212 protein-coding genes, 2 tRNA genes, 3 rRNA genes, 3 pseudogenes and 2 riboswitches (2 of these 222 only partly in view) are annotated in these 228696 nt (G+C 72.8%); of the genes and pseudogenes, 93 read left to right on the top strand and 127 right to left on the bottom strand.

The window, feature by feature from the left end:
- The 10 genes and pseudogenes from Asera_RS01270 to metG all read right to left on the bottom strand — a co-directional run.
- Window positions 1-111, bottom strand: the start of a protein-coding gene (locus Asera_RS01270; RefSeq protein WP_157034646.1) for a hypothetical protein. The gene continues 300 nt to the left of window position 1, outside the view; only the first 111 of its 411 coding nucleotides appear in the window; its start codon is at window positions 109-111; its stop codon lies beyond the left edge, outside the window.
- 124 nt (window positions 112-235) lie between these two features.
- On the bottom strand, window positions 236-2050 hold the full coding sequence (locus Asera_RS01275) for an ABC-F family ATP-binding cassette domain-containing protein (RefSeq protein WP_030444798.1): 1815 nt from the start codon (window positions 2048-2050) through the stop codon (window positions 236-238).
- 55 nt (window positions 2051-2105) lie between these two features.
- Window positions 2106-3101 carry a 4-(cytidine 5'-diphospho)-2-C-methyl-D-erythritol kinase gene (locus Asera_RS01280; protein WP_030444797.1) on the bottom strand — a complete coding sequence of 332 codons (996 nt, stop codon included), beginning with the start codon at window positions 3099-3101 and terminating at the stop codon, window positions 2106-2108.
- 216 nt (window positions 3102-3317) lie between these two features.
- Window positions 3318-3893 carry a hypothetical protein gene (locus tag Asera_RS01285; RefSeq protein ID WP_030444796.1) on the bottom strand — a complete coding sequence of 192 codons (576 nt, stop codon included), beginning with the start codon at window positions 3891-3893 and terminating at the stop codon, window positions 3318-3320.
- 117 nt (window positions 3894-4010) lie between these two features.
- Window positions 4011-4915: pseudogene (gene rsmA / locus Asera_RS01290) on the bottom strand (16S rRNA (adenine(1518)-N(6)/adenine(1519)-N(6))-dimethyltransferase RsmA).
- Between the two features lie 167 nt (window positions 4916-5082).
- Window positions 5083-6192 carry a resuscitation-promoting factor gene (locus tag Asera_RS01295; protein ID WP_169745801.1) on the bottom strand — a complete coding sequence of 370 codons (1110 nt, stop codon included), beginning with the start codon at window positions 6190-6192 and terminating at the stop codon, window positions 5083-5085.
- A gap of 71 nt (window positions 6193-6263) precedes the next feature.
- Complete coding sequence (locus Asera_RS01300) at window positions 6264-7115, bottom strand: TatD family hydrolase (protein WP_030444793.1); 852 nt, start codon at window positions 7113-7115, stop codon at window positions 6264-6266.
- A gap of 12 nt (window positions 7116-7127) precedes the next feature.
- On the bottom strand, window positions 7128-8159 hold the full coding sequence (locus tag Asera_RS01305; protein ID WP_030444792.1) for a hemolysin family protein: 1032 nt from the start codon (window positions 8157-8159) through the stop codon (window positions 7128-7130).
- On the bottom strand, window positions 8156-9658 hold the full coding sequence (locus Asera_RS01310; protein WP_084130969.1) for a hemolysin family protein: 1503 nt from the start codon (window positions 9656-9658) through the stop codon (window positions 8156-8158). The genes Asera_RS01305 and Asera_RS01310 overlap by 4 nt, the downstream gene beginning before the upstream one ends.
- Window positions 9659-9857: 199 nt before the next feature.
- A complete protein-coding gene (metG, locus tag Asera_RS01315; RefSeq protein ID WP_030444790.1) occupies window positions 9858-11636 on the bottom strand; it encodes a methionine--tRNA ligase in 1779 nt (592 codons plus the stop codon).
- Window positions 11637-11764: 128 nt separating this feature from the next.
- Between metG and Asera_RS01320 the strand changes: the two genes are divergently transcribed.
- The gene (locus Asera_RS01320; protein ID WP_157034645.1) at window positions 11765-12889 is read left to right on the top strand and encodes a hypothetical protein; all 1125 of its coding nucleotides are present in this window, start codon (window positions 11765-11767) and stop codon (window positions 12887-12889) included.
- Between the two features lie 61 nt (window positions 12890-12950).
- Here the strand turns inward: Asera_RS01320 and Asera_RS01325 are convergent, their stop codons facing one another.
- On the bottom strand, window positions 12951-13817 hold the full coding sequence (locus tag Asera_RS01325) for an aldo/keto reductase (RefSeq protein ID WP_030444788.1): 867 nt from the start codon (window positions 13815-13817) through the stop codon (window positions 12951-12953).
- Between the two features lie 127 nt (window positions 13818-13944).
- Between Asera_RS01325 and Asera_RS01330 the strand changes: the two genes are divergently transcribed.
- From Asera_RS01330 to Asera_RS01340, 3 genes are read left to right on the top strand one after another with little or no spacing between them, the layout of a single operon-like run.
- Entirely contained in the window at window positions 13945-14841 is an 897-nt protein-coding gene (locus Asera_RS01330) for a hypothetical protein (RefSeq protein WP_030444787.1), read from the top strand.
- Window positions 14842-14892: 51 nt separating this feature from the next.
- Entirely contained in the window at window positions 14893-15165 is a 273-nt protein-coding gene (locus tag Asera_RS01335; RefSeq protein ID WP_030444786.1) for a type II toxin-antitoxin system Phd/YefM family antitoxin, read from the top strand.
- A gap of 1 nt (window position 15166) precedes the next feature.
- Window positions 15167-15586, top strand: a complete 420-nt coding sequence (locus Asera_RS01340) for a type II toxin-antitoxin system VapC family toxin (RefSeq protein ID WP_030444785.1) — start codon at window positions 15167-15169, stop codon at window positions 15584-15586.
- A 147-nt stretch (window positions 15587-15733) separates the two neighbouring features.
- On the opposite strand, the gene rsmI is transcribed toward Asera_RS01340, so the two are convergent.
- Entirely contained in the window at window positions 15734-16588 is an 855-nt protein-coding gene (gene rsmI / locus Asera_RS01345; RefSeq protein WP_030444784.1) for a 16S rRNA (cytidine(1402)-2'-O)-methyltransferase, read from the bottom strand.
- Between the two features lie 113 nt (window positions 16589-16701).
- Here rsmI and Asera_RS01350 point away from each other — a divergent pair, with 113 nt between their 5' ends.
- The 3 genes from Asera_RS01350 to Asera_RS01360 all read left to right on the top strand — a co-directional run bounded on the left by Asera_RS01350 (window position 16702) and on the right by Asera_RS01360 (window position 20693).
- Window positions 16702-18243 carry a dolichyl-phosphate-mannose--protein mannosyltransferase gene (locus Asera_RS01350; protein WP_035295637.1) on the top strand — a complete coding sequence of 514 codons (1542 nt, stop codon included), beginning with the start codon at window positions 16702-16704 and terminating at the stop codon, window positions 18241-18243.
- Window positions 18244-18434: 191 nt separating this feature from the next.
- Complete coding sequence (gene grpE / locus Asera_RS01355; RefSeq protein ID WP_051801796.1) at window positions 18435-19049, top strand: nucleotide exchange factor GrpE; 615 nt, start codon at window positions 18435-18437, stop codon at window positions 19047-19049.
- A gap of 45 nt (window positions 19050-19094) precedes the next feature.
- The gene (locus tag Asera_RS01360) at window positions 19095-20693 is read left to right on the top strand and encodes an Hsp70 family protein (protein WP_030444781.1); all 1599 of its coding nucleotides are present in this window, start codon (window positions 19095-19097) and stop codon (window positions 20691-20693) included.
- 175 nt (window positions 20694-20868) lie between these two features.
- Here Asera_RS01360 and Asera_RS01365 read toward each other — a convergent pair whose 3' ends face one another.
- The 4 genes from Asera_RS01365 to Asera_RS01380 all read right to left on the bottom strand — a co-directional run bounded on the left by Asera_RS01365 (window position 20869) and on the right by Asera_RS01380 (window position 25291).
- Window positions 20869-21456, bottom strand: a complete 588-nt coding sequence (locus Asera_RS01365) for a GTP-binding protein (protein ID WP_425305933.1) — start codon at window positions 21454-21456, stop codon at window positions 20869-20871.
- Window positions 21457-21467: 11 nt separating this feature from the next.
- Window positions 21468-21830: a DUF742 domain-containing protein gene (locus tag Asera_RS01370; RefSeq protein ID WP_030444779.1), complete on the bottom strand. Its 363-nt coding sequence runs from the start codon at window positions 21828-21830 to the stop codon at window positions 21468-21470.
- Between the two features lie 14 nt (window positions 21831-21844).
- Window positions 21845-22282 (bottom strand): roadblock/LC7 domain-containing protein, encoded by a 438-nt coding sequence (locus Asera_RS01375; RefSeq protein WP_035295563.1) that lies wholly within the window; start codon window positions 22280-22282, stop codon window positions 21845-21847.
- Between the two features lie 138 nt (window positions 22283-22420).
- Window positions 22421-25291 carry a sensor histidine kinase gene (locus Asera_RS01380; protein WP_212804481.1) on the bottom strand — a complete coding sequence of 957 codons (2871 nt, stop codon included), beginning with the start codon at window positions 25289-25291 and terminating at the stop codon, window positions 22421-22423.
- Between the two features lie 436 nt (window positions 25292-25727).
- Here Asera_RS01380 and Asera_RS01385 point away from each other — a divergent pair, with 436 nt between their 5' ends.
- The 3 genes from Asera_RS01385 to Asera_RS01395 all read left to right on the top strand — a co-directional run bounded on the left by Asera_RS01385 (window position 25728) and on the right by Asera_RS01395 (window position 28629).
- A complete protein-coding gene (locus Asera_RS01385; protein WP_030444776.1) occupies window positions 25728-27257 on the top strand; it encodes an FAD-dependent monooxygenase in 1530 nt (509 codons plus the stop codon).
- Between the two features lie 185 nt (window positions 27258-27442).
- Window positions 27443-27922, top strand: a complete 480-nt coding sequence (locus Asera_RS01390; protein ID WP_051801792.1) for a hypothetical protein — start codon at window positions 27443-27445, stop codon at window positions 27920-27922.
- On the top strand, window positions 27844-28629 hold the full coding sequence (locus Asera_RS01395) for an SGNH/GDSL hydrolase family protein (protein WP_051801791.1): 786 nt from the start codon (window positions 27844-27846) through the stop codon (window positions 28627-28629). Before Asera_RS01390 ends, Asera_RS01395 begins: the two co-directional genes overlap by 79 nt.
- 323 nt (window positions 28630-28952) lie before the next feature.
- Here Asera_RS01395 and Asera_RS01400 read toward each other — a convergent pair whose 3' ends face one another.
- Window positions 28953-29972: a hypothetical protein gene (locus tag Asera_RS01400; RefSeq protein WP_157034644.1), complete on the bottom strand. Its 1020-nt coding sequence runs from the start codon at window positions 29970-29972 to the stop codon at window positions 28953-28955.
- A 685-nt stretch (window positions 29973-30657) separates the two neighbouring features.
- Here Asera_RS01400 and Asera_RS01405 point away from each other — a divergent pair.
- Complete coding sequence (locus tag Asera_RS01405) at window positions 30658-30936, top strand: DUF3892 domain-containing protein (protein WP_030444775.1); 279 nt, start codon at window positions 30658-30660, stop codon at window positions 30934-30936.
- 278 nt (window positions 30937-31214) lie between these two features.
- Here the strand turns inward: Asera_RS01405 and Asera_RS01410 are convergent, their stop codons facing one another.
- The gene (locus tag Asera_RS01410; RefSeq protein WP_030444774.1) at window positions 31215-31802 is read right to left on the bottom strand and encodes a suppressor of fused domain protein; all 588 of its coding nucleotides are present in this window, start codon (window positions 31800-31802) and stop codon (window positions 31215-31217) included.
- Between the two features lie 159 nt (window positions 31803-31961).
- Between Asera_RS01410 and Asera_RS01415 the strand changes: the two genes are divergently transcribed.
- Window positions 31962-32228, top strand: a complete 267-nt coding sequence (locus tag Asera_RS01415; RefSeq protein ID WP_157034643.1) for a hypothetical protein — start codon at window positions 31962-31964, stop codon at window positions 32226-32228.
- 49 nt (window positions 32229-32277) lie between these two features.
- Here the strand turns inward: Asera_RS01415 and Asera_RS01420 are convergent, their stop codons facing one another.
- From Asera_RS01420 to Asera_RS01435, 4 genes are all read right to left on the bottom strand, one after another.
- Entirely contained in the window at window positions 32278-33057 is a 780-nt protein-coding gene (locus Asera_RS01420) for a transposase (RefSeq protein ID WP_212804483.1), read from the bottom strand.
- A gap of 282 nt (window positions 33058-33339) precedes the next feature.
- Window positions 33340-34257 carry a helix-turn-helix domain-containing protein gene (locus Asera_RS01425; protein ID WP_212804485.1) on the bottom strand — a complete coding sequence of 306 codons (918 nt, stop codon included), beginning with the start codon at window positions 34255-34257 and terminating at the stop codon, window positions 33340-33342.
- A 12-nt stretch (window positions 34258-34269) separates the two neighbouring features.
- A complete protein-coding gene (locus Asera_RS01430) occupies window positions 34270-34812 on the bottom strand; it encodes a DUF6879 family protein (RefSeq protein ID WP_030449857.1) in 543 nt (180 codons plus the stop codon).
- 2 nt (window positions 34813-34814) lie between these two features.
- Entirely contained in the window at window positions 34815-35018 is a 204-nt protein-coding gene (locus Asera_RS01435) for a hypothetical protein (protein WP_030449858.1), read from the bottom strand.
- Window positions 35019-35268: 250 nt separating this feature from the next.
- On the opposite strand from Asera_RS01435, the gene Asera_RS01440 reads away from it, so the two are divergent.
- The 10 genes from Asera_RS01440 (at window position 35269) to Asera_RS01485 (ending at window position 42769) form a co-directional block, all read left to right on the top strand.
- A complete protein-coding gene (locus Asera_RS01440) occupies window positions 35269-35706 on the top strand; it encodes a hypothetical protein (RefSeq protein ID WP_030449859.1) in 438 nt (145 codons plus the stop codon).
- A 287-nt stretch (window positions 35707-35993) separates the two neighbouring features.
- Window positions 35994-36221, top strand: coding sequence for a hypothetical protein (locus Asera_RS01445; protein ID WP_030449860.1), 228 nt, complete (start codon window positions 35994-35996; stop codon window positions 36219-36221).
- Window positions 36222-36590: 369 nt separating this feature from the next.
- Window positions 36591-38189: a hypothetical protein gene (locus tag Asera_RS01450; protein ID WP_051803094.1), complete on the top strand. Its 1599-nt coding sequence runs from the start codon at window positions 36591-36593 to the stop codon at window positions 38187-38189.
- A gap of 3 nt (window positions 38190-38192) precedes the next feature.
- Entirely contained in the window at window positions 38193-38912 is a 720-nt protein-coding gene (locus Asera_RS01455) for a DUF2637 domain-containing protein (protein WP_084132910.1), read from the top strand.
- A 12-nt stretch (window positions 38913-38924) separates the two neighbouring features.
- Window positions 38925-39113 carry a hypothetical protein gene (locus Asera_RS01460; RefSeq protein ID WP_157035226.1) on the top strand — a complete coding sequence of 63 codons (189 nt, stop codon included), beginning with the start codon at window positions 38925-38927 and terminating at the stop codon, window positions 39111-39113.
- Between the two features lie 42 nt (window positions 39114-39155).
- Entirely contained in the window at window positions 39156-39335 is a 180-nt protein-coding gene (locus Asera_RS01465; RefSeq protein WP_030449863.1) for a hypothetical protein, read from the top strand.
- A gap of 45 nt (window positions 39336-39380) precedes the next feature.
- On the top strand, window positions 39381-40946 hold the full coding sequence (locus tag Asera_RS01470; protein WP_051803095.1) for a replication initiator: 1566 nt from the start codon (window positions 39381-39383) through the stop codon (window positions 40944-40946).
- Window positions 40947-41064: 118 nt separating this feature from the next.
- Window positions 41065-41352: a hypothetical protein gene (locus Asera_RS01475; protein WP_030449865.1), complete on the top strand. Its 288-nt coding sequence runs from the start codon at window positions 41065-41067 to the stop codon at window positions 41350-41352.
- Complete coding sequence (locus Asera_RS01480) at window positions 41349-41546, top strand: helix-turn-helix domain-containing protein (protein ID WP_030449866.1); 198 nt, start codon at window positions 41349-41351, stop codon at window positions 41544-41546. Before Asera_RS01475 ends, Asera_RS01480 begins: the two co-directional genes overlap by 4 nt.
- Window positions 41543-42769: a site-specific integrase gene (locus Asera_RS01485; protein WP_030449867.1), complete on the top strand. Its 1227-nt coding sequence runs from the start codon at window positions 41543-41545 to the stop codon at window positions 42767-42769. The genes Asera_RS01480 and Asera_RS01485 overlap by 4 nt, the downstream gene beginning before the upstream one ends.
- A gap of 103 nt (window positions 42770-42872) precedes the next feature.
- On the opposite strand, the gene Asera_RS01490 is transcribed toward Asera_RS01485, so the two are convergent.
- The 6 genes from Asera_RS01490 to Asera_RS01515 form a co-directional block, all read right to left on the bottom strand.
- Window positions 42873-42946: transfer RNA gene (locus Asera_RS01490), tRNA-Ala, on the bottom strand.
- A gap of 55 nt (window positions 42947-43001) precedes the next feature.
- The gene (locus Asera_RS32865; protein ID WP_244843686.1) at window positions 43002-43934 is read right to left on the bottom strand and encodes a hypothetical protein; all 933 of its coding nucleotides are present in this window, start codon (window positions 43932-43934) and stop codon (window positions 43002-43004) included.
- Window positions 43935-44261: 327 nt separating this feature from the next.
- A complete protein-coding gene (locus Asera_RS01500) occupies window positions 44262-44882 on the bottom strand; it encodes a GNAT family N-acetyltransferase (RefSeq protein WP_030449869.1) in 621 nt (206 codons plus the stop codon).
- Window positions 44879-46114, bottom strand: a complete 1236-nt coding sequence (locus Asera_RS01505; protein WP_030449870.1) for a molybdopterin molybdotransferase MoeA — start codon at window positions 46112-46114, stop codon at window positions 44879-44881. The genes Asera_RS01500 and Asera_RS01505 overlap by 4 nt, the downstream gene beginning before the upstream one ends.
- Before the next feature lie 10 nt (window positions 46115-46124).
- Window positions 46125-47105, bottom strand: coding sequence for a UTP--glucose-1-phosphate uridylyltransferase (locus tag Asera_RS01510; RefSeq protein WP_030449871.1), 981 nt, complete (start codon window positions 47103-47105; stop codon window positions 46125-46127).
- A gap of 9 nt (window positions 47106-47114) precedes the next feature.
- Window positions 47115-49457 carry a GGDEF domain-containing protein gene (locus tag Asera_RS01515; protein WP_157035227.1) on the bottom strand — a complete coding sequence of 781 codons (2343 nt, stop codon included), beginning with the start codon at window positions 49455-49457 and terminating at the stop codon, window positions 47115-47117.
- Between the two features lie 242 nt (window positions 49458-49699).
- On the opposite strand from Asera_RS01515, the gene Asera_RS01520 reads away from it, so the two are divergent.
- The 4 genes from Asera_RS01520 to mscL all read left to right on the top strand — a co-directional run bounded on the left by Asera_RS01520 (window position 49700) and on the right by mscL (window position 52340).
- Entirely contained in the window at window positions 49700-50368 is a 669-nt protein-coding gene (locus tag Asera_RS01520) for a 5-formyltetrahydrofolate cyclo-ligase (RefSeq protein WP_051803097.1), read from the top strand.
- 39 nt (window positions 50369-50407) lie between these two features.
- Window positions 50408-50806: an FmdB family zinc ribbon protein gene (locus Asera_RS01525; RefSeq protein ID WP_084132912.1), complete on the top strand. Its 399-nt coding sequence runs from the start codon at window positions 50408-50410 to the stop codon at window positions 50804-50806.
- 525 nt (window positions 50807-51331) lie between these two features.
- Complete coding sequence (locus Asera_RS01530; RefSeq protein WP_051803098.1) at window positions 51332-51859, top strand: RcpC/CpaB family pilus assembly protein; 528 nt, start codon at window positions 51332-51334, stop codon at window positions 51857-51859.
- 55 nt (window positions 51860-51914) lie between these two features.
- Entirely contained in the window at window positions 51915-52340 is a 426-nt protein-coding gene (mscL, locus tag Asera_RS01535; RefSeq protein ID WP_030449875.1) for a large conductance mechanosensitive channel protein MscL, read from the top strand.
- Window positions 52341-52387: 47 nt separating this feature from the next.
- Here mscL and Asera_RS01540 read toward each other — a convergent pair whose 3' ends face one another.
- Window positions 52388-52543 (bottom strand): hypothetical protein, encoded by a 156-nt coding sequence (locus tag Asera_RS01540; RefSeq protein ID WP_169745934.1) that lies wholly within the window; start codon window positions 52541-52543, stop codon window positions 52388-52390.
- 102 nt (window positions 52544-52645) lie between these two features.
- Between Asera_RS01540 and Asera_RS01545 the strand changes: the two genes are divergently transcribed.
- On the top strand, window positions 52646-53680 hold the full coding sequence (locus tag Asera_RS01545; protein ID WP_244843690.1) for an MBL fold metallo-hydrolase: 1035 nt from the start codon (window positions 52646-52648) through the stop codon (window positions 53678-53680).
- Between the two features lie 224 nt (window positions 53681-53904).
- Here the strand turns inward: Asera_RS01545 and Asera_RS01550 are convergent, their stop codons facing one another.
- A complete protein-coding gene (locus Asera_RS01550) occupies window positions 53905-54369 on the bottom strand; it encodes a universal stress protein (RefSeq protein ID WP_030449877.1) in 465 nt (154 codons plus the stop codon).
- 261 nt (window positions 54370-54630) lie between these two features.
- Here Asera_RS01550 and Asera_RS01555 point away from each other — a divergent pair, with 261 nt between their 5' ends.
- Window positions 54631-55338, top strand: a complete 708-nt coding sequence (locus tag Asera_RS01555; RefSeq protein WP_030449878.1) for a DsbA family oxidoreductase — start codon at window positions 54631-54633, stop codon at window positions 55336-55338.
- 217 nt (window positions 55339-55555) lie between these two features.
- Here Asera_RS01555 and Asera_RS01560 read toward each other — a convergent pair whose 3' ends face one another.
- The 3 genes from Asera_RS01560 to Asera_RS01570 form a co-directional block, all read right to left on the bottom strand.
- Complete coding sequence (locus tag Asera_RS01560) at window positions 55556-57346, bottom strand: DUF6297 family protein (protein ID WP_051803099.1); 1791 nt, start codon at window positions 57344-57346, stop codon at window positions 55556-55558.
- Entirely contained in the window at window positions 57333-58022 is a 690-nt protein-coding gene (locus Asera_RS01565) for an ABC transporter ATP-binding protein (RefSeq protein ID WP_030449880.1), read from the bottom strand. Before Asera_RS01565 ends, Asera_RS01560 begins: the two co-directional genes overlap by 14 nt.
- Window positions 58023-58106: 84 nt before the next feature.
- On the bottom strand, window positions 58107-58661 hold the full coding sequence (locus Asera_RS01570) for a hypothetical protein (RefSeq protein WP_051803100.1): 555 nt from the start codon (window positions 58659-58661) through the stop codon (window positions 58107-58109).
- Between the two features lie 109 nt (window positions 58662-58770).
- On the opposite strand from Asera_RS01570, the gene Asera_RS01575 reads away from it, so the two are divergent.
- Together Asera_RS01575 and Asera_RS01580 are read left to right on the top strand one after the other, a co-directional pair.
- Window positions 58771-59310, top strand: a complete 540-nt coding sequence (locus Asera_RS01575; RefSeq protein WP_030449882.1) for a CGNR zinc finger domain-containing protein — start codon at window positions 58771-58773, stop codon at window positions 59308-59310.
- Window positions 59311-59431: 121 nt separating this feature from the next.
- A complete protein-coding gene (locus Asera_RS01580) occupies window positions 59432-60823 on the top strand; it encodes an alkaline phosphatase family protein (RefSeq protein WP_030449883.1) in 1392 nt (463 codons plus the stop codon).
- 388 nt (window positions 60824-61211) lie between these two features.
- Here the strand turns inward: Asera_RS01580 and Asera_RS01585 are convergent, their stop codons facing one another.
- Window positions 61212-61796: a GNAT family N-acetyltransferase gene (locus Asera_RS01585; RefSeq protein ID WP_084132918.1), complete on the bottom strand. Its 585-nt coding sequence runs from the start codon at window positions 61794-61796 to the stop codon at window positions 61212-61214.
- Between the two features lie 135 nt (window positions 61797-61931).
- Here Asera_RS01585 and Asera_RS01590 point away from each other — a divergent pair, with 135 nt between their 5' ends.
- On the top strand, window positions 61932-63065 hold the full coding sequence (locus tag Asera_RS01590; RefSeq protein ID WP_030449885.1) for a class I SAM-dependent methyltransferase: 1134 nt from the start codon (window positions 61932-61934) through the stop codon (window positions 63063-63065).
- Here Asera_RS01590 and Asera_RS01595 read toward each other — a convergent pair.
- Genes Asera_RS01595 through Asera_RS01605 form a run of 3 tightly spaced genes read right to left on the bottom strand, consistent with a single transcriptional unit; the run spans window position 63022 to window position 65881 of the window.
- Window positions 63022-65325 (bottom strand): heavy metal translocating P-type ATPase, encoded by a 2304-nt coding sequence (locus Asera_RS01595; protein WP_030449886.1) that lies wholly within the window; start codon window positions 65323-65325, stop codon window positions 63022-63024. The two genes, Asera_RS01590 and Asera_RS01595, sit on opposite strands and share 44 nt — an antisense overlap.
- A 37-nt stretch (window positions 65326-65362) precedes the next feature.
- A complete protein-coding gene (locus Asera_RS01600; protein WP_030449887.1) occupies window positions 65363-65566 on the bottom strand; it encodes a heavy-metal-associated domain-containing protein in 204 nt (67 codons plus the stop codon).
- A 27-nt stretch (window positions 65567-65593) separates the two neighbouring features.
- Window positions 65594-65881 carry a metal-sensitive transcriptional regulator gene (locus Asera_RS01605; RefSeq protein WP_030449888.1) on the bottom strand — a complete coding sequence of 96 codons (288 nt, stop codon included), beginning with the start codon at window positions 65879-65881 and terminating at the stop codon, window positions 65594-65596.
- Window positions 65882-66115: 234 nt separating this feature from the next.
- Window positions 66116-66249: riboswitch (cyclic di-AMP (ydaO/yuaA leader) on the top strand.
- 12 nt (window positions 66250-66261) lie between these two features.
- Here Asera_RS01605 and Asera_RS01610 point away from each other — a divergent pair.
- Complete coding sequence (locus Asera_RS01610) at window positions 66262-67248, top strand: NlpC/P60 family protein (protein WP_157035228.1); 987 nt, start codon at window positions 66262-66264, stop codon at window positions 67246-67248.
- A gap of 273 nt (window positions 67249-67521) precedes the next feature.
- Window positions 67522-67594 (top strand) — tRNA-Arg (locus Asera_RS01615).
- 116 nt (window positions 67595-67710) lie between these two features.
- On the opposite strand, the gene Asera_RS01620 is transcribed toward Asera_RS01615, so the two are convergent.
- A complete protein-coding gene (locus Asera_RS01620; protein ID WP_030449890.1) occupies window positions 67711-68580 on the bottom strand; it encodes an alpha/beta fold hydrolase in 870 nt (289 codons plus the stop codon).
- A gap of 163 nt (window positions 68581-68743) precedes the next feature.
- Between Asera_RS01620 and Asera_RS01625 the strand changes: the two genes are divergently transcribed.
- Entirely contained in the window at window positions 68744-69280 is a 537-nt protein-coding gene (locus Asera_RS01625) for a mycothiol transferase (protein WP_030449891.1), read from the top strand.
- 78 nt (window positions 69281-69358) lie between these two features.
- On the opposite strand, the gene Asera_RS01630 is transcribed toward Asera_RS01625, so the two are convergent.
- The 4 genes from Asera_RS01630 to Asera_RS01645 all read right to left on the bottom strand — a co-directional run bounded on the left by Asera_RS01630 (window position 69359) and on the right by Asera_RS01645 (window position 74209).
- On the bottom strand, window positions 69359-70072 hold the full coding sequence (locus Asera_RS01630) for a Pr6Pr family membrane protein (RefSeq protein WP_030449892.1): 714 nt from the start codon (window positions 70070-70072) through the stop codon (window positions 69359-69361).
- Between the two features lie 63 nt (window positions 70073-70135).
- A complete protein-coding gene (locus Asera_RS01635; RefSeq protein WP_035298867.1) occupies window positions 70136-71470 on the bottom strand; it encodes a lycopene cyclase family protein in 1335 nt (444 codons plus the stop codon).
- On the bottom strand, window positions 71467-72954 hold the full coding sequence (gene crtI, locus Asera_RS01640) for a phytoene desaturase family protein (protein WP_030449894.1): 1488 nt from the start codon (window positions 72952-72954) through the stop codon (window positions 71467-71469). The genes Asera_RS01635 and crtI overlap by 4 nt, the downstream gene beginning before the upstream one ends.
- 127 nt (window positions 72955-73081) lie before the next feature.
- A complete protein-coding gene (locus tag Asera_RS01645; protein ID WP_051803102.1) occupies window positions 73082-74209 on the bottom strand; it encodes a polyprenyl synthetase family protein in 1128 nt (375 codons plus the stop codon).
- 132 nt (window positions 74210-74341) lie between these two features.
- Here Asera_RS01645 and Asera_RS01650 point away from each other — a divergent pair, with 132 nt between their 5' ends.
- Together Asera_RS01650 and Asera_RS01655 are read left to right on the top strand one after the other, a co-directional pair.
- A complete protein-coding gene (locus Asera_RS01650; RefSeq protein WP_030449896.1) occupies window positions 74342-75088 on the top strand; it encodes a glycerophosphodiester phosphodiesterase in 747 nt (248 codons plus the stop codon).
- Window positions 75089-75165: 77 nt separating this feature from the next.
- Window positions 75166-76011 (top strand): inositol monophosphatase family protein, encoded by an 846-nt coding sequence (locus Asera_RS01655; RefSeq protein ID WP_084132920.1) that lies wholly within the window; start codon window positions 75166-75168, stop codon window positions 76009-76011.
- Here the strand turns inward: Asera_RS01655 and Asera_RS01660 are convergent.
- From Asera_RS01660 to Asera_RS01680, 5 genes are all read right to left on the bottom strand, one after another.
- On the bottom strand, window positions 76008-76715 hold the full coding sequence (locus tag Asera_RS01660; protein WP_051803103.1) for a TetR/AcrR family transcriptional regulator: 708 nt from the start codon (window positions 76713-76715) through the stop codon (window positions 76008-76010). The two genes, Asera_RS01655 and Asera_RS01660, sit on opposite strands and share 4 nt — an antisense overlap.
- A gap of 118 nt (window positions 76716-76833) precedes the next feature.
- Window positions 76834-78048, bottom strand: a complete 1215-nt coding sequence (locus Asera_RS01665; RefSeq protein ID WP_030449899.1) for an FAD-dependent monooxygenase — start codon at window positions 78046-78048, stop codon at window positions 76834-76836.
- A 223-nt stretch (window positions 78049-78271) separates the two neighbouring features.
- A complete protein-coding gene (locus Asera_RS01670) occupies window positions 78272-79450 on the bottom strand; it encodes an acyltransferase family protein (protein ID WP_051803104.1) in 1179 nt (392 codons plus the stop codon).
- Window positions 79447-80526, bottom strand: a complete 1080-nt coding sequence (locus tag Asera_RS01675; RefSeq protein ID WP_084132922.1) for an alpha/beta hydrolase — start codon at window positions 80524-80526, stop codon at window positions 79447-79449. The genes Asera_RS01670 and Asera_RS01675 overlap by 4 nt, the downstream gene beginning before the upstream one ends.
- Window positions 80527-80633: 107 nt before the next feature.
- A complete protein-coding gene (locus Asera_RS01680; protein ID WP_157035229.1) occupies window positions 80634-81971 on the bottom strand; it encodes a sensor histidine kinase in 1338 nt (445 codons plus the stop codon).
- A 151-nt stretch (window positions 81972-82122) separates the two neighbouring features.
- Between Asera_RS01680 and Asera_RS01685 the strand changes: the two genes are divergently transcribed.
- The 6 genes from Asera_RS01685 (at window position 82123) to Asera_RS01710 (ending at window position 87598) form a co-directional block, all read left to right on the top strand.
- Window positions 82123-82605, top strand: a complete 483-nt coding sequence (locus Asera_RS01685; protein WP_157035230.1) for a hypothetical protein — start codon at window positions 82123-82125, stop codon at window positions 82603-82605.
- Window positions 82602-82928 (top strand): transcriptional regulator, encoded by a 327-nt coding sequence (locus Asera_RS01690; RefSeq protein WP_030449904.1) that lies wholly within the window; start codon window positions 82602-82604, stop codon window positions 82926-82928. Before Asera_RS01685 ends, Asera_RS01690 begins: the two co-directional genes overlap by 4 nt.
- A 124-nt stretch (window positions 82929-83052) precedes the next feature.
- Complete coding sequence (locus Asera_RS01695; RefSeq protein WP_084132926.1) at window positions 83053-83907, top strand: ABC transporter ATP-binding protein; 855 nt, start codon at window positions 83053-83055, stop codon at window positions 83905-83907.
- Complete coding sequence (locus Asera_RS01700; RefSeq protein WP_211255818.1) at window positions 83904-85121, top strand: ABC transporter permease; 1218 nt, start codon at window positions 83904-83906, stop codon at window positions 85119-85121. The genes Asera_RS01695 and Asera_RS01700 overlap by 4 nt, the downstream gene beginning before the upstream one ends.
- Before the next feature lie 153 nt (window positions 85122-85274).
- On the top strand, window positions 85275-86219 hold the full coding sequence (locus Asera_RS01705) for an aldo/keto reductase (protein ID WP_030449907.1): 945 nt from the start codon (window positions 85275-85277) through the stop codon (window positions 86217-86219).
- A gap of 269 nt (window positions 86220-86488) precedes the next feature.
- Window positions 86489-87598: an FHA domain-containing protein gene (locus Asera_RS01710; RefSeq protein WP_157035231.1), complete on the top strand. Its 1110-nt coding sequence runs from the start codon at window positions 86489-86491 to the stop codon at window positions 87596-87598.
- 250 nt (window positions 87599-87848) lie between these two features.
- On the opposite strand, the gene Asera_RS01715 is transcribed toward Asera_RS01710, so the two are convergent.
- Window positions 87849-88124 carry a hypothetical protein gene (locus Asera_RS01715; protein ID WP_157035232.1) on the bottom strand — a complete coding sequence of 92 codons (276 nt, stop codon included), beginning with the start codon at window positions 88122-88124 and terminating at the stop codon, window positions 87849-87851.
- Window positions 88125-88168: 44 nt separating this feature from the next.
- Window positions 88169-89416, bottom strand: a complete 1248-nt coding sequence (locus tag Asera_RS01720; RefSeq protein WP_030449910.1) for an MFS transporter — start codon at window positions 89414-89416, stop codon at window positions 88169-88171.
- Between the two features lie 78 nt (window positions 89417-89494).
- Between Asera_RS01720 and Asera_RS01725 the strand changes: the two genes are divergently transcribed.
- Window positions 89495-90406, top strand: a complete 912-nt coding sequence (locus tag Asera_RS01725; RefSeq protein ID WP_030449911.1) for a LysR family transcriptional regulator — start codon at window positions 89495-89497, stop codon at window positions 90404-90406.
- 87 nt (window positions 90407-90493) lie between these two features.
- On the opposite strand, the gene Asera_RS01730 is transcribed toward Asera_RS01725, so the two are convergent.
- On the bottom strand, window positions 90494-91531 hold the full coding sequence (locus tag Asera_RS01730; RefSeq protein ID WP_030449912.1) for a S1 family peptidase: 1038 nt from the start codon (window positions 91529-91531) through the stop codon (window positions 90494-90496).
- A 176-nt stretch (window positions 91532-91707) separates the two neighbouring features.
- Here Asera_RS01730 and Asera_RS01735 point away from each other — a divergent pair, with 176 nt between their 5' ends.
- The 6 genes from Asera_RS01735 (at window position 91708) to Asera_RS01760 (ending at window position 99348) form a co-directional block, all read left to right on the top strand.
- Entirely contained in the window at window positions 91708-92160 is a 453-nt protein-coding gene (locus tag Asera_RS01735; RefSeq protein ID WP_030449913.1) for a universal stress protein, read from the top strand.
- Between the two features lie 199 nt (window positions 92161-92359).
- Entirely contained in the window at window positions 92360-94177 is a 1818-nt protein-coding gene (locus Asera_RS01740) for a penicillin-binding transpeptidase domain-containing protein (protein WP_051803108.1), read from the top strand.
- A 174-nt stretch (window positions 94178-94351) separates the two neighbouring features.
- Window positions 94352-95551 (top strand): MFS transporter, encoded by a 1200-nt coding sequence (locus Asera_RS01745; RefSeq protein ID WP_030449915.1) that lies wholly within the window; start codon window positions 94352-94354, stop codon window positions 95549-95551.
- A gap of 349 nt (window positions 95552-95900) precedes the next feature.
- Entirely contained in the window at window positions 95901-97880 is a 1980-nt protein-coding gene (locus tag Asera_RS01750; protein ID WP_051803109.1) for a S53 family peptidase, read from the top strand.
- A 171-nt stretch (window positions 97881-98051) separates the two neighbouring features.
- The gene (gene def / locus Asera_RS01755; RefSeq protein ID WP_244843692.1) at window positions 98052-98606 is read left to right on the top strand and encodes a peptide deformylase; all 555 of its coding nucleotides are present in this window, start codon (window positions 98052-98054) and stop codon (window positions 98604-98606) included.
- A 229-nt stretch (window positions 98607-98835) separates the two neighbouring features.
- Window positions 98836-99348, top strand: a complete 513-nt coding sequence (locus Asera_RS01760) for a chaplin family protein (protein WP_030449918.1) — start codon at window positions 98836-98838, stop codon at window positions 99346-99348.
- Between the two features lie 231 nt (window positions 99349-99579).
- Here Asera_RS01760 and rrf read toward each other — a convergent pair.
- From rrf to Asera_RS01790, 6 genes are all read right to left on the bottom strand, one after another.
- Window positions 99580-99696, bottom strand: a 5S ribosomal RNA gene (gene rrf / locus Asera_RS01765).
- A gap of 90 nt (window positions 99697-99786) precedes the next feature.
- Window positions 99787-102909 (bottom strand): 23S ribosomal RNA (locus Asera_RS01770).
- A gap of 357 nt (window positions 102910-103266) precedes the next feature.
- A 16S ribosomal RNA gene (locus Asera_RS01775) occupies window positions 103267-104788 on the bottom strand.
- The 16S, 23S and 5S rRNA genes sit together here, the layout of an rRNA operon.
- Before the next feature lie 712 nt (window positions 104789-105500).
- Entirely contained in the window at window positions 105501-105920 is a 420-nt protein-coding gene (locus tag Asera_RS01780) for a hypothetical protein (protein ID WP_030449994.1), read from the bottom strand.
- Window positions 105921-106035: 115 nt separating this feature from the next.
- Window positions 106036-106716, bottom strand: a complete 681-nt coding sequence (trhA, locus tag Asera_RS01785) for a PAQR family membrane homeostasis protein TrhA (protein WP_051803124.1) — start codon at window positions 106714-106716, stop codon at window positions 106036-106038.
- A gap of 69 nt (window positions 106717-106785) precedes the next feature.
- On the bottom strand, window positions 106786-108156 hold the full coding sequence (locus tag Asera_RS01790) for an L-serine ammonia-lyase (RefSeq protein WP_030449992.1): 1371 nt from the start codon (window positions 108154-108156) through the stop codon (window positions 106786-106788).
- Window positions 108157-108350: 194 nt separating this feature from the next.
- On the opposite strand from Asera_RS01790, the gene Asera_RS01795 reads away from it, so the two are divergent.
- The 3 genes from Asera_RS01795 (at window position 108351) to Asera_RS01805 (ending at window position 111417) form a co-directional block, all read left to right on the top strand.
- A complete protein-coding gene (locus Asera_RS01795) occupies window positions 108351-109763 on the top strand; it encodes an MFS transporter (protein WP_030449991.1) in 1413 nt (470 codons plus the stop codon).
- Window positions 109764-109808: 45 nt separating this feature from the next.
- A complete protein-coding gene (locus Asera_RS01800; protein ID WP_212804487.1) occupies window positions 109809-110465 on the top strand; it encodes a MarR family winged helix-turn-helix transcriptional regulator in 657 nt (218 codons plus the stop codon).
- A 61-nt stretch (window positions 110466-110526) separates the two neighbouring features.
- Entirely contained in the window at window positions 110527-111417 is an 891-nt protein-coding gene (locus Asera_RS01805; protein WP_030449989.1) for an alpha/beta fold hydrolase, read from the top strand.
- 51 nt (window positions 111418-111468) lie between these two features.
- On the opposite strand, the gene Asera_RS01810 is transcribed toward Asera_RS01805, so the two are convergent.
- Window positions 111469-111759: a type II toxin-antitoxin system VapB family antitoxin gene (locus Asera_RS01810; RefSeq protein ID WP_030449988.1), complete on the bottom strand. Its 291-nt coding sequence runs from the start codon at window positions 111757-111759 to the stop codon at window positions 111469-111471.
- A 223-nt stretch (window positions 111760-111982) separates the two neighbouring features.
- On the opposite strand from Asera_RS01810, the gene Asera_RS32870 reads away from it, so the two are divergent.
- Together Asera_RS32870 and Asera_RS01820 are read left to right on the top strand one after the other, a co-directional pair.
- Entirely contained in the window at window positions 111983-112477 is a 495-nt protein-coding gene (locus tag Asera_RS32870) for a SigE family RNA polymerase sigma factor (RefSeq protein ID WP_030449987.1), read from the top strand.
- Window positions 112478-112514: 37 nt separating this feature from the next.
- A complete protein-coding gene (locus Asera_RS01820) occupies window positions 112515-113363 on the top strand; it encodes a hypothetical protein (RefSeq protein ID WP_030449986.1) in 849 nt (282 codons plus the stop codon).
- A gap of 178 nt (window positions 113364-113541) precedes the next feature.
- Here Asera_RS01820 and Asera_RS01825 read toward each other — a convergent pair whose 3' ends face one another.
- Both Asera_RS01825 and Asera_RS01830 read right to left on the bottom strand, forming a co-directional pair.
- Window positions 113542-114453 carry an aldose 1-epimerase family protein gene (locus tag Asera_RS01825; protein ID WP_030449985.1) on the bottom strand — a complete coding sequence of 304 codons (912 nt, stop codon included), beginning with the start codon at window positions 114451-114453 and terminating at the stop codon, window positions 113542-113544.
- Between the two features lie 40 nt (window positions 114454-114493).
- Complete coding sequence (locus Asera_RS01830) at window positions 114494-114931, bottom strand: winged helix-turn-helix transcriptional regulator (protein ID WP_051803123.1); 438 nt, start codon at window positions 114929-114931, stop codon at window positions 114494-114496.
- Between the two features lie 93 nt (window positions 114932-115024).
- On the opposite strand from Asera_RS01830, the gene Asera_RS01835 reads away from it, so the two are divergent.
- Window positions 115025-115966 carry an NADP-dependent oxidoreductase gene (locus Asera_RS01835; RefSeq protein ID WP_030449983.1) on the top strand — a complete coding sequence of 314 codons (942 nt, stop codon included), beginning with the start codon at window positions 115025-115027 and terminating at the stop codon, window positions 115964-115966.
- Window positions 115967-116306: 340 nt separating this feature from the next.
- Here the strand turns inward: Asera_RS01835 and Asera_RS01840 are convergent, their stop codons facing one another.
- Both Asera_RS01840 and pdxH read right to left on the bottom strand, forming a co-directional pair.
- Window positions 116307-117614 (bottom strand): MFS transporter, encoded by a 1308-nt coding sequence (locus tag Asera_RS01840; RefSeq protein WP_035298186.1) that lies wholly within the window; start codon window positions 117612-117614, stop codon window positions 116307-116309.
- Window positions 117611-118234: a pyridoxamine 5'-phosphate oxidase gene (gene pdxH, locus Asera_RS01845; protein ID WP_035298200.1), complete on the bottom strand. Its 624-nt coding sequence runs from the start codon at window positions 118232-118234 to the stop codon at window positions 117611-117613. The genes Asera_RS01840 and pdxH overlap by 4 nt, the downstream gene beginning before the upstream one ends.
- Window positions 118235-118417: 183 nt before the next feature.
- Between pdxH and Asera_RS01850 the strand changes: the two genes are divergently transcribed.
- The 3 genes from Asera_RS01850 to sepH all read left to right on the top strand — a co-directional run bounded on the left by Asera_RS01850 (window position 118418) and on the right by sepH (window position 122166).
- Window positions 118418-119521, top strand: coding sequence for a citrate synthase 2 (locus Asera_RS01850; protein ID WP_030448791.1), 1104 nt, complete (start codon window positions 118418-118420; stop codon window positions 119519-119521).
- Window positions 119522-119635: 114 nt separating this feature from the next.
- Window positions 119636-120751 (top strand): phosphoserine transaminase, encoded by a 1116-nt coding sequence (serC, locus tag Asera_RS01855; RefSeq protein ID WP_030448792.1) that lies wholly within the window; start codon window positions 119636-119638, stop codon window positions 120749-120751.
- A 185-nt stretch (window positions 120752-120936) separates the two neighbouring features.
- Window positions 120937-122166 carry a septation protein SepH gene (gene sepH, locus Asera_RS01860; protein ID WP_030448793.1) on the top strand — a complete coding sequence of 410 codons (1230 nt, stop codon included), beginning with the start codon at window positions 120937-120939 and terminating at the stop codon, window positions 122164-122166.
- A 68-nt stretch (window positions 122167-122234) separates the two neighbouring features.
- On the opposite strand, the gene Asera_RS01865 is transcribed toward sepH, so the two are convergent.
- The 9 genes from Asera_RS01865 to Asera_RS01905 all read right to left on the bottom strand — a co-directional run bounded on the left by Asera_RS01865 (window position 122235) and on the right by Asera_RS01905 (window position 130260).
- Window positions 122235-122927, bottom strand: a complete 693-nt coding sequence (locus tag Asera_RS01865; RefSeq protein ID WP_030448794.1) for a hypothetical protein — start codon at window positions 122925-122927, stop codon at window positions 122235-122237.
- Between the two features lie 112 nt (window positions 122928-123039).
- The gene (locus tag Asera_RS01870; RefSeq protein WP_030448795.1) at window positions 123040-123864 is read right to left on the bottom strand and encodes an ATP-binding cassette domain-containing protein; all 825 of its coding nucleotides are present in this window, start codon (window positions 123862-123864) and stop codon (window positions 123040-123042) included.
- Window positions 123865-124042: 178 nt separating this feature from the next.
- Entirely contained in the window at window positions 124043-124435 is a 393-nt protein-coding gene (locus tag Asera_RS01875) for a PadR family transcriptional regulator (RefSeq protein ID WP_051802815.1), read from the bottom strand.
- A gap of 100 nt (window positions 124436-124535) precedes the next feature.
- A complete protein-coding gene (gene thpR, locus Asera_RS01880; protein ID WP_030448797.1) occupies window positions 124536-125102 on the bottom strand; it encodes an RNA 2',3'-cyclic phosphodiesterase in 567 nt (188 codons plus the stop codon).
- A gap of 74 nt (window positions 125103-125176) precedes the next feature.
- Window positions 125177-125965: a maleylpyruvate isomerase family mycothiol-dependent enzyme gene (locus tag Asera_RS01885; RefSeq protein ID WP_051802816.1), complete on the bottom strand. Its 789-nt coding sequence runs from the start codon at window positions 125963-125965 to the stop codon at window positions 125177-125179.
- Window positions 125966-126250: 285 nt separating this feature from the next.
- Window positions 126251-127612 (bottom strand): MFS transporter, encoded by a 1362-nt coding sequence (locus Asera_RS01890; protein ID WP_084132535.1) that lies wholly within the window; start codon window positions 127610-127612, stop codon window positions 126251-126253.
- Window positions 127613-127694: 82 nt separating this feature from the next.
- Complete coding sequence (locus Asera_RS01895) at window positions 127695-128150, bottom strand: MarR family transcriptional regulator (protein WP_030448800.1); 456 nt, start codon at window positions 128148-128150, stop codon at window positions 127695-127697.
- Window positions 128151-128314: 164 nt separating this feature from the next.
- Entirely contained in the window at window positions 128315-128770 is a 456-nt protein-coding gene (locus Asera_RS01900; RefSeq protein WP_030448801.1) for a GNAT family N-acetyltransferase, read from the bottom strand.
- Between the two features lie 41 nt (window positions 128771-128811).
- Window positions 128812-130260: an NCS2 family permease gene (locus tag Asera_RS01905; RefSeq protein ID WP_030448802.1), complete on the bottom strand. Its 1449-nt coding sequence runs from the start codon at window positions 130258-130260 to the stop codon at window positions 128812-128814.
- Between the two features lie 179 nt (window positions 130261-130439).
- Here Asera_RS01905 and Asera_RS01910 point away from each other — a divergent pair, with 179 nt between their 5' ends.
- Window positions 130440-131741: a sensor histidine kinase gene (locus Asera_RS01910; protein ID WP_035298189.1), complete on the top strand. Its 1302-nt coding sequence runs from the start codon at window positions 130440-130442 to the stop codon at window positions 131739-131741.
- Window positions 131742-131786: 45 nt separating this feature from the next.
- Here Asera_RS01910 and Asera_RS01915 read toward each other — a convergent pair whose 3' ends face one another.
- Window positions 131787-132470, bottom strand: a complete 684-nt coding sequence (locus tag Asera_RS01915) for a response regulator transcription factor (RefSeq protein WP_030448804.1) — start codon at window positions 132468-132470, stop codon at window positions 131787-131789.
- 34 nt (window positions 132471-132504) lie between these two features.
- Here Asera_RS01915 and Asera_RS01920 point away from each other — a divergent pair, with 34 nt between their 5' ends.
- Both Asera_RS01920 and Asera_RS01925 read left to right on the top strand, forming a co-directional pair.
- The gene (locus tag Asera_RS01920) at window positions 132505-132663 is read left to right on the top strand and encodes a hypothetical protein (protein WP_157035101.1); all 159 of its coding nucleotides are present in this window, start codon (window positions 132505-132507) and stop codon (window positions 132661-132663) included.
- 217 nt (window positions 132664-132880) lie between these two features.
- Window positions 132881-133147 (top strand): DUF2530 domain-containing protein, encoded by a 267-nt coding sequence (locus tag Asera_RS01925; protein ID WP_035298191.1) that lies wholly within the window; start codon window positions 132881-132883, stop codon window positions 133145-133147.
- Window positions 133148-133182: 35 nt separating this feature from the next.
- Here Asera_RS01925 and Asera_RS01930 read toward each other — a convergent pair whose 3' ends face one another.
- On the bottom strand, window positions 133183-136206 hold the full coding sequence (locus Asera_RS01930) for a sacsin N-terminal ATP-binding-like domain-containing protein (RefSeq protein ID WP_051802818.1): 3024 nt from the start codon (window positions 136204-136206) through the stop codon (window positions 133183-133185).
- The gene (locus Asera_RS01935) at window positions 136199-137002 is read right to left on the bottom strand and encodes a DUF3027 domain-containing protein (protein WP_030448808.1); all 804 of its coding nucleotides are present in this window, start codon (window positions 137000-137002) and stop codon (window positions 136199-136201) included. Before Asera_RS01935 ends, Asera_RS01930 begins: the two co-directional genes overlap by 8 nt.
- Before the next feature lie 150 nt (window positions 137003-137152).
- On the opposite strand from Asera_RS01935, the gene Asera_RS01940 reads away from it, so the two are divergent.
- The 4 genes from Asera_RS01940 (at window position 137153) to Asera_RS01955 (ending at window position 142688) form a co-directional block, all read left to right on the top strand.
- Window positions 137153-138100, top strand: a complete 948-nt coding sequence (locus Asera_RS01940) for an NAD-dependent epimerase/dehydratase family protein (RefSeq protein ID WP_030448809.1) — start codon at window positions 137153-137155, stop codon at window positions 138098-138100.
- Window positions 138101-138107: 7 nt separating this feature from the next.
- Entirely contained in the window at window positions 138108-138965 is an 858-nt protein-coding gene (gene sigJ, locus Asera_RS01945) for an RNA polymerase sigma factor SigJ (protein ID WP_244843693.1), read from the top strand.
- A gap of 346 nt (window positions 138966-139311) precedes the next feature.
- Entirely contained in the window at window positions 139312-140904 is a 1593-nt protein-coding gene (locus Asera_RS01950; RefSeq protein WP_030448811.1) for a hypothetical protein, read from the top strand.
- Window positions 140905-141071: 167 nt separating this feature from the next.
- Window positions 141072-142688, top strand: coding sequence for an MFS transporter (locus Asera_RS01955; RefSeq protein WP_051802819.1), 1617 nt, complete (start codon window positions 141072-141074; stop codon window positions 142686-142688).
- A 101-nt stretch (window positions 142689-142789) separates the two neighbouring features.
- Here the strand turns inward: Asera_RS01955 and Asera_RS01960 are convergent, their stop codons facing one another.
- The gene (locus Asera_RS01960; protein ID WP_030448813.1) at window positions 142790-143539 is read right to left on the bottom strand and encodes an SDR family oxidoreductase; all 750 of its coding nucleotides are present in this window, start codon (window positions 143537-143539) and stop codon (window positions 142790-142792) included.
- A 64-nt stretch (window positions 143540-143603) separates the two neighbouring features.
- Here Asera_RS01960 and Asera_RS01965 point away from each other — a divergent pair, with 64 nt between their 5' ends.
- From Asera_RS01965 to Asera_RS01975, 3 genes are all read left to right on the top strand, one after another.
- Window positions 143604-144077 carry an RrF2 family transcriptional regulator gene (locus Asera_RS01965; RefSeq protein ID WP_030448814.1) on the top strand — a complete coding sequence of 158 codons (474 nt, stop codon included), beginning with the start codon at window positions 143604-143606 and terminating at the stop codon, window positions 144075-144077.
- Window positions 144078-144254: 177 nt separating this feature from the next.
- Window positions 144255-144917 (top strand): futalosine hydrolase, encoded by a 663-nt coding sequence (locus Asera_RS01970; RefSeq protein WP_211255760.1) that lies wholly within the window; start codon window positions 144255-144257, stop codon window positions 144915-144917.
- A gap of 40 nt (window positions 144918-144957) precedes the next feature.
- A complete protein-coding gene (locus tag Asera_RS01975; protein ID WP_051802820.1) occupies window positions 144958-145821 on the top strand; it encodes a 1,4-dihydroxy-6-naphtoate synthase in 864 nt (287 codons plus the stop codon).
- A 93-nt stretch (window positions 145822-145914) separates the two neighbouring features.
- Here the strand turns inward: Asera_RS01975 and Asera_RS01980 are convergent, their stop codons facing one another.
- The 5 genes from Asera_RS01980 to Asera_RS02000 all read right to left on the bottom strand — a co-directional run bounded on the left by Asera_RS01980 (window position 145915) and on the right by Asera_RS02000 (window position 150291).
- On the bottom strand, window positions 145915-146565 hold the full coding sequence (locus tag Asera_RS01980) for a GNAT family N-acetyltransferase (protein ID WP_030448817.1): 651 nt from the start codon (window positions 146563-146565) through the stop codon (window positions 145915-145917).
- A gap of 71 nt (window positions 146566-146636) precedes the next feature.
- Window positions 146637-147023, bottom strand: coding sequence for a cold-shock protein (locus tag Asera_RS33765; RefSeq protein ID WP_030448818.1), 387 nt, complete (start codon window positions 147021-147023; stop codon window positions 146637-146639).
- 440 nt (window positions 147024-147463) lie between these two features.
- Window positions 147464-148909: an ATP-dependent sacrificial sulfur transferase LarE gene (gene larE / locus Asera_RS33485; RefSeq protein WP_030448819.1), complete on the bottom strand. Its 1446-nt coding sequence runs from the start codon at window positions 148907-148909 to the stop codon at window positions 147464-147466.
- A gap of 88 nt (window positions 148910-148997) precedes the next feature.
- The gene (locus Asera_RS01995; protein ID WP_157035102.1) at window positions 148998-149798 is read right to left on the bottom strand and encodes a glycerophosphodiester phosphodiesterase; all 801 of its coding nucleotides are present in this window, start codon (window positions 149796-149798) and stop codon (window positions 148998-149000) included.
- Between the two features lie 310 nt (window positions 149799-150108).
- Entirely contained in the window at window positions 150109-150291 is a 183-nt protein-coding gene (locus Asera_RS02000) for a hypothetical protein (protein ID WP_030448821.1), read from the bottom strand.
- Between the two features lie 106 nt (window positions 150292-150397).
- Between Asera_RS02000 and Asera_RS02005 the strand changes: the two genes are divergently transcribed.
- Complete coding sequence (locus Asera_RS02005) at window positions 150398-152698, top strand: helicase-associated domain-containing protein (RefSeq protein WP_030448822.1); 2301 nt, start codon at window positions 150398-150400, stop codon at window positions 152696-152698.
- Between the two features lie 36 nt (window positions 152699-152734).
- On the opposite strand, the gene Asera_RS02010 is transcribed toward Asera_RS02005, so the two are convergent.
- Window positions 152735-153055, bottom strand: a complete 321-nt coding sequence (locus tag Asera_RS02010; RefSeq protein WP_030448823.1) for a hypothetical protein — start codon at window positions 153053-153055, stop codon at window positions 152735-152737.
- A 59-nt stretch (window positions 153056-153114) separates the two neighbouring features.
- Here Asera_RS02010 and Asera_RS02015 point away from each other — a divergent pair, with 59 nt between their 5' ends.
- The 3 genes from Asera_RS02015 to Asera_RS02025 all read left to right on the top strand — a co-directional run bounded on the left by Asera_RS02015 (window position 153115) and on the right by Asera_RS02025 (window position 158592).
- A complete protein-coding gene (locus Asera_RS02015; RefSeq protein WP_244843695.1) occupies window positions 153115-155538 on the top strand; it encodes a M28 family peptidase in 2424 nt (807 codons plus the stop codon).
- Window positions 155539-156038: 500 nt separating this feature from the next.
- A complete protein-coding gene (locus tag Asera_RS02020; RefSeq protein ID WP_030448825.1) occupies window positions 156039-157688 on the top strand; it encodes a DNA repair helicase XPB in 1650 nt (549 codons plus the stop codon).
- Between the two features lie 121 nt (window positions 157689-157809).
- Entirely contained in the window at window positions 157810-158592 is a 783-nt protein-coding gene (locus Asera_RS02025; RefSeq protein WP_051802823.1) for a hypothetical protein, read from the top strand.
- Between the two features lie 138 nt (window positions 158593-158730).
- On the opposite strand, the gene Asera_RS02030 is transcribed toward Asera_RS02025, so the two are convergent.
- Entirely contained in the window at window positions 158731-159285 is a 555-nt protein-coding gene (locus Asera_RS02030) for a hypothetical protein (protein WP_030448827.1), read from the bottom strand.
- Window positions 159286-159327: 42 nt separating this feature from the next.
- Window positions 159328-159657, bottom strand: coding sequence for a DUF4031 domain-containing protein (locus tag Asera_RS32890; protein WP_084132540.1), 330 nt, complete (start codon window positions 159655-159657; stop codon window positions 159328-159330).
- Window positions 159658-159802: 145 nt separating this feature from the next.
- On the opposite strand from Asera_RS32890, the gene Asera_RS02040 reads away from it, so the two are divergent.
- Window positions 159803-160342 (top strand): GNAT family N-acetyltransferase, encoded by a 540-nt coding sequence (locus tag Asera_RS02040; protein WP_030448829.1) that lies wholly within the window; start codon window positions 159803-159805, stop codon window positions 160340-160342.
- Here the strand turns inward: Asera_RS02040 and Asera_RS02045 are convergent.
- The 5 genes from Asera_RS02045 to Asera_RS02065 all read right to left on the bottom strand — a co-directional run bounded on the left by Asera_RS02045 (window position 160326) and on the right by Asera_RS02065 (window position 166309).
- Window positions 160326-160874, bottom strand: coding sequence for a P-loop NTPase family protein (locus Asera_RS02045; protein ID WP_084132542.1), 549 nt, complete (start codon window positions 160872-160874; stop codon window positions 160326-160328). The two genes, Asera_RS02040 and Asera_RS02045, sit on opposite strands and share 17 nt — an antisense overlap.
- 79 nt (window positions 160875-160953) lie before the next feature.
- A complete protein-coding gene (locus tag Asera_RS02050) occupies window positions 160954-161790 on the bottom strand; it encodes a hypothetical protein (protein WP_157035103.1) in 837 nt (278 codons plus the stop codon).
- 351 nt (window positions 161791-162141) lie between these two features.
- A complete protein-coding gene (locus Asera_RS02055) occupies window positions 162142-163851 on the bottom strand; it encodes a glycerol-3-phosphate dehydrogenase/oxidase (protein WP_084132552.1) in 1710 nt (569 codons plus the stop codon).
- A 319-nt stretch (window positions 163852-164170) separates the two neighbouring features.
- On the bottom strand, window positions 164171-165073 hold the full coding sequence (locus Asera_RS02060; protein WP_030448833.1) for an RNA polymerase sigma-70 factor: 903 nt from the start codon (window positions 165071-165073) through the stop codon (window positions 164171-164173).
- Window positions 165074-165154: 81 nt separating this feature from the next.
- Window positions 165155-166309 (bottom strand): NAD(P)/FAD-dependent oxidoreductase, encoded by a 1155-nt coding sequence (locus Asera_RS02065; RefSeq protein ID WP_030448834.1) that lies wholly within the window; start codon window positions 166307-166309, stop codon window positions 165155-165157.
- Window positions 166310-166486: 177 nt separating this feature from the next.
- Here Asera_RS02065 and Asera_RS33840 point away from each other — a divergent pair.
- Window positions 166487-166768: pseudogene (locus tag Asera_RS33840) on the top strand (Scr1 family TA system antitoxin-like transcriptional regulator); the annotation flags it as partial.
- Window positions 166769-166792: 24 nt separating this feature from the next.
- Here the strand turns inward: Asera_RS33840 and Asera_RS02070 are convergent.
- Window positions 166793-167278: an Lrp/AsnC family transcriptional regulator gene (locus tag Asera_RS02070; RefSeq protein ID WP_030448836.1), complete on the bottom strand. Its 486-nt coding sequence runs from the start codon at window positions 167276-167278 to the stop codon at window positions 166793-166795.
- 93 nt (window positions 167279-167371) lie between these two features.
- Here Asera_RS02070 and Asera_RS02075 point away from each other — a divergent pair, with 93 nt between their 5' ends.
- Window positions 167372-167791, top strand: a complete 420-nt coding sequence (locus Asera_RS02075; RefSeq protein ID WP_244843697.1) for a rhodanese-like domain-containing protein — start codon at window positions 167372-167374, stop codon at window positions 167789-167791.
- A gap of 121 nt (window positions 167792-167912) precedes the next feature.
- Here the strand turns inward: Asera_RS02075 and Asera_RS02080 are convergent, their stop codons facing one another.
- From Asera_RS02080 to Asera_RS02100, 5 genes are all read right to left on the bottom strand, one after another.
- On the bottom strand, window positions 167913-169070 hold the full coding sequence (locus Asera_RS02080) for a hypothetical protein (RefSeq protein WP_157035104.1): 1158 nt from the start codon (window positions 169068-169070) through the stop codon (window positions 167913-167915).
- A 144-nt stretch (window positions 169071-169214) separates the two neighbouring features.
- A complete protein-coding gene (locus tag Asera_RS02085; RefSeq protein ID WP_244843699.1) occupies window positions 169215-170342 on the bottom strand; it encodes a dipeptidase in 1128 nt (375 codons plus the stop codon).
- A 69-nt stretch (window positions 170343-170411) separates the two neighbouring features.
- Entirely contained in the window at window positions 170412-171389 is a 978-nt protein-coding gene (locus Asera_RS02090) for an N-acetylglucosamine kinase (RefSeq protein WP_030448840.1), read from the bottom strand.
- Between the two features lie 105 nt (window positions 171390-171494).
- Entirely contained in the window at window positions 171495-171857 is a 363-nt protein-coding gene (locus Asera_RS02095; protein WP_157035105.1) for a hypothetical protein, read from the bottom strand.
- Between the two features lie 119 nt (window positions 171858-171976).
- Window positions 171977-172183 carry a hypothetical protein gene (locus Asera_RS02100; protein ID WP_030448842.1) on the bottom strand — a complete coding sequence of 69 codons (207 nt, stop codon included), beginning with the start codon at window positions 172181-172183 and terminating at the stop codon, window positions 171977-171979.
- Window positions 172184-172599: 416 nt separating this feature from the next.
- Between Asera_RS02100 and Asera_RS02105 the strand changes: the two genes are divergently transcribed.
- Window positions 172600-173493 carry a GNAT family N-acetyltransferase gene (locus Asera_RS02105; RefSeq protein WP_030448843.1) on the top strand — a complete coding sequence of 298 codons (894 nt, stop codon included), beginning with the start codon at window positions 172600-172602 and terminating at the stop codon, window positions 173491-173493.
- Between the two features lie 160 nt (window positions 173494-173653).
- Here the strand turns inward: Asera_RS02105 and Asera_RS02110 are convergent, their stop codons facing one another.
- The 5 genes from Asera_RS02110 to Asera_RS02130 all read right to left on the bottom strand — a co-directional run bounded on the left by Asera_RS02110 (window position 173654) and on the right by Asera_RS02130 (window position 179298).
- Window positions 173654-174346: a PIG-L deacetylase family protein gene (locus tag Asera_RS02110; RefSeq protein ID WP_030448844.1), complete on the bottom strand. Its 693-nt coding sequence runs from the start codon at window positions 174344-174346 to the stop codon at window positions 173654-173656.
- A gap of 54 nt (window positions 174347-174400) precedes the next feature.
- Window positions 174401-175378 carry a GNAT family N-acetyltransferase gene (locus tag Asera_RS02115; protein ID WP_244843701.1) on the bottom strand — a complete coding sequence of 326 codons (978 nt, stop codon included), beginning with the start codon at window positions 175376-175378 and terminating at the stop codon, window positions 174401-174403.
- Between the two features lie 96 nt (window positions 175379-175474).
- A complete protein-coding gene (locus tag Asera_RS02120) occupies window positions 175475-176383 on the bottom strand; it encodes a MurR/RpiR family transcriptional regulator (RefSeq protein WP_051802832.1) in 909 nt (302 codons plus the stop codon).
- A gap of 90 nt (window positions 176384-176473) precedes the next feature.
- Entirely contained in the window at window positions 176474-177679 is a 1206-nt protein-coding gene (locus tag Asera_RS02125) for an exo-beta-N-acetylmuramidase NamZ family protein (RefSeq protein ID WP_030448847.1), read from the bottom strand.
- An 11-nt stretch (window positions 177680-177690) separates the two neighbouring features.
- Window positions 177691-179298, bottom strand: a complete 1608-nt coding sequence (locus tag Asera_RS02130; RefSeq protein ID WP_169745905.1) for a glycoside hydrolase family 3 protein — start codon at window positions 179296-179298, stop codon at window positions 177691-177693.
- Between the two features lie 211 nt (window positions 179299-179509).
- Between Asera_RS02130 and murQ the strand changes: the two genes are divergently transcribed.
- Window positions 179510-180445: an N-acetylmuramic acid 6-phosphate etherase gene (murQ, locus tag Asera_RS02135; protein ID WP_030448849.1), complete on the top strand. Its 936-nt coding sequence runs from the start codon at window positions 179510-179512 to the stop codon at window positions 180443-180445.
- Between the two features lie 136 nt (window positions 180446-180581).
- A complete protein-coding gene (locus tag Asera_RS02140; RefSeq protein ID WP_157035106.1) occupies window positions 180582-182057 on the top strand; it encodes a hypothetical protein in 1476 nt (491 codons plus the stop codon).
- An 11-nt stretch (window positions 182058-182068) separates the two neighbouring features.
- Here the strand turns inward: Asera_RS02140 and Asera_RS02145 are convergent, their stop codons facing one another.
- The 5 genes from Asera_RS02145 to Asera_RS33490 all read right to left on the bottom strand — a co-directional run bounded on the left by Asera_RS02145 (window position 182069) and on the right by Asera_RS33490 (window position 186499).
- Window positions 182069-182584 carry a hypothetical protein gene (locus Asera_RS02145; protein WP_030448851.1) on the bottom strand — a complete coding sequence of 172 codons (516 nt, stop codon included), beginning with the start codon at window positions 182582-182584 and terminating at the stop codon, window positions 182069-182071.
- A gap of 295 nt (window positions 182585-182879) precedes the next feature.
- A complete protein-coding gene (groL, locus tag Asera_RS02150) occupies window positions 182880-184499 on the bottom strand; it encodes a chaperonin GroEL (protein WP_030448852.1) in 1620 nt (539 codons plus the stop codon).
- Window positions 184500-184748: 249 nt separating this feature from the next.
- A complete protein-coding gene (locus Asera_RS02155) occupies window positions 184749-185039 on the bottom strand; it encodes a hypothetical protein (protein WP_030448853.1) in 291 nt (96 codons plus the stop codon).
- Window positions 185033-185446: a hypothetical protein gene (locus Asera_RS02160; protein ID WP_030448854.1), complete on the bottom strand. Its 414-nt coding sequence runs from the start codon at window positions 185444-185446 to the stop codon at window positions 185033-185035. Before Asera_RS02160 ends, Asera_RS02155 begins: the two co-directional genes overlap by 7 nt.
- 153 nt (window positions 185447-185599) lie before the next feature.
- On the bottom strand, window positions 185600-186499 hold the full coding sequence (locus Asera_RS33490) for a LysR family transcriptional regulator (protein WP_051802826.1): 900 nt from the start codon (window positions 186497-186499) through the stop codon (window positions 185600-185602).
- A gap of 70 nt (window positions 186500-186569) precedes the next feature.
- On the opposite strand from Asera_RS33490, the gene Asera_RS02170 reads away from it, so the two are divergent.
- A complete protein-coding gene (locus Asera_RS02170; protein ID WP_244843703.1) occupies window positions 186570-187688 on the top strand; it encodes a YeiH family protein in 1119 nt (372 codons plus the stop codon).
- Between the two features lie 160 nt (window positions 187689-187848).
- Here Asera_RS02170 and Asera_RS02175 read toward each other — a convergent pair whose 3' ends face one another.
- The 7 genes from Asera_RS02175 to Asera_RS02205 form a co-directional block, all read right to left on the bottom strand.
- A complete protein-coding gene (locus tag Asera_RS02175; protein WP_030448857.1) occupies window positions 187849-188055 on the bottom strand; it encodes a cold-shock protein in 207 nt (68 codons plus the stop codon).
- Between the two features lie 231 nt (window positions 188056-188286).
- Window positions 188287-189969 carry a phenylacetic acid degradation protein PaaN gene (gene paaN / locus Asera_RS02180; protein WP_030448858.1) on the bottom strand — a complete coding sequence of 561 codons (1683 nt, stop codon included), beginning with the start codon at window positions 189967-189969 and terminating at the stop codon, window positions 188287-188289.
- 124 nt (window positions 189970-190093) lie between these two features.
- Window positions 190094-191104: a GNAT family N-acetyltransferase gene (locus Asera_RS02185; RefSeq protein WP_030448859.1), complete on the bottom strand. Its 1011-nt coding sequence runs from the start codon at window positions 191102-191104 to the stop codon at window positions 190094-190096.
- 290 nt (window positions 191105-191394) lie between these two features.
- On the bottom strand, window positions 191395-192633 hold the full coding sequence (locus Asera_RS02190) for a S53 family peptidase (protein WP_035298198.1): 1239 nt from the start codon (window positions 192631-192633) through the stop codon (window positions 191395-191397).
- Between the two features lie 19 nt (window positions 192634-192652).
- Entirely contained in the window at window positions 192653-194824 is a 2172-nt protein-coding gene (locus Asera_RS02195; protein WP_030448861.1) for a hypothetical protein, read from the bottom strand.
- 760 nt (window positions 194825-195584) lie between these two features.
- On the bottom strand, window positions 195585-196856 hold the full coding sequence (gene thrC / locus Asera_RS02200; protein ID WP_030448862.1) for a threonine synthase: 1272 nt from the start codon (window positions 196854-196856) through the stop codon (window positions 195585-195587).
- 11 nt (window positions 196857-196867) lie between these two features.
- Window positions 196868-196993, bottom strand: a riboswitch (SAM riboswitch).
- 137 nt (window positions 196994-197130) lie between these two features.
- Window positions 197131-198228 (bottom strand): DMT family transporter, encoded by a 1098-nt coding sequence (locus Asera_RS02205; protein WP_051802827.1) that lies wholly within the window; start codon window positions 198226-198228, stop codon window positions 197131-197133.
- Window positions 198229-198325: 97 nt separating this feature from the next.
- Here Asera_RS02205 and Asera_RS02210 point away from each other — a divergent pair, with 97 nt between their 5' ends.
- Window positions 198326-198631 (top strand): ArsR/SmtB family transcription factor, encoded by a 306-nt coding sequence (locus tag Asera_RS02210; protein WP_030448864.1) that lies wholly within the window; start codon window positions 198326-198328, stop codon window positions 198629-198631.
- 60 nt (window positions 198632-198691) lie between these two features.
- Window positions 198692-198880 (top strand): hypothetical protein, encoded by a 189-nt coding sequence (locus Asera_RS02215; protein ID WP_030448865.1) that lies wholly within the window; start codon window positions 198692-198694, stop codon window positions 198878-198880.
- A gap of 33 nt (window positions 198881-198913) precedes the next feature.
- On the opposite strand, the gene Asera_RS02220 is transcribed toward Asera_RS02215, so the two are convergent.
- On the bottom strand, window positions 198914-199783 hold the full coding sequence (locus Asera_RS02220; protein ID WP_030448866.1) for an ABC transporter permease: 870 nt from the start codon (window positions 199781-199783) through the stop codon (window positions 198914-198916).
- A gap of 43 nt (window positions 199784-199826) precedes the next feature.
- A complete protein-coding gene (locus Asera_RS02225) occupies window positions 199827-202523 on the bottom strand; it encodes an alpha/beta fold hydrolase (protein ID WP_051802828.1) in 2697 nt (898 codons plus the stop codon).
- Between the two features lie 349 nt (window positions 202524-202872).
- Between Asera_RS02225 and Asera_RS02230 the strand changes: the two genes are divergently transcribed.
- The 3 genes from Asera_RS02230 to Asera_RS02240 all read left to right on the top strand — a co-directional run bounded on the left by Asera_RS02230 (window position 202873) and on the right by Asera_RS02240 (window position 206993).
- Window positions 202873-205167, top strand: coding sequence for an AAA family ATPase (locus tag Asera_RS02230; protein WP_244843705.1), 2295 nt, complete (start codon window positions 202873-202875; stop codon window positions 205165-205167).
- An 87-nt stretch (window positions 205168-205254) separates the two neighbouring features.
- Entirely contained in the window at window positions 205255-205710 is a 456-nt protein-coding gene (locus Asera_RS02235) for a macro domain-containing protein (RefSeq protein WP_030448869.1), read from the top strand.
- Window positions 205711-205904: 194 nt separating this feature from the next.
- Window positions 205905-206993, top strand: a complete 1089-nt coding sequence (locus Asera_RS02240) for a glycoside hydrolase family 3 N-terminal domain-containing protein (RefSeq protein ID WP_030448870.1) — start codon at window positions 205905-205907, stop codon at window positions 206991-206993.
- Between the two features lie 154 nt (window positions 206994-207147).
- Here the strand turns inward: Asera_RS02240 and Asera_RS02245 are convergent, their stop codons facing one another.
- The 3 genes from Asera_RS02245 to Asera_RS02255 form a co-directional block, all read right to left on the bottom strand.
- Complete coding sequence (locus Asera_RS02245; protein WP_030448871.1) at window positions 207148-207513, bottom strand: hypothetical protein; 366 nt, start codon at window positions 207511-207513, stop codon at window positions 207148-207150.
- A 34-nt stretch (window positions 207514-207547) separates the two neighbouring features.
- Entirely contained in the window at window positions 207548-207967 is a 420-nt protein-coding gene (locus tag Asera_RS02250; RefSeq protein WP_030448872.1) for a VOC family protein, read from the bottom strand.
- A gap of 73 nt (window positions 207968-208040) precedes the next feature.
- Window positions 208041-208412 carry a hypothetical protein gene (locus tag Asera_RS02255; RefSeq protein ID WP_030448873.1) on the bottom strand — a complete coding sequence of 124 codons (372 nt, stop codon included), beginning with the start codon at window positions 208410-208412 and terminating at the stop codon, window positions 208041-208043.
- Here Asera_RS02255 and Asera_RS02260 point away from each other — a divergent pair.
- The 4 genes from Asera_RS02260 (at window position 208412) to Asera_RS02275 (ending at window position 211041) form a co-directional block, all read left to right on the top strand.
- A complete protein-coding gene (locus Asera_RS02260) occupies window positions 208412-208858 on the top strand; it encodes a DUF5753 domain-containing protein (RefSeq protein WP_244843706.1) in 447 nt (148 codons plus the stop codon). The genes Asera_RS02255 and Asera_RS02260 overlap by 1 nt on opposite strands.
- Before the next feature lie 44 nt (window positions 208859-208902).
- Window positions 208903-209682 (top strand): transposase, encoded by a 780-nt coding sequence (locus Asera_RS02265; protein ID WP_212804483.1) that lies wholly within the window; start codon window positions 208903-208905, stop codon window positions 209680-209682.
- A gap of 82 nt (window positions 209683-209764) precedes the next feature.
- Window positions 209765-210025 (top strand): DUF397 domain-containing protein, encoded by a 261-nt coding sequence (locus Asera_RS02270; protein ID WP_030449995.1) that lies wholly within the window; start codon window positions 209765-209767, stop codon window positions 210023-210025.
- 560 nt (window positions 210026-210585) lie between these two features.
- Window positions 210586-211041, top strand: coding sequence for an NUDIX domain-containing protein (locus tag Asera_RS02275; protein WP_030449996.1), 456 nt, complete (start codon window positions 210586-210588; stop codon window positions 211039-211041).
- Window positions 211042-211163: 122 nt separating this feature from the next.
- Here the strand turns inward: Asera_RS02275 and lepB are convergent, their stop codons facing one another.
- The 9 genes and pseudogenes from lepB to Asera_RS02320 form a co-directional block, all read right to left on the bottom strand.
- Window positions 211164-211856 carry a signal peptidase I gene (gene lepB, locus Asera_RS02280; RefSeq protein ID WP_425305934.1) on the bottom strand — a complete coding sequence of 231 codons (693 nt, stop codon included), beginning with the start codon at window positions 211854-211856 and terminating at the stop codon, window positions 211164-211166.
- 159 nt (window positions 211857-212015) lie between these two features.
- Window positions 212016-213050: an ABC transporter ATP-binding protein gene (locus Asera_RS02285; protein WP_051803126.1), complete on the bottom strand. Its 1035-nt coding sequence runs from the start codon at window positions 213048-213050 to the stop codon at window positions 212016-212018.
- 72 nt (window positions 213051-213122) lie between these two features.
- Window positions 213123-214190: an ABC transporter ATP-binding protein gene (locus tag Asera_RS02290; RefSeq protein WP_051803127.1), complete on the bottom strand. Its 1068-nt coding sequence runs from the start codon at window positions 214188-214190 to the stop codon at window positions 213123-213125.
- Window positions 214190-215098: an ABC transporter permease gene (locus tag Asera_RS02295; RefSeq protein WP_030450000.1), complete on the bottom strand. Its 909-nt coding sequence runs from the start codon at window positions 215096-215098 to the stop codon at window positions 214190-214192. Before Asera_RS02295 ends, Asera_RS02290 begins: the two co-directional genes overlap by 1 nt.
- A complete protein-coding gene (locus Asera_RS02300) occupies window positions 215095-216045 on the bottom strand; it encodes an ABC transporter permease (RefSeq protein ID WP_051803129.1) in 951 nt (316 codons plus the stop codon). The genes Asera_RS02295 and Asera_RS02300 overlap by 4 nt, the downstream gene beginning before the upstream one ends.
- 58 nt (window positions 216046-216103) lie before the next feature.
- A complete protein-coding gene (locus tag Asera_RS02305) occupies window positions 216104-217921 on the bottom strand; it encodes an ABC transporter substrate-binding protein (protein ID WP_030450002.1) in 1818 nt (605 codons plus the stop codon).
- Window positions 217922-217972: 51 nt separating this feature from the next.
- Window positions 217973-219493: a beta-N-acetylhexosaminidase gene (gene nagZ, locus Asera_RS02310; RefSeq protein ID WP_169745938.1), complete on the bottom strand. Its 1521-nt coding sequence runs from the start codon at window positions 219491-219493 to the stop codon at window positions 217973-217975.
- Window positions 219494-219936: 443 nt separating this feature from the next.
- Window positions 219937-220167: pseudogene (locus Asera_RS02315) on the bottom strand (DUF3263 domain-containing protein); the annotation flags it as partial.
- A gap of 243 nt (window positions 220168-220410) precedes the next feature.
- Window positions 220411-221202 (bottom strand): DeoR/GlpR family DNA-binding transcription regulator, encoded by a 792-nt coding sequence (locus Asera_RS02320; protein ID WP_030446834.1) that lies wholly within the window; start codon window positions 221200-221202, stop codon window positions 220411-220413.
- A 144-nt stretch (window positions 221203-221346) separates the two neighbouring features.
- Between Asera_RS02320 and Asera_RS02325 the strand changes: the two genes are divergently transcribed.
- From Asera_RS02325 to Asera_RS02345, 5 genes are all read left to right on the top strand, one after another.
- A complete protein-coding gene (locus Asera_RS02325) occupies window positions 221347-222249 on the top strand; it encodes an SIS domain-containing protein (protein WP_030446835.1) in 903 nt (300 codons plus the stop codon).
- Window positions 222246-223235 carry an ROK family protein gene (locus Asera_RS02330; RefSeq protein ID WP_051802366.1) on the top strand — a complete coding sequence of 330 codons (990 nt, stop codon included), beginning with the start codon at window positions 222246-222248 and terminating at the stop codon, window positions 223233-223235. Before Asera_RS02325 ends, Asera_RS02330 begins: the two co-directional genes overlap by 4 nt.
- A gap of 138 nt (window positions 223236-223373) precedes the next feature.
- On the top strand, window positions 223374-224492 hold the full coding sequence (nagA, locus tag Asera_RS02335; RefSeq protein WP_030446837.1) for an N-acetylglucosamine-6-phosphate deacetylase: 1119 nt from the start codon (window positions 223374-223376) through the stop codon (window positions 224490-224492).
- Entirely contained in the window at window positions 224489-225439 is a 951-nt protein-coding gene (locus Asera_RS02340) for a 1-phosphofructokinase family hexose kinase (RefSeq protein WP_030446838.1), read from the top strand. Before nagA ends, Asera_RS02340 begins: the two co-directional genes overlap by 4 nt.
- 117 nt (window positions 225440-225556) lie before the next feature.
- Window positions 225557-226396 (top strand): class II fructose-bisphosphate aldolase, encoded by an 840-nt coding sequence (locus tag Asera_RS02345; protein WP_030446839.1) that lies wholly within the window; start codon window positions 225557-225559, stop codon window positions 226394-226396.
- 74 nt (window positions 226397-226470) lie between these two features.
- Here the strand turns inward: Asera_RS02345 and Asera_RS02350 are convergent, their stop codons facing one another.
- From Asera_RS02350 to Asera_RS02360, 3 genes are all read right to left on the bottom strand, one after another.
- A complete protein-coding gene (locus Asera_RS02350; protein ID WP_030446840.1) occupies window positions 226471-227346 on the bottom strand; it encodes a hypothetical protein in 876 nt (291 codons plus the stop codon).
- Complete coding sequence (locus tag Asera_RS02355; protein WP_030446841.1) at window positions 227343-227852, bottom strand: SigE family RNA polymerase sigma factor; 510 nt, start codon at window positions 227850-227852, stop codon at window positions 227343-227345. The genes Asera_RS02350 and Asera_RS02355 overlap by 4 nt, the downstream gene beginning before the upstream one ends.
- Before the next feature lie 486 nt (window positions 227853-228338).
- Window positions 228339-228696, bottom strand: partial view of a phosphatase PAP2 family protein gene (locus tag Asera_RS02360; RefSeq protein WP_030446842.1) — the 3' portion only. Its footprint extends 323 nt past the window's final position; the window shows 358 of its 681 coding nt (coding positions 324-681); the start codon falls outside the window, past its right edge; the stop codon is at window positions 228339-228341.

Genomic DNA, 228696 nt, shown 5'->3' on the forward strand with positions numbered 1-228696 from the left:
GGATGTGCAGACGTAGTCGCTGGCGGCGGCGGGCGCGGTCAGCATGCCCATGCCGAGGGCGGCGAGGGACAGCGGGACGAGAACTCGACGGGCGATGCGGCCTTTCGACATGACTCCCCTATGGGTCAGGTAACGGGACTGACAGGATCTTCCCAGGGAAGCCGGTAATTGATCAAGGTCGATGGGGGCGTTCGCCGGGACGGCGAGCGCCTCCGTAGCGGGTGTCGGCCGGCGGTCAGTCGAGGGAGGCGGCGAGGGTGAGCCATTCCTCCTCGGCCGCGGCGCGCTCGGAGCGCAGCTGAGCGAGTTGCGCGTCAAGTTCGGTGACCTTGGCGTAGTCGGTGGCGTGCTCGGCCAGCTGGGTGTGCAGGTCGGACTCCTTGGTTTCCAGCCGGGCGACGAGCCGCTCCAGCCGGGCCAGCTCCTTCTTGCCGGCGCGTACCTGGGCGGCGCTGGGGCCGGTGCGCTCCGGTGTGGTGGCCGGGGCCGCGGTGACCGGGGTCTGGTCTCCGTCGCCGGGCTCGGGCAGCAGCGTCAGGTACTGGTCGATGCCGCCCGGCAGGTGCGTGACGGCACCGTCGCCGAGCAGCGCGAAGACGGTGTCACAGACCCGTTCCACCAGGTACCGGTCGTGGCTGGCGACGATCAGCGTGCCCGGCCAGGAGTCGAGCAGGTCTTCCAGTTCGGCCAGGGTGTCGGTGTCGAGGTCGTTGGTGGGCTCGTCGAGCAGCAGGACGTTGGGTTCGCCGGCGAGCAGCCGGAGCAGTTGCAGCCGGCGTCGTTCGCCGCCGGACAGGTCGGCCACCACCGACCACAGCCGGGATTCGCCGAACCCGAACAGCTCGGCGAGCTGGGCCGCGGTCAGTTCCCGGTCGCCGAGCCGGACCCGGCGGGCGACCTGCTCGATGGCCTCCAGTACCCGGGCGTCGGTGGGCAGCTCGGACAGCTGCTGGGACAGGTAGCCGGCGCGCACGGTCTGACCGACCCGGACGGTACCGGTGTCGGGGGTCAGCTGCTCGGTGAGCAGTCGCAGCAGCGTCGTCTTGCCTGTGCCGTTCGCGCCGACCAGCGCGATCCGGTCACCGGGCCCGACCCGGAACGTGGCGTCGGCGAGGATGCCCCGGTCGCCGTGCGCGACGGTCACGTTCTCCAGGTCGTACACCTGCTTGCCGAGGCGGGCGGTGGCCAGGCGGTGCAGCGAGACGCCGTCGCGTGGCTGCGGTACGTCGGCGATCAGCGCGTTCGCCGCGTCGATCCGGAACTTGGGCTTGCTGGTACGGGCGGGTGCGCCGCGCTGCAGCCAGGCGAGTTCCTTGCGCAGCAGGTTCTGCCGGCGCGCCTCGGTGACGGTCTCCCGGCGGACGCGTTCGGCCCGGGCGAGCGTCCACGCCGCGTACCCGCCCTCGTACGAGCGGACGGTGCCGTCGGCGACCTCCCAGGTGGTGGTGCACACCGCGTCCAGGAACCAGCGGTCGTGCGTGACGACGGCGAGCGCGCCGCGGTGTTCGCGGGTCAGCCAGGCGGCGAGCCAGGAGACGCCGGCGATGTCCAGGTGGTTGGTCGGCTCGTCGAGGATCAGCAGGTCGGCGGGGCGGATCAGCAGCGCGGCGAGCGCGACCCGGCGCTTCTCACCGCCGGAGAGCGGGCCGGTCTCGGTGTCCAGGCCGAGGCCGGGCATGCCGAGGCCGCGCAGGACGGCCCGGACCGCGGCGTCGCCGGCCCACACGTGCTCGGCCGGGCCGTGTTCGGTGTCCGCGCCGAGCGCCGGCAGCCAGGCGTCGCCGACGACCACGTCTCGCACGGTGGCCGTGGGCGGCAGGTCGACCTGCTGCGGCAGCGATCCGACGGCGAGGCCGCGGCGGCGGGTGAGCCGGCCGGAGTCGGGCTCCTCGGCGCCGGTGATCAACCGCAGCAGGGTCGACTTGCCGGCGCCGTTGAGACCGACCACGCCGACCCGGTCGCTGTCGTCGAGCCCGAGCGAGACGTCGTCGAGCAGCACCCCGGAGGCGTACTGCTTGGCGACCCGGTCCAGGTTGACGATGTTGGCCACGCGGGCGGTCCTTCCTCGGTACTCGGTCGTACGGGCGGTCAGGGCGGTACGGCGATCAGGTCAGCACGGTGGCGCCGGCCACCGGGCCGACCGCGACGTGCGCCGCCGAGCACACCCCACGTTCGGTGAGTTCGGCGGCGATGCGGGCGGCGTCGGCCGCGTCGGCGGCGAGGCAGAGGCAGCTCGGTCCGGAGCCGGACACCAGGGCGGCGAGCGCCCCCGCCGCCAGCCCGGCATCGAGCGTACGTCGCAGCGCCGGGCGCAGCGCGATCGAGGCCGGCTGCAGGTCGTTGGCGAGCGTCGCGGCGAGCTCGGCCGGGTCGTCGGACCGCAGCGCCGCCAACAACCGATCCGGTACGAGCGATGGCATGGCAAGGTCGCGCGCCGGGCCAGCGGCGTCGTCGTCCGGAAGCGCGGGGAGGGTGGGGGGTGGTGCGGCGCCGGTGGCGCGCAGGGCGTCGAGCTGCCCGTACACCCGGGGAGTGGACAGGCCACCGTCGGCGGCGGCGACCACCCAGTGCCAGGGCCCGACGGCGGGTACCGGCTCGACCAGCTCACCGCGGCCGGTGCCGTGCGCGGTGCCGCCGATCACCAGGAACGGCACGTCGCTGCCGAGGTCGGCGGCGAGCGCGGCGAGATCGGCGCGGCTGTGCCCGCCGCGCCACAGCGCGTCGCAGCCGACGAGTACCGCGGCGGCATCGGCGCTGCCGCCGGCCAGCCCGCCGGCCAGCGGGATGTGTTTGTCCAGGTGAACAGCCACGTTCGGGGCAACGCCGAGGCGGTCGGCGAGCAGCGCGGCGGCGCGTACCGCGAGGTTGGTGCCGTCGGTGGGCAGGGTGTTGGCGCCGATCCCGTCGAGAGTCAGCCGCAGCCGGTCGGCGTGCTCGATCGAGATCTCGTCGTACAGCGAGATGGCCTGGTAGACAGTGTCCAGCGGGTGGAACCCGTCGGGGCGCGGCGCACCGACCGACAACCGCAGGTTGATCTTGGCTGGTACCCGCACCCGCACCGCGCCGGGCCGGTTCGCCGGGAGCGCCCCGGACTGCGTCATGCCATGCCCCTTTCCGCGACGGCGTGCACCGGGTACCAGCATCCCGGGCCCGGGTCGCGGCCCCGCACGGACCCCGGCCCGGCGCGGCACCGGGCCCGGCCCGGAGCGGCACCGGTCGCCGGCCGAGGCGGCACCGGCCAGGTACCGGCCCGCCGCGGGCCGCGGACCAGGGCGTGGTCCGCGGCCCGATCGTCGTCGACGGGGCGAGGCGGTGGGTCAGCCCCAGAACTGGGCCTGGTCCCCGTTGCTCGCGTAATAGACCCATCCGTAGGTCTCCCGCGCCTGCACGGTCCCGTACCGCAGGGTGCCCTTCCCGGGGATGGCGCCGGTGACGTAGTCGCCCGGCTGGACCGTCAGGTCCGGTCCGGGTGTGAAGGAGACGTCACCCATCGGCCCGGGGCAGTCCCCGTACAGGTCGCTGCAGGTACCGATGCGGAAGTAGACGGTGTCGCCGGTCGTGGTCGAGAACGCGGTCGTGACGTGGTTCGCGATCCACTTGTAGTCCTTGCAGGGGCCCGAGGTGCCCTGCAGCATCTCCGCCCAGCCGAGGGTGTCGTACGGGCTGTAGATGTCCCTGGTGGCGATCTGCTTTGCCGGCGCCGCGGTGCAGTCCTTGCCCTGCCGCGAGACGGCGGGGTGGGCCACGCTCGCGGGGCCGGCAGCCGCCGCGGACGATGCGTCACCGGTCGCCGACGCGGGGCCGGCGGCGGCGAGCAGTCCGGACGCCGCAGCGGCGGCCGCGAGAGCGGCCAGTACCAGGCGACCGGGGCGGGCGCGGCGGGTGGTGACCATGGATCCTCCATGCTGTCGGTGGGCGGTGAGCCGGCGCGGATCGGGCGATCGCACAGTGACGGCGCGCCCGGATCCGACAAACCACGCCCGAACCGACAGCCGGGTTGCGGACCCCGCTCAGCGGGCCGCGGCGGCGATGCGGGCGAACTCGGCGATGGTGAGGGACTCGCCGCGGGCGGACGGGTTCACGCCGGCGGACCGCAGCAGCTGTTCGGCGCGCGGCGGGCTGCCGGCCCACCGGCCCAGCGCGGCCCGCAGCGTCTTGCGGCGCTGCGCGAACGCGGCGTCCACCACCGCGAACACCGCCTCCCGCGACACCGTCGCGCCAGGCGCCCCCGCGCCCGGCGCGGCCTCGTCCGGCGGCGCGGGGGCGGCCGGCATGGCGGGCGGGTCGTGGCGGGTGAAGGCGACCAGGCCGGAGTCGACGTTGGGTACCGGCCAGAACACCGAGCGGCCGACCGAGCCGGCGGACCGGGCCGCCGCGTACCAGGCGAGCTTCGCCGACGGCACCCCGTAGGTGCGGGAGCCGGGCCCGGCGGTCAGCCGGTCGGCCACCTCCTGCTGCACCATGATCAGCCCGTGCGCGAGCGTGGGCAGCTGCGAAAGCAGGTGCAGCAGCACCGGTACCGCCACGTTGTACGGCAGGTTCGCGACCAGCGCCGTCGGCGGCTCGGCGAACGCGTCGGCGCCGATGCGCAGCGCGTCCGCGGCGAGCACCCGCAGCCGGTCGGCGTGCTGCGGCGCGTGCCCGGCGACGGTGGCGGGCAGCCGGGCGGCGAGCCGCGGGTCGATCTCCACCGCGTACAGCCGGCGGGCGGCGGGCAGCAGCGCCAGGGTGAGCGAGCCGAGCCCCGGCCCGACCTCGACGACCACGTCGTCGGGGTCAGGTCGGCGGCGGCGGCGATGCGGCGCACGGTGTTCGGGTCGATGACGAAGTTCTGGCCGAGCGCCTTGGTCGGCGTGACGCCGAGTTCGGCGGCGAGCGCCCGGATCTGCGCCGGCCCGAGCAGCCCGGACGGCACCGGCCGGTCGCCGGTCGGGTCGGCGGACGGGACCGGCCGATCGTCGGCCGGATCGGTGGACGGGACCGGCCGGTCGCCGGTCGGGTCGGCGGACGGTGCCGGCCGGTCGGCCGTACCCGCCGGGTCCGCGGCACGCTCGGGCGGCCCGGACGCGGGCCGGCGTCGGGTCACAGGTTCGCCCCGCAGACCGGCCACTGCCCCTTGCCGGACGCCTGGTACAGCTTGATCGCGCGGTAGGTCTGCTCGCGTGGGGTGGCGTCCGAGGGCCGGCCGATGCCGCCCATCCGCTCCCAGGTGCTCTGGCTGAACTGGTACAGCCCCATGTACTCGCCGGTCGACGACACCGAGTGCGGGTTGCCGCCGGACTCGCACTGCGCCAGCGCGGACCAGTTCAGCCCGGTCGGGTCCGGCGGGTACGGGGTGGTGCCCTTGGCGATCACCCGCGGCGAGGCCTTCGTCACCCAGCTGCTGGACAGCACCTTGCGCTGGTACTGCTTGCCGTCCCGGTAGACGTACTCCACCTTCTCGGTGCGCTTGCCGTCGCGGCCCTCGTCGACCACGGCCTGCTGGTCGAGCATCCAATCGTTGCGCTTCTCGGTCTTGGTGGGCGCGTCGACGGTGACCGTCTCGGTCTTCACCTTGCGGGACACGGTGAACAGGTCGACGTCTTCGACCCCGGCGAGGGTGTGCGCCAGCGCCGGGTCGGTCTCGTCGTCGTGGCCGAGCTTCACCTCGTGCTCGGCGAGGAGTTCCCGTACCGTCGCGGCGTAGGTGGTGTACTCGGTCTTCCTGCCGTGCGAGACGAGCGTCACATGCTTGCGGGTTCGGATGGTCACGGTGGCGCCGTCGCGGTCGATGACGCCGTCGACACCGGAGACCCGGACCGCATCGCGCCGGTACCCGAGGTCGGTGAGCAGCGCGGGCACCGTGCGGGCGGTGACCCAGCGCCGGCTGCGCCGCCCGTCCACGGTGAGCCGCACCTGCCGGCCGCGGCCGACCACCACGTCGCCGTGCACCAGCGAGTCGCGGCCCGGCCGTACCGTGTCGTGCGGCCCGAGGGTCACCCCGGCCTGCTGCAACACCCCGGCGACGGTGAACGCGTGGCTGCGCACCAGCCGGCGCGCGCCGTCATCCACGATCGTCACCGCATGCGTGCGGAGCAGGAAGAAGCCGCCCGTACCCAGCACCGCCACGACGGCGACGAGCTGGACTGCGAGCGCCCCGTACGACTTCCAGCCGGCCTGCTGGCGACGGCGAGCGCGGTATGCCTGCTTCACGAACACGACACTGTACGAACTCCGCGCCGCGCGCGCTGCCCCGGGTGCCGCCGGCGTGGCTCATCAGCCACTCACCAGCCGCCGAACGCGGCGTTGGCGTTGTCCGACAACGCCTGGCACAGCTGCTCGACCGGCAGCCCCTGCACCTCGGCCAGCGCCAGCACCGTCAGCGGCACCAGGTAGGGCGCGTTCGGGCGCCCCCGGTACGGCATCGGGGTCAGGTACGGTGCGTCGGTCTCGACCAGGATCAGCTCGGTCGGCATGGCCGCCGCCGCCTCGCGCAGCGCTCCGGCATTGCGGAAGGTCACGTTGCCGGCGAAACTCGCGTACCAGCCGTGCTCGGCGCAGCGTCGCGCCATCTCGGCGTCACCGGAGAAGCAGTGGAAGATCACCGTCTCCGGCGCGCCCTCGGCGAGGATCGCGAAGATGTCCTCGTGCGAGCTGGGCGCGCCGCTGCCGGGTTCGGCGGCCCGGTCGTGGATCATCAGCGCCTTGCCGTGCCGCTTCGCGATGTCGACGTGCGCGCGGAACGACTCCTGCTGGACGGGGCGGCCGTCCGGGCCGGTGCGGTAGTAGTCCAGGCCGGTCTCGCCGACGGCGCGCACCCGCGGCAGGGCGGCGAGCTCGTCGATCACCGCCAGCGCGGCCGGCAGGTCGACCAGCTCGGCCGCGTCGTTCGGATGGATCGCGACCGCGGCCAGCACCGCCGGGTGCGCCGCCGCGAGGGCCGCCGCGTCCCGCGACGAGGTGACGTCGCAGCCGACCTCGACGATCCGGTCCACGCCGACGGCGGCGGCCGCGGCCAGCGCGGCGGACGCCTCGGCGCCCTGCAGGTACAGGTGGGTGTGTGCGTCGGCGACCGGCACCGGCAGTGGTTCCGGCGCCGGTGGCGGGTCGCCCCGCCGCCCGTGGCGGTCAGTCATGATGGATCAGCATCACACACCGGTGGCGGCGGCCGGTTGCCGGTCGGTCTCGTCGGCGAACTCGCCGATCACCTGCTCCACCAGGTCTTCCAGGGTGACCAGGCCGACCAGCGCGGCACCGTCGGTGACCACCGCAAGCTGGCGGCGGTCGCGCTGCATCGTGGTCAGCGCGGTGTGCGGGTCGATGCCGACCGGCAGCCGCAACGCCGGCGTGGCGAGCGTGGTCGCGGCGGTCGACGGTGCCCGGGCGGCGTCTCGTACGTGCACCACCCCGAGCACCCGGCCGCCGTCGGTGACCGGGAACCGGGACCGACCGGTACGCCGGTGCGCGGCGACCACGCCGTCCCCGTCGGCGTCGGCCGGGACCGTGTCGATCGCCGCCGCCGGCACCATGACGGTGGCCAGCGTGCCGGTGCGCAGCGCGAGCAGCCCGTCCAGCAGCCGATGCTGGTCGGCCGGGATGAGCCCGGCGTCGGTGGAGTCGCGCAGCAGCACCCGCAGCTCGGCCGGCCCGCGGGCGGTCTCCCGGCGCGTCACCGGCGTCACGCCGACCAGCCGCAGCGCACCGTTCGCGGCCGCGTTGAGCGCGGTCAGCACCGGCCGCAGCAGCCGGACGAAGCCGAGGAACGGCAATGCCAGCGCCCGCGCCGCGGTCTCCGGCCGGCTGATCGCCCACGACTTCGGCGCCATCTCACCGACCACGATGTGCACCACCGTGACCACCGCCAGCGCCAGCACGAACGCGACGCCCCAGGACACCGCGGCGGGCAGGCCGAGGGCGTGCAGCAGCGGTTCCAGCGCGTGCGCGATGGTCGGTTCGGCGAGCGCACCCAACCCCAGCGAGCACAGCGTGATACCCAGCTGGGCGCCGGCCAGCATCAGGGTCAGCTGCCGGGTACCGGCCAGCGCCGCCCGGGCCGCCCGGCTGCCTCGCTCGGCCTGCTGCGCCAGCCGGTGGGCCCGGCTCGCGGTCAGCGCGAACTCGGCCGCCACGAAGAACGCGTTGCCGGCGAGCAGCAGCAGCGACAGCAGCAGCGCGGTCATGCCGACACCTGCTCGCGGCGGGCCGACCCGCCCGACGTCGCGTTCCCCGGCCGCGCCGCAGCATCGTTCGACGCCACGCCGCCGGCCGTCGGGGCGTTCGACGCCGCGCCGGCAGCGGTGGGGTCGGCCGTTGGCGCAGCGTTCGTGGCCGGAACGCCGGTCGCCGGGGCGCTCGGTGCGCCGTCGGCGCCCGCGTCGGTCAGGCGGGCCATGGCCAGCTCGGCCGGCACCCGGCGGGTGACGCGGGTGACGGTCAGCTCGACCTCACCGCCGTCGACGGTGGGGACCCGGACCCGGTCGCCGACCCTGGGCAGCCGGCCGAGGGCGGCGAGCACGCAGCCGCCGAGGGTGTCGTACCGGGCGTCCGCGGGCAGTGCGACGCCGGTCGCCGCGGCCAGCTCGTCCGGCCGCAGCCGGGCCGGCACGACCCAGCCCGACCCGGTACGGCGGGGCTGCGGCAGTTCGGTGTCGTCCTCGTCGCGGATGTCGCCGACCAGCTCCTCGACCACGTCCTCCAGCGTCACGATGCCGGCGAACCCGCCGTACTCGTCGATCACGCAGGCGAGCTGGCGGCGCTGGGCCCGCAGCGACTCGAGCAGCCTGGGCAGCGGGAGGCTGGCCGGTACCAGCAGCGGCGGCGCGGCGAGCGCGGCCACCGTGACGGTGTCGCGGCGCTGCGCCGGGACGGCCAGCACCTCGGCCAGGCCGACGACGCCGACCAGGTCGTCCACGCCGTCGCGCAGCACCGGGAACCGGGCGTTGCCGGTGTCCAGCGCGTCCAGCACCGCGCTCGCGGGCGCATCCGCGGGCAGCGTGTGCACGTCGACCCGGGCGACCATCACCTGCCCGGCGGTACGGTCGCCGAACGCCAGCCCGCGGCCGAGCGCCGCCGCCAGGTCGGGGGCGAGCCGGCCCTGGGCGGCGGAGTCGGTGACGATGCCGCCGAGGTCGTCGGGGGTGACGCCGACCGGCAGTTCCTCGGCCGGCTCGATACCGAGCCGGCGCAGCAGCCGGTTCGCGGCCCCGTCGAGCAGCCGGACCAGCGGCGACACCACGCGCAGGTACGCCCGGGTGCTGCCGGACAGGGCGAGCGCAAGCCGGTCGGGCCGGGCGATGCCGAGGTTCTTCGGCGCCAGCTCGCCGAGCACCATCTGCATGGCGGTGGCGAGGACCAGGGCGAGCAGCGCGGCGGCCGGGCCGGCCAGCGCGGTGGGCAGCCCGATCGCGGTGAGCCCGGCGCGCAGCCCGCCGCCGAGGAACGGCTCGGCCAGGTAGCCGGCGAGCAGCGCGGTGACGGTGATGCCGAGCTGGGCGCCGGACAGGACGAACGACAGCCGGCCGGTCAGCTCGACCGCCCGGGCGGCGGCCGGGTCGCCTTCGGCGGCGAGCCGGGACAGCCGGCCGCGGTCTGCACTCAGGTAGGCGAACTCCTGCGCGACGAAGTAGCCGGTGCCCGCGGTGACCAGCACGAGCAGCAGGACGCCGAGCGCGGTCACCATGAGCGGGCGGGGGTCCGTCGCAGCCGGGCGAGCGCGACAGACACCGGGAGATCGGAGAGCCGGGCCGAACCCGGCTGACTACTGCAGGGCTGCATGGGCCAAGGTTAACAAGATCAACTAGGCGTGCCCTGGCATTGTCACCGCCAATACCAGGGCAAACACCCCACAGCTGTTGCCGGAGACCGTCAAGTCGACACTGCTAGCCGCCCAGGCGGGCGAGCTCCTCGTCGACGATGGACGGGTCGAGCTTGGTGAACACCGGCTTCGGCTTCGCCAGCTCCCGGCCGGCCGGCAGCGGCGTCGACTCCCACGCCGGCGCGTCCGCGTAGTCGCCGGTGAGCACGGGGTACCCAGGGCCGCCGTCCAGGTCGTCCACCTCACGGATCTCCGGCTGCGGCGCCACCACCCCGGCCCCACCGAGCAGCTCGTGTACCCGCTGGGCCGAGTGCGGCAGGAACGGCGACAGCAGCGTGTTGCAGTCGCTGACCACCTGCAGCGCGGTGTGCAGCACGGTGCCCTGCCGCTCCCGGTCCTCGCCGAGCTTCCACGGCGCCGATTCGGAGATGTACTTGTTCGCCTCCGCGACGACCCGCATCGCCTCGGTGATCGCCGCCTTCTGCCGGTGCGTACCGATCAGCGAACCGATCGGCTCGAACGCCGCCGCCGACTTGGCCAGCAGCGCCCGGTCGGTCTCGGTGAGCTCGCCCGGCGTCGGTACCGCGCCGAAGTTCTTGGCGGCCATCGAGATCGACCGGTTGACCAGGTTGCCCCAGCCGGCGACCAGCTCGTCGTTGGTGCGGCGGAGGAACTCCGACCAGGTGAAGTCGGTGTCGTGGGTCTCCGGACCGGCGACCGCGATGAAGTAGCGCAGCGCGTCCGGCTGGTAGCGGGCGAGGAAGTCGCGCACGTAGATGACGACCTGCCGGGACGAGGAGAACTTGCGCCCCTCCATGGTCAGGAACTCGCTGGAGACCACCTCGGTCGGCAGGTTGAGCTCGCCGTACTTCCCCGGCGCACCGCCCTTCGCACCCTTCCCGTCGTAGGCCAGCAGCTCGGCCGGCCAGATCTGGGAGTGGAAGGTGATGTTGTCCTTGCCCATGAAGTAGTACTGCAGCGCGGCCGGGTCGCTCCACCACTTCTGCCAGGCGTCCGGGTCGTCGCTGCGGCGGGCCCACTCGATCGCCGCCGACAGGTAGCCGATCACCGCGTCGAACCAGACGTACAGCCGCTTGTTCGGGTTGTCCTCCCAGCCCGGCATCGGCACCGGGATGCCCCAGTCGATGTCCCGGGTCATCGCCCGCGGCCGCAGGTCGTCGAGCAGGTTGAGGGAGAACTTCAGCACGTTCGGCCGCCAGCCCTGCCGGCTGCGCAGCCAGTCACCGAGCGCGTCGGCCAGCGCCGGCAGGTCGAGGAAGAAGTGGTCGGTCTCGATGAACTTCGGCTTCTCCCCGTTGATCCGGGACCGCGGGTTGATCAGGTCGGTCGGGTCGAGCTGGTTGCCGCAGTTGTCGCACTGGTCGCCGCGCGCCCCGTCGTACCCGCAGATCGGGCAGGTGCCCTCGATGTACCGGTCGGGCAGGGTGCGGCCGGTCGACGGCGAGATCGCCCCCGAGGTCTTCTTCTCGATCAGGTAACCGTTCTTGTGCACCGTGCGGAACAGTTCCTGCGCCACCGCCGCGTGGTTGCGGGTGGTGGTGCGGGTGAACAGGTCGTACGACAGCCCCAGCGCCTGCAGGTCCTCGACGATGACCCGGTTGTACCGGTCGGCGATCTCCCGCGGCGACACGCCCTCCTGCTCGGCCTGGACCAGGATCGGGGTGCCGTGCTCGTCGGTTCCCGAGACCATCAGCACGTCGTGACCGGCCATCCGCATGTACCGGCTGAAGACATCGGAGGGAACCCCGAAACCGGACACATGGCCGATGTGTCGCGGGCCGTTCGCATACGGCCAGGCGACTGCCGTCAAGACGTTGCTCATACCGGAAAGCCTATCGGGGCCGGCGAGCGCTTTTCCCGCCGCGTACGGCCGGCGCCGGTGCGGGATTTGTCCGGGCCCGGCCGGTGTGGCAGCTCGCCCCGGCCGGCTCCGCGGTGTCGAATGGGCTGGTGACCGCCCAGGACGCCGACAGCCAGCCCGCGCCGCCCGCCGCGCCGGAGCCGCCCCAGCCTGCCGCGGCCGACCAGCCCGCGGCCGAACCCCCGGCCGAGCCGTCGCCGGCGCTCCCCGCCGAACCGACGGCGAAGGGAGCAGCGGCGAGCGCCGGGGACCTGGCCGGCGCCGAGGACCTGATCGACCCGGCGGCCGACTGGCCGGACCGGGCCATGGCGGACCTGGCGGCAGCCCGGGCCCAGCTGGACCGGATCGCGGCGGATCGCGCCGCAGCCCGGATCGGGCCGGACCGGGCCCCGGCGGATCGCGCCGCAGCCCGGACCGGGCCGGACCGGGCCGCGGCGGACCGGGCGACGCACGCCGAGGCGGACCCGGCGATGCCGAACCGGTCGGCGGTCGCCGAGGCCGGCATCCGCGGCACGGCGGCGACCGCCTACGCCGACGACGGCGACGCCGCGGTCCTCCGCGGTGACGTCGCACCCGGCAGCGCGGCCGAGGCGACGGGCGCCGCGGCGGAGCCCTCCGGCGCCGGCGAGGCGGACGAGGCGCCGGCGAGCAACTTCCCGCTGTGGCCGACGGACGCCACCGGTACCCGCTCGGCCAAGCCGGCCGCGCCGGCCCACCCACCGCTGCCCCGGCGACCCCGCCGGCCGGCCGTCGGCATCCCGCTGCTGGTGGTGTTCGCGCTGCTCGCGGCTCTGTTCGCGTGGCTGGGTGCGGAACCGGCCTGGCTCGCCGCCGGGCACAGCGACCCGGGCACCGTACGCGTCACCTGGTGCGCCGGCGCCGGCTGGTCCCGGCACTGCGTCGGCGACTTCGTCGCCACCGGCCACCGGTACTCCGTGCGGCACGTGACCGTGTTCGGCGCGCCGGCGCGGGCGCACACCAGCCACGAAGCCCGGATGGTGTCGCGCACCGGCGGCAAGGCGTACCTGGGCGACCGGGCCGGGCTGACCCTGCGCTGGGCGGTACCGCTGGCGCTGGTACTGCTGTGCGGGCTGCTGATCGCGCTGGTCACCGGCGCCTGGCGGCTGCCCGGCCGGGGCCGCGTGGCGGCGGTGTCGATCAGCCTGCTCGCCCCGCTGGTGATCGCCGCCGGCATCCTCGCCGCCACCTGGTGACCGCCGCCGACTCCCGTTCGGCCCGGGGGCGCCGACGGCCGCGCGGCCCGGCCTCGCCGGGTCAGATGACCTGGCGCAGGAACGGGGAGGAGTAGTCCGGGACGGTGGCCAGCACCTGCTCGGCCTCGGCACGGGACTGCAGCGAGCGCTCGGCCGCCACGAAGTAGCGCAGCAGCCGTACGTCCGACGGGGTCGGGATGCCGGTGATCTCCGGGTGCGACAGCACCCAGGACACCGACGCGGTGATGTACTCCTGCTCGTCGAGCGGCTCGTACCAGGTGGTGTAGCGGTGGTCGGCGCCGTCGGGCCAGTTGCGGCGGGAGCCACTCTTGATCGTCAGCAGGCCGACGCCGCGGCGCTGCGTCTCGGCGGCGAGCGCCTGCCAGTCGCGGTAGTAGTCGGCGCGCCGGCCGAGCGTGTAGTTCAGCGGCGTCAGCACCGTCGCGAAGTCGTACCGGCGGAGCGCCTCCAGGTGCGTCGCGGGCGCGGCGTGCCCGTGCCCGGTGATCCCGACCGCGCCGACCAGGCCCTCCTCCCGGGCCCGGACCGCGCCGGCCAGCGCCCCGTCCGGAGCGCAGACCCGGTCCAGTTCGGCGAGGTCGCCGACGGCGTGCAGCTGCAGCAGGTCGACGTGGTCGGTGCGCAGCCGCTCCAGCGAGTCGTTGATCTGCCGGTACGCCGCCTCGGCGGTGCGTTCACCGGTCTTGGTGGCGAGGAAGATCCGGTCCCGGATGTCGGGCATCGCCGGGCCGAGCCGCAGCTCGGCGTCGCCGTACGAGGCCGCCACGTCGAAGTGGTTGATCCCGGCGTCGAGCGCCTCCGCGATGGACGCGTCGGCGGTGTCCTGGTCGACGTCGGACAGTGCCGCGGCGCCGTAGACGAGCACCGAACTGCGCTGGTCGAGGCTGCCCAGTGTGCGTGTCTGCATGGCATCGAGCCTGCCATCTGGACCGCACTCCAGGTCAAGGATCGGCCGCACCATCCGTTGCGGGACCGCGGACGGGGCCCGCCGGTCGCGTTGACTTCACGCCGGGTTCAGGGTGCAGGCTGGCCGCATGGTCACGATCGTCACCGACCGCGAGGTCGAACAGCTGGCCCCGGCCACCGCGATCGCCGCGATGCGCGACGCGGTCCTCGCCGCCCACCGCGGCGAGCTCGTCGCCCCGCCGCGCGCCGCACTGGAGCTGGCCGGGGGACGGCTGATGGTCACCGCCGGCGCTACCGACCGCTGGCACGGGTACCGCACCTACCTGGCCGGCGCGCCGGCCGACCAGGTCGTGGTGCTGATCGAGGGCGGTCGGCTGCGCGCGGTCGGCGTCGGCGACCGGATCGGCCAGTACCGGGTGGGCGCGCTCGGCGCGGTCGCGGCGGACGCGCTCGCCCGCCCGGACGCGCACCGGCTCGGCATCGTCGGTACCGGTGCCCAGGCGTACGCGCAGGCCTGGGCGCTGCGCGCGGTGCGCGAGCTGACCGCGGTCACCGTGTACGGCCGGGACCCGGACCGGCGCGCCGGCTTCGCCCGGCGGCTGCGGGACGAGCTCGCGCTGCCGGCGGTCGCGGCCGCCGCACCGGCCGACGCGGTACGCGACCACGACCTCGTCGTACTCGCCACCAACAGCCCGACGCCGGTGCTCGACCCGGCCTGGCTCTCCCCCGGTACCGCGGTCACCACGCTCGGGCCGAAGCAGGTCGGTCGCAGCGAGTTCGACGCGAGCCTGGCGGCCTCGGCCGGCCTGGTCACCACCGACTCGGTACGGCAGCTGGACGGCTACGACCCGCCGTTCGTGCTGGCCGGCACCCCGGCGCGGGACCGCGTGGTCGGGCTCGGCGCGGTACTGACCGGCGAGCAGCCGCTGCCGGCCGACCCGGCCGCGATCCGGCTGTACTGCTCGGTCGGCCTGGCCGGCACCGAGCCCGCGCTGCTGCGCGCGCTGCTCGCCGAGGGGCGCTGAGCAACGAGACGAGCTGGATCCTGTCCAGAAATCTGTCTAGACTGTCCAGACATGGCGCACGCAACCGAACCCCGGCACTGGCAGGTGCAGGAGGCGAAGCAGCGGTTCAGCGAGGTGCTGCGGGCCGCGGAGTCCGATGGCCCGCAGTTCGTCACCCGGCACGGGAAGGAGATCGCGGTGATCGTCGACATCGACTCCTGGCACGACTACCACGACAAGGCACGGCCGGATTTCAAGGAGTTCCTGGCATCCGGCCCGCCGATCGACGAACTCGACATCCGCCGCTCGTCGGAACCAGCCCGCATCGTCGACTTCGGAGACTGAGATGGCGTATCTGCTCGACACGAACGTCGTGTCCGAGATCCAGAAGCCGCGGCCGGCCGCAGCCGTGCTGGCGTGGTGGGACTCGGTATCCGCCGCCGAGGTGTTTCTCAGCGTGCTGACGATAGGGGAGATCCGGCAAGGCATCACCCGACTCGCACACCGCGACCCGAGTCGGGCCGCCCGGTACGAGCAGTGGCACGACGCACTGCTGGCGACCTTCGGCGACCACATCGCCCCGGTGGACCTTGCCGTCGCGCAACTGTGGGGGCAGCTCAGCGCAGCGACCCCGACAGCGGAGGTCGACGGGCTGATCGCCGCCACCGCGATGGCAAATGGTTGGACCCTGGTCACCCGCAACGTGCGGCACATGGCGCGCACCGGAGCCCCGATCCTCAACCCGTTCGAGTCCGCGTCGGCCTGACGCCGGTCGGCCGGGTGACCGCGCGCCCGGCCCCCCCGCGGCCGCGGGGGCCGCAGAGCGCGATCCGGCCGGTCATCGCGGCCCGGTCGGACGCGGTCGGGTACGCCGGACGCGGCCGGGTACGGCCGGGCCGCACTCTGGATCCGGTCAGCGGGCGCCGAGGGCGGCGGCGTAGACCTCGCGGCGGGGCAGGCCGAACTCGGCCGCGACCGCGTCCACGGCGTCGCGCCGGGACATCCCGGTGGCCTGCCGCTCGGCGACCAGCGCGGCGAGCTCCGCCGCGTCGCGTACCACCGGCTCCGCCGCGGGAGCGCCCGCCACCACCAGGGTGATCTCACCGCGCGGCGGATCGTCGGCCGCCCCGGCGGACAGCTCGCCGAGCCCGCCGCGGCGCACCTGCTCGTACGTCTTGGTCAGCTCCCGGCACAGCGCGCCGGGCCGGTCTGGACCGAACGCGGCGGCCAGGTCGGTCAGCGTGTCCGCGATGCGGTGCGGCGACTCGAAGAACACCAGGGTCCGCCGCTCGGCGGCGAGTTCGGCGAACCGGCTCCGCCGCTCGGTCGTCTTGCGCGGCGGAAACCCCTCGAAACAGAACCTGTCGCTGGGCAGCCCGGACACCGCGAGCGCGGTGGTGACCGCGCTCGGCCCAGGTACCGCGGTCACCGGCACGTCCGCCTCGATCGCCGCCCGCACCAGCCGGTACCCGGGGTCGGACACGCTCGGCATGCCGGCGTCGGTGATCAGGGTGAGGTGCGTACCGCCGGTCAGCTCGGCGAGCAGTTCCGGGGTGCGGCGCGCCTCGTTGCCCTCGAAGTACGACACGACCCGCGGCAGCGTGATCCCCAGCTCGGCGGCGAGCCGGCGCACCCGCCGGGTGTCCTCGGCGGCGACCAGGTCGGCGTCGGCCAGCGCGGCCCGGAGCCGTTCGCTGGCGTCGGCGACGTTGCCCAGCGGCGCCCCGGCCAGCACCAGCAGTCCCGTGCCGTCCCGGCGTGTGTGCACCGTCTCACCTCTCGGTTCCTCGCTTGCCGGCGGCCGCGGCTGGACCGCCGACGACCGAACACGTGGGCGTCGCGACGTGGTTGGTCGAGTCAGCCTACGATCGTCGGGTGCCCGTGACCGAGTTGACAGTCGAGTCCGCTCCCGATCAGGCGGCGACGGCCGACGGCCCCGGCGGCGTCGGTGCCGATGTGCGGCGCCGGCTGCACCCCCCGATGCCGTCCGACCGGCTGGTGTCCTGGCTGGTCACGGCCGGGATCGCGGCGATCGCGGCGACGCTGCGGCTGATCGGCCTCGGCTTCCCGAAGACGAAGATCTTCGACGAGATCTACTACGCGACCGATGCGCACCACCTGGTGTTGCACGGGGTGGAGTGGGACGACAAGACCAACTCCGGCTCGTTCATCGCGCACCCGCCGCTGGGCAAGTGGATCATCGGCCTGGGCGAGCAGATCTTCGGCTACAACGCGATCGGCTGGCGGATCACCTCGGTGGTGGCCGGGGTGATCGCGGTGGTGCTGGTGATCCGGCTGGGCCGGCGGATGTTCCGCTCGACGCTGCTCGGCGCCGTGGCCGGGCTGTTGATGACGCTGGACGGGATGGCGTTCGTGTCCAGCCGGGTCGGCCTGCTGGACATCTTCCTGATGCTGTTCGTGCTCGCCGGGTTCGCCTGCGCGGTCATGGACCGGGAGCAGAGCCGGCGCCGCTGGCTGGCGTTCCTGGACGGCGGCGGCGACCCCGAGCACGGCCGGCCGCGGCACGGCATCCCGTGGTGGCGGCTGTCCGGCGCGGCGCTGCTCGGCTGCGGCATGGCGGTCAAGTGGAGCGCCCTGTGGTACATCGTGCTGTTCGTGGTGCTGATCTACGTGTGGGAGGCGCACACCCGGCGCAGCGCCGGCATGCGGCATCCGTGGCGGGACGCCCTGCTGGACGAGTTCGGTTGGCTGCTCGCGTCGCTCGCGATCTTCACCGTCGTCTACGTGGCGAGCTGGGCTGGCTGGTTCGCCAACGACCACAGCTGGGACCGGCACTGGCTGCGAGACCACGACCACCCGGAGCCGCCGCTGATCGGCTCGCTGTACAACCTGTTCCAGTACCACCGGGACATCCTGGCGTTCCACACCGGGCTGACCACCAAGCACGACTACCAGTCGTGGCCGATGCAGTGGCTCACGCTGGGCCGGCCGGTGGCGTACTACTACAACGGCGACGGGCTGTGCGCCGCGTCGCAGTGCTCGGCGGAGATCCTGCTGCTGGGTACCCCGGTGCTGTGGTGGGCGTTCATCCCCACGCTGGTGGCGGTGGCCTGGTGGTCGATCGCCAAGCGCGACTGGCGCGGCTGGTTCGTGCTGCTGACCTCGGCCGCCGGCATCCTGCCGTGGGTCTACTACGAGTTCAGCGATCACCGCACCATGTTCTACTTCTACGCGCTGCCGTCCGAGCCGTTCCTGGTGCTCGCGGTGACGATGGCGCTGGGGATGATCATGGGCGGGCCGCGGGCCCGGCCGGAACGCCGGCTCGGGGGCACCCTGGTCGCCGGCGGGTTCGTCGCGCTGGTGGCACTGTGCTTTCTGTACTTCTACCCGATCTACGTTGGGGAGACCATCACGTACTCGCAGTGGTACGCGAGGATGTGGCTGGGAAACAAATGGATCTGACGGACACCGCAGGTGTCGCCTAGGTCCAAGCGCGGTTAGATTTCCCTCACGGGTCGGTGCGTCGCACCTGCCGGCGGATCGATCCGTGACCGACGCCCTTCCGCGCTGGACGCTGCGCCAGGGCGGCAACGACAAGCAGGGCGGCCCCCGGCCGGTGCTTCGCCGGGCCGGGTCGTCGAAGGGAGTGTGCGGTGCCGGACGCCGACGAGACGCCGAACGCGCTCGGACCGCTGCGTGCCGAGCTCGTCGTCATCCGCGCGCAGCTCGCCGCGCTCAGCCACCTACCCGACCGGCTGGCCGAACTGCACAAGTCGGTGGCCCGGGAGCAGGAGCGGGCCGCCTTCCGCGAGGAGATCATCGACCGGCTGCACTCGGAGAACCAGCAGCTGCGGCGCAGCGAGGTCGAGGCGGCGCTCGAGCCCGTCCGCGCCGGCCTGTACCGGCTGTACGACTACGCCCGGCGCGAGTCCGACCGCTGGGCGCTCGCCGGCAAAGAGAACCCCGACCAGCACGACCCGCAGTCCGACGCCTCGCTGTACGCGATGTTCGCCGGGCAGGTGGGTGCGCTGTTCGCGGCGTTCGCCGAGGAGACCATCGAGGTGCTGGGCCGCACCGGGGTGGAGCCGTTCGACGTGGCCAAGGGCGAGCGGTACGACATGGCGTTGCACCGGCCCGTGGACACGGTGCCGGTCGACGATCCCGCCTGGGACGGCCTCGTGGTAGAGACGGTGTCGAGCGGTTTCGTGCGCGGTGAGCAGATCGCCCGCCGGGCCGACGTGGTGGTGGCACAACTGACCGGGCGCTGACGCGGGGATCAGGCGCCGAGCGAACCGGAAGAGAAAGCGAACAGCGTGGCTGTCTTCGGCATTGACCTGGGCACGACCTACTCGAGTGTCGCGTACCTCGACGCGACGGGTCGCCCGACCGTGATCCGTAGCCGGGAAGGCGACGACTCGACCCCGTCGGCGGTGTACTTCTCCACCGCCGACAGCGTCGTGGTCGGCACCAAGGCCAAGGACACCGCGGTACTGGAGCCCGACCTGGTGGTCGACCTGATCAAGCGAGAGCTGGGTCGGCACCTGACGCTGCGCATGCACGGCGAGTCGTTCAGTGCCGAAGAGGTGTCCGCGCTGATCCTGCGCCGGCTGGTGGCCGACGCGGCGGAGGCGACCGGCGAGCCGGTCACCGAGGCGGTGATCACTGTCCCCGCGTACTTCGGCCTGGCCGAGCGCGCCGCCACCCGCCGCGCCGGCGAGCTGGCCGGTCTGACCGTCATCGACGTGCTGTCCGAGCCGCTCGCCGCCGCCCTGTCGTACCGGGTCGGCGAGTCCGGCGGCGACAGCGCGATCCTGCTGTACGACCTGGGCGGCGGCACGTTCGACACCACCGTGGTACAGGTGTCGGCGGCCGGCCTGACCGAGATCGCCACCGGCGGCGACACCGAGCTCGGCGGCGTCGACTTCGACGAGCGGCTCGCCGAGTACGTGGTGGAGGCGTTCTGCACTGAGCACCCGGACGTGTCGCACCCGTTCGACTCGCCGGCCACAGTGCAGGACATCCGGGCGCGGGTCGAGGAAGGCAAGCGGCGGCTGTCGGACGAGGACGAGCACACCATCCGGATCATGCACGACGGCCGGGTCACCCGGGTGTCGATCACCCGGGAGAAGTTCCAGCAGCTCACCGCCGATCTGCTGGACCGCACCATCGAGGTGACCCGGCAGGTGTTGGCCGCCGCCGCGGATCGCGGCGTGGACCGGATCGACGAGGTGCTGCTGGTCGGCGGCTCGTCCCGGATGCCGGCCGTGGCCGAGCGGATCAGCACCGAGCTGGGGCACCGGCCGCGGCTGCACGACCCGGACCTGGCCGTCGCGCGCGGCGCCGCCTGGTACGCCTTCGAGGAGACCTACCGCCGGCTCGCCGCGTCCGGCGACGACACCGCGGCCGGCCGGATGGCGAGCCGCTCCGGGTTGTCCGCGGCGGCGGAGGAGCGGGTCGCCACCCAGGTGATCCGCCGGGTCACCGCCCGGGGGTACGCGCTGACGGCACGGCCCGGGTCCGCCCTCGCCGACGGCGCGCCGCTGGTCGAGGTGGTCGCGGCGCACGACGCGCTGCCCGCGACGGTGAGCAACGTGCTCGCCAGTACCGCCGCCGGGAGCGGGCAGCTCGACTTCACCCTGCTGGAGCAGACCGCCGCCGGCCAACCGTCCCAGTCGCGGTACGCGCCGGACGGGTACCGGGTGATCGGGGCCGGCGCGGTGCGCATCCCCGGTGACGCGCCGGCCGGCCACACCGCCACGCTCACCGTGCACCTGTCGGGTAGCGGCATCCCGACGCTGTCCGCCGTCGACGCCGACGGCGCGCCGACCCAGGTGGCGATGAACCTGGTCGGTCAGGGCACCGTACCGACCGCCGCGGCCCGCGACCGGATCGCCGCCATCAAGGTCACCTGACCCGCCCTCGCCCCAGGCCCCGCCGCTCGCCGCCCAGGGCCCGCGGTCGTGTTGATCAAGGGATTCGGTCACGTTGTGCCTGGAGCCGATTCGACGGCCCCTTGATCAACGCGCGGATCCCTTGATCAACGGCGCCGGGAGGGCGGCGGGGCGGTGGGCGGTGGGGCGGGGGTGCTCAGGCGAGGACGCCGTTGTTCTCCAGTTCGCTGTAGCGCTGCAGGACGTACTCGACCAGCGAGATCAGCACGCCCTTGCTGGAGTCGCGCCGCCGCGCGTCGCACAGCAGTACCGGTACCTGCGGGTCGAGGTCGAGCGCGACCCGCACGTCCTCCGGCCGGTACCGCTTGGCGCCGTCGAAGCAGTTCACCGCGACGATGAACGGCGTACCGCGCTGCTCGAAGTAGTCGACCGACGGGAAGCAGTCGGCGAGCCGGCGGGTGTCGGCCAGCACCACGGCGCCGACCGCGCCGAGCGACAGCTCGTCCCACATGAACCAGAACCGGTCCTGCCCCGGCGTACCGAACAGGTAGAGCACCAGGCCGTCGGTGAGGGTGATGCGACCGAAGTCCATCGCCACCGTGGTGGTGGTCTTCTGCTCGACGCCCTCGAGGTCGTCGATGCCGACGCTCTCGGCGGTGATGACCTCCTCGGTCCGCAGCGGCTCGATCTCGGACACCGAACCGACCATCGTCGTCTTGCCCGCACCGAAGCCGCCGGCGACCAGGATCTTGATCGCGTAGGGGATCTCGTCCACAGTAGACACTCCGTCGTCGTTCACAGCGCGCGCAGGCCGTTGATGGCGGCGCGCAGCACCCGCTTGGTCGGCGCCTTGGCCCCGGACATCGGCGACCGCACCTGTACGGCCCCCCGTACCCGCAGGTCGTCCAGCAGAATCCGGACCACCCCGACCGGCAGGTCGGCCCGGGCGGAGATCTCGGCCACCGAGACCGGCTGCCGGGCCAGGTTGAGGATGCCGCGATGCTCCGGCTCCAGCCCCTCGGTGGACACCGGCCCGTCCGCCGCGACGACCAGCGCAATCAGATCGAAATTGTCGGAGGAGGGCCGGGTCCGGCCGTGTGTCATCGCGTACGGGCGGACCAACGGTCCCGCGCCGTCCGGCGCCGCGTGCTGACTCACCGTGTCCCCCCGACCTACCGCGACACCGGTGCGTCGGCCTCGTCGGTACGTGCCGGCCGCACCGTCGTCCCCAGGTTGTTGCCGACCCGCTGGACCAGCAGGTTCATCTCGAACGCGACGAGCCCGATGTCGCTGTTCGCCTCGGCGAACACCGCCAGGCAGGCGCCGTGCCCGGCCGCGGTGACGAACAGGAACGCGGTGTCCATTTCGATCACCGTCTGCCGGATCTCGCCCGCCCCGAAGTGCCGGCCGGCACCGCGGGCCAGGCTCTGGAACCCGGACGCGACCGCGGCGAGGTGTTCCGCGTCGCCCCGGTCCAGCGCCCCGGACCGACCGATCAGCAGGCCGTCGGCGGACAGCAGCACCGCGTGCCTGATCTCCGCCACCCGCCGTACCAGGTCGTCCAGCAGCCAGTCGGCATCCGCGTTCGATGCCTGCGCGTGCTGCGTCATCAGCCGTCCCCCTACCGCTCTCAGCCTCGTTCGTGTCCTGTCCATCGGCCCCCTGCGTGGTGTCCGGCGCCGTCGGCGCCGGCGCCCGGGTCGCGTCGGCGCGCCGGCCGCGGAGGGTGCCCTGCTGGTACGAGCTCATCATCTGCCGGATCTCCTCCGGCGCGCGCCCGGCCGCCGGTGCCGCGTCCACGGGCGCGACCGGTACCGCCGCTTCGGCACGCAGTCCGGGGCCAGGCTGGCCTGCCGGACCCGGCGCGGCAGCCCCAGGTGGGTGTGTTCATCGTCCACATCGGACGGTATCGGCTCGACGGCGGGTACCGCAGCACCGGACGGCTCCGGGTCGGCGGCACGGATCGACTCCGCTGCCGAACCGAACTCGGCCGGCCGTGCCTGATCCGGACGGCCGGCCGACGTCGAGTCGAACGGCTCGACCGGCGTCGAGGACGGTGCGGCCGGGTCCGACACCGGCTCCTCCACCACCGGTGCCGGCACGGACTGTATCGCCGCCGGCGCCGGACCGGGCTCGGGCAGCGTCGGCCAGTCGTCGAATACCGGCCCGCTCTCGGCCACCGCCGCCGATGGCCCGGACTCGGCCGGCTCCGCCGCGGATTCGGTTGCGATCGCCGACGACCCGGACTCGGCCCGTGCCGCCCAGTCTTCTGTCGCGATGGGCAATGACCCGGACTCGGCTCGTGCCCCCGAGGACTCGGTCGCGATCGCCGACGACCCGGACTCGGCCACCGCAGCCGAGGGCCCGGTCGGGGCCGACGACGTCGCCGCCGACGACCCGGGCTCGGACACCGCCGCCGATGGGTCCGGCTCGGACGTCGCCGCCGAGAGGTCCGGGCCGGGCGCGGCCGTCGTGCTGTGGCGCTCCGCCGTCGGCGACGGGCGGCGGCGGGTCGGGGACGGCCGCGGCACCGGTACGGACGGGTCGGGCTCGGCGTGCGCACCGCGCGCCGCGCCGAGCGCGGCCAGCCGCGGCAGCCCGGACGACGTACCGGATTCGGACCGGTCGGCGCCGCGCCGGGTACCGGCGGCGACCAGTACCGGTGCGGCCGGGCGCTTGCCCGCCGGGCGCTCGCGCGGCTCGGCCGGCGGTTCGTCCTCGGCGCGCTCCACCAGTTCACCGGGCAGCAGCACGATCGCCGTGGTCCCGCCGTACGGGGAGGGGCGCAGCTGCACGTGGATGTCGTGCCGGGCGGCGAGCCGGGCCACGACGAACATGCCGAGCCGGGCGTCGTCGTTGAGCGCCAGCACGTCGAACGACGGCGGGTGGGCCAGCCACTCGTTGACCGAGTCGATGTCCGCGGTGGACATGCCCAGGCCGCGGTCCTCGATCTCGACCGCGAACCCCTTCGGTACCGGCTGGCCGGTGACGTTGACCCGGGTGTGCGGCGGCGAGAACGCGGTCGCGTTGTCGATCAGCTCGGCGACCAGGTGCACGACGTCGGAGATGACCGACCCGGCGAGCAGCGTGGTCGGGAACGGCAGGACGTGCACCCGCTCGTACTGTTCGACCTCGGAGGCGGCGCTGCGCAGCACGTCGAGCAGCGGCTTCGGCTCGGACCACACCCGGCCGGGCGCGCCGCCGCCGAGGATGACGAGGTTCTCCGCGTTGCGGCGCATCCGGGTGGCGAGGTGGTCGACCTTGAACAGGTCGTCCAGCGCCTCCGGCTCGGCGGCCTTGCGTTCCATCACGTCCAGCTGGCTGAGCTGGCGGTGCAGCAGGGTCTGGCTGCGCCGGGCGATGTTGAGGAACATCGTCGCGGCGCCGGTGCGCAGCTCGGCCTGGCCGGACGCCGCCTGCACCGCGGTGCGGCCGACCTCGTTGAACGCGTCCGCGACCTGGCCGATCTCGTCGGAGCCGGTGGCCAGCTTCGGTACCTCGGCGGCGACGTCGACGCTCTGCCCGTCGGACAACCGTTGAACCACCGCCGGCAGCCGTACCCAGGCGAGGTCGCGGGCCGAGTCGCGCAGCGTGCGCAGCTGGCGGATCAGCGACCGGGTCAGCCGCCGCGCCACCAGTACCGAGATGACGATCGCGATCAGGCCGAGCAGCCCGGCCAACCCGAGCCGCAGGAAGATCACGTACGACGGGGCCTTCGCGTGCTGGCCGATCAGGTCGTACAGGTGCTGCTCGAACCGGTACTGCGCGGCCAGACCGCGCGCGTTCGCCTGCTGCCACTGCACCGCGTTGACCGGCACCGCGCCGTTTGGCCCGCCCTTGTTCACCGCGGACTTCTCCATCGCGGCCAGCTCGGTGAACGGCACCTTCGCCATCAGCGCCTGGTACTCGCGCCGATCGGCGGCGGGCAGCGCGGCCGCGGCCACCTCGTACTGGTCCTGCTCGACCCCGACCGCCTGCACGTACAGCCGGTAGGTCTCGGCGCTGAAGTGCCCCTTGGCCAGCGCGAACGCGAGCACCGCGTCGGTACGGGAGCGCATCTCCCGGGCCCGCGACAGCATCGCCACCGCCCGCCCCTCGGCGCCGGTCTCGTCGTCCGGGAACGTGGTGACCTGCGTGTACAGCGGGTCGACGCCGTCGAGCAGCCGGGCGGTACCGGTCATCAGGTCGGCCGGCGAGAGCGACCGGTGATCCACCTTGCTGCGCAGGTCGGTCAGCCCGGACAGGTCGGACAGCTCGGCCCGGGCGAGCGTGAGCATCCGGTCGGTGGCGACGCTGCGGACCGAGTCGGACGACAGCCTGGACCGGTACGCGGCGATCCGGCGGTCCGCGGTGCGTCGCGCGGCGGCGAGCTGCTTCTGGTGCGTCGAGTTCGGGCTGGCCAGGTAGACCATCCCGGCCCGGCGCTCGCCCTGGACCGCCATCACCACGTTGTCGACCGGCACGGACAGCTCGTTCAGCAGCCGGCTCTGGTTGTACAGCCGGAACCCGTCACCGAGGGTCAGGTAGTTGGCGAAGCCCCAGAACAGAACCAGGCACACGATGGGCACCGCCACCAGCGCCACGAGTCGGGACCGAATCGACCAGGTGCGAACGCTCATCGACGGGGTGCCTCATCACTGTCTGCAATCTCGGTGGCGACCTGCCCGTGTGGCGACGCGCACCGCTGTTGACCTGCCGGACATTGCGGTCCGCACCGGTCCTGACAGGCCGGTGCTGTTGCGGTCGCCACCCGGCGGGCAAACACGCACATCGGAGACCATAACAGCCCAGCACGCCGCGGCGGAGTCACGACCCCTGACCGACCGACCCGATCGTCGCGCCGCAGTCGCCGCTGCAATCGCACACTGTGTCCGGGTGCCCACGGCCTGCCTCGATCCGGACGGATGCTCACCGTGCGTTGCCATGGTCTGCGCCGTGCGTTGCCAGCTGGTCGTTGTCATCCGGCCGGCCGCCCGGCCCCACATGTGACCGCCGTGTGCGCGGGATGTGCGCGGTCCCCGGCAGGCTCGCCGTACCTGCAGAAAGGGGTGTGGCATGCACGACGTGGTGATCGTGGGCGGCGGGCCGGTCGGCCTGTTCCTCGCCGGAGAGCTCGGCCTCGCCGGCTGCTCGGTACTGGTGCTCGAACGCGAGACGGAGCCGCATCCGGAGGCTCGCCGGCTCCCGCTCGGGCTGCGTGGGCTGTCGGCCGGTTCGGTCGAGGCGTTCCACCGGCGCGGTCTGCTGCCCTCGCTGCTGGCCGCGTCCGGCGCGCCCGGGGTGCCCGAGGCGGACGAGCCGGCACCGCCGCGGTCGGTGGGGCACTTCGCCGGTACCGCTCTCGATCCGGGTCGGGTCGAGCTCGACCGGCTGCCGTACCGGCTGCCCAGCCCGGCCGCCGACGGCATCATGACCAGCCTCGACGCGGTCGAGACCGTACTGGCCGAGCACGCCACCGCGGTCGGTGCCGAGATCTGCCGCGGCATCGAGGTCACCGAGGCTCGGCAGGACACCGGCATGGTGACGGTACGGGCCGGCGACCGCGAATGGTCCGCCCGCTGGCTGGTCGGTTGCGACGGCGGCCGCAGTACCGTGCGCCGGCTCGCCGGCTTCGACTTCGTCGGCACCGAGCCGCAGCTCACCGGCTACGCCTCGGTGGCGACGCTCGCCGACCCCGGCGCGCTGGCACCGGGTTTCCACCTCACCCCGGCCGGCATGTACCTCACCATGACCGGCCCCGGCCATCTCGGCGTGCTGGACTTCGACGGCGGCGCGTACGACCGGTCCCGGCCGGTGACCCGGGAGCACCTGCAGGCGGTGCTGCGGCGGGTCTCCGGCACCGACGTCACGCTCAGCGAGCTGCATCTCGCGTCCAGCTTCACCGACCGGGCGAGGCAGACCGGCACGTACCGGCGCGGCCGGATCCTGCTCGCCGGCGACGCCGCCCACGTCCACTCGCCGCTCGGCGGGCAGGGACTCAACCTCGGCCTCGGCGACGCGATGAACCTCGGTTGGAAGCTCGCGGCCACCGCGCGCGGCTGCGCGCCGGACGGGCTGCTCGACAGCTACACCGCCGAACGCCAGCCGGTGGGCGCGCAGGTACTGGAGTGGTCCCGGGCGCAGGTGGCGGTGATGCGGCCGGACCCGCACTCCCGGGCCGCTCTGGCCCTGCTGCGCGATCTGCTGGCGACCCGGGACGGCACCACCTACGCCTTCCAGCGCACCTCGGGTACGTCGCTGCGGTACGACCTCGGCGACACGTCTCCGCTGGTCGGACACGATGCGCCGGACTTCCGGCTCGCCGACGGCACCCGGCTCGGCGAGCTGCTGCGCGACGGCCGCGGCGTCGCCCTCGACTTCAGCACGGACGGCCGCCTACGCGCGGTGGCGCGGCAGCACACCGACCGGATCCGGTACGCCGGCGGCCCGGCCCACGACGACCTCGGCCTCGCCGCCGTACTCGTCCGGCCGGACGGCATCGTCGCCTGGGCCGCCGACCGAGCCCCGGACCCGGACTCGTTCGTGCGCGCCGCCGCCCGCTGGTTCACCACCGGCTCCGACAAGGCGACGGCGGCGGACCGATGACCCGCCGACCGACGTTGCCCCGCGGGGCAACGTCCACGCCGAAGACCGGCGACGCGCCAAGCAAAGCAGGGCCGATGACCGGCACGACCGATGACCGGCACGACCGATGACCGGCACGACCGATGAGCGGCACGACGATGAGCGGCATGAGCGATGAGCGGCACGACCGATGAGAGGCAGGGCTGATGGGCGGCACTGAGATGGACCGGCGCTGGGTCGCCGCCTGGGGCACGGCGCAGCAGCTCGCGCCGGCGCTGGACGTCGGCAGCGGGCCGCAGATGCCGGACGAGCCGGCCGCCGAACCCACCGCGCCGGCCGAGCTCGGCGCACAGACCGTACGGATGGTGGCACGACCGACCGTCGGTGGTACCGCCGTCCGTGTCGCCCTCGCGAACTCCTTCGGCCACCCACCGGTACGCATCGGTGCCGCGTACCTCGCCGGTCCGGGCGGCACGGTGCCGCTCGCCTTCGGCGGCCGGTCCGCGGTGATCCTGCCGACCGGCGCGCAACTGCACAGCGACCCCGTGGAGTACGAGGTGTCCGCGCAGACCGATCTGGTCGTCTCGCGTACCTGGCGGACGAGAAGGTGCCGACGACGGCCCACCAGACCGGCCTGCGTACCGCCTGGCTCGCACCGGGCGACCAGGCGGCCGAACCGACGCTGACCGACGCCACCGCGTCCTCCTCGTACCTGTGGCTCACCGGCGTCGACGTGCTCGCGCCGGACACCGCCGCGGTCATCGTCGCGCTCGGCGACTCGCTGGTGGACGGCATGGAGACCACGCCCGGTGCTGACGCGCCCTGGCCGTCGGCGCTGGCCCGCCGGCTGGCCGCGGACCCCGTGCTGGCGCCGCGCGCGGTGGTGAACATGGGCATCGCCGGCAACCGGGTACTGCGCGAGTCCCACGGCATGGGCGCCAGCGCGCTCGCCCGCTTCGACCGCGACGTACTGGCCAGGCCGGGGGTGCGTTGGGTCGTCCTCCTGGCAGGCATCAACGACCTGTTCTTCGGTCTGCTGCCGGGCACGCCGGAACACGAGCGCGCCGGCGCGGACGACGTCGTCACCGGTTACCGGATGCTGCTCACCCGCGCGCACGTGCACGACCTGCGCATCGTCGGCTGCACCCTGCCGCCGATCGCCGGCGCGCCGATCTGCACGCCGGAGCTGGTCGAGCTGCACCGGCAGGTCAACGAGTGGATACGGGGCAGCGGGGAGTTCGATGCGGTCGTCGACGTGGAGACGGTGCTGCACGACCCCGCCGACCCGGGCCGGATGCGCGCCGATCTGGTCACCGCGGACGGCGTCCATCCCAGCGACGCCGGCCACGCCGCCATCGCCGACGCCTTCGACCTGAACCTGTTCCGCCGCTGACGCACGTGCCCTCCGCCGGCGCGCGGCCCACCGCCGACCAGACTCCCCAAAACGGACAGAGGCCACGTCGGATATCACCCGACATGGCCTCTGAGCTGGAGTGGAGCTGAGGGGACTCGAACCCCTGACCCCCTCGTTGCGAACTACTTGCGACTCTGTTCGATCAAGCTCGATAGGCCCTGATCCAGCGTGTCGCGGGTCGGCTCGGTCGCCTGAGGCATGGCCGGTTGCTGTACTTTGCTGCTGTACCCCCGAGCCAGCCGACTTGCCATCGAGCCAGTCCTTGCCATCGTCTTCCTACTCGCTTGCTGCGATGATTTCAGCTACTGGTCTTCATCGTGAGGACCAGGCGAATCGGCGGGAGACGCCGGGCGAGAATCACATTCACTGCGCGCCAGATTCATTTCAGCAACAAGCGTTCCAGGGCCAAGAATCATTCCATAGGTATCATATAAAGGGTATTTCATGAAGTGAATGGAAGACGGTCGCGGCACATCAGAGCTGTAGTAGCAAGCATCGATGTCTTGCCCCTGAAGTTCCACCACAACATTCGATAATTCAAGATCATAGCAAGTCGAAATATGCACGTGGCGAGGATCGGGGTAGTTATCTTTAAACTTCTCATTATATATGGGCCGAAAATATGCAATCATTCCCGCTTCGGCAATCGCGACGGCTTCGCGACTCGCAAAACCTGACTCATTAACTCGCGAAAAGACCTTTGCAACATGCTCGTCATCTTCCTCGTCCGTACGGATCGCCTCATATGTAGGATCGATCTCGGATGCCAAATTCATGTCGCTGAGTCGACACAGGCTTAGCCATATTTCTAGATCCGGTCTGTTCTCGGAATAGATCCTCTGAAGAGTACTATGACTCTTTAGCCGGTCATAGGCCGTTCGTTCCCCTGCCTTGCCGAATGCTTGGCCAATATAGATGACCTCCTGAGGCAGCGCCGACGGGGCAATCATTCCCCATCCCACTGCAGCGATGGCCACGACGCCGCCCGCGACCGCGTTGCCCTCCGCATCGACAATCGAGAAATCCTCGTACGGGAAAGAAGACACCCACTTGAAGGGGCCCTTCCCGAGCGCATGACGTCCCGCAATATGCAACTCGCGGAAAGCATCCTCCCTTTGCTCCCTTAGTGTCAGAGAGAAACGTTCTTCGTCAATAAATACAGAATCGGGATGAACGCTAATCCGCGGGCGTCGCGAAACAATATAGAGGTTGCAGTCCTTCGCGAGATCCGTAGACTCCATCAGATCTTTTTGGCGTCCGAATAGCTGGCCGTAGGCTACGACATTGAGAGCAAATTCGGTTGCATACCTCTTCTTGTTCATAAAGCAATAATGAACGCCATCGAACGGGCTGTCATCGGCCGTCTAGCTGGCTCCCATCCCGTCTGCCGTCGACCCACCCTTGGGGTAGCGGGCCGCGGCCAGGGCGCCAAGGTGGAGCGCCCTACCGGACGAACGACCTTGGCGCCCTGGCCGCGGCCTGCTACGGCATCGCCTGGGTCGTCGGTAGGCGGGATGGGAGCCCCCAGCCACCCGCGATCAGGTGCCTGCGCAGGCTCCTCTCCCATCCTGGAGCCGGAGCCCCCCGCCGGAGGCGCTTGAAACGCCCATGAGCCGCTAGTCAGAGACAAGTCACCCAAAACATCACGGAGTGTGCTCGATTTCAGGGGCGAGCCGCGGATCGTACTCACGGGGTCCGACACAACGGTGACCACAACATGTTGGGCGTCTCACTGGACCGAGCGCCCCAGATCTTGTGTTACATGGTTGTGGTTTTGGCTTGCGCCAGGCCGGGAAGTGGCCTACAGTCAGTCACGAGCACAGCACGATGGCCCCGGCGAGGGTGCCGAGGTTGACACGCTCACCGGGGCCCTAGTGCGAATTGAGGCTCGCTCCTGGACCCTACATTGCTGTCTCCTGGTTGGCCCAGCCATCCAGGGTCACAGCGTGGTGACGTGCGTCTGGCTCGTCGCGTGGGCGAAACACGCCCGGCGAGAAGGGTATGGGCATGTCCAGGAACATCACTGCAATCCGCCTGTCGGCGGGCGGCACCCGCCACGAGCACATCACCGCTGTTCGTTGGCAGGTGGCCGGCACCTATCAGACTGGCGACTCGACCACGGCTGACATGGTCCACTGGATCGAGGCCGGCGGCTCTGCGTACGTTTCCAACGGGCATCGGACGGTCTCCGTCGGAGTCGTCGAGCCCAACATCGGAGCGAAGTACCTTCGGACCCACGCTGATGGCGTCTGGACTGACAACCTGCTCGCGCTCCCCCGGTTCTAGTACGTGCGACGGCCCGCACGCTCCGTTGAAGATGATCTTCATCGGGGGGGTGCGGGCCGCTGTCGTTCGGGCGCCGGCTGCCGGACTGCGCGCGCCGCGCCGGAGGTGTGGGCGCGCGCCGGCCGAGCGGCCGGCGCTGCGGCCCGCGTGCGGGCCGCCTTGATCTCGTGATGAAAGTTTCAACGAGGTAGTGGGGCTGATGCGTGTCCTGTCTCGGGTGATGGTTGACGGTCGTGTGTCACCTGATGCTTGGCACCGGCGTCTACGCGGCAGCGGTGTTAGCGGTCTGGGTCAGTGATCAGCAGGGGCGAACAGGATGCGAGCTCGGTGATCACGGTTGCTGTGCTGGTCGCCTTCATCCGGTCCAGCTCATCGGCGGTGATGCCAACGACGGCCAGGAACCGCACTGTCCCGTAGGGAGTGTTGATCGGACCGAGTTGTGGGTCGTTGGTCATCGCTACGGCGGTCAGGCGGGTATCGGGTGAACCGGTGATCGGGCCGCCCGGATCCAGGCGGTGCCCGCTGGTGAAGGCGTTCCCAGTGCTGAACACGTAGCGGCCGAGCTGGGTCAGAAGGCGTAGCGGCCACGACGGTGGCTGGGCTGCCGTCGCGGGCACCCGCATCGTCAGCTCGAATCCCCAGCCGCTCACCTGCGGATCGTCGCTGTCCTTACCGAACAGCTCGGTCAGCCCGTAGGTCACCAGCAACCAGTGGTCATCGACGCGGTAGGCGCTGAGCCCGTAGACGCCACCCTGACCGGGCAGGTTCTCCGTCGCCCAGTGCAACGGCTCCTGGTCCCCGACGACGGTAGTCATGGCCGCCTCGATAGCGTCCCATCCAAGAGCCTCACCGGCAGTCTCGCTCACCGCACCGCCTTGCCTCCCCGGCCGCCCGCCTCGCCCAAGCCACATCAGACTAGGCCCGCCGTCAACCGTCACTAGACACAGATCCGTCAAGCATCATCTGAGTCAAGACAAGTGGGGCTGATGCGGCCCGCGGCCGGCGCTGGCTGGCATGATGCCGCGGTGGGCATCGGCGTGCGCGTTATCGAGTACAGCGGTGCGGTGGTTGCAAAGCTGAAAGCGCCGGTGGACGTGAATCAACTGTGCGCGGTCGCCGCCAGGAGCCCGGCTCGGTACCCGCTGCTAGCCGGCGTCGACAAGTACGACAACACGTTTTTCAACTCGCGCCAGTCGATGACGCTGATTCGGGAGCTGGAAGGCGTCGCAGCAGCCGCCAACGAGGTCGCCGCCGCTGCTGAAGCCGTTCGGCAACTAAAGGTTGTCCCGTAATGATCTTGATGGGTTGACGCGGAAGGACTTCACGGCCGCGTCGGGCCGGTCATACGACCATGGTCAGGTTGCGCATCAACGCGATACCGGCGGCGGCGTACCAGACGCCTCGTTGTTTGCGGCGGCAGTCGCGGAGGATCTTCCAGGACTTCATGTGGGCGAAGCAGTGCTCGACGCGGGCGCGGATACGGCGGTGGACGGTGTTGAGGTCCTGTTTCCACTGCGGCAGCGGCGGTTCACCCTCGCGCGGCTTGCGGTAGGGCATGATTACCTCCGGGTTGCCCTGGTAGCCGCCGTCGGCCATTACCGCCGCGCCGGCGCACTGTTGGTCGACGCCGGAGTCGGTGTAGGCGCGGCAGTCGTTGCGGTTGCCGGGCAACGGATCTCCGACCGCGACGGTCAGGCGGGTGTTGGCGTCGATGGCCACTTGCAGGTTGGTGGAGTACCGGTAGTTCTTCGACCGGGCCGACATGTTCCGGTCGTGGGTGGGCGCCAGCGTGCCGTCCACGATCAGGACCGTGTCGGGTCGGTGCCGGCGGCTCTGGGGCTCCAGTACCAGGTGTGGGGCCAGGTGATCGACGATGCGCCCGGCGGCCGACTTCGATACTCCGAACAGCGGCGCGATCTGCCGCAGGGTCAGGTTGGTGCGGTAGTAGGTGGCCACCAACAGCACCCGGTCGGCCAGCGGGAGCCCCCACCGGCGGCCAGCGCCGGTCTGCTGTCCGCCGCGACCAGCCACGATGGCCACCAGCTTGCCGAACTGCCGGGCTGACAGGCCGGTGAACACCGGGATCCACTGCGGCTGATCGGACCTGATCGTCTGCTCCACACCAAGGTCAACGACCGAGCGGACCAACGATTACGGGACAACCTTTAGCCGAGCTGCTACGCCCTGCCCGCGGCCGACCTCATCACCGGCAGTTGGTCTTCGTCGGGGACTGACGACCGGCTTCAGTCACGGCCTTCCGAGGAGCCCAGCGCCGTTCAACAGCCGTACGGCGAGCGATGGGTCTCTGAGCGGCTTCGTTGCGGGCTGAGGCTCGCTCCGGTGGAGCGCTCCTCGTAGCAGGCCGGGCAGAGTGCGACCTCGACGGTAACTCGCCCCGTGGACTCAAGCAGCGGGTCGGCACACCTGGTCGCGTTCGTCGCACCGCAGCGCGCGCAGGTCATCGCTGCGCCTCGTCATCGGGGGCAGGTCGTTGACGGCCCGGAGGACCAGCGCGCGGGCGTCCTCGCCGGTCGCTGCTTCCTGCCACAGCCGCTCCATGACTCGGATGTAGAGCTGCGCGTCCTGGTCGCGGTAGGTGGTCTCACCGAGGAACGTCTCGACGATCACCACATCGTCGTAGATCTGGAACGAGTTCTGCGGCACGGTCGGCAGCGGTACGCCCATCGGGACTACGCCGAACCGGATGTTCGGCATGCCGATGATGGTCTGCAACCGATCGAGCTGGCCACGGTGCACGCTGGCCGGGCCGAGAACCCAGCGCAGCACAGGCTCAGCGAGCAGGAACTCGAACCGCTTCGAGCTGTCGTAGATCATCTGCTGCCGCTGCATGCGCATCGCGACGGCCTGGTCGACGTCGTTGACGTCGAGCTCGTGCAGCTCGGTCATCTCGGTGAAGGCTCGGCGCGCGTAGTCAGGGGTCTGGACCAGGCCCGGGATCCAGGCCGTCTCGAAGTGCCCGATGACCTTGGAGTCACGAACGAGCTCGTTGTAGCTCTTCTGGACTGCCGCCTGACCTCGGCGCATCCGCCGCTTGAAGTCGCGGTGGTCGGTCTGTGCCTCGATCAACGCGCGCAGTAGATGTTCACGCGTCTCATCGTCGGCGTGGCAGATCTCGGCCCAGGTATCGATGTCTTCTGCCGTGGGCATCTGCTTGCCGTTCTCGATCTTCGAGACGCGCGACGGCTGCCAGCCGCAGGCTTCGGCGAGTTCCTTGCCGCTGAGCCCCGCCTGCGTACGAAGTGCACGCAGGCGGTCGCTCAGACCCCCGGGCTGTGTCAGTAGTTCTTCGATCGGTGTCACGTGCTGTGCTCCTCAGGCGGCGATGTCCCGGACCTGATCCGGAACGCTGTAGTGGACTGCCAGGTCCCGCCACGCGCACGCCTGTACGACAGCCTCGGGGTCCGTGATCAGCTCGTTGCGGATCCGGTGTCCGGCCTCGTCGAAGTACATGACGAGGAGCCGATCCGAGTCGAGCAACCACCAATCGCGGTCCCCGGCGGCTGGCAAGAGCCCCACCTCATGCGCGGTGGCCCTCGTCATGTAGCGAAGCGTCTCGCCAGCCTTGATATTCCACGCACCGATCCAGCGCTCCCAGCGCTGGTAGTCGGTCGGGGGGTCTTCCTGAACGCGTACCCGTTCGATGTGCTTGCCGGCCGCCGTCTGCTCAGAGATCTGAGCGAACCACTGCCGGAGCCCCTCGACCTCGGTCGGTACCTCAGGCTCGCCGCTGACGAACTTCGCCACGGTGTCATGCTCGCTCGGCTCGGAGTAGACGGGCTGAAGCTCGAGCCGAAACGCGGTGTGGCTGAACGTCGCCAACGCCCGGGCGAAGTCTTCATCGGTGAGCGGGCGCATGACTAACCCAGCTCCCGCAGCCTGTCGAGGACGTTGGCCGGTACGAACACGCCGTCCTCGTTGTCGGCGAGCTGCCGAAGCTGCTGCCGAGTCTCGTCGTCAAGCTTGACGCCCTGGACGACGTAGCCGCCTTCGGTGCGGTAGAGCGCGGGGCACCCACCGCCGCCCGAGTGAACGTCCTTCCAGAGGAATTCCAGGTCCCTCATCTGCGGTCACCCTCTGTCCGATTCGCGAAGGTACTTGCTCCTGACCCACCGATGGTCGCATGTCGAGCACGAGCACGCAATCGCCCCGGCGCTGTGAAGCAACCGGGGCGTGACCTGCGGTATTGGAACCTGGCAGGCTCCATCGTACTAGAAATTTCTAGCAATTGCTTGACGCGAGCGAGCGATCGACGCAGTATTGCTCCTGTTCCCGGACTCAGGCGGTTCGGGCGTGATGACAGGAGTGAGACGAATGATCAGGGACGCGCTGCCGATCGACTTCTCGTTGGTGTTCGCGCATGGCGCGGCGGTGACGACCGACGTCGAGCAGGTGATGCAGTTCGAGGGCGGCAAGTCGACGGGCCGGCAAGAGATCGACAAGGACACCGGCCTGCCGGTGTGGCAGGTGACCGTGATGGACGCGGATCCGTCAGTGAAGGGTCCGTCGAAGTCGGTAAAGGTCAAGATCCTGTCGGAGGTGCAGCCGGTTCCTCCGCCGGGGCTGCCGGGGTTCGAGTCGATCCGGCCCGTGGAGTTCGTCGGGATGACCGCGCGGGCGTATGTCACCGAGGTCATGCAGGGCCGCTACAAGGTTGCGTGGTCGCTGAAGGCGCGGGAGATGGTCGCGCCGATGACCGCTGCGCAGGTGGCGAGCAAGAGCGGCGAGAAGCCGCTGTCGCCGGTCAAGTAAAGCCGACGCGGGACGGGCGTCCCTTCCGCCAAGAACGATCGCCCGTCCCGCGCCTTCCAACACCCCACACCTCACGAGGGAGGTCGGGCTGTCATGCCCACGGTAACCCGTGCCCGGAATCGGGCTGAGGACCGGTCGTTCTGGGACTACTGCGCCAACTGCGGGTCGTTTTCGGCGCTTCCGCCGGGCGCCTGGCTGTGCGACGAGTGCGCATGGTCGGTCGACGCCTGGTCGGTGTCGTCCACCACCAAGGGCGTCATTCGGTCGCGCATCGGTGGTGATCGCTGATGGGGAGGCGCCGGTCTATCTCGCGGGACATCGACGAACTGATCGCTTCGATCCCCAAGCCTGGTGCCTCGGCTGAAGAACGCGCCGCGTTCTACGACCTCAAGGCGCGAGTCTCGGAGCGGATCGCGGCCGAGCCGAACGAACTGGGCGCAGATGCGGCCGAGGCTGCCGAGATGGCGCGTCGCGCTCGTGGCGAGGCTGCGCGCCTTCGGGGCGGTGATCGCTGATGCGCCGGGATCGGTTGCACGACAGGGCTGTGCGCGATCTGCTGCGTACCGCCCCGGGCTCGGAGGCCAGTGCCGAGCAGGCACGCCGTTGGTACGCCGAGCATGCCGACGAGTTCGTCGCTCTGTCCAGTTCGGACAGTGGCAGGCGGGCCGGTTCGTCGGGCGGTGGTCGACGGTGAAGCGCTCATCGCATGTCAAGGCGCCGGCTCGGGTCAAGAACCGCCGGTGCGGTCAGTGCGGGGTCGCTGAGGCGCCCACGGCGCTGTCAGAGGACGGGCTCTGTCCGTCGTGCGCAAGTCAGGACGGGCTGTTCGCGGTGGATCCGGCCTGGGTGGTTGACCAGGACCGGCGTGGTTCTCGGAGGGCGTCATGAGCGGCAGAAACCAGACCGTCACGGAGCGGCAGGGCACTGCGGCTGAGCGGCTGTTCCCGCGTGCTGCAGCCACGATCGAGTTCGTTGCCGCGCTGGGCCGCGGGATCGGCCGGCTCTTCCGCACGGCGTACCTGTTCCGCGTCGAGTTGCTGCTGACAGGCGCCGGTGTCTGGGTGTGGCTGAAACTCTGGCACTGGCTCGGATCCCCGCTGCTCGCCGCCAAGATTCTCGGTTCGATCCTCGCCGCGTTGCTGGTGCTGCGGCTGGTCTACGCGGCCGTGGGTAAGGCGGCTCCCACGATCGGGAAGCGTGCCGGTCGGCTCGCCGGTAACCCGATTGGTCGCGCACTGCTGCGGATCGCTGCCGCGCATGCGTTGCTCGTGGGTCTGCGGACGGTGCTGCGCCGTCATCGGGCGGGCCGGGTGCTGCTGTGGGCGGCGGGGATGCGCGCCCGTGCCCGGGTCGTACGGCAGATGCGCGACGGGCTGACCGGCGTCCGGTTCGAGAACAACGCCGGCAAGCTGCCCCGCATCCGCAAGGTGCGCACCACCCCAGTCGGGGAGCGCATGACGCTGGTGTGCAAGCCGGGCCAGTCCGCCGAGCTGCTCGATACCCGCGCCGAGGAACTGCGGGCCGCCGCCAAGTCCCGTGACGTGCGCATCGTACGGGACCCCAACCGGTCGGATCTGGTCACCGTCGACGTGGTGCGCCGTGACCCGCTGGCCGCCACTTCCGCGATCCGTTGGGACGGCCTGGGTCACGACGCGCTGTCGATGTGGGACCCGGTGCACATCGGCATGGACGAGAACGGCGACCCGGTGCGCCTGTCGATGGCCGAGCGCCAGATCTTCCTGGCCGGGGAGCCGGGCTCCGGGAAGTCGTCGGGCGAGCAGGTCATCACCTGCCACGCCGCGAAGTCCCCGGATGCCGAGCTGCTGTTCATCGACCCCAACCGGGTCCAGTTCGCCCCGTGGGCCGACCGCGCTACTGCCTACGCCTACGCGGACCCCGACGACGCGCTCGAGGTGCTGAACATGGTTCGGGCCGAAGGCGACCGGCGGCTCGCTCTGTTGGAGAAGTTGCCCGGTGTGCAGCGCAAGCTCACTCGGGAGATTGCCGAGGGCGAGGGCATCCCGCTGTGGGTGCTGTTCATCGACGAGTTGGCGTACCACACCTCGGTGATCGGCACCACGAACGGCCCGTTCGCCAAGGCGGCCCGCGACATCGTGTCCCGCTTCCGGGCGGCCGGGATCATCCCGGTGTTCGCGACCCAGCGGCCGACCTCCGACGTGGTACCGACCTCGCTGCGGGACCTGTTCAGCATGCGTACCGCCTACCGCACCACCACCCTCGCCTCCTCCGACGTGATCCTCGGCGAGGGCTGGGCGAGGCAGGGCTACTCGGCAACCGACATCGATCTCGCGAATCGGGGTGTGTCGTGGCTGCTGGCTGAGGGTGCGCTACCGCGCCGGGTCAAGTGGGCCTGGATCGACGACGAGACCATCTCGGACCTGTCCATGACCACCGTGCGGTTCAAGCCACGCCGCGACCCGGTACCGACTCCCGCCACCGACGACACCGAGCAGGAGGGCTGAGCCATGGCGTCGACCGACACCGAACGGCCTGCGGGCAGCGCCGAGTCACGTATGCAGGTCGCGATTCTGCTGGTGATCGGTTGCACGGCCGGCGCCGCCTCCTTCACCCACGTTCACGACCTGGCCGTCAAGCACGGTCAGCCCGAGTGGATCGGCTGGGCCGACGCGATCGTGCTCGAGCTGATGTCGATTGCGCTCGGCTTGGAGATCCGGCGCCGTCGCCGGTCCGGTACGGCATCTGGCCGGTTCGTGGGCGCTGCGATCGGCGCGGCTGCCCTGCTGTCGCTGTCGGCACAGGTCGCCGGTGCGGAGTTCTCGTTCTGGGGCTGGGTGATGGCCGGACTTCCCGCTGCCGCCTTCCTGGTCCTGGTCAAGATGCTCCTCTCCCGCCCGGCGTCCGCCGCACGGGTCGCATCCGAGACGGAAACCGTTCCGCCACAACAGGACAACGTGCCGTCGGGTCCTGTCGAGTCGGCGCCGGTCCCGGCCGAAGCGATTGCTCCCGCGCCGGTCGTTCCGGTCGCTCGAACGGTCCCGCTGCCCCCGCTGCCAGTCGGACTGCTCGGCCGCGCTCAGGCCGTTGCCGCCGACTACGCCAAGGCGGGCCGCACGGTCGACCGCGATGGGCTACGCGCCGCGCTCGGCATCACGGCCGGGCAAGCCGACCGACTCCTCGTCGAGCTGACCGGCGCCCCGCACAACGGCCACCGCGCCGCCGTCTGAAAGGAGACCTCGATGGCTACCACGACCTCCCCGCCGCCCCGGCACTGCACCACCTGCGGCGCGCGCATGTGGTCCCTGTCCTCGATCGGGATCCGGTCCGGTTACAACGCCGGCCGCTGGATCGACGAGTGCGCCGACTGCGCGGACGGCGTACCGGAGTCCGACCGCTCCCGACTCCCGGTCCGCCGCGCCCACCGCTGACCGTCCTCAGTAGACCGCCAACCACAGAGACAGGAGTACCCGATGAAGCGCGAACGTCTGTTCTGGGACGCCAAGGACCGCGACGCCTGGCTGGACTCCAAAGAGTGCTGCCAAGCCTGCTCCACCTACTACGCCACCACCACCCGCGACGGCGACCGGGTTTGTGATGAGTGCGCGGCGTTCTGGGACCGCGAAACGAACACCAACCGCCGCGCCCGCTGACCGCTCCCGAACCCGTCAGGGACTGACTCGGAAAGGAGGCCCGTCATGACCGTCACCACGCTCCCCGTCCATGAAGACACCGCGCGTTCGGCGTCGGTCGTGGCGGGCCTGCTGTCCGACTTCACCGGCCTGTCACTTGACCCCGACCTGTTGGCCAACGGGGACGCTCGTGGTCTGTCCGACCGGATCACGGACCCGTCGTTTGGTGCGTGGCTCGATCAGGCGGCCCACGTTCAGGGATGCACCCGCCCCGTCCGACTGTCCGGCTCGTCGACCACCATCGACCGGGCTACCGGGCAAGTGCTGTCGGTGTTTTCGTCGACCACGCTGCCCGATGGCGTGCTATACGCGGCGTGCAAGAACCGTCGCGCCACTGTCTGCCCTGCCTGCGCGCACACCTACCGGTACGACACGTACCACCTGATCGCCGCCGGGCTGCGCGGCGGCAAGGAAGTCCCAGAGACCGTCACCGAACACCCGGCGGTGTTCGCGACCTTCACCGCGCCCGGCTTCGGCCCGGTGCACTCCGGCCCCGCCCACGCCGGCGCCGCCGGCTACCGCTGCCGTCCCCGCCACGACCGGCCGCGCTGCTCGCACGGCCGCCGACTGTGGTGCACCCGCATGCACGCACCCGGCGACCCGATGGTCGGGACCCCGTTCTGCCTGGACTGCTACGACCACGACCACCAGGTCGTCTGGAACCACCTGGTACCGAAGCTGTGGGACCGCACCATGACCGCGCTGCGCCGCCAACTCGGCAACACCCGCACCCTGCGTGTCCGGTACGCCAAGGTCGCCGAGTACCAACGTCGCGGCGTGGTTCACCTGCACGCGCTGTTCCGGCTCGATGGCTACGACAGCGACGATCCGGACTCGATCCTGCCCCCGCCACGCGACCCGTCCGGTCGCTGGCTCGTCGACGCCGACGACTTGGCCGCCGGGCTGCGCACCGCCGCCGCCACGACCGGCCTGCAGGCGCCATCGCACCCCGACCGCCCGGACGGGTGGCCGATCGTGTGGGGTGACGGTGGCCGAGGTCGGCACGTAGACGTCCGCGTCGTTCGGCGTGGTCTGTCCGACGCCCAGCTCACCGAGCAACACGTCGCCGGGTACATCGCCAAGTACGCCACCAAGGGCGCTGAGGACGCCGGCATCAATGCCCGTCGGCTGCGCGAGTCCACCGTGGGCATCTGGGCCGACCGCGACACCCACGTCGGCCGGCTCGTCGCTGCCTGCTGGCGGCTCGGTCGCCCGGCCCGGTCACTGCGCCCCGACCTCGCGCACCCGTACAGCGGGCTGCGGCACTGGGCGCACATGCTCGGCTTCGGCGGCCACTTCTCTACCAAGTCGCGCCGCTACTCCACCACGCTCGGCGCGCTGCGGGCCGCCCGCCGACCGGAGAACCGGGTACAGACCGCCGGCCCGACCGCGATCGATCCCACCCAGCTCGACGCCGAGCAGCACGACACCGACACGACGCTGGTCATCAACGACTGGCACTTCGTCGGTACCGGCTGGCTGACCACCGCCGACGAGGCACTCGCCAGGGCCGCCGCCGACGCCGCTCGGTCACGCCGACCCGCTGCCGTCGCCGCTTCCCCCGCCGTCTGAACCTGAGGCGCTGCACTCGCATCTTGACAACTCCACAGAGGACACGACGCAACGGTCACGCACCGTCGACAAAACACAGCTGCGCCACGTCGCGCACCGTCACGAAAGGAGGCCAATCATGGCCACCACTCAACCCACGCTCTTCAACCTCGACCCGCACATCCCGGCGGTCCACGCTGCGGCCGCCAAGGCACAGGCCACGCTGTCTGACTTCCTGGCCAACCAGACGCCGGCCGCACCACGGCGGCTCTCCATCCGGCTCATCGGCACGCCCGAAGACGTCTCGACCTTCGTCGCCCTGGTCGTCGTGGCCACTGGCGACCGTTACGAACTCACCGCGCGCCGCGCCCGCACCCCCGGGCAGGTTCGCGCCTACCTCACCCCTCAGTCCAAGGAGCAGGAATGACGGACACCGCCATCACCCCGCGCTGGCACACCCCGAAGGAGGTAGCCACGCTGCTGCACTACGGCATGTCGAAGACCAAGACCCTGATCGCCACGGGCCGGATTCGGTCGATCAAGGACGGGAAATACCGCCGGATCTTGCCCGAGTGGGTTGACGAGTACGTCCAGCGCTGCGCTGAGGAGGCGTACCGGTGAGCGGCAAGGCTCGGGCCAACGGCGAGGGTTCGATCTACCCGTACAAGGGTGGGTACGCCGCGTACGTCTGGGTCACCGATTCGAACGGACTCCGAAAGCGCAAGTACGTGTACGGCCGGGAGCGCGAGGAAGTCCACGGCAAGTGGATCGAGCTGATGCGGAAGGCCAAGGAAGGCCCGGTCGCCACGAAGACTCCAACCGTGGCGAGCTATCTGGCGTACTGGCTGCGGGATGTGATCGAGCCGAACCGTTCCCCGGCCACATACGCGAACTACGAGATGTTCGCTCGGCTCTACATCGTGCCGGGGCTCGGCGACAAACACCTCGACCGGCTCAAGGTCAGCGACGTGCAGAAGTGGATCAACAAGGTTGCCGCGACCTGCCAGTGCTGCGCCCAAGGTAAGGACGAACGGCGGCCGGCAAAGCTTCGCCGGTGCTGTGCTCGCGGTCGCTGCTGCGGCGAGTACATCTCGGCTCGGACGTTGAGCGACGTGCGCAACTGCCTCCGGTCAGCACTGTCTCACGCCCGCGACGCGGACGAACTGCTGAGCAAGAATGCGGCGGCGCCGGTCAAGTTGCCGCCGATCCGCAAGCGGCGGGGGAAGGCGTGGTCGACGGAGGAGGCACGTCGCTTTCTCGAATCGGCTCGGCAGGATGGCGACCCGCTGTATGCCGCGTACGTGCTGACGCTCGTCCTGGGGCTGCGTCGCGGCGAGGTGCTTGGGCTCACCTGGGATGACGTCGACGTGGACGGCGAGGAGCTGTCCGTCGCATTCCAGCTTCAGCGGATCCGTGGCCGTCTGTACCACCGGGAGACCAAAACCGAGGCTTCCGACGCGACGCTCCCCTTCCCGAGCATCTGCACGACTGCCCTGCAGCTCCGACAGGAAGCTCAGAACGGAGCGAAAAGCGCGGCCGGCCATGCGTGGCACGAATCACGTCTCGTCTTCACGACTCGGCTCGGCACACCCATCGAACCGCGCAACTTCAATCGGTCGTTTCACGCCCGGTGCGAGGCTGCGGGGGTCCGGCGGATCAAGGTGCACGACGCTCGGCGAACCTGTGCGAGTTTGCTGGCCGATCTCGACGTGCACCCACGGGTCGCGATGCAGATCCTCCGGCACGCGGACTTCGACATCACGATGGAGGTCTACACCCAGGTCTCCTCGAAGAAGACCCGGGATGCGCTCAAGCGGCTGAGCGAGAGCCTCGGGGAGTGCTGACCACCGGATCTCGCTCCCAGCCGGCTCCCACTGCTGTACATCGCTGCTGTACCGGCACGAAAGAGGCGGTCTCCGGAATCCGGAAACCGCCTCTGACCTGGGGTGGAGCTGAGGGGACTCGAACCCCTGACCCCCTCGTTGCGAACGAGGTGCGCTACCAGACTGCGCCACAGCCCCAGCGCGCAACAGCCTAGCAGGTGGGTTTTCCGGGCCGCCAACCGATACCGGCGGGTCAGAATCCGGCCGCACGCGCCTGGTACGGGCGGCCGCGCAGGAACGGCGCACCGTACGTGCCGTCGGCGAGTTCGGCCTCGGCGGCGCGGGCCGCGGCGAGTGCCGCCAACCGCTCCTGCGTCTCGGCGGCGCGGCGCGCGGTGGCGAGCGCGGCGGCGCGGCGGCGGCGGATCGCGCGGGCTCGTTCGGCGCGTTCCGCGCGGGCCCGCTCCTCGGCCGCCCGGCGCAGCTGCTCGCGCCGGTGGCGCGCCTCGCCGAGCGCCCGGTTGCGCAGGTGCACCACGTACGCGCCGAGCAGCAGCACGGTGCCGCCCGCGGCGACGAAGGACGCCGGTACCAGCAGGCCGACGGCCAGTTCGAGCAGCAGCAGGGCGAGCAGGAACACCAGGATCCGCCGGCGGTGGTACCGCCACCAGCGGCGACGCTGGTCGGGGTCGAGTTCGGCGGCCGGCCGGCTGAGGATCGGCCGGGCCCGCAGCAGCTGCCCGAACGGGCTGCGGCGCAGCCGGCGCCAGGCGCGCCGCCGCCGCCGGATGCCGGCGGAGCCTCGGTGCTGCCGCCGGTCGGGCCGCGCGGTGCCGGACCGTCGGGCCCCCGACCCGGTGCGAGTGGTCGCCGTGCGGCCCCCCGACGCGGTCCGGGCGGGCGCCGTGTGGCCGCTGGCCGCGGTCCGGGCCGGTGCGGTGCGGGCCTCGGTACCGTGCGCGACGGTGGCGTCGAAGATCGCGGTGTCGGGGGCACGGCGCGGCGGGTTGACCGGATGGTGTCCCGGCACGGTGCAGCGCCGGCGCCGGCGGGTCACCACCCGCGCCGTGGACCACTCCCGCTCCGCGACCTGCCGCTCCGTGGTGTCGTACCGGCGGACCAAGGCCGGTGCGAGAGCGAGCAGGCCTGCCGCCGCCAGCACGGCGAGGAGCACCGATGTCGGCACCCCGTCACGACCCCCCTCGGTTCGTGATCACAAGCCGTTATCCGAGGTTACGGCTCACTCGCCACATTTCCGCGACGCCACACCGAACGCCGCACCTGCCCGCCCCCTCGCGTTGATCAAGGGAAACGGACACGTCGTGCCTGGAAGCCGTGCCGCCATCCCTTGATCAACGCAGGGAGCCCTTGGTCAACGCAGGGAGCCCTTGGTCAACGCAGGGAGCCCTAGGTCAACGCACAGAACCCATGGTCAACAAACGCAGCCCTTGATCAACACACCTGGGGCCCGGGTCGACGCGCGGGGGCGCTGGGCGACGCGCGGGGCGCTGGGTCAGCTGGGGTTCTTGCGCTGGTGCCAGCGGCGGAGCAGGCCACCGTCGGTGGCGACGTCCTCGGTGGTGATCGCGTACCCGAGGTGGTCGCGCCAGCCGCCGGCGATGTAGAGGTACCGGTGGTGGTAGGCCTCCTCGCGGAAGCCGAGCTTCTCCACCACCCGGCGGCTCGGCTTGTTCTCGGGCCGGATGTTGACCTCGACCCGGTGCAGCCCGCCCTTGTCGAACGCGTGGTCGACGGCGAGCGCGAGGGCGATCGGCGTGATGTTGCGCCCCGCGTACCGGTGGTCGACCCAGTAGCCGGCGTAGCCGGAGCAGAACGCGCGCCGCACGATGTTGCCGATGGTCAGCTGGCCGACGAACCGGTCCTTGTAGCAGACCGCGTACGGCATGGTGCTGCCGTCGGCGGCCGAGGATCGCAGATCCTTGTGCACGTACCGGAACGCGCGGACGGTGTGCACGTCCTGCCAGCGGCCCGGCGGGTCGGGCTCCCAGGGCGACAGCCACTGCTCGTTGGCCAGCCTGACCTCGACCCAGGCTGCCGCATCGGATCGCTGGTACGGCCGGAGCGTCACATCGCCGTCGCGCAGCACGGCCGGCCAGCCTGGGTGTGCGTTCATCTCCGCCGATCGATCAGCAGTACGTCCACTGTGGAGCCGGCCGCCGCGGTCGAGACGCGCTCGCCCAACACGAGCAGTCCGTTCGCGTCGGCCAGGCCGGACAGAGTGTACGGCCCGCCCGCCAGCGGCTGCACCGTATAACCCCCGCCGCGACGCTCGGACACCAGCGCCGGGCGGAACTCGCGCAGCCCGGCCGGGGAGGACAGCGTCTCCAGCAGGTGCGCCTTGATCGACGGCCGGAACACCGGCTCGGCGCCGGCCAGCCGCTGGATCACCGGCCGGACCAGCACCTCGAACCCGATCAGCGCCGTACCGGGGTCGCCCGGCAGGCAGACGATCGGCACCTCCTCGACGCCGACGGTGCCGAATCCGAGCGAGGAACACGGGTACACGGACAGGTCGGTGAAACCGACGGTGCCGTCCCGGCCGAAGATCCGCCGGACCATGTCGCCGGGGCCGTGCCCGGTACCGCCGGTCATCACGATCAGGTCGCTGCGCAGCGTCTGGTCCTCCAGCACCGCGCGCAGCCCCTCCGGGTCGTCGTCGCAGATGCCGATCCGGTACGCGAGCGCGCCGGCCTCGACTGCCGCCGCGGTCAGCGCGTGCGAGTTGACGTCGACCACCTGGCCGGGCGCCGACATCCGGCCGGTCTCCACCAGCTCGTCCCCGGTCGACACGACCACCACCCGTGGGCACGGCCGGACCACCACGTGCGCCACGCCGGCGGCCGCGAGCAGCGCCACCATCGGCGCGGCGACCTGGGTACCGGCCTGCGCGACGACGGCGCCGGCGGCCAGCTCCTCGCCGGCCCGGCGGACCCCGTGGCCGCGCTTCGGGCTCGCGTAGATCTCCACCGACGCCATGCCCTCGTCGGTCCAGGAGGTGGGTACCACCGCGTCGGCGGCGGCCGGCATCGGCGCACCGGCCGCGACGGACAGGCAGGAGCCGGAACTGACCCGTACCGGACGCCAGGAGGCGGCGCCCACGTCGCCGACCACGTTGAGCCGGACCGGACGGTCCTCGCGGGCGCCGACCACGTCGTCCAGCCGCACCGCGTACCCGTCGATGGCGGCGTGGTCGAACGCGGGCAGCGGGCCGGGCGCGACGACGTCCTCGGCGAACACGTTCCCGTACGCCTGGGTGAGTTCCAGGTCGAGCGGGGGCAGCGGGCGGATCGCGGCGAGCACCTGCTGCAGGAAGTCCGCGAGCGGGGTCAGCGTGGCGGTCACCATGGCGCCTCCGTCACTGACCGTTCGTCGGCGGCTGCTCGGTGAACCCGTCCGCCACGTACCGGGCGAGCCACTCGCGGAAGCCGGGGCCGATGTCGTCGCGGGCGGTGGCCAGTTGCACGACGGCCTTGAGGTAGCCGGCGGGGTCGCCGGTGTCGTACCGGCGGCCGCGGAACACCACGCCGTGTACCGGGGTGCCCTCGTTCAGCAGCCGCACCATCGCGTCGGTCAGCTGAATCTCACCGCGCTTGTCCGGCTCGGTGCGTCGGATCGCGTCGAAGATCGACGCGGGCAGCACGTACCGGCCGACCAGGATGAGGTTGCTCGGCGCGTCCGCCCGCGCCGGCTTCTCCACCAGCCCGGTGACCTGCACGATCTCGGCGCCGTCGACGTTCTCGTCGGCCGGCTGGACCGAGGCGACCCCGTACTTGTGCACCTCCGACCACGGCACCTCGAGCAGCGCCAGCACGACCCCGCCGGTACGCGCCTGCAGGTCGAGCATGGTCGGCAGCAGCGGGTCACGCTCGTCGATCAGGTCGTCACCCAGCAGCACCGCGAACGGCGCGGCGCCGACGTGGTCCTCGGCGCAAGACACCGCGTGGCCGAGCCCCAGCGGCTCCGGCTGCCGGGACGAGTGCAGCGCGGCCAGCTCGCCGGGCCGGCGGACCGCCTCCAGCCGCTCGGTGTCGCCCTTCGCCTCCAGCGCCGCTTCCAGGTCGAGCCGCCGATCGAAGTGGTCGACCATCGAACTCTTGCCCCGACCGGTGATCAGCAGGACGTCGCCGATGCCGGCGGCGGCCGCCTCTTCCACGATGTACTGCAGGGCCGGCTTGTCGACGACCGGGAACAGTTCCTTGGGCACCGCCTTGCTGGCCGGCAGGAAGCGGGTGGCCAGCCCGGCCGCCGGGATGACCGCCTTGGTGGCGCGCTGCGTCGGGTTCGCCGCGGCGGCCGGCGCGGCGGTCGGGTCGGACGTGGTCGAATGGTCGGGCATGGGCCGAGACTATCCGCCCCGCGTCTGCCTCGGCGTTCGCGGCCGATGCGACGCGCCGCCCGGCCTGCCCGCGGCGGCATCGCCGGCCCGATGGTCGGTACCCGCGGCGCCCTCGCCGGCCCCGTGGTCGGTACCCGCGGCGGCCCTGCTGGCCCTGCCGTCGGCGCCTGCGGCGCCCCCGTCGGTGCCGGGGTCGGGTCCTGCGGCGACCTCGCCGGCCCTGGGGTCCGCGGTCGCGGCCTTCTCGCCGGGGCTGCTCGCCGCGCCGTCCGGCGCGGCCGGGGTGCCGCCGGGCGCGGCCGCGTCGGTACGGCCGGGCCGGCGGCGGGGTCCGGCGGCGAGCCGCCAGGTGTCCCGGCCGGCCGCCTTCGCCGCGTACAGCGCGTCGTCGGCGGCGTCGAGCACGTCCTGCCCGGTACGGCCATGGTCGGGGTAGACGGCGACGCCGATCGAGACGCTCACCTGGATCTCCCACGGCTCGCGGCCGTCCGGCGCGGCGATCGGCACCCGCAGGTCACGCACCGTGGCGCAGATCCGTTCGGCCAGGTGGGCGGCGCCGCCCCGGTCGGTTTCCGGCAGCAGCACGACGAACTCCTCGCCGCCCTGCCGGCAGGCCAGGTCGATCTCGCGGATCTCCGTCCGGATCCGCTGCGCGAACGCGACCAGCACCGCGTCTCCGGCCGAGTGCCCGTACGTGTCGTTGACCTCCTTGAACCGGTCCAGGTCCATGGCCAGTACGGACAGCCGACGGTCGAACCGGGTGGCGCGCTCCACCTCGTTGGACAGCGCGACCCGCAGGTACCGGTAGTTCCACAGCTCGGTGAGCGGGTCGGTCAGCGACAGCCGCTCGGTCTCCCGGTGCAGCAGCACGTTGTCGACCGCGACCGCGGCCTGCCCGGCGAAGGTACGCAGGGTGCCCAGGTCGGCGTCGTCGAAGTCGTCCTGGCCGAGCCGGTCGTACAGTGCGAGCACGCCGCGCAACTGCCCGTGCCCGCCGTCGCCGTCCGCCGCGGTACCGGTCGGGCTCGGCCGGGCCGACCCGGAGAACGGCACCGCGATGTAGGTGCGGCAGCGCGGTTCGGTCGGCGCCAGCACGATCCCGTCGGCCCGGCCGCGGCGCGGTTCGCCGCCCTGCGCAACACCGCCGAGCAGCCCCTCGCCGAGGGCGACGTGGATCGAGGACAGCGAGCGCAGCCGCCCGTCGAAGCCGTCCGCGCACCGGGCGACCAGCTGGTTCGGGTGCATCCCGTCCGGCCCGTCGACCAGCAGTACGACGCCGGACTGGGCGCCGGTCGCCGCCATCGCCGTCTCCAGGATCACCGACAGGATGCCGTCCAGGTCGTGCGTGTTGGACAGCGTGTCGCCGAGCATGCCGAGGTTGCCGCGCAGCTGGTCCCGGCTCGCGGTCAGCGCCTGCACGTACGCCTGCATCTCCCGGGTCATCCGGTTGAACGTGCTGGCCAGCTGGCCGACCTCGTCCCGGCTGCGCACCGGTACCCGGGCCGCGAGGTCACCGCCGGCGACCCGGTCGGCGGCGCCGGCGAGCTCGGCCAGCGGTCGGGTGGTGGAGTCCGCCAGCCACCAGGCCGCGCCGACCGCGACCAGGCCGGCGAGGACCACGACGCCGATCAGCACCGCGTACAGGGTCTGCGAGTCGGAGCGGGTGGTGGACAGGGCGAGCCGCAGCGGCTGCTCCGGGCCGACCGGCGCGAGCCGCACGAACACCCCGTCGTGGGTGGGCTTCACCTGGTCCCCGCGCAGGCCGTGGGCGGTGCTGGCGATCGCGTCGGCCCGTACCGCGGTCTCGGTGGACAGCGGATCGCCGGCCGACAGCAACGTCACGTCCACCCCGGTCGACGCGCCGAGGCGGGACACGAAGGCCCGGTCCACCGGTACCGCGGCCACCACCTCGCCGATCGAGCGGCCGGTCTGGTCGGTCAGCCGTACCCGGGCGACCAGCGAGTGCGGCCGTTCGGTGCCGGCGGGGTACGCCCCGGCGCAGTCCGCGGACGGCCCGATCAGCTGGCCGGCGGTGGACCGGACGGTGCCGTGCTCGTCGGTGATCTGCACCGCGGTCGCGAGCCTGGTCGCCACCCCGTCCCGGGCGGCGCTGGCCTGGTCGGCGGCGCTGCCCCCGCCGTACAGCCGGGCCGCGATCTGGGCCGCGGACCGCAGCTCGTGGCAGGCGGCGTCGACGGTGGTCCGGACGGTCGTGGTGGCGACCTGCAGCCGTTCGACCGCCCGCCGGTTGCTCACCTCGGACACCGTGATGCCGACGAACACCGCGCCGATCAGCACGGGCCCGAGTACGACGGCGAGGAACGCCGCGGTGAGCCGCGCGCGCAGGGTCACCCCGTCCTCCGATCCCCGGCCGCCCGGTGGCACCGGCGCGGCACGATTGGCCCCAGAGGTCCCGTTGAGGTCCGGACCTCTGGGAGGTCAGTTCGTCATGAGCGGTCGGCACCCGACGTCATTGTGGACTGCCTGCGGGCGGCCGCCGATCGGTGATCCGGGCACCGTCCGACGACGCGCAGTGCGATGCTGTCACAGCACGCGCAGGTACCCCTACCCCGGCAAGGTTGGATCCAGCGAAGATGCACGCAATTTCGGATAAGTCGGGCATTCGTGAGGGGTTGCTCGCGACGCGCCGGGGCATGTCACCCGGGCGGCGTACCGCGGCCGACGCCGCGATCCGGGCCGCCGTGGTGACGTTGCTGCGCACCGGGCGCCGGGTGGGCCGGCCCGCCGTGCCGGACGCCCGCCGCACCGTCACCGGCTACGTACCGACCGATCTGGAGCCGGGCGGCACCGGACTGCCGGAGGCGCTGCGCCGCTGGGGCGACCGGGTGCTGCTGCCGGTGCTGCGCTCCGACCTCGACCTGGACTGGGCCGAGTACACCGGGCCGGACTGCCTGCAACCGGCCCGCTGGCGGCTGTGCGAGCCGTCCGGGCCGAAGCTCGGGCCGGGAGCCGCGGCCCGAGCGGCGGTGCTGTTCGTGCCGGCGCTGGCGGTCGACCGGCGCGGCAACCGGCTCGGCCGGGGCGGCGGCTCGTACGATCGGGCGCTGTCCCGGGTGCCCCGGCGGGCCCTGGTCGTCGCCCTGCTGTACGACGGGGAGCTGGTCGACGAACTACCCGCCGAGCCACACGACCGGCCGGTCAACGCGGTGGTCACGCCCGGCGACGGGCTCGTCCGGATCACCGGATCGGGCGTGTCTACCCCGCCACCCCGGGTGGACGAGGGGCCCCGTCATGGCGGATGATTAGCACTCAGAAATAGAGAGTGCCAGCGGAGGCAAAGGGTGCCCACCTACCAGTACGTCTGCACCGAGTGCGGTCACACGCTTGAGGCGGTCCAGTCCTTCAGCGACGGCCCGCTCACCGAGTGCCCCAACTGCGGCGGTCGACTGCGCAAGGTCTTCTCGGCCGTCGGCGTCGTGTTCAAGGGCTCCGGTTTCTACCGGACCGACTCGCGCTCCGCCTCGACCGCCTCGTCGGCCGCGGCCCCGTCGTCGAGCTCGTCGGACGGCAAGGCCTCCTCGGACGGCAAGGGCAAGAGCGGCGATTCCGCGAAGAACGGCGACTCCGGGTCGTCCGCGTCGACCACCTCGTCGACGTCGTCCGGCTCGTCGGGTTCGTCGAGCAGCAAGTCCGGCGGTTCGAGCAGCGGCGGCTCCGGCAAGGTCGCCGCGAGCGCCTGAGCTCGGCACGGCGTCGCTCGCGGCGCCGGCTGCGAGTTCGGCTGGCGGCCTTCCATCTGACGCTCGGCGGCCGGCGCGGCGACCGGACCGGACGTCCGATCACGTCGCGGGCGACCGGCCCAGACGGCCGACCCCGGCACGGGCGACCGGCCCAGACGGCCGACGAGGGCACGGGAGACCGGCTCCGACGACCGACCCCGCCGGCAGGCGATCGGCCCGGACCACTGCACACCAAGGGCGTCGCGCCTGCGCGCGACGCCCTTTCCTGCCTGCCACCGCCTTCGGTCGGCGCGCCCGTACCTGCCGGCCGTGCCGTGCCGGCGATCCCCTAGCCGCTGGTCGACGCGTGCAGCTCGGGTCGGGGCGTCGACCGGGGCCCACTGGGTTAACACGGGTCGGCGCCGGTCCTTACCGATATCCACAGGGTTGTCCACAGGCCGGTGCCCGCGGTGGATGCGCGATCTAGCGTTTCGCGGCGTACCCCCTGTCGCGGACACCACGGTGTCCCCAACCCGAGGAGCTGCCGTGCGCACAGCACGTTCCCGGCCGCGTCGGCGCAGGGCCGAGCGGCTAGATCCGATCCGCTGGTCGGCGCGCCGCCGGTCCCGGCTGCTGCGGGCCGCCGCGGTCACCGCGCTGCTGGTGCTCGCCGCCGGCGTGCTGGCCACCGGCGGCGGGGCCGCGGCCGACGAGCACCGCTGCACCGCGCGGGCCGCGCCGAGCCCGAGCCGCGCGGCCCGGCCCGGCGGCCGCGTCCCGGCCGGGTCGGTGGGCGTTGCGGTCCCGGTGGTCGGCGCCGGGGTCGGCGGGCTGGTGCATCCGGGCGACCGGGTCGATCTGACGGTCGCGGGCGGCACCGACCCGACCGACGGTCCCGGCGACCCGGCCGACGTGCTGGTCCGCGATGCGCTCGTCCTTCGGGGGACAACTGGCCATTCGGCGGACATGGAGGGAGGATCCGTGGTCTATTTGGCGATGACAGAACAACAGGCGCGTCGGGTGGCGGGAGTGGAGCCGTCGGCCCGGATCGGACTCACCCTCCGGCCCGGCTGACCGCGGTTCCCGGCCCGGCGCCGCACCGGCTACTGCACGAGGGAGAACGAGAGCGGTGCTCAAGGGTTTCCGGGACTTCGTCCTGCGCGGCAACGTGGTTGATCTGGCCGTCGGCATCATCATCGGTGCCGCGTTCACCTCCGTGGTGAATTCGCTGGTCTCTGACCTGCTCACACCGTTGATCGCGGCGATCTTCGGCAAGCAGGACTTCAGCGCGCTCTACTTCACCTGGAACGGCAGCAAGTTCCGCTACGGCAACTTCGTCAACGCGGTGCTCTCGTTCCTGATCGTCGCCGCGGTGGTCTACTTCCTGGTCGTGATCCCGGTCGACAAGCTGCTGCAGCGGTTTCTGCCGAGCAAGGTCGACGCGCCGAAGCGGGACTGCCCGCAGTGCCTGTCGACGATCCCCGCCGCGGCGAGCCGGTGCGCGTTCTGCACCGCCGAGGTGCCGCCGGTCCCGGACCACCCGGTCATGCGGTAGCGGACCGGGCCCGACCAGGCCGGCGGCGACCGGGCCCGGCCGCCGGGTCAGTCCCAGTGCGGCGGTCGCTCGGCGAGCAGCCGGTCGTCGTTGCTCTGCGGGCGCTCGCCCCAGCCGGCGTCGGTGTCGTCGGTGGTCTGGTCCGGCAGGATGTCCAGCTCCTCGTCCAGGGCGACCTCGCGGTCGTCGCCGTTGTGCGTCACTGCCCGACTCCTGTCCGAATGCGCCGGCCCGGGCCGGCGGAAAGCCACCGGCAGCCAGCGTATCCGGCCCGGCCGGCCCGATCGACCGACAAACTGGGGAGCGTGATCGACAGGACACGCACCGCCCGCCGATCGGATGGCCACGACCGCGCCGGGGTCGCGGACCTCGCCGCGGGGTCGACCGACGTACCCGTCGGTGGGCCCCGGCGGCGCTGGCCGAGATCGTTCGCCGACCGGCTCGCCGCCCCGCTGCCCGGGCTGCCGCAACTCGTCCGGCTGGTTCGGGCGAGCCGGCCGCTGGCGTCGGTCGGCGACGTGGACCGGATCCCGATCCGCCGCACCGGCCTGCCGCCCCTGCGCGCCGGCACCACCGCGGCGACGTGGGTCGGGCACGCCACGTACGTGCTGGACGTCGGCGGGTTGCGGGTCCTCACCGACCCGGTCTGGTCGCGCCGGATCCCCGGCGTCCGGCCCCGGTTCGTCCCACCGGGGGTGGCACTGACCGACGTCACGCCGGTGGATGCGGTGGTGATCAGCCACAACCACTACGACCACCTGGATGCGCCGACGATCCGCCGGCTGCCGCGCGACACCGCGGTGTTCGTTCCCGCCGGGCTCGGCGACTGGTTCCGCCGCCGCGGTTTCCGGCGGGTCACCGAGCTCGACTGGTGGGAGTCCGCGCGGTTGCACGACGTACGGTTCGACTTCGTGCCGGCGCAGCACTGGAGCCGGCGCGGCCCGGCGGACAGCTGCCGCAGCCTGTGGGGCGGTTGGCTGCTCGGTCCCGCGGACGGGCCGCGGATCTACTTCGCCGGCGACACCGGCTATGGCGACTTCTTCGCCGAGATCGCCCGCCGCCACCCGCGGATCGACCTGGCGTTGCTGCCGATCGGGGCGTATCACCCGCGCTGGTTCCTGCGCACGGTGCATCTCGACCCCGCCGAGGCGGTCCGGGCGCTCGGTGTCCTCGGCGCCGAGCGGATGGCCACGATGCACTGGGGCACTTTCGCGATGACCAAGGAACCCGTGCTGGAACCGTGGGAGCTGGTACGCGACGCCTGGTCGGCGGCCGGCCTGCCGCGCGAGCGGTTGTGGGACCTGGCGATCGGCGAGACCCGCCGGCTCACCCCCGCGTGACCCCAGCGCCGCCGGCTGGCATGACCCCCAACAAACGCCGGCCGGCATGACTCCGACGCCACCGGTCGATCGGCGGCGCCTCGCGGGGTCCGGTGACCGGCGACCCGGGATCGACCGGCGGAGACCAGCGAGCGGTGAGCGGTGAGCGACGGGCGGTGAGCGACGGGCGACGGGCGACGGGCGACGGGGAGTGTGCGCCACCCGACGATCCGCTCGGCGTGGGTTCAGCGGACGGCGTCGACGCGGGCGCGGTGGAACGGGACGGCGACCACCGGACACGGCGCGTGGCCGACGCAGTAGTGGCTGACCGAGCCGTACACCAGGCGATGCAGCGGATGGCGCCCGTGGCTACCGACGACCAGCAGCAGCGCGCCGCAGGCGGCCTCGGTCAGCACCGGGCCGGCCGGCCCGAGCCGGACCTGCACCTCGACCTCGGCCTCCGGGTACTCCGGCAGCGCGGCGAGTGCGGTGTCGCGCCACTCCAGCGCGCAGCGCTGCACCTCCTCGGCGTGCGCGAACGTGTCCGGCGGCATCATCGTCGCGTCGCCGACGACCGGCTCGCTGTAGGCATGGACCGCAAGGACGCGGGCGCGGTGTGCCCACGCCTCGGGGACCGCCCAGCGCAGCGCGGCGATCGACGACTCCTCGCCGTCGATACCGACCACGATGAACGGTGGGATCCGCTCCATCGGGCACCTCCGATCCGGGTTGCGGTGCACGCCTGCCGCCTCGATTGTGCCTCAAATAGTGCTCCAGGTCACACCGCCTCGATCACGGATGGGGCGCGATCAGCGGCAACGGTCCGCTCGACGTCACCGTCGTGCCGGGCGGGGTGCATCCGGTACCCGGGGCTGGGTCATGCTGTGCGGTGACCAGTGCGGTTCCGGCCGGCGTATCGCGACGACCGGGCCCGCCGCCCGGCCCGTGCTGCCCCGTGCCCAGGAGGACAGGTGCCACGACCGAAGGAACCCGAGTTCAGCCCCGAGCCAGGGGTGTTGACCGTCTATTCCGACATCGGCTGCCCGTGGGCCGGGCTGGCACTGCACGGGCTGCGTCGTGCCCGGCACCGCCTCGGCCTCAAGCGGGTACGGATCGATCTGCGCGCCTACCCGCTGGAGTTGCTGCGCGGTACGCCCACGCCGAAGCGCCGGCTGGACGCCGAGGTGCCGGTGATCGGCGGGCTGGACGAGACGCTCGGCTGGCAGCAGTGGCAGGGCCGGGCGGACGAGTGGCCGGTGTCGACGCTGCTGCCGATGGAGGCGGTACAGGCGGCGAAGCGGCCGGACGTCGGCGGCCTCGCAGCGAGCGACGAACTGGACGCCGCGCTGCGGTACGCGATGTTCGGGCAGAGCCGGTGCATCGCGCTGTTCACCGAGATCCTCGCGGTCGCGGCCGAGTGCGAGCGGGTCAACGCGGAGGCGTTGAAGAAGGCGATGGCACTGGGCGCCGGCCGGGCCGAGGCCATGACGCAGTGGCGCAACGCGAAGGACCGGGCGGTACACGGCAGCCCGCACGTGTTCCTGCCGGACGGCTCGGAGTGGCACAACCCGGGCGTCGAGGTGCGGTGGACCGGCGCCGAGCCGGAGACCGGCTTCCCGGTGATCCTCTCGTACGACCCGACCGTGTACGACGAGATCGTCACCGCCGCGACCCGCTGAGCCGACCGCCACGCCCCGCGCCGGCGCGCTCGCGCGGGCGCCGGCGCCCGCGCGAGTTGATCAAGGGATCACGCGGTTGATCAAGGGATCATGCGGTTGATCAAGGGATCGCGGCACATCGACCCAGGCAGACGTGCCCGGATCCCTTGATCAACTCAACTCGCCGGGCCGGGGCGGGGCGCGGTGGGCGGGGCGGGGTGGGGGGGCGGGCGGGGCGCTACGGGTGGGTGTCGGCGGCGCGGGCCTTGGCTCGGCGCACGGACCACCAGAGCAGGATCGCGGCCACCAGCAGGCCCCACAGCACGTACTCGATCGCCGACGAGCCGGTCGGGCGGCCGAGGATGAGGTGCATCGGCGGCAGCAACAGCACGATCGCGACCAGCGGGCCCGCGGCGTACCAGCCGGCGACGGTGACCATGCCGATGTTGCCGGCCGGGGTGTCCGGCCCGTTCATCGCGGCCGCCGGCACCGGACCGCGGTACGCCGAGACCAGCGCCGCGGCGACCAGCGCCGGCACGGACACGACCGGTACCAGCAGGGCGACTACCGAGCCGGTCAGCACCACCGCGACCACGGCACCGATCTCGGCGAGCACGCCGGCGATGACCAGCGGTACCACCGCGTGCCGGGTGGCCAGGTGGTCGAACGAGTACGGCAGGCCACCGGCGCGGCGCGGGTCGTCGGCGTCGAGCCGGGCCGGCTCGGTCAGCTGCGCGGCGGCGAGGTAGCCGGCCACCAGGCCGGCGGCCAGCAGCGCGAGCGACAGGTACAGGTTGCTCGAGCCCAGCGACAGCGCCATCAGCAGGAAGCCGACGCCGGTCAGCAGGACCGCCCAGGCCAGCCGGGACGGCTCTCGGATCAGCGCCGTGGCGTCCCGCCAGGGGATGATCAGCTCGGCGCGGTGTGGCCGGGGAAGCCGCAACATGCGGGCCGGACGACCGCGCGCCTCGCGGACCTCCAGGGCGGCGGCCCGCGGGTTCATGGTGGTCAGGCCGACGGTGAAGCCGGCGACCGAGCGGGCCCGGCGGCGGATCGTCCGGGCCGGCATGCCGGCCGCGATCAGCGTCGCGTACACCGTCGCCATCAGCGCCAACGCGATCAGCAGCAGCAGCGCGACCGGCCAGCCCGGTACGTCCAGGGTGCCCGGGTGGGCGGGCGTGCTCGCCGCGCCGATCGCGGCACCGGTCGCGCCGCCGGTACCGGCGGACTGCGGTCCGGCGGTGACCGCGAGCAGCGGCTGGACCGCCCAGCCCCACGGGCCGGACCAGGTCTCGGCCCGCACCAGCGCGGTGGCGGTGTGGCCGTACCAGCCGAGCGCGCTCTGCACCGCCAGCGCGATCGTGACCAGTACGGCGATCGGAGACAGGATCCGGGTGATCCGGTCGGCGGTGCGGTACCGCTCGATCAGCGCGCCGAGGCCGACCGCCAGCAGCCCGGCCGCGGCGAACGAGCCGGCGCCGGCGCCCAGCAGCGGCCAGAACGCGGTGCTGGCGAGGCCACCGGTGACCAGCGTGATCGCGATCGCGCCACCGAACACCGCGCCGAGCACGACACCGAGGATCAGCTGGTTGCGCAGCCGGGGCCGCAACAGCTTGCCGCGGTCGATCGGCATCGGCAGCAGCCAGCTCGCGGCCGGGACGTTCAGCGTCACCGGGCCGCGCCACAGCGCGTCCCGGGCGACCGCGAGCATGCCCAGCAGTACCAGGGCGACCAGGGCCGGTGGCGCGGCGGCGGCGAGTTGCGTGGCGTCGGTGGCGTGCTGCTGGCCGCTGGAGAGGCGGCGCAGCCACGGCAGCAGCGCCCCGCCGTACACCAGCAGGCCGATGACCACCGCGTACGCGGCGAAGGCGGCGTTGCCGGCGGCCTCCCGGCGGTGTTCGGCGCGCAGGTGGCGCAGCGCCGCGAGGGTGCCGCGGGTGCGGGCCCGGACGGTACCGGCGGGCAGGTCGTCGACCGGCTCCGGTCGCGGCGTGACCAGCTCCGGGATCTCGGGCTCAGGCGATGTCACCGGCAAGCACCCTGTCCGGTTTGCCGTCCGCCACGACCTCGCCCTCGCGCAGCACGACCACCCGGTCGGCGACCGCGGCGGCGAGGTCGGTGTGGTGGGTGGCGATCAGCAGTGCCGTCCCGGCCTGTTTCTCGGCGGCGAGCACGCCGGCGAGCCAGTCCCGGGCGGCCGGGTCGAGCCGCTGCTCCGGCTCGTCCAGCACGAGCAGCCGGCGCGGCCGGACCAGCACCGAGGCGAGTAGCAGCGCCTGGGTCTGCCCGGACGACAGCGAGCCGGGCAGCGCGTCGGCATGCTCGTCCAGCCGGCAGTCGACGAGCGCGCCGGCGACCAGCTCGTCCGCCTCGTCGCCGGCGCCGTGCGCCACCGCGACCAGGTGCAGGTGCTCGGCGACGGTCAGGTCCGGGTAGTAGCCGACCTGGTCGCCAACCACCCCGATCTGGGTACGAACCCGGACATCCTCCTCGGTCAGCGCCGAGCCGCCGAGCCGGACGGTACCGCTGGTCGGGGTGTCCCGGCCGCAGGCGATGCGCAGCAGCGTGCTCTTGCCGGAACCGTTCGCGCCGAGCAGGACGACGCAACGCCGGGCATGCAGCTTCAGGTCGATGGGGGCGAGTGCCTCGCGCTCGCCGTACGTGCGGCTGACGCCGGACAGCTCCAGCAGGGCAGGTGTGGCCACGCCTGCCGATGCTACGGGGCCCGCCCGCCCCCGAGCGCCCCGGCCGCGACGAGTGTGCTGTTTCGCGATCGCGCCACGGCGCGGTCAGGGGTCGCGGCGCACCACGACGCGGGTCGGCAGCGGCCGGCCGAGGACGGTGAAGCCGTGCCGGGCGAACAGCCGTTCGGTCCCGAGGTACGCGTCCGCGGCCCGCAGCCGGTCGCCGCCGGCGCGCGGGATGCCCTCCACCGGGCGGCCGCCGGCGCGCGTGATCACCTCGTCCAGCAGTGCGTCGACCACGCCGGTGCCGCGGTCGGCGGCGGCGACGAAGAAGCACGGTACGAGCAGCGCGCCCACGTCGGGCACCGCCCGCAGCACCGGTGACCGGGCAAGGCGCCGGTACCGGCTGCGCGGGCCGGTGGCGCACCAACCGACCGGACGGTCACCCCGGTAGGCGAGCAGGCCGAGCGGCTCGGTCTCGGCCTCGACCTGCTCGGCCAGCCGGGCCCGGTTCACCGCGCCCCAGCCGGCGCTGAAGTCGCGGCCGGGCAGGACGAAGAACTGGCACCAGCAGCCCGCGCACTCCCGGTCCGGCTCGAACAGCGTGACCAGGTCCGGCAGCGTTGCCGGCGTCAGCGCCCGGAACCGTACGTGGTTCATCACCGCTCCCCCGACACCAGCTAATCGCCAACGGCGGTGTTTTCGCCGAGGCTAGCGGCTCGGCAGTGACCGGTCAAGCTCGTACAGTGGTGTCCGGAGGTGGTACCGGATGGCGGACGTGCCGGCACCATTGGAGTTCGTCGAGTCGTTCCTGAACTCCGTCGACGTGGAGGGCGGCCGGGACGACCTGCGCGATCTACCCACGTTCCGGCGCTGGCTGAGCGACCACCACCGCCCTGCGCCGGCCGATGAGGCAGACCTCGACCTGGCCCGCCGGCTGCGTACCGAGCTGCGTGCCGAGACCGCCACCCACCACGGTCCACCGGCGCAGGCCGAGTCCCGGGACCGCGACGCGCTCGACGCCCTCGCGGTACGGCTGCCGCTCGCGGTGCGGTTCACCCCGGACGGCGCGGCGGTAGCCAGCCCGACCGGTACCGGGGTGCCGGCCGTGCTGGGCGAGGTGCTCGCCGCGGTACTGCTGGCCGCGCACGACGGCAGCTGGCGGCGGATGAAGATCTGCCCGGCGGACGACTGCCGGTGGGTCTACTACGACGCGTCCCGCAACTCGTCCCGCCGCTGGTGCTCGATGCGGGTCTGCGGCAACCGGAACAAGACCCGCAGCTACCGCCAACGCACCGCGCCCGCCTGACCGACCCCGCGGCCACCCGCCCGCCGGGGCGACGCCGCACGGTTGCCGGAGGGGTTGCCGGCCACGGCCGGGGCCGTGAAGGGGCCGTGCACGGCGGTCGGGGCCAGTACGATCGGGCGCCGTGCTGGATGCGGTGCGCCGGGCGGCGCTGGACGTGATCGTGGTGTTCGACGGGCTCGCGCCCGCGGCGATCACCCCGGAACGGTGTCCCTGGCTGTGCTCGGTACGCGACCGCAGCAGCCGGTTCACCGCCGCACGCGCGCAGCTGCCGTCGGTGACCCGGGTCAACGCGGCGACCCTCGCCACCGGCGTACGGCCGGGGCGGCACGGGCTGGTCGGCAACAGCATCCGGGTCCGGGAGCTGGGGCTGGATCGCGCCGTGTGGACCTCCGACCGGCACGACCTGCTCGCGGTACGGAAGGCGTGCGGGTCGATCCTGCTCGCGCCGACCGTGGGCGAGCTGCTCGCCGCGGCCGGCCGCCGAACGGTCGTGGTCAACACCGGCAGCGCCGGGGTCTCCCTGCTGCTCGACCCCACCGCGCACGGCGGCGGGCCGGGCATCCGGGTCAACACCCGGGACGCCGACCCGCTCGCTGAACCGGCCTGGGCGGCAGGCGAGCTGCACGCCCGGTTCGGCGCGCCGGCCGACGACCGCGCCGACCAGCTGCGGTACGCGGTGGACGCGCTGGCGTACCTGATCGAGGCGCACCAGCCGGACGTCGCGGTGCTGTGGCTGACCGAGCCGGACGCGAGCCAGCACCGGCACGGGCCCGGTTCGGCGCAGTCGCTGGCCGCGCTGGCCACCGCGGACGCCGCGCTCGGGCGGCTGGTCGACGCGCTCGAGGCGCTGGGCCACGCCGACGACACGAACCTGTGGGTGGCTTCCGACCACGGCAGCTCGCCGATGACCGGCCGGGTCAATCTGGCCGAGGAACTGGCCGCGGCCGGGTTCGGTCGCGGCATCTCCTGCTGCGACGACGGTACGTCCGCGATCTGGCTGGACGACCCGGCCGACCCGGTGGCCGAACGGCTGGTGGCCTGGCTGCGCCGGCAACCGTGGACCGGGGTGCTGTTCGGCGCGGACGGGCTGCCGGACACCGTGCCGCTGTCGCTGATCGGTGCGGTCGGGCCGCGCTCGCCACAGCTGTTCGTCGGCTACGCGCCCGGCTGGTACTCGGCGCAGGCCGGTCCGACCACCGACGCGCCCGACTGGCACGGCTGCCACGGCAGCGGGTACCGGCGGGACGTGCACAGCGTGCTACAGGTGACCGGGCCGGACTACCGGTCCGACGTCGATCTGACCGCGCCGGCCGGGCTGATCGACGTGCTGCCGACGATCGCCGCCGGGCTCGGCATCGACGCCGACTTCGACGGCCGGGTACTGACCGAGGCCCGCCCGGGCGGGCCGGCGCCGGCGGCGACGACGACCCGGCTGGCGCTGCCCGGCGCCCGCGCCACCGTCAACCGCGTCGCCGGGGTGTCCTATGTGGACGAGATAGTGCCGGACCGCTGACCCACCCGGGCGGGGGCCCGCGCCGGGCCCCCGCCCGACGCGATCGCCTGGCTCGACATGGCCACCGCCGCTCGACATGGCCACCGCCGCTCGACATGGCCACCGCCGCTCGACATGGCCACCGCCGCTCGACATGGCCACCGCCGCTCGACATGGCCACCGCCGCTCGACATGGCCACCGCCGCTCGACATGGCCACCGCCGCTCGACATGGCCACCGCCGCTCGACATGGCCACCGCCGCTCGACATGGCCACCGCCGCTCGACATGGCCACCGCCGCTCGACATGGCCACCACCCGTCGACGCGCCCGCCTCCACCGGCACGGTCCGGGCACGGGCCGTCAGCGCCGTTACGGCGCGTGTGGCCGCCGGCGGTCGGCTCCTCCGGTCAGCGGTAGCGGCGCTGGTCGAGCAGATCGGGGATGCGGCTGTCGGCCAGACGGCCGGCGTGCAGCTGCCAGACGCCGGTCGGCCGGCCGTCCTCGTTCACGATGTCGTCGACTCGCTCGAACCCCAGCGCCCGCGGTACCGCCGCGCTCGCCGCGTTCGCCGGCTCGTGGTGGATCTCGATCAGGTCGATGCCCGGGACGGCGAGGCCGGCGGCGGCGAGCGCGGCGGCGGCGCGGCGGGCCACCCCGCGGCCGGTGTGCCGGGAGTCGACCCAGTAACCGACCTCCAGTGCGCCCGGCCCGACCCGCGCCATCAGGCTGGCGCCGCCGACCACGTCGCCGCCCCGCACGATCGCGTAGTTGAACGCCTGGCTCTCGTCCCACTGCTGCCGCCCCTGGTCGAGGAAGGCCCGCGCCTCGGTGGCGCCGTACCCCTCGACCGCCCAGGGCATCCAGCGGGACAGCTCCGGCATCGAGGCCTGCACGGCCCGCACTATCGCGCGCACATCGCCGGAACGCCACCGCCGCAGCAGCAGTCCCGGTGCGGTCAGGGTCTCGGAGGGCGGAACGAGCCGTACAGCCATGGCGACATCCTGACAGACCCCGCCAACCCCCGGCCCCGACCGCGTCGATCAGGGTGTGGAGTCACGCGAAAGCGCTGTCCGGCCGCTTCACCTCGTGCGCGAGCCGGCCGCGGGTGCCGACGTAGGCTGGGGCGCGTGCCTGAACCACTTGCCGCCGCGCTCGCCGACCTTCGTACCCTGCTGACCGACTCCGACCGGTTGGTACGGGCGGTCGCCGCCGGCCGCCGCCGGGGCGTGACGCCGGAGGTGCCGCGGGTCGAGCTGCGGCCGGTGCGGATCGGGGCCGGCCCCCGGCTGCAGATCGTCGAGCAGGACGCCGCCCGCCCGCGCACCCGCAACGTGGCCTGGGGTGCCGACGCCGAGGCGGCGGTGGCCGAGCTGCTCGCCCGGCCGTACGGGAACTGGCACGTCACGGGCACCGATGCCACCGTGCAGCTGCGGGTCACCAAGCGGGGCGAGGCGCAGGTGCACCGGTCGGCCGGGGCCGGCACGCCGGCCGACACCGAGCACGACCGCGCGAAGAGCTACCTGCTGCCGCCGGATGACGAGCTGTACGGCGTGATCGGCGGCAACGCGGCCAAGCGCCGCCAGGTCGACGCGTTCCTGCGGGCGCTGGACGCGACCCTGCCGGCGCAGCTGCCCGAGCCGCTCCGGGTGGTGGATCTGGGCTGCGGCAACGCCTACCTGAGCTTCGCCGCGTACCGCTACCTGACCGACCGGCGCGGTGCGCACGTGCAACTGACCGGAGTGGACATCCGGGCCGACCAGCGAGACCGGAACACCGCGCTGGCGGATCGGCTCGGTTGGGCGGATCGCGTGTCGTTCGTCGCCGGCACGATCGCCGCCGCACCGGTCGACGGGGCCGATGTCGTGCTCGCCCTGCACGCCTGCGACACCGCCACCGACGACGCGCTGGCGCGGGCGGTGCGCTGGCAGGCGCCGTACGTGCTGGCCGCGCCGTGCTGCCATCACGAGCTGTCCGGCCAGCTGCGCGACCGCACCGATCCGTTGCTGCGCAGCGCGATCCTGCGGGAACGGTTCGCCGACGTGCTGACCGACGCGATGCGCGCCGAGCTGCTGCGCGCGCTGGGCTGGTCGGTGGAGGTGGTGGAGTTCGTCGACTCCGCGCACACTCCGCGCAACGTGCTGCTGCGCGGCACGCGCGGCGGCGTGGACACCGCCGCCGCGCGTACCGGCTATCAGACCCTGTCGGACACCTGGCGGGTCAGCCCCGCGCTGGGGCGGCAGCTCGCCGATCTGCTGTCCTGACCGCCAGGCCCGGCCGGTCGGCGGCGCGGAACCGGAACAGGCGCAGCGAGTTCGACACCACGAACACGCTGGAGAACGCCATCGCCGCGGCCGCCAGTACCGGGGTGACCAGGCCCAGCGCGGCCAGCGGGATTGCCGCCACGTTGTACCCGAACGCCCAGAACAGGTTGCCCTGGATGGTGCGCAGGGTGCGCCGGGACAGCCGGATCGCGTCCGCTGCGGCGCGCAGGTCCCCGGCGACCAGGGTCAGGTCGCTCGCCTCGATCGCCACGTCGGTACCGGTACCCATCGCGATGCCGAGATCGGCGGTGGCGAGCGCGGCGGCGTCGTTGATGCCGTCGCCGACCATCGCCACCACCCGGCCGGACCGCTGCAGTTCGGCGACCACGTCGGCCTTCCCGGCCGGCAGTACGCCGGCGTGCACCTCGTCGATGCCCACCGCGGCGGCGACCGTGCGGGCGGCGGCCTCGTGGTCGCCGGTCAGCAACACCGGCCGCAGCCCCAGCCCGCGCAGCGCGGCGACCGCCTCGGCGGCACCGTCGGCGACGGTGTCGGAGACGACCAGCACGCCGCGGGCGGCGCTGTCCCAGCCGGCCAGTACCGCGGTGGCACCGTGCGCGCCCGCGGTCGTGATCGCCGCGGTGAGCTCTGCCGGAACCGTCAGGCCCTCCCGGGTCAGCAACTCCGGCCGGCCCACCACGACCCGCCGGCCGTCCACGGTGGCCAGCGCACCGAACCCGGCCACGGCGGCGAAGTCGGCCACCTCGGGCAGCGGCCCCGCTGCGGCCGCGGCGCTCGCCACGGCGCGGGCGATCGGGTGTTCGCTGGCGTGCTCGACCGCCCCCGCGTACCGCAGGATCTCGGCCGGCGACTCGCCAGCGGCGGCGATCGTGTCGGTGTGCGTCATCCGGCCGGTGGTGACCGTACCGGTCTTGTCCAGCACCACGGTGTCGATCCGCCGGGTCGACTCCAGCACCTCCGGCCCCTTGATCAGGATGCCGAGCTGAGCACCGCGCCCGGTACCGACCAGCAGCGCCGTCGGTGTCGCCAGCCCGAGCGCGCAGGGGCAGGCCACGATCAGTACCGCCACCGCTGCGGTGACCGCCGCCGCGGCCGGCCGCCCGGTGGCGAGCCACGCCACCAGCGTGCCGAGCGCGATCACCAGCACCGCCGGCACGAACACCGCGGAGATCCGGTCCGCCAGCCGCTGTACCTGCGCCTTGCCGTTCTGCGCGTCCGCGACCAGCCGGCCGAGCTGCGCCAGCTGGGTGTCGGCGCCGACCCGGCGGGCGGTGACGACGAGGCGCCCGCCCGCGTTCACCGTCGCACCGACGACCTCGTCGCCGGGTCCGACCTCGACCGGTACCGACTCGCCGGTCAGCATCGACGCATCCACCGCACTGGTACCGGACTCGACGACGCCGTCGGTGGCGATCTTCTCCCCCGGCCGGACCACGAACCGGTCGCCGACCGACAACTGTCCGATGGGGACGGTTCGTTCCCGGCCGTCGGCGGCCAGCACGGTGACGTCCTTGGCACCCAGGGAGAGCAGCGCCCGCAACGCGGACCCGGCCCGCCGCTTGGCCCGCGCCTCGAAGTACCGGCCGGCCAGCAGGAAGGTGGTCAGCGCGGCGCCGACCTCCAGGTACAGCTGGGGTCCGGTGTCGGAGCCGGCGAACAGGTGCAGGCTCATCCGCATGTTCTCGCCGCCCGCGCCGCCGAGGAACAGCGCCCACAGGCTCCACAGGTACGACACGGTCGCGCCCAGCGAGACCAGCGTGTCCATGGTGGCAGCGCCGTGCCGCAGGTTGGTCAGGGCCGCGCGATGGAACGGCCCGGCGCCCCACACCACGACCGGTGAGGTGAGCGTCAGCGCGAGCCACTGCCAGTGGTTGAACTGCAGCGGCGGCACCATCGCGAGCAGCAGCACCGGCAGCGTGAGCACGGCCGAGCCGAGCAGCCTGGTACGCAGCGAGTGTTCGGCCGCGTCCCGCTCGTCGGCGACCGGTTCGTCGGCCGCCGGCGCCGGCGGTTCCGGCGGCTGCGCGGTGTAGCCGGTCGCTTCGACGGTGCCGATCAGATCCTGCACCGTGGTACCGGCCGGGTAGTGCACCCGGGCGGTCTCGGTGGCGAAGTTGACGGTCGCGGCCACGCCGGGCAGCTTGTTCAGCTTGCGCTCGACCCGGGCCGCGCAGGACGCGCAGGTCATGCCGCCGATCCGCAGCTCGACTGCGGGACCGTTACTGTCCACAGTAGACATCTACCCTCCCCGATCGGTGCGGTGGCGCCGGCCGCGCTCAGGCCAGCTGGTAGCCGGCCTCGTCGACCGCGGCGGCCACCGCGTCGGTGGCCAGCGGCTGGTTCGCGTCGACCTCGACCCGGCCGCTCGCCACGTCGACCCGAACCGCCTCCACGCCGGGCAGCCCGCGAAGCTCGGTGCTCACGGCGCTGGCGCAGTGGCCGCAGGTCATCCCGGTGACGGTGTATGTCTGAGTTGCCATGGTTGCCTCCACAACGGTGAACGTGCGTCAGGATCGGACCAACCGGGCGATTGCCGCGGTGGCCTCCTTGACCTTCTCTTCTGCCTCTTCGCCACCTTTTGCTGTGGCCTCGGCCACGCAATGTGACAGGTGACCGTCGAGCAGGCCGAGCGCGACACCCTGCAGAGCGCGGGTCGCGGCCGAGATCTGGGTGAGGACGTCGATGCAGTACGTGTCCTGCTCGACCATCCGCTCCAGGCCACGGATCTGCCCCTCGATCCGCCGCAACCGAGCCAACAGTGCCGTCTTGTCGTCGCTGTACCAGTAACCCGCCATGTGGCCACCTCCCCCGTTCGGCCTCACAGTACCATACCCCCCTACCGTATCCAACCACGGAGCGGAGCGACCTGGATGCGAACGGATCAATTCCCGAAACAATGTGAGTGGCACGCCGGGGGCGACTTGCGATCGACTGACGGTTACTCCTAATGTGACTCCCCGTCTGACCGGATGTCTGCCGCCTGCCCGTGGGCGGCACCGGGCGACACCGCCGAGTTGCCGCGCGAGCCGCCTCCCCTGGCGCTGGCCGGCGAGCCGGGGACCCACTCCCTGGGGTGAGTCCACGACCTCCGGGTCGTGGTAGGGCGCACTTCTTCCCCGCCCGAACCCGTCAGCTAACCCGGTAGGCGGTGCGAGGAAGAAGGAGCCGGCTGCCGGTGCCCACCTCCGCTGTCATGGCGCGACCGCTGCGGGCCTTCGGCCTGCTGCTGCTGGCCGCGCTCACCGCGATGGCCCTGTTGCTGCTCGGTACCCCGGCGCACGCGACACCGTCCGAGGCCGAGCTGACCAAGCAGATCGACGCCAAGTCCAAGCAGTTCGACAAGGCCGTCCAGGAGTACGACAAGGTCCAGGACCAGTTGACCTCCAGCAAGAAGAAGGAAAAGGCGGTCAACAAGAAGCTCAAGCCGCTGCAGAAGAAGGTCGACGCGGCGGAGCAGGCGGTCGGCAAGATGGCCGCCGCCGCGTACCGCGGGGGCAAGCCCGGAGCGGTCAACGCCATCCTCTCCGACGGCTCCGCCAGTACCCTGCTCGACTCGCTCTCGCTGCTCGACCAGCTGGCGCGCAACCAGAGCAAGCAGATCGCCGAGTTCAGCAAGGCGAAGGCCGCGCTGGACAAGCAGAAGGCGGCGCTGGACACCGCGATCGGCAAGCAGACGCAGGCGAAGCAGAAGCTCGCCGACCAGAAGAAGTCGCTCGACAAGGACGTGCAGAAGCTGCGCGACCTGCGCACCCAGGCGTACGGGTCGCCCACGAACTACGACACCAACGTCGACTACGGCCCGGCGCCGAACCTGCCCGGCAGCGCCGGCAAGGCGGTCGACTACGCGTGGGCGCAGCTCGGCAAGCCGTACAACATGGGTTCCGCGGGGCCCGACGCGTTCGACTGCTCCGGCCTGACCATGATGGCCTGGAACGCCGCCGGGTACTCGCTCGCGCACAGCTCGTACACCCAGTACAGCCAGACGCACCGGATCAGCCGGGACCAGCTGCAGGCCGGTGACCTGGTGTTCTACAGCGGGAACGAGCACGTCGCGATCTACATCGGCGGCGGTCAGGTGATCCACGCACCGACCTACGGCGAGCCGGTGCAGAAGGCCAGCGTCGACATGATGCCGCCGGACGGCTACGGCCGGGTCGGCTGAGCAGACAAGCCTTACCCCCACCCCCACGCGACGCCGGTACCGGAGCCTCCCCCGTCTCCGGCACCGGCGTCGCGGTCTGTGCCGCGCCGTGGCCACTGGCCCGGCGACGGCGAGGACCGCCAGCCAGGATCTCGCTGTGACCCGCCCGTACCGGACCGGTAAGCTCGATGCGGGCCCGCGGGGCATGGCAGGGGCACGCGGCGACAGCCGGGAGCCCCGGATCGCCCCAGGACCCCACGGATGGCCGGTTCAGCAGCCACAACGCCGGCCGCTGCCCTCGTAGCTCAGGGGATAGAGCACCGCTCTCCTAAAGCGGGTGTCGCAGGTTCGAATCCTGCCGGGGGCACAACACGACATCGCCCGGTGCGCCCAGCGCAGCGGTGCGGCACCCGGCGGGGTCAGGAACCCGACCGGCCGCGCGGCGCCCGTCACTCCCGAGCCGGGCGAGACGTGTCCAGGCGGTCACTTGGTGGCGAGGACCTCGCGGAGTCGGCGGGCGAAGGCCTCGGGCTGGCCGGCGTAGCCGTGCTCCCCGCCGACGAATCCGCCGTGATGGCTCGGGAAGACCGTCGCCTCCTGGCCGAGCAGCGCGGCGGTCGCCGTCGCGGTACGGGCGGTGAAGGTGCCGGCGGACTCCTCGCCGACGGCGATGATCACCCGGGTCGGCGCCGCGGTCAGCGCCGCGACGTCCGGCCGGTAGTCGGTGATCGCCAGCGCACGGTCGGACAGCAGCGGGTCGTCGCGGTTGCCGTCGTCCTCGGTGGGCATCCCGTACGCGGCCGGGTCCGGTGCCGGCTGGGCGAAGTACTCGTCGGTGAACTCACCCCGCCACGAGGTCATCGCGACGAACGCGGCCATCCCGGCACCCCACCCCTTCGCCTGGTACGCGGCGAGGAAGCCGTCCCGCGCGCGGACCGCCGCGGCGGCGTCGGGCAGCACCGGGAGCATCGGCGGTTCGTGCGCGACCAGCGTGGCCACGTCGTTCGGGTACGCGGCGACCAGCGCCAGCGCGGTCACCGCGCCGCCGCTGCTGGCGAACAGCTCGACCGGGCCGGCGTCGAGCGCCCCGATCAGCGCGTGCACGTCCGCCGCCTGGGTCTGCGGGGTCTGGTCGACCCGCCCGTCCGAGCGGGTGCTGCGGCCGAGGCCGCGCGGGTCGTAGGTGATCACGGTGCGGTCCGGGAACTGCGCCACCAGCGCGGTGAACCCGGAGGCGTCCATCGGTTGGCCGATCATCACCAGCGGCGGCGTGCCGTCGGCGGTCGGCAGCGGTCCGTGCACGTCGTAGGTGATCTCGGCGCCATCGGTGGGCACTACGCGTGTCGTCGTCATACCGGTACCGACGGCGGCGCCGGAAAGAACTCATCGGCGCCGGCGCAGCCCGGCCACATCCGGTTCGTCGCGGACCGATGATTCCCGCGCGGCGGCGCCGTCGGTACTGGCGACGGTCGGTGCCGGCACGGGGCGGCGCCGACCCCTTTCGACGGGAGACGGTGTGGACGAGGTGGTGATCGGCGCGGCGCCGCGGCCCGAGCCGGTACTGGCCGGGTCGTGGCTGACGGTGCTCGGTGGGATGCTGGACTTCCACCGGGCGACGCTGGTGTGGAAGTGCAGCGGGCTGACCGACGCCGAGCTGCGGCGGCGACCGCTGCGCTCGGAGCTGAGCCTGCTCGGGCTGCTGCGCCACCTGCAGGGCGCGGAGCGGTACTGGTTCGGGGTTCGGATCGGCGGCACGACGCCGGCGTTCCACCCGTACCGGATGTACCGGACCGCGCAGGGTGAGCAATGGTACGACGAGGCGGACCCGACGCCGGCGAGCGAGGTGTACGCGGACTATCTCGCCGCCTGTGCCGAGTCACGCGCGGTCCACCGGCGCCTCGGCGAGGCCGACCTCGATCGGCTCGTCGACAACGACGAGTTCGGGCCGGCGAGCGTCCGGTTCGTACTGCTGCACCTGGTGGAGGAGTACGCGCGCCACGTCGGCCACGCCGACCTGCTGCGCGAGACGATCGACGGCACCACGGGCGAGTGATTCGGTCGCGGGCGGCCCCAGACGCGCGGGTACGTCGGTCACCCGCGACCCGCGGTCTCGGCACGACGGGCGAGGGCGTCAGTCGCGGGCGGCCCGCGGCTCCGGTACGACGGGGCCGGGGGGCACGGCGGCGGCGCCGCCGGTCCACCGGCTGCGGGCGAGCAGCCGGTCGAGGCCGGCGAAGGCACCGAGCAGCACGAGGCCGAGCAGTACCACGAACGCCAGGTTGCGCACCGTCGCGGCGTAGCCGAGGTCCGTGACGTTCAGGAACGGGTACGGGTACCAGCCGCTCGCCGCGCCGTGCGCGAGGGTGTAGCCGATCCACAGCAGCGGCCAGACCAGCGCGCAGCCGAGCGAGGCGAGGTCGATCCGCCGGCGCGGGCCGAACAGCAACCAGCCGACCACCGCGATCGGCGGCGCCGCGTAGTGGAACATCAGGTTGAGCCACCAGGCCAGCCCGGTCGGATGGCTGTCACCGGCCAGGACCAGCGCGAACACCAGGCCGGTGACGGTGATGCCGAGCAGCGCGTCGAGCCGCAGCACCCGGCGCAGCCTCCCGTCGGCGGCCGGCCGTACCGCCCGGACGGCGCAGTCGGCGAGCACCAGGATGTTGCTCTGGATGGTGAAGAAGCTGAACGTGCGGACCAGCCGGGCCGCGACCGACACGCCGGGGTCACCGTCCCCGCCGGTGCAGACGAGGACGACCTGCGCGACGAGCGCGGCGCCGATCAGTACGGCGAGTACGCCGTGCCAGGCGCGCCCGACCCGGTGGAGCGCACGCTCGGTGTCCATGGCGCCTGACGCTACCGGCCGCGCGCCCGTCCGTACCGGTCCGACACCGCTGCGGTTGGGTGGTCAGCGCCGGGCGGTCGCGGCGAGCCAGCCCGCGGTGGCCCGAACCATCCCCGGGATCGGCGTACCGGCGAGGATTCTCGCCTCGTCCCGCCGGGTGGACGTGCCGTCCAGGAAGCCGAGGATCCGGTCCGGTGGGTGTCGGGTCAGCAACTCGGTGAACAGTCGCGGGCCGTCCACCAGGCCGCGGTCGATCGCCCGCAGCAGGATCGCGTCGTACCGCAGGTGCCGCGCCGGGTACGGGCGCGGCGGCACCGGGTCGGCCCCGGCGGCGAGCCGGGCCGCGACCACCCGCGCCTGCCGCAGCATGGTGGCGAACGTGTAGCCGGTGGCCGGCCGGGTCGCGCCACCGGCGGTACCCAGCCGGTACACGTGCGGTGCGACCCGGCGGGCGAACCGGCCGTCGGTCATCGGGATGACGCCGTCCTCGATGGACTCCACGATCGCGCCGGCGACGCCGAGCCGGTCGCACAGCCGGTCCAGCGCCGCATCGTAGTCCGCGGGCGCGAGCCGGGACCGGGAGAACACCGTGTACTCCACCAGCGCCTCGTGCCGGTCGACCGGCAGCACGTAGCCGAACGCGAGCCCGGACTCCGGCTGCGGCACGGTGAAGTCCATCAGCGTGGCCGCGGCCGGGTCGAGCCCGGCGCCGGACAGCCAGCGACCGCGGAAGTGCTGCAGCAGCGTCGTGGTGCCCGGCCGGTCCGGTGGTCGCGGACGCGAGTCGAACACCCAGCGCGCGGTCACCTGGCCGGCGTCGGTGTCCAGGACCACCCCGCCGGTGTCCGGCCCGTCCTGCCCGACCAGGCCGACGGGCTGGCCCGACGGAGCCGGCTGGCCCGGCTGGCCCGGCGGCGCCAGCTGGCCCGGCGGAGCCGGCGCAACGGTCTCGCCCGGCCGGTTCCCGCCCTCGCCCGGCCCGGCCGGCGGATCCGCGCGCGCCGGCCGGATCGCGCGGACCGAGGCCGGCATCCAGCGCACGGCCGGGCCGGCCGCTCCGGCAGCGCCCGCCGCGGGCGGCGCACACCGCTGCCGCACCTCCCGGTAGAAGTCCGCCGAGCGGACCATCGCGTACGAGACCGGCGCCAGCTCGCGCGCACCGCCGTCCGGGCCGACCACCCGCAGCCTCGACCACCGCCGGCGCACCGCCGGCTCGACCGGGCTGGTACCGCCGTCCCAGAAGCACCAGGTGCGATCGTTCCCGGTGTGCGACACCGGATCCAGCACCGCCACCGACACCCGGACGCCGGCCGCGGCGAGCGCGTGCAGCAGGCAGTGCGCCGCTCCGCCGCCGCCGACCAGCGCGACGTCGACGTCGGTGCCGTGCCCGCTGGTCATGGCCGGGACGGTACCGGGCCGGTGATGCGCTCGGCGGCGAGCCGGCCGGAGACCAGTACCATCGGCACCCCGACGCCGGGCTGGGTGCCGGAGCCGACGAAGACCACATTGGACAGTCCGGGCGCCCGGTTGCCCGGCCGCAGCGGCCCGGTCTGGCCGAACGTGTGCGCCGCCGCGAACGGGGTACCGGCAGCCATCCCCGCCGCGGCCCAGTCCGCCGGGGTCACCAGCACCCGCTCGGTCACCGCGGCGGACAGCCCGACGTACCCTCTCGACTCCGCCGTGGACAGCAGCTCCTCGGCGTACCGCGGGCCGAACTCCGCCCAGTCGATCGGTCGCCGGTGGGCCAGGTTCGGGGTGGGCGCGAGGAGGTAGTACGTGTGGTGCCCGGGCGGCGCGAGCGACGGGTCGGTCCGGCTCGGGTTGGTGATCAGCAGCGACGGGTCGCGCATCGGCACCCCGCGGTCGATCACGTCGTCGAACACCGGCCGCCACGACCGTCCGAAGTGGACGTTGTGGTGCGCGATCCCGCGATACGACGCGCTCGCGCCGAGGTGCAGCAGCACGCAGGACGGCGAGTACCGCAACCGGCGCGGCCGGCGGCCGAGCAGGTCCCGGTACGCCACCGGCAGGTCCGGGTTGAGCACCACGGCGTCGGCGGCGAACCGCTGCCCGCCCGCCGTCGTGACCCCGGTGGCCCGGTCGCCGCGCCGCTCGATCCCGGTCACCTCGGTGCCGTACCGGATGTCCACGCCGTGCTTGGCGGCCACGTCGGCCATCGCCTGCGCGACCGCGGCGATTCCGCCGCGCGGGAAGTACACCCCGGCGATCGTGTCCAGGTACGAGATGACCGCGTAGAGCGCGAGCGCCCGGTGCGGCGCGACCCCGGCGTACAGCGACTGGAACGAGAAGATCCGGCGGGTACGCGGGTCGCGGAAGAACTGGCCGATCTTCGCGTCCAGGCTGCGGAAGCCGCCCGCGGCGGCGAGCCGGACCAGGTTCGGCGTCAGCAGCTCGGTCGGCCGGTCGAAGTTGCGGTCGATGAAGTCGTGCCACTCGATCCGGTACAGGTGCCGCGCGTAGTCGACGAAGCGCAGGTACCCGTCGGCCTCCCGGGGACCGCACAGCGCGGCGATCTCGCCGGCCATCGCGGCGGTGTCGGTCCGCACGTCCAACGTGGAGCCGTCCGGAAAGTGCGCGCGGTAGGCCGGATCCAGCCGGGTCAGCGTCAACCAGTCGGCCAGCTCCTCGCCGACCGCGGCGAGCGTGTCGCCGATCAGCTGCGGTACGGTCAGCACCGTCGGCCCGGCGTCGAACCGGAAACCGTTGCGGCGCAACAGTCCTGCCCGGCCGCCAGGCCTCTCGTCGCGCTCCAGCAGGGTCACCGCGCGGCCCGCGCCGGCCAGCCGGATCGCCGCGGCGAGACCGCCGAGCCCGGCCCCGACGACCACCACCCGGTCGACCCGCCCCGGTACGGTCTTCACGGGCCACCCCGGCGGCGCGGTGCGAGGCCTGCCGGCCCGGCACCGCAGCGGGAGGCACCGGGACCACAACGGCTGGGCTCGGCCGGCACCGTCCGCGGCGACCGGCTCGCAGGACGGCGGGTGGCGTTCATGCGAGGCGCTGGACGCACGCGAGCGCGAGCGCGCTCAGCCGGTCCCGGGCCACCGGGTCGATCGGCGCGGCCGCGAGCGCGGCCAGCCCGGCCGACACCCGGGCGGAGATCATCGTCTCCGCCTCGGCCCGCGCACCGGATTCGGTGATCGCGGCGGCCGCATCGGCGATCGCCGCATCGGAGGCGTCCGGGTCGCCGTACACCCGGTCCAGCCTCCGGTGCTGGGCCGGCGCGGCGAGCGAGAAGGCCAGCTCGGCGAGCACCGTCGGCTTGCCCTGCCGCAGGTCGGCGCCGACCGGCTTGCCGGTCACCGCGCTCTCGCCGTACACCCCGAGCAGGTCGTCGCGCAGCTGGAACGCCTCGCCCACCGCACCGCCGAACCGGTCGTACGCGGCGACCACGTCCGGCGGCACCGCACCGGACAGCGCGGCGCCGAACTGCAGCGGCCGCTGCACCGTGTACGACGCGGACTTGAACCGGGCCACCTGTACCGCGGTGCCGACCCCGGGCGCGCCATCCGCGCCGTGCAGAACGTCCAGATACTGCCCGGCGACCGCCTCGATGCGCATCTCGTCGTACTCGCGCCGCGCGCCCAGCAGCACCGCCGCCGGCACCCCGGAGGTACCGATCAGCCGATCGGCCCAGACCGTGCACAGGTCGCCGAGCAGCACCGCCACCGAGTCACCGAACCTCGCCGGGTCGCCGCGCCAGCCGGCCGCCACGTGCCGTTCGCCGAACTGGCGGTGCAGCGTCGGCGCCCCCCGCCGGGTTGCCGCGGCGTCCATCACGTCGTCGTGGATCAGCGCGAACGCGTGCAGCAGCTCCAGCGCGCTCACCGCCCGCAGCACCGCCTCGTCGGCGCCGGTGGCAACCCCGCGGTACCCCCAGTAGCCGAACGCCGGCCGAAGGCGCTTGCCGCCGCCGAGGATCAGCTCGCGCAGCGGCGCCGCGGCGGCCGCCACCTCGGGTGACAGCGATCGAAGGGTGGCGATCTCGGCGGTGACGAACTCGTCCAGCACCGCGTCTACCCGCGCGGCGATCCCGGCGGCGCTGGCTCCGGTAGCCCCGGGGCCGGCGGCACGGGATCGGGTGGCGCCGCTGCGGGCGCCGGGGTGCGCAGCCACGACTCGAGCCTACCCAGCCGTACGCCCACGCCCCGCGCCTGGTTGGGTAGGGGTCGGCCTCGCCACCCCGCGACCCGGCCCGCCGGGCCGGACCGGCGCCCGGGTGGCCCGACTCGGTAGAAGGATGCGCGCATGTTCGACTCCACCCCGACCGTGCTCGGTCACCGCGGCCTGGGCAAGGGCATCGTCGACGGACTGACCGAGAACACCATGGCCTCGTACCGGGCCGCGATCGAGCTCACCGACTGGCTGGAACTGGACGTGCAGCGCTGCGCGGACGACGAGCTGATGGTCTACCACAATCCGGCCACCCCGGACGGGGTGTTCGTGCTGGAGCAGACCGCCGCCGAACTGGCCGCCAAGGGCGTGCTGCGGTTCGCCGACGTGCTCGCCGAGCTGCCCACCGAGGTCGGCCTCGACATCGACGTGAAGACGCCGATCGAGGACGCGATCGCCGCGCCGGACCGGCGCACCGCGGCGCTGCTCGCCCCGGTACTCGCGGCCGAGCTGTCCCGCCGCCGGCTGTTCGCCACCGCGTTCGACCCGGCGCTGCTGGTCGAGCTGAAGGAGGCGGTACCGGGGCTGCCGACCTGCCTGGTGCACTGGCTGGCGTACCCGCTCGGGCCGGCGATCGCCGCGGCGGCCGGCCTCGGCGCGAGCATCGTCGGGCTGCACACCGACTCGTTCGGCCCGAGCCCGCTGCAACCGGACCCGGCCATCCAGTACGACCACGCCTACGCGGTCGAGGTCGCGCACCGCGCGGGCCTGGAGGTACTGACCTGGTGCCCGTCCGCCGACCGCGCGCCGGCGCTGGCCAAGGCCGGCGTGGACGCGCTGTGCGTGAACGACATCCCCGGCGTGCAGGCCGCGCTGCGCTGACCGCCCGTTCCGCGTCCGGCTGACGCCCCGGGTAGGCCGGAGCCCGGCCCCGACACCCCTGAGTGAGGAATCCCCGCATGACCGAGATGTCCGTACAGCTGGAACAGATCGCCGTCCGGGCGGCGCGCGGCGTCGGTGACGCGCTGCGGGCCGCGTTCGTGCAGGCCCAGCAGCCCAGCCACAAGCGGGACCACCACGACCTGGTCACCGAGCACGACGAGCGCACCGAGCAGGTGCTGCGGGCCGAGCTGCTCGACGCCTGGCCCGACTCCGCGGTACTCGGCGAGGAGGGCGGCGCGAGCGGCGACGGCGCGGTGCACTGGCTGGTCGACCCGATCGACGGCACCGCCAACTTCGCCCTCGGGCTGCCGTTCTTCGCCGTGTCCATCGGCGCGGTGGCGAACGACCAGCTGGTCGCCGGCGTCGTCTACGACGTGATGCGCGACACCGCGTTCTCGGCGAACCTGCACGGCGCGTACGCCGACGGCGAGCCGCTGCGGTCCACCGGCCCGGCGACCGACGCGCAGAACATGCTGATCACCTCGTACCCGGGGCCCGGCACGCTGGCCGCCGGCCGCGGCGTCGAGGAATACACCACGCTGCTGCGCGAGTTCGGCGCGGTCCGGCGGATGGGCTCCACCGCGCTCGCCCTCGCGTACGTGGCGGCCGGCGCCGGCTGCGCCTACGCGTACGGGATCCACCCGTGGGACGTGGCGGCCGGCGCGCTGATCGTGCAGCAGGCCGGCGGGCGGTACCTGCCGCTGCCGGACACCGGGCGGCCGTGGGAGGCACCCGGGTACCTCGCCGTGAACGGCGACTTCGACCTGCCCGGCTCCTGCCTGACCGACCTGCTGCCCCGGATGCTCCCGCGCACCGCCACCGGCACCCCGCTGCCCGGCGGGGGGCTCCGAAACAGACCCTAGCCCCGGTCGCCGACCGTGGAGTCGTCGGTCGCGGGGCCGTCGCCGACCGTGGAGTCGTCGGTCGCAGGGCCGTCGCCGGTTTCGGGCGCGTCCGCGCGATCGTCGTCGGCGACCGGGCGCAGCAGCGGGGCGAGCCGGACGATCATCTGGTCCAGCAGCTCGGCGAGATCCGGCTCGCCGTGGTGGTCGGTCCAGTACCGAAGGGTCTCGGTCACCGCCGCCGCGTAGCCGGCGACCGCGAGCCGCACCGGGTAGGAGTCGGGTTCGGCGTGCAGCCACCGGGCCAGCAGCTCCTCGGCCTGCCCGCGGCCCTGCTGCTGCCGGTGCTGGAACGCCGCCCACAGCTCCGGCACCGAAAAGATCAGCGAGTACCGGGCCAGCATCTCGTCCCGGTCGAACGCCATGCTCCCCATCGCCCTGCGCACCATCGACCGCAGCGCGGCGGTGATGTCGGTGGCCTCGCCCAGCTCGGCGAACAGGTCGTCGGCGCCGTCCGGCGGCTCGTACTCGCCGGAGAGCACCACGTCGACCATGGACGAGTAGTACCGGTAGAAGGTCGTGGTCGAGATCTCGGCCGCCTCGGCGATCTGCTCGACCGTCGTCGCGGCGTAGCCCTGCTCGGCGAACAGCCGGAACGCCTCCCGCTGCACCGACTGCCGCAGCTTGTACTTCTTCTTCTCCCGCAGCCCTGCCACGCTCACCATGCTCTCAGCCCGCCCGCCCCCGCGGGCCGGCGCTCTCGGCCCACCTCGCCGGGTGGGGCTCCCGGCACACCCGCCGCCGCGGGCCGGGGCTGCCGGCCCACCTCGGCGGCGGGGGCCCTCAGCGGGTGCCGACCTCGGCGGGTGCGGTGTAGTCGGGCAGGGTCAGCGACGACTTGACCTTGGCCACCCGGCCGCCGAACGCGCCGAGTCGCAGCAGCAGCGGGGCGACCCGGAACAGCTGGTTGCGGGCCCACACGCCGCGCCGGGTCGCGGGCGCGACGGCCACCCCGCCGCCGCCGATCGCGAGCGCCTGGTTGTCCGCGACGAACTGCCGCATCCGCTGCTCGTACGCCGCGAACGCGGCCCGGTGGTCGGTGGTCGCGGCCAGCTCGCCGGCCAGCACGTACGCTCCGACCAGGGCAATGCTCGAACCCTGCCCGGACAGGAACGACGGCGCGTAGGCCGCATCGCCGACCAGCGCGACCCGACCGCGGGACCAGTTCGGCATCCGGATCTGGCTGACCACGTCGAAGAACAGGTCGTCGGCGGTGCGCATCGCGTCGATCATCCGGGGCACCTCCCACCCGCCGTCGGCGAACACCGACGCGACGAGCTCACGCTGCGCGGCCGGGTCGCGGAACGCGGCGAACGGCGCCTCGGCCCGGCCGAAGCTGAGGAACCCGTGCACCCGGTCCGGGTCACCGGCGGCGTAGAGCACCGCGGTCCGGCCCGGCGCGGTGCTCGCCACCCCCTCGTGGTCCAGCCCCAGGTGGTTCGGCATGCTGAAGCCCGCGAAGCAGTGCCCCAGGTAGTGGTGGAACTGCTCCTCCGGCCCGAACACCAGCCGCCGGGTGTTGGAGTGCAGCCCGTCCGCGCCCACCACCACGTCGTACCGGGCGGTGTCCCCGCCGGCGAACCGCACGTCGACGCCGCTGTCGTGGTCGGTCAGCTCCGCGATCGAGTCGCCGAACCGGAACTCGACGTCGTCGCCGATCGCGTCGGACAGCAGCCCGGTCAGCGCGCCGCGGGGCAGCTCGGTGTCGCCGCCGTCCGCGCCGCCCAGCCGGTCCAGCCGCAGCGACACGACCCGCCGGCCGTCGTCGCGCAGGAACGTCATCCGCCCCATGTGCAGGTGCGCGGCCCGCAGCTGCTCGTACCGCCCCATCCGGCGGATCACGTCCAGCGCGGTGCCGCGCACGTCGACCGGGTACCCGCCGCCGCGCACCGCTGCCGCCTTCTCCACCACGGTCACCTCGAACCCGTACCGGTGCAGCCAGTACGCGAGCGCCGGGCCGGCGATGCTCGCCCCCGACACCAGTGCCGTCCTCGTCATCGCACTCTCCCCTCACCCGGCCGGCGTATCAGGTCACCAGCCCTTTCGGGTTACTGTACTACTTTGGCCATCGACCCGTTTATGCACAGCGTCGGGGCAGGTGCGAATCCGGACATTCACTCCAGTCGGGCCAGCCGGGCCGTCTCGACCCGTGGCCCGGTCGGATCGCCTCCGACCCCTCGGACTGGCCGCCGCTGGTTCCCGGACCCCGCCGGGCAGGCCGTCAGGCGGGCGGTACGGCGTGCGGCCGGCGGGCGGCGTGCGTCTCGACGCGGCGGAACAGCAGGCAGAAGCCGGCGAGGACCGCCCCGAACGCCGGGGTCCAGAGCAGCCGCAGCGCCAGCCAGTCACCGGCGGGCGGGCTCAGCAGCCCCGGTACCTGGCCGAACGGCAGCCCGGCGAGACTGACCGCGAGCAGCGCGCTCTGGTGCCAGCAGAAGACGGTCATCGCGGCCAGGTTGAGCACCGCGATCGGCGCCCACGCCGCCGGCCGGCGCAGCAGCGCCGCCAGCCGACCTCGTACCAGCAGGAACGCGCCGAGCTGCGCGGCGGCCAGGGCCAGGGTGAACAGCGACGGCGGATCCAGGTTCGACCAACCGTCACCGGGTACGCCGACCGCGCTCGCCGGGTACCCGGCGGCGACGAGCGCGGCGCCGGCCACGACGCCGGCCGGCAGCAGCACCGCACCCGCCCGGTGCGGCAGCGTGCCCTCGGCCAGCCCGATGCCCAGGGCGTACGGGACCGCCCAGCCCACCGGTACGGCGGCGAGCACGAGCCAGCTCGGCAACCCGGCCGGCCGCATCGTGTCGACCAACCCGATCGCGCCCACCAGCGGCACCAACCACCACAGTCCACATCGGGCGGTCAGGGTGCGCAGCACCGGCGTCGCCGCGGTGAGTAGCAGGTAGACCAGCAGGAACCAGAGCGGGTGGGACACCAGCGACCAGACCACCTGGCGGGTCGGCCCCGGCACCCCGAGCGCCGGCAACGCCGCCAGCACCGGGCCGAACACCGCGGCGAGCGCCAGCACCGGCAGCACCAGCCGGCGCAGCCGGCCGGCCAGCCACGGCAGCGCCGCCCGACCGCGGCTGCCGCGCGCCGCCGCGTACCCGCCGGCGAAGAAGAACGGGCCGAGCAGTTGCAGCAACCAGCTCACCGGCGCCGCCCCGGGCCACCCGGACAGCGGGCTGTGGTTGGTCAGCACGCCGGGCCGGCCGGGGTCGGCGACGAGCGCGGACACCAGCCAGTGGCCGATCACCACGCCGAGCATCGCCACCGCCCGCAACGCGTCGACGGTACGGTCCCGCCGCACCGGCGTGGCCGCGTCGACCCGGCCCGCCCAGCGGTGCCACGTTCCCTTCCTGCCAACGGTTGCCGCGACCGGCACGTCGGTCGTACTCATGCCGCACCTCCGCCGCTCGCCGCGAGCGCCGTGCGGGCCGGGGCGAAGTGACCGGGGCCGAGCGCGATGCGCGCCAGCGCGGCCAACGAGTCCGTACCGGGGGCCAGGTAGTGGTCGTGGTCGCCGACGTCTGCGGTCGGGAAGATCCGGGCACCGAACGCCGGGTCGGCCGGCTTGCGGCCGTGCCCGAAGCCGAACAGCCGCAGCCCCGGCACGTACCGGATCCAGTCCTTCGTGGACTGTCCGGCCCAGACCCGGGCCGGGGTGTGCAGCGCCGACGCGGTACCCACGCCCACGCCCGGGCTGCCGAACAGGGCGATGTCGGTGACCTGCCTTGGCAGGTACCGGGCGGCGAGGCCGAGCACGGTGGAGCCGTAGCTGTGCCCCAGCAGCGCGATCGTCGCATGTGGACGGACCGCGGTCAGTCCGGCGACGAACCGGCGCAACGCCACGGCACCGGTCGCGGCCAGCCGTTCCCGGGCCGCGTCGATCCCGACCCCGCGCGGCGTGGCGTAGCCGAGCCAGGCGATCACGGCGATGCGGGCGCCCGACGCCCGGTACAGGTTCGCCGCCTGCACCGCGGGCGACCGGTAGGCCTTGCCGCCCAGGCCGCGGCGAAAGTTCGCCAGCCGGTCGTCGACCCCCGGGACCAGCACCGCGATCCGGTCCGCGGTGGACAGGTCGCCGAACACCTGCGCGACCCTGCCGTCGCCGCGCGGATCGAACAGCAGGTACCGTCCGTGCCAGCCCGCGTACGGCGCGCCCGCCGCGGCCATCGCCGCCCGGTTCGCCTGGTAGCGCAGCGCGATCGGCGCGCCGTCCAGCTCACCGACCACCCCCGGGTACCGCGTCGCGAGCGAGCGCGGCGCGCCGGCCAGCGCGGCGTGCACCGCCGCCGGTGTCGCGGTCGCCGGGTCCGGCAGGTGCCGCGGATCCGCCCGCCACGCCGCGGTACCGATCGGCACCGCGGCGGGCCCGGCGGTCGCCGGCCCGTCCAGTACCGCGTTCGCGGCCGGTGCCGCCACCAGTACCGCGCTGAGCACCGCCAGCGCCCACCGACCCAGTCGAGATCGCATCGCCCGTCCCTTCGCCTCCGGGTCGGCGAGCGAGCGCCAGCCTGGCGTCGTCGCCCCCACCCGTCGTCACTGCGGCGAAAGTTAGGGCCGGAAACGGGCCCGGCACGTCACCCCGGGGAGCCGGATCCCCCGTCATACTCCGGACCGACGGCCGCCGGCATCGACGTCTCTGAGGGCCGGGCGGCTGACCGGGCCGGCGGATCCGACGGAGAGGCTGACGGTTCGGCGACCGGCAGGTCGGCGACGACGGTGAAGCCGCCGTCGGGGTCGGGCCCGGCGTGCAGGTCACCGCCGAGCAACGCGACCCGTTCCCGCATCCCGACCAGGCCGTGCCCGGCACCGGTGCCGGCACCGCGGCGGGTACCGGGACCGTTGTGCACCCGCAGCCGGACCCGGTCGGCCGTGACCTCGATCGTGACGTCGACCGGTGCGCCGGCGGCATGCCGGGTCGCATTCGACAGCGCCTCCTGCACCAGCCGGTACGCGCACACCTGTACCGCGGTGGGCGGCCGGTGCTCCAGTCCCTCGGCGCGGTAGGAGATCCGTACCCCGGCGCGGCGACCACCGGCCACCAGTCCGTCCACATCGGACAGTCCGGGTTGCGGTGCCCGCAGCGCGTCCTCGTCGCTGCGCAGCACCCCGAGCAGCCGGCGCATCTCGACCAGCGCGCTGCGGGCCTGCGCGGCGATCGAGTCGAGTTCCTCGGCGGCGCCGGGTGAGACGTCGTCCCGCCGGTACGGCGCGGTCTGCGCCTGGACCACGATCAACGACATGTGGTGTGCCACCACGTCGTGCAGTTCCCGGGCGATCCGGGTGCGCTCCTCCAGCGCGGCCCGGCGTGCCTTCTCCAGTTCGGTGCGCTCGGTCTCGGCGACCAGCGCCCGCTGGGCCCGCAACCGCGACCGGATCAGGTCGACCAGGACCGCGCCGATGGTCAGTACGGCGAGGCCGCCGGGCGCGTTGCCGGCGTCGACGTGCACCACCAGTACGCCGGCCATCGCCGCCCACATCCACCACAGCACCGCCCGCTGGTACCGCAGGCCGGCGAGAACGAACGCGACCGCGAGGATCGGGATCTGGGCCGGCTCCCACGGCCAGGAACCCCACACGGGCGCCGTGCGGACCGCCGGCGCGAGCAGGGCCGCGAGCACCCCGATCCGCCAGCCCATCAGCGGGTAGCGCAGCGCGAGTACCAGCGGCAGCAGTTGCACCACGGCAAGGATCAGGACGATCGCGCTCTGCTCGCCGCGGTGCGCGTTCAGCACCGTGACCATCGTCACCGGGTACAGCACGGCGATGGCGGCCACCACGGCGATCCGGGCCGCCCAGCGCAGCCAGCGGCCGCGGCCGACCGGCCAGCGGATCGGGGTGTCCGGCCCGTAGAGCAGCTGCCGCAGCCCGCGCCACGCCGCTGCGGTCACCTGTCGCCACCGTTGGTTCTGCACCACGCCGACGGTAGGCGGGCCGGGCGCCCCGCGTCGTGCCGCCCAGGTGGGACGCCGCACGTCCCGCCTGGGTACGGGGTCGGGCGGCCAGGTTTCCAGCGCGGAAAGTTATGACTTGACAGGTTGGAAACGAACACCGAGACTTTCCGACATGGAAACAGAGCAGGTGCCGCTGCCCAGCCCGGCCGACGCCGCCACCGCGCTGCGCGAGGTCGAGCAGGCGCGCCGCGCGCTCGACGGCACCGTCCCACCCTGGTGGTACTTCGTCGCCATGGCGGCGCTGGTCTCGGTCATTCCGGCGGCACAGCTGGTGCCGTCCGGCGCGCTCGGCGCCGTGCTCGGGATCGCCGGCTTCGCCGGATGGACGAGCCTGTTCGTGATCGTGCTCCGCGGGTACATGCACGAGGTCGGCTTCACCGTCCGGCTGCGCCGGCAGAAGGCCTGGCGCCTGGCGGTCTCCGGCATCGGATCCGGCCTGGCGATGGCCGTCGCGATGGGCCTCGCGTCGAGCTACGACCGGTGGTGGATCGGCTTCTTCGGCTCCGGCGCGATCTCGCTCGCGATCCTGGCCTGGGCGGTGCCGCTGCGACGGGCCGCGCGCCGCCGGCAGAGCGGCTGCGTCGGCGCGGCATGAGCGTGGAGCCCCGGTTCGACGCGACCATCCACGCGCCGAACCGGCTGCGCATCTGCGCGCTGCTCGACGCCGTGCAGTCGGCCGAGTTCGCCACCGTGCAGGAGAAGCTCGACGTCTCCGCATCGGTGCTGAGCAAGCACGTCGCGGTGCTGGTCGACGCCGGGTACGTGCAGCAGCGCCGGGCCACCCGCAACACCCGGCAGCGCGTCTGGTTGTCGCTCACCGACGCCGGCCGCAGCGCGTACCAGGGTCACGTCGCCGCGCTGCGCGCGATCGTCGCCGGTGGCACCGAACCGTCCGGCGAGAGCGCCGCGCGGCACTGACCACGCGAGACATCCGGCGGCCGAACGCCGCCGGCGGCAGAAGGAGGAACCGACAGTGGTGGACGCGCGGCTGGAGATCGACGCCGTCTCCAAGCGCTACGGCGACGTGGTTGCCTTGCAGGACATGACCTTCGACGTACGGGCCGGCGAGCTGTTCGGCTTCGTCGGCAGCAACGGCGCCGGCAAGACCACCACGATGCGCATCGTGCTCGGGGTGCTCGCAGCCGACTCCGGCCAGGTGCGGTGGGACGCCGAACCGATCACCGCAGACACCCGGCGCCGGATCGGCTACATGCCGGAGGAACGCGGGCTCTACCCGAAGATGAAGGTCGGCGAGCAGCTGACCTACCTGGCCGAGCTGCACGGGATGCCGCGCGGGGTGGCGCAGACGGCGGCGCTGCAGTGGGCGGAGGAGCTCGGCATCGCCGGCCGGTTCGGCGACGAGGTGCAGAAGCTGAGCCTGGGTAACCAGCAGCGGGTGCAGCTGGCCGCGGCGCTGGTGCACGACCCGGGCATCCTGGTCCTGGACGAGCCGTTCTCCGGGCTCGACCCGGTCGCGGTCGACGTGATGAGCGAGGTGTTGCGGCGCAAGGCACAGCAGGGCATCCCGGTGGTGTTCTCCAGCCACCAGCTGGATCTGGTCGAGCGGCTCTGCGACCGGGTCGGCATCGTCCGAAGTGGACAGATGGTGGCCTGCGGGCCGGTCGACGAGCTGCGCGACACCGGTACCGCCCGGCTGTCGGTGCTCGCCCCGGACGCGCCGGCCGGCTGGGCCGACGGCCTGCCCGGCGTGACCGTACTCGACCAGCAGCACGGCCGGACCACGCTGTCGCTCGCGACCGGCGCGGACGACCAGGCCGTACTGGCGGCGGCGCTCGCCACCGGCCCGGTGCACGAGTTCGCCCGGCAGCGGCCGTCCCTGACCGAACTGTTCCGCAACGTGGTGTCCGCACCGACCGCCGAGGAGGCCGCATCGTGAGCAACGCACAGTACGACGGACCGGGCGCACTGAGCGCCATCGGCGGGGTGCGGCTGATCGCGCGGCGCGAGCTCGCCACCCGGTTGCGGGCCAAGTCGTTCCTGATCAGTACGGCGATCATCGTCGTGTTCATCTGCGGCTACCTGATCCTGATGAACTTCATCCAGAACAGCTCGTCCAGCTCGACGATCGGGCTCACCCACCAGACCTCGGCCCTCGCGACGCCGGTCACCAGCGCCGCCGAGGCGGCCGGCCAGAAGGTCGACATCCGTACCGTCAGCGAGCAGGCGGGCCGCAAGCAGGTCGCCGACGGCAAGCTGGACGCACTGCTGGTCGGCACCGCCGACGCGCCGAAGGTCGTGGTGAAGAAGACCCTGTCCGCCGGGCTGACCAGCACCTTCCACGTGCTGGCCCAGCAGCAGGCGTTCAGCCAGCAGATCGACCAACTCGGCGGCGACCCGAGCAAGGTCCAGCAGGCGATGTCGACCGCGCAGCTGCCGGTGCAGCGGCTCCAGTCGGTCGACAAGTACCAGGTGCAGCGGATCGTGCTGGGCGTCATCGCGGTCGTGCTGATCTACATGTCGCTGATGATCAACGGCCAGGCGGTGGCGGCGGGGGTGATCGAGGAGAAGTCCAGCCGGGTGGTCGAGCTGCTGCTCGCCACCGTGCGGCCGTGGCAGCTGATGGCCGGCAAGGTTCTCGGCATCGCGGTCGTCGGACTGGTACAGATGGTGATCTTCGCCGCGGTCGGGGTCGGTCTCGGCCTCGCCACCGGCGCCTTCGCCATCCCGGCCGGGCTCATCACCGGGGCCGCGCTGTGGGCGATCGTCTGGTACGTCATCGGGTTCGCGATGTACGCGGTGATGCTCGCCGCGGCCGGCGCGCTGGTGTCCCGGCAGGAGGATGCGAACGCCGTGGTCACCCCGGTGATCATGCTGATCGTGGTACCGGCGGTGATCGGGTGGTCGCTGATCCCGGCGAACCCGGACGGCATGGCCGGCCGGGTGCTGTCGCTGATCCCGCTGTTCTCGCCGATGATCATGCCGATGCGGATCTCGCTCGGGGTGGCCGCGCCGTGGGAGATCGCGGTGTCGCTGGTGCTGTCGGTGGCGCTGGTGGTGGCGCTCGTCGCACTCGCCGGCCGGGTCTACCGCAACGCCGTGCTTCGCACCGGCGCCCGGGTACGCCTGGTCGACGCGCTGCGCGCCGCCTGACACCGCCGCCGATCATGGCGTCCGGGGGTACTGCGCGCCGACCGGGCGCGCCGCCCCGACGCCGTGCTCGGCGCGCAGCGCGACCCGTCGCGTGGGGTGGGACGGCGGGGGACCGTGGTGCCGGGGTGCGGGTGCCCGCTCTAGGGTCGGTACATGCGCTATCGCTCTCTGGGCAGCTCCGGCCTGCGGGTCTCCGTCGTCGGGCTGGGCTGCAACAACTTCGGACGCAAGCTCGATCTCGCCGGTACCCGGGCGGTGGTGGACGCGGCGCTCGACGCCGGCATCACGCTGCTGGACACGGCCGACATCTACGGCGGCGCGGGTACCTCCGAGCGGCTGCTCGGCGAGGTGCTGCAGCACCGCCGCGACCGGGTGGTGCTGGCCACCAAGTTCGGCTTCCAGAGCGCCGACCTGGGGTACGGGCCGGCCGCCGGCGCCAAGGGCGGCCGCGCCTACATCCGGCGCGCGGTGGAGGCGTCGCTGCGCCGGCTGCGTACCGACCACATCGACCTCTACCAGCTGCACACGCCGGACCCGGAGACGCCGATCGAGGAGACGCTCGCCGCGCTGACCGAACTGGTCACCGAGGGCAAGGTCCGCTATCTCGGACACTCGAACCTCACCGGCTGGCAGCTGGCCGAGGCGGCGCACGTCGCCGCCGCCGGCGGGTACGCGCCGTTCGTCTCGGCGCAGAACCAGTGGTCACTGCTCGACCGCGAGATCGAACGCGAGCTGGTACCGGCGGCCGAGCACTACGGCGTCGGCGTCCTGCCGTACTTCCCGCTGGCGAACGGCCTGCTCACCGGCAAGGTACGGCGTGGCCGGGAGCTGCCGGCCGGCAGCCGCATCGCGGAACGTGCGCATCTGGTCACCGAGTCCCGGCTGAACGTGGTGGAAGCGCTGGCCGCCTGGGGTGACAAGCACGACCGCAGCCTGCTGGAGCTCGCCGTCGGCGGCCTGGCCGCGATGCCCACCTGCGGCTCGGTGATCGCCGGCGCCACCACCCCGGAGCAGGTACGGGCGAACGCCGCCGCCGGTGACTGGGAACCCACTGCCGACGAACTCGACGAGCTGCTGGCCCTCCTCCCCACCCCCTGACCCCGATCACGGACCCAGCGCGTCGCCCAGCCCCCCCGCCGCGTTGATCAAGGGATTCACGCAGATTGCCGCAGGACGTCGCGGACGAATCCCTTGATCAACTCACCGGGGCCGGGGCCGGGGCCGGGGCGGCTGGCGTACGGGATGCGGCGGTGCCGGCACGGTGGGTGAAGGTGAGGGCGATCGGGTACCGACCAGCGCGACAGCCGAAGCCCGGTAGGCGATGATGAAGCCTCACGAGCAGGAGGGGGAGCCCGGTGCGCTTCGAGGTGACACGCGTCTTGGACTCGATCGAGCGGCGGCTGTGCACCGACCCGAGTGCCGCCCGCGCCATCGTCGATCTGGCGCCGATCGTGCGCCAGGTCGAGCTCGACGGCGGCCGGCCGGCCCACCTGCTCCGGCTCGGGCTGGTCATCGACGCGCTCGGGGCGCACCTCGGCGAGCCCGGCGCCAAGGTGTACCTGGTGGTCGACCGGGCGCTGATCACCGACCTGGAACTGACCTCGAACGAGAAGATGGTGCTGCGCCGCTGGGCCGACGACGGCCTGGTGGAGACGCTGCCAGAGGTGGACGACCGGCTGCTGGAGCTGTCGGCCTACACCGGGCTGCCGGTCGTCAGCCGGGACGACTTCGCCCGGTTCGCCGGTCGGCACCCGTGGGCGGCCGGCGCACCCTTCCTGATCCCGGTACCGGGGGTCGGTGGTGCGGCGCTCATGACCCGCCCCAACGCGGCGCCGACGATGCCGCGGCCCACCCTGGACCCGGCCACCCAGGCGGTTCTCGGCCGGTACTGGCGCTGCCCCGAGCCGGGCTGCGTGCTGTTCGGCGCCCCCGGCCCGGGCCAGCCGCCGCCGCGGGTGCGGTCCGGCCGGGCGGTCTGCCCCCGGCACGGCGCGCCCATGCACGACGGCGGCCCGCGCCAGCAGGCGACCCCGGTGACGATCTGGATCCGCGGCGAGGACCGCGGCCGGTTCCCGGTGACCGCCGGCGCCCCGGTGGTGGTCGGCCGGTCGCCGGAGGGGCCCGGCGGCGTACGGCTCGGTGAGCTGCTGGACGACGAGGCGGTGCACTGGGTCAGCCGCAGTCACGTCCGGCTGGATCTGCTCGACGGCGCCCTGGTGGTCACCGACACCAGCACGAACGGGACGACCGTGCACACCCGCTCCGGCCCGGACGCGGTACCGGAGACGATCACGCTGCACCGCGGCCAGCAGCACCGGCTCGGCGACTGGGACGTGGTCGAGTTGCACGAGGGCGTCCAGTTGGGCCGGGCGGACCGGCGGCCGAGCGGTGGCGGCGCGGACGACGCACCGGTGATGGCGGAGGCGCCGACGATGGCGATCCGGTTGCCTGGCTCGGCGGCCGATCGGCGCGGCTGAGCGATCCCCGGGTCGATCGGCGCGGCCGGGCGATCTGTCGTGCTCGCGCACCTTGTCGCGGTTGACTGGTGTGCTCGAGCGGTCAGTGAGGCCGGGCGGCGCTCGGCCGGGCGGCGCGAGGCGCCGGGCGGTCGGGTCGGAGGCGTAACGGTCCGCGACAGGGCGGCAGCGAGCGAGGCCGCGTCATCGCGGGACGCGGCCCGAGAACGGTCGAGGCCCGTCGCCGTTCCCCCGTAACCGGCGACGGATCCTAGCGACGGCTGAGCGGGGCGGTCTGGTCGAGCGCGACACCGGCGGTGCGGACCGACACGGTGCGCTTGACGACCCGCTGACCGCGGGGGCCGAGCTCCCAACCGGTGAGCAGCAGCCAGCTGGCGCGTTCGGCCGGCTTGCCCTGGGCAGCGTCCACAGTGGACGGAAGTGGGGGTTCGGTGATCAAGAGGCGGAGGGGTTGCTCGCGGAACTGGGGCGACGCGTCACCGGAGAGCTGGACGGTCTGGCCCGGTTGGGGAACGATTCCGATCATCACGCCGACCATGGTGCCCCCTGCCGCGAGGGATGCAAAGTCCGTCATCGATGTTCACCGGCAACGCTCAGGATCCGGCGACGCAGGGCAGGAGCACCTCGACGCAGGGTGAGCCCGAGCAGCAGCGCGCCCGTGACCAGCGCGGCGCCGTAGGCGACCGTGCCGGGCCACTTCCCGTACCCGTAGGCGACGCCGCCGAGCGACCCGCCGACGCTGCTGCCGAGGTAGTAGCAGAGCAGGTAAACGGCCGCTCCCTGGGCATCGAGGGCGCGGCCCCGCGCGCCGGCCCAGCCGCTGGCGACCGAGTGGCCGGCGAAGAAACCGGCGGTGACGAGCACCAGCCCGACGATCACCAGGGCCAAGTGGCCGGACAGGGTGACGGCCAGGCCGGCCAGAACGACCACCGCCGTGATCCAGAACACCTTCGGCCGACCGAAGCGGTCCGCCAGCCGGCCGGCGATCGCCGACGAGGACGAACCGGCCAGGTAGACCACGAAGATCAGGCCGACCAGGGTGCCGGACAACCGAAACGGCGCGGCGAGCAGCCGGAAGCCGAGGAAGTTGTAGACGGTGACGAAGCAGCCCATCAGCAGGAAACCGACCGCATGGAGCCGGATCAGCCCACCGTCGGTGAACGCGCGGCCGACCGCGGCGGCGAGCCGGCGCGGGGCCAACGGTTCGGGTACGAACCGGCGCGACGCCGGGATCGACAGCCGGAACAGCGCGGTACAGCCGAGGCCGAGGGCGCCGATCACGCCCAGCGCCAGGCGCCAGCCGCCGAGATCGGCGAGCAGGCTGGCGAGCAGCCGCCCGGCCATCCCACCGATCCCGTTACCCGCCACGTAGAGCCCGGTCGCGAAGCCGAGCGCGCGGTGGTCAACCTCCTCGGCCAGGTAGGTCATCGCGACCGCCTGCAGACCGCCGAGCGCGATGCCCTGCAACGCCCGCAGTACCAGCAGGATCTCGAACGAGGGTGCGAACGCCGCGGCGAGCCCGAGCACCCCGGCCGCGAGCAGTGCCGCCGTCATCATCGGGATCCGGCCGGTCACGTTGGACAGCGCGGACAGCGGGATGATCGAGACGGCCAGCCCGCCGGTGCCCACCGAGACGGCGAGGCTCGCGGTGGCCGGCGTCAGGCGGTACGACTGGGCGAGTTGCGGCAGCACCGCCTGCGCGCAGTAGAGCTGCGTGAACGTGGCCAGCCCCGCGGCGAACAGCGCCAGGGTGATGCGGCGGAATCCGGGGCTGCCGCGCCGGTGCGCGGTCGCGGGGAGGGTGGCCGAAACGCTCACGCATCGACGCTACGGTGGGCGTATTGATTCGTCCAATACGCTGATCTCGCCAGATCGATTCACGAGTGGATGATGCAGATGACCGAGGACGAGACGGTCGCCGCCGCGGTACGGCAGCTCGCACCGCGCCTGGCCGTGTTGCGTGCGGTGGCCGCCGACGAGCACGTGACGCACGTCGCGGAGGCGCTGGGCGTACCGCAGCCGACGGTCAGCCGGTGGCTGGCCGAGCTGACCGAGGCACTCGAGATCCCGGTACTGTCGCGCGCCGGCCGGCGGGTGCAGCTGACCCGGTCCGGCCGCGAGCTGGCCGAGGCCGCGGGTGCCGCGCTCGCCGCGCTGGAGACCGGCGTCCGCCACGCCGTGGAGGACCACGACCCGGACAGCGGCCGGGTGGTCTTCGCGTTCCTGCACACCATGGGCGGCGTGCCGGTGCCGGAACTGCTGCGCGAGTTCCGCCGGCACCATCCGCGGGTACGGTTCGCGCTGGAACAGGCGGGCCATGCCGAGATGGTGCGCCGGGTGCTCGACGGCGAGGTCGACCTCGCGCTGACCGGTCCGCTGCCCGAGCCGGACGGGCGCCTCGCCACCGCGCTGCTGCTGCGGCAGCGGCTCGTCGTTGCGGTACCGGCGGACCACCGGCTGGCCGACCGGCGCCGGGTGCGGCTGGCCGAGCTCGACGGCGAGGAGTTCGTCGGCCTCAAACCCGGGTACGGGCTGCGCCGGATCACCGACGAGCTGTGCGCGGCGGCCGGCTTCACCCCGCGGCTGAGTTGCGTCGGCGAGGAGGTGGACACGATCCGCGGGCTGGTCGCCGCCGGGCTGGGCCTGGCCGTACTGCCGCCGTCGGTGCCGCGGCCGCCACGTGGCCTGGTGGAGCTGCCGATCACGCCGCACGCGGTGCGCTCGATCGGCCTGGTCTGGCCGGCGGACCGGCCGCTGTCGCCGGCCGCCGCCAGGTTCCGCGACTTCGCCCTCGCCCACCGCCTCTGACCACCGGACACGACGCCGGCAACGCCGGGCGCTGGACGCGGCGCGGCGCGCCGGGATGCCCCGACGCGCCGCGGAAACTCCGGTGGCTCAGCCGATCTGGACGTGGTAGGTGCTCAGCGGCTCGGTCACCGGCTGGAAGAACGTCTCGCCGCCGGACGAGCAGTCGCCGCTGCCGCCGGAGGTGAGCCCCAGCGCGGTACTGCCGTCGAACAGCGGGCCGCCGCTGTCGCCGCCCTCGGCGCAGACGTTGGTGTCGATCAACCCACTGACCGTGCCCTCCTGGTAGTTCACGGTCGCGTCGAGACCGGTGACGGACCCGCTGTGTACCTGCGTGGTGGAGCCGGACCGCTTGACCGACTCACCGACCTGGGCGTTGGCCGCACCGGTGATGTTCTGGGTGCCGCCGTACAGGTCGACCGTGCTCGGGTGCGAGACCCCGCTGTCGTACTTGACGATCGCGAAGTCGTTGCCCGGGAACTGGCTGTCCTGGGTGGTCCCGATCTCGTTGCTGGAGCCGGAGTCGGAGTACCAGGTGTCGGCCACGTTGCCGCAGTGGCCGGCGGTCAGGAAGTACGCGGTGCTGCCGTCGGTGACGTTGAACCCCAGCGAGCACCGGTAGCCGCCGCCGTAGATCGCGTCGCCGCCCGCGATCTTCGTACTGAACGTGCCGGACACGACGCGCACGTGCGCCGCGGCGCCGTACTGGCCGGCGATCTGGCGCACCTTGGCCAGATCGGCCTTGCTGACGGTGCTGTCGGCGGTGACGTTGACCCGGTCGTTGCGCGGGTCGATCGCCCACGCGGTACCGGGAATCGTCGCCTTCTCGCCGAGTTCGGCGGTGATGGAATGCAGGTGTGCGGTCGAGTAGCGGACCAGCTTCGGCGTCAGCCCGGCCGTGCGGACCTTCGCCGCGCTGGTGGCGTCGGTCACCGTGACGATCTGCGTGCCGTGGTCGAGGTAGCTGCCCGCCGTGTGCGTGCCGAGCCCGTCGACCAGCGCGGCGACCCCAGCCCGGTCCGGCGTCTTGGGTGCGGCCTGCGCCGCGGTGGTGGCGACGGCGCCCGTGGTGAGCAGGGCGGCCGCCGCGACCGCGGCGAGTCGGAACGAGGTCCTCGTGGGCCTCATGGATGCCTCCCAGGGATCCGTGGATGCGGCGCCGTCTCGCCGCACCCGCCTGCGCCCCGCACCAATTGATGTAATTCGATGAGGGACGAGGGAAGTATCCCTTTTGCCGGATAGTTCGGCAACATATAGATACGCCGGTATGGTGAATGTCTATCGCCTGCAGCGATACTCGGGACGTGCACGAACAATCGCGCTATGAGCTCGGTACCGACGGACCGCGGGTGATGGTCGTCGGCATCGACGGATCCCCCACCTCGCTGCGGGCCGCGGCGTACGCGACCGGGATGGCCCGCCGGCAGGGTTCCCGGCTGGTCTTCGTCTACGTCGTCGGCTATTCCGCGGTCTCCGGCCTCGCCGCCGGCTTCGTCGGCCCGCTCACCGAGGCGTACGGGCAGGTGGCCGACGAGCTGCAGCACGAGGTGGTCGACCTGGTCAACGCCCGCGGCGTCGAGGCGACCCTCCAGGTGCGGCGCGGCGACCCGTACACCGAGGTCAGCCGCGCCGCCGACGAGGAACAGGCGGACGCGGTCGTCGTCGGCGCGTCGATGCAGGCCGGCCACAAGCTGATCGGTTCCCTCGCCGGCCGGCTGGTGCGCGCCAGCCGCTGGCCGGTCACCGTCGTACCGTGACGCATCAGCCACTTCCCGACCCCGGCCGCGACGGCCACAACCGGGCCGATCTCATCGGGTAACAGCGGATTCGACCGAATGCCCGGACCGTGATCCGCTGCACCCGCCCGGTACCGTCATCCAAGCGGTCGACGCGTTGGGGGTGGCGATGCGATTCGGTGCGGTTGCTCGGCGACTTGTTGCGTCCGGTGCGGTCCTGGTGACAGCCTGCGGCCTGGCGGCCTGCAGCTCGGACTCCGATGACGCGAGCAAGGCGCTGTCCGCCTTCCTCGCAGACTGGCACGCCGGCACCCTGCAGAAGGCGCCGTACGCCAAGGGCAGCAGCGCCCAGGTCGCCGCGGCGTACCGGAAGGTGGCCGGCGACCTGGCCGACGTGCATCCGGCGCTGTCCGCGGGTTCGGTCAAGGTCGACGGCGGCAAGGCGACCGCGCCGGTCCGGGTGTCCTGGCCGCTCGGCGGGCACGACTGGCGCTACACCACCACCGTGCATCTGGCCAAGACCGACGGCGACTGGCGGGTCGCCTGGACCGGCGCGACCGTACACCCGAAGCTGACCGGCGACGGGCATCTGGTGCTGGCCAACGAACAGGGCCCGCGGGCGTCCATCATGGACGGTTCCGGCCAGCCGATGGTCACCAACCGGCCGGTGGTCTACGTCGGCGTGCAGCCCAACCGGGTCAGCGACGCCAAGCAACTCGCCGAGCAGCTCGGCGACGCGCTCGACCTCGACCTGTCCGACCTGCCGAAGCGCATCAAGGCCGCGGAACCGACCGCCTTCCTCGACATCGTGACCCTGCGCAAGACCGACTACGAGAAGGTGAAGTCGAAGATCCACGATCTGGACGGCACCGTGTTCCGGGACGGCACCCTGCCGCTGGCCCCGAGCCGTACGTTCGCCCGCGCACTGCTGGGCACCGTCGGCCCGGTGACCAAGGAGCAGATGGACAAGCACCCGGGCCGCTACCAGATCGGCGACACCGCCGGCCAGTCCGGCCTGCAGGCGCAGTACGAGCAGCGGCTCGCCGGGGGCGCCGGCGTCACCGTGACCGTCAGCGGCACCAAGCAGACCCTGTACCACGGCACGCCGGTCGCCGGGAAGCCGGTGGCGACGACGCTGTCGCCGAAGGTGCAGCAGGCCGCCGACGACGCGCTGGCCACCGAGACCAAGCACCGCACCGCCCTGGTCGCGATCCAGATCTCCACCGGCAGGGTGCTCGCGGTCGCGAACGGTCCGGACGGCGGCTCCGACGACCTCGCGCTGACCGGCTCGGTACCGCCCGGGTCGACGTTCAAGGTGGTGACCGCGCTGTCCTACCTGGCTGCCGGGGTCACCCCGGACTCCACAGTGGACTGCCCGGAGTACGCCACGGTGTCCGGCCGCAAGTTCCACAACGAGAACAACTACCAGCTCGGCAAGGTGCCGTTCCGCACCGACTTCGCGCAGTCCTGCAACACCGCGTTCGTCGGCCTGTCCGGCAAGCTCGGCCCGGACACGCTGACCAAGCAGGCGGCCAAGTTCGGCATCGGCGCCCAGTGGCAGCTGGGGCCGGAGGTCAACAGCGGCTCGGTACCGCCGGCGAAGACCGCCGTCGACCGCGCCGCGGCCGCGTTCGGGCAGGGCCGGACCACGGTCAGCCCGATCGCGATGGCGGGCATCGCCGCCGGCGTCGCCCGCGGCCACTGGGTGCAGCCGACGCTCGTCACCTCGCCGGCCTACCACCCGGTGAAGGCCGGGCCGCAGCTGCCCGCCAAGGATCTGGCCGCGCTCAAGTCGATGATGCGCTCGGTGGTCACCGACGGCACCGCCACCGTGCTCAAGTCCGTACCGGGCGGGCCGGTGTACGGCAAGACCGGCACCGCCGAGTACGGCTCCGGCACCGAGCCGCCGAGCCACTCCTGGTTCACCGGCTGGCAGGGCGACATCGCGTTCGCCGCGTTCGTCGAGGGCGGCGGCACCCACGAGCAGGCGGTCGCCGCGCCGCTCGTCGGCAAGTTCCTCACCAACCTCAACGGCTGACCCGATCCGCGGCCGATCGGCCGCACCACCACCGCCCGGCCGCCTCGCATCGCGGCCGGGCGGCTTTGTGTCCACAGTGGACTCCCACGCTGTGGGCGGCCGCTTGCGGGCGCCGGTACCCGAGTCGTACTGTTCAGAATGTAAGACTTCGTTCTCATATTTCGGGAGATCTACATGGCGGCCCGGTCGCGACGCCGATGGTTGGTCCTGGCGATCGGGGTGTACGCCCAGGCGGCATCCTGCGCATTCCTCTACGGGCTGCCCTCGCTCGTGCCGGCCCTGCGCGCCGACGAGCACCTCAGCCTCGCCGGCGCCGGCCTGGTCGTCGCCGGCCCCACCGTCGGCCTGCTCGCCACCCTGATCGCCTGGGGCGCCGCCGCCGACCGGTACGGGGAGCGCCTCGTCATGGCGGTCGGCCTCACCCTGGCCGCGGTCCTCGTCGCGGTCGCCGCGCTCGCGGTGCCCGGCCTCACCGGCTTCGTCGTCGTACTGGGGCTGGCCGGCGCCGCGGCCGCCTCGGTCAACGCGGCCAGCGGCCGGATCGTGATGGGCTGGTTCGCGCGCGACGAGCGCGGCGTGGCCATGGGCATCCGGCAGACCGCGCAACCGCTCGGCGTCGGCATCGCGGCACTCACCCTGCCCGACCTCGCCGCGCACGCCGGCTTCCGCACCGCGCTGCTGCTGCCGGCCGCACTGTGCCTGGCCGCCGCTCTCCTGGTACTGCTGCTTGCCGCCGATCCGCCCCGCCCCGCCGGCGGCGCCGCCGCCCGCACCGGCAACCCGTACCGGAGCGCCACGCTGTGGCGGCTGCACGGCGCGAGCGCGCTGCTGGTCCTGCCGCAGTTCGCGATCGCGGCGCTGGCGATGGAGTACCTCGTCGGACAGCGGCACTGGGCCGCGCTGACCGCCGGGGCATTCCTCGCCGTGGCGCAGGTGTGCGGCGCGCTCGGCCGGATCGCCACCGGGTACTGGTCCGACCGGGTCGGCAGCCGGCTGCGGCCGATGCGCCAGCTGGCGGTGGCGAGCGCCGCCGTGATGCTGGCGTTCGCGCTCGGCGACGCGGTGGCGCCCTGGCTTGCCGTACTGGCGATCGCGCTCGGTTCGGTGATCACCGTGGCCGACAACGGGCTCGCGTTCACCGCCACCGCCGAGCTGGCCGGGCTGTCCTGGTCCGGCCGCGCCCTGGGCATCCAGAACACCGGCCAGAACGTGGTCTCCTCGCTCACCCCGCCGCTGCTCGGACTGGTCGTCGGCGCGTCCACCTACTCGATCGGCTTCCTGTGCGCGGCGGCCTTCCCGGTGTTCGCCATCGCGCTGACGCCGGTGGCGGCCGAGTACCGGGCCCGGCGGGCGAGCCCCGCGCCGGTCGGCTGACCCGGCCCGGCGGCCGATCCGGCGACGGCGGCCGAATCGCCCGACCCGCAGCAGTGCCCGCCGGTACGGGATGGCTCGGGCGGTTTGCCGTAATACCAACACCGTGCGTGGACAAGGCGGAATCATCGGAAGATTCGACCGTCGTAAATGGAGTGTTGTGCCGAAGCTGTTGCCCGACATAGGTAAAACTTCCCTTGACAACCTATGTCGGCCACCGATCTGATACTCCGGGGAATCGAACGAGTCACCGTGCGTGGGTCTCTCGACAGCTCTGCAGTCTTTCGGCAGCACTGCCGCCCGTCATCCGCACCGTTCCGTTCGTCCCTGTCCAGTGCAGGAAAGGAGACACATGCGGCACACCCTCATCCGACGCGCCGCGATCGCGGTGGGCGTCAGCGCTCTTGCGCTGCCGTTCGCTGCGAGCGCAGCGCAGGCCGCACCGACCCGACAGGCGGTGTCGGGTAGCACACCGGCATGGGCCACCCCAGCCAACCGCGCCGGCAACCCCAGCTCCAGCCAGCGCGTCGACGTCCAGGTCTTCCTGAAGCTGCGGAACGCCGCGGGCGCCGAGCGGTTCGCCAACCAGGTGTCCACCCCGGGCTCGAAGCAGTACGGGAAGTACCTGACCGCCAACGAGTTCAACGCGCGCTACGCGCCGACCGACGACAGCGTCCGCGCGGTGCGCAACTTCCTGCGCCAGCAGGGCCTCACCGTGAGCGGCGTCGGCCAGGGCAACCGGTACGTCGAAGCCAGCGGCACCGTCGCCGAGCTGAACAAGGCGTTCGGCGCCGATCTGCACACCTATTCCTACCGCGGCCACAAGCTCCGGGCGCCGGGTAGGCAGGCGACCCTGCCGACCAACGTCGGCAACCTGGTCCTGTCGGTCAACGGCCTGGCCCAGACCGGCCCGCTGCGCACGCCGTTCCACCACAAGGTGGTCAGCAACAGCAACGCCGCGAAGACCCGCAGCGCGGCCCCGAAGGCGGCACCGGCCCCGGCGCAGTGCTCGAACTTCTGGGGTGAGCACAACCAGACCATGCCGCAGGCGTACGGCCGGACCGAGTTCCCGACCTACATCTGCGGGTACGGCACCGACCAGCTGCAGACCGCGTACGGCGTCAAGAAGGCGATCGCCACCGGTACCAACGGCGCCGGCACCACGATCGCCATCGTCGACGCGTACGCCTCGCCGACCATGCAGGCCGACGCGGACCGGTACGCGGTGGACAACGGCCAGGGTCACTACGCCAAGGGCCAGTACTCCGAGAAGGTCTTCAAGCCGTTCGACATGCAGGACGAGTGCGGCGGCGAGGACGGCTGGAACGGCGAGGAGGCCATCGACGTCGAGGCCGCCCACGCCATGGCGCCGGGCGCGACCATCAAGTACGTCGGGGCCAAGAACTGCGACACCGGCCTGGACGCGGCGCTCAACTGGATCATCCAGAACCACGCCGCCAACATCGTGTCCGACTCATGGGGCAACCTGGGTGAGGACATCCCGGCCAGTGCCATCGCCGCCGAGCACACGATCTTCGTGCAGGCCGCGGCCGAGGGCATCGGCATGTACTTCTCCTCCGGCGACAGCGGCGACGAGGTGACCGCCGGCAACACGCCGTCGGCACAGCCGGACTACCCGGCCTCCGACCCGTACGTCACCGCGGTCGGCGGCACCAGCCTCGCGGTCGGCAGCGACAGCAGCTACGGCTTCGAAACCGGCTGGGGCTCCACCCGCGCGGTGGTCGACTACACCCAGGACCCGGCCGCGTACACGCAGGCCCCGCCCGGTGAGTTCTACGGCGGCGCCGGCGGCGGCACCAGCACCCTGTTCGACCAGCCCGCGTACCAGAGGGGCGTCGTCCCGGCGAGCCTGTCCCAGCAGTACGGCGGTGCGCCGGCCCGGGTCGTCCCGGACGTCGCCGCGCTCGCCGACCCGTACACCGGGATGGCGGTCGGCCGCACCATCGACGGCGAGTACACCCTGCAGACCTGGGGCGGCACCTCGCTCGCCTGCCCGCTGTTCGCCGGCATCCAGGCCGACGCCAGCCAGGGTCGCAGCACCCCGATCGGCTTCGCCAACCCGCTGATGTACCAGCTGAAGGCGGGCTCCTTCCGTGACGTCGCGCCGCAGCGCACGCCGGTCGCGGTGGCCACGCCGACCGGGTCGTCGCTCGTCACGTTCGACCGTGACTCGTCGCTGTTCACCGCGCCGGGCTACGACAACGTGACCGGCGTCGGTTCGCCGAACGGCACCAGCTACCTCGCGGCCGCCGGCGGCGGCTCGCACGGCGGCCACGGCGGTCACGGAGGCGGGCACCACCGGCACCACTGATCCACCCGTACCGGCACAGGGCCGTCCCGGTCACCGGGGCGGCCCTGTCGCATCGGTACCGCCGCTCGGCCAGCGGTACCGGCGGCCGGATGTCCCGGCGGCGGCGGCCGGGACTCGGTGCCGGCGGGCCGCTCGTACCGCGCCGCTAGGATCGGCTCGGTCCCTGTTGGTATGGCGTTTCGAGGTGAGATGGGCAGCACCACCGGCACCGCGCGACCGATCGTCGTCTACGGCACCCCGGTACTGCACCGGCCCTGCCGGCCGGTCACCGAGTTCGACGACGACCTGCGCGCCCTGATCGACGACATGTTCGCCAGCATGTACGAGGCGGACGGTGTCGGCCTTGCCGCCAACCAGATCGCCGTCGACGCGCGGGTCTTCGTGTTCGACTGCCCGGACGCCGACGACGTCAACCAGGTCGGCCACGTCGTCAATCCGACGCTGATCCTGCCCGACCTGCCTCGCGAGCTCGATGACGACAGCGAGGGCTGCCTGTCCGTACCGGGGCAGCACGCCGACCTGGCCCGGCCCGCGCTGGCGTCGGTCACCGGGTTCACGATGACCGGCGAGCCCGTCCGCTACGACGGCACCGGGATGCTGGCGCGCTGCTTCCAGCACGAGACCGACCACCTGGACGGCACCGTCTATGTCGACCGGCTGCCGAAGCGGATCCGCAAGAAGGTGTTGAAGGCGGCCGGACTGCCCACCGAGGCACCGGCCCGCTGACCGGTAGCGTCCTTTCACTGCCCGTACACAGCTCGCGATCACGCACCGGACCTGCGACAACGCCGGGTCTCCGGGCATCGTCAGCTGAACGCCAGTGAATACCGTCACGCTTCGAGGTCGTAACCAAACATCCCGTGTCTGCTGTTCGGGTGGCGCGTTGACCCGACGAGGGAAGTCACCTGTACGTGCGCACGCGCGTACACCTGGTTTCGACATCGAAGGGACACACATGCGCGTCACCACCAGACTCGCCGTCGCCGGCGCCATGGCGGCCGCCGGACTCGCGCTCGCCTTACCCACCGCTGCCTTCGCGGACAGCGGCTCGGCCGGCAACAACGGCGTCGGTAACGGCACCCAGGTCCAGGCCCCGGTGCAGGCACCGGTGAACGTCTGCGGCAACGGCGTGGGCGTACTCGGCGTTGGCGCCGGTGCGAGCGGCGACTGCACCGCCAGCGCCGGCGCCACGCCGAGTGAGACTCCGAGCGCCTGCCCCACCAGCTCCTCCGGTGGCTACGGTACGCATGCCGCCGAAGCAGCCTGCGCGTCCGAGTCGACGCCGCCGAGCTCCCAGTCGCCGAGCGCGTCGCCGAGCACCGTCGCGGCGGTCACCCACACCAAGAGCACCGGGCCTACGCTCCCCGTCACCGGTTCGAGCCTCACCATCCTGGTGATCGCCGCCCTGGCGCTGCTGGGCGCGGGCGCCGCGGCACTGGTGCTGAGCCGCCGTCGCCGCGCCGCCTGAGCCGCGCACCGAGCTTTCCGAAGAACCAACGGGCCCTGCGAACAACAGCGGCGGGCCGGACCGGGTACACCCGGCCGGCCCGCCGCTTCGCTGTGCAGGCATTTCCCGTGCTCGACCGATTACCCGTTCGGCAGCCACGTCATGCTCGGGGGTTCTTCGAGAACCATGACGCGGGCACAAAAAAGTCGGGCTGGAAGACCCATGGGATCTTCCAGCCCGACTCTACGTAAGCTTCGGCGGCGACCTACTCTCCCACACCCTCCCGAGTGCAGTACCATCGGCGCTGTAAGGCTTAGCTACCGGGTTCGGAATGGGACCGGGCGTTTCCCTCACGCTACAACCACCGAAACATCTCACAAACCAGCCAGCCACAACCACCCCAACACAGGGATGCCCTGACCGTGGTTCCAGAACCACACAGTGGACGCACACAACCTTGTAGTCAAGCCCTCGGCCTATTAGTACCGGTCAGCTCAACACGTTACCGCGCTTACACCTCCGGCCTATCAACCCAGTCATCTCCTGGGGGCCTTACCCCCGTCTCCGGGGCAGCAGACCTCATCTTGAAGCAGGCTTCCCGCTTAGATGCTTTCAGCGGTTATCCCTTCCGAACGTAGCCAACCAGCCGTGCCCCTGGCAGGACAACTGGCACACCAGAGGTTCGTCCGTCCCGGTCCTCTCGTACTAGGGACAGCCCTTCTCAAATCTGCAACGCGCGCGGCGGATAGGGACCGAACTGTCTCACGACGTTCTAAACCCAGCTCGCGTACCGCTTTAATGGGCGAACAGCCCAACCCTTGGGACCTACTCCAGCCCCAGGATGCGACGAGCCGACATCGAGGTGCCAAACCATCCCGTCGATATGGACTCTTGGGGAAGATCAGCCTGTTATCCCCGGGGTACCTTTTATCCGATGAGCGACACCGCTTCCACACGCAAGTGCCGGATCACTAGTCCCGACTTTCGTCCCTGCTCGACCCGTCAGTCTCACAGTCAAGCCCGCTTCTACACTTACACTCACCACCTGATTGCCAACCAGGCTGAGCGGACCTTTGGGCGCCTCCGTTACTCTTTAGGAGGCAACCGCCCCAGTTAAACTACCCACCAGGCACTGTCCCTGAACCAGATCATGGCCCGAGGTTAGACATCCAGTACGACCAGAGTGGTATTTCAAGATTGCCTCCCCCTCAACTAGCGTCAAGGATTCAACGGCTCCCACCTATCCTACACAAGCCGAACCGAACACCAATACCAAGCTATAGTAAAGGTCCCGGGGTCTTTCCGTCCTGCCGCGCGTAACGAGCATCTTTACTCGTAATGCAATTTCGCCGGGCCTGTGGTTGAGACAGCGGGAAAGTCGTTACGCCATTCGTGCAGGTCGGAACTTACCCGACAAGGAATTTCGCTACCTTAGGATGGTTATAGTTACCACCGCCGTTTACTGGCGCTTAAGTTCTCAGCTTCGCCACGCCGAAACGCAACTAACCGGTCCCCTTAACGTTCCAGCACCGGGCAGGCGTCAGTCCGTATACATCGTCTTACAACTTCGCACGGACCTGTGTTTTTAGTAAACAGTCGCTTTCCCCTGGTCTCTGCGGCCATACCACGCTCCCACCGCAAGGGTGTTCACGCGTCCGGCCCCCCTTCTCCCAAAGTTACGGGGGCAATTTGCCGAGTTCCTTAACCACAGTTCACCCGAACGCCTCGGTATTCTCTACCTGTCCACCTGTGTCGGTTTAGGGTACGGGCCGCTCGAAGCTCGCTAGAGGCTTTTCTCGGTAGCATGGGATCACTGACTTCACCAAAATCGGCTCGGCTTCACGTCTCAGGCTATCTGCAGTGCGGATTTACCTACACCACGCCCTACACGCTTACCCCGGCACAACCACCGGCCGGGCTCAGCTACCCTCCTACGTCACCCCATCGCTTGACTACTCCCAACCAGGGTCCCCGATCCGCCACCATCAACCCGAAGGCCTCCAGCAACATCAAGGGTTAGCACAGAAAGTTTCATCAGGGACGCTTCTACGCGGGTACGGGAATATCAACCCGTTATCCATCGACTACGCCTCACGGCCTCGCCTTAGGCCCCGACTTACCCAGGGCAGAAAAGCTTGACCCTGGAACCCTTGGACATCCGGCGGCAGGGTTTCTCACCCTGCTATCGCTACTCATGCCTGCATTCTCACTCGCACCACGTCCACAACTCGGTCACCCGGCTGCTTCACCCGTGGCACGACGCTCCCCTACCCATCCACACACCTAGACAAAACCCCAAAAGATTTCGCCAGATACACGTGCGAATGCCACAGCTTCGGCGGTGTGCTTGAGCCCCGCTACATTGTCGGCGCGGAATCACTTGACCAGTGAGCTATTACGCACTCTTTCAAGGATGGCTGCTTCTAAGCCAACCTCCTGGTTGTCTCGGCAACCCCACATCCTTTTCCACTTAGCACACGCTTAGGGGCCTTAGCTGGTGATCTGGGCTGTTTCCCTCTCGACGACGAAGCTTATCCCCCGCCGTCTCACTGCCGCGCTCTCACTTACCGGCATTCGGAGTTTGGCTGACTTCAGTAAGCTGGTAAGCCCCCTAGGCCATCCAGTGCTCTACCTCCGGCAAGAAACACGCGACGCTGCACCTATATGCATTTCGGGGAGAACCAGCTATCACGGAGTTTGATTGGCCTTTCACCCCTACCCACAGGTCATCCCCCAGGTTTTCAACCCTGGTGGGTTCGGCCCTCCACACGGTCTTACCCGCGCTTCAGCCTGCCCATGGGTAGATCACCCCGCTTCGGGTCTAGGACACGCGACTCAACGCCCTTATCGGACTCGCTTTCGCTACGGCTCCCCCACACAGGTTAACCTCGCCACGCACCACTAACTCGCAGGCTCATTCTTCAAAAGGCACGCCATCACCACACCCAACGGTGCAGCCCTGACGGATTGTAGGCACACGGTTTCAGGTACTCTTTCACTCCCCTCCCGGGGTACTTTTCACCTTTCCCTCACGGTACTAGTCCGCTATCGGTCACCAGGGAGTATTTAGCCTTACCAGGTGGTCCTGGCAGATTCACGGCAGATTTCCGGGGTCCGCCGCTACTCGGGAACTCACATAGACAGGCCGCGCACTTTCGCCTACAGGACTCTCACCCTCTACGGCAGGCCTTTCCAGACCCTTCAGCTAGCACACGACTTTCTCACTGCCCGACCCCCCAGCGGGAGGATCACAGCAAGCCCCACAACCCCGAACACACAACGCCCGCTGGCTATCACATGCGCCCGGTTTAGGCTCATCCGCTTTCGCTCGCCACTACTCACGGAATCACTATTGTTTTCTCTTCCTACGGGTACTGAGATGTTTCACTTCCCCGCGTTACCTCCACACGCCCTATATATTCAAGCGCGGGTAACACCACATGACTGGTGCTGGGTTCCCCCATTCGGAAATCCTGGGATCACAGCTCGGTTGACAACTCCCCCAGGCATATCGCAGCCTCCCACGTCCTTCATCGGCTCCTGGTGCCAAGGCATCCACCATGCGCCCTTAAACACTTGACCACAAAGATGCTCGCGTCCACTGTGCAGTTCTCAAACAACGGGCAGAACCCCACACACCCCACCAACACCAAACCCCCGACACTCACATGCCGAAGCGGTATATTGGCCATGCAGGACCTGCAACCAACCCGAAAAAACAAGCAACCGCTTGTTCCTTCAGGACCCAACAGGGTGTCGACCATCCCAGCCGCATCCACGCCCCTTCCTGAACCACCCGCCCACAGGCAGATGACAGTACTAACCACGCGAACCGTCGCCAGAACAGAACTAGCCAGCACTCCACCATCGAGCAACCAGCAGAAGACATCCGCTCCTGCCTGGCCCTGGACAACCTTTCGGCCGCCAGACGCTCCTTAGAAAGGAGGTGATCCAGCCGCACCTTCCGGTACGGCTACCTTGTTACGACTTCGTCCCAATCGCCAGTCCCACCTTCGACAGCTCCCTCCCACAAGGGGTTAGGCCACCGGCTTCGGGTGTTACCGACTTTCGTGACGTGACGGGCGGTGTGTACAAGGCCCGGGAACGTATTCACCGCAGCGTTGCTGATCTGCGATTACTAGCGACTCCGACTTCATGCAGTCGAGTTGCAGACTGCAATCCGAACTGAGACCGGCTTTAAGGGATTCGCTCCACCTCGCGGTATCGCAGCCCTCTGTACCGGCCATTGTAGCATGCGTGAAGCCCTGGACTTAAGGGGCATGATGACTTGACGTCATCCCCACCTTCCTCCGAGTTGACCCCGGCAGTCTCCGATGAGTCCCCGGCATAACCCGCTGGTAACATCGGACAAGGGTTGCGCTCGTTGCGGGACTTAACCCAACATCTCACGACACGAGCTGACGACAGCCATGCACCACCTGTCACCGGCCCCGAAGGACCCCACATCTCTGCAGGATTTCCGGCGATGTCAAACCCAGGTAAGGTTCTTCGCGTCGCATCGAATTAATCCGCATGCTCCGCCGCTTGTGCGGGCCCCCGTCAATTCCTTTGAGTTTTAGCCTTGCGGCCGTACTCCCCAGGCGGGGCGCTTAATGCGTTAGCTACGGCACGGAAACCGTGGAGTGGTCCCCACACCTAGCGCCCAACGTTTACGGCGTGGACTACCAGGGTATCTAATCCTGTTCGCTCCCCACGCTTTCGCTCCTCAGCGTCAGAACAGGTCCAGAGAGCCGCCTTCGCCACCGGTGTTCTTCCTGATATCTGCGCATTTCACCGCTACACCAGGAGTTCCACTCTCCCCTACCTGCCTCTAGCCCGCCCGTATCGGCTGCACGCCCACAGTTAAGCTGCAGGTTTTCACAACCGACGTGACAAGCCACCTACGAGCTCTTTACGCCCAATAAATCCGGACAACGCTCGCCCCCTACGTCTTACCGCGGCTGCTGGCACGTAGTTAGCCGGAGCTTCTTCTGCAGGTACCGTCACTTCCGCTTCGTCCCTGCTGAAAGAGGTTTACAACCCGAAGGCCGTCATCCCCCACGCGGCGTCGCTGCGTCAGGCTTCCGCCCATTGCGCAATATTCCCCACTGCTGCCTCCCGTAGGAGTCTGGGCCGTGTCTCAGTCCCAGTGTGGCCGGTCGCCCTCTCAGGCCGGCTACCCGTCGTCGCCTTGGTAGGCCACTACCCCACCAACAAGCTGATAGGCCGCGAGTCCATCCCCAGCCGGTAAACCCTTTCCACACCATCCCATGCGAAACAATGTGAATACCCGGTATTAGCCCCGGTTTCCCGGGGTTATCCCGAAGCTGAAGGCAGGTTACTCACGTGTTACTCACCCGTTCGCCGCTCGAGTACCCCCGAAAGGGCCTTTCCGCTCGACTTGCATGTGTTAAGCACGCCGCCAGCGTTCGTCCTGAGCCAGGATCAAACTCTCCACCAAAAACTTGAAGAAAATCCCAGCAACACACCCAGCCCCCCACTGACGAGAGACCAGGCGAACTGCATCAAAGGAACCCCACCACAACCAACCACAACAGTCAGCTGCGGCAACGGGGCAAAACTAATGCACTGGCTTTTCAACACCCTGTTGAGTTCTCAAGAAACAAACGCACATCCGAACCATCCGGCTTTCGCCGTCCGCCTCAGAGGCTTTGTTTTGTTGCCGTTTCCGTCTTGCTCGTTTAGCTTACCCGGCCGATCTTCCGTGGTCAAATTCGGCCCCGGCGGATCTTTTCGGGCACCCCTGGTCGTTCAGCGCCGAGTGGCTCTGAATTTCCAAGAGAAGGATTTGCAGGCCGGCCATTTTGCCGCGCAGAATCTCCCGGTCAATTTCTCCTGGAGGCTTTGCTCGGCTGCCGTGTCCGGCGCCCTGCTCGTCCAAGCTTACCTGGCCGCTCCCGGGGGCTGCCACCGGGGTCGTAACCCTCGGGCGGAACCTCCGCGACCGACTCAGTCAGCGCACCCCACGCAGGCCGATCAGATCGTCCTTACCTTGGGATGTCCCGCGAGCCGTCCAACCCGGCCGCCTTGGCGGCCCGGTTTCGTCCGGTGCCCCGCGGGCAGAGAGAAAGTTACGCGATGGCGGATCCGGGCGTCAAACCGGGGTCCCGTGTCGGCGCTCACAAACGGTGCGGCGCGCCGACCCGGTCCGCTCAGTTGCCGGTCAGTACGCCGGCGCAGCTGCAGATGATGATCAGCAGAAGCAGCGCCAGGGCGCCGACGTTGACGGCGATCGCGACGGTCTTGCCGGGAGACTCCACCTGCTGGTGCCCGATGGCCCCACCCATGTACGCCCACCACGGCGCCGCGTAGAAGACCGGGACCTGGGCACCCGGGTACACGTCGACGGGCATGCCGGCCTGGCCGATGCGCCAGAGGTAGGGCACGTACATCTGGAGGTCGTAGCGGCCGGGCTGGACCGGCACCTGGTTCTGACCCCACCGGAGCTTGATCTCCTGGCCGTTCAGGCTCACCCGGGGCGGCGTGAACGCCATCATCCAGGCGAGGAACGGCTTGCTGGTCGTGATGTTGAGGACGGCGCCGGCCTGCGGCGGCTGCGGGTTCGGTTGCACGCCGGGACGCTAACCGATGCCGTCCAGCCGCGAAAGACCGCTGCCGGCCCCTCCCACGGCCGTAGCCGGGCGTTTGCCGACCGTACACCGGCTGCTGGGCCAGGACGGCCGGTTGTCAGGCGAGAACGGCGAAGTAGACGGCGATGTGATGGCAGGCGGCGGCGATCAGCGTCGCGGCGTGGAAGAACTCGTGGTGGCCGAACGTGCGGGGCCACGGGTTCGGCCGCTTGAGCGCGTAGCACAGCGCGCCGAGGCTGTAGACCACGCCGCCGGCGAGCAGCAGCGCGAACGGCGCCCAGCCGCCGCCGTGCACGATGTCCGGGAACACGAACGCGGCGACCCAACCGAGCGCGATGTACAGCGGGACCGACAGCCAGCGGGGCGCGCGGGGCCAGGCCATCTTGAGCGCCACCCCGAGCAGCGCACCGCCCCAGACCACCGACAGCACGATCAGCCCGGTACGCCGGGGCATCAGCAGCAGGCTGAACGGGGTGTACGTGCCCGCGATGAACAGGAAGATCATCGAATGGTCGAGCCGCTTCATCACGGCGTAGCCGCGTGGCCCCCACACGTGCCGGTGGTAGAGCGCGCTGATGCCGAACAACCCGCAGATGGTCACCGAGTAGACCAGGCAGCTGGCGAACGAGAGCCAGCCGGGACGGCTTGCGGCCACCGAGCAGAGGATGACGCCGCAGACCGCGGCGACGCCGACGGCGTAGGCGTGCAGCCAGCCGCGCATCCGAGGCCGGGCGTACGGGTCCTTGGCGGTGTGCTCGCCGAGCGACGTGGCGGTCATCCAGCGATGCTACCCATTGGTAGCCTACGATGGCGTAACCAGGAGGTGAACCTCACCGCCCCCCGCAGGTCAGCACTCGATCACGTTGACCGCGAGGCCCCCGCGCGCGGTCTCCTTGTACTTGACCTTCATGTCCGCGCCGGTCTCCCGCATGGTCTTGATGACCTTGTCCAGCGAGACGTGGTGCCGCCCGTCGCCGCGCAACGCCATCCGGGCCGCCGTGATCGCCTTGATCGAGGCGACCGCGTTGCGCTCGATGCACGGGATCTGCACCAGCCCGCCGACCGGGTCGCAGGTCAGGCCCAGGTTGTGCTCCATCGCGATCTCGGCGGCGTTCTCCACCTGCTCGGGCGTACCGCCGAGCACCTCGGCGAGGCCGCCGGCGGCCATCGAGCACGCCGACCCGACCTCGCCCTGGCAGCCGACCTCGGCGCCGGAGATCGACGCGTTCTGCTTGAACAGCGCGCCGATCGCCCCGGCGGTGAGCAGGAACCGGACCACGCCGGCGTCGTCGGAACCGGGGACGAACCGCCAATAGTAGTGCAGGACCGCGGGGACGATGCCGGCCGCGCCGTTGGTCGGCGCGGTGACCACCCGGCCGCCGGACGCGTTCTCCTCGTTGACGGCGAGAGCGAACAGCGTCACCCAGTCCATCACCCGCAGCGGGTCGGTGGTGAAGTGCTCGCCGGTCAGGCTGCGGTGCATCTCGGCAGCGCGGCGGTGCACCTTCAGGCTGCCGGGCAGGATGCCCTCGGTCTCGCAGCCGTGCCGGACGCACTCCTGCATGACCGCCCAGACGTGCAGCAGTTCCGCCCGGATCTCGGGTTCGGTGCGCCAGGACAGCTCGTTCGCGAGCATCACCTCGCTGACCGACAGGCCGGCCGCGGCGGTCTGGCCGAGCAGTTCCGCCCCGGTCGCGAACGGGTAGCGCACCGGGGTGTCGTCCGGCTTGATCCGGTCGGCGCCACTGGCCGTCTCGTCGACCACGAACCCGCCACCGACCGAGTAGTACGTGCGCGTGCGCAGCACCTCGCCGGTCGCGCCGTACGCGGTGAAGATCATTCCGTTCGGGTGGAACGGCAGCGAGCGGCGGCGGTGCAGGACCAGGTCGTCGCGGTCGTCGAAGGCCACCTCGTGGGTACCGAGGACGGTCAGCCGGCCGGCCGTCCGGATCGCCGCGGTCCGGTCGGCGACGGTGTCGGTGTCGACGGTCTCCGGGTCCTCGCCGGCCAGCCCGAGCAGGACGGCGGCCTCGCTGCCGTGGCCGTGGCCGGTGGCGCCGAGCGACCCGTACAGCTCGGAGCGGATCCGGGTGGTGCCGGCGAGCACGCCGTCGGCCTTGAGACCGTGCGCGAACCGGGCGGCGGCACGCATCGGGCCGACGGTGTGCGAGCTGGACGGGCCTATGCCGATCTTGAACAGATCGAAGACGCTGATCACCGGGCACTCTCCCCCACGGTCGCCACGAACGCCCCGCTGCCGCGACCGGGCCGGGCGCAGACCCCGGCTGAAGGTGGCCGCAACGTTGCAGGCCGATTGTGAGCCTACTTTCCACGTCAGGGCGTTGCGAGGTGGTGGACGCAACGCTCCGGCGGGTTGCCAAACCCAGGTACTTCCATTGCAGAATAGTTCTGATGCAGAACGAAGCAGGAGTGCTCCTGGCGGAACGGCCGCGTCCCGAGGCGGTACGCGGCTCGCCGCACGCACCCTGGTTCGCGGTCGCGACCGTGTGCCTCGGCGCGTTCATGGGCCAGCTGGACGCGAGCATCGTGACGTTGACGTTCCCGGCACTCGGGCACCAGTTCCACACCTCGCTCGCCGCGATCGAGTGGGTCTCGCTCGGCTACCTCGTCACCCTCGCCGCCCTGCTGGTACCGGCCGGGCGGATCTCCGACGCCGCCGGCCGCAAGGCGATGTACCTGCTCGGGTTCGCGGTGTTCACCGCCGCCTCCGTCGGCTGCGGGCTGGCGCCGAGCCTGCCGGTGCTGGTCGCGGCGCGGGTCGCGCAGGCCGTCGGTGCGGCGATGCTGCAGGCCAACAGCGTCGCGCTGATCACCACCAGCGTGCCCGGCAACAAGCTCCGGTCGGCGCTGGGTACCCAGGCCGCGGCGCAGGCGATCGGGCTGGCGCTCGGGCCGACCGTCGGTGGGCTGCTGGTGCACGGGGTCGGCTGGCGCTGGGTTTTCATGATCAACCTGCCGGTCGGGATCGCCGGCCTGATCGCCGGCCGCTACCTACTGCCGCGCACCCGGCACGCCCGGCCGATCGGCCGGTTCGACACCGGCGGCGTGCTGCTGCTGGGCACCGCGACCACCGCCGCGCTGCTCGCCATCTCCGCCGGCTCCGGGCTGTCCGTACCGGCGGTGCTGCCGATCGCCGCGGCGCTGCTCGCCGCCGCGGCGGCGGTCGCGTTCATCGGCCGGGAACGGCGCGCCGCGGAGCCGCTGCTGGCGCTGGACCAGCTGCGCCGGCCGGTGCTCGGCGGCGGGTTGACCGCGGCGCTGCTCGGCTACCTGGTGCTGTTCGGCCCGCTGGTACTCGGGCCCTACGCGCTCGCCGCCGTCGGGGTCTCCGGCGCCGCGACCGGGCCGTACCTGACGGCGCTGCCGCTGGGATTCGCGCTCGCTGCGGTGCTCGGCGGCCGGCTGCTGCCGGCCGGGCTGGGCAACCGGGCCCGCGGCGTGCTCGGGCTCGGCCTCGCGGCGGCCGGCATGGCGGTACCGGCACTGCTCGGCGCCGCGCCGCCGGTGTTGGTGCCGGCGCTGTTCGTGACCGGATTCGGGTTGGGCATCTTCACTCCGGCGAACAACGCCGCGGTGATGGCGGCGGTACCGCACCGGGCGGCCGGCAGCGCCGGCGGGCTGGTGAACACGGCGCGCGCACTGGGTACCGCGTTGGGGGTCGCGCTGGTCACGCTGGTGCTGCATGCCGGCGGCGGTAGCGGGGTGCAATTGTCCAGCGGGCTGCTGGGAATTGTCGCGGTGGCCGCCGGTATCGTCACGCTGGTCAGCGCGGACCGTCCCGCCGCCCGTACGCAGCGGCCCTGACCGGCCGGTCCGCCGGCGTCCGCCGCCGCGCAGTGAGGACCGTCCGTGACCGAGGCCAACCCCGACGAGCAGGACCACCGGCTTCCCGACGGCGGAGACGGCTGGCGTCCCGCCGACGAGCAGGAGGGCCGGCTCGGCGACGAACCGGGCCGCCGGCCCGGCGACAACCAGGGCGGCCGGGTGCCCGCCGACGAGCAGGAGAGCCGGCCCGGCGACCAGCAGGACGGCCGGCCCGGCGACGAGCAGGTCGGTCGGCGGCTCGCCGATACCGTCGCCCGGCTGCGCCGGTCGATGCGCCGGGCGGCGCGGGCCAGCGCGCCGGACAACCCGCTGTCGGTGGCGCAGCTGGAGCTGATGGCCCGGCTCGCGGAACGGCCGGGCAGCCGGCCGGGGGAACTGGCCCGCGCCCTGCGGATCGCCCCGAACACGGTGACGACCCTGGTCAACGCGCTGGTACGGGCCCGGATGGTGCGGCGCGACGACGATCCGGCCGACCGCCGCACGGTCCACCTCACGCTCACCGCACACGGTCGGGCCACCCTCGCCCGCTGGGAGCGCACCAACGAGGCGATCCTGAGCCGGGCGCAGGCGCGGCTCGACGCCGATCAGCGGGCCGCGCTCCGCACCGCGCTGCCGGCGCTCGCCCGGCTGATCGAGGAGATCGACAGCGACACCGGGGATGGCCGCGCCGCCCGACGCTGACCGGGTGACGGCGGTGGGCGTTTGCGGTCGGCGGGACGGTCAGCGCGGCTAGGGTCGGGGCATGCACGCAGGTACCTCGGACGGTCGGTTGTTCCTGGACGTACGGGGCAAGCCCGGCGCGCCGCCGCTGCTGTACCTGCACGGTGGGCCCGGGATGGGCTGCCACGAGTTCATGGAGTGGCAGGGTGACCGGCTCAGCCAGCGCCTGCACGTGATCGGGCTGGACCAGCGCGGCACGCTGCGCTCGGCGCCGCTGGCCGACGGCGAGACGCTCGACGAGTCCGACGTGATCGCCGACTGCGAGGCGCTCCGCGAGTCGATGGGCATCCAGCGGTGGGCGGTGCTCGGACACTCGTTCGGCGGCCGGATGGCGCTGCGGTACGCGCACCGGCACCCGGAGCGGATCTCCGCGGTGCTGTTCGAGAACCCCGGCTGGGACCTCGCCGAGGCGGACCGGGCGAAGCTGCTCGCCGCCGCGCCGCTGTTCACCGAGCTGGGCGATCCGGTGTCGGCGACCCGGTGCCGCAACCTCGCCGCGGCGCCCCGGTTCGAACACTGGGAGGTCGTGGACCTGCTGGCCGGCCTGGGCGAGCGGCACCTGGAGCTGTACGTGCACCGGCCGGAGGCGCGGTCGGCGCTCGCGGCGACGCTGGCAAGCGCGTTCCCGGCCGAACTGCGCGACCGCGGCGACGCGGCCGCCCGCCGGCTGCTCGCCGCGCCGGACGTGCTCGCCTCGATGGTCGGCCTGCTGCCCGGGCTGGCCGTACCGGCGTTGCTCATGAAGGGGCGCTACGACCTGGTCACCGGGCCGTCCCAGCTGGCGGCGTTCCGGGCCGATGTACCGGACGGGCGGGTGGAGCTGTTTCCGCGCTCGGCGCACTACCCGCAGCTGGAGGAGCCGGAGCTCTATCAGACGACCGTGCAGGCGTTCGTCATCGCGCACGCCCGCTGACGCGGGCAGGTCCGGTCCGCGGACCGGGACCGTGGTCGGCCGGGACTCGGGTCAGAGGACCAGGACGCGGGCGTGGATGGAGGTGCGCTGCTGCAGCGCGGCGCGCAGCGCCCGGTGCAGGCCGTCTTCCAGGTAGAGGGCGCCGGACCACTCCACCACGTGCGGGAACAGGTCGCCGTAGAAGGTGGAGTCCTCGGCCAGCAGCCGGTCCAGGGCCAGGTTGCGCTTGGTGGTGACGAGCTGGTCGAGGCGGACCGGCCGGGGCGGGATGTCGGCCCACTGCTTCGTGGACATGCCGTGCTCGGGGTACGGCTTGCCTTCCCGCACCGCCTTGAAGATCACGACCTCACGACCCTTCTCCCCGCCTCGTCCGCTCAACAGAGTAGCGGTCGGGTCGGGGCGCGCCCTGCGCGTCGACACCGCGGCGGCTGATCCGCCCGGCGAGCCGGCGACCGACCGCCGGGCCACTCGAAGGTTCCCCAACCGCCTCGGGGCAGGCAACCTTTTGTGCGCCGGGACACGTAGGTACCCACGACGGGCATCGACCCCGGCGGGGAGGAACCGCGTGCAACGTACTGACGACGAAGAGTACGGGGAGTTCGTCGAGGCGCGCTACGACGCGCTCCGCCGGTTCGGCTACCTGCTCTGCGGCGACTGGCACCTCACCGAGGACGTGGTCGCCGCCGCGCTGACCAAGCTGTACGTGCGCTGGCCGCGGCTGATCCGCGGCGGCAACGCCGACGCGTACGTGCGGCGGATCGTGGTGACCTGCCTCGCCGACGAGCGGCGCCGCGGGTTCGCCCGCCGGGAGCGGCCGTCCGAACGCACCCCGGACCGCCTCGTCGCCGACCATGCACCGGGCACCACCGACCGGCTCGCCGCCGAACAGGCGCTCGCCACCCTGCCGCCGCGGCAGCGCGCCGCGATCGTGCTGCGGTACTGGGAGGACCAGTCCATCGAGCAGACCGCGCGGCTGCTCGGCTGCTCGACCGGCACCGTCAAGAGCCAGTGCGCCCGGGGCCTCGCCACCCTGCGGGCGCAGCTGACCGCCACCGCCTGACCCGCCGCCGTACCGACATCGTGGAGCACTGAGCGAGATGGACGAAGACGACATCAAGGATGTACTGCGGCGGGCCCTACCGGACGAGTTGCCGCCCGGCGAACTGGACCGGGCCCGGCTGCTGCGCGACGGCCACCGGCTGCGCCGCCGGCGCCGTGTCCTCGGGCTCGGCGGTACCGGCGCGGCCGCGGTCGCCGCCGTCGCGGTGGCCGTCGGTGTCGCGGCGATGCAGGCCGGCCCGGACACCCACCGGTCGGTACCCGCCGGGCCCCGGGCCAGCGCTCGCGCGACGCCGAGCCACCCGCTGCCCAGCCCGTCGAGAACACGGCCGGAGACCGACCAACAACGGATGGTCCGGCTCACCGGCGCGGTCAAGAACGCGCTCGGGCATCTCGTCCCGGAGGCCTCGTACAGCGTGGGCAACTACCCCCCGCCGACCGACGAGTACCCGCCGCTGCAGCTGATCCAGCGGCAGCACCGGTGGTACGAGGGGAAGGCCTTGCTGACCACCGCGGCCGGCACCGGATCGATCGACATCGGCATCATGCCCGCGGACGGCACCGACGCCGCGCAGGTCGCCGGCTGCGGCACGCCGGACAACCCGCCGCGGTACCAGAAGGGCACGTTCGCGTGCACGACCCGGTACTACAACGGGCTGGCGGTGTCGGTGCGGACCGAACGCAACCCGAACGGCGCCCGCATCGTGCACGTCGCGGCTCGGCTGGACGCCGCCACCGTCGTCTCGGTCGAGGTGTCGAACATCGATCCCAACGACGCATCGGCGCAGCGGCTGGCGCCGGCGCCGAACCCGCGGGCGGCCAAGCCGGTGGTGTCCGACGACCAGGCCGTCGCGCTCGCCACCGACCCGAGCCTCTCGCTGGGCTGAGCGCCCGGATCGAACCCGGACGAGGGTGCCCAGCAACCCGACAGCCGCGCCGACGCCGGGAGGCGCGGGCCGGCCGGGCGACGCGGAAGCCTCGAGTCGACCGGCCCGGCGACACCGGAGGCGCGGGTCGCGCGGCCCAGCGGCGGTCGGGCCCGGATCCGCGGCGACGATGCGCGGGTCAGCCGGCGATGGTGGCGCGGATGCCCCAGGCGCCCCGCCACGTATCGCCCGGCGCCAGCACGATCAGGTCCTGGCCGGAACGTAGCGCGTCCGGCGGGCAGGTCATCGGCTCCACCGCGAGCGAGCGGCGGGTCCGCGGCGGCTTCGCGGTGTCCGCGGTGAACAGCTGCACCCAGCCGAACGACTCGTCCGCCCACAGCGTCACCGTGTGCCCGCCCGGGCTGGTCAACGTCACCTCGACGGTCCCCGCGTCCCCGCGGGACAGGTTGGTGAACGCGGTGTCCAGCACCGTGTCGCCGATCGGCCGCGAGGTACCGAAGTCGTACCCGGTGCCGGCGACCGGATCGGTGCGCACCGGCAGGCCCCGCTCGTCGGTGCGCAGCACCGTACGGGCCGGCACCCGCAGCAGCCACTCGTCGAGCGGGCCGGGCAGCCGCAGGTACGGGTGGCAGCCGAGGCCGAACGGCGCCGGCGCGTCGGCCAGGTTGCGCACGCTGTGCTCGGCCCGCAGGCCGTGCTCGGACACCGTCCACCGGGTGGTCAGCGCCAGCGACCACGGGTACCCGGGCTGGGCCGGCACCGCGCAGCCGACCGTGACGGAGTCGGGCGTACCGGCGAGGCGGCGCCACGGCATCCAGCGCACCAGGCCGTGGATGGCGTTGTGCTTGGCCGGCTCGCTCAGCGCCAGCTGGTGCTCGCCGCCGCCGAACTCGTAGCGGCCGTCCCGGAGGCGGTTCGGCCACGGCGCGAGCTGGGCGCCGGCGCCGCCGGGACAGATCTCGTCGGTGCCGTACCCGTCGAGGACCGGGACGTTGCGCACCCCGTACGCGCGGATGCCGCCGCCGACCTCGACCACGGTGGCGCGGTGCGTGCCGGCCTCGATGTCCCACTGTTCGCCCGAGAGCGCCATGCCGCGCAGCCTTCCTGTGCCGGTGGATCCCGACAGGAATCTACCGAGCCGGGGCAGGCTCGGCGGCACGATCCACCGCGGCCGGACCCGAACGCGTGGCTTCGGTGTCGTACCGGGCGCGGGCGGCCTCGACGTCGTCCATGTGCCGCTCGGTCCACTCCCGCACCGCGACCAGCGGCGGGGCGAGACTGCGGCCGAGGTCGGTCAGCGCGTAGCCGACCGACGGCGGCGAGGTCGGGTACACCCGGCGGGTCACGAAGCCGTTGCGCTCCAGCGCCCGCAGGTTCGCGGTCAGCACCTTCTGGCTGACGCCCTCGATCTGCCGGCGCAGCTCGCCGAACCGGTGTTCTCGCGTCAGCAGCGCACCGACGATCAACGCGGTCCACTTGTTCGCGATCACGTCGAGCAACGGCCGGCAGGGGCACTGCGCCAGATAGGCATCGTAATGATGTTCGTGCTGGTCATCGGTGGTTTCCATCGGGTACCTAGGCTACAAGATTGTGCCTACTGGCCAACCGGCACCGGCCGTTCGATGATCGTCACGAGACCACCGGGAGACGGGAGAGCAGTGATGCGGGCGATGGTGTGCGACGGCTTCGGCGGTCCGGAGGTGCTGCAGCCGGCCGAGCTGCCCCGACCCGAGCCGCTCGGTACCGAGGTGCTCGTCCGGGTGCACGCGGCCGGGGTGAACCCGGTCGACTGGAAGACCCGCGCCGACGGCGAGACGCCGGCACCCGTCGGGCCCGGCCCGTACGTGCTCGGCTGGGACGTCTCCGGTGTGGTCGAGCAGGTCGGCATCGGGGTGACCCGGTTCGCGGTGGGCGACGAGGTGTACGGGATGCCGTGGTTCCCGCGCCAGGCGGGCGGTTACGCGCAGTACGTGACGGCGCCGTCCCGGCAGTTCGCCCGCAAGCCGGCCGGGCTCGAGCACGTCGAGGCGGCCGGTCTGCCGCTCGCCGGGCTCACCGCCTGGCAGGCGCTCGTCGACACTGCCGACGTACGCCCCGGGCAGCGGGTCCTGGTGACCGCCGCGGCCGGCGGCGTCGGCCACCTCGCCGTGCAGATCGCCAAGGCCCGCGGCGGGTACGTGCTGGGTACCGCCAGCGCCGGCAAGCACGAGGTGCTGCGCTCGCTCGGCGTGGACGAGCCCATCGACTACACCAGCGTCGACGTGGCGGACACGGTACGAGACGTCGACGTGGTGCTCGACCTCGTCGGCGGCGCCGCCGGCCCGTCGCTGCTGCGGGTGCTGCGCCCCGGCGGGATCCTGATCCCGATCGCGGGCGGGGCAAGCGACGCCGCGGTCGCGGCCGCGGCGGACGCCGGGGTACGTGCGGCCACCGTCCTGGTCGAACCGGACGGGGCGGCACTGACCGAGCTGTCCCGGCTGGTCGACGGCGGCCGGCTCGGGGTACGGGTGGCGGCGACGTTCCCGCTGGCCGACGCGGCCGAGGCACACCGGCTGGGTGAGCAGGGCCGTACTCTCGGCAAGATCGTCCTCACCGTGTCGTGACCGGGTGCCGGATCCGTTCCCGGAGAGGCGCGGGCCCGCGTCGCTTCGACGCTGGTCGTCCACCGGTGATTGCGGCAACGATGGCGGTTGTCCACCGGATGGTGCTTGCCACAGGGCACTGATTGTCCACAGGACACTGGTTGTCCACAGGGGTGCTGGTTGTCCACAGCCCCGCGGCAGCCGGCGGCCGATGGCCGTTTCGACAGCTAGCGTGGATGCCGGGGTGCCCCCCAGGGTGGGTGGGGGTGTCTCTCCCCCCCCCCCCCCCCCCCCCCCCCCCCCCCCCCCCCCCCCCCCCCCCCCCCCCGCCGAAACATCCACCACGGCCGGTCAGCGCCGGTCAGGGGTCCTCGCTCGCCGGTGCCGGGCCGCGGCCGTCGTAGCGGCGCAGCGCCGGGAATACCAGAGCCAGCACCACGATCACCGCGGTCGCGGCGAGGCCGCCCGCGGTCCAGGCGGCGGTCGGCCCGAACGCCTGGGCGGTCAGCCCGGCGCGCACGTCACCGAGCCGGGGCCCGCCGGCGACCACCGCGGTGAACACGCCCTGCAGCCGGCCGCGCAGCTCGTCCGGCGCGTGCAGCTGCAGGATCGTCTGCCGGTAGACGGAGCTGACCAGGTCGGCGCAGCCGGCGGCGGCGAGGAACAGCACGGCGAGCCACAGCGAGTGCGCGAGCCCGGCCGCGGCGACCGCGAGCCCCCAGCAGGCGACCGCCCCGACCAGCGCCAGGCCCTGCCGCCGGATCCGGCCGATCCAGCCGGAGAACAGCCCGCCGACGACCGCGCCGATGGCGATCGCCGAGTACAGCCAGCCGGCCGCCCCCTCACCGCCGAACTGCATCCGGGCCACGGCGGGAAACAGCGCCCGCGGCATCGCCAGTACGTTCGCGGTCAGGTCGGCGGCGAACGACAGCCACAGCAGCGGGGTGGCGGCGATGAACGCCAGCCCGGACAGCACGGCGCGCAGGTCCGGCCGGTTCTGCCGGCCGAGCGGCGGCATCGCCGGCAGCCGGAAGCTCGCCCACAGCGACACCGTGAACAGCACGGCGTCGACCCCGTACGCGGCGGCGTAGTGGCCGGTGCCGAGCACCGCGCCGGCGAACAGCGGCCCGATCACGGTGGCCACGCTGGACACGGTGAAGTTGAGCGTGTTGGCGGACGGCACCAGCCCGGTCGGTACCAGCCGGGGCACGATCGCGCCGCGGGTCGGCGACACCACCGCGAAGCCGACCGCCTGCAGCGCGGTCAGTACCAGCAGCAGCACCGGGCTGTTGAGCCCGAGCAGCGCCTGGGCCAGCAGCGTGAGGGTGACGCCCCAGGTGAACAGCGAGCCGACCAGGATCAGCCGTCGCCGGTCCAGCACGTCGGCGATGGCGCCGCCCCAGATCGCGAACACCACCAGCGGGACCAGCCCGGCGAGGCCGAGGTAGCCGTTCCACGCCGGCTGGTGGGTGATCGCGTCCATCTGCACCGGTACGGCCACCGCGGTGACCTGGAAGCCGATGAACGAGACGCCGTTGCCGATCCACATCCGCCGGTACGCCGGGTAGCGCAGCGGCCGGGTGTCCACGGCGACGCGGCCGAGCGGGCCTCGGCGCGCGGCGGTACCGGTATCGGAGGGTTCGGTGTCCGAGGAGGGGGTGCGGGTCACGGGGCGAGCCGCTCCAGCAGCCACGTTGCGCCGTCCCGGCGGTACCGCAGGCGGTCGTGCACCCGGTTCTCCCGGCCCTGCCAGAACTCGACGGTCTCGGGTGCGAGCCGGAAGCCGCCCCAGTGCGGCGGGCGCGGCACGCTGGTGCCCTCGGGCCACCGGGCCGCGTACGAGGCGAACGCGGTGTCCAGCACGTCCCGGGAGTCGATCACCTGCGACTGCGGGCTGGACCAGGCGCCGAGCTGGGAGCCGCGCGGCCGGGTCGCGAAGTACGCGTCCGACTCGGCCGGGTCGACCCGGCTCACCGGGCCGCGGACCTGCACCTGCCGGCGCAGCCCGTACCAGGGGAAGGTGACCGAGGCGTACGGGTTCGCCGCGAGCTGCTCGCCCTTCGCCGAGGTGTAGTTGGTGTAGAACACCAGCCCGGCCGCGTCGTACGCCTTGAGCAGCACGGTGCGGCTGGCCGGACGGCCGGCGGGGTCGGCGGTGGCGACCACCATCGCGTTCGGCTCGGGCAGGCCGGCGTCGGTGGCGTCGGTGAGCCAGCGGCCGAGCTGGACGTGCCAGTCGGCGGCAAGATCGGCCGGTGCGATGCCGATGCTGGCATACTCCGCACGCATCGTGGCGAGTCGGGCGGAGTCGATCGGCGCTGGCGTGTCGGGCACCAGCACATCTTCTCCCGGGCCCCGACCGGTCCAGGTGTCGAATGCGACACAGCGGGCGCCGTTCGCCGCTGGCTGACAGGTTGACTCGGTAGTGATACCCGACATCGGCGGCGAGACGACGAGATCTGGAGACAGCGGATGGCGGACTTCACACCGGGACTGGAGGGCGTGGTCGCCTTCGAGACCGAGATCAGCGAGCCGGACAAGGCCGGCGGTTCGCTGCGGTACCGCGGCATCGACATCGAGGATCTGATCGGCCGCGTCTCGTACGGGGACGTGTGGGGGCTGCTGGTGGACGGCGAGTTCGGGCACGGGCTGCCGCCGGCCGAGCCGTTCCCGGTGCCGGTGCACACCGGCGACGTACGGGTCGACGTGCAGAGCGCGGTGGCCCAGCTGGCGCCGCACTGGGGGCTCGGGCAGCTGCTCGACATCGACGACGCGCGGGCCCGCAGCGACCTGGCCCGGGTGTCGGTGACCGCGCTGTCGTTCATCGCGCAGTCGGCGCGCGGTGTCGGCCTGCCGGCGGTACCGCAGAAGATCATCGACCGGGCCGGCACCATCGTCGAGCGGTTCATGACCCGCTGGCGCGGCGAGCCGGACCCGCAGCACGTCCGGGCGGTCGACGCGTACTTCACCTCCGCCGCCGAGCACGGGATGAACGCGTCCACGTTCACCGCCCGGGTGATCGCCTCGACCGGGGCGGACGTGGCGGCGGCGATGTCCGGCGCGATCGGCGCCCTGTCCGGCCCGCTGCACGGCGGCGCGCCCAGCCGGGTACTGCACATGATCGAGCAGGTGGAGAACACCGGCGACGCCGAGTCGTACGTGCGGGGCGTGCTCGACCGCGGCGAGCGGCTGATGGGCTTCGGTCACCGGGTGTACCGGGCGGAGGACCCGCGGGCGGCCGCGCTGCGCCGGGTCGCGCGGGAGCTGTCCGCACCCCGGTACGAGGTGGCCGAGGCGCTGGAGCGGGCCGCGCTGGCGGAGCTGGCGGCGCGCAAACCCGACCGGGTGCTCGCCACCAACGTCGAGTTCTGGTCCGCGGTGGTGCTGGACTTCGCGGAGGTACCGGCGGAGATGTTCACCTCGATGTTCACCTGTGCCCGGGTCGGCGGCTGGTCGGCGCACATCCTGGAGCAGAAGAAGCTGGGCCGGCTGGTCCGCCCGTCGGCCCGCTACGTCGGCCCGGGGCCGCGCCGGCCCGCCGACATCCCCGGCTACCCCACCGTGCACACCCTCTGACGGCCCCCGGGTGCCGGGCCGCGGCGGTACCCGGTGCCGGCGGCGGCGGCGTGGTTGGCAGGATGGTGGGCGGCAGCGTCGCCGTGAGATGCCCGCCCGACCAGGGAGCGTGACGTGGGTCTGCCCGACATTCGGATTCCGGCCGAGTTGCTGCCCGCCGACGGCCGGTTCAACTGCGGCCCGAGCAAGATCCGGCCCGAGCAGGTCGCCGCGCTGTCCGCGGTCGCCGGCGACTACCTGGGTACCTCGCACCGCCAGCGCACCGTCCGCGACCAGGTGGCGCGGCTGCGCCGCGGGATCGCCGCGCTGTTCGGCGCCCCGGACGGGTACGAGGTGGTGCTCGGCAACGGCGGCACCACCGCGTTCTGGGAGGTCGCCACGTTCGGTCTGGTGCGCGAGCGGGCCCAGCTGGCGAGCTTCGGCGAGTTCGGGCAGAAGCTGGTCGACGCGATGACGGCGGCGCCGTTCCTGGCCGACCCGAGCGTGCGGACCGCTCCGCCCGGCGAGGCGGTCGCGCTCACCGGCGAGGACGGCGTCGACGTGTACGGCACGCCGCAGAACGAGACGTCCACCGGCGCCGCGGTGCCGGTACGCCGGGTCGACGGCGGGTTGATGCTGCACGACGCGACGAGCGGTGCCGGCGGCCTGCCGGTCGACCTGGCCGAAACCGACTGCTACTACTTCGCGCCGCAGAAGTGCCTCGGCTCGGAGGCTGGGCTGTGGCTCGCGATCCTGTCCCCGGCGGCGCTGGAGCGGGCCGCGGAGATCCACGCCTCCGGCCGGTACGTGCCGGCGTTCCTCGACCTGACGGTGGCGATCGACAACTCGCGCAAGGACCAGACGTACAACACGCCGTCGCTGTCGACGATCCTGCTGGCCGCCGAGCAGGTCGACTGGATCCTGGCCAACGGCGGGCTGGACTGGTCGGTGCGGCGCTGCGCCGAGTCCGCCGCGATCCTGTACGACTGGGCCGAACGCACCGACTACACGACGCCGTTCGTGACCGACCCGGGGCTGCGCTCGACCGTGGTCGGCACGGTCGACCTGGCCGACGGGATCGACGCGACGACGGTGTCCGCGGTGCTGCGGGCGAACGGGGTGCGCGACACGGAGCCGTACCGCAAGCTCGGCCGCAACCAGCTGCGGGTGGCGCTGTTCCCGTCGATCGAGCCGGCCGACGTGGCGGCGCTGACCCGCTGTGTGGACCACGTCGTCGGTCAGCTCGCCTGACCCGATCGGTTGTCCGACACGGGGCGGCCCGGCCCCGATACAGGCCGCTGACCGGCACCGACGTCGATCCGTACCGGACTGTCGGATCGACGATTATCTCGGTGAGTGTCGGCGTGCCCTGGCATCCACCCGCTAGGGTTCGGCGTACCGTGACGTGACGGCGTGTCGAGGGACGGAGGACAGCGATGCGGCCAGTACGCTTCGTCGCCCTCTCCGAGGACGGTCAGGCTCTCGTCCTCGCAGACGAGGTCGGACGCCTGCTGACCCTGCCGATCGACGATCGGGTGGGTGCGGCGGTCCGGCACGAGCAGACGACCCCGCGCACCCAGTTCGGTGCCGCCACCGACCCGGCGACCGCCGAGGCCGCCCTGTCGCCGCGCGACATCCAGTCCCGGATCCGGTCCGGCGAGTCGGCCGAGGAGGTCGCGCGCATCGCCGGTGTCCCGGTCGACCGGGTTCTCCGCTACGCCGGCCCGGTGCTGCAGGAGCGCGCCATGCTGGCGCAGCACGCCCGGCGCACCCGGCTGCGTTCCTCCGAGCGTGGCGCCACCCTGGCCGAGATCGTGGACACCCGGCTCACCCAGCACGGCGTCGACGCCGAGGGCGTGTCCTGGGACGCCTACCGGCGCGACGACGGCACCTGGCGGGTCACCGCGAGTTGGGCGTCCGGCAAGGCCACCGCGCAGGCGGTGTGGGCGCTGGACAAGGCGCGTCAGGTGGTCACGCCGGACGACGACATGGCCCAGTTCCTGTCCACCGAGCGGCCGGCACCGCTGCTCGGCCAGGAGCCCGAGCCGGAGCCGGCGGCTCGGTCCGGGCACTCGTTGACCAGGCCGGACGCCGGCCGGTCGCGCCCCGAGCAGACCCGCCCGGAGCCCGGCGGCGGGCACGGCCTGCCGACCAAGACCACCCGGCGCGAGGTGCGCCGGCTGCCCGAGACGGCGCGGACCACGCTGGATCGGCCGCTGTCGGCGCCGAGCCGGCCGGGCGAGTCGGCGCCGGCCCGTCCCGCCGCCGAGCCGCTGTTCCCGGCGCCGGAGCGGCGCAGCGCCGACACCGGCCCGACCGAGGCACCGGCGCGTCGCGCCGCCGAGCCGCTGCGGCCGGCCGGGGAGCGGCGGCCGAACGCCGAGCCGCTGCGTCCCACCGGGCAGTCCGAGTCGGCCCGGCCGGCCGCGCGCAGCGAGCCGGTCCGGCCCGCCGGGCTCGGCGAGCCGCGCCGCTCCACCAGCGACACCCGCGGCCCGGGTTTCGTCGAGGACGAGGCGGACGGGCGCGAGCTGCCGGCGGTGCCGTCGCTCGCGGTGCTGCGGCCGCGGCGCAACGAGCAGGGTGCCACCGGCGCCCGGTCCCGGCTGCCCAGCTGGGACGACGTGCTGTTCGGCGACGGCAACACCCAGCAGGGCGGCCGCTGACCGCCGCCCGCTCGACCACGAGAAAGCCCGCCCCGGATGACCGGGGCGGGCTTTCTCGTGGTCGCCGGTCAGTGGATGGGTTCGAACCGGAGGTGCGGGCGTCGGCCCTGCCGGACCCGGAACGCGATCGCGACCAGGGCGGTGAGCACCGCCACCGCCAGCACGCCGTGCAGCAGCCCACGGGTCAGGTAGCCGCCGCCGGTGTGGTCGACGGCGTAGGTGGCGAGCTCCCGACTGAACCAGAACGGCAGCACTCGCGCCGAGGTGTCGTCCGGGTCGAGCATCATCTGCAGCCCGACCACCGCGAGCAGCACCAGCGTGCCCTCCAGCTCGCGCGGCAGCACGACGCTCAGGGCCAGCCCGAACGACGCCGACACCAGTACGGTCAGCGCCATGATCGCGGCGATCGCACCGTACCGGACGTCGTGCTGGTCCAGCCGGACGAGCAGGAAGTACGGGGCGCTGAGCAGCACGCCGACCGCCCACAGCGCGGCCAGCCGACCGGCGATCAGGTGCCGGGCGGCGTAGCCGGACAGCCGTAACCGCGGCTCGATCGCCCGCGCCGCGCTGCCGGCGAACAGCGCCGCGGTGGACAACGCCCAGCCCAGTCCCAGGCACACGAACCGGATCGACTGGCCGAGATGGTCGCCGCGGCGGCTGAGGTAGAACGCCAGCGGCAACAGCAACAGGATGATCAGCACCACCCGGCGCCGCGCCATCTCGCGCACCGCCATCTCCGCCACCACCAGGGTCTTCGTCATGACCGCCCTCCGCATCGCCACGCCCGACACCCGGCCCCACCGCCACCCGGCCGGTACCTGCCGGGCCAGGCGATGCCGTCTCCTGGCCGGTACCTGACGTCACCGCGCCCGGTCATGCCGCCGCCTCCGCCCTCGTCAGGTCCAGCACGGTGTCGACCCGGTCCAGCTGGTTGAGCAGGTGGGTGACCACCACGATGGCCGTGCCGCCGTCCCGCCAGCGCCACACCTGGTGCCAGAAGTCGAGGTAGGAGCCGCGGTCGAAACCCTGGTACGGCTCGTCCAGCAGCAGCACGTCCGGGGTGCCGAGCCGGGCCAGCGACAGGTTCAGCTTCTGCCGGGTACCGCCGGACAGGTGCCGTGCCAGCACGCCCGGCTTCGGCGCCCAGTCCAGTGCGGTGGCCTGGCCGAGGCCGGCCCGGCGGGCGGCGGACCGGTCCAGGCCGCGGCCGGCCCCGATCAGCACGAAGTGCTCGTCGGCGGTGAGGAAGTCGCTGACCCCGCCGTCCTGCGGGCAGTACCCGAGCCGCCCGTCGATCCGTACCGTGCCGCGGTCCGGCCGGGCCAGCCCGGCGCAGATGCGCAGCAGGGTGCTCTTGCCGGAGCCGTTCGCGCCGATGACCGCGGCGACCTCGCCGGCCCGTACGGTCAGGTCGACATCGGCGAGCACGGTGCGCCGCCGGTACCGCTTGGTGATGCCGCGCACCGCGAGCCGCACCGGTCCGACCACGCGACCGGGCGGGGCGGGCGTCGGGCCGCCGACACTCGCCGCGACCGCCGCCGCGTACGTGTCCGGCGGGCCGAACGCGGCGAGCGGCGACTCACCGCTGTCGCGCAGGTGCGCCGCCGCCTCCGCCACCACGTGCCCGGTCAGGTCCGAGCCGAGCCCGTGCCGGTGCAGTTCAGCGGCCAGCGCGGCCAACCATCCGTCCATCCTCATCGGGCCCCTCCGGTATCCGTGGTCACCGGGCGCGCCGCCGGGATCCGTCCTCATCGCGCCGCTCCCGCATCCGTCGTCATGGGGCGCCACCAACATCCGTGTTCGCTGGGCGCCACCAGCATTCGTGCTCACCGGGTGCCACCAACATTCGTGCTCTTGCGCCCCACCAGCATTCGGCTCATTGGGCGCCGCCGGCATCCGTGCGCACCGGGGCGCGGCCGGCATCCGTGCTCACCCCGACACCTCCGGTCGACAGGATCGCGCTGACCCGCCCGGCGAAGCCGGACCAGTCGGTCGCCGCCTGCCGCAGCGTGGTCTCGCCCGCCGCGGTGAGCCGGTAGTACTTGCGGGCGGGGCCGGACTCGCCGCCCCGCCAGCGGGCGGCGATCAGTCCGGCCCGTTGCAGCCGCAGCAGCACCGGGTAGAGCGTGCCGCCCTGGATCGGGCCGAGGCCGGCGGCGGCGAGCCCCTGCGCGAGCTGGTACCCGTACGACTCGCCGCCGGCGAGCGTGCCCAGCACGCACAGGTCGAGTACGCCGCGCAGCCACTGCGCCCGCCGATCCTGTTCCACCCCGGCAACCTAGCACGTATCACGGCCAGCTAGATAGCCGCACTACCTACTGACGACAAGGAGCGGCTCGAGACGGGCCGCGCTGCCGACCGCAGTACGGTCAGGCGCCGAGGAGATGCTCGCTGAGCAGCTGATGGACCGGGTGCGGGCCGAGCTCGCTGCGGAACAGCAGCAGCCGGTCGACCGGGAACGGGGCGCCGGCGAACCCGCGCAGCAGATCGAGGTCGGCGGCCAGCTCGGCCGGGCCCACCTTGTCGCCGGGCCGGGCCAGGGTCAGGTGTGGCCGGAACGGCTTGTCGTCGTACGGCAGGCGGGCGCGGCGCAGCTGCCGCCGGACGCCGCGAGCCAGCCCCGCGAACGCGTCCAGCGCACCGTCGTCGGCACCGTCGACGCCCGTCCACAGCACCGCGAACCGGCCCCGGCCGAACCGGCCGCCACCGGCCAGCCGCAACCGCAGCGGCGCGGCCGGGGCGGCCGCGGCGGTCAACGCCGCCGACACGTCGGGCACCCGGGTCTCCGGCACGTCGCCGAGGAACGCGACGGTCACGTGCCAGTGGGCGCGGTCGGCGAGCCGGGCGGCGGCCCGGAACGTGGCGAGCCCGTCGACCAGCTCACCCAGCTCGGCGAGCGCCTCGGCCGGCGGCCGGACCGCGACGAACAGCCGCACGCTCGGCCCCTCCACGGCTGGCCGGCCCGGTCGCCGCGGCCTGCGGGGCGCCGGATGCCGGCGGTCCGGTGGGCTCACAGCGTCGCGTCGGCGAGCAGCTGACGCAGGTGGTCGACCGGTGCCCGGTCGCCATCGATCGTGGCGGCGTCGGCCGGCACCCGGTTCCACAGCCAGCACAACATCGTCGGCGGGTCGGCCCGGACCGTGACCTCCCCCGTACCGCCCGGGGTCAGCTCGACGCCCGCCGCGGTGGCCCGCACCGCGAACCGGGTGCCGCCGGCGTCCAGGCAGACCGACCGGCCGTCGCCGGCGCGCAGCAGCGCGGCGGTGTCCGGGTCGTCCGGGTACGCGTTCGTCCCCCAGGTGAGCATGATGCGCAGCACCTCGTCGATGCCGTCGGTCGCCAGGTCGGCCGGCACCGGGGTGACCGCGTCCGCGGCGAGTTCCGCGTCGATGCGGTGGATCGCCGTCTCCTGCGCCATCCGCCGCAGCCAGAACGCGACCGTCTGGTCGCCGGGATAGAACGTCCAGGTCGAGTCGGCCGGCGAGTGCCGGTCGAACTCGGCCGACAGCTCGGCGAACGACCGGTCGAACAGCGCGAGGGTCGGCTCGGCGTCGAGGTCCGGCGGCCAGTTGGTCGGCCGCTCGCCCTGCTGCATCGCCGCGACCTTGTGCAGGTAGACCTGGGCGACGTGCCGGACCAGGTCGTCGACCGACCAGTCGGGGCAGCTCGGCACCGGCGCGGCCAGCCGGTCGGCGGCCACCGCGCGCAGCCGCGCCGCATCGGCGGCCAGACACTCGCGGTAGCGCGCCGGCGTCAGGGCGGTGCTGGCCGCGGGGTCGTTCGAGTGGGCAACGTCCATGGCGCCACCCTGGCACAACCCACCGACACTTCCACCGCCAACGCCGAACCGCCGCCCGCCGAACCGCCGCCCGGCGACCCGGCGACCCGGCGATAAGCCGGCCCGGTCGGCAGGCGGTACCCGGAGCGCCCTGGCCAGGGGGTCGCGCGGCCCGCACCGATCGAAGCGACGATCCCGGGGGTTCACCACCTCGCGCAGCCGCCGAAACGAGCCCGACACCGACCCGAAACGGCCGCACCCGAGAACCCGCCACGTGCCGGTCCGCCGGATGGCGGCCCGGCACGGTCAGCGGGCTGCGTGCACGCGGCCGGCCGGGCAGCCGGCGGCGGCCACCGGCTGATCGTCCGGCGCTGCCCGGCGCGGTGCCGGGATCACCGGCAGCGGGGCGACCAGCCGGGGGTGTGGCACCGGCCGTACCCGCATCGCCAGGCGCGCACCGCGCCGGTGCGACCGGTACCCGAGGACGGCGGCCGCGGCGAGGATCGAGGCGACGCCGCCGACCCACAGCGTGGAGCGGGCGCCGAGTACGCCGGCGAGCCAGCCGACGATCGGCGCGAACACCGGCGTGGCGCCCTGGAACACCAGCACGTACAGGGCCATCACCCGGCCGCGGAACTGCTCGCCGACGCCCAGCTGGATGCGCTGGTTCGCCGCCTGGGCCAGGTAGATCATGAAGAACCCGGTGAGGAACAGGATCCCGGTCGCGGCCAGGTAGCCGGGGGCGAACCCGGCGAGCGTCTCGAACACGCCGAACCCGAACGCCGCCCCGATCACCGTGTACGAGGAGGGCCGCGAGCTGCGCCGGCTCGATGCCAGCGCGCCGACCAGCGCGCCGGCCGCGAGCGCCGTGGTGAGCAGTCCGAACGAGGCGGCGCCGCGATGGAACACGGTCTTGGACAGCAGCGCCAGGGTCAGCTGGAAGTTGAACCCGAGCGCGCCGATCACCAGCATCAGCGCCATCGGCAGCAGCAGGTCGGGGCGGCGCGCCGCGTACCGGATGCCGTCGGCGATGCGGGCGTCGGGCACCCTGCGGCGCGCCGACCGGTACAGCTCGGCCGGGCGCATCAGGGCGAGCGCGGTGAGCGTCGCGGCGTAGGTCAGCGAGTTGAGCAGGAACACCGGGCCGGTGCCGATCAGCGAGATGGCCACGCCGGCGATCGCCGGTCCGACGATCCGGGCGGCGTTGAACACCGCGGAGTTGAGCGAGATCGCGTTGGGCAGCAGCGCGCCGCCGACCATCTCGGACACGAACGACTGCCGGGCCGGGTTGTCGATCGCGTTCGCGGTGCCGAGGCAGGCGGCGAGCAGCAGCACGTGCCACAGCTGGATCGCCCCGGTGAGGGTGAGCAGGCCGAGCGCGACGGCGACCAGGCCGGCGCCGACGTTGGTGAACATCAGCAGCGTGCGCTTGTCGTACCGGTCGGCGAGCTTCCCGCCGTAGAGGGTGAGCGCGACGACGGGCAGGAACTGCAGCGCGGTGACCCAGCCGAGGGCGGCGCCGGAGTTGTGCGACAGGTGCAGCACCGTCCAGTCCTGGGCGGTGAACTGCATCCAGTTGCCGATGAGCGAGACCACCTGGCCGGTGGCGAACAGGCGGTAGTTGCGAACCTTGAGCGAGCGGAAGGTGTGGGCCACGGAAGCGTTCATGTGGCGGGCGGGTCGCCTCCTCGAAGCGGTCGGTACGTCGGTGTTGCCGACGGTCCGACCGGCGCCCCGCGCGCGTGCCCGGCTACTCGGCCTGGGCGATGCGGGCCAGCAGTTCGGCGGCGCGACGGAGCGTCTCGCGCTCCTCGCCGGTCAGCTCGGCCAGCCGTTGGGCCAGCCACGCGTCCCGCGCCTTCCGGTCCGCCACGACGATCTGTCGCCCCTGCTCGGTGGGGGCGAGGATGACCTGCCGCCCGTCGGTCGGGTGTGGCGTGCGTTGCACCAGCCCGCGCCCCTCCAGCGCCGCCACCGTCCGGGTCACGGACGGCGGCTGCACCCGTTCGGCGTCGGCCAGCTCCTTCGGCGACAGCGCGCCGGCCAGCTCGAGGCTGGTCAGTGCGGACAGCTGGCTCTGGGTGAGCTCGCTGACCGGGCGGGCGCGACGCAGCCGGCGGTTGAGCCGGGTGATCGCGGTCCGCAGGGTCGCGGCGAGTTGCGCCGAGCTGACCCTCCTGGTGGAGCCGGTGCCCCCACGTGTCATGGCACCAGGATGACACGTGGCCGCCGGGGGTGGCGTGAACGGTCGGGCCGTCACGAAGCCGGCACCACGGTCGGCGCCGGCCCCGGTCGTTAGCCTAGCTCATTACCTTCGCTAACGAACACGATTCGTGCCGGCCGTCACCCGCACCGTGACCGCGGTAACGATCATCCTTCGGTACGGACCAGGACGACGTACCGCAGCCCGGTGGTGGTCGCCGCGAACTCGTCGACCCGGACGAAACCCGACGAGCCGACCACCTTGAGCGCCCGCTCGTTGTCCGCCGCGACCGTCACCCGGAACGCCGGCGGCGCGAACCGCTCCCGCCCGTACGCCAGGCCGACGGCGAGCGCCCGCCGGCCCAGCCCCTGCCCGGTACGCGACGGGCGCAGCCCCCCGCCGGTGTCGAGCGCGGCGTCGTCGTAGCGCCAGCCGGGCACCCGGCCGTCCGGACCGAACGACCGGAACCCGATCAGCTCGCCGCCGTCCACCAGCGCGACGAACCCGTTCACCGGATCCAGCAGCGGTGCCGCCTCGGTCATGTCGTACCGCTGGTACGGCGCCGGGTAGCGCCACGTGGCGATGTCCGCGGCGTACTCCGGCGTCATGGCGACGATGCGCATGCCGACAGCAGACCGCGCTTCGCCCCGGCTGACAACCCGGTTCAGTGCACGCCGAGCCAGGCCTCGATCGGGTGGATCGCGAAGTACACCGCGAAGAACGCGGCGACGACCCAGAGCAGCCAGTGGATCTTCCTGGCCTTGCCGACCGCGACCTGCAGCACCACGTAGGCGAGGAAGCCGGCGCCGATGCCGTTGGTGATCGAGTACGTGAAGGGCATCAGGATGATGGTCAGAAACGCCGGGACGGCGATCTCGAACTTCGTCCACGGGATGTCCTTGACCTGCGTCATCAGCAGGAACCCGACCACCACCAGGGCCGGCGCCGCGGCCTGTGACGGCACGATGCCCACCAGCGGCGAGAAGAACATGGCCAGCGCGAACAGCACCCCGGTGACCAGGTTCGAGAAGCCGGTCCGGGCGCCCTCGCCGACGCCCGCGGCGGACTCGACGAAGCAGGTGTTCGACGAGGCGGACGCGGCACCGCCGGCCATTGCGGCCAACCCGTCGATGAACAGGACCCGCCCGATGCCGGGCAGGTGGCCCTTCTCGTCCACCAGGCCGGCCTCGTTGCTGACGCCGATGATGGTGCCCATCGCGTCGAAGAAGTCCGACAGCACCAGGGTGAACACGAACAGCACCGCGGTGATCGCGCCGGCCGAGGCGAACCCACCGATCAGGTCCACCTTGCCGACCAGCCCGAAGTCCGGCAGCGCCACGACCTTGTCCGGCAGCGTCGGGGTGGTCAGCCCCCAGCCGTGCTTGGGCACCGTGACGATCGCGTTCAGGATCATCGCGAGCACCGTCGAGACCACGATGCTGATCAGGATGGCGCCGCGCACCTTGCGGATCAGCAGGACCAGGGTGAGCAGCACGCCGAAGCAGAAGACGATGACGGGCCAGCCGCGCAGCACGTTGTCGAGGCCCAGCTGCACCGGCGTGGAGGCTCCGGGCGTCTGGATGCGGGTGACGAAGCCGGCGTCGACGAACCCGATGAACGCCACGAACAGCCCGATGCCGACGCTGATCGCCTGCTTCAGCGGCAGCGGGATCGCCGCCATGATGGCCTGCCGCAACCCGGTGACCACCAGTACGCAGATCACCGCGCCCTCGATGACGACCAGCCCCATCGCCTGCGGCCAGGTCATCTGCGGGGCCAGCTGGAACGCGACGACGCCGTTGAGGCCCAGGCCGGCGGCGATCGCGAGCGGCAGGTTGCCGCCGACCCCCATGATGATCGTCATCACCGCGGCGACCAGCGCGGTCGAGGTGACCAGCTGCGCGTTGTTCAGGTGGTGGCCGAGCTTGTCGGTCGCGCCGCCGAGGATCAGCGGGTTGAGCACCAGGATGTAGGCCATCGTGAAGAACGTGGCGAGTCCGCCGCGGATCTCCCGCGGCATGGTCGACCCGCGCTGGCTGATCTTGAAGTACCGGTCGATCGGGTTCCGGGGCGCCCGGGGTGGGGTGCCGGTCACGGCCGCGTCCTGCGCCATCGCTGTCCTTCCGAGGATCATCTGGGCCGGCTCGGCGGGGCGCGCCGACCTGGTCCGCCTGCCGTAGCGTGCCAGACACCGATGTCGGGCACGTTACCGACTCGGCCCGCCGGCCGCGGCCCCGCACGCGCCCGCCCGGTGCGGCCGGCGCGTGGGTGCGGCAGGGAGGTGGGCGAGGGATGCGACGCCGGTTCGTCCTGGTGTCCGCCGTCGTCACGGTGCTGGTCGTGGCCGTCTTCGCGGTGCCGCTCGCCTGGCTCGCCTACCAGTACGCGTACGACCGGGCGATGTCCGGCGCCGAGCGCGAGGTCGTCGCCGTCGGTACGGTGCTCGCGGTCGACGGCGATCGCACCGAGATCCTGCACGCGGTGGCCAGCACGTCGGCCGGCCAGGCGAGCCGGCTCACCGTGCACCTGCCGGACGGTACGGTCGCCGGCCCGTCCGGCTGGGCCCCGCAGTCGGTGACCCGGCGGGTGCTGCGTACCGGTCGGGGCGAGACGCTGCCGGTCGGCGACGGGGTGGTGCACCTGCATCCGACCCCGACCACGGCGGGCGGCGTCGCCGTGGTGGAGATCCTGGTACCGGACGCGCTGCTGCACCGTGGCGTCCACCTGGCGTGGGCCGGGCTCGCCTCGGTGAGCGTGCTGCTGGTGGGCGGGGCCGCGGTGCTCGCCGACCGGCTGGCCGCCGGTCCGGTCCAGGCCACCCGGCAGCTGGCCCGCGCCGCCGGGGCGCTCGGGGACGGCGACCTGACCGTACGGGTGGTGCCGGACGGGCCGCCGGAGATCGCGTCCGCCGGCGCCGCGTTCAACGACCTGGCCGGCCGGGTCGCGGCGCTGCTCGCGGCCGAACGGGAACTCGTCGCCGACCTGTCGCACCGGCTGCGTACCCCGCTGACGGCGTTGCGGCTCGGCGTCGAGGCGCTGCCGGCCGGCGCCGACAAGGACCGGCTCTCCGGCGCCGCCGAGGCGGTCGAGCAGCAGGTCGACGCGGTCATCGCGCGGGCCCGCGAGCCGCTCGCGGCGAGCCCGGCCGGGCACTGCGACCTGCGCGCGGTGGTCGGCGAGCGCGTCGCGTACTGGGCCGCGCTGGCCGAGGACCAGGACCGGTCGTTCACGCTCGGCCCGATCCCGGCGCCGGTGATGGTGCCGGTACCCGACGCCGAGCTGTGCGACGCGCTCGACTCGCTGCTGGGCAACATCTTCCGGCACACCCCGGAGGGCACCGGCTTCGCGGTACGGGTGGCGACGGAGCCGGGCCGGGCCACGGTGACGATCGACGACGCCGGGCCGGGCCTCCCGGCGCCACCACGGCGCGGCCGGTCCGACTCGTCCACCGGGCTCGGGCTGTCCATCGCCCGCCGGGTCGCCGAGGCCGGCGGCGGCGAGCTCGGCATCGACGTCTCGCCGCTCGGCGGCGCCCGGATCACCCTGACCTTCGCCACCACCGCGTCCCACCCCGGCACCGCCCAGCCCGGCTGATCCGGGCGGTTGCCCGCCGTACCGCCTCCACGGTCGGCGCGGGGGTCAGTTCGGGGTCGGGGCGAGGAGCTTGATGCCGACGCCGCGGACGGTGTGCAGGTAGCGAGGCGCCGCGGCGGTCTCGCCGAGCTTGCGGCGCAGCCACGAGATGTGCACGTCGATGGTGGCGTCGTCGCCGCCGTCCGGCTGCCCCCACACCTCGGCCAGCAGCTCCCGCCGGGACACCACCGCACCGGGCCGGGCCGCGAGGTAGGCGAGCAGGTCGAACTCGCGCCGGGCCAGCGAGAGCGGCCGGCCGTCCAGCGCCGCCTCCCGGGCCGCCGCGTCGAGCCGCAGCCCGCCGACCGCGATCGCCCCGGCGACCGTCGGCGCCGCCCGGCGCAGCACCGCGGAGATGCGCGCCGCGAGGTGCGCCGCCGAGTACGGCTTGGTCAGGTAGTCGTCCGCCCCGGCGTTGAGCAGCCGGACGATGTCGGCCTCCCGGTCGCGCGCGGTGGCGATCAGCACCGGTACGGTCGAGCGGGCCCGGATCATCCGCAGCGCCGCCGTTCCGTCCAGGTCGGGCAGGCCCAGGTCGAGCACCACGACGTCGGGCGCGTGCTCACCGAGCGCGGTCAGCGCACCACGCGCGTCGGCGGACTCGGTCACGTGGTGGCCGAACGACGACATCGCCCGGACCAGGGCAGCCCTGATCGTGGTGTCGTCCTCGACCAGCAACACCCGTGCCATGGCGACACGGTACCGGGACCGGAAGAATGGCGGCATGCCCCGCCGCCCCCGTCTCCGGCTGCTGACCGGTCTGGCCGCGCTGTTCGTCGCGGTCCTGATCGGCGCCGCGGCGATGTGGTACGGGCTGACCTCCGTCGTGGACCCCACCGTCCAGGAGCCGCCGGTACCGCCGGGCAGCGGCTCCGGCCGCTGAGAGTCGCGCACCGGTCGCTGAGGGGTTGTCGCGGAACCACTTGTCCTGGTTGCCGTTGATTCCCTAGGGTTCCTTCGTCGACGTTGCTGATGGGTACCGTCACTGTGCGGTACCTGGGTGGGGCGGCGGGCCCGCGCCGCCCCACCCCCTGTAACCACTGTCTCCTCCACCGGCCGGAGGGGGCCGCCGACGGGCGTCCGGGTCGTAGGCTTGCGACGTGCGCCGATACCCACCACGCCCGGTCCCCGAGCCGCTCGACACCAATGCGGTGCCGGTGGTGCTGATCGGCATGGCCCTGTGGCTGGCGGCCGGTCTGGTTCTGGTCTTCCTCCGGGCCGCCCTCGGGCACGCCCACCACGGATGGTGGCTGTGGACCTGCGTGGCCGGGCTGATCATCGGCATCGTGCTGCTCGGATACGAGTGGCACCGCCGGTGGCGCCGTGCCGTCGCCGCGCGCAGCACCGACGACACCACCGCCGCCTGAGCCGAAATCCGTGCCCGGCTCGTCCGGGCTGCCGGTTACTCCGGGTCGGTCCGGGACGGTGCCGGGCCGTCCGGTTCGGGAAGTTCGCTCAGCAGCGGGAGGTCGAGCAGGTCGGCGACCGCGACCGGGTCGCCACCACCGGGTACCGGCTGGCGGCCCGCGAGCCGGTCCAGCAACCAGGGCCGATCCAGCACGACCGCGTCGGCCGCCGGTACGGTCTTCGCCGGCGCGACGCGGATCCGGGCCGGCGGCGGCACCTGCTCCGGGTCGAGCACCGCGGCCAGCCGCGGGTACAGCACCGCCAGCAGTTCGGGCGCGACCGTCCGGTCCGGGTCGCCGAGCCGCTCCAGCAGGTCGGCGGCGAGGTCCGGGTCGGTTTCGGCGGCGTCGAGCAGTTCGGCCAGCCCGCGGTACGCGCCGAGCAGCGCGGCGGTCTCCGCCGGCCCGGGCGCCGGGTCGTACAGCCCGGCCAGCTCGCTGTCGCCGGGCAGCCGGGTGTCGATCGGGCGCCGCCCGTCGAGCACCGGTTGCCGGGCCAGCCACCACCGCTGGTAGCCGGGTACCGGTATGGCCTCGCCGGCCGCGGTGCGCAGCGTGGCGTCGGCGGCCAGTACGGCGGCCAGCGGCGGCGCGGTGAGCAGCGCCAGCGCCGCCGGCCACCGCTCCGGCCGGACCAGGTCCAGGTCGCGGATCGCGCGCAGCCGGTTGATCCGCAGCCCGACCGGGTCGGCGTCGGCGGCGATGCGTTCGACCGCCGCGGCCCAGCGGTCCACCTCGACCAGGTCGATCGCGTCGTCGTCCGCCCCGCCGGTCAGGTCGGCCAGGTCGACGTCGCTCTCGTCGAGGACCTCGAAGCTGGTCAGGACGCCGGCGGCGGCGAGCGTGCCGGGCCGGTACCGGTCGGCCAGGTCGGCGTCGAGCACCCCGAACGGCGCGTCGGCGACGAACAGGCCGGGCAGCGGGCCGGCGGGCGACAGCAGCTCCCCGGCGGGGTACCAGTCGGGGTCGGCGTCCGGGTCGTCCAGCGGCCGGCCGGGCAGGGCCAGGTCGGCCAGCCAGGGCAGCTCGCCGGGCGCCGTACCGGCCGCCTCGACCAGGGCCAGCACCGCGGTCGCGACCGGTTCCGGCTCCTCGGCGTCGAGCGAGTCGGCCACGGCGGCCCGGACCCGCTCGTCGCGCAGCAGGTCGGACGGGGTGGCCGGGCGCGCACCGAGCCGGGCCAGCAGCGGGTGCGCCGCGTCCGGGTCGGCCACCAGCAGCCCCAGCGGGTCGAGACCGGGTGGCAGCGGGGAGTCGTCGGGCAGCAGTACCCGGGCCGGTCCGGTCACCGTGCGCCCGTCGGCGAGCGGTACCGGCAGGGCGGCGAGCGCCTCCCGGTCGGCGGTCTCCAGGGTGAGCGCGCCGAACCCGGCGTACACCTCGTGCCACCAGCTCGGCGGCCGGTGCAGCCCGGTGACGGCGGCGACGAGCTCCGCGGTCTCCAGCCGGCGGGTACCGAGGGCGGCCAGGTCGCGGTGCCACCAGCCGGCCGGCAGCAGGTCGGCCAGCACCCCGGTGAGCGCCGGTACCAACGGATCCGGTACCGCGATCGCCCGGTCCGGGCGGGTCCGGCCGCCGTCGGCGGTCGGCAGCAGGTCGCGCTCGCGCAGCGCGGCCAGGCCGGCGGTACGCAGCGCGTCGGCGAGCGGCCCGGGTGGGAAACCGGCCGGCGGCAGCAGCCCGCGTACCGCGGGGGTGCCGGCGAGACCGGCGACCAGGTCGGCGTAGGCGGCCGCGCAGCGGTCGAGCACGAAGTCGGTCAGCGGCCCGGCCGGGATCGTCCGCCGGGACGCGGTCAGCGGGAACGACGCGATCAGCCGCACCGGCAGGCCGACCGGCTCGTCGGTCGGCGTCGGCGCGTGTACCATCTGGCCGCTCACCGGCACCGGCACCCACCCGCCCCCGTTCGGGCGGGCCCCCGGCTCGGCGGCACCGGTGGGACGGCCCACCGGCTCACCGACTCCGGTGTCGGCGGGCCGTGTGCTCGGGTCGCCGGTGTCGTCCGGCCCGCTCTCGGCGCTGCGCGCGGAGTGGTCGGCGGCCCCGAGCGCCGAGTCACCGGGGCCGGCGTCCGCACTGCGCGCGGAGTACTCGGCGGCCCGGAGCGCCGGCTCACCGGGGCCGGCTTCGGCGGGGCGTACGGGGACTGCGACCAGGACGGACCAGTCGGTGCGGGCGCGCTCCTCGACCGGGCGGTCGGCGAGCAGGTCGGCCGGTACGGAGCCGGCCGCGGTCGCGGTGCGCCAGCGCTGCTCGCGGCCGTCGTCGGTGAGCAGCACGTCGGCGCCGTCGGTCGCGCGGGTCACCACCCGGCCGTCGATGTCCACCGTGGACAGTTGAGGAAGCCCGAGCAGCAGCGCGGGCTCGAGGTCGGCGAGCCGGGTGCGTACCTCGGCGAGCGCCGCGTCGTCGCGCAGCGGCAGCACCACCTCGGTCGCGTACCCGTCCGGCGGTGCGGCGTCGACCGGCCAGGCCAGCCGCAGCACCGGAACCCGGCCGCCGCGGTGCCGCGCCTCCGCCGCCAGGTGCGGGACGTCGGCGATCGCCGCGGCGGTGTCCGCAGCGGAGAAGCGAACCCCGCCGCGCGCCGAGCGCAGCTGCGGCTCGTCGCTGATCGCCAGTACCGCGGCGAAGCCGACGCCGAACCGGCCGATGCCGGCGCCGTCGCGCTTCGCCGAGGCGCGCAGCGAGGTCAGCGCGTCGATCCCGGCCGCGGTCAGCGGCTCGCCGGTGTTCGCGGCGGACAGCGCGATACCACCGTCCACTGTGGGTACCAGTCGGAGCCGGAGCCGCCCCGGCACACCGGCGCGGGCCGCGGCGTCGGCGGCGTTCTGGGCCAGCTCCACCAGCAGCCGGTCGGCATAGCCGCCGAGATAGAGGTCCTCCTCGGCGTTCGCGTCCTCGCGGAACCGGGTCGGCGAGTCGGCCCACGCGGCCCGGATCGCATCCCGCCGCGCCGCCGTCCCGAACGGATCCCCGCCGCCACCGACCGGGTCCGCGGAGGCGGACGGGTCAGACACGTTCCACGGACGCGTCGTCGTAGACGGTGGTCAGCGCGTCGATGGTGGGCACCTGGTCGGGCACCACCTCGGAGTGCGCCCCGCAGCCATGGTCGGCGCTGACGGCGCGGCCGTCGTCCGGCGCGAACAGGTTGCCGCACACCCCGAACATCGCCCGCAGCGAGCCGGCGACCGGCAGGTAGAACCCGCAGGTACCGCAGCGGGCGTGGCGCGGCGCGGCCTCGGCGATCGGGGCGTGCGGGCCGTGGTCCGACTCGTACCACCGCTCGGCGGTCTCCAACCGCCCCTCCCGGCTCATCACCCGGCTGCGGCCCAGCCCCAGCTCGTACGCGGTCTCCTCGACCGCCGGGTCGTCCGACTCCAGGTAGCCGGGGGCGAGCCGGTCGTCGTCCGGCACCGTGGTCATCACGTCGCCGACGCCGAGGTCGCCGGGCTGCAGCCGCTCCTGCCACGGCACCCAGGTCGGCGCCATGATCGCGTCCGGGCCGGGCAGCAGCGCCGTCTCGCAGACGGTCACGTGCTTGCTGCGGATCACCCGGGTCACGGTCGCCGCGTACCGCCAGCCGCGGTAGCCGGGCAGCAGGCACTCGAACAGGTGCATCACCAGCCGCTCGCCCTCGGCCCGGGCACCCAGGTGCTCGCCGACGTTGGCGCCGCCGGCCGGATCGGTCTCGGCCAGCGCCGCCCGGGCCAGCTCGACCGCCTCGGCGCAGGCGGCGTCGAGCCGGATCGACCGGCGGCGGGGGGTCGGCGCGGATTCCGCGGGCTGAGTGGTCACACCCCCATTGTCGCCCAACCGCCGCCCGCCGTACCCCGCACCCCGGTACCGGCGTTCCGGCCAACCGGGTGCGACCGCGCTCACAGCGACAGCCGTGACATCCGCGGCCGGTCGCCCGTCTTCCTCACGAACGCGCCGGCACACCGGCGCCCCATCGAAGGAGGAACCGTGCGGGTATTCGTCGCCGGTGCGACCGGCGTGGTCGGCCGTCAGCTGCTGCCGCTGCTCGCCGAGGTCGGCCACGAACCGATCGGGATGGCACGCTCGGCCGCGGCGGACGACCGGGTCCGGCAACTCGGCGGCCGGCCGGTCCGCGCCGACGCCCTGGATGCGGACGCGGTCGCCCAGGCGGTCCGTATCACCGCACCGGACGCGATCGTGAACATGCTGACCGCGATTCCGGCGAAGGTGGACAGCCGGCACCTGGCGCGGGACTTCGCCGCCACCAACCGGCTGCGTACCGAGGGCACCCGGAACCTGCTCGCCGCGGCGCGGCGCGCCGGCGTGCCGCGGGTGATCGCGCAGGGCCTGGCCTACGCGTACGAGCCGGGGGACGGGGTGGCGAACGAGGACAGCCCGCTGTGGGCGAAGCCGCCGAGCCAGTTCGTCCCGGTCCTCGACGCGCTGCGCGACCTGGAACGGCAGACCACCGCGGCCGGCGGCCTGGTGCTGCGGCTGGGCCACCTGTACGGGCCGGGCTCGACGTTCGCCGCGGACGGCATGTTCACCCGGCAGGCGGCCGCCGGCAAGCTGCCGATCGTCGGCGGTGGCACCGCCACGTACTCGTTCCTGCACGGCGCGGACGCCGCCAGCGCGATCGTCGCCGCGCTCGACCGGCCGGTACGCGGGGTGCTGAACGTGGTCGACGACGACCCCGCGCCGGTACACGAGTGGCTCCCCGCGCTGGCCCGGATCGTCGGCGGGCCGGCGCCGAAGCGGGTACCCGCCGGGCTGGCCCGGCTGGCCGCCGGCGCCTGGGGGGTGGCGTTCCTGACCCGGCTGCGCGGCGCCGACAACGCCCGCGCCCGGTTGTCGCTGGACTGGCGGCCGCGGTACGCGTCGTGGCGGGACGGCTTCGCCGCCGAGTTGACCAGGACCGCCGATGTCTCCGCATGATGGAGTGGTGAGCGACGAGTTCGAGGACCACCGCCGGCTGCTGCTCGGCCTCGGCTACCGGATGACCGGCAGCATGTGGGACGCCGAGGACCTGGTGCAGGAGGCGTACCTGCGGTGGCGCCGCACCGACCGCAGCCAGGTACGCGACGTGCGCGCGTTCCTGATGACCGTGGTGTCCCGGCTCGCGCTGGACCAGCTGCGCTCGGCGCGGGCGAAGCGGGAGATCTACCCGGGCCCGTGGCTGCCGGAGCCGGTGGCGACCGGCGCGCTCGACCCGCTGGACTCCGCCGAGCTGCGTGACACCGTCTCGTACGCGACGATGCACCTGCTGGAGCGGCTGTCCCCGCCGGAGCGCGCGGTGTTCCTGCTGCGCGAGGCGTTCGCGCTGCCGTACGACCGGATCGCGGAGATGCTCGACCTGACCGCCGGCGCCTGCCGGCAGATGCACCACCGGGCCACCCGGCGGCTCGCCGGCGGGCCGGACCGGTACCAGCCGTCCGCGGACGAGCACCGGGAGATCCTGACCAGGTTCCTCGCCGCCGCCCGCAGCGGCGACATGGCGCAGCTGACCGCCCTGCTCGCCGAGGACGTCACCGCCTGGAACGACGGCGGCGGCAAGGTACGGGCGGCGCTGCGGCCGGTGCGCGGCCGGGACAACGTGCTCGCGTTCGTGGCCGGGCTGGTCGCCCGGTACCCGATCGGCCGGGCGGAGATCGTCGAGGTGAACGGATCGGTCGCGATGCGGCTGAGCATCGACGGCGGCGAGCAGGTTTTCGCGGCATCCGTGCGGGACGGCCGCATCCACGAACTGTTCGCGGTGCTCAACCCGGACAAGCTGCGGCACGTCGACCCGGGCACCGGCTGATCGGGCCGGGGCTTCGCGCAGTGCCGCGACGGAGCGGTTGCGCAGCTCGGCCGGACGCAGGGCCGGGACGCTGTCAGCGTCGTTCGCGCTGACAGGAGGGTCACGTGCCGGTTTCGATCGTGGTCCGGGCGGACGGTCCGCGACTACCGTCCGGTGCGGGCGAGCGCGGTGCCGGCCAACCGGCACGCCTCCTGACCATCCACAGTGGACAGACGGGGTCGGCCCGCACCGAACGTCCAGGACCGGCCGTCCGGGGCCGACGGCGCGAGCCGTCGCGTCGAGCGCCGCGCAACGGCGCCAGGTGTCCCACCACGATCGAGACCACGACACGCCACGGGGAGAGTTCATGCGCAACCGGATCCAGCTCGCGATGGCGGCGGTGGTGGCGATCACCGCCGCCCTGGCCGCGACCGTGCCGGCTGGCGCGACGGCGACCGTGCCGGCGGGCGCGACCGCGGGCGTCACGGCGGGCGACACCCGGACATTCCACGACTCGTTCGACGGCGCCCACGACGCCGACCCGGGGTACGGCTTGAACGACGGCCTGGCCGGCCGGCAGGGCACCGGCGGCGTGACGTACACCCGGGTGTCCGGTCTGTGGAACACCGGCACCGCACCGCGACCGTGGTACTCGCAGGTCAACCACCCCGAGCACGCCGACACCCTGTCGTTCTTCCAGGGCACCTCGGCGGTCCGGATGGACGCTCCGGTGGTCGCCACCGACGACGCCACGTCGGTGGCGGCGACCCTGACGCCGGTGGTGGGCAGCACCACCTCGGGTGCCTGGTCCTCGATCGTGCTCAGCCACGACGCCAGGAGCTGGGGCTACGTCAGCAACGCCGACGTGGACCTGTCGGTACTCGTGCGGTCCGACGGGAGCGTCCAGGTGCATCAGGCCGGCACCCTGGTGCGCAACCTCCCCGACTTCGCGTCCGGTGGCACCTACCGGGTGAGGCTCTCGGTGACCGGGCAGACGCTCCACCTCAGCGTCGACGACGCCACCACGACGGTGCCACTGCCGGCGGCGGTGCCGGACCGGACCTGGCTGTTCCTCGGCCGGTACGGCAGCAACGAAACGGACGTCTCCACGGTCGACGACCTGGCGGCCGGGGCCGTCGACAGCACCGCGCTGCGCCGACCGGCCGGCTCGCACCTGCGCTACACCGGCTACTTCGCGGCGCGCCAGACCCGCGACGGCGGCAACCACCTGGACGAGGTCGCCGGGCGCTCGAACCTCGACTTCGTCACCATCAGCGATGCCGACAAGTACCGGCCGGAGGAACTGCAACGCTGCGCGCCGAAGTCCTGCGTGGTCTACACCGGCAACGAGTTCTTCCAGTGCTCGTCCACCGCCTGCCCGCTGTACCCGAACGCGGCGGACCGCTGGGCCACGCTCGCCGAGCAGGTCCGCCCGTACCTGGACCGGATCGCCGCGTTCTCCGTCCTCGACGAGCCGTACTGGCGGCACGCGAGCTACGACGACGTCGCCACCTCGGCGAACCTGGTCAAGAAGACCTACCCGGACATCCCGGTGCTGCTCAACGAGGCCGGACCCGCCGTGACCGACACGTTCCGCGTACCCGACCAGGTGGACTGGGTCGCGTTCGACTGGTACTGCCAGTCCCCGACCCGCATCGACGCGACCCTCGACACCCTCGAACGGCAGGTGCCGGACCGGGCCGGACGGGAGCTGTTCCTGTTCGCCGAGGCGACCCCGATCTGCGCCGGCCAGACCGACCAGTCCGTGGCCGCCGGACTCGACCAGTACCGGCGGATCGCCGAGGCGCACCCGCGGGTGGCCGGCCTGCTCCTGTTCGGGCCGTGGACCGGGGTCGGCCCCGACTCGCCGGGGCCCGGGAAGCCGACCCCGTCGCAGTACCCGCTGTCCACCGACGCGCAGGAGCGGCTGGCGGCGCGCATCCTCGGTGACACCAACTGACCTCTCGCACTCGGGCGATGGCCGACCCGCCACCGCACGACGCCGGCACGCCTCCCCGTGCCCTCGCGGACCGGCCGCTGGCCCCAACCGGGCCTGGCGGCCGGCCGGTCGCCCCCGTTCGACCACAGAGATGGCCCGGCTGCCCTCCGTGCGTCAGGATGGGGGGCATGTCCTGGCTGCGTCCGGTTGCCGTCGTGCTGCGGTTGATCGTGCGCTGTGTGACCGGGGTCGTCGGCGGGGTCGAGTGGCTGACCCGCAAGACGGCGGGCCGGGTGCGGTCCGCGCGCGACCGCGGCGGCGCCGGCGACACCGGGATGATCCGGCTGCTCGACCTGCACGCCGCGTCCTGCGCCGGCGACGCGCTGGTCGCGATCGGCCTGGCCGGCACGATCTTCTTCGCCGGCGCCACCAGCGACGCCCGGACCAAGGTCGCGCTCTACCTGCTCGTCACGATGGCGCCGTTCGCCCTGCTGGCGCCGGTGGTCGGGCCGCTGCTCGACCGGTTCCGGCACGGCCGGCGCTACGCGCTCGCGGTGACGTTCCTCGGCCGGGCGTTCCTGGCCTGGGTGATCTCCGACCAGATGAACACGATCGCACTGTACCCGGCCGCGTTCGGCGTGCTGGTGCTGTCCCGCTCGTACGGGGTGGCCCGGTCGGCCGCGGTGCCCCGGCTGCTGCCGCGCCGGCTCGGCCTGGTCGAGGCCGGCGCCCGCGCCTCCCTGTTCGGTACGGTCGCCGGCGGCGTCATCGGCGCGATCGGGGTGGCGCTGGCCTGGCTCGGCCCGCAGTGGCCGCTGCGGCTCGCGACGGTGGTGTTCGTCTTCGGCATGGTGGTGACGCTGCGGCTGCCGCCGAAGGCCGACTCCGAACCGCCGGAGACGCCACCGCGCATCTTCCAGATCTTCCGCTCGGTCGGCATCAAGGTGCTGACCGGCCGGCTGGTGTGGGCCGCGCTCGCCGGCAGCGCCACCCTGCGCGCCGGGTACGGCTTCCTCACTCTGTTCCTCGCGTTCCGGATCCGGGAGGGCGACTTCGCCCTGCGCATAGCCGGGTACCAGTTGCCGCAGACCGCGCTGCTGGCCGTGGTGATCGGCGGTCTCGGCGCCGGTTCGTTCCTCGCCACCGCGGTGTGCACCCGGCTGACCATCCGCCGGCCGCTGCTGCTGCAGGCGATCGGGCTGGGGCTGACCGGCCTCGCCGGGATCGCCGCCACGCTCTTCTACACCGCCTGGACGGCGGCGGCGCTGTGCCTGCTCACCGCGTTCTGCTCGGGCGTGGCGAAGCTGTCGGTGGACGCGATCATCCAGGAGCGCATCGGCGAGCGGCTGCGCGCGTCGGCGTTCTCGCACTCGGAGACGCTGCTGATGCTGGCGTTCGTGCTCGGCGGCGCGATCGGCCTGATCCCGCTCGGCGGTACCACCGGGATCGCGATCCTCGCCGCCGGCGTGCTGGCCGCCGCGGTGCGGGTCGGCTGGTGGGCCCGGTCGCTGCGGGCCGAGCGGCTGCACGGCGTCCCGCACCGGGCACCGGAGGACGAGATCGCGACCGAACGGGTCGAGCCGGCGGCGCCGCCGCGGGACCGGGCGCAGCCAGGTCCCGGTCCCGACCGGGTTGCCGACCGGGGAGCGCGGCGCGTCGACGCCGACGCGGGCTCGCCGGCCGGGGCCACCCGGCGGATGCCGGGGGCCACCACCTCGGCGGCCGACGAGTCGGACACCGAGCCGCTCGTCCCGCCCGGCTACCACCTCTACCGCCCGCGCCGCGACCCGCCACCGCGGGGCTGACGCCCGCGGCGGCCCGATCGCCCGGTCCGTCCGGCGTGCCGGGGTGGCCCGGACCCCCACGGAGGTCCGGGCACGCGTGGCAGGGCCGGGTCCGCGGCGGGTCAGGGGCGCTGGGTGGCGAGCCAGTCGTCGAACGAGGTCGGCGCGATCTCGGCGTCCGGCCCCGGCAGCAGCACCTCACCGGCCATCGATGCGTCGAAGATCCCGTTCTGCCAGGTCGGTACGAGCCGGATCGACTCACCGCGGGCCGCGAACGTCCGGCGCGCCATGTCGACCATGTCCTCGGTCGTCGGCCCGGCGAGGTCGCGGCGGCGGCCGACCGGCGCGCCGGTGGCGACCCGGGCCAGGACGGCCGCGACGTCGGCCGGGTCGACCGGCTGCAGCAGCAGCGGCGCGATCGGCGCCACCCCGTCCACCGCGAGCCAGCCGGCGACCATCGCCGCGAAGTCGTGGAACTGCGTCGCCGGCACGATGCTGTACGGCACCGGGCCGGCGGCGACGACGTCCTCCTGGGCGCGCTTGCCCGCGTAGTGCGCGTTGCCGGGCACGTCGTGCACGCCGGCGATGGACAGCACGACGTGATGGCCGATCCCGGCCCGCTGCTCCGCGGCGAGCAACGATCGGCCGGCCTCGGTGAAGAATCCGACGGTCTCGGCTTCCTCGGTGGACTCGTTGCTCGTCACGTCGAGGACCGCGTCGGCACCGGCCAGCGCGGCGGCCAGCCCTTCCCCGGTGCGTACGTCGACGCCGTGCCTGCGGCTCATCGGGACGACCTGATGGCCGGCCCGGGTCAGCTCGTCCTGCACCAGCGTGCCGATGTGGCCGGAGGCTCCGGCAACGGCGATCCGCATCTGCCCACTCCCTAATCATGGATATCGTAGATCCATAATAGTAGAGCATGGTTATGCTGATCGAGTGAAGCTGCCGGAAAGCTGCGAATGGGTGCTGCACAGCGCCGCCGCGCTGGCCCAGTTGTCGGCCGGGGACACGGCGAGCACCGGCCAGCTCGCCGAACACTTCGGCGTGCCCGCCCCCTACCTGGCCAAGCAGTTGGCGCACCTGGTCCGCGCCGGCGTGCTGACCGCCTCCACCGGGCCGCGCGGCGGGTTCCGGCTCGCCCGGCCGGCCGACCGCATCACCGTGCTCGACGTGGTCGAGGCGGTCGACGGCGGCGCCGACCCGTACCAGTGCCGCGAGCTGCGGCAACAGGGCCGCGGGGCGGCGCCGGCCGCGGAGTGCACCGAACCGTGCGCGCTGGCCGCCACGATGCGCACCGCACACGAGGCCTGGCGCGCCAGCCTGGCCGCGGTCAGCCTCGCCGACATCGTCGGCACGCTCCCGGCGGAGATCCCCGACCGCACCCGCCGGCTGCTCGCCCGCCCCCGCTGAGCCACCCGACCCAGCCCACCGCCGGGCTGGCTGCCCCCGCTGAGCCACCCGACCCAGCCCACCGCCGGGCTGGCTGCCCCCGCTGAGCCACCCCGACCCGGCCGGCGGCGTGCCGTGGCCGGGCGGGCCGCGCCGGCTGCGGGGACGATCCAGGGGCGGTGTTTCAATGGGCGGATGCTGCCTCGCCTGCTGATCGCCACCGCGGTGGCCGCCGAACGCGACGCGGTGCTGGCCGGCCTCGGCGGCGCCACCGTACTGCCGGATCCGCTCGCGCCGAACGCCGCCGAGGTCACCGTCGTCGAGGTCGGCGTCGGCCCGACCCAGGCCGCCGCCGGTACCTCCCGCGAGATCGCCGTGGCGCTCGCCGACAGCGCCCCGTACCAGGCGGTGATCTGCGCCGGGATCGCCGGCGCCTACCCCGGCCGGGCACAGATCGGCGACATCGTCGTGGCCACCGCGAGCGTCGCCGCCGACCTCGGCGCCGAGTCGCCGGGCGGCTTCATCCCGGTCGACGAGCTCGGCTTCGGCGTCAACCGGTACGCCGCCGACCCGACGCTGTTCCCCCCGCAGGCCGGCGCGATCAGCGGCGAGATCCTGTCCGTCAGTACCGCCACCGGCACCGCCGAGACCTGCGCCGCACTCACCACCCGGTACCCGGGTGCGGTCGCGGAGGCCATGGAAGGATTCGGGGTCGCGACGGCCGCGGCGCAGCAGGGGCTGCCGTTCGCGGAGGTGCGGGCGATCTCCAACCTGGTCGGCCCGCGCGACACCGCGAGCTGGCGGTTCGACCTCGCCCTGGCCGCCTTGACCAGGACTTTCTCCATCCAGGGGGTCGCATGAGCGAGCGTGGGCGAGCCAATCACGGGCACCGTCCGTCTCGATGCCCCACGAACGATCCGACGAAGGAGGAACGTTCGTGAGCACCCTGTCTCTGGCGTTCTCGCCGTGCCCGAACGACACGTTCGTGTTCCACGCGCTGGTGCACGGGCTGGTGCCGGACGCACCGGAGTTCGACGTCACGTACGCGGACATCGACGTGACGAACAACGCCGCCGAACGCGGCGCGTACGACCTGGTCAAGGTGAGCTACGCGGCGCTGCCGTGGCTGCTGGACTCCTACCAGCTGCTGCCCTGCGGCGGCGCGCTCGGCCGCGGCTGCGGCCCGCTGGTGTTGACCGCGGACGCCGGCGCCGACCAGGCCGCGCTGCGCGGCGCCACCGTCGCGGTGCCGAGCGACCGGTCCACCGCGTACCTGCTGTTCCGGCTGTGGGCGGCGGACCTCGCACCGGCCCGGGTCGAGGTGGTGCCGTTCGACACGATCATGCCGGGGGTGGCGGCCGGCAAGTGGGACGCCGGCCTGGTCATCCACGAGGCCCGCTTCACCTACCGGCAGCACGGTCTGACCAAGCTCGCCGACCTGGGCGAATGGTGGGAGGGTACGACCGGGCTGCCGATCCCGCTCGGCGCGATCCTGGCCCGCCGGGACGCCGTCGACGCCGCCGCGGCGACCGAGTGGATCCGCGCCTCGGTGCGGTACGCCTGGGAGCATCCCGAGGCGAGCCGCGACTTCGTGCTGGCGCACTCCCAGGAGATGGACCCGTCGGTGGCCCAGCAGCACATCGACCTGTACGTCAACGGGTTCACCGCCGACCTCGGCGACGAGGGCTACGCCGCCATCGACGCCCTGCTCAGCCGCGCCACCGCCGCCGGGATCATCCCGCCCCTCCCCCGCCCGCTCCGCTGACCGGCCCCGGCCGGCCGGTGGTGCCGGCCAGCGCCAGGCGGGCGGGCCACGCCGAGCGCGGCCCGGCCGTCAGAGGCCGAAAAGGGGGAGCCGTCAGAGGCCGAAAAGGGGGAGGCAGGGGGCGAGGCCCTCGACGGTCACCGGCGGGTGCGTGCCGTCGAGCCACGCGGCGCGGGGCAGGCGGAGGCGGTGCGAGACCAGCGCCTCGTCGCCGCGGGCGTCCACGCTGATGCCGTCCGGCCGGTACCCGAGCTTGCGAGACACGCCCTGCGACGCCGCGTTGTCCGGAAACACCTCGGTACGGGCCGCGCTCGCGCCGAGGTGGTCGAACGCCAGGGCGAGCAGGCCGATCCTGGCCTCGGTCCCGTACCCCTGACGGTGGTGGGGCAGGCCGAGCCAGGACGACGTGGTCACCTCGCGGACGACCCGGAAGTCGGTGCCGTTCAGCGAGACCGAGCCGATCGGTTCGCCGTCCCGGAAGACACCGAGGTCGAGGCTCCACGACGCCTGCCGCCACTCGGCCAGGCCGGACCAGAAGCCCTGCAGCACCCGGCGGGCGCGGTCGGCCGGGTCACCGGCCGTCCACGGAGTGAGGAACGGCTGCTCGTCCGGCCGGTGCACGCCGCGACCGGCCAGCTCGGCCAGCGCCGCGAGCTCCTCGTCCCGCGGCAACCGCAGCTCGACCCGACCGGTACGCACGACAAGACCGAACAGCGGCCACACATCCGTCAGCACGGCGGCCATCCTGCCGATCCCGCCATCGCCGCGCCACCACATTCCGACCGCGCGTCCGCCGCGGCGATCACTGCAGCGGTTCAGCCCTCCAGTTCGCGGGCGACGGCGTGCACGAGTTCGGCGATCTTGGCCGAGGACTTGCGGTCGGGGTAGCGGCCGTGTCGCAGGCCCGGCTGGACCTTCGCCTCCAGCACCTTGATCATGTCCTCGATCAGGCCGTGCAGCTCCTCCGGCGGTCGGCGGCGCAGCTCGGACAGCGACGGCGGGGCGTCCAGCAGCCGAAGCGACAGGGCCTGGTTGCCCTTGCGGCCCTCGACGACGCCGAACTCGACCTTCTGCCCGGGCTTCAGCGTGGTCGCGCCAGCCGGCAGCGCGGCCTTGTGCACGAACACGTCACCGCCCTCGTCCTGGGTCAGGAAGCCGAAGCCCTTCTCCGCGTCGTACCACTTGACTCGCCCGGTGGGCACCGCGCACCTCGTATCTCGTCCGCGCAGCACCCCGGCCGCGCGTGGCTGTCCCCGCGGCGGCTGCCGCGCGTGATCTCGCGCACCGCCGCGCCACGGGTGGTCGGCGGCGACACGCGAGCGGGCGGCCGTACCGCGCCGCCCGTACCAAGATTATCCGCCCCTGCCCGCTTCCGGCGACCGAGCTTTTTCGCCCCGCCCATCCCCCGACCGCCCGAGCCGCACCGCCGCACCGCCGCACCGCCGCACCGCCGCACCGCCGCACCGCCGCACCGCCGCACCTGGAGAATCCCGGTGAAGCAGTAAACCCCAGCCCCGTGGGGACAGAAGCGGGGCGAGGTCCAGTTGTTCGAGGGCAAGGCGGAGGAGGGTCCGTGTGCGAACGCACTCGGGCCCGACGACAACGCCGCCATCGGACAACTGGACCCGCCCCGCGACCCTGGCTACCGAAACACCTCGGGGTTGGGGAGCAGTTCGTTCATGGCGCCGGAGCGGAAACCGCGCGGGTCGACGGTCACCGTGTCGAAGTCGGTCAGCTCGGCCAGCAGGTCCGAGCGGTCCCGGACCGCGGCGACCAGGTCTGCGTCGACCTCGACCCGGGCCCCGTCCTCGCCCAGGTCGCGCACCCGGAGGTTCTGTACCGGGATACCGGCACCCACCAGCGCGGCACGCAGGGTGGTCTCGGCGCGCTCCACCCGGCGCAGCTTCGCCGGGCTGATCTGGATCCCGTACGCGATCCGGCTGGACAGGCACGCCGCGGCCGGCTTGTCCCAGGTGGACAGCCCGAGCTCGCGCGAGGCGTACCGGATCTGGGACTTGGTCAGGCCGGCGTCGCGCAGCGGCGTCACCGCACCGCGCTCGAACGCCGCCCGGATGCCGGGCCGGAACCCGGCCACCGCGTCGTCGGCGTTGGTACCGGTGGCCACGTGCTCGATGCCCAGCTCGGCGGCGAGCGGGCCGACCGTGTCGAGCAGCTCCGCCTTGCAGAAGTAGCACCGGTCGCCCGCGTTGGCGCGGTAGCCCTCCCGGCGCATCTCGTGCGTACCGGGGGTCAGGTGGCGCACGCCCAGGCCGGCGGCGAACTCGCGCGCCGCGGCCAGCTCGGCCGCCGGCAGGCTCGGCGAGATCGCGGTCGCCGCGACGACGTTCTCGGTACCGAGCACCCGCACCGCCTCGGCCAGCAGGAACGCCGAGTCGGCGCCGCCGGAGAACGCGACGACCAGGCTGCCCAGCTCGGCCAGCCGGGCCCGCAGGGCGGCGAGCCGGCGTTCCCGCAGGACGTCGTCCAGCACGGCCGGGAAGCCGGTCAGGTCGGGCAGGACGACGTCGGCGCCGGCCGCGGTGAGCTCCTCGGCGGTGCAGCCGCCGGTGGTGACGCCGACCGAGTACACCCCGGCGGCGCGGCCGGCGGCCATGTCGGCGGTGTGGTCGCCGACGTAGACCGTGGCGGACCGCTCGACCAGCGCAGCGCTCTTGCCGTCCGCCCAGGCCGAACCGACCAGCTCGGCCACCTCGAAGCCGGCCGCGTCCAGGTGCCGGCGGGCGCCGTCCGGGTGCTTGGCGGTGATCACCACCGCGCTGCCGTGCTGGGCCCGGACCGCGGCGAGCGAGTCGACCACGCCCGGCAGGATCTGTTGCGCGCCGATGTGCTCGTGGTAGATCTCCCGGTACCGGTCGACCATGGCCGGCACCTGGTCGGCCGGGAACCAGTTGGCCAGCTCGTCGGCCAGCGGCGGGCCGAGCCGCCCGACGACCGTGTCCACGTCGATGTGGGTACCGGTCTCCGCGGCCAGCAGGTGGTACACGGCGCCGATCACCGGTCGGGTGTCCAGCAGCGTCATGTCCAGGTCGAACCCGACGACCAGAGGGGGAAGTTCGGCGGCGCTCATACCACCGAGACTACGCACGTGCGGGTCTGCACCGCTGTTGCCGATGCCACCGTGCCGGCCGATCCCGTACGGTTCGGCCGGCTCCGGCTCAGTTCAGCTGCGGGTTCGCGCCGAAGATGGCGGTGAACCGGTCGGGCCGGTTGGAGATGATGCCGTCGACGCCGGCCGCCACGGCGGCGCGCATGTCGTCCGGTTCGTCCACCGTCCAGACGTTCACCGCCATGCCGAACTGGTGCACCTGCTCGATGTACTGGGCGGTCAGCCCGACCGCGTGCGGGTTGATCTGATCGCAGAAGGTGGCGAACCCGACCAGCTGCTCGGGGCTCGGCGCGCCCAGGAACCCGACCGGTACGCGGGGCAGCACCGCGCGCAGCTCGCGGATGAACTCCTCCTCGAAGCTCTCCACGATGACCTGGCCCGGTGCCGCCAGCCACTGGGCCCGCTGGTCGCGCAGGATGTGCGCGATCTGGCCGGCCATGCCGGGGTAGATGCTGGGCGTCTTCGCCTCGAGCAGCAGCCGCAGGTGGTGCCCGGCGAGGACGTCCATCGCCTCGTCCAGGGTCGGTACCCGCTCGCCGGCGAACCGCGCGTCGAACCAGCCGCCGGCGTCGAGTTGGCGCAGCTCGGCCAGCGTGAACGCGTGCACCGGCGCGTCCGCGCGATCCGGGAACACCCGGGCGACATCGGTGGTACGGGCCGGAGTCGGGTCGTGCATGACGACCAGGTGGCCGTCCAGGGTGCGCCGCACGTCCAGCTCGACGGCGGCGGCGTGGTGCGTCGCGGCCTCGGCGAAGGCCGCGAGGGTGTTCTCCGGCGCGAGCCCGGAGGCGCCCCGGTGTGCGTAGTTGACGACCCGTAGGGCAGGAGGCACCGCGGTATCGGTTGGCATGGTCACTCCTCGCGACACATGGCGTCCTGCGTGAGCGCCGTCGACTGCCGAACTCAGCGCCGGGTACAGGGCCCTTTCTGTGCCGAAGCCTCAGACAGTGGGGGATACGGACAGCGACGACGAGCCGACGGGTCGGTCGACGCCGAGAGAACCCTGGAACCCGGGCACGACAATCCCCGCCACGAACCCGGCGGAGCGGTTCGGACGGGGAGGGAAGGCCCGGTCACCGGGGGCGACGGAACGCGACCCGGTGGACGTTGGCGAGCTGATGCCCGGCACGACGGCACGCATCGCTGCGATGCAGCTGAACTCAGTGGGCGTCGTGCTCGGCGGGCAGGTGGTAGACGATCTGGTCGGTCGGCAGCGGGAAGGTCAGATCCTCGCCGAACGGCGATCCCGCGCCGGCCCGGTCCGAGAACATCTCGCTGATCGGCAGGTGACCCGGCTTGACCGGGCGGCCCTCGACCGCTTCCGGACCCGTGTGCGCCGACATATCTCCTCCTTGGCGCCAGGCAACTTCGGCAAGTCTGACACACGGCAAGGCTGGTCCGCCCGCCGGAGGGACCGCGCCGCGACCGAGGCTCTAACGTTGGCAGACGATGCCCACACGTCTCGTCGATGCGCTGCGCGAGCTGTCCGACGCGCAGCTCGCCGCGCTGCTGGCCGCACGCCCCGATCTGGCCGTGCCGGTACCTGCCGACCTGTCGGCTCTGTCCTCGCGTGCCCAGTCGCGGTTGTCGCTGGCGCGCGCCCTGGAGGGGCTGGACCGGTTCACGCTGGAGATCCTGGACGCGGTCCGGCTGGCCGCCGAGCCGACCGGCGCGGCCACGGTCGGTGACATCGTGGCGTTGGCCACATCGGTACCGGAGGGCCGGGTCCGGGACGCGCTGACCCGCCTGCGCGAGCTTGCGATCGTGTACGGCCCGGACACCGAGCTGCACGTCGGGCACAGCGTGGACGAGCTGTGCACGCCCTATCCGGCCGGGCTGGGCCGGCCGGCGGCCGAACTCGACCCGGAGGTCGCCGCGCTCGCCGCCGACCCGGGCGCGCTGCGTCGCGAGCTGTTGGCCGCCCCGCCGGCCGCCCGGGCGGTCCTGGACCGGCTCGCCGCCGGCCCGCCGGTCGGCACGGTGCGCGAGCCGGACAGCGACGGCCCAGTGCGCTGGCTGCTGGATCACCGCCTGCTCGCGCCGGACCGGATCGACACGGTCCAGCTGCCCCGGGAGCTGGGTCTGGTGCTGCGCCGGGAGGTCGGCCCGCTGGGCGAGCTGCACCCCGACCCGCCGGTGCCGGACGCGCCGGTACGGTCCGCGGCCTCGGTCGACTCGGCCGGTGCCGGCCAGGTGATGGAGGTGCTGCGGCTGACCGCGGCGCTGTGCGATGCCCTCGCCGACCGGCCGGCGCCGGTACTCAAGTCCGGCGGGTTGGGTGTCCGCGACCTGCGCCGGCTGGCGGAGTCGCTGGCCTGCGGCGAGGGCGACTGCGCGCTGCTGCTGGAGGTGGCCGCCGCCGCGGAGCTGATCACCGAGGCGGACGGTGAGGTGCCGGCCTGGCTGCCGACCGCCGGCTACGACGACTGGCGGTCGCTGCCCCCGGCGCAGCGCTGGGTGCGGCTGGCGTGCGCCTGGCTGGAGCTGGCGCGGCAACCGGGCCTGATCGGTACCCGCGACGACAAGGACAAGGCGATCACCCCGCTGTCCGGCGGCGCCGCCCGGCTGTCCGCGCCGGCGCTGCGCCGGGCCGCGCTGGGGGTGCTGACCGAGCTGCCGGCCGGGGCCGCTCCGGCGGTCGACGACGTGGTGGCGCTGCTGTCCTGGCGCTCGCCGCGGCGCGCCGGCCGGGCCGCCGACGCGACCCGCTGGGCGCTCGCCGAGGCCGCCACGCTCGGCGTGACCGGCCGCGGCGCGCTCACCGGGTACGGCCGGGAAGTGCTCGTCGAGGCGCCGGCCGGGGAGCCCGATCCGCTCGGCATCGAGCCCATGCCGGCCGGGCCGGACCCCTCGGTACCGCTGGCGGAGCTGCTGCCGGCGCCGGTGGACACGGTGCTGGTGCAGGCCGACCTGACCGTGGTCGTACCGGGGCCGCCGGAGCCGGCGCTCGCCGCCGAGCTGGCGCTGGTCGCCGACGTCGAGTCCGCCGGCCAGGCCGCGGTGTACCGGGTGACCACGGCGAGCGTGCGCCGGGCGCTGGACGCCGGACTGACCGCCGCCGACCTGCACACGCTGTTCGCCCGCCGGTCCAGCACCCCGGTGCCGCAGGCGCTGACCTACCTGGTGGACGACGTGGCGCGCCGGCACGGCGGGTTGCGCGTCGGCGCCTGCTCGGCGTACCTGCGCAGCGAGGACACCGCGCTGCTGGCTCAGCTGGTCGCCGACCGGCGGCTCGGGCTGCTGGCGTTGCGGCCGGTCGCGCCGACCGTACTGATCAGCCCGTTCCAGGTGCACCGGCTGCTGGAGATGCTGCGCGACACCGGGTACGCGCCGGTCGCCGAGGACGCCGGCGGCGTGGTGCTGGCGCAGCGGCCGGACCAGCCGCGGGCGCTGGCTCGGACCCGGCCGCGGGTGCCGCCGCGCGAGCTGCCGGCCCAGCTGAGCCGCGACCAGCTCGACCAGGTGATCGCCGCGCTGCGCCGGGGCGAACGGGCGGCGCGGGCGGCCAACCGGGCGCCGAATCCGGACGTCCGCTCCACCGCCGACGCGATCACGGTGCTGCGCGAGGCGATCACCACCCGGCAGCGGATCTGGGTCGGGTACGTGGATGCGCACGGGGGCAACGTGTCCCGGCTGGTCCGGCCGGTGTCGATCGGGGCCGGTTACCTGCGCGCGGCCGACGACCGCACCGAAACGCTGCACACGTTCTCGCTGCACCGGATCGTCTCCGCCACCCCCGCCGAGGTCTGACACCGCCCCGCCGGTTGGTGACGGCGGTTCAGGGCCTCAACGGGGCTGGCGGCGGGGGTCGGGGCGGGGCTGGCGGGCGGCGAGGCAGCAGGCGCCGATCACGGAGAGCACCACCAGCAGCCCGAAGGCCACGCCGAACGCCTCGACCGCGGACTGCCGGACGGACGTACCCATGCCGCGCCAGAAGACCAGGAAGCAGATCACGATCAGGACCGCCACGAACACCGCGCCGAGCGGTACGACCCAGCGGGGCGCGGCCCAGACCAGGTCGTCGGCTTCGTCGCGCTGGGCCGTCGTGGCCGGCGCGGCCGGCGCGTAGGCCGCCGGTACCGCCTCGCCCTCTCCCGGAACCGACACGTTGGCAGTATCGTCCGCGCTGGCGGCACGCGGGCCGGGTGGGTCCGACCGGGGCGTGGATGTCCAGCCTGGATCCCTCGATGGAGGCGAATGTGCTGCGTTGGCTGCCCGGCTGGGCCGCGATTCTGCTACTGACCGCCGGTACCGTGGCGCAGCTGGCGACGCCGACACCGGCGCCGGCGGACGCACCGGCCGACCAGTTCAGCGCGACCCGGGCGTACCGGCACGTGCGGGTGCTCGGTTCGCACGTGCACCAGGTCGGCTCGGTGGCGCAGGACACCAACCGGCGCTACATCATCGACCAGCTCGCCACCGACGGGATCGACGCGACCGTGCAACGCGGCGTCGGGGCCAGTACGTCGCTGGGCGCCGGCAGCCAGCTCGCCGAGGTGTCCAACGTGGTGGCGCGCATCCCCGGCCGGCACCCCACGGGACAGGTGATCCTGGTGGCGCACACCGACTCGGTCCGGGTCGGGCCGGGCGGCTCGGACGACGGCGCCGGTACCGCGGCGCTGCTGGAGACCGCGCGGGCGCTGATGCGCGGCGGCCGGCCGGACAACGACGTCGTCCTGGTGTTCACCGACGGCGAGGAGGCCTGCCTGTGCGGTGCCGCCGCGTACGTCGCGGCGCACCGGGACCAGGCCCGCGACTCGGTGGTGCTGAACCTGGAGGCGCGAGGCGGCGGCGGGCCGGTGGTGATGTTCGAGACCTCGCGGAACAACGCCGCGCTGGTGCGGCAGTTCGGGGCGCACGCGCCGTACCCGGTGGGCACCTCGTTCGCGGTGGAGATCTACCGGCGGCTGCCGAACGACACCGACTTCACCCTGTTCCGCGAGGCGGGTTTCGCCGGCCTCAACTCCGCCTACATCGACGACTCCGCGGTGTACCACACGCCGCAGGACACGCCGGCCGCGATGGACCGCGGCAGCCTGCAGCAGCACGGCGCGAACGCGCTGGCGCTGACCCGCGCGTTCGGCTCGGTCGACCTGCGCCGCCAGACCGCGTCCGGCGACGACACGTACTTCCCGGTGCTCGGGCTGCTGGTGCGCTACCCGGGCGCGCTGGTGTGGCCGCTGGCTGCGCTGGCCGCGCTGGCGGTGGCGGCGGCGGTCGCGCTGGCCCGGCGCCGGCGGCTGGTCACGCTGCCCCGGGTGGCCGGCGGGTTCGGTCTGGCGGTACTGCCGATCGCGGTGTCGGCGGTGCTGGCCCAGCTCGGGTGGGCGCTGCTGGGCTGGATCCGGCCCGGGTACGCCGGCATGCTGACCGGCGACCCGTACCACCCGGGCCTGCTCCGGCTCGCCGTGGTACTGCTCGCGGCCTGCGTGCTGGCGCTGTGGTATGTGCTGCTGCGCCGCCGGATCGGCGGCGTCGCGCTGGCGCTGGCCGGGTTGAGCTGGCTGGCGCTGCTCGGGCTGGTGCTGGCCGCGCTCGTCCCGGGCGGCTCCTACCTGGCGGCGCTGCCCGCGCTGTTCGCCGCGGGCGGCCTGCTGGTGGCGCTGCGCTGGCCGGTCGCGGCGCCGGTGGCGTTCCCGCTCGGCGCGGCCCCGGCGGTACTGATCCTGGCGCCGACGGTGGCGCTGCTGTTCCCGGCGCTCGGGCTCGCCACCGGCGCGGCCGGCGCGCTGCTGGTGGTGCTCGCCGGGTTCGCCCTGGTCCCGCTGCTCGCCCTGACCCTGCGCGGCCGTACCGCCGGCCCCGTCGCCGACACGATCGCCTCCCCCGCGCCCACCGCGGACCGGGCCGAGCCGGTAACGGTTCGGCGGGGGTGGCGGCGGCCGGTCCTGTTGCCGGCCGTGTTGCTGGTGTCGACGCTGGTAGCGGGGGTGCTCGGGGTGGCGACCTCCGGCTTCGACGCGCGCCATCCGGAGCCGGCGCACCTGACGTACGCGCTGGACGCCGACACCGGCCGGGCGATCTGGGCCAGCTCCCAGCCGGGCGAGGCGGACCGCGGTGCTGCGCAACGCTGGCTGAGCCACTTCGTCGGTACCGGCACCGAGCAGGTCGGCGACCGCTTCCCGGTCCTGGGCGGCCGCGCCGACGGTCGGATGCGCACCGGGAAGGCGCCGGCGGCGGACGTGCCCGCACCCACGCTCACCGCGCTGTCGGCCGGCCGCCCCGACGCCGACGGGTACGCCACGCTCCGGCTCCGGCTGCGTTCGGCGCGCGGCGCCCCGATCCTCGGCCTGTACCTGCCGCACGGTGCCGCGGTGCGTTCGGTGCGGGTGCAGGGCAAGCCGGTACGCACGACGGCGGACGGCCGGTGGGCGCTCGCGGTGACGTTCTACGCCGCGCCGACCAACGGCATCACGGTGCAGCTGACGCTGAAGGGCTCGGTACGGGCCCGGATCCTGGACGAGAGCGACGGCCTGAGTGGACTGCCCGGGTACCGGCCCCGCCCGGCCGACGTGAGCCCGGCGGCGGCACACGACGCCGACGAGGCGGTGGTGGCACGCACCGTACCGGTGTCGACACGGCCCCGCTGAATGCCGCCGACCAGCCTCTAACCGTCCTCTTGCCGTTTTCAGGAACCTCCAAGGCTCGGGCCAGCTTCACCGCAGGTAGCGGCGGCAGAGTGGCAGTTGTCAGCCAGCCGGCACGACGACCGGCCGGATCGCTGGGGGTAGCGATCCGACACGGTGACGGCGGCGTCCCTGATGGGGATCCAGGGGCGCAGGGCCGGTGCCACCGCAGGGGCGCGAGGATTGCGGTGGCACCGGCGAGCCGGCTGCATGATCCTGGTCGGCCTGGCCACAAGGTCGGCCTGGGGTCGGTGGCCGCCGGTCGGGTTCGACCGTTCCTTCCTCCCAATGGCTGGACTCCAACCGGCGGCGCTGCCGCGGTCCGGGCCGTGCGAACCCATCCGCGCCACCGCCGGGCGATCGGTTCGCCACGCTCCGCCACCGGGGTTGGGCACGCCCCGGCACTGCGCCGTCCGGGCGAGGCACACTAGAGGGTCCGCGTCGTTTTCGCTGGAGGCCGCCCCGTGCCCGAAGGTCCGCTGATCGTGCAGTCCGACAAGACCCTGCTGCTCGAGGTCGAACACCCGGACGCGACCGCATGCCGGATGGCGATCGCGCCGTTCGCCGAGCTGGAGCGGTCGCCGGAGCACATCCACACGTACCGGATCACGCCGCTCGGGCTGTGGAACGCGCGGGCCGCCGGCCACGACGCCGAGGGCGTCATCGACGCGCTGATCAAGTTCTCCCGATACCCCGTGCCGCACGCGCTGCTGGTCGACATCGCCGAGACGATGGACCGGTACGGGCGGCTCCAGCTGCTGAACGACCCGGCGCACGGCCTGGTGCTGCGCGGGCTCGATCGCGCGGTGCTGGTCGAGGTGTCGAAGTCGAAGAAGCTGGCCGGCATGCTCGGCGCGAGCGTCGCCGACGACACCGTGGTGGTGCACCCGTCCGAGCGCGGCCGGCTCAAGCAGGCGCTGCTGAAGCTGGGCTGGCCGGCCGAGGATCTGGCCGGCTACGTCGACGGGGAGAAGCACCAGATCGGGCTGGACAACACCGACTGGCAGCTGCGGGCGTACCAGGTGCAGGCCGCCGACTCGTTCTGGGCCGGCGGTTCCGGTGTGGTGGTGCTGCCGTGCGGCGCCGGCAAGACGATGGTCGGCGTGGCCGCGATGGCGCACGCCCAGGCGACCACACTGATCCTGGTGACGAACACGGTCGCCGGCCGGCAGTGGAAGCGCGAGCTGGTCGCCCGGACCACGCTGACCGAGGACGAGATCGGCGAGTACTCCGGCGAGCGCAAGGAGATCCGGCCGGTCACCATCGCCACCTACCAGGTGCTGACCGCGCGACGGAAGGGCGCGTTCACCCACCTCGACCTGTTCGGCGCCCGCGACTGGGGCCTGATCATCTACGACGAGGTGCACCTGCTGCCGGCGCCGATCTTCCGGTTCACCGCCGACCTGCAGGCCCGCCGCCGGCTCGGGCTGACCGCGACGCTGGTGCGCGAGGACGGCCGGGAGGCCGACGTGTTCTCGCTGATCGGCCCGAAGCGGTACGACGCGCCGTGGAAGGACATCGAGGCGCAGGGCTGGATCGCGCCGGCCGAGTGCGTCGAGGTGCGGGTGACGCCCACCGACGCCGAACGGATGGCGTACGCGACGGCCGAGCCGGACGAGCGCTACCGGTTCGCCGCGACCGTGCACACCAAGGTGCCGGTGGTGGAGGCGCTGGTGGCCCGGCATCCGGGCGAGCAGGTGCTGGTCATCGGGGCCTATCTGGATCAGCTGGGCGAGCTGGCTGCCGACCTCGAAGTGCCGGTGATCGAGGGCAAGACGACCACGCGGGAGCGGGAGCGGCTGTTCGACGCGTTCCGGTCCGGCGAGCTGCGGGTGCTGGCGGTGTCGAAGGTGGCGAACTTCTCCATCGACCTGCCGGAGGCGGCGGTGGCGATCCAGGTGTCCGGCACGTTCGGCTCCCGGCAGGAGGAGGCGCAGCGGCTCGGCCGGGTGCTGCGGCCGAAGGCCGACGGCCGGCAGGCGCACTTCTACACCGTGGTCACCCGGGACACCCTGGACGCCGAGTACGCCGCGCACCGGCAGCGCTTCCTCGCCGAGCAGGGCTACGCGTACACGATCCTGGACGCCGACGACGTGCTCGGCTCGGCGACCTGACCGGCCCGTGCTGGCAAGATCTTTCAACCAACCACCCAAAAGGTGGAAAGTTTCTCTAGCGTAGGGAGGGGGACGACGACGACAATCTCCGACATAGCTCTCTTCTGCGAGAGGAGCGGAGATGTCCGTAGTTCCCGTCATCACCCGGAGATGGGCCCGGGTTGCCGTCGCCGTGGCCGGCGGCGCCGTCCTCGCCCTGGTCTCGTTCGCCGGGCCGGCCTCGGCCGCGGCCAGCGGCACCGTGCACACCGACAGCGGAGCCAGCGTCAACGTGCGCTCCGGCCCGCACACCTCGGACGCCTCGGTCGGCTCGGTCGCCAACGGCGAGACGATCTCCATCGACTGCCAGACCTACGGCGACACCGTCACCGGCAAGTACGGCACGAGCAACGTCTGGGACCACGTACCGGCCAAGGGCGGCTACGTCACCGACACCTACGTCTACACCGGCTCGGACGGCCTCGTCGCGCCGCTCTGCTCCGGTACCCCCACCACCTGCTCGACCTCCGGCCTCGGTGACCCGCGCACCTGCGCGCAGGCGGTCTCCTGGGCGGTCTCGCACGAGACGACGTCGTACGTGGCCGACTACTACAACCGGTGCGACCACGTGGTCGGCCTGGCGTACGGGTTCAGCGCGAGCGGCTCGTACACCGCGTACGACCACTGGCTCGCGGTGCCGTCGCAGTACAAGCACACCGGGGACACGAACGTGCCGCCGGGCGGGCTGGCGTTCTTCTCCGGCGGCGCCGGGCACGTGATGATCTCCATCGGCGACGGCAAGTTCGTCTCCAACGACATCCACGGCAACGGCACCCTGACCGAGACCACCATCTCCGAGATCAAGAGCACCTGGGGCAAGCCGTACCTGGGCTGGACCGAGCCCTGGTTCCAGGCCAACCACTGAGGTGGTGCCGCGTCGCCCCGGCCCTTGCCCCAGCGCCAGGACCGGGGCGACGCAGCTGGCTTCCGGCGCCCCTCAGAGCCGGAAACCTCCGGTGTCACGTCTGTCCGGTACCGATCGGACATCTCCCGTCTCGGTACCTCAAATCGGTGTCGCCTTTCCCAGCAGCTCAACGATCGCGTTGAAGGTTGGTGTCTGTGTCGAGTGACCGCAGTTCACCCGGGTCAGCGTGAGTGACCCCACAGTCAGCCGGTACGAGACACCGTCCGCGCACATGTTCTTCGGCATCCGCAGCCGCGCCTCGTTCGCCAGCTTCGGGTCGGTGACCAGCGCGGTCAGCCGGTCGCGCTGGTCCTCGGTGAGGGTGCCGTGCTTGGTACCGGAGCGCCCCTCGTAGGTCCAGGCCCCGTCCCCGTCGACCGTCAGCACGTCGTTCTTGCCCACGAACCCACCGGTGACCTGGAGGCGGACCGAGCCGGCCGGGGTCGCCGGGCTCGTCGAGGGCCGGCCCGGCGACGGCGTCACGGACGGGGAACCGGACCGTGCCGGCGTCGGTGCCGCGCTCGTGGTCGGCGAACCCGACGGGGTACCGGACCGCCCGCCATCGGCCGCCGTGCCGGAGTCCGTCGGCCCGCAGCCGGCCACGGCGAGCGCCGCGACCGCGACCGCTGCAAGTACCGCTGCCCGTGCGTTCATGACCGTTGGACGCGGCGGACGGCGCGGGCGGTTCCCCACGATTCAGGATTTCTCGGAAGGTGGGCAGACCGGTCCGACCGGCGGCGCCGGTGCGGCGGCGACGCGGAGCGGGCCGCGGTGCTTCGGCCGGCGCAGACCGGCCGCGGTCAGCAGCCGGACCAGCTCGCGGGACGTCACCACCTGAGCGCCGAGCGCCACCGCCAGCCGGTGCGCCGGCACGCTCAGGTCGTAGTGGTCACGCTCGAACGCCCGCCGCGGCACCCCGCACGCCTCGGCGAAGGCGTGCAGCTCGGCCGCCGAGGCGTCGCTCACCAGGTGCGACCAGAGCCGCCCACGACCCGGCCAGCGGGGCAGATCGGTGTAGATGGTCACGCGGAGGTCCTCACGGAAGGGGCGGTGGACGGTCGCCAGCAGGCCCCGGCCCCGTTCAGTGGGCCGTGGGACCGCGTGGCGTCCCCGCCGACCGTACGTCGCCCGCCGGGTACGGTGCACCCGCGGAGACGACCGGGAGGACGAGATGGCGCAGACCCCTGCCGCGCGGTGGGCCGACGCGAACGACATACCGGCGCTGTTGTCGCTGGTCCATGCCGCGTACCGGGCCGGGCCGGAGTCGGCCGGCGGCTGGACGACCGAGGCGCACCTGCTGGACGGGCTGCGGGCCACCGACGAGATGGTGCGCTCGATGATCGAGCACCCGTCCGGCGGCGTGCTCTACTACGCCGATCCGGACGACCCGGCCCGGCCGATCGCCTGCTGCCAGCTGGAATGGCACGACGACAGCGGGTACTTCGGGATGTTCGCGGTGCGGCCGGCCCGGCAGGGCGGCGGCATCGGCAAGGCGGTCCTCGCGGAGGCGGAGCGGCGGGTGACCGAGCACGGTTGCACCCGGATGCGGATGACGGTGCTGTCCGCCCGCACCGACCTGATCGCGTTCTACCAGCGCCGCGGCTACGCCACGACCGGCGAGACGCAGCCCTTCCCGTACGGCGACGAGCGGTTCGGTACGCCGAAGCGCGACGACCTGACGTTCGTGGAACTCGTCAAGCCACTGGGCTGACGAGCCGACCGAACTCGCGCACCTGGCGGCGGGTGCGCAGCCGTACCAGCGGGGTGTCCGGTGCGTACCGGGCGATCGCGGCGAGCAGCCGGCCGCGGTGCCGGCGCCGGTAGCCCCCGATGTAGCGGAGGAACTGCCACTCGATCCGCTCCGGGCAGCCCGGGGCGCGGTCCGGTCGGCCGGTGGCCCGGAAGCGCCAGCGCCGGCGCAGCGCCCTCGCCAGGCACAGCGCCGGCGGCAGATCGGGGAACACGATCAGGTCCGCGCGCGGCAGCCGGATGTCCAGCGAGCTGCCGTAGTTGCCGTCCATCACCCACGCGTCGCCGGCGGCCAGTTCCCGGCAGACCGCGCGCCAGGGCTCGCGGTCCAGCGCCACCCAGCCGGGCGTCCAGAAGTGGCTGTCCAGGTGGATCACCGGCAGCTCGTACCGGGCGCCGAGCGCTCGGGCCAGCGTCGACTTGCCCGAGCCGGCGCAGCCGACCACCAGGATCCGGCGCGGCACCGTACCGCCGGGTTCCGCCTCCGCGTCCATGTCCCTCCCCGCCGAAGACCGGTCCGGGGTAGCAGGGTACGACCTGGCGGGCGTGGCGGCCCGCCCGTGCAGCGAGCGGTCAGTCGTGGCGGCGCTGGAACCGGTCGGTGAGGCGACCGGCGAGCGCCGCGCCGGCCGCCGCGAGCGGGATCGCGGCGAGCGCGGTCGGGATCGGCGACCAGGGCCAGAACTCCCCGTCGAACGGCACCACCAGCAGGTACGCGGCGGCGGCCAGCGCGGGGCCGGCGGTGGCGGCGGCGACCCGGGTGCGGATCGACCGGGTCGACCAGACGATGCCGAGCGCGGCGCCGTAGAGCAGCGCGACGACCAGCCCGCCGAGCCGCTGGCCGCTACCGGCCGCGCCGATGCCGAGGTCCGGATGGTCCAGGATCGGCGGCCGGTCCGGCCGCAACAACCCGGCCAGTACGGCGAAGCTCCAGGCCAACGCGATCCCGGCGGCGAGGCCAACGGCGGTGGCCCGGTACCGCTGGGCGAGGGCGCCGGCGAGCAGCCCGAGTCCGGCGCCGAGCAACACGTGCAGCACGACCCGGCCGGTGGCGACGTCGCCGCCGTAGATGGCGGCCCAGGCGGCGGACGAGGTGGCGAGCGGCACCGCGAGCAGGCTGCCGAGGACGGCGGCGCCGAGCACGAACGCGTCCGAGTCGCGGCGGGCGTGGGTGATCCGGCGCGCGGTGAGCAGGCCGAGCACCACGCTGGCCGCGGACAGCCAGACGAGGGTGCCGAGCTCGATGCTGGACCACTCGCCGTTCGTGGCGTCGAAGCGCAGCAGGCCGCAGCGCTGCGCGACGAAGGTCTGCGCGACGCCGAACACGCCACCGGCGGCGAGTGCGATGAGCGGCGTACCCGGGCGTCTGCCGCCGGCCGAGTGCGCGGCATTGGGTAATGCTGCCGCCATGGCCAACACGCTACGTACCCAGTTGCCGCCCCGATGTCACGAGAACATCACAAATAGATCAAGGCGGACAAGTGTCCAGATACTGGACAGGGATCAGAGCCTTTTGTGCCGGTACGTGGCGCATTTCGGCCACTGCATCGACCATGCGTTCCCAACCGTCCTTCCCGGATCGGTTGGCACGCTCCGTATACATCGTCGCAGCCAACCCCGGCGCCGTCGCCCACCGGGGCACGTGATCCCCGTCCCTTCCTCCGCCGTTGATCAAGGGATCCGGGCGCATCGAGCGAGAACGATGCGACCGAATCCCTTGATCGACTTCAGCGGGCGGGCGGGCGGGCGGCGGGGGTGGGGTCAGAAGAGTGGGGCGGTGATTGCCGGGTCGGCACCGTAGCCCCGGACGTCGGGGGCGCCGAGGCGGGCCGCGTCGGCGGTCCGGTCGTCCGGCTTGCGCTGCGACTCGCGCTCGGCGGCCACCCGGGTCAGGTAGTGCTCGATCTCCCGCTCCCGCGTCACGTCGTCCCACCCCAGCACCGCGCCCATCAGCGCGGCCGCCGCCGGCGCCGTCTCGGTACCGCGGTGCGGGGTTTCGATGGAGATCCGGGTGCGCCGGGTCAGCACGTCGTCGAGGTGCAGCGCACCCTCGGCCAGCGCCGCGTAGTGGATCTCCGCGGCCAGGTACTCCGGTGCGCCCGGCAGCGGCCGGCCCAACTCCGGATCGCCGTCGACCAGCGCGAGGATCTCCAGCGCGAGCGCGCCGTACCGCTCCAGCAGGTGCTCGACCACACCGACGGTGACGCCGTGCCGGGCGGCGATCGCGGCGCGGTGCGCCCAGGCGGCGTGGAACCCGTCCGCGCCGGCCAGCGGTGCCTGGTCGGTGCGCGACGGCGGGGTGCCCGGGAGCCGGCGCGCGGCCACGTCGATCACGTCCCGCGCCATCACCCGGTACGTCGTGTACTTGCCGCCGGCGACCAGCATCAGCCCGAGCATCGGCTCGACCACCGCGTGTTCCCGGGAGAGCTTGGAACTCATCTCCGACTCGCCGGCGAGCAGCGGCCGCAGCCCGGCGTACACGCCCTCGATGTCGGAGTGGTGGATCGGCCGCTCCAGCACCCGGTTGACGTGCTCCAGCAGGTAGTCGATGTCCACCGAGGACGCCGCCGGGTGGGCCCGGTCGAGGTTCCAGTCGGTGTCGGTGGTGCCGATGATCCAGTGACCGCCCCACGGGATGACGAACAGCACCGACTTCTCGGTCCGCAGGATCAGCCCGACGTCACCGGAGATCACGCTGCGCGGCACCAGCAGGTGGATACCCTTGCTTGCCCGGACTCTCAGGCCGGGCGTATTGCCGGAGGCGATCGGGTCGGTAGAGCCGTGGATCATCTCGGAGATGTCGTCGGACCACACGCCGGTAGCCGCGATGACGGTACGGGCCCGCACGTCGAACTCCGCGCGCGACTCCATGTCCCGCACCCGCACGCCGGTGACCTCACGGGCGTCGCGGATGATGCCGACCACCCGGGTCGAGGTGGCGATCGCCGCGCCGTAGCTCGCCGCCGAGCGGGCCAGGGTCAGCACGTACCGGGCGTCGTCGACCTGGCCGTCGAAGTACCGGATGGCGCCGCGCAGGGTGTCCTCGGCGAGGCCGGGGAACAGCCGGTGCGCGCCGCGCCGGGACAGGTGGCGGTGCCAGGGCAGGCCCCGCCCGTACCCGCTGGCGGCGGACATCGCGTCGTACAGCGCGACGCCGGCGCCGTAGTAGGGCCGCTCGTACCACTTGGTCAGCGGGACGAGGAACGGCACCGGGCGCACCAGGTGCGGCGCGAGCCGGGTCAGCAGCAGGCCGCGCTCCCGCAGCGCCTCGTGGACCAGCGGAAACTCCAGCTGTTCCAGGTAGCGCAGGCCGCCGTGGATCAGCTTGCTGGACCGGCTGGACGTGCCGGAAGCGTAGTCGCGGGCCTCGACCAGCGCGACCGACAGCCCGCGGCTCGCCGCGTCCAGCGCGGCGCCGGCACCGGTCACCCCGCCACCGATGATCAGCACATCGAACGTCTCGTCGCGCATCCGCGCGAGGTCGGTGGTGCGTCGGTCGACCGACAGCCGACTCGCCTGGTACCGGGAAACCGCGGGATCACGTCGCACGGGACCACCGTATCCATCCAGGCCAGCCACCAGGACCGGCACCGGTCCGATCTCACACCGCAGGCAGCGAGACCCGCCCGCGGCCAGGGTCCGGCTCACTCGGCGGCAGCTCACCCGGACACCAGGTCACCGCGGCACGCCAGCCGACCACCGAGTCACCGAGGCACGCCAGCCGACACCGGGTCACCGAGGCACGTCGGCCGAACACCGGGTCGCCGAGGCACGTCGGCTGAACACCGGGTCACCCGGCCGGCGGGTCCAGGCGGTAGACGGTGCCGGCGGCGAGGGCGGCCAGCTTGTCGGGGTTGGCGACGTTGTGGATCGCGGCGACCAGGCCCCGCTCGTCGAGATCCAGGGTGAACGCGCCGATCACCCGACCGCCGCCGCGGAACACGATGCCCGGGCCGCCGTTCACCTCCACCAGCTCCAGCGCCATGTCGGCGACCGCAATGCCCTGGTAGGTGCGACCGCCGAGGGCGGCGAACATCGCCGCCACCCGGTCCGCGCCGGTCAGCGGGCGGATCAGCTGCGGCACCCGGCCGCCGCCGTCGGTCCACACCGTCACGTCCGGCGCCAGCAGCTGCAGCAGCGTACCGAGGTCGCCGCCGGTCGCCGCGGCCACGAACCGTTCGGTGACCGCCTGCCGGCTGGCCCGGTCCGGATGGAACCGCGGCCGGCGCTCCCGTACGTTCCGGCGCGCCCGCAGCGCCGCCTGCCGCACCGTGGCCTCGGACCGCTGTACCGCGTCGGCGATCTCGCCGTAGCCGAAGCCGAACGCCTCGCGCAGCACGAACACCGCGCGCTCCAGCGGGCTGAGCGTCTCCAGCACGACCAGCAGCGCCAGCGACACCGACTCCGGGTCGACGGCCTCGTCGGTACTGGTCAGCACCGGCTCCGGCAGCCACGGTCCGACGTAGCTCTCCCGCCGGTGCTGCGCGGACCGCAGCCGGTCCAGCGCGAGGTTGGTGACGATGCGCACCAGGTACGCCTTCGGGTCGGCCACCGCCGACCGGTCCGCGGCGGACCACTTCAGCCAGCTGTCCTGCACCGCGTCCTCGGCGTCGGCGGCGCTGCCGAGGATCCGGTACGCCACCGAGAACAGCAGCCGCCGGTGCGCCTCGAACACCCCCGCGTCACCGTTCATCGGGCGCCCCGTTCGATCGGCGGCCGGCCGCTCGGGCGGTGCCGATCCGCGGGTCGGCACCGCCCGATGCCTCGACCGCGGTCATCGGGTGTACCGGCCGCCGCGGGGCCAGATCGATCCGGTGCCGGGCAGCCGGATCATCCGCCGGTAGGTCGGCCACGGCGCTGCGCTCACCGTCTCTTTGTACCGAACCGCCGCCCGGCCGGTGAGGCTCAACCGCCGCGGCGCACCGTCCGGCCGGGTGAACTGGACGACCGCGTCGCCGCGCCCCAGGCTGATCGTCGTGTGGTAGTAGCCGAACCGGAAGCGGGGCGGTGTGGCGCCGGTCAGCGTGGCGAGGATCGACCGGGCCGCGTGCACGCCGGTCGGCATCCCGCTCTGGCAGCTGCCGTGCAGCATCCCGTACCCCTGCTCGATCGCCGCCGCGTCACCGATCGCGTAGACGTCCGGGTGCGATATCGAGCGCAGCGCCGTGTCGGTGACGATCCGCCCGGCCGCATCGACCGCCAGCCCGGCGACCGCGGCGAGCGGCGCGCCGCGTACCCCGCTGGTCCACAGCACGACGTCGGCCGGCACGGTCTCCCCGCCCGCGAGCGCGACCGCGTCCGGCAGCACCTTCACGATCTCCACCCCGGTACGCACCCCGACGCCGAGCCGCCGCAACGCGCCCTGCAGGTACCCGCGGGCTCGTGCGCCGAGGGCCTCGCCCGGTTCGGTGCGGCCGAGCAGCGTCACCGTCGTACCCGGGTGCTGCTCGGCGAGCTCCGCCGCCGCCTCGATCCCGGTCAGCCCGCTGCCGCAGACCGCCACGCTGCCACCGTGACCCAGCCGGTGCGCGAGCAGTTCGGCCTCGTGCCGCCCGCCCAGTGCGTACGCGTGCTCGTCGGCGCCGGGCACGCCGGTCGTGTCGGCGACCCCGCCCAGCGCGTACACCAGGGTGTCGTAGCCGAGTTCGCGCTCGTCGTCGAGCCGCACCGTCCGGGCGGCCGGATCCAGCCCGGTGACCCAGCCGTACTCCAGGGCCACGCCGGTGCCGGCCAGCAGTTCGGGCAGCCGCAGGTCGGCGAGTTGCTCGCCGGCGGCGACCTGGTGCAGCCGGAGCCGCTCGGTGAACCGGTCGGTCGCGTTGACCAGCGTGACCGACACGTCGGCGCGCCGCCTCGACCGCGCCGCGAGCACCACCGTCGCCGCGAGCCCCGCGTACCCGGCGCCGAGAACCACGATCCTGTGCGTCATTGCGTTCTCCTCGTCTCGTGCGGACACCCACGAGACGAGGTCGGGCAGCGACGCCGTGAAGATCGGTGATCCGGGTCACGATGCCCGCCGGTCCGGGCGAGGCGACGCGCGGAGGGTGGACAGGGCGCTCGCACGCAGGTCAGTTCGGCGCCGGGACCAGCGGTTCGCCCCACCCGCTACGAGGCGGTCGTCGAGGAAGGCGCATTGCGTCGGGCGACAGCTCCGGCTCTGGTGCTGCGCAGGCAACTCGAACATCTGTTGAAGCTGATGGAGATGCCGAACGTGTCGGTGCGAGCGTTGCTCCTGGACCATCCGGTGTCGAACTTCTTCGTGCCGCACTCGTCCTTCTCGATGTACCGGTTCGCCGAGCCGGACGACCCGACCCGGGTCGTGTGGAGACGGTCACCGGCGACGTGGAAATCCATGACAAGGACGAGGTCGCGTGCTGCTCACGGCTGAACGGCCGACGATCTCGACCTGTAGTTACCGGTCTGTGGGGTCGGGTGGGGTGACGGGGCGGCGGGGTAGCGGGGTGGAGTAGACGACGGCGGTGGTGACCGGGCCGAGGCCGGCGATGCGGCCGGTGACCTCCTCCAGGTGCCGCATCGAGGTGGCCGAGACCGTCAGCACGAAGCAGTCCTCGCCGGTGACGTGGTGCGCCTCGACGATCTCCGGAGTGCTCTCCAGCAGCGCGTGGAACGGCCGGTAGTTGCCGTGCGGGTAGCGCAGCCGGACCAGGGCCCGGACGGTGAGCCCGAGCCGTTCCGGATCGACCACCGCGGTGTAGCCGGTGATCACCCCGGCGGCCTCCAGCCGGCGGACCCGTTCGGTCACCGCGCTGGCCGACATGACGACCGCGCGGCCAAGCTCGGCGTAGCTGGCGCGGCCGTCGCGTTGCAGCTCGGCCAGGATGCGCCGGTCGGGATCGTCCAGCACGATCGGCGGTTGCGCCGGGGAATGCATCGACATCAGCCATGAATACCGCGGGGATCCCGGCGAAGCAAGCGATCTCCCGTGGATCGCCTGTTCCGCCTGCCGCCCGCCGCGCCTAGCGTTTCGGGGGTGAACGCACTCGACTTCTTCACCGCCCGGCTGACGTTCCAGACCGACGTCAGCGACGTACGGGACGCGCTGGAGCGCGGTACCGATCGATTCGTCCTGATCGACAGCCGCAGCGACGACTCGTGGGCGCAGGGCCACATTCCGGGCGCCGTACACCTGCCGACCGGCGAGATCGCGGCGCGCGGCGCCGCGGTGGTTCCGGCCGGCAGCAGCGTCGTCACGTACTGCTGGGGGCCGGGCTGCAACGGCGCCACCCGGGCGGCGGCCGAGTTCGCCCGGCTCGGCTACGCGGTGCGCGAGATGCTCGGTGGCATCGAGTACTGGACCCGCGAGGGGTTCCCGGTCGCCACCGCGTCCGGCGAGGTGGTCCGGCCGGCCGATCCGCTCACCGCCCCGGCCGGCATCGCCTGCGCCTGCTGACGCCCAGCCCTGGCCCTGCTGACAGCCAGCGCCCGTCGACGGCCCCGGGACCGCCGCGCACGATCGAGGCCGGCGAGACCGATCGCCGGCGACCGGCACTCGCCCGATCGTGCGGGGAGCCTCAGCGCGGGGCCGGGGAGTTGATCTGGAACGGGCCGAGCACCAGGCGGCGGACGAACGGGCGGCCCCAGTACATCTCGTCGGCGGAGACGTCCAGCGCGAACTGCTGCAGCATGCCGAACCGGCGGCCGGCGATGGTGACCGCGCGGCGTACCTCATAGATCGACGACCACGGGCAGCGGTGGAAGCAGGTCACCTTGCCGGGCAGGAAGACCCGGACGATCGCGCCGTCCGCGAGCGCCTGGTCGATCTCCGCCCGTACCTGCAGGGTCGCCGCCGGGTCCGGGTCGGCCTGCCACATGGCGGTGAGCGCGTGCACCGCGGCCGGATCGGCCTGCCAGGTCGACAGCGTCGCCTCGTCGGTCAGGCACCAGGGGTCGAACCGGTCGCCGCCGGGCAGCCGGGACAGGTCGAACCGGGCGTGCTCGCGCGGCAGCCGCAGGTCGCGCAGCAGCTTCGGGAAGGCGGTGAGCTGCCCGATCTGGTACCAGCCGGACAGCGCCTGGCGCAGGTTGACCACCGCGATCCGGTCGGTGGTCGGCTCCCGTACCGCGCCGGTCAGCGCGCGGGCGTAGTCGGCGGCCGCCCCGGCGATCGCGGCGAACTGGTGCAACCGTTCCATGTCGGCGTCCGCGTACGGCGGGCGCTTCTGCTTGTCCAGCGCGAACACCGAGTACTCGGCGCGCTCGCGCAGCCGCACCTCGGCATCCAGCAGGCCGCGCAGGTGCGGCGGGGTCACCGGCTCGGCCGGCCAGGACGTCTGCTCGGCCGGCAGCGCCAGCTCCTCCCGGATGTCGTAGCTGCTGCTCGACCTGGCCTGGCGGGCGCGGCTCAGCCAGGGCTGGACCTGGCCGAGCCAGCGCCACGCGAGGTCGAACGTGGCCGGCGGGACGAACCCGGAGTCGATGTCGTCGGCGTCCAGCAGGGTCTCGCCGAGCGTCTGCAACGCGTACGCGTTCCAGGTGGCGAGCGCGTGCGAGCAGCTGCCCGAGGTGCCGCGCCAGCCAGTCGCGCCGTCCGGGTCGGCGTCGACGTGGGTCAGCTCCTCGTACACCGCGGTGCCGGCATCGCGCAGCGCCGCCAGGGTGGCCGCGTTCCGTTCGCCCTGCAACGCGGCCCGCATCCGGGTGAACACACCGGGGTCACGACGTTCCGCCATGCTTGCAGCATCACTCATGCCGGCCACTCCGCGGCCCCCGGACACGCGTGCCGATCCTCATACCAGCCCCGGCCACGCTCCCGTTGCCCACGGTGCCTGGTCGATCGAGGGTCTACGCGCGTGCCGCGACACGCTCCGCCGTGATCAACGCGGCTCGGCGGCGGTGAGCGCCTCGCGGACCACGCGGAGGGCGTTTCGGCTGGTCAGGCCGGCAAGCTCGGACTCGGACCAGCCGCGGTCGGCGAGCTCGGCGAGCAGTGCCGGGTAGCCGGACACGTCCGGCAGCCCGTCCGGGGTGGCCACGATGCCGTCGAAGTCGCCGCCCAGCCCGACCGCCCGTACCCCGGCGACCTCGCGGACGTGCTCGACGTGGTCGGCGACGTCGGCGACGGTGCAGGGCGGGCGCGGGTTCGCGTCCAGCCACGGCTTGATGTCCGCCCGGTCGGCCGCGCCGACACCGGGGTCGGTGGCGCCGAGCCGGGCCTCCTCCGCGGTCATCGCGTCCATCCAGGCGTGGCACTCCTCCGTCAGGAACCCCGGTACGAACGTCACCATCACCACGCCGTCGGTGGCGCCGACCCGGGCCAGGACGTCGTCCGGCACGTTGCGCGGGTGTGAGCAGAGCGCGCGGGCGCTGGAGTGCGAGAAGAACGCCGGTGTGGTGGAGACGTCGAGCGCGGCGTGCATGGTCTGCGCCGACACGTGCGACAGGTCGACCAGCATGCCGAGCCGGTTCATCTCGCGGACCACGTCGCGGCCGAAGTCGGTGAGCCCGCCGTGTACCGGTTCGTCGGTGGCGGAGTCGGCCCAGTCGGTGTTGTCGTTGTGCGTCAGCGTCAGGTAGCGCACGCCGAGCCGGTGGAGCATCCGCAGGGTGCCGAGCGAGTTGCCGATCTGGTGCCCGCCCTCGGCGCCGAGCAGCGACGCGACCTGGCCGGCCGCCATCGCCCGCTCGACCTCGTCGGCGGTGGTGGCGAAGGCGAGATCCGCCGGATAGCGCCGAACCATCGCGTACGCGGCGTCGATCTGCTCCAGCGTCGTGGTCACCGGATGCGGCTCGCTGCACGGGACCCAGACCGACCAGAACTGGCCGCCGACACCGCCCTTGCGCAGCCGCGGCAGGTCGGTGTGCAGCCCGGCGTCGCTCTGGTCGACCGCGAGATCGGTGTGCGCGAAGTCGTACCCGCACCGCCCCCGCAGCGTCCACAGCAGGTCGTTGTGCCCGTCCAGTACCGGCGCCGCCGTGAGCACCCGGTCGCTCGTCTCCGTCACCGTGCTTGCTCCCATCCTGCGTTGATCATGGTGCAGTGTGCCGTGACATCGCTTCCCGAACCGCCACGATCAACTTTGCCGGACGGCGGTGGTGTCGAGAGCCGCGCGCAGCCGCGCCGGGAGGTCCGGCGGTATCGGGAAGTCGGCGGCGCGGAGGGCGGCGAGCAGCGCGCCGGCCACCGGGTCCGGCGCGACCACCGGCTCGACCCCGAACCGTACCGTCACGTCGGTGCGGACCCGCTGCGCGACCAGGCCCGGCGTGGTCAGCAGCGACCCGGCCAGGACCAGGCAGCGCGGCCGGTCGGCGACCACCGAGGCGGTGCGCACCAGCGCGGTACAGCCGGCGGTGACGATCCGCTCCGCCACCGGATCGCCCTCCACCGCGGCGGCCACCACGGTGGGTGCCAGCTCGCCGAGCCGGGCCGGCGGTACCCGGAAGGCCGCCGCGACGAGGTCCTGTCGCGGGTCGCCGGTCGGCGAGGCCGGCGCCAGGCGCGCCACCATCGCCGCGGCCAGCGCGGTCTCCGGGCCCCGGCCGTCGAGCGCCGCGACCGCCGCGCGCAACCCCTCGATGCCCAGCCACACCGCGGAACCCTCGTCGCCGAGCAGCCAGCCCAGCCCGTCGCAGCGCTTCGTCAGCCGGTAGCCGGTGAACGCCGCCGACACCGCACCGGTACCGGCGAGCAGCAGCACCCCGTCGCCGCCGGTGGCGCCGGCCGCGTACGCGATGTCCAGGTCGGTGCCGATGCGCGGGCTGCCGGTCAGGCCGGCCAGCTGCCACGCGGTGTCGGCGACCCGGCGCGCCTTCTGGGGTACCGCGGCCGAGCCGGCCATGCCGATCATCCCGGCGGCCACCCGCGCCGGGTCGTGGTCGCCGAGCGCCTCGCGCAGCGCGGCCCCGATGTTGCCCGCCGGGTCACCGTCGGACGAGTTGACGTTGCCGCCGGCGGCCCGGCCCCGGCCGAGCACCCGGCCGGAGGCGTCGATCAGCGCCGCCTTGGCGCTGGTACCGCCGACGTCGGCGCCCAGCACCAGCGGTTCGGACATGCCGCCTCCCCAGGGTCGTGTAGCGCGGGCCGCACCCGGACCATCTTGGTACCCGGCCGGCACCGCCCCGACGCCGGTACCGCACCACACCGGCGCCCGCCGCGCTCAGTCGCGCTCACCCAGGCAGAGCGTCACCGCAGCCTCGTCCTCGATCCCGGCCCAGGTGATCGGCACCACGTCGTGCACGTGGTACATCGCCGGGCAGTGCTCCAGCCGCACCGGGTTCACCCGCTTCAGGACCACGTAGTTCGTCGACCACGGCACCCCGAACGAGCAGGGCTGCCGGTACCAGCGATCAGGCGCGTCGGCCGAACTGCCCCGATCCACCCAGACGCACTCACCGACCTTCGCATCGCGCGCGTTGGTCAGGTAGAAGTGCCAGCCGAGCAGGCCCGCCACGACCAGCACCGCGACGATCTTCCCTGCGAGCGACGCCGCCCCGCGCAGCGTCGAGATGCGCCCACCCACCGGTACCCGGTGCGGCTGGCCCGGCGGGGCCGGCAGCGGCCTGGTCGCCGGCCGATCGGCGCCCGCGGCAGCAGACGTCGCCGGTGCCGGCCGATCAGCGCCCGGTGCGGCGGGGAGCGTCACCGTTCGCGCTGCGCCCGGGACAGCCGTTGCGCCCGCTCCGCGGCGGACGCGGCCGGCGGCAGCCACACCTGCTTGAGCGCCACGTCGGCGTCGAGGGACTCGTCCCGGGCCCGCCAGACCCGGCCGAACCCGCCGCCACCCAGCTCCTCGATCAGGCGGTACCGGTTCGCGATCGACCGACCGGGCAACGGTGCGTCTGCCACGATCCTCCCGTCGGTCCGGTCTCGGGGCTGTTGGTGCACAGCGTACGTATTCACCGAAAGGTACGGCGATCCCGCCGGCGCGGAGACCGATGCCTCGACCACGCGGCGTACCGGCGCCGGTGATGTCACGGGCTTCGGCACGGCGCCGGGCCGATCGCAACATCGCGCCGGTGATGTCGCGGACTTCGAGACCGCGCCGGGCCGATCGCGACATGCGCTGGGGATTCCGACCGGAGCCGGGCCGGTGGCGTCGCGGATCCCGGAACGGTGCCGGTCCGAAGCGCGACGGCGCGTCGCGGACTTCGGGACGGCGCCGGGCCGGCGATCGCCGGCAGCGGTTGCCCTCAGTAGGATCGGCGCGCGGCCGACCGCTCGGACCGGCCGCGCAACCGCACCGCGGAGTGGATGGAGCAGCCATGGCAGATCCGGTACCGGCGGTCACCGCCGTCGAGCCCGACCCGGCCGGGTTCGCCCCGCTCGCGGCCCGGGCCCTGACCCACGACGGCGCCGAGGCGGCCGAGATCCTGACCCGGTTGGCGACCCCGCCGGCCGGCCGGCACGGCGTGTGGCTGCGCGCCGGCGACGCCGGCGTGGTGCTGGTGTCGCGCAACGACAAGGATTCCGCCGTCGCGCACGTGGACCTGTTGGCGGTCGATCCCGGGTCGCGCCGGCGCGGCATCGGTACGGCGCTGCTGCGCGCCGCCGAGCAGGCCGCGGCCGGGTTCGGCGCGCGCGAGCTGCGGTTCATGGGCAATCCGCCGTGCTATGCCTGGCCGGGCATCGACGTGCGCTACACGCCGGCGATCTGCCTGGTCGAGGCGGCCGGGTACGAGCGGTTCCGCACCGCGCAGAACATGATCGCCGACCTGACCACCGCCGATTTGTCCACAGTGGATGATGAGGCACGCCTTGCCGCGCAAGGTGTCTCGATCCGGAAGGCGACACAGGACGAGCTGCCGGCGCTGCGCGCCTGGGCCGAGCGGGTGTTCAACGCGACCTGGGCCTGGGAGATCGAGCAGTCGGTGCTGGCGCCCGGCGCCGGCTGCCACGTCGCCTGGCGGGACGGCGCGGTGCTCGCCTTCGCCGGCCACGGCGCGAACCGGCCGAGCTGGTTCGGCCCGATGGGCACCGATCCGGACGCCCGCAACCTCGGCCTCGGCAAGGTACTGCTGCGTCGCTGCCTCGCCGCCCAGCGCGACGCCGGGCTGGAGTCGGCGCAGATCGGCTGGGTGGGACCGATCCCGTTCTACGCGCGCACTGTCGCCGCCCGCATCGACCGCGTCTTCTGGCTCTACCGCAAGGAGATCTGACCGCGACTCCCGTCACCGTCGCTCAGCCCGGCATGCGCGGTTCACTCGTCGTATGCAGAACCTCGCCAACAGCACAGGTGACGATCCAGTGGCGACACGACGCGTCGGGCCGCGCCCGGGGGAGGCGCGGCCCGACGTGCGGGGGGTTGCGGTGCGATCGTCAGGGCAGGTCGAGTACCTGGTGGCCACCGGAGCCGGTGGCCAGGGCGACCGCGCGCTGGTGGCCGCACAGGCAGCCGCGGGCGGTCATCATCGCGGTGTAGTAGTCGATGTAGCGGAACCCGTACGTCTCGCCGCGGGCGAACGCCTGGCCGCCGATCGCCTCGCGCCAGCGGGTGAACGCCTCCTCGGGGATCGGCACGTACACCGACGGGGTGAAGCCTTCGGCGTCCTCCCAGTTCTCCGCGTACAGGAAGCGGGAGACGCCGTGCCGGGGCAGCGGATGCTCCATCGGCAGCCCGGCGAGGAACCGGCCGCGCTCGGCGAGGGTCGACGCGTGCGTGTGGTCGGTGTGGATGCTCTTGGGCCAGTGCGCGATCAGCACGTCCGGCTTGATCTGACGGATCAGGTCGGCGACCCGGCCGGCGAGTTCCTCGGTCGGCGCGAGGAAGCCGTCGCTCTGGTCGTCGAAGACGTGGAACTCGGCGCCGATGTGTTGCGCGAACGCGGAACCCTCGGCGATCTTCTGCTTCTTGTACTCGTCCGGCCCGATCCGCGGGTGCCCGCGCTCGCCCGGGGTGAGCGCCACGATGGCGGTGCTGTCCCCGTTCAGCGCGTAGGTGGCGAGCAGCGGACCGGCGGTCAGGTCCATGTCACCGATGTGGCCACCGATCGCCAGCACGGTCCGAGACATCGTTCTCCTCACAGGTCGTACGGTTCGGCGGCCCGGAGGCGGGCCGCGAGGTGGTCAGGACAGCTCGGCGCGCATGACCTGGAAGCGGCGGGTGACCTGGAATCCGGTCTTGAGGTAGAGCTGGCCGGCGGCGGACTTCTCACCGGTCCACAGGAACCAGGCGCTGTGCGCGCCGAGCGCGCGCATCCGTTCCAGGGTCAGGTGCAGCAGGATCTTGCCGAGGCCGGTGCCTCGCCGCGCCTCCAGCACGCCGAACGGGCCGAACCGCTCGGTCACCCCCTCGTACGCCTCGTGCTGGGCCCAGCCGACCAGCGCACCGCCCGGCTCGTGCGCGCACACGATCCGGTCGGTCGGGGTACCGGCGGACACGCACTCCCGGATCGCCCGGGCCCAGTCGGGGTTGAAGTGCACGCCGGCGAGTTCCACCAGGCCCACCAGGTCGTCGTCGGACGGGGTACCGAACCGGTACCCCTCCGCGGTCAGCGCGGCGACGCGCGCGCGGATCTCGTCCGGCAGCGTGTAGTCGACCAGGCTGCGGTCCATCGCAACCGCCTCGTAGCGCGTGTTGAACCCCTTGCGCTGCAACAGTTTCAGCGCCTCCGGGTACGCCGCCGCATCCAGCCCGGGCGCGATGTAGTTCGGCGTGTAACCGGCGAATTCCACTGTGGACACTCCGTGCCCGCGCAGGAAGTCCAGGGCCGAGTCGAGCAGCGCGGCACCGACCCCGCCGCCGCGCGCCTCCGGGGTGACGAAGAAGAACGGCAGCCAGCCCATGCCTGGTTCGAGGTCGGCGCCGACCATGGCGGTGGTCCGGCGCACCGCGTAGGCGGCGCCGACGATCGCGTCGCCGTCGACCGCGACGCGCAGCCCGGCCGGGTCGAAGTTGACGTCCAGCAGCACCAGGTTGCGGAACCGCTGCGGCGTCACCGGGTCGTACGGCAGGCTGCGCCGCCACGCCTCGACCAGCCGCTCGCCGTCGCCGACTCGAAACTCCCGCACCGTGGCCATCGCGCCGTCCACTCCCCGGTTCACCGAACTCCTGTTGGAAAACTACCTACCAACAAGGCCCATGGTCAATAACCTTCCGACGGTGTTCCCGGCCGCATCCGCCCGACGGCGAACCGGCGGTCAGGACTTCCTGGTACGAACGTCGTCGACGGCGCGGAACGTCAGCCGCAGCGCTTCCAGCGTGTCGTCGTAGGTGCGCTGGGCCACCGCGACGAAGATGCAGTCGACGATCGCCAGCTGGGCGATCCGGCTCGCCATCGCGCCGGAGCGAAACGTGGTCTCCCGGGCCGCCGTGGTCAGCACCAGGTCCGCCTCGGCCGCCGCCGGCGCGGCGCCGTTGTTGGTGATCGCCACCGCGACCGCCTCGTGCCGCCGCGCCTCGCGCAGCACGTTCACCGTCTCCACCGTGGTACCGGTGTGGGTCAACCCGATCTCCACGTCACCCGGTCGCAGCAGCGCCGCGGCGACCAGCGCGTCGTGCGGGTCGGCGAAGAAGAACGCGTTGCGCCCGATCCGGTAGAGCTTGCGCTGCAGGTCGTTCGCCGCGAACCCGCTCGCCCCGATGCCGAACAGGTTGATCCGGTCGGCGGTCGCGACCGCGTCGACCACCTTCGCCAGCGCGTCCAGATCCAGCTGCGTCACGGTGTCCTCGACCCCGCGGGCGTCCGCGTAGCCGATCTTCTCGACCACCTCGCGCAGGGAGTCGGCCCGGCCGATGTCGGCACCGAGCTCTTTGTGCCCGTCGCCGCGGGCCGCATCCCGGCCCAGCTCGGTGGCGAGCGTCAACCGCAGCTCGGGGTACCCGCGGAAGCCGACGGTGCGGCAGAACCGGATCACCGTCGTCTCGGAGGTGTGGCAGGACTCGGCCAGCTCGGTGATGGTGCGACCCACCACCACGGACGGCTGACCCAACACCGCCTCGCCGACCCGCCGTTCGGCCGGCGCCATCCCGGGCAACAGCGTCCGGATATGCGCCAGCACCCCGGCCGGGCGCGCGGCCCGCCCCGCCGGCTCCCCACTACCTGTCACCGCCACCTCCTCGATTCGAGCAGCCGTTCAGCGTAGGCCCCGAAACCGTCCGTGAACTACTACTTCTGGTCCGGAAGCACCGCCGACCGGTCAGGAGTAGAGCAGGTGGTCGCCGGCCCAGTCGGCCGGTGCGGACACCGCCGGTACCAGGGTCAGCGGGTCCACGCCGGCGTCGACCGCGTGCCGCAGCTCGTCGCTGCCCCACAACAGGTCGACGAAGTGCCGGTGTCCCAACGACTCCGCACCGCTCTCGGCGACCCGCCAGCCGAACGCGTCGGGGTACTCCCGGCGCAGCACGCCGATCATCCCGACCGCGGTCCGTACCGGCTGGAACCGGTCCGGATCGGTCACGTGTACCTGCACCCCGTGCACCGTCTCACCGGCGTACTTGTGGAACGTGGGCGCGAACCACACGTCCCGGAACGCCACCCCGGGCAGGTCCAGCGCACGCACCGCGGGCAGGAACCGGTCGTCCACGTACGGCGCCCCGATCAGCTCGAACGGCCGGGTGGTACCCCGGCCCTCGGACAGGTTGGTGCCCTCGAAAAGCCCGGTGCCGGGGTAGGCCAGCGCGGAGTCCGGCGTCGGCATGTTCACCGACGGCATCACCCACGGCTGCCCGGTCTGCGCCGCGTACAGCTCGCGCCGCCAGCCGTCCATGGCGATCACGTCCAGCTCGACCGGCCGGCCGGCGGCGGCCGGCACCGCGTCCGCGTTGAGGAACCGGGCCAGCTCGCCGACGGTCAGCCCGTGCCGGATCGGAATCGGTACCCGGCCGACGAAGCTCGCGAACGCCGGCACCAGCCACGGCCCCTCGGTGACCGCGCCGCCGACCGGGTTCGGCCGGTCCAGCACCACGAACCGCTTGCCGGTCCGCGCCGCCGAGACCATCACGTCGAACATCGTCCACACGTAGGTGTAGAACCGGGTGCCGATGTCCTGCAGGTCGTACAGCAAAGTGTCCACTGTGGACTCGTCGAGCAGCGCGTCCAGGTCCGCACCGGACTTGAGGTAGGTGTCGTACACCGGCAGTCCGCTGCCGGGGTCGATCGCCTCGTGCTCGCTGAACCCTGCCTGCACCGTGCCGCGCACCCCGTGCTCCGGCCCGAACAGCGCCACCAGCGGTACCCCGGCCCGCACCGCACCGTCCACTGTGGAGTCAAGGTTCGGCAGGATGCCGGTGTAGTTGGTCACCAGGCCGGGCCGGCCCGGCCCGGCCAGGCTCGGGTCGGCGCACAGCCGCTGCGCCCCGGTCCGTACCGCCGTCATCGTCCACTCCCCGTTCGTGTCGCTCATCGCCGTACGCCTCAACAGCCCCGGGCGAACGCGATCGCACCGTCCGGCCCGGGTACGTCCACCGGCAGCCGGCCGCCGCCGGCCGCGGCGCCGGTCAGTACCGCGAGCAGCGCCGCCCGGGACACCGCACAGTCGCCGTAGGTCAGGAACCGCGCGGTGGCGCCCGTCGCCAACCCCGCGTCGTACGGCCCGGCCAGCGCGAGCTGCACGTACCGGCGCCCGGCCGCGGCGAGCCCGGCGAGCAGCGCCCGCTGCCCCGGCCAGCGGGTCGCGTTGCGGCTCACCACGATCGTCTGGTCGGCCGCCGCGGCCGCGGCCAGGTCGGCGTCCACCGCGGCCGGGTCGCTGCCGCTGTCCACCACGGTCACCTCGGCACCGGCCGCCCGCAACGCCGGCAGCAGGTCGTTCTCCAGACCGCCGAGCGCGCCGACCAGCGCGACCCGGCCGGCCGGCAGCCGCCAGCCGCGATCGCCGAGCACGGTCAGGCCGGCCACGGCCAGTTCCGCGGCGATCGCCGCGTTCGCCGCGGCATCGGCCGCCGGGGCCAGGGTGGGATCGGCGGTGAGCAGGCCGACCCGGTGCTTGAGGGCGAGGACCCGGCCGACCGCCGCATCCAGCCGGGCGGCCGAGATCCGGCCGGACGACACCGCCTCGGTCACCGCCGCGACCGCGACCGGCAGGTCGGCCGGCATCAGCAGCTGGTCGGCGCCGGCGAGCACCGCCCGTACCGCGATCTCACCGTCGCCGAGCCGGTCCCGGGCGCCGGCCATGTCGAGCGCGTCGGTGACCACGGTGCCGGTGAAGCCGAGCCGGTCGCGCAGCACGCCGGTGAGGATCGCGGCAGACGCGGTCGCCGGGTCACCGGAACCGTCCGCCGCCGGTACGGCCACGTGTGCGGACATCACCGCGGCCACGTCGGCGCCGATGGCCGCCACGAACGGGGGCAGGTCGATCGCGGCCCAGGCGTCGGCGTCCCGGTCGACCGACGGCAGCATCAGGTGGCTGTCGCCGGAGGTGTCACCGTGCCCGGGGAAGTGCTTCGCCGTCGCCGCGATCCCCGCACCCTGCAGCCCGCGTACCGCCGCCGCCACGTGCGCGGCGACCAGGTCCGGGTCGGAGGAGTACGAGCGGACGCCGATGGCCGGGTTCGCCGGGTTGGAGTTGACGTCCGCGTCCGGCGCGTAGTCCTGGTGGAAGCCGACGGCGCGCAGTTCGGCCCCGATGATCGCCGCGGCCCGCGCGGTGGACTCGGGATCGCCGGTGGCGGCGAGCGCCATCGCGGACGGCACGCTGGTCACGCCGCGCCGCAGCCGGGCGACCGTACCGCCCTCCTGGTCGACGGCGACGACGGGCGGCAGGCCGGCGCCTCCGGTGGCCGCGGCCAGCTCAGCGAGCAGCGCGGCCACCTCGCCCGCGTCGTCCCCTTCCGGCTTGGTCGGGAAGTAGCAGACGCCACCGACGTGGTAGCGCCGGAGCTGGTCGACGACGGCGCCGAGGCCGTCGGAGTTGACCGCGCCGGTGCGCTGGTCCGGCGGCAGGCGCAGCGCGTTCGGCGAGTGCCGGCCCAGCGGCACCACGAACAGCTGACCGATCTTCTCGGCGATGGACAATGTGCTCAACCGGTCCGTCACTGCCGACGGCGGGCGGTGCGCATCCACGTGAGCGGCTCCCGCGTATCCTGACAAGAATATTCAATGATTACGGTCTCGTTGCTAAGTTACCGACGTCGAGCCTTCGCCGTCAACGAGTAACATCGCAAGCGAGGGGCCCGGGCGGACGCCGTGCCGTGCGGACCTCCGAGGCTGCACCACGCAAACCTAGGAGCCGCAGGTGTCTCAGGCCGCATCCCGCGCCATCCGGTCGGACCTCGCGCAGCTGCGCACCGAGCAGACCGACCCGCGATACGCCGAGATCGACCGGCTGCCCACCGCCCAGCTCGCCGCGCTGATGAACGAGGCCGACGCGAGCGTGCCGACCGCGGTCGCCGCGGCCATCCCGGCGGTGGTACCGGCGATCGACGCGATCGTCGAGCGGCTCGCCGCCGGCGGCCGCCTGCTCTACGTCGGCGCCGGTACCCCGGGGCGGATCGGGCTGCTCGACGCGGCCGAGTGCCCGCCCACCTTCGGTACCGACCCGGAGACCGTGCAGGGAATCATCGCCGGCGGCAACACCGCGATCACCCGCGCGGTCGAGGGCGTCGAGGACGACGCCGAGGCCGGCGTCGCCGACCTGGCCGAACGCAACGTCGGCGCCGGTGACGCGGTGCTCGGGCTGACCGCGAGCGGGCGCACCCCGTACGTGCTGGCCGCGCTCGCCGAGGCGCGCCGCCGCGGCGCCGTCACCGTCGGGCTGTCCTGCAACGCCGACGCCGAGCTCAGCGACGTGGTCGAGTTCCCGGTCGAGGTCGCGGTCGGCCCGGAGTTCATCGCCGGTTCCACCCGGCTCAAGGCCGGTACGGCACAGAAGCTCGTGCTGAACATGATCTCGACGATCAGCATGGTGCGGCTCGGCAAGACGCACGGGAACCTGATGGTCGACCTGGTCGCGACGAACGAGAAGCTGCAGGCGCGGGCGATCCGGATGGTCCAGGAGATCACCGGCGGCACCGCGGAGGCCGCCGAGACCGCGCTGAACGCCGCCGGCCGGCACGTGAAGACCGCCGTCGTGATGATCGAGCGAGGCACCGACGCGGCCACCGCCCGAGCCCTGATCGAGGCCGGTCAGGGCCGGCTCGGCGCCGCACTCACCGTGCCGCTCCCCCGTTGAGCTCCTGACCCCCACCGGGAGTACCAGCGGTGTGGCACCTTCGGGTGACCGACCGTGACCGTTCGATCGTGACGGACGCGCCACGCATCGTGGGAGGATGCGCCCACACGCCCGAAAGGGGCGTTCGGGAGCACCCATGCGACAAGGCAGACCGCCGGAGATGCCAGCGGACCCCACCCCGTTCGACGGCCCGCGGGTGGACGTCGAGGCGCGGCTCGGTTGGCTGCTGCGGGTGAGCCGGCTGACCGCCGACGACCCGGACAACCGGTCCCTGGCCGGCTTCGCCGCGCGGCTGCGGGCCACCGGTTCGCCCGCCGGTACCCCGCAGATCAGCCGCTGGGAGACCGGGCGGCTGCCCGCACCGGCCGCGATCTTCGCCCGGTACGAGACCATCCTCGGCCTGCCGGCCGGCAGCTTCGGATCGATCGCGGTGGGCCTGCGCTCGGCGCTCGGTGCGCCCCGGCCGGTCGTACCGCCGGCGCCGCCGGACATCGTGGCCCTGCGCCGCCGGTACGACCTGGTCCACGAGCGGCTCGAGGACGCCGAGGTGGCCGGCGGCACCTGGCTCGCCTTCGCCGACATCCTGCGTACCGACGGCCTCGTCGTGCTGCTGCACAGCCGCGTCCTGGACGCACTGCTCGCCCGGCTGATCGACGAGATGATGCGCTCGGTCGGGATCGCCTACACCACGCGCTTCACCGCACTCGCGACGCTCCTCACCCGGCCCGGGCTCACCGCCGACGTGGTCGGCGCCATCGACACGGGGGCCCGCGAGCCGGGCGCGCAGGGAGTCGTCGACGCGATCAGCCTGCTGGGCGAGCTCGGCGACGCCGCCGCGGCCGGCCGGCTGCTCGCGCTGCTCGCCGGCGACGACGCCACGCTGCGGCTCGGCGCCGCGCACGCCCTGCTCAACATGGCCAACGTCGGCACCCTTCCGGCCCGCCACACCGCGGCGATGGGCCGGATCCTGCACCGGCTGGACGAGCACGATCCGGCCGTCACGGTGCTCGCCGGGCGGGCGCCGATGCCCGCGCCGCGCTGCCCGCCGCCCGCCCCGGTGCGGCGACGGCCACCGCCGGCCGCCGACCGGTTCGCCCTCGTCGCCCACGCCCGTACCGGCCTGGAGTTCGACCCGATGCTCTGCCGGCTCGTCGCCGAAGCGGTCGCCAGCCGGTACACCGAGCGCCGCCACCACGCCGCGCTGCTGCTGCTCGCCTCGCCGTACCGGGCGGCCGTCGCCGAGGTCGCGACCGGCGTGGTCGGCACCGATCCGGACGCCGCGACCCGGCGCGGCGCCGCCGGACTGCTGCGCTACGTCGTCGGTCCGCCCCAGGTACCGGCGCTGCGCCGCTGGCTGCGGTCCGAGCGGACGGACCTGCGGGCCGCCGCACTCGGCGCCCTGCCGCACGCCGGCGTGCCGGCCGAGGCGATCGGCCCCGACCTCGCGGCCGGGGCCGGCCGGCCCCCTCGCCCGACCGGCCCCGTGATCTACGCCGCCGGCATGACCGGCCACCCGCTGCTCCGGCGCTGGGCAGACGATCCCGCGACCGAACCCTCGGTACGCCGCACGGCCCGCTGGTGGCTGCGCCACGGCCCCGCCGTCCTGCACTGACCGCCGGACGGTCAGGACGCCCGGTCGAGTTCGTAGAGCCGCCGGCCACCCGCGGACACCACCGCGTGGTCGGCCGAGGTGAACTCGACCCGGTAGCTGCTCTCGTTGGGTTGCTGGGTCACCGTGAGCAGGTACGAGTCGCCGTGCTCCGACAACGAGCAGTACATCGGTCCGCCGATGTCCAGCGGCACCCCGTTGGCGTAGTAGAACCCGGTGCACCGGCCGTTCGCGTCCATCGCCTTGGTACCGCTGCCATCCGACGCGGCCCACGTGCCCACCAGCGAGTACCCGGACGAGCCGGCCGCCGCGTCGTACACCTTCCAGCCGCCCGTACCGACCCCGGCCACCGCGAGGATCATCGCCACGGTGAGGGCGGCCCTGCGACGCTTGACCGTCTTGACGGTCACCTTGTTGTGGTCGCCGGTCACGAGCGGCCCGTTGATCGTGCTCCGGGTCGCCCGGACCGAACTGTCCCGGCCCGGCCGCTGCCCGCGCTCACGTTCGGCGGACCGCGCTCGGGTCGACATCTCAGGACCGGTCCTGTCGTCGGTGTACATCGGCTTTCCTCTCCCCGCAGGCGTGCACAGGTGACGGGTGTCCCGTCGGCGCACCACGCGTCGCATGACCGCGAGCGTGTCCTCAGGGAAGCAGGAGAACCGGTGCGCAGGCCCCGTTCGTGCCGGGCGGCGGCGACCGGGAAAGAACCGGTACGCGGTCCTGATCGGTCCGTATTCGGGCGCCGGGGCGGGCACGACGAAGGGGCGGACCCCACCGGGATCCGCCCCTCGTCTGGTGCTGTTTTCGGTTACCTGCTGGCGTGGCTCAGAAGTCCATGCCGCCGGCGTCCGGCGCGGCCGGGGCCGCGTTCTTCTCCGGCTTGTCCGCCACCACGGCCTCGGTGGTGAGGAACAGGGCCGCGATCGAGGCGGCGTTCTGCAGCGCGGAACGCGTCACCTTGGTCGGGTCCAGGATGCCGGCGTCGAGCATGTTGACGTACTCGCCGTTGCCCGCGTTCAGGCCGTGGCCCGCCTCCAGGTTGCGGACCTTCTCCGCCACGACGCCGCCCTCGAGGCCGGCGTTCACGGCGATCTGCTTGAGCGGGGCGTCCAGCGCGGACCGCACGATCGCGGCGCCGGTCGACTCGTCGGCGTTCAGGTCGAGCTTGTCGAAGGCCTTGGTGCCGGCCTGGACCAGCGCGACGCCACCACCGGGGAGGATGCCCTCCTCGACGGCCGCCTTCGCGTTGCGCACGGCGTCCTCGACGCGGTGCTTGCGCTCCTTCAGCTCGACCTCGGTGGCCGCGCCGACCTTGATCACCGCAACGCCGCCGGCCAGCTTGGCCAGCCGCTCCTGCAGCTTCTCGCGGTCGTAGTCGGAGTCGGACGCCTCGATCTCGTTGCGGATCTGGTTGACCCGGCCCTGGATCCGGTCCGCCTCGCCGGCACCGTCGACGATGGTGGTCTCGTCCTTGGTGATGACGACCTTGCGGGCCTTGCCCAGCAGCTCCAGGCCGACGTTCTCCAGCTTGAGGCCGATGTCCTCGCTGACGACCTGGCCGCCGGTCAGGATGGCCATGTCGTCCAGCATCGCCTTGCGGCGGTCGCCGAAGCCCGGCGCCTTGACGGCGGCGGACTTGAAGGTGCCACGCACCTTGTTGACGATCAGGGTCGCCAGCGCCTCACCCTCGAGGTCCTCGGCGATGATCACCAGCGGCTTGCCCGACTGCATGACCTTCTCCAGCACCGGCAGCAGGTCCTTGACCGCCGAGATCTTGGAGTTGACGATCAGCAGGTACGGGTCGTCGAAGCTGGCCTCCATCCGCTCGGTGTCGGTGGCGAAGTAGGCCGAGATGTAACCCTTGTCGAAGCGCATGCCCTCGGTGAGCTCGAGCTCGAGCCCGAAGGTGTTGCTCTCCTCGACGGTGATGACGCCTTCCTTGCCGACCTTGTCCATCGCCTCGGCGATGATCTCGCCGACGGACGAGTCCCCGGCGGAGATCGACGCGGTCGCGGCGATCTGCTCCTTGGTCTCGATGTCCTTGGACAGCTGGGCCAGCTGCTCGGTCACGCTGGCCACGGCGGCCTCGATGCCCCGCTTGAGGGCGATCGGGTTCGCGCCCGCGGCCACATTGCGCAGGCCCTCCCGGACCAGCGCCTGGGCCAGCACGGTGGCCGTCGTCGTGCCGTCACCGGCAACGTCGTCGGTCTTCTTCGCGACCTCCTTGACGAGCTCGGCCCCGATCTTCTCCCAGGGGTCCTCGAGCTCGATCTCCTTGGCGATCGAGACACCGTCGTTGGTGATGGTGGGGGCGCCCCACTTCTTCTCCAGAACGACGTTGCGGCCCTTCGGGCCGAGCGTCACCTTCACGGCGTCGGCGAGGCTGTTCATGCCACGCTCGAGGCCGCGGCGCGCCTCCTCGTCGAACGCGATCATCTTTGCCATTTGGGCGTTGTCCTCCGGTGTGTCAGACACCTATGTGCCGGCCCTGGTGGGGCTGGCACGCGGTAAGTACACGCTCGGCCGGTCGATGCCCGCGACGGACGACCAGGTAAACCGCGACACCCAGCTGGTGTGCCTCGGTCCGCCGGCCTCACCGCCCGACCATTGGCACTCCCCTACAGCGAGTGCCAGCTCAAGGTTTAGCACTCTCCCCGGGCGAGTGCAAGCGAACCGCACGGTACGAGGTCCCTGTCACTCCGCCGCCGCGAGCAGCTCCGCGCTGGTCGGTGCGTCCGCCTCCTTGGCCCGCAACCCGGTGTAGGTACCGAGCGCCCCGGCGCACTGCGCGACCACCGCCGGCGCCGTCGCGACCATCATGACCACCGACAGGACGGCGACCAGCGCGGGCGCGAGGTGCACGAACGTGCCGTTCATCGGCGCGTCCGGGTCGAACAGCGCCGGCGTGGTCACGAGCACCGGGATCTCGAGGAGCATGCCGATCATGCTGCTGTACGCCCCGACGATCATCGCGGTGATCAGCATCCGGCCTGGTAGCCGCCGCGCGGCGGCGGACCGTACCCACCCCGCGGGTAGCCGCCGGGCGGCGGGCCGTACCCGCCGGGCGGCCGGTACCCACCGGGCGGCAGCTCGCGTCCACCCGGCGGCGGGGCATCCGGCCCGGGCGGGGTCTGCCGGGGTGGGTTGGCCGGGATCTCGTCGGCGGCCCCCGGCCCCCACCCGCTCGCGTACGCGCTGACCGGTGTCGCCGCGGACCCCGGCCGCGCCGAGTCGCCCGCCGCCCGGTCATCCGCGGGCTGGTCGCCGGTCGTCGACCGGGCACCCTGCGCCGGCTGGTCGCCGGTCGTCGACCCGTCGGCCGCGCTCGGCCGCACGGGGGGCGGTGTGGTGGGGTCGGCCGGCCCGGTCGGGTCGGGATCGGAATCGGTCACCGGACACCTCTCGTCGACGCAAGTGGACGCCGGGACGGTAACAGGATCGATCCATCCGCCGGGTCCGCCGACCGGCCCATCCACTGGACCGCCCGAGCGACCGCGGGGACCTCCCGGCCGGCGCCGGCCGCCGCGGTCCGGTGCCGTCCGCGGTCAGGAGCGGAGGGTGGCGAGGAACTCGGCGGTGAGGTCGTGTGCGTGCGCCGGCCGCCACACCGCCCGCAGCTCGCGGCGCAGGTCCAGCCCGGCGACCGGTACCTCGACCAGCTCGCCCGCGACGAGTTCGGCGGCCACCGCGAGCCGGCTGACCAGCGTGGCGCCCAACCCGGCCCGTACCGCGGTCTTCAGCGCCTCGGTGGAGGTCATCACGCCGAGCGGCGTCGCGACGGTACGGCCGGCGCGGCGCGCGGCGCGCTCGTACGTGGCGCGGGTACCGGAGTCGGGCTCGCGCAGCAGCAGCGGCGTACCGGTCAGCTCGGCGGCCGGCAGCGGCGCGCGGGCGCGGGTCCACGGGTGGCCGGGCGCGACCACGACCACCAGCTCGTCGGTCGCGACCGTACGGGTGGCGAGGTCGGGATGCGGCTCCGGGTCCTCGACGAAGCCGAGGTCGGCGGTGCGTTCGGTGACCCGGCCGATCACCGCGGCCGAGTTGGCGACGGCGAGGCTGACGACCACCTCCGGCCGCACCGCGCGGTACCGGGCGATCACCGGCGGCAGCAGGTACTCGGCGTTGGTGTAGCTGGCGGCGATCCGGACGTGCCGGCGGCCGGCGGCGCGCAGCGAGCGCGCTTCGGCGAGGAACCCGTCCAGCTCGGCGAGGACCCGTTCGGCGTGTTCGGCGAGGCGGGCACCGTCCGGGGTGGGGCGGGAGCCGCGCGGGGTGCGGACGACCAGTTCGATGCCGAGGCGGCGTTCCAGCCGGCGCAGCGCCTCGCTCGCGGACGGCTGCGTGATGCGCTGCGCGCGGGCCGCCGCGGACAGGCTGCCCAACCGCACCGTGTCGGCGAACAGTCGCAGGCTGGCGAGGTCACCGGGGCCCAACTCCTGACTCATAGGGACACCCTATGTGGCCATCTCGGATCTGCCTCTGGCTGGACGGACCGATCGGCCCGAAGCTGATCGGGTGATCACCCAGACCGCCGGTGCCCCGGCATCGACCGGCACCGGACCGGTACGCCGGCTCGGCCCCGGGCTGCTGCTCACCCTCGCCGTCGCGGTCGTCGCCACCGCCGCCGGTACCGCCGTCCCGGTGGTCGGTGCGCCGGTGCTGGCGATCCTGCTCGGCGCCGCGGTACGGGTGCTCGGCGGCCACCGCGGCTGGTGGTCGCGGGTGCGCCCCGGGGCCGCGTTCGCCGGCAAGCGGATCCTGCAGGCCGCGGTGGTGGTGTTCGGACTGGGACTGTCGCTCGGCGCGGTGGCGAAGGTGGGACTGACATCGTTGCCAGTCATGCTCGGCACGCTGACCGTGTGCCTGCTCGGCGCCTGGTTGTTCGGTCGCGCGCTGCGGGTACCGAACGAGCTGCGCGCGCTGATCGGCTCCGGTACGGGGATCTGCGGCGCGTCGGCGATCGGCGCGGTGAGCCCGGTGATCGCGGCGACCGAGGCGACGACCGCGTACGCGGTGTCCACGATCTTCGTGTTCAACGTGGCCGCGGCGCTGCTGTTCCCACCGTTGGGCCATCTGCTCGGGCTCAGCGATCAGGGTTTCGGGTTGTGGGCGGGCACCGCGGTCAACGACACGTCCAGCGTGGTGGCCGCCGGGTACACGTTCAGCCAGGCCGCCGGCGACCACGCGGTGGTGGTGAAGCTGGTGCGGTCGTTGATGATCGTGCCGGTGGTGATCGGGATTTCCGCGCTCTGGCGCCGCCGCTCGACCGCAACCCCCGTGTCGGCGGACAGTTCGGCACCGAGCCATCCCGCACCGAGCCACGACGGACCGCGAGGCGGGGCGGCGCGGAAACCGGCGCGGGCCAGGCTGGTGCGGCTGGTGCCGGTGTTCCTGTGGTTGTTCCTGGTCGCGGCCGCGGCCAACACGATCGGCCTGGTACCGGCGGGTGCGCACCACGCGCTGGGGGTGCTGGCCACGTTCCTGGTGGCGGTCGCGCTGGCCGGCGTCGGTACCGGGATCGGGGTGGCGGACTTCCGCCGGGCCGGGCCGAAACCCTTGCTACTGGGCGGGATCCTGTGGGTGCTGGTGGCGGCGACGAGCCTCGGCATCCAGGCGGTCACCGGCCTCGGCTGACCGGTCCGAACGGCTGGAACGGCGCTGTCAGGCCGATCCCACCTCGGCACGGGGCGTGCCGGGCGGCCGATCGCGGTAGGGCACGCGATCGGGTCGTACAGACCGGAAGGCGCCGGCGGGCTGCCGACGCCTTCCAGGGACGAGTGGATGAATCCTCGGGTCAGCCGGCGGCGAGACGCACGTTCTCCGCTTGCGGACCCTTCTGCCCCTGGGCGATGTCGAACTCGACACGCTGACCGTCGTCCAGAGACTTGTAGCCGTCCATCTGGATGGCCGAGAAGTGGACGAACACGTCCTGCCCACCATCCACGGCGATGAAGCCGTAGCCCTTCTCCGAGTTGAACCACTTGACGGTGCCCTGTGCCACGGTGCACTTCCCTTACCTCAACCTGCGCCGGACCGCGGTTGCGGCTCCGGGACCCTCACATCCTGCGGGAAGCGTGCACGCGACACAACCCCGACCGGAGACTGACGGCCGATGCGAAACGCTACACGAGCAGGACCACCCTGCACAGCCTCTTCGCTTTCGTGTGGTATGAGCTCTTGGTAAAACCCCAGGCCAGCGGGTTCCACCGAGACGAGGTCCGAACGCGGAAACTCAGGAATGCCGGCGGGACTGGACGATCCGGAACCGGCCGGCGACGTACGCATCGTCGGTGAGGCAGGCGTTCGCGGCCGGATTCGCGCCGGTGGCGTGGAAGTCGCTGAAGGCCGCGGACTGGTTGACGTACACCCCGCCGGTCAGGTTCTCCGACAGGTGCACACCGACGGTGACGGCGACCCGCTCGGCGGCGGCCAGCACCGCCTCGTCGGTGGAGTAGACCGACGCGGTCAGCGCGCCGCGTTCGGCGACGGTGCGCTCGAATGCGGCCAGCGACGCGGTCGTCCCGTCGGTCGCGATCAGGAAGCTGATCGGGCCGAACCATTCCCTGCCGTACGCGGTGTCGTCGCCGACCGACAGCCGGCGGATCAGCGGTGTGCGCACGACCGCGTCGGCGTGCGCCGGATGTGCGACGGTACGCGAGTCCAGCACCGCCTCGCCGACGTGCGCGGCGGCCGACACCCGGTCGCGTACCCCGTCGTTGACGATGGCGCCGGTCAGCTCCACGCCGCGGGCGTCGTCGTCGGTCAGCTTGCGCACCGCGGCGGCAATGCCGTCGGCGACCTCGTCGAAGCTCTTGTGCCCCGATTCGGTGTCGATGCCGCCGGCCGGCAGGTAGATGTTCTGCGGCGTCGTGCACATCTGCCCCGAGTACAGGGTGAGCGAGAAGCCGATGTTCGCGCACATCCCGGCGAAGTCGTCGGTCGAGTCGACGACGATCGTGTTGACGCCGGCCTTCTCGGTGTAGACCTGCGCCTGCCGCGCGTTCGCCTCCAGCCAGTCGCCGAACTCGGTCGAGCCGGTGAAGTCGACGATGCGCACCTCGGGCCGGGTGGCGAGCTCGGCGGCGATCCGCTCGCCGGGCGCCTCCGCGGCCAGCTGCACCAGGTTCTCGTCGAACCCCTGCTCCGCCAGCACCTCCCGGGCGTACCGGACGGTGATCGCGAGCGGCAGCACCGCGCCGGGGTGTGGCTTGACGACGACCGGGTTGCCGGTGGCGAGGCTCGCGAACAGCCCGGGGTACCCGTTCCAGGTGGGGAACGTGTTGCAGCCGATCAGCAGCGCCACGCCGCTCGGGATCACGTGGTAGGTCTTGTCCATCGCCAGCGGGGGCCGCTTGCCCTGCGGCTTCTCCCAGTGCGCGCCGGCCGGGTGCCGGGTCATCGCCGCGTACGAGTAGGCGACGGCTTCCAGCCCGCGGTCCAGCGCGTTCGCGCCGCCCGCCTGGAACGCCATCACGAACGCCTGGCCGGTGGTGAACTGGACCGCGTTCGCCAGCTCGAACACGTGCTGGTGCAGCCGGGCGAGGATCTCCAGGCAGGCGCCGACCCGCGCCTCGACGCCGGCGTCCCGCCAACCGGGCAGCGCGGCGGTGGCGTTGGCCAGCAGCGCGTCCACGCCGGTGTGCGGGTACCGCACGTCGAGCGGCAGGCCGAACGGGCTCGACTCGGTGGCGACCCGGTCGCCCGGCGCCTCGAGCGGGAAGTCGGCCCCGAGGTACGCCTCGAACGCCACCTTGCCCTCACCCGCCGCCGTCTCCCCGTACACGCGGGGGCTGGGCGACTCGGGGTAGGCGGACCAGAAACCGCGCCGCCGGATCGTGTCCAGCGCCTGGGTCAGGGTCTTCTCGTGTGCCGCGAACAGCGGGTGGCTGCCGGTGGCCTCGGTGGTAACCGTCATGCCGCCATCATGCCGCCGCATCCGCCGCCCCGACAGCCACCCGGCCCCTGTCGATCTTGGTTGCGGTCGCGCGGCAAACGCTTACCCGCCGGATCACGCCAGGAACGACGCGGACGGCGGCAGATCAGACGGACTGCTGCCAGGCGTCCCAGAGGTCGACGGCGCGGAACCCGAGCTGCTCGTTGATCGCGATCATGTGCGCGTTCTCGGTCGCGTTCCAGGTGTGCACCGACGTCAGTTCCGGTTCGTCCGACACCGCCCGGTGCAGGTTCGCCAGCTTGGTCAGCATGCCGAGCCGGTGCCCGCGGTGCTCCGGGAGCACCAGGGTGATCTCCTGGAGCAGCGTCTCCGGCCGGCCGCCCAGGCCGAGAAGCTCGCTCCACGCGACCACCTCGCCGGTCGGTTCGTGCCGCACCATCGTGTGGTAGCTGCGACGCCCCCGCACGGCGGCCGCCCGCTCGCCGTCCCGTACCTGCGCGACGTCGATGTTCTCCGGCTCCCACTCGACGTCGCCCAGCGGAATCTCGCCCATGAACCTGCTGCTCAGTGCGGCCCGGCCGGCGACCAGCTCGTCCGGTGTCGGCCCGCGCCAGGTGTGCACCGTGTAGCCGGCGCCGGCGAGCGCACGGTACTCGGCGGCCTGCGCGGCGAGCGCGTCCGCCGACAGCGTGGTGACGTCGAGGACGCGCCGGGCCTCGGTCTGCGCCCGGCTGGCACCCATCGCGGTGGCGAACGGCGTACCGGGGTCCGGCCGCGGCGGGCCGTCCGGCAGCCCGCGGACCGACTCCGCCAGCAGCCGGCTCCGGCCCTCGGCCCGCAGCACCTCGCGCAGCTCGCGGTACAGCGCGGTGCCGACGCCCTGTCGCCGCACGTCGGGCCGCACGATCAGCTCGACCTCGGCGTTCTCCAGGTTGTCCAGCAACGGCAGGTCGACGAAGAGGATGCCGTCGATCCGCCCGTCGCGCTCGGCGACCCGGCGCACCGTCCGGTGTCCGGGCCACGGCATCCGAAGCTGCCCGAGCAGTTCCTCCCGGGATCCGTCCGGCATCCCGGGAGCGTCGACCACCGTGGCCAGACGCTGCACGTCGAGCCAGCCATCGACGTCGGTCCCGGACCGGAACTCACGAATCTCCATCCGTTCAGGATGCGATCGCCGGTCGCCCGCCGCGACCGAATTCCGCTCCCCGGCCCGCACCGGGCCGACCGCCAGGAGAGCCCCCGAGCGCGGTACCGCGTCACCCGTCCAGGTTTGCCACCTGCTGGGGGCAGCAGCGTCAGCGCGCGGTAGAGCGCGGCCCGCAGGCCGGCAGGGGCCGGGCCGCGCCCGGCCCGGTCGGCGCACCGACCGGGTCCGGGTGCGGGGGTGCCGGCGGCTAGCCACCGAACCCCCGCACCGACCGGGTCCGGGTGCGGGGGTGCCGGCGGCTAGCCACCGAACCCATCGAGGCCGGACGGCGAGCCGAGGCCCGTCGGGCCGTCGTAGCCGGCGACACCTGTGCACAGGTAGTCGCCGCCGCAGTCGAGCGCCTCGCTGGCGTTGCTACCGCCGACCACGTCGCGCAGCGCGCCGGCGTGCTCGTACAGGTAGCTGGCGTCATCGAACAGTTCGGGGTGGCCGGCCAGCGCGATGACCCCGGCGATCAGCGGCGCGGATGCGCTGGTACCGCCGGCGACCGCCCAGTCGAGCCCGTCGGCCGAGTCGTACACCGCCACGCCGGTCGCCGGGTCGGCTACCGCGGAAATGTCGGCGACCGTCCGGCCGGGGCAGTTCGGGTCGTGCTGCCAGCCGGGCTTCGCGGTCCAGGCCGAGCAGCCGCTACCCGCGCCGGACCACGCCGACTCGGTCCACTTTCCATCCACTGTGGACAGACTGGTACCGCCGATCGCGACCACGCTGTCGTAGGCCGCCGGTACCTGCGGGATCTGGTACCCGTAGTCGCCGGAGGAGGCGACGATCGCGACGCCGGGATGCCGGTAATGTGCCGCCAGCCGGCCGGTCCCGCTGTACTCCTCACCGCCGTAGCTGTTGGAGATCTCGGTCGCGCCGAGCGCCGCGGCCGTATCGACCGCCGCGGCCAGGTCGTCCGGTGCCGCGGAATCCGCCGCCACCACGAGGATCCGGCACGCGGAGCAGGCGGCGGACACCATGTCCACGTCCAACGAGATCTCCGGGCCCCACCCCTGGTCGCCGGGTAGCGGAGCTGCCTCGCCGGCCTGGTTGACCACCCGCAGGCAGCCATCGTCGACGGTGCACGGCGGCAGCCCGTACGTCTGCCGGTAGACGGCGAGGTCCGCGGCGAGATTCGGCGTGCTGCCGGCGTCGATGATCGCCACCGTCTGGTCGGCGCCACCGGCGTCCGGCAGCCCGTACGCCGACCGAAGCTCGGCCGGTCCGAACCCGGCCGGCTTCGCGTCGGTGCCATCGGACGCGGCACCGCGGCGCCCGGGCGCGGTGCCGCCCGGGCTCGCGGTTCCGTGCGGCAGATCGGTACGCAGCTGGGCGAAGCAGCGCAGGTCCCCCGGCGCCGGCCGGCCACAGACGTCGCGTACCGACAGGCCCGTGGGCGCGCCGGGTGTTGCGGTCGTGCCGGCGTGTGCCGGTGCGGACAGCCCGGCCACCGCCAATGCCGCGGCCGCGGCCAGCGCGAACGTTCGTACTCTCATCGTTTCCCTCCGTACCCGCTCAGCCGGCGATCGTGTAGGCGGCGGTGATGGTCTGGGTCAGCGTGCCGCCGAGTGCGTCGGTCGCGGTCAGCCGCAGGCTCGGCGAGCTGCCGCGCGCCGCGGCGGGGTTGGCCCACGAGACCTGGTACCGGCCGTGCGTGCCGACCACCCGCGCCGGCTGCCAGCTGGAGCCGTCGTCGGTGGACACCTCGACCCGCACCGAGGTGATCGGCGCCGTACTGCCGAACTTCCCGTACCGCTGGTGGCCGACCCGCAGCTGCATCGTCTGGGTGGCCAGATCGCTGGTGTTGTGGGCGTCCACCGCCAGCCGGTAGCTCGCGGACAGCACCGGCAGCACGCGGCACGGCGTGTCCGCGGACTGCCCGGCGCAGCTGCCCGGCGCCGGCATCGCGACCGCGGTCGACGGCGCGTACCGGAACGTCAGGACGGTGACCGACCTGGTCGCCTGGCTGACCGTGGCCACTCCGGTCCGATCCACCTCGTACCGCATCCGGAAGTCGGCCGACTCGGCCGGATCCGCGGTGAACTGGGCGTCCAGGTACGGCATCGGCCGGTCGGCCAGCAGCGTTCCGTTGCGGTACAGGCGGAATCTGGTGTCGACACCTCGCGGCATGAAGCCGGTGACGTGCCCGTCGCTGTCCACCGCCGCCTGCAGCCCGACGTCGAACGTGTCGCCGGCGAGGCAGGCCACGCAGCCGGCAGGCTCCGGGTACTGGCCGACCCCGGGCACCAGCGGCCCGCGACCCCAGTCCACGTCGTACTCGTGGCCGGCCAGGTAACGGCGCGGCTGGCCCCAGAACGGCAGCCCGTTGCCGTTCACGATGGCCTGGATCCACCCACCACCGTCCGCGGTACCGACGTAGTCGGTCACCTCGCCCGGCATCTGCTGCACCGGAGACGGGTTGAGCATCGTCGGCGTGTGCGCGAGCACGTCGTCGTACGCGCCGCTGTAGAGCATCCCGGTGTCGCGGGCCTGCGCCGGATCGCCGAAGAAGTGCTGGTGCACGGTCGCCAGGTGCGCCGGCTCGACCCGCAACGACTCGTCGGCGGGGATGTGGTCGAACGCGAACGCCACGTCGTAGCGGTACGCCTCGACACCGGCCGGCGACTGCCTGCAGAACTGCAGCACGTAGTGCAGCCGGCCGATCTGCGCCGCCGGCCGCGGCGACACGTACAGCACGTCGTCGCCGGCGACCCCCTGAAACTCCTCGATGCCACCGCCGACCGCGTCCTGTCGGACGAACCGCACGATCGCCTGCGCCGGTAGGCTCGGTCGCGGAGTCGCCACCGAGACCCGGGCGGTGGCCGCGGTCTCGGCCACCGGCACCGTCGTCGTGTCGCCCGCGTCGACCGTCACGTCGGCACCGATGACGTAGTGCAGCCCGGTCTGCTCGCCCTGCTCGTCGAAGTCCCGGAACGACGCGGTGAAGCTGTAGTGCCCGACCGGCACGGCTACCCGACCGATCCCGTCGACCACCGATACGTACACGTCGGCGCGCCGCGCGTCGTCGGTGTTCACCAGGTGCACGCCGGTCGTGGTCGCGGCGCCGGCCAGGTCGGTGGCCCGGAACTCGACGATCGCCTGCGCATAGTGCGGCGACACCTGCCGCGACGCACCGGATGCCAGCCGCATCCCGGTCAGCCCGGGCACCAGCTCGCCGCTGCCGGCGGGCCGGCCGGCCCGCACGTCCGCGCCGATCGCCGCCCGCACCGCGGCCCCGAACGTCCGGGTCGAGTCGGCGGTCAGGTACCCGCCCGCGGTGGCGCCGTCGACGGTCGTCAGGGTGACCCCGGGCGGAGCGCTCGGCGTCACCCCGGCGGCGAACGTCATCCGTACCGGGATCCGTTTCCCAGCACCGAGTTTCGCCAGCTCGGTCACGTCGAACAGGGACCGGTCCAACGGCCGCCCCAGGTACGGTGCCGCCGCAGGCGGGATCGCGTACCGGTCGCCGTCGCTCCCGGTACTCCAGGACAGCCCGGTGGGATGCGCCGTCAGTACTCCGCCGGGGCCGACGCCCACCCGCTGCCCGGTCGCGAGCGTGATCTGCGCACCGGCAGCCGCACCGCTCACCCCGCCGGCCACGCCGCCCGACCCGCCGCCCGGTCTCCTGCCGCCGCCGTCGGCGTGGGCCGCGCCCCCGGTCATCACCAGCCCCAGCACGGTCAGCATTGCCACCGCACCCGACCGGACCCGTACCCGCCGCCTTCGACTGCCTCGCCCCGGTTCCCGCACCGGCCACCCCTTCCGTTCGCTGCCCATCACCCTTACTTGCCGCAGCGAGCCCCCACCCTTCACGCCCCACCGACACCCGCCGCCACCCGCACCGGCCGCCGTTGATCAAGGGATGCCGAAGTTGATCAAGGGATCCGGTCACGTTTCCGCTGGACGCCGGGGCGCAATCCCTTGATCAACGCTGCGAGACCTTGATCAACCGGACAGTGCGGAGCGGCCGGGCGGGTGGCGAGGAGTTGCCGATCCGGCCGAGCGCGGCGTGGTGGCTGATGTCGGGCCAGGGTTTCGTCACAGGCCGGGTGCTCACGCTGGACGACCGACAACTCGGAACGCGGGGGTCCGGGGCTCGGCCGGGAGGCCGGACGGCCAAGGCGTGCGCGGTCGGCACGCACACTGCGTGGCCACGTGATTGGCGCGGGAGGGGCACCACGTCGACCGCGCCGAAGCGCAGGATTTGGGTGTCGCTGCTCGACGAATCGTGCAGGACAGGAGGTGTGGTGCCCTCCCGCGTCGCATATGTTCCACCTTCGCGACGCTGCCGTCAAGTGCGGTTACGCACTGCAACGATGACCGGCGAGTACGGCATGTTCCCCGCCGGCCGGTGCACCCGAACCGGCGGGGAATCCGCCCCGACCCGACCGGCCGCCGCCCAGGGCGGCCGGAGCAGCTTCAGCCGAGCAGACCGGCCGGAGCAGCTTCAGCCGAGCAGGCCGGCCTCGCGGGCGGCCTTGAGCGAGGGGCGGACGGTGTGGGTGGGGCCGACCTGGGTGGACACCGCGTCGATGGTCTTGAGGCCCTCGCCGGTGTTGTACACGACGGTCTCGGCGTCCCGGTCGAGCTTGCCGGCCTCGACGAGCTTCTTGAGCACCGCGACGGTGACCCCGCCGGCGGTCTCGGCGAACACCCCGGTGGTACGGGCGAGCAGCTGGATGCCGTCGCGGATCTCGTCGTCGGTGACGTAGTCCATCCAGCCGCCGGTGCGCCGCACGGCCTCCAGCGCGTACGGCCCGGCGGCGGGGTCGCCGATGTTGAGCGACTTGGCGATGCCGGTGGGCTTGACCGGGCTGATCTGGTCGGTACCGGCCTGCAGCGCGGCGGCGATCGGGTTGCAGCCGGCGGACTGGGCGCCGAACACCCGCCACGGCGTGTCGTCCACCAGGCCGATCTCGACCAGTTCGCTGAACGCCTTGTCGATCTTGGTGAGCAGCTCGCCGGACGCCATCGGGATCACGACCTGCTGCGGCAGCCGCCAGCCGAGCTGCTCGGCCACCTCGTACCCGAGGGTCTTGGAGCCTTCGGCGTAGTACGGCCGGACGTTGACGTTGACGAACGCCGTCTCTTCGAACTCGTCGGTCTCGGTGAGTTCCTGGCACAGCCGGTTGACGTCGTCGTACGAGCCTTCGATGGCGATGACCTGGCCCTGGTAGACGGCGCTGGTGACGACCTTGTTCTGCTCCAGGTCGTACGGGATGAACACGATGCTCGGCACGCCGGCGCGGGCGCCGTGCGCGGCGACGGAGTTGGCCAGGTTGCCGGTGGAGGCGCAGGCGAACCGGGTGAAGCCGAGCCCCTTCGCGGCGGTCAGCGCGACGGAGACGACCCGATCCTTGAACGAGTGGGTGGGGTTCGCCGAGTCGTCCTTGACCCACAGCGTCCTGAGGCCGAGCTCGGCGGCGAGCGCGTCCGCCTTGATCAGCGGGGTCATGCCGGGGTTGACCGTGACGCGGCTGGCCGGGTCCTGGCCGGTGGGCAGCAGCGGCGCGTACCGCCAGATGTTGTGCGGGCCGGCCTCGATGTCGGCGCGGGTGACGGCGCGCAGCGCGGCCTGGTCGTAGCCGACCTCGACCGGGGCGAAACACTCGTAACAGGCGTTCTGCGCGATCAGCGGGTATTCGGCCCCGCAGTTGCGGCAGACCAGCGCGCGAGCCGGGTTGACGGCGATGTCGGAGGGACCTGCGATCACGCTCATGCGAAGCCTTTCGCTCATCTTTCCCGCGCCGGTCTGGTCGCGGGCCGGAATTGGCACCTGCCGGCTCGCGTCGAGCGCGAGCTGCGGTGGTTGCCGGGGCGTCATCGGGCCGGTCCCTCAGCCCCTCTGGATGAGGTGCATGTGAAGTTGTACGCGCAGCTTACCCATCGGCGCGCCGGTGTCTCCGTCCGTGGTCCCACTGCGTGGACGTGAGATCGACCATGCCGTCAGCCGGTGCCGCTCCCTCGGCGGCACCGGCTGACGGCCAGCGAGGTCAGCGGGGCGACAGCCCGTCGGCCGACGTCCACTCCGGCCCGGTCAGGACGCGTCCGGTGGCGCCGACCGGTACGGGCTGTGCCGGGACCCGGCCGGCCGTGGCAACCGGTACGGGCTGGACCGGGACCGGGCCGGCCGTCGCATGCGGTTCGCGCTGGGCCGGGACCGGGCCGGCCGCGGCGCGGACGCCGGTGGTGGCCCGGGCGGTGGCGCGACGGGCCAGGACGTTCGTGGCGACCAGGGCGGCGACGGTCAGCGCGGCGCCGGCGATCTCGGCCGGTACCGGGCGGTACCCGCGGACGATCTGGATGCCGAACGTGATCACCGGTACCAGGTTCATGAACAGCGCGGCGTTGGGCGCGCCGAGCCGGCGGATCGCCACGTTCCAGGCCAGTACCGCGAGGACCGAGGAGGCGATCGCGATGTACCCGAGCTGCCAGGCGTCGGCGCCGAGCGCACCCGGGCCGGGCAGGTGGCCGATGCCGGTCAGGTCGGCGACGAGGGCGACCAGTACGGTCGCGGCGGCGCCGACGATCTGGGTCAGCGTGCTGAACCGCAGCGAGCCCCAGCTGGCGAACCGGCTGGCACCGTGGGTGTACACCGCCCAGCCGACCACACCGAGGAACGCCATCGCGTCGCCGCTGCCGATCGCCCCGAGGTCGGTCGGGTGGCCGTGCGTGATGACCAGTCCGACCCCGACCAGCGCCAGCAGCATCAGGCCGAGGGTGGGCAGCGTGGGCCGGACCCGATCGCGTACCCACCGGACCAGCACGGTGAGCAGCGGGGTCAGCGCGACCATGAGCGCGCCGTTCTGCGGGGCGGTGTAGCCCAGGGCGATGTTGACGAGCAGGTTGAAGCCGGCGATGCCGACCACGCCGAGTACCGCGATCTCCGCGAACCGCCCCTCGGTACGGAACGCGCGCCGGCCGGCGGTGGCGGCGAGCACCGCGGCGAGCACCGCGGCGGCGATCAGGTAGCGCGCGGCGGTGAGGTGGTACGCGTCGACGTGCCGGAGGGCACCGGCCATGACGATGAACATGCCGCCCCAGATGGCGACGGAGAACAGCGGGAGCCCGTACGAGCTGGACCTGGACATGAGCGAGTCACCCTTTGTTCGATGGATCTCGAACCTTCGACCCGGCCCACACTAGGTGCATGTTCGACGATTGTCGAACATGAGTTACCCTTGACACATGGAGCTCTACGAGCCGGACGTGGCCGCCGTGCCGGTGACCACGATCCTGTCCGCGCTGGGCGACGAGGCCCGGCTGGAGATCGTGCGCGAACTGGACCGCGACGGCGAGCGCTGCTGCGGCACGTTCGACCTCGGCCTGGCCAAGGCCACCCGGTCGCACCACCTCAAGGTGCTGCGTGAGGCGGGCGTCACGCACACCCGCATCGAGGGCACCAGCCGGTACGTCTCGCTCCGCCGGGACGAGCTGGAACGCCGCTACCCGGGCCTGCTCTCCGCCGTCCTCGCCACCGCCCCCACCCCCTGACCAGCCGGCAGCCGGCGGGAAGCCGGCGCCTGGGTGGCGGTGGGTCGGCACACTGGGGGCATGACGATGCCTTCGCAGCCTGCTGCGCTCGCCTGTCCGCTGTGCCGGAACCAGGATTTTCAGCGCGAGGAGGGGCGGCTGGACAGCAAGTGGGGCGTGACCTCGCACAAGATGGTGCTGATGATCTGCACCCGCTGCCGCTACATCCTGCACTTCTACGACAAGCACTCGATCTTCGACTTCGACTGACCGGCCACCGCCTCGACGGGCGCGGCGCCAGGGTCAGGACGTGACGTCCTTGCGCAGGAAGCGCCACCAGGCGAGCGCGGTGAAGCCACCGGCGTAGAGCAGCGCGGACAGGGCGCCGCGGGTCATCAGGTCCCAACGCACCGGGTCGGTCAGCAACCCGGTGAAAGCCTCCTGGTAGTGCGTGGGCAGCAGCGCGCGCAGCCCGCCGAGCGCCGTCACCTGGTCGAGGATGCTGGACACGATGACCAGCAGCACCGCGCCACCGACCGCGCCGAGCGCGTTGTCGGTGCAGACCGACAGCAGGAACGCGAGCGCCGCCGGCACCAGCAGGACGATGGCCAGGTACCCGACCACGCCGGCGATGCGGGCCAGCGCCGGGCCGGGCGCGATGGTGTCACCGGTCATCGTCACCAGCGGATGCCAGCCGAACGCGGCGGCACCGACGGCGAGCGTGACGCCGGTCAGCACCACCAGCGCCGCCGCCGAGGACAGCAGCCCCACCGCGTACTTGACGCCGAGCAGCCGGCGCCGCGGCACCGGCGCGGCGAGCAGGTAGCGCAGCGAGCCGGAGCTGGCCTCGCTCGCCACCGTGTCGCCGCAGAACAGCGCGACGATCACCACCAGCAGGAACGACGCCGAGACGAACAGGGTGAACACGGTGAAGTTGGCCGCGCCGGACTTGGCCACGGTGACGAACGCGTCGGTCTGGTTCTGCGCCGACCCGCCGTTTCCGTCGGTACCGAACCGGAACGCCAGGAAGAGGATCACCGGCAGCGCGACCAGGAACGCGAACACCAGCTGGGTCCGCCGCCGGGTCAGCTGGCGGCGGATCTCGGTGCCGACCGACAGCGTGCGGGCCGGCCGGTAGCCGGCCGCCCGACCATCCACAGCGGACACTGTCATCCGGCACCCCGCTTCCGGCGGTCGACTGCCTGCACGTCGACGCTCATGACTCGCCCCGGTCGAGCAGGGCGAGGAAGGCGTCCTCCAACCGGCGCCGCGGTACCAGCCGGTCGACCTCGACGCCGCCGTCGACCAGCGCGTCGACCAGCCGGTGCCGGGGCGTACCGTCGGCGAGCTCGACCAGCAGGCCGCCGTCGGCCCGCGCCACCGTCGCCACCCCCGGTACGGCGGAGAGCAGCGGCTCGGCCGCGTCCGGGTCGGCGACGCCGACCAGCACGCTGGGCGAGTCGCCGATGATCTCGGCGACCGGACCGGCCGCCACCAGCTCGCCGCGGCGCATCACCACCACGTGCGTACACGTCTGCTCGACCTCGGCCAGCAGGTGGCTGGAGACCAGCACCGCGCGGCCGTCGGTGGCGTAGCGCTGCAGCACCCGGCGCATCTCGGCGATCTGCGGCGGGTCCAGCCCGTCGGTCGGCTCGTCCAGGATCAGCAGGTCGGGCAGGCCGAGCATGGCCTGGGCGATGGCGAGCCGCTGGCGCATCCCGTGGCTGTACGCCCGGACCCGCCGGTGGATCGCGTCGCCGAGGTCGGCGATGTCGAGCACCTCGTCGATCCGCGCGTCGTCGAGCGGGCGGCCGGTGGCCCTCCAGTACAGGGTGAGGTTGTCCAGGCCGGACAGGTGCGGCAGGAACCCGGGCCCCTCGACCAGGGCGCCGATCCGGGACAGCACCGGTGCGCCCGGGCCGGCCCGGTGGCCGAACAGCAGCGCCTCGCCCGCGGTCGGCCGGATCAGCCCCAGCACCATCCGCAGCGTGGTGGTCTTGCCGGCGCCGTTCGGGCCGAGCAGGCCGACGACCTGACCCGGCTCCACGGTGAAGCTGGTGCCGCGGACCGCGACGAAGCCGTCCCGGTAGGTCTTGCGCAGCCCGCGCACCGCGAGCGGGGTGCCGGCCAGCTCGGCGACCACCGCCCGCTGCCGGCCGCGTCGCCGGAGCCGGGCGATCACCAGCGCCGCCGCGACCACCAGCGCGGCGAGCACCACCGCGGCGGCAAGCAGCCAGTACCAGATGCCGGAGGGGTCGGTGAGCGGGGTGGCGGCGACGGTGGGCAGGCGCAGCGCGCCGGTCACCGCGACGGTGTAGGTCGCGGGCTGGCGCGGGCCCGCGTACGCCCGGTCGGCGGTGTCGACCACCAGCCGGATCCGGTGTCCGGTGGCGAACCGGTACACCATGCCGGGCAGCGTGACGGTGGCGGCGCCGCTGCCGGTGACCCGGATCGGAGCGGCCTGGCCGGCGACGAGGCGCTGCCCGCCGTCCGGCGCCACGTCGTACAGCTTGGCGAACAGCACGCCGCCGGGGCTCGTGGCGCCGACGCGGATCGGTACCCGGGCGGCGCCGGTGAGGTCGACCGGTGCGGTCAGCGTGGTCGAGGAGAACGCGGCGGCCTGGCCGGGGATCTCGGTGGCCGGCGTCTCGCCGGCGATGCCGACGCCGGGAATCGTGGAGGTGGCGGCCGGCGTCCCGTTCGGCGGGCCGGCCACCGGCTGGGTCGGGCCGCGCAGCGCGACCTGCGGGCCGGACCGGTGCAGCCCGGGATAGCGCGGTGCGGACATCGCGGTGGTGCGGACCGCGTCGGCGGACCGGTCGTACCCCACGATCCGGCTGAACGTGAACGAGTCCGACGTGTCGCCGCCGTTACCGCGCAGGTACCGGTCGAGCCAGCCCGCGGTGAGCTGGCGGATCCGGTCGTGGTCGGCGGCCGAGCCGTCGCCGCCGTCGTGGCCGCCGGAGAACCACGCCACCCGGACCGGCGCATGGGTGATGCCGCGCGCGTTCGCATCCGCCTCGGACAGCGGGAACAGCGTGTCCGACAGCCCCTGGACCAGCAGCGTCGGCGCGTGGATGCGAGCCAGGACCGGGGCCGGCGAGGAGCGGCGGAGCAACGCGACGGCCGCCGCGTTCGGCCTCCCGTCGGCGAGCACCTGCCGGTACATCCGGCACACGTCGGCCGCCCAGCGCCCGCAGCCGACCGCGGCCGGGTCCGGCGCCGTCGAGCGGCTGGCCGCCGACGGCGGCCGCCCGGTGCGCAGCCCGGCGGTGAACAGGCTGCCCAGCCAGGCCTGCTTGAGCACCCCGTCGGTGGCCGGTCGGCCGGTCGACTCGGGGAACAGCGCGGTGCCCAGGTCGTGCCAGGTGATCTGCGGGACGATCGCGTCGACCCGCCGGTCCGCGGCGGCGAGCAGCAGGGTCAGCGCCCCGCCGTACGATCCGCCGACGGCGGCGACGCGCGGATCGTCCGGGCCGTCGGTTGCCACCTCGGGGCGCTGCCCGAGCCAGTCGATCAGCCGCCGCGCGTCCTTGACCTCCCAGTCCGGGCTGTCCAGGTGGATCTCGCCGCCGGAACGGCCGAAGCCCTGGGCGGTCCAGGTCAGCACCACGTAGCCGAGCCGGGCCAGGTCCTTCGCGTCGCCGGCAACGCTGGCCTTGGTGCCACCGAGCCCGTGCGCGAGCAGTACCGCGGGGGCGGGCTTGCCGGAGTCGGGCAGGTAGAGCGCGGTGTCCAGGCGGACCCGCTGGTCGTCGTGCGGGCCGGTGCGCACCGCGACGAACTGGTTCTGCACCCGGTAGCCGGGCAGCGCGCGGACCACGAAGAACACGGTCAGGCCGGCAACCACCGCGAGAACGACGATCGCTGCGACGACCCGGTCGCGGGTCCGGCGGGGCAGCAGGCGCGGCATGCGCCAACGGTACGCGGCGGCATGATCGCATCGCCGCCGTTCCACAGCGGCGCCTCAGCCAACGGCGGCACATTCCCCACACTTCGGGCGCCGACCCGCCCGCCCGGTACGGATCGAGCCTCCGCCGTCCCAACAAAGCGGTCACGCCGCGGCGCTGCGTCTCAGCGGTCGCGCCGCCGCGGTCGGAACGGTCGCGCCGCGGTGCCTCGAAGCGGCCACGCCGCCGTGCGTCGGAGCGGTCGCGCCGCCGTGCGTCGGAGCAGTCGCGCCGCGGTGCGTCGGAGCGGTCGCGCCGCAGGGCCGCGTCGGGGTGCGGCCGGCGGTCGCGGGGTGCGGATAGGCTCGCCGCGTGACCAGCCAGACCAGCTCCCTGACCCTGACCGCCAGCCTGCGGCCCGCCGCGCTGGACGGCCGGCGCGGCATCGTCCGGCTGCATCCGGAGGTGATCGCCGCGCTCGGGCTGTCGACCGGCGCGCCGGTGCTGCTGACCGGCCGGCGGGCCTCGGCCGGGCTGGCGTTGCCGGCCGAGGCGGACGCCAGCCGTGCCCTGCTGTACGCGGACGATCTCACCCTCGGCAACCTCGGAGTACGGGACGGCGCCGAGGTCACCGTGGCGCCCGCGCCGGTGACCGCGGCCCGTACGGTGCAGGTGGCCGGGCCGGCGCAGACGGTGGCGCTGCTGTCGCCGGAGATGCTGCGGCTGGCGCTGCTGGGCAAGGTAGTCACCGCCGGTGACAACGTGTCGCTGCTGCCGCAGGACGTGGCGCCGGCCGCGGGCGGCCGGACCGCCGCGCGGTGGGTGGCGGCCGGGGCGGCGGCCCCGCCGGTGGAGGCGACCAAGCGCAGCCTGTCCAACAGCCTGGGCATGGGCTGGGTGTCGCTGCTGCTGACGGTGACCGACACCGACTCGGCCGGGCCCGGCGTGGTCACCATGGACACCGTGGTGCGCTGGCAGGACGGGCCGGCCACCCGGTCGAGCGCGACCCCGGCGCCGACCCACCAGTCCACAGTGGACACGCTGGAGACGATCGACCAGGAGCCGGTCGAGGTGGCCGATCTGGCCGGGCTGCGGCCGCAGGCGCAGGAGCTCACCGAGCTGCTCGACCTCGGCTTCCACCACGGCGAGATCCTGGCCAGGCTCGGCACCACCGCGAGCCTCGGCGTGCTCGTCACCGGCCAGGCCGGCTCGGGGAAGTCCACCCTGGTCCGGGCGGTCGCCGACGAGGTGTCCGCCACCGTGGTCACCGTCTGGGCGCCGGAGGTCGCGGCGCTGGCCAACGATCCGGCCGCGGCCCGGCTCGCCGACGCGGTGGTGCGCGCGCGGGACGTCGCCCCCGCCGTACTGCTGGTGTCCGACGTGGACGCGCTCGCGCCACGCGACGCGCCGGGGCCGCTCGCCACCGTGTTCCGCCGTACCGTGCGGGCCGCGCTGGACGCCGGCGTCGCCGTGGTGTGTACCACCAGCCGGCCGGAGGACGTGGACCCGCAGCTGCGCGGGCCGGAACTGCTCGGCCACGAGATCGCGGTGCCGCTGCCGGACGCGGCGGAGCGGCGCGAGCTGCTCGGCGTGCTCACCCGCGACGTCAAGCTCGCCGAGGACGTGCGGCTCGACGACGTGGTCGCCCGTACTCCCGGGTTCGTCACGGCCGACCTGCTCGCGCTGGTCCGGGAGGCCGGGGTGCGCGCCGCGGTCCGGCACCGCAACGCCGTGGCGACCGCCGCCGAGGATCCCGACACCGAGTCGCTGGCCGAGCCGGCCATCAGCGCGGCCGACTTCGACGCGGCGCTGGAGGTGGTGCGGCCCACCGCGATGACCGAGTCCACTGTGGATGTTTCCGGCGTGACGCTGGACGACGTCGGCGACATGACCGAGGTCAAGCAGACCCTCACCGAGGCCGTGTTGTGGCCGCTGACCTACCCGGACACGTTCGACCGGCTCGGCATCGAGCCGCCGCGCGGCGTGCTGCTCTACGGCCCGCCCGGCTGCGGCAAGACGTTCCTGGTGCGCGCGATCGCCGGCCAGGGAAAGGCGAACGTGCTGTCGGTCAAGGGCGCCGAGCTGCTGTCCAAGTGGGTCGGCGACTCCGAGCGCGCGGTGCGCGAGCTGTTCCGCCGGGCCCGCGACGCGTCCCCGTCGCTGGTGTTCCTGGACGAGATCGACGCGCTGGCACCGGTCCGCGGCCAGGCCACCGACGGCGGTACCACCGACCGGGTGGTCGCCTCGCTGCTCACCGAGCTGGACGGGGTGGAGTCGCTGCGCAACGTCGTGGTCGTCGGCGCCACCAACCGGCCCGATCTGATCGACCCGGCGCTGCTGCGCCCCGGCCGGCTGGAACGCCTGGTGTACGTGCCGCCGCCGGACACCGAGGCCCGCACCGCGATCCTCGGTTCCGCCGCGCGGAAGGTACCGCTCGCGGACGACGTCGACCTGCCGTCGCTCGCTGCGGACCTGGACGGCTTCTCCTCCGCCGACTGCGCCGCCCTGGTACGCGAGGCCGCGCTCGCCGCGATGCGCGAGTCGCTGACCGCCACCGAGGTCACCGCCGCCAACGTGGCCGCCGCCCGCGACCGGGTCCGCCCCTCGCTCGACCCCGACCAGGTCGCCTGGCTCGCCAACTACGCCAAAGCCCACAACCCCAGCTGACCCGACCAACCGCGCTTCCGGACCGGTGGTCCGGAGCGGGATGCCGGGGCGGTCGGGAATGTCGGACCCGGCTGGTACGACACGGGCATGACGATCACCGTGGCGCGCGGCGACCTGTTGACAGCCGAGGTCGAGGCGCTGGTCAATCCGGTCAACACGGTTGGCGTCATGGGCAAGGGGCTGGCGCTGGCGTTCCGGCAGGCGTATCCCGCGATGTACCGCGACTATCGGCGGGCGGCGCAGGAGGGGCGGCTCGCGGTCGGCCGGATGCGCGTGTGGCCGACCGGCGCCGGGTCTGCCCCGCGGTACGTGCTCAACTTTCCGACCAAGCGGCACTGGCGATCGGCGTCCCGGCTGGCCGACGTCGAGGCCGGCCTCGCCGACCTGGTCGCCACGATCGACCGCCTCGGCCTGCGCTCGCTCGCCGTGCCGGCCCTCGGCTGCGGTCACGGTGGCCTGCCCTGGTCCGACGTCGAACCGCTGATCCGCTCCGCCCTCGACGGCAGGCCGGCCGTCCGCGTCCTCCTGTACCCGCCTGCCTGACCACCCGGCGATGACCCGCCCGCCTGACCGCACCGCGGTCCCGGGGCGCGCGCCAGCCCCGGGCAGCGCGGTTCGCAGAGCGTGGGAACGGGCAACCGCGCCGGAAAGCTCCGAATTTGGTCAAAAGCTTCACATCTGTGGCCAGCCTCGGTAGATTTTGACTGGAATGCGCATCCCGTACCGAGGAGGCCGCCATGTCCGTCACCCGCCGTTCGCTGCTCGCCGCCGCGGGGCTGGCCGCCGCCGGCCCGGTACTGCTGTCCCGGTCCCGGCCGGCACGTGCCGCCACCTCCCAGGTGCTCGCCGGCCAGCGCGTCATCCACGCGTACTCCGGCCTCACCCCGCCCGACTCGCTGCTGGCCACGATCCGGTCGGGCGGCACCGCCGGGGTGCTGTTCTTCGGCGGCAACATCTCGTCCGAGTCGCAGATCGCCTCGGTGATCGACCAGCTGCGCGACGCCGCGGCGGACAGCCCGGTCGACGCCCCGCTGCTGCTGCTCACCGATCAGGAGGGCGGTCAGGTACGCCGGCTGCCCGGCGCGCCGGACCAGTCGGAGAAGCAGGTCGGGGCGTCGAGCGATCCGACCGACGCGGCGCGGACCGCGGGTACCGGCGCCGGCAACAACCTGGCCGGAGTCGGGATGAACCTGAACCTGGCGCCGGTGCTCGGCGTGTACCGGACGGCCGGCGACTTCCTCGACCAGTACGGGCGTTCGTACAGCACGGACGCCGGCGTCTGCAACGACTGCGGTGGCGCGTTCGTCGGCGCGCAACAGGCGACCGGGGTGGCCGCCACCGCCAAGCACTTCCCGGGCCTCGGCGCGGCGACCGCCCGCCAGAACACCGACAACGTGCCGGTCACGCTGCATGTCTCGGCCGGCACGCTGCGGTCGGTCGACGAGGCGGCGTACGCGGCGTCCATCAGTGCCGGTGTCAAGCTGGTGATGTGTTCCTGGGCGGTCTACCCGAGCCTGGACGCGTCCCGCCCGGCAGGGCTGTCGAAGACGATCGTCGGCGGCGAGCTGCGTAGCCGGCTCGGCTTCGGCGGCGTCACCGTCACCGACTCGATGAGTGCCGGCGCGCTCTCCTCGTACGGCGGTGTCGGCAACCGCGCCGTGCTCGCCGCCGGCGCCGGGATGGACCTGATGCTGTGCACCAGCGAGAGCGCCGGCGACTCGGCCGCCGACGCGCTGAGCGCCGCGCTGGACGACGGCACCCTCGACCACGACACGTTCGTCACCGCCGCCGACCGCGTCACCGCCCTGCGCCACACCCTGACCTGACCGGCACGGGCGGATCGCGCGCCGGCGTGTCCGAGCACCGGCCACCCCGGCGGCGCGGCCGGCCGAACCGCGGCGATTGTCGGCCGTCGCCTGGTCGGGGTCCGCGCCGACAGCCATGGATTCGTGGGCGTGCGGTCGATCGACTCGACGCGGATCAGTGCATCACCCGGTCGCCGAGCGGCGTGAGGACCAGGTTCGGCGCCCCGATCCAGCTCGGACCGGCCCGCTGCTCCCACGTGTCCGGTACCGCCAGGAGCGCCACGATCTCGCTCCGGCTCAACGCCTCGCCCGGCCGCAGCCCGGGCTGCCCATCCTCGGCGATCCATTCCCGGTACGGCCGAACCTCGATCCAACCACGGTCGATCAGCGACATCAGCACCGCGGCGAGTTCCGGCAGCGGAAGTTCCCGCTCCTCCTCGGTGAGATCGCCGAAGAAACCCGGGAGAATGTCGTGCTCGATCGCGTTGATGACGAAGGCGTACTCGACGTTGCTCAGCGCGTCCCAGGCTTCCTTGCTCACCGGATCAGGATGCGCGCCCGTCCGGCCCTCGCGGTCACTGGCCCGCGGCGGATTCGTGGGCTTCGGGGATGATGGGCTGGAAGAGTTCGACCAGGTTGCCGGCGGGGTCCTGGACGAGTGCCTGCCGGCCGCCGATGCCGGTGACCGGGTCGGCCCGGAACGGTACGCCCGCGGTACGCAGCCTGGTGACCTCGGCGTCCAGGTCGTCGACCTCAAGCACGATGCGGTTCCAGCCGCCCGGCGCCTGGACCGTACCGTCGGCCATCGGCCGCGAGCCGCCACCCGCCTGGTCCGTGGCGATCGGCGCGACGAGCAGGAAGCGCAGGTCGCCGCGGGTCAGCATCGCGAACGGCGGCGCCGGGTGCATCACCTCGTGGAACCCGAGGTGCCCGCAGTAGAACGCGATCGCCGCGTCGACATCGTCCACCAGGTACCGCACCGTGGCCACCGCCACCGCCCCCTCCGTCGCTTTCCCCGACCCTAGACCGATCCTCGGTGCCCCAGAGCCGCGAACTGCGGCTGGACGCTCATCGGCTCGCGGCGGCGACCGCCCCGGGCCGGGTCGCCGACGCGCTCCGGTCGCTGCTGGACGCCCTGCGCTGAAATTCCCAGCGGGACGGCACGACCTCGTGAGTCTCGTCCCAGACGATGTGCTCGGTACCGAACGGCCAGCCGGTGTTGCCGTCCTCGTCCAGGGTGCTGTAGACGGCGTAGTACAGCGACAGTTCGGGCCGCAGGTCGGCCAGCAGCGCGGTCGCCCAGGAGTGCAGCGCGAGCTTGCGTTCCCGCAGTTCGTCGTCGCTGTCCACGGCGAACTCCTCGACCGCGACGTCGTCGTAGTGCGTCCCGTCGTCCGCCGGCCGTACCCGCATCAACGTGTACCCGAACCGCAGCCCCATTGCCCGACCCCTCAGTTCCGCCAGGCTCAGTCGACGACGCGGTCGCGACTCGGCTGGGTCGCCAGGAGCGCTTGACCGACTCCTCGTTCAAGATCTGGATCATGCTCGGCGAAGCCGTCTTGCATCGGCCGGTGGGTGGTGCCGACGTGCTTCGCGAACAGTTGCTGCACCTGCACACGCTGAACAAGCAAGAGAACGTCAGCATCCAGCTCATCCCCTACGAGGCGGGTGGGCATGCGGCTCTCGGCACCTCGTTCGCGATGTTCCGCATGATCGACCTCGCGGCCTCATTCGCTTACGTCGAGTGGCTGACGGACTCGGTGTACATCGACCAGCCCGAGGACATCGAAGTCTACGGATACGTCTGCAATAAGCTGATGGCGTCCGGAGCCGACAAGCCGACGACGCAACGAATGCTCATGAGACGCATTCGCGACCTCAGCTAAAGGTTGTCCCGTAATCGTTGGTCCGCTCGGTCGTTGACCTTGGTGTGGAGCAGACGATCAGGTCCGATCAGCCGCAGTGGATCCCGGTGTTCACCGGCCTGTCAGCCCGGCAGTTCGGCAAGCTGGTGGCCATCGTGGCTGGTCGCGGCGGACAGCAGACCGGCGCTGGCCGCCGGTGGGGGCTCCCGCTGGCCGACCGGGTGCTGTTGGTGGCCACCTACTACCGCACCAACCTGACCCTGCGGCAGATCGCGCCGCTGTTCGGAGTATCGAAGTCGGCCGCCGGGCGCATCGTCGATCACCTGGCCCCACACCTGGTACTGGAGCCCCAGAGCCGCCGGCACCGACCCGACACGGTCCTGATCGTGGACGGCACGCTGGCGCCCACCCACGACCGGAACATGTCGGCCCGGTCGAAGAACTACCGGTACTCCACCAACCTGCAAGTGGCCATCGACGCCAACACCCGCCTGACCGTCGCGGTCGGAGATCCGTTGCCCGGCAACCGCAACGACTGCCGCGCCTACACCGACTCCGGCGTCGACCAACAGTGCGCCGGCGCGGCGGTAATGGCCGACGGCGGCTACCAGGGCAACCCGGAGGTAATCATGCCCTACCGCAAGCCGCGCGAGGGTGAACCGCCGCTGCCGCAGTGGAAACAGGACCTCAACACCGTCCACCGCCGTATCCGCGCCCGCGTCGAGCACTGCTTCGCCCACATGAAGTCCTGGAAGATCCTCCGCGACTGCCGCCGCAAACAACGAGGCGTCTGGTACGCCGCCGCCGGTATCGCGTTGATGCGCAACCTGACCATGGTCGTATGACCGGCCCGACGCGGCCGTGAAGTCCTTCCGCGTCAACCCATCAAGATCATTACGGGACAACCTTTAGAGCGGAGAGTTCGCCATGCTCGTGCCAGATCTGACCGGTACCTCTTGGCGGAAGTCCAGCCGCAGTTCGGGCGGAGCCGACAACTGTGTCGAGGTCGCTGCTGGCACAGCCTGGCGGAAGTCCAGTAGCTCCACCGGGGCGAACGCGCGCGTCGAGGTGGCGGACGGGGTGGGGTGGGCCGCGGTACGGGACTCGAAGGATCCGGACGGGCCGGTGCTGGTGGTGTCGCCGGCCGCGTTCGGCGCGTTCGTCCGCGACGTCACCGCACGCCACTAGCACGCAGCGACCGGGTGTGACCGTACCGTCGCGCCGGCCGACGGCCCCGTGCGTTGCCGGCGACACGTTACCGGTCTGAGCGACGGATAGTGGCAGTGAGCCTTTCCGTGTTACCGCGAGTGACGCCGGCTCGTCGGCGGTGGGTGCTCTGCTCCTCGTCAGGCCCGACCCGGTAACCCTCTGCACGGCCCTTTGCTCTGCTTCCTATGAGGAAGCACGGTGTCCGTCGCGCGGGAAGCAGACCCGCTCTGCTTCCTTATGGGAAGCAGACTCAGCGGAAACAGCCGGCACGTGCTTCCTATGCGGAAGCAGAGCAAAGGACGGTCAACGGGTACCCCGATCGGGGTTGCCGGGCGGGCGCTCATGCGCAGGCGCCTTGGCGGTGCGGCGTCGCCGATCCAGCGGTGCCGCGCTGGCGCCGCGAACGACTACCCAACGGCGCACGACATCACGCGGAAAGCTCGATCGCATGACTGTCGGTGCGACCGCCACGACTCCGTGATCCGCGTGGCCGCCAGCACGCGCGGCCAGGTGTCGTAGCCGAGCGCTACGGTCTGCCGGTGCCAGGACAACGGTTCCGGATGGTGGTGGCGGTCTACGGGCTGCTGCGCGACGGCGATCGGGTGCTGCTGATGCGGCGGGCCGGGTCCGGCTACCACGACGGCGAGCTGTGCGTGCCGGCCGGCCACGTCGACGGCAACGAGGACGTGGCCAGCGCGCTGGCCCGCGAGCTGCGCGAGGAGCTGACGATCGCGGTCGAGCCGGACGCGTGCCGGCTGGCCCTGGTCGCGCACCGCGCGCCGGAGACCGCCGGCGACCACGAGTACCTGGACCTGTTCTTCGAGGTCCCGCGCTGGGACGGCACCCCGGCGATCGGTGAGCCGGCCAAGTGCGTCGAGCTGTGCTGGGCCGACGCGGCGGCACCGCCGGCCGACACGGTCGCCTACGTCGCCGCCGCGCTGCGCGAGGTCGCCGCCGGCACCCCGCTCCTCCGCTACGGCTGGCCCCCCGACTGAGGCACCCTTGCCCGCCGCCTCGGCACTGGCCGGGGCTTGGTGGCGCCGGCAGGCGGCCACGCCTCGGCGGAGCCCACCCGCCGACCGCGAGCCACGGGTCGCCGGGTCGCCGGGTCGCCGGGCTAGTTGGCGGCGCGGGCGTCGGGGACGGAGTCGAACGTCGAGGGTGCGGAGAGCCAGGTCATCCGGTTCAGCGGCCAGTAGGTGGCGAACGCGCGGCCGACCACCCTCGACTCCGGCACCGTGGACAGCATCACGTTGTGGCTCTGCAGGTAGTGCTCGCGCGAGTCGGACGAGTTGGAGCGGTGGTCGCCCATCAGCCACAGCCGGCCCTTCGGCACGGTCACCGAGAACGGCGCCTCACTCGGCGGGTCCTGCACGCCCTGCGCGTTGTGGTAGATGTACGGCTCGTTGATGGCCCTGCCGTTGACGGTGATGCGTCCCTTGGCGTCGTCGTACGCCACCTTGTCGCCGCCGACGGCGATGACCCGCTTGATCCAGTCGCCGCCGTCGCCGGTCTCCTCGGCCCACTGGTGCGGGGCCTTGAACACCACGATGTCGCCGCGGTTCGGGTCGTGGAAGCGGTAGCCGAGCTTGTACACCAGGACCCGGTCGTGGATGTCGAGCGTGTGCTCCATCGAGCCGGACGGGATGTAGAACGACGCGGCGATGAAGGTGCGAACGCCGAAGGCGACCACGACGGCGACCACCACGAGGATGATCAGCTCGCGCAGCCAGGATCCGGAGCGCTTCGACCTGGCACGATCGGATCCGGCACGCTCGGACTCGGCGTGCTTCGACTCAGCGTTGGACACGCTGGGAGAATACGGCAGCGACCCGACGTAGCCGCGACCGCCCGGCTGGGAGTTCCCTGTCAGTCTGGTCCAACCGCGTCCCGTCGATCATGGCGTCAGCGGCGCAGCAAGCGCTTGCCGCGTCAGCCGACACCATGATCGACTCCGCTGGGCCGGGGGTCACGCGGACACCGCGACGACCTGGCGCTGCTCGGGGTAGAAGCAGGCGTGCAGCTGGGCGGTGTCGCCATGATGCGCGAGTTCGGGGCGCTCGGTCCGGCACCGGTCGGTCGCGAACGGGCAGCGCGCCGCGAACAGGCAGCCGGCATCGGACTGCGTGTCGGCCAGCGGCTCGGTCGGCGTCAACCGGTCGGCCCCCGGTACCTCCAGCCCGTGCAGCACCGGGATCGCCGACAGCAGGCACTGGGTGTACGGGTGGACCGGGTTGGCGATGATCGTCTCGGTCGGGCCGCGCTCGATGATCTCGCCCCGGTAGATCACGTACAGGTCGCCGTCGGCGCCGATGTAGCGGGCGGTCGCCACGTCGTGCGTGATGAACAGGACGCTGACCCCGACGGTCTCCCGCAGCTCGCGCAGCAGCCGCAGGATGCCCAGCCGCAGCGACACGTCGATCATCGACACCGCCTCGTCGGCGACCAGCGCCTCCGGGTCGACGGTCAGCGCCCGGGCGATGACGACGCGCTGGCGCATCCCGCCGGAAAGCTGGTGCGGGTATCGGGACAGCACGTATTCCGGTTCCAGCCCGACCAGCGACAGCACCTCGCGCTGTCGCTTCGCGATCCACGACTTCGGCCGCCCGGTCTGCCTGGCGCGCAGGGTCAGCGGGTCGGTCAGGATCGCGTCGACCGTCCGGGTCGGGTTGAGCGCCGAGTACGGGTCCTGGTGGATCATCTGGATCCGCCGGAAGTACGGGTCGCGCTTGCGCTTGGGCAGCGAGGTCAGGTCGACGCCGTTGACCGACAGCGTGCCGGCGTCGTAGTCCTCCAGCCCGGCGAGGATGCGGCCGAGCGTGGTCTTGCCGCAGCCGGACTCGCCGATGAACGAGGCCGCGCCGCCCGCCGGGATCTGGAAGTCGACCCCGCGCAGCGCCTGCACCGTCGAACCGGCCAGCACGTTGCCGCGCGCCTTGAACGTCTTGACGATGCCGCGACCCTGGATGCCGCCACCGCCACTGTCCACTGTGGAAGCACTCATCGAACTTCCCCTTCGCCGGAAGCCCGACGAGGCTGGACAGGCAACACTCCTGCTTCGCTCGCCGACGCTCGCTCATCGGTTCTCCTCCGCCGCCTCGGGCGCGGCCTCGACCGGCAGCCCGGCCGCCACCGGGTGGCAGGCGACCAGCCGGCCGGGGGCGATCTCGCTCGCCGACGGATCGGTGGTCTCGCAGTCCTCCCGCGGATCCGCGGCGTAGCGCGCGCACCGCTCCCGGAACACGCAGCCCTGCTTCGGGATCGTGCCCAGCGTCGGCGGCCGGCCGGGCAGCGGCTGCGCCACCTCCGGATCGCCCGTCAGCCGCGGGATCGCGTTGATCAGGCCCCGGGTGTACGGGTGCTTCGGGTTCTTCAGCACCTCGGTGGTCGGGCCCTGCTCCACCAGCCGCCCACCGTACATCACGGCCACCCGGTCGGCGACCTCCGCGACCACGCCGATGTCGTGCGTGACCACCAGCGTGGTCAGCCCGCGCTCGGCATGCACGTCCCGGATGATCGACAGGATGTTCGATTGCGAGATCATGTCCAGCGCGGTCGTCGGCTCGTCGAGCACCAGCAGGTGCGCGTTGAGCACCAGCGCCAGCATGATGCCCACCCGCTGCCGCATCCCGCCGGACAGCTCGTGCTGGTACGAGTCGAGCACCCGGTCGCCGGACAGCCCCATCCGGGACAGCAGGTCCTTCGCCTGGCGTACCAGGGCGCGCTTGTCCTCGACGTGGTGCGAGCGGGCCAGGTCCAGCAGCTGCTTACCGACCGTCTTCAGCGGGTTGAGCGAGTTCTGCGCGGCCTGGAAGACGTAGCCGATCTCGCCGCCGCGCGCCTCCCGCAGTTGCCTGCCGGCCAACGACACTACGTCGCCAAGGCCGTCGATCTCGATCGAGCCGCCGGTGATCCGGCCCGGCTTCTGTACCGCGTTGAGCATGGCCAGCGCCATCGTCGACTTGCCCGAGCCCGATTCCCCGACCAGGCCGGTGATCGAGCCCGGCGCGAGGTCCAGGTTGATCCTCGACACCGCCGGCAGCTCGCCGGCCGGCGTCCGGTACGCCACGGTCAGGTCCGCGATCCGTACCGCCGGGCCGACCTTCTTGCCGTCCACTTCGGACGGTTGGGTGACCGCCGTCATCAGTCCTCCCGCAGCCGGGGGTTGAACACCTCGTCCAGCGCGTCGACCAGCAGCACGACGCCCAGCGTCAGCAGCAGGATCGACACCAGCGGCGCCATCAGGTACCCCAGTCCGGCGCCGGTCTGCGTCACCCCGTTGGTGACCGCGAGCTGGATCATCACGCCCCAGTTGTTCGACGTGAACGGGAGCACGCCCAGGTAGAACAGACCGACCTGGGAGTAGATGAACGTGGTCACGCCGATCAGCAGGTTCATCGCCACGTACGGGGCGATGTTCGGCAGCAGCTCGCGGGTGACGATGTGCCGGGTCGGCATGCCCAGCCCGCGCGCCGCCTCGACGAATCCCCGCTCCCGCAGGGAAAGCGTCGCCGACCGGACCGAGCGGGCCAGGCCGCCCCAGCCGGTGATCCCCAGTACCAGGCCCATCTGCAGTGCGGAGGAGAACTTCCACACCGTGGACAGCACCAGCAGCAGCGGGAACCCGGGAATGGTCAGCACGAAGTCGGTGATGCGCATCAACACCGAGTCGGGCGCGCCGCGCCGGTAGCCCGCGTACAGGCCGAACGCGGTACCGATGAGCACCGTGATCAGCGCCGCGAACGCCGCGGCGACCAGCACGTAGCGGGTACCGGTGATCAACAGCGCGAGCACGTCGGTGCCCTCGAAGTCGGTACCGAGCAGGTGTGACGCGCTCGGCCCGGCGAGGATCTGGTCGCTGTCTCGCGGCAGGTTGTCCGGGTACAGCCACGGGCCGACGATGCCGGTCAGGACGAACAGCGCCACGATCGCGGCACCGACCATCCGGCTCGGCTTGCGCTTGAGCACCTTCCACAGGTTGCGCCAGAACCCGGTCCGCCGGGCCGGGACCACCGCAGGCCCCGACACCGGCAGATCAACGGTCGTACTCATGTCGCTCCTCCGTGCCGCACCCGGGGGTCGATCGCGCTGTACAGCAGGTCGGCGGCGATGTTCGCGAGGATCACCGCGCCGGTGATCAGCAGGAACGCCCCGGACATCTCCGAGTAGTCACGGGCGCCGATGCTGTCGATCAGCATCGCGCCCATGCCCGGATAGTTGAACGCGTGCTCGATGAACACCGCGCCGCCGATCATGAAGCCGAGCGACAGCGCGAGCACGGTGAACAGCGGCAGCAGCGCGTTGCGCGCCACGTACCGGAAGATGATCGAGGGTTTGATGCCGCGTAGCTCCGACGCCAGGATGAAGTCGTCCCCGAGCACCGACACCACGCTCGACTTCATCGTCAGCAGGTAGCCGCCGAAGCTGGACAGCGCGAACGCCGCCGCCGGAAGCACCGCATGACTGATGATCGAGGCGAGGTACGGGCCGTTGAAGCCGGGGTCGATCAGCCCGTTCACCGGGCCGGTCGAGAACAGCTTGAACTTCACCGTCAGGAACGTCACCAGCACCAGGGCCATCACGTACTGCGGGATGCCGTGCAGCAGCGACCCGATCAGCGACAGGATGCTGCCGACGTGACCCTCGCGCTTCATCGCGGCGATCACGCCCAGCACCACGCCGATCACGAAGCTCAGCAGGGTACCGGCGAGTACCAGACCGATCGTCCACTTCGCCGCGCCGAGCACCTCGGTGGTCACCGAGACACCCTGCGCGGACACCGACTGGCCGAGGTCGAAGTGCAGCAACTTCCACAGGTAGTCGCCGTACTGCGAGATCCAGGAACCGTGCGGCACGAACCCGTACGTCACCTGCACCTGGGCGCGCGCCTGTTCGGCGGACACGCCCTGCGCGAGCAGCTTCTCGTACTGGGTCTGCACCGGGTCCCCGGGCATCAGCCGGACCAGCACGAACGTGAACGTCGTGACGACCCAGATCATGACGATCCCGCGGACCACATGGCCCGCGAGACGCCGGAGGAACGCAAGCACGCCGACCCTACTTCTTCTTGATGTAGCCGAGCTGCATCCACGTACCCGGGTGCAGCCGCAGCACGTCGGAGTCGTCCTTCGGGAAGCTGGTGAACCGGGACTCGTTCACGAACTGGATGTTGGTGTAGTCCCAGATCTGGATCGCCGGCAGCTGGTCGTTGCTGTACGCGGCGAGCTTCGCGATGATCTCCTTCTGCTGCGCCTCGTTCGCCTGGGCCAGCTTGTTGGTCAGCTCACCCGGGTTGATCGTGCCGAGGCCGGGGATCGTCGCCTTCTCCGCGCCACCCATCCAGTTGCCGTTCTTGCCCGGCGCCGAGTGCTGCACGTTGGCGCCGAACTGGTTCCAGCCGTTCGACGGGCCGTACAGCCGGGCGTAGGCGTTGTAGGTCGAGGGGCCGAGCGCGATCAGCCAGAAGCCCAGCTGGTACTTGCCCTCGGCGATCTCCGACAGGTACGTCGCGTAGTCCGCGGAGGTCTTCACCTCGGTCTTGATGCCGGCGTCGGTCAGCTGGCTGGAGATCGACTTGCCGCCGGCGACCCAGTCCGAGAACCCGTTCGGCACCTGCAGCTGCAGGGTGAAGGGCTTGCCGTTGGCCTGGATCCACTGGCCGCCCTTCTTGGACATGCCGGCCTTCTTCAGCTCCGCCTCGGCCTTCGCGGCGTCGTGCGGGTACTGGTTGAGCTTGTCCACCGCGTCCTGTCCGATCCACGCGTTCGCGGCGTCGGAGATCAGGCCGGTGGTGGTCTGCGACGGCGTACCGCCGACCGACTCACCGATCTTGGTGGTCAGCTTCCGGTCGATCAGGTACGCCAGGGCGCGCCGGACGTGCACGTTGTCCAGCGGCTTGACCGACTGGTTGAACGCCAGCGCGGCGGCCACCGGGCTGAACCCGGAGATCATCTTGTTGCCCTGCTTGGCCAGGATCTTCTTGCGCACGTTGGCCGGCGTGGCGGTGTAGATCGCGGCGTCCAGCTCGCCGGCGATCAGGTAGTTCCAGATCTGCTCGTTGCCCGAGTAGTTCTTCAGCACGACCTTGCTCGGGGCGATCTTGTCGGCGGCGAAGAAGTGCTCGTTCTTGACCAGCACCGCCTCACCGGGGTTCACCCGCTGCAGCACGAACGGGCCGGCCGACACGTCCTTCTTCGGGCCGAACTCCACCAGCTTCTTGCCCAGCGCCTGGATCTTGCCCTGCGCCGCGGTCTGGTCCTTCTTCGCCGCCTTCGGGTCGGTGGCGGTCTTGATCAGGTCCCAGATGTTGTCCGGCATCTGCGGGCCGAACACCGACTTCGGGATCACGTACATGCTCAGCACGTTGCGCAGGAACGAGTTGTTCGACGAACCCGGCGCCTGGTCGAACTCGATGGTGTGCGCGTCGATCACGGTGACCGCGCCGACGCCGCCGGCCGCACCCGGCGACACGGCGAACGCGCCGCCGCCCTGGCTGAACGACACCGCGGCCGAGGCCTTCACGTCGTCCGCGGTGACCGGCTTGCCGTCCGACCACTTCGCGTCCGGCTGCAGCTTGACGGTCAGCTTCAGGTGGTCCGGCGTCTCGGTCCAGCTGGCCGCGAGGCCCGGGTAGAAGGCGTTCGCGTCGGTCAGCGAGTTCTTCGGCCAGCCGAGCTGCATCGCGTTGTAGCCCGGGAACGAGTTCGTCTTCTGGTTGTACGGGTTGATCGGCGCGTTCGCGTCGATCTCGGTCTGGATCGCGGTGAACACGCCCGCCGACGACGACGAGTCGCTCGAGTCGGTGCAGCCGGCCGTACCCAGCACGGCGGCGAAGCCGCCGGCCGCGGTGAGACCCGCGAAGGCCCTTCTCTTCATCTCTTCTCCTGGGGGAACGGGGGGAACGAGCCACGTGAGGTGCAGGTAGGGCTACCGGCGCGCGCCGACCAGCAGGTCGGCCGCGGCGGAGAGGTTGACCCGGGCGCCACCCCGGGTACCGAGGTATCTCCCGGCCGCGAGCGACCGATCGGCACCGGTACCGATGCCGACCACCACCGCATCCGGCCTGGTGGCGAGCACCGTACCCAGCCGCTGCCGGGTGGTGGGCACCCGGTGCGCGTCCCGGACCACGACGACCAGCGGTCTTCCGGTCGCGGCGGCCAGCGCGTCGGACAGTGCGCGGTCCGCGTTGTCCCCCGGCATGCCGGTATCGCCGGCTGCCGGGGCGGCCGTTCGGCCGAGCCTGTGATTCGGCCCACCATCGGGGTGACCCGCCCGGCCCGCCGGGGCGGCATCCGGCGCCAGCCGGGTACCGGTGACGCGCGGGTCGCGCGCGTTCAGCATGGCGAGCAGGCTACCGGCGGTGAGTTCGATGCCCTGCCGCGGCGGGCTGAGCTCCAGCACGTACGGCGCGGCGTCCAGCCGGCCGATCCCGGGGTCGGCGACCAGCGCACCGCGCGCCGCGGCGGCCATCTCGGCCGTCGTCGCCGCCGCGGTCGGCTCACCCGGTACCGGCCCGGCCAGCGCGCGCACCCGCGCGAGGGCCTGCGCGACCCGCTCCGGCGACAGCGCGGGATGGCCGACCAGGTGGTCGCGCACCTCGCGCTGCAGCCGGAAGTCGCCGGTCATGCAGACCAGGTCCGCGCCGGCGGCGAGCGCCTGCGCGGCGCCCTCGGCGACACCGACGCCGCCGGCGATCGCCGACATCGTCATCGAGTCGGTGACCACCGCACCGCCGAAACCCAGCTCGTCGCGCAGCAGCCCGGTCAGTACCGCCCGGCTCAGCGTCGCCGGCCCGTCGCACAGGCCCGGGTAGACCACGTGCGCGGTCAGTACGGCCCGGACGCCGGCGGCGATCGCCGCGCGGAACGGTACGAGGTGCGGTTCGAGGTCACCGGTGACGGTCGGCAGCGCCAGGTGCGAGTCGACGGCGGTGTCGCCGTGCCCGGGGAAGTGCTTGGCGCAGGCGGCGACGCCGGTCGACTGCAGCCCGGTCAGGTACGCGACGACGTGCGCGGCGACCCGGTCGGGGTCGGCGCCGAACGAGCGGGTACCGATGATCGGGTTGTCCGGGTTGGTGTTGACGTCGGCGACCGGCGCGAGGTTGAGGTTGATGCCCAGCGCGGCGAGCTCGGCGCCGATCGCGGCACCGACCCGGGCGGTCAGCGCCGTGTCGTCGACCGCACCGAGCGCGAGATTGCCCGGATGCGGCGCGCCGGTCGCCGCGTGCAGCCGGGTGACGTCGCCACCCTCCTCGTCCACCGCGACGACGACGTCCTCGCCGGCGGAACGGATGTCGGCCACGAGTTCACCGAGCTGGTCGCGGTCGGCGATGTTGCCGGCGAACAGCACGACGCCGCCGAGTCCGTCGGCGAGCCAGTCGCGCAGTGGACTCGGCAGCGTGTAGCCGTGCATGCCGACGAGCAGGCAGCGGTCAACGGTGCTGGTCACGCAGAGCATCCTCGCATCCGTCGTAAGCTTTGGCCCATGATCAAAGCTCACAAGAAAATAAATTTCTTTGCGGCTGCGCGGCGCGCACGTCGTTTCGGCACACCGTAGAAGACGATCCGCCCACGCCAGCGCATCCCGCCCGAACTCCCACCCGCCAAGTTGATCAAGGTCCGCCGTCGTCGATCAAGGCCCCGCGGAGTTGATCAAGGGATTGACGCAAAAGAAAGCGCTTGCCGCGTCCTTCATCCCTTGATCAACGAACCGGTCCCTTGATCAACAGGGGGTCGGGGGCGGACGCGGCGGGCCGACCGGGCGACGGGGGCCGACCGGGCGGCGAGGGCCAGGTGGGCAATGAGGGCGACTGGGCGGCGGGCCGACGGCGGGCCGACGGCGGGGCGGGTGGGCGACGGGGGCCGGGTGGGCGGCGGGGCAGGCGGGAGGGGTCAGGCGGTGGCGGGGCGGGGGCGGCGGTGCGCTTCGCGGAGGCGGCGGAGGCGGCCCACGGTGACCGGGTCGGCGGCGAGCGCCGCCGGCGAGTCGAGCAGCGCGTTGAGCACCTGGTAGTAGTGCGTCGGGGAGATGCCGAACTTGTCGCGGATGGCCTGCTCCTTGGCCCCCGCGTAGCGCCACCACTGCCGCTCGAACTCCAGGACGCCGCGCTCACGCGGCCCCAACTGCTCGCTGTCCGACACAGTCTCGTTCATCGGTCGCATTCAACCACGGGCCGCCGACAACCCGGCGGAGCAGGCGGCGGCACACCCAAACCGGGGCCGGGCAGAAAACAGCCCGCACGACGAGGGGGCCGCCCCGCCGTACGGGCTTGCGTACAGTTGCTCATTATCCAGGGTCACCGCGCACGAGTCAACGGTGCCGACCACAGATGGTGACCGTGATTCACACCTCACCGCCGGCCGGCGTCAGACCCGGATGACCTCCACACCCGCGGTCGAGAACTTGTGCGTGAGCTCCTCGTTCGCGGTGGAATCGGTGACCAGGGTGTGCACGCGGTCGATCGGGCAGATCCGCGCGAAGGCGTGCTGACCCAGCTTGGACGAGTCCGCCACGATCACGATGCGTCGCGCCCGCGCTGCCATCAGCTGATTGATCGCCGCCTCGCCCTCGTTGTGCGCGGCAGCGCCGAGCGCCACGTCGACCGCGTCCACGCCGAGGAACGCGACGTCGAGCATCAGGTCGCGCAGGATGCCGGTGGCCAGCGGCCCGATCAGCTCGTACGACTGGGGGCGGACCACGCCGCCGGTGACGACGAGCTTCACGTGCGGCCGGACGATCAGCTCGTTGGCGATGTTCAGCGCGTTGGTGACGATGGTCAGCGCGGTGCCGTCGCCGGTGGTACCGGCGGCGAGGTCGGGCCGGGTGGCGAGCGCCCGGGCCACCTCGGTGGTGGTGGTACCGCCGTTGATGCCGACGACCATCCCCGGCGTGACCAGGGCGGCCGCCGCGGAACCGATGCGCTGCTTCTCCGGTGCCCGCTTCGCCGACTTGTACCGCAGCGGCAGGTCGTAGGAGACCGCGCTCGCCACCGCGCCACCGCGGGTGCGGGTGATCATCTGCTGCTGGGCGAGCTGGTCGAAGTCGCGCCGGATGGTCGCCTGCGAGACGTCCAGGCGATCGGCCGCGTCCTCGACGCTGATCCGGCCGGACTCGGCCAGCACCTCGAGCAGCGCGGTCCAGCGCGCGTAGCGGTCCACCGGGGCCTCCCTACACTTCACCACGAGTACGCGTGCACAATGATGCGCGAAACACGGGCACATCGTCGAAGGACATGCGCGAAGCTTACGCGCAACCGGCGCGAACCGATACTGCGCCGGCGGCGCCAACCTACTGGAGGGCCCATGTCGGACGCAGCACGGAGCACCCCGGCGGTGCTGGACGAGATCGCCAGCCAGCCGGACTGTTGGCGCCGCGCCGCGGCGATCGCGACCGACGCGGCCCGCGCGCTGCCCGCCGACGGTGAGCGGGTCGCGGTCGTCGGCTGCGGCACCTCCTGGTTCATGGCCCAGGCGTACGCGGCGCGCCGGGAGACGGCCGGCAAGGGCGTCACCGACGCGTTCGCCGCCTCCGAGATGCCGCTGACCCGCCAGTACGACCGGCTCGTCGCGATCAGCCGGTCCGGCACCACCACCGAGGTGCTGGAACTGCTGCACCAGCTGCCGCCGAGCGTGCCCAGCGTGCTGCTGACCGGCATCCACGACGCGCCGATGGCGCCGCTGGCCGGCGACACCATCGTGCTGGACTTCGCCGACGAGCGGTCGGTGGTACAGACCCGGTTCGCCACCACCGCGCTCGCGCTGCTGCGGGCCAGCCTCGGCGAGGACCTGACCGCCGCGGCCGACGACGCCGCCAGCGCGATCGCCGAACCGCTGCCGCTGCCGGTCGACACCACCGAGCAGGTCACGTTCCTCGGCCGCGGCTGGACCGTCGGCCTCGCGAACGAGGCGGCGCTCAAGTGCCGCGAGGCCGCGACGTTCTGGACGGAGTCGTACCCGGCGATGGAGTACCGGCACGGTCCGATCTCGATCACCGGCCCGAACCGCGCGACCTGGGTGTTCGGCATTCCGCCGGAGGGGTTGGCCGCGCAGGTGGCCGACACCGGCGGCACGTTCGTCACGAGCGCGCTGGACCCGATGGCCGACCTGGTCCGGGCGCAGCGGTTCGCCATCGCGGTGGCCACCCACCGTGGTCAGGACCCCGACCACCCCCGCCACCTGACCCGTTCGGTCATCCTCGACAAATGACACAGCAGAGCGCCGGCGCCGCCGGCACGGACGCGGATCCGGTCGAGGTCGCGGTGGCGATCGACGTCGGCGGTACCGCGATGAAGTGCGCCGTGGTCGACGGGGCCGGCACGGTCCGGCACACCGAGCGGCACGACACCGACGCCGACCGCGGCCCGGACGCGGTGGTCGCGGCCATCGGCGACGTGGCGGCCGGCCTGGCCGACACCGCCCGCGCGCGGGGGCTGACCCCGCGGGCGGTGGGGCTGGTGGTACCGGGCGTCGTCGACGAGGTGCGCCGGGTCGCCGGGTACTCGGCGAACATCGGCTGGCGGGACGTGCCGTTCGGCGAGCTGATCGACGCCCGGACCGGGCTGACCACCGCGCTCGGCCACGACGTACGGGCCGGGGCGGTCGCGGAGGCCCGGCTCGGCGCCGGTGCGGGCAGCGACAACGTGCTGTTCGTCGCCATCGGTACCGGCATCGCCGCCGGCCACGTGCTCTCCGGCGTGCCGTACCCGGGTGCGCACGGCGCACCGAGCGAGCTGGGCCACGTCCAGGTGGTGTGTACCGACGGGCCGCGGTGCGGCTGCGGCCGGTACGGCTGCCTGGAGGCGGTGGCGTCCGCGTCCGCGGTGGCCCGCCGGTACGGCGAGGCGGGCGGGGACCGGGTCGCCGCCGCCGAGGTGGTCCGCCGCGCGGTCGCCGGCGAGGAGCGCGCCGGCCGGGTGTGGCGGCAGACGATTGAGCTGCTCGCGGACGGGCTGATCACCGCGATACGGCTACTGGACCCCGAGGTGATCGTGCTCGGCGGCGGGCTGGCCGAAGCCGGCGCGGCGTTGCTCGACCCGCTGCACGCGGCGATCATGGAACGGCTGGCGTTCCAGACGATGCCGCGCCTGGTGGCCGCCGCGCTCGGCGACCAGGCCGGCTGCATCGGCGCCGCGCTGCTCGCGCTGGACCGGTTCCACGCCGGCTTCGCGGTCGGCTCGGCGACCGGAACCTGAGTGACCGCCGGCGCGACGAGCGGGCACCGAATACACCGCCGGCTCGACGAGCGGGCACAGAAAACCGGCCGGCTCGTCGAGCGGGCACCGAGTAACCCGCCGGGTGGACGACCGGCGCTGAGGCGAGGAGCTGTGCGGATGCCGCTGTTGCACAACGCCCGGGTGGTGACCCCCACCGAGGTGCTGGACCGGGCGTGGCTGCGGGTCGAGGACGGGCTGATCACCGAGCTCGGTACCGACGCACCGCCGTCCACCGCGGACGACGTGGACCTGGGCGGGCACACCGTACTGCCCGGGTTCGTGGACATCCACACGCACGGCGGCGGTGGCGCCACGTTCACCACCGGTGACGCCGACCAGGCGCGTACCGCCGCGGCGTTCCACCGCCGGCACGGCACCACCACGCTGCTGGCGAGCCTGGTCACCGCGCCTGCGGAGCTGATGGCCGCGGCGACCACCGCATACCGCCCGCTGGTCGCGGACGGCACCATCGCCGGCCTGCACTACGAGGGCCCGTACCTATCGCAGGCGCGCTGCGGTGCGCAGAACCCGGCGTACCTGCGCGATCCCGACCTCGACGAGATCAGCGGGCTGCTCGACCTCGGCGGGGTGCGGATGATGACGATCGCGCCGGAGCGCGACGGCGCGCTGGACACGATCCGGCTGCTGGTGGCGCGCGGCGTCGTCGCCGCCGTCGGGCACACCGACGCCAGCTACGAGCAGGTCGGCGCCGCGATCGAGGCCGGCGCCACGGTCGGTACGCACGTGTTCAACGGGATGCGCCCGATCCATCACCGGGAACCGGGGCCGATCCTCGCGCTGCTCGACGCGCCGGGCGTCACCTGCGAGTTCATCGCCGACGGGCACCACCTGCACGACGGCACGCTGGCCTTCGCGGCGCACGCGGTCGGCGCCGGCCGCGCCGCGCTGGTCACCGACGCGATGGCCGCCGCCGGCATGTCCGACGGCGAGTACGACCTGGGCGGCCAGGCGGTGACCGTCACCGACGGGGTGGCCCGGCTGTCGGTGGGCGGCTCGATCGCCGGCTCCACCCTGACCATGGACGCCGCGCTGCGCCGGGCGGTCGGCGCCGGACTGTCCATCGTGGACGCCGCCCGGATGGCGGCGACCACGCCGGCCGCCGCGCTGGGCTTCCCCGACCGCGGCGAGCTGACCGTCGGCAAGCGCGCCGACCTGGTGGTACTGGACGAGTTCCTCGCGGTGCGCCGGGTGATGCGGGACGGAGCTTTCCAGTGATCCTCACCGTCACCCTGAACGCCGCACTGGACGTCACCTACCGCGTCGACGAGCTGCGGCCGCACGCCACCCACCGGGTACGCGAGGTGTCGACCCGGCCGGGCGGCAAGGGCGTCAACGTCGCCGCGCTGCTGACCGCGCTGGACGAGCCGGTGGTCGCCACCGGGCTGGTCGGCGGGCCGACCGGGGAGCAGATCCGGGACGGGCTGGCCGCCGCGGAGATCCCCGAGGCGTTCGTCCCGATCGCCGCCGACTCGCGGCGCACCCTGGTCGTCGCCGACGGTACCGACGCGACCGGGTTCTGGGAGCCGGGGCCGCCGGTGACCGAGGCGGAGTGGGACGCGTTCGTCAACCGGTTCCGCGGGCTGGCGCGGGTGGCGCGCGCGGTGGTGCTGTCCGGCAGCCTGCCGGCCGGGCTGCCCGACGACGCGTACGCGCAGCTGGTGGCGATCACCGCGGAGGCGTCCGTACCGTCCATCGTGGACGCCGAGGGTGCCGTGCTGGCGGCAGCGCTGCCTGCTGGACCCACCGTGGTGAAGCCGAACGCGGCCGAGCTGGCGTCGGTACGCGGTGGGGCCGCGCCGGAGACGCCCGCCGAGGTGCTGGCCGCCGCGCACGCGCTGCGCGACGCGGGGGCCCGCGCGGTGGTCTGCTCGCGCGGACCGGACGGGCTGATCGCGAGCACGCCGGACGGCGCGTACCGGGCGGTGCCGCCGGAGACGGTCGCCGGCAACCCGACCGGCGCCGGCGACGCGGTGGTCGCCGCGCTGGCCCGCGGGCTCGCCAACGGCGAGTCCTGGCCCACGATGCTCACCGCCGCGGTGGCCCTGTCCGCCGCGGCGGTCGCGGCACCGGTGGCCGGCGCGGTCGACGGCAGCGCGTACGACCGGCTGCGGCACACGGTGGAGGCCGAAAGCATGGTGCTGCCCGGGTCGCTGGCGGACTGAGATGGCCGGCCCCGCACCCCAACCACCCGCGGCCCGGCGTCGTCCGGGCGGCCCGCACCGGACGGACCGCCCGTCGGGCGCCGATCCGACCGGAACTGCGACGAGGAGCCGAGAGCGATGCCCCTGACCCCGACCGGGCGGCTGGTGGCCGACGCCGCCGCCGCGAACCACGGCCTCGCCGCGTTCAACGTGATCACCGTCGAGCATGCCGAGGCGATCGTGGCCGGCGCCGAGCGCGCCGGGCTACCGGTGATCCTGCAGATCAGCCAGAACGCGGTGAAGTTCCACGGCGGGCGGCTCGGCCCGATCGCCGCAGCCACCGCCGCGGTGGCCGAACTGTCCACCGTGGACTGCGCGCTGCACCTGGACCACGTCGAGGACCTGGCGCTGCTGCGGCAGGCGCCGGCGCACCGGTTCGGCTCGGTGATGTACGACGGGTCGACGTTGCCCTACGCCGAGAACGTCGCCGCGACCCGGGATGCGGCCGCGTACTGCCACGAGCACGGGCTCTGGCTGGAGAGCGAGCTGGGCGAGGTCGGCGGCAAGGACGGCGCGCACGCGCCCGGGGTGCGTACCGATCCGGGCGAGGCGCGCGAGTTCGTCGCCGCCACCGGAGTGGACGCGCTCGCCGTCGCGGTCGGTTCCTCGCACGCCATGACGTCCCGGTCCGCGAGCCTCGACCACGCGCTGATCGAACGGATCGCCGCCGCGGTACCGGTACCGCTGGTGCTGCACGGCTCGTCCGGGGTACCGGACGACGAGCTGGCCGCCGCGGTCCGGGCCGGCATGGTGAAGATCAACATCGGTACCGCGTTGAACATCGCGTTCACCGGCGCGGTGCGTACCGTGCTGGCCGGCGACGACAAGCTCGTCGACCCGCGCAAGTACCTGGTCCCGGCCCGGGACGCGATGGCCGACGCCGTCGCCCACTTCCTCACCGTCCTCGCCGGCCGCTGACGGCCCGCCGCCCTCGGCAGACCGACGGTGGGAGCGCCAGCCCGGCGGCTGGCGCTCCCACCGTGCGGTGCGGGCTACTGCAACGGCGGCTTGACCACGTGCACCGGCTCACCGAAGTGCGAGAAGGTCAAGCCGGTCGGCGCCGCCTTGGCGCCCTTGGGCGCCTGCCACGACTCGAGCTTCTCGACGTAGCCGGAGCCGACGCCGACCCATGCCTGGGTCGTGTCGTAGCTGCCGTCCCCGACGACCGGCTTGGTACTGGTCACCGAGTACACCTCGTACTGCTTGCCCTTCCAGGTCTTGCGGCCGAGATCACGGATCGGCCCCTCCTCCTTCATCTCCTTCAGCACGCCCTGCAACGTGGCGGTACGGCCACCGCAGTAGAACGTGTCCGCGGGGTCGCCCTTGAAACCACCCTTCCTGAGGTCGGCCGAGTACTTCTTGAAGTCGACCTTGCGCCAGCCGGCCGGCGAAGCGCCGCCGGACGAGCTCCACACGTAGTAGGTGCCGCGAATCACGCGGAACTCCTGGACCTTCGCGCCGGCCTCGTAGGAGTTGCTCGAACCCACGCTCTGGTTCGGGTCGTAGTCGCCGATGCAGTAGGACTTCTCGCCGGGCGGGTTGCCGTCGTTGAAGCTCCGGACCCGGAAGCTGGTGTTCTTCGTCTTCTCGACGGCGGACGCCAGCTCGACGTGGGGGCTGTCCACCGAACTCTGCCCGCCCGTCGGGTGCTTCGCGGTGCTGTGCTGTGGGGAGCCACCGGTCCCGGCGACGGCGGCGCCGACGCCGATCACCGCGACCGCACCGAGGGCCGTCGCGGTCCGGCCGGCGACCCGGGCGCGAGCCGCGGACCGGCCGCGGCGCAGCAGCTCCGGTACCGGGGCCTCGCCCGCCGGTTCATGATCCACCAGGTTGTGCAGGGCTTGGGAGAGGTCGTCGCGATCGTTCATGTCCTTGCTCCTTCGTCTACGGGGGTGAGCAGGTCGCGTAGCTTCTTCAGCGCCCGGGCGTTCTGGGACTTGACGGTGCCGACCGAGCAACCCAACGTCTGGGCGACGTCGCGCTCGGACAGATCCGCGTAGTGCCGCAGGACGACGATGGCGCGCTGTCGCGGCGGCAGCGCACGCAACGCACGCCGCAGCAGGTCGGCCGACTCGACGTTCACCGCGGGCATCGGGCTGTCCGGCGGCTCCGCCACCAGGTGTTCTCGCCGCCTGCGTCGCCAGCGGCTGATCCGGCCGTTGACGAGCATCCGACGCAGGTACGCGTCCGGGCTGCCGCCCCGGCTGACCCGCCGCCAGCGCGGGTACAACTTCACCAGGCTGTCCTGGAGCAACTCCTCCGCCCGATGCCGGTCACCGACGAGCAGCGTGGCGACCCGCAGCTGCGGGGCCCAGCACCGTTCGACGAAGGCGGCATATTCCGCGTCGCCTGCTCGTTTGCTGTCTTCGCTCACACCTCTCCCACGCCGCGCCCACCGGATAGGTTGGCTGTCCGGCGCACTCGTCACGGCCAGGGGCGGGCGACCGGCGGCGGACGCCGTTCCAGCAGCGGCGGGAGCGACAGCGCCGACCAGGGCAGCCGGCAGCCGATCCGGTAGAGCAGGACACCCAGTGTGAGACCGGCCAGATCGTCGGTGCGCCAGTGGACAGGATCGCCGCGGCCACCGGCGCCAGCAGCGGCCGCACCGTGCGCCGGCGTACCGCGAGAAGCAGCACCACCGTCATGATCCAGCCGCCGTTGCCGACCAGGTTCACCGCGCGGGGCAGCCAGTACGCGACGGGTGGGCGGCGCGCGTCGCACTCCTCGTACAGGCAGGGGTCGAACCCGGTCAGCGGGCGCAGCCAGCGCAACGACACGGTCAGCGCGGCGACCCCGAGCGCCAGCGCCACCTCGACCGACCAGCCCGCCGGCCGCAGCCGGAGCCGGATCTCGGTGCGGGTCAGGGTCGGTGCGGTCGGTCCAGCGCGGCCGGCAGCGGGATGCGGTGCCACGGGATCCGGGCCAGGATCCGGCACAGCAGCACGCCGAGCAGCAGCCCGGCGATCGTGTCGGTCAGCCAGTGGTACCCGAGGTAGACGGTGGTGATCGAGGTGGCCACCACCGGCACCACCCGGACCGCGGTCAGCACCCTCGCCGGCAGGTAGCTGGCCAGCAGGGCGGCGAGCACCGCGTACCAGACGATGGTGTTGACCAGATGCCCGGACGGGTAGGACTGCTGGCCCGGGGTGGCGAACAGCTCGACCGCGCCGTAGTGCGGGGCGGCCCGCTCGGTGCCGAGCTTCAGCGGACCCAGCACC

This window comes from Actinocatenispora sera, assembly GCF_018324685.1.
Classification (GTDB): Bacteria; Actinomycetota; Actinomycetes; order Mycobacteriales; family Micromonosporaceae; genus Actinocatenispora; species Actinocatenispora sera.

What these genes read in the sequence shown, in the direction of transcription:
- Asera_RS01280 (WP_030444797.1), bottom strand. Translation starts at nt 3,101, where the DNA reads ATGACGCAGTCCGGGGCGCTCCCGGCGAACCGGCCCGGCGCGGTGCGG.
- Asera_RS01285 (WP_030444796.1), bottom strand. Translation starts at nt 3,893, where the DNA reads ATGGTCACCACCCGCCGCGCCCGCCCCGGTCGCCTGGTACTGGCCGCT.
- Asera_RS01300 (WP_030444793.1), bottom strand. Translation starts at nt 7,115, where the DNA reads ATGACTGACCGCCACGGGCGGCGGGGCGACCCGCCACCGGCGCCGGAA.
- Asera_RS01305 (WP_030444792.1), bottom strand. Translation starts at nt 8,159, where the DNA reads ATGACCGCGCTGCTGCTGTCGCTGCTGCTGCTCGCCGGCAACGCGTTC.
- Asera_RS01310 (WP_084130969.1), bottom strand. Translation starts at nt 9,658, where the DNA reads ATGGTGACCGCGCTCGGCGTCCTGCTGCTCGTGCTGGTCACCGCGGGC.
- metG (WP_030444790.1), bottom strand. Translation starts at nt 11,636, where the DNA reads ATGAGCAACGTCTTGACGGCAGTCGCCTGGCCGTATGCGAACGGCCCG.
- Asera_RS01325 (WP_030444788.1), bottom strand. Translation starts at nt 13,817, where the DNA reads ATGCAGACACGCACACTGGGCAGCCTCGACCAGCGCAGTTCGGTGCTC.
- Asera_RS01330 (WP_030444787.1), top strand. Translation starts at nt 13,945, where the DNA reads ATGGTCACGATCGTCACCGACCGCGAGGTCGAACAGCTGGCCCCGGCC.
- Asera_RS01335 (WP_030444786.1), top strand. Translation starts at nt 14,893, where the DNA reads ATGGCGCACGCAACCGAACCCCGGCACTGGCAGGTGCAGGAGGCGAAG.
- Asera_RS01340 (WP_030444785.1), top strand. Translation starts at nt 15,167, where the DNA reads ATGGCGTATCTGCTCGACACGAACGTCGTGTCCGAGATCCAGAAGCCG.
- Asera_RS01375 (WP_035295563.1), bottom strand. Translation starts at nt 22,282, where the DNA reads ATGACGCAGCACGCGCAGGCATCGAACGCGGATGCCGACTGGCTGCTG.
- Asera_RS01380 (WP_212804481.1), bottom strand. Translation starts at nt 25,291, where the DNA reads ATGAGCGTTCGCACCTGGTCGATTCGGTCCCGACTCGTGGCGCTGGTG.
- Asera_RS01385 (WP_030444776.1), top strand. Translation starts at nt 25,728, where the DNA reads ATGCACGACGTGGTGATCGTGGGCGGCGGGCCGGTCGGCCTGTTCCTC.
- Asera_RS01390 (WP_051801792.1), top strand. Translation starts at nt 27,443, where the DNA reads ATGGGCGGCACTGAGATGGACCGGCGCTGGGTCGCCGCCTGGGGCACG.
- Asera_RS01400 (WP_157034644.1), bottom strand. Translation starts at nt 29,972, where the DNA reads ATGAACAAGAAGAGGTATGCAACCGAATTTGCTCTCAATGTCGTAGCC.
- Asera_RS01405 (WP_030444775.1), top strand. Translation starts at nt 30,658, where the DNA reads ATGTCCAGGAACATCACTGCAATCCGCCTGTCGGCGGGCGGCACCCGC.
- Asera_RS01430 (WP_030449857.1), bottom strand. Translation starts at nt 34,812, where the DNA reads ATGCGCCCGCTCACCGATGAAGACTTCGCCCGGGCGTTGGCGACGTTC.
- Asera_RS01435 (WP_030449858.1), bottom strand. Translation starts at nt 35,018, where the DNA reads ATGAGGGACCTGGAATTCCTCTGGAAGGACGTTCACTCGGGCGGCGGT.
- Asera_RS01440 (WP_030449859.1), top strand. Translation starts at nt 35,269, where the DNA reads ATGATCAGGGACGCGCTGCCGATCGACTTCTCGTTGGTGTTCGCGCAT.
- Asera_RS01445 (WP_030449860.1), top strand. Translation starts at nt 35,994, where the DNA reads ATGGGGAGGCGCCGGTCTATCTCGCGGGACATCGACGAACTGATCGCT.
- Asera_RS01450 (WP_051803094.1), top strand. Translation starts at nt 36,591, where the DNA reads ATGAGCGGCAGAAACCAGACCGTCACGGAGCGGCAGGGCACTGCGGCT.
- Asera_RS01455 (WP_084132910.1), top strand. Translation starts at nt 38,193, where the DNA reads ATGGCGTCGACCGACACCGAACGGCCTGCGGGCAGCGCCGAGTCACGT.
- Asera_RS01460 (WP_157035226.1), top strand. Translation starts at nt 38,925, where the DNA reads ATGGCTACCACGACCTCCCCGCCGCCCCGGCACTGCACCACCTGCGGC.
- Asera_RS01465 (WP_030449863.1), top strand. Translation starts at nt 39,156, where the DNA reads ATGAAGCGCGAACGTCTGTTCTGGGACGCCAAGGACCGCGACGCCTGG.
- Asera_RS01470 (WP_051803095.1), top strand. Translation starts at nt 39,381, where the DNA reads ATGACCGTCACCACGCTCCCCGTCCATGAAGACACCGCGCGTTCGGCG.
- Asera_RS01475 (WP_030449865.1), top strand. Translation starts at nt 41,065, where the DNA reads ATGGCCACCACTCAACCCACGCTCTTCAACCTCGACCCGCACATCCCG.
- Asera_RS01480 (WP_030449866.1), top strand. Translation starts at nt 41,349, where the DNA reads ATGACGGACACCGCCATCACCCCGCGCTGGCACACCCCGAAGGAGGTA.
- Asera_RS01500 (WP_030449869.1), bottom strand. Translation starts at nt 44,882, where the DNA reads ATGAACGCACACCCAGGCTGGCCGGCCGTGCTGCGCGACGGCGATGTG.
- Asera_RS01505 (WP_030449870.1), bottom strand. Translation starts at nt 46,114, where the DNA reads ATGGTGACCGCCACGCTGACCCCGCTCGCGGACTTCCTGCAGCAGGTG.
- Asera_RS01510 (WP_030449871.1), bottom strand. Translation starts at nt 47,105, where the DNA reads ATGCCCGACCATTCGACCACGTCCGACCCGACCGCCGCGCCGGCCGCC.
- Asera_RS01520 (WP_051803097.1), top strand. Translation starts at nt 49,700, where the DNA reads ATGCACGCAATTTCGGATAAGTCGGGCATTCGTGAGGGGTTGCTCGCG.
- Asera_RS01550 (WP_030449877.1), bottom strand. Translation starts at nt 54,369, where the DNA reads ATGGAGCGGATCCCACCGTTCATCGTGGTCGGTATCGACGGCGAGGAG.
- Asera_RS01570 (WP_051803100.1), bottom strand. Translation starts at nt 58,661, where the DNA reads ATGAACCACGTACGGTTCCGGGCGCTGACGCCGGCAACGCTGCCGGAC.
- Asera_RS01575 (WP_030449882.1), top strand. Translation starts at nt 58,771, where the DNA reads ATGGCGGACGTGCCGGCACCATTGGAGTTCGTCGAGTCGTTCCTGAAC.
- Asera_RS01585 (WP_084132918.1), bottom strand. Translation starts at nt 61,796, where the DNA reads ATGGCTGTACGGCTCGTTCCGCCCTCCGAGACCCTGACCGCACCGGGA.
- Asera_RS01595 (WP_030449886.1), bottom strand. Translation starts at nt 65,325, where the DNA reads ATGTCTACTGTGGACAGTAACGGTCCCGCAGTCGAGCTGCGGATCGGC.
- Asera_RS01600 (WP_030449887.1), bottom strand. Translation starts at nt 65,566, where the DNA reads ATGGCAACTCAGACATACACCGTCACCGGGATGACCTGCGGCCACTGC.
- Asera_RS01605 (WP_030449888.1), bottom strand. Translation starts at nt 65,881, where the DNA reads ATGGCGGGTTACTGGTACAGCGACGACAAGACGGCACTGTTGGCTCGG.
- Asera_RS01620 (WP_030449890.1), bottom strand. Translation starts at nt 68,580, where the DNA reads ATGACGACGACACGCGTAGTGCCCACCGATGGCGCCGAGATCACCTAC.
- Asera_RS01630 (WP_030449892.1), bottom strand. Translation starts at nt 70,072, where the DNA reads ATGGACACCGAGCGTGCGCTCCACCGGGTCGGGCGCGCCTGGCACGGC.
- Asera_RS01635 (WP_035298867.1), bottom strand. Translation starts at nt 71,470, where the DNA reads ATGACCAGCGGGCACGGCACCGACGTCGACGTCGCGCTGGTCGGCGGC.
- Asera_RS01650 (WP_030449896.1), top strand. Translation starts at nt 74,342, where the DNA reads ATGTTCGACTCCACCCCGACCGTGCTCGGTCACCGCGGCCTGGGCAAG.
- Asera_RS01655 (WP_084132920.1), top strand. Translation starts at nt 75,166, where the DNA reads ATGACCGAGATGTCCGTACAGCTGGAACAGATCGCCGTCCGGGCGGCG.
- Asera_RS01660 (WP_051803103.1), bottom strand. Translation starts at nt 76,715, where the DNA reads ATGGTGAGCGTGGCAGGGCTGCGGGAGAAGAAGAAGTACAAGCTGCGG.
- Asera_RS01665 (WP_030449899.1), bottom strand. Translation starts at nt 78,048, where the DNA reads ATGACGAGGACGGCACTGGTGTCGGGGGCGAGCATCGCCGGCCCGGCG.
- Asera_RS01670 (WP_051803104.1), bottom strand. Translation starts at nt 79,450, where the DNA reads ATGAGTACGACCGACGTGCCGGTCGCGGCAACCGTTGGCAGGAAGGGA.
- Asera_RS01675 (WP_084132922.1), bottom strand. Translation starts at nt 80,526, where the DNA reads ATGCGATCTCGACTGGGTCGGTGGGCGCTGGCGGTGCTCAGCGCGGTA.
- Asera_RS01685 (WP_157035230.1), top strand. Translation starts at nt 82,123, where the DNA reads ATGGAAACAGAGCAGGTGCCGCTGCCCAGCCCGGCCGACGCCGCCACC.
- Asera_RS01690 (WP_030449904.1), top strand. Translation starts at nt 82,602, where the DNA reads ATGAGCGTGGAGCCCCGGTTCGACGCGACCATCCACGCGCCGAACCGG.
- Asera_RS01695 (WP_084132926.1), top strand. Translation starts at nt 83,053, where the DNA reads ATGACCTTCGACGTACGGGCCGGCGAGCTGTTCGGCTTCGTCGGCAGC.
- Asera_RS01705 (WP_030449907.1), top strand. Translation starts at nt 85,275, where the DNA reads ATGCGCTATCGCTCTCTGGGCAGCTCCGGCCTGCGGGTCTCCGTCGTC.
- Asera_RS01715 (WP_157035232.1), bottom strand. Translation starts at nt 88,124, where the DNA reads ATGATCGGAATCGTTCCCCAACCGGGCCAGACCGTCCAGCTCTCCGGT.
- Asera_RS01725 (WP_030449911.1), top strand. Translation starts at nt 89,495, where the DNA reads ATGACCGAGGACGAGACGGTCGCCGCCGCGGTACGGCAGCTCGCACCG.
- Asera_RS01730 (WP_030449912.1), bottom strand. Translation starts at nt 91,531, where the DNA reads ATGAGGCCCACGAGGACCTCGTTCCGACTCGCCGCGGTCGCGGCGGCC.
- Asera_RS01745 (WP_030449915.1), top strand. Translation starts at nt 94,352, where the DNA reads ATGGCGGCCCGGTCGCGACGCCGATGGTTGGTCCTGGCGATCGGGGTG.
- Asera_RS01750 (WP_051803109.1), top strand. Translation starts at nt 95,901, where the DNA reads ATGCGGCACACCCTCATCCGACGCGCCGCGATCGCGGTGGGCGTCAGC.
- def (WP_244843692.1), top strand. Translation starts at nt 98,052, where the DNA reads ATGGCGTTTCGAGGTGAGATGGGCAGCACCACCGGCACCGCGCGACCG.
- Asera_RS01760 (WP_030449918.1), top strand. Translation starts at nt 98,836, where the DNA reads ATGCGCGTCACCACCAGACTCGCCGTCGCCGGCGCCATGGCGGCCGCC.
- trhA (WP_051803124.1), bottom strand. Translation starts at nt 106,716, where the DNA reads ATGACCGCCACGTCGCTCGGCGAGCACACCGCCAAGGACCCGTACGCC.
- Asera_RS01795 (WP_030449991.1), top strand. Translation starts at nt 108,351, where the DNA reads ATGCAGAACGAAGCAGGAGTGCTCCTGGCGGAACGGCCGCGTCCCGAG.
- Asera_RS01805 (WP_030449989.1), top strand. Translation starts at nt 110,527, where the DNA reads ATGCACGCAGGTACCTCGGACGGTCGGTTGTTCCTGGACGTACGGGGC.
- Asera_RS01820 (WP_030449986.1), top strand. Translation starts at nt 112,515, where the DNA reads ATGGACGAAGACGACATCAAGGATGTACTGCGGCGGGCCCTACCGGAC.
- Asera_RS01825 (WP_030449985.1), bottom strand. Translation starts at nt 114,453, where the DNA reads ATGGCGCTCTCGGGCGAACAGTGGGACATCGAGGCCGGCACGCACCGC.
- Asera_RS01830 (WP_051803123.1), bottom strand. Translation starts at nt 114,931, where the DNA reads ATGGAAACCACCGATGACCAGCACGAACATCATTACGATGCCTATCTG.
- Asera_RS01835 (WP_030449983.1), top strand. Translation starts at nt 115,025, where the DNA reads ATGCGGGCGATGGTGTGCGACGGCTTCGGCGGTCCGGAGGTGCTGCAG.
- pdxH (WP_035298200.1), bottom strand. Translation starts at nt 118,234, where the DNA reads ATGCGTGCGGAGTATGCCAGCATCGGCATCGCACCGGCCGATCTTGCC.
- Asera_RS01850 (WP_030448791.1), top strand. Translation starts at nt 118,418, where the DNA reads ATGGCGGACTTCACACCGGGACTGGAGGGCGTGGTCGCCTTCGAGACC.
- sepH (WP_030448793.1), top strand. Translation starts at nt 120,937, where the DNA reads ATGCGGCCAGTACGCTTCGTCGCCCTCTCCGAGGACGGTCAGGCTCTC.
- Asera_RS01865 (WP_030448794.1), bottom strand. Translation starts at nt 122,927, where the DNA reads ATGACGAAGACCCTGGTGGTGGCGGAGATGGCGGTGCGCGAGATGGCG.
- Asera_RS01870 (WP_030448795.1), bottom strand. Translation starts at nt 123,864, where the DNA reads ATGAGGATGGACGGATGGTTGGCCGCGCTGGCCGCTGAACTGCACCGG.
- Asera_RS01885 (WP_051802816.1), bottom strand. Translation starts at nt 125,965, where the DNA reads ATGGACGTTGCCCACTCGAACGACCCCGCGGCCAGCACCGCCCTGACG.
- Asera_RS01890 (WP_084132535.1), bottom strand. Translation starts at nt 127,612, where the DNA reads ATGAACGCTTCCGTGGCCCACACCTTCCGCTCGCTCAAGGTTCGCAAC.
- Asera_RS01895 (WP_030448800.1), bottom strand. Translation starts at nt 128,150, where the DNA reads ATGACACGTGGGGGCACCGGCTCCACCAGGAGGGTCAGCTCGGCGCAA.
- Asera_RS01900 (WP_030448801.1), bottom strand. Translation starts at nt 128,770, where the DNA reads ATGCGCATCGTCGCCATGACGCCGGAGTACGCCGCGGACATCGCCACG.
- Asera_RS01905 (WP_030448802.1), bottom strand. Translation starts at nt 130,260, where the DNA reads ATGGCGCAGGACGCGGCCGTGACCGGCACCCCACCCCGGGCGCCCCGG.
- Asera_RS01910 (WP_035298189.1), top strand. Translation starts at nt 130,440, where the DNA reads ATGCGACGCCGGTTCGTCCTGGTGTCCGCCGTCGTCACGGTGCTGGTC.
- Asera_RS01915 (WP_030448804.1), bottom strand. Translation starts at nt 132,470, where the DNA reads ATGGCACGGGTGTTGCTGGTCGAGGACGACACCACGATCAGGGCTGCC.
- Asera_RS01920 (WP_157035101.1), top strand. Translation starts at nt 132,505, where the DNA reads ATGCCCCGCCGCCCCCGTCTCCGGCTGCTGACCGGTCTGGCCGCGCTG.
- Asera_RS01950 (WP_030448811.1), top strand. Translation starts at nt 139,312, where the DNA reads ATGCGCAACCGGATCCAGCTCGCGATGGCGGCGGTGGTGGCGATCACC.
- Asera_RS01955 (WP_051802819.1), top strand. Translation starts at nt 141,072, where the DNA reads ATGTCCTGGCTGCGTCCGGTTGCCGTCGTGCTGCGGTTGATCGTGCGC.
- Asera_RS01960 (WP_030448813.1), bottom strand. Translation starts at nt 143,539, where the DNA reads ATGCGGATCGCCGTTGCCGGAGCCTCCGGCCACATCGGCACGCTGGTG.
- Asera_RS01975 (WP_051802820.1), top strand. Translation starts at nt 144,958, where the DNA reads ATGCCCCACGAACGATCCGACGAAGGAGGAACGTTCGTGAGCACCCTG.
- Asera_RS01980 (WP_030448817.1), bottom strand. Translation starts at nt 146,565, where the DNA reads ATGGCCGCCGTGCTGACGGATGTGTGGCCGCTGTTCGGTCTTGTCGTG.
- larE (WP_030448819.1), bottom strand. Translation starts at nt 148,909, where the DNA reads ATGAGCGCCGCCGAACTTCCCCCTCTGGTCGTCGGGTTCGACCTGGAC.
- Asera_RS01995 (WP_157035102.1), bottom strand. Translation starts at nt 149,798, where the DNA reads ATGCCAACCGATACCGCGGTGCCTCCTGCCCTACGGGTCGTCAACTAC.
- Asera_RS02000 (WP_030448821.1), bottom strand. Translation starts at nt 150,291, where the DNA reads ATGTCGGCGCACACGGGTCCGGAAGCGGTCGAGGGCCGCCCGGTCAAG.
- Asera_RS02005 (WP_030448822.1), top strand. Translation starts at nt 150,398, where the DNA reads ATGCCCACACGTCTCGTCGATGCGCTGCGCGAGCTGTCCGACGCGCAG.
- Asera_RS02015 (WP_244843695.1), top strand. Translation starts at nt 153,115, where the DNA reads ATGTCCAGCCTGGATCCCTCGATGGAGGCGAATGTGCTGCGTTGGCTG.
- Asera_RS02025 (WP_051802823.1), top strand. Translation starts at nt 157,810, where the DNA reads ATGTCCGTAGTTCCCGTCATCACCCGGAGATGGGCCCGGGTTGCCGTC.
- Asera_RS02030 (WP_030448827.1), bottom strand. Translation starts at nt 159,285, where the DNA reads ATGAACGCACGGGCAGCGGTACTTGCAGCGGTCGCGGTCGCGGCGCTC.
- Asera_RS02040 (WP_030448829.1), top strand. Translation starts at nt 159,803, where the DNA reads ATGGCGCAGACCCCTGCCGCGCGGTGGGCCGACGCGAACGACATACCG.
- Asera_RS02045 (WP_084132542.1), bottom strand. Translation starts at nt 160,874, where the DNA reads ATGGACGCGGAGGCGGAACCCGGCGGTACGGTGCCGCGCCGGATCCTG.
- Asera_RS02050 (WP_157035103.1), bottom strand. Translation starts at nt 161,790, where the DNA reads ATGGCGGCAGCATTACCCAATGCCGCGCACTCGGCCGGCGGCAGACGC.
- Asera_RS02055 (WP_084132552.1), bottom strand. Translation starts at nt 163,851, where the DNA reads ATGCGCGACGAGACGTTCGATGTGCTGATCATCGGTGGCGGGGTGACC.
- Asera_RS02060 (WP_030448833.1), bottom strand. Translation starts at nt 165,073, where the DNA reads ATGAACGGTGACGCGGGGGTGTTCGAGGCGCACCGGCGGCTGCTGTTC.
- Asera_RS02065 (WP_030448834.1), bottom strand. Translation starts at nt 166,309, where the DNA reads ATGACGCACAGGATCGTGGTTCTCGGCGCCGGGTACGCGGGGCTCGCG.
- Asera_RS02070 (WP_030448836.1), bottom strand. Translation starts at nt 167,278, where the DNA reads ATGTCGATGCATTCCCCGGCGCAACCGCCGATCGTGCTGGACGATCCC.
- Asera_RS02080 (WP_157035104.1), bottom strand. Translation starts at nt 169,070, where the DNA reads ATGGCGGAACGTCGTGACCCCGGTGTGTTCACCCGGATGCGGGCCGCG.
- Asera_RS02090 (WP_030448840.1), bottom strand. Translation starts at nt 171,389, where the DNA reads ATGTCCGAACCGCTGGTGCTGGGCGCCGACGTCGGCGGTACCAGCGCC.
- Asera_RS02105 (WP_030448843.1), top strand. Translation starts at nt 172,600, where the DNA reads ATGGCAGATCCGGTACCGGCGGTCACCGCCGTCGAGCCCGACCCGGCC.
- Asera_RS02110 (WP_030448844.1), bottom strand. Translation starts at nt 174,346, where the DNA reads ATGTCTCGGACCGTGCTGGCGATCGGTGGCCACATCGGTGACATGGAC.
- Asera_RS02125 (WP_030448847.1), bottom strand. Translation starts at nt 177,679, where the DNA reads ATGAGCGACACGAACGGGGAGTGGACGATGACGGCGGTACGGACCGGG.
- Asera_RS02140 (WP_157035106.1), top strand. Translation starts at nt 180,582, where the DNA reads ATGCGACAAGGCAGACCGCCGGAGATGCCAGCGGACCCCACCCCGTTC.
- Asera_RS02145 (WP_030448851.1), bottom strand. Translation starts at nt 182,584, where the DNA reads ATGTCGACCCGAGCGCGGTCCGCCGAACGTGAGCGCGGGCAGCGGCCG.
- groL (WP_030448852.1), bottom strand. Translation starts at nt 184,499, where the DNA reads ATGGCAAAGATGATCGCGTTCGACGAGGAGGCGCGCCGCGGCCTCGAG.
- Asera_RS02155 (WP_030448853.1), bottom strand. Translation starts at nt 185,039, where the DNA reads ATGCTGATCACCGCGATGATCGTCGGGGCGTACAGCAGCATGATCGGC.
- Asera_RS33490 (WP_051802826.1), bottom strand. Translation starts at nt 186,499, where the DNA reads ATGAGTCAGGAGTTGGGCCCCGGTGACCTCGCCAGCCTGCGACTGTTC.
- paaN (WP_030448858.1), bottom strand. Translation starts at nt 189,969, where the DNA reads ATGACGGTTACCACCGAGGCCACCGGCAGCCACCCGCTGTTCGCGGCA.
- Asera_RS02185 (WP_030448859.1), bottom strand. Translation starts at nt 191,104, where the DNA reads ATGGAGATTCGTGAGTTCCGGTCCGGGACCGACGTCGATGGCTGGCTC.
- Asera_RS02190 (WP_035298198.1), bottom strand. Translation starts at nt 192,633, where the DNA reads ATGAGAGTACGAACGTTCGCGCTGGCCGCGGCCGCGGCATTGGCGGTG.
- Asera_RS02195 (WP_030448861.1), bottom strand. Translation starts at nt 194,824, where the DNA reads ATGCTGACCGTGCTGGGGCTGGTGATGACCGGGGGCGCGGCCCACGCC.
- thrC (WP_030448862.1), bottom strand. Translation starts at nt 196,856, where the DNA reads ATGAGCGTGATCGCAGGTCCCTCCGACATCGCCGTCAACCCGGCTCGC.
- Asera_RS02205 (WP_051802827.1), bottom strand. Translation starts at nt 198,228, where the DNA reads ATGTCCAGGTCCAGCTCGTACGGGCTCCCGCTGTTCTCCGTCGCCATC.
- Asera_RS02210 (WP_030448864.1), top strand. Translation starts at nt 198,326, where the DNA reads ATGGAGCTCTACGAGCCGGACGTGGCCGCCGTGCCGGTGACCACGATC.
- Asera_RS02215 (WP_030448865.1), top strand. Translation starts at nt 198,692, where the DNA reads ATGACGATGCCTTCGCAGCCTGCTGCGCTCGCCTGTCCGCTGTGCCGG.
- Asera_RS02220 (WP_030448866.1), bottom strand. Translation starts at nt 199,783, where the DNA reads ATGACAGTGTCCGCTGTGGATGGTCGGGCGGCCGGCTACCGGCCGGCC.
- Asera_RS02225 (WP_051802828.1), bottom strand. Translation starts at nt 202,523, where the DNA reads ATGCCGCGCCTGCTGCCCCGCCGGACCCGCGACCGGGTCGTCGCAGCG.
- Asera_RS02235 (WP_030448869.1), top strand. Translation starts at nt 205,255, where the DNA reads ATGACGATCACCGTGGCGCGCGGCGACCTGTTGACAGCCGAGGTCGAG.
- Asera_RS02240 (WP_030448870.1), top strand. Translation starts at nt 205,905, where the DNA reads ATGTCCGTCACCCGCCGTTCGCTGCTCGCCGCCGCGGGGCTGGCCGCC.
- Asera_RS02255 (WP_030448873.1), bottom strand. Translation starts at nt 208,412, where the DNA reads ATGGGGCTGCGGTTCGGGTACACGTTGATGCGGGTACGGCCGGCGGAC.
- Asera_RS02270 (WP_030449995.1), top strand. Translation starts at nt 209,765, where the DNA reads ATGCTCGTGCCAGATCTGACCGGTACCTCTTGGCGGAAGTCCAGCCGC.
- Asera_RS02285 (WP_051803126.1), bottom strand. Translation starts at nt 213,050, where the DNA reads ATGAGTGCTTCCACAGTGGACAGTGGCGGTGGCGGCATCCAGGGTCGC.
- Asera_RS02290 (WP_051803127.1), bottom strand. Translation starts at nt 214,190, where the DNA reads ATGACGGCGGTCACCCAACCGTCCGAAGTGGACGGCAAGAAGGTCGGC.
- Asera_RS02295 (WP_030450000.1), bottom strand. Translation starts at nt 215,098, where the DNA reads ATGAGTACGACCGTTGATCTGCCGGTGTCGGGGCCTGCGGTGGTCCCG.
- Asera_RS02300 (WP_051803129.1), bottom strand. Translation starts at nt 216,045, where the DNA reads ATGATCTGGGTCGTCACGACGTTCACGTTCGTGCTGGTCCGGCTGATG.
- Asera_RS02305 (WP_030450002.1), bottom strand. Translation starts at nt 217,921, where the DNA reads ATGAAGAGAAGGGCCTTCGCGGGTCTCACCGCGGCCGGCGGCTTCGCC.
- Asera_RS02325 (WP_030446835.1), top strand. Translation starts at nt 221,347, where the DNA reads ATGTCGGACGCAGCACGGAGCACCCCGGCGGTGCTGGACGAGATCGCC.
- Asera_RS02330 (WP_051802366.1), top strand. Translation starts at nt 222,246, where the DNA reads ATGACACAGCAGAGCGCCGGCGCCGCCGGCACGGACGCGGATCCGGTC.
- nagA (WP_030446837.1), top strand. Translation starts at nt 223,374, where the DNA reads ATGCCGCTGTTGCACAACGCCCGGGTGGTGACCCCCACCGAGGTGCTG.
- Asera_RS02345 (WP_030446839.1), top strand. Translation starts at nt 225,557, where the DNA reads ATGCCCCTGACCCCGACCGGGCGGCTGGTGGCCGACGCCGCCGCCGCG.
- Asera_RS02350 (WP_030446840.1), bottom strand. Translation starts at nt 227,346, where the DNA reads ATGAACGATCGCGACGACCTCTCCCAAGCCCTGCACAACCTGGTGGAT.